The organism is Lactobacillus pasteurii DSM 23907 = CRBIP 24.76 (assembly GCF_000297025.1).
Taxonomy (GTDB): Bacteria; Bacillota; Bacilli; order Lactobacillales; family Lactobacillaceae; genus Lactobacillus; species Lactobacillus pasteurii.
The window spans coordinates 1-170,009 of the sequence record NZ_CAKD01000020.1; the positions used below are offsets into that span (position 1 = coordinate 1).

Consider the following 170,009-nt stretch of genomic DNA (forward strand, 5'->3'; position numbering starts at 1 on the left):
AGTTGAATGACGGCTCAACTAAGGTTATCATTAACTCAAAGGGAGACTTTGCCGGCGAAAGCGATGAACTTAAGGAGCTGGCAAAACTCATGAACGATGAAGAAGTAAGCTTGAATGAGCAGTTTATCTGGGCTCAGAATAGAGTTGACGAACTAAACAAGGACAGGAGGTCGAATATCGTGAGCTACGAAAGAAACAAAAACGAATGGTTAATCGAAGGCGAAGGTCAAGGAATACTTAAAGGTCGAGCTCAAGGTAGAGCTGAAGGGCTCACAAATTTGATCATTATCTTAGGTGAGTCTGACTTTTCAGATGAGCAAATATTTGCCAAGGTTAAATCTAGATACGGTAAATACTTCACTGACGAACAGATCAAGCAGTTCATGGATGAAGCTAAGCTTGGCGTGTAAACGGAAAGGACGGGAATAATCTCGTCTTTTCTTTTTGCCCTTCATTTTCGCAAAGTTGAATGACGGCGCAACTAAGGTTATCATTTACTCAAGATGATGATGCTATCTTAAATAAGGTCAAATCTCAGTACGGCAACTACTTCAGCGATGATGAACTCAAAGAATTTATCGCCCAAGCCAAAGGCAAAACTTTGCAAGAGGTATAATTTATCAAACTAAAAAGATCCAAGATTCCTTAATCGGGAAATTGGATCTTTTCTTCTATAAGCGGATAGCGTGAATCGAACCCGCATCTTCAGCTTGGGAAGCTGACGTTCTACCATTTAACTATACCCGCATTACGCATCTTATTTTACCATGATTGTAATTTGAAAGCGAATTATTTTTCTACTTTGCTAACATCAAGTTCGATCTGACTGCGATCAATTAAAGCTGTGAAATTCTGAAATAGCCAGCGGCGCAATTCGCTAGGCTCTACTACTAGGGGCATACGCTGATGGATCGAAGCCATTGTACTATTAGGCTTAGTCGTTACCATCGAAAAGTGATCCTGCTCATAAATTCCGGCTAGCAAAGTCAGGGGTTGCTCTTTATTAGAAAATCGATACTGCTGACGGTAATAGCGACCGTTGGCTTTTTTGATGCGGTCAGATCCATATTCAAAAAATGACTGGCAAACAATCAAGCAGCGCTGGCGCTTGAAAGAATCATCCCAAATTGAGGGCTTACTTTCATAGAAGCGCTCGATTCTTGCATTAAACAAAAGCTTTTTATCGACAGGACTTGGATAGCCCCACTTTTTGTCGACTAGTTGCAATTTATCTTGGTCATACAGCAAGACCGGTGCTTGTTGTCCAGGAAAAATGTCCTTGCTTGCAAAATCTTCCCTATAATCAGAAAGTGGCAAAGCTAAGTCCTCTTGTAAATATTGTCTGATTTGAGCATAGTTTGGCAGGGTAAATTGATTACACATAGCGATCCTTTCAGAAACGGTTACAATTGTTTGTCCTTTATTCAATAATATGTCATAGTTTGATAAAATGAAAACAATAACATTAGATCAGTAAGATGATTGAAAAAGAAAGAGAGATTATTATGGCAAAGGAAATTTTGCTTACCGGAGATCGACCAACTGGCAAACTTCACATTGGTCACTATATTGGCTCTTTAAAGAACCGTGTTAAATTACAGAATTCAGATAAATACGAACCTTACATTATGATTGCTGATACGCAAGCTTTAACTGACAATGCGCGCAATCCAGAAAAGATTCGCAACTCCTTAGTCCAAGTTGCTCTTGACTACTTGGCTGTTGGTATTGATCCAGCTAAGTCAACGATTTTTGTTCAATCTCAAATTCCAGCCTTGTTTGAATTGACTGCTTACTATATGGACCTTGTTTCTGTAGCTCGTCTTGAAAGAAACCCAACTGTTAAGTCAGAAATTCAGCAAAAAGATTTCAAAGATTCAATTCCAGTTGGCTTTTTGAATTACCCAGTTTCACAAGCTGCTGACATTACTGCTTTTAAGGCAACTATCGTTCCTGTTGGAGATGACCAAGAACCAATGCTTGAACAAACTCGCGAAATCGTTCGTTCATTCAACCGCATCTATGGCAAGGAAGTTTTGGTTGAACCTAAGGGTTATTTCCCAGCTAAGGGACACGGTCGTCTTCCAGGGCTTGATGGTAATGCTAAGATGTCTAAGTCTTTAGGCAATGCAATTTACTTGGCTGACGATGCCGAAACAGTTAAGAAAAAGGTTATGTCAATGTATACTGACCCTAACCATATCCACGTTGAAGATCCAGGCCAAGTTGAAGGCAACACTGTCTTTACTTACTTGGATGTCTTTGATCCAGACAAGGATAAGGTAGCCGAACTTAAAGAAGCCTACCAAAAGGGTGGCCTTGGCGATGTTAAGATCAAGCGCTACTTGAACCAAGTTTTGGAAGCAGAACTTGCACCAATTCGCCAGCGCCGTGAAGAATATGCTCAAGACTTGGATAGCGTTTATGAAATGCTTTTGGAAGGCTCTAAGAAGGCAAACGAAAAGGCCAACCAAACCTTGCAAGAAGTTAGAAGTGCTATCGGCTTGAACTACTTTGATAGATAAGAGGTTAAGTTATGCGTGATCGAATTCCTTGGCGGCAGTATTTTATGATGCAGGCGCTAGTGATTGCTCAGCGCTCTACCTGTGATCGGGCTTTAGTCGGTAGCGTCTTAGTCAAAGACAACCGCATTATCGGCACAGGTTATAACGGAGCAGTTTCAGGACAGCCACACTGTGATGATGTCGGACATCAGATGGTTGATGGCCACTGCGTTAGAACGATCCATTCTGAGATGAATTCTTTGATGCAATGTGCCAAAAATGGCGTTTCAACTAGCGAGACGGAAATCTACGTTACTCATTTTCCGTGCTACAATTGTACAAAGGCTTTAATTCAGGCGGGAATCAAGCGAATAAATTATTATTTCGATTATCGCGACAACCCACTTGCAATACAACTTCTAAAGGATTGTGGGGTAGTATATGAACAAATTCATATTGACCGAAAATACGTTGAACAGTTGTCACATAAATTGGAAAGCGATGAAGAACATCATAAGTAGTTTCTTTTTGATGTTGATCTTTTTGACTCAGAGTGCTTTTGTTCAGCCAAATATCGATGATCAGTCCAAAATACTCAATCGAGAAACTAAAGAATTGATTCAAGCTAAGAACAATCGCTACTTGCAAACGCGCGAAAAGCCGCAGATTGTAGTAATGACGGTTAATCGAGCTGATAATTTGACGCCTAAGAAGTTGAATTCTTACAAGCGGACTTGTTTTATTGTCGTTGGTCAAAAAGGCAAAAAGCACAATGTACAGATTTTTTCTAGCAAGGACTTGCATGGTGCCTTTACCGCGGATTCGCGCATGAATATTCTTAGAGCTGCTAGCGATGATCTTCGCAGCAGCAACAAGCAGACTTTCAACAAGGGCCTGCGCTTTGTTTTCCGCGCTTGTGCCACTAGAATTGATCAGCAATATCAATATACCTTGGACAAGTACGATTTAACTAATGAAGAGCAAAACAAGATTAGCCACCCTAACCGCATTGCTTTGCCAGTAGCCATGGGAATTGTAGTGATTGTTTTGGCCTTGGCTTATTTGTTTAAGACCGTCAGAGCTGAGCAAAGAATTTCTAAAGATTAGCAAAAAAATTTGACGATTGGCTTTTTTGAGTTTAAACTCAATGCAGAAATAAAAAATAAATAGATCGCAAATGAACTGTTAGGTGAGACTCCTACGTGAACACACGCTATCGCCCAGAAACATCTAGAGATGCCAACGGGTTAAATAGGTGTCGTCGACTTAAGGCGAGATCCAGGTAGCTAGCATGTGCTTACGTCACGTAGTGTTAAAACTGAACGATTAGTTTAAACAAGCCTTATTTGGCATGGAGCTACCTTAGTGCATTTCTAAGGTAGCTTTTTTAGTTTGTTTGCCTCGTTGATTAAAAGCAAGGAGGAGTTTGCATGTTAAATGGAAGAACTAAACGAAATGACACTGTAAATTTGCAGTTGGTTCAGAAAATCGCTAAAGAGACCAAGGGTGAAACTTTAGCGAGGCTTCATGCAAGTGCAGATGGCTTGTCCAGCCAAAGAGCGGAGCAGAATCGGGCAGAATATGGCTCAAATGATATCGTCAGCAAGAGAAGAGATTCTCGGCTGAAATTTTTGGCCGAAGCCTTTTTGACGCCATTTACCATTGTATTGCTAATTTTGGCGACGATTTCGCTTTTTACTGATTATGTCTTTGCTTCAGCTGGCGAAAAAGACTTGAGCACAGTCATCATTATGATTGTGATGGTCTTTATCTCAGGTATTACTAGCTACATTCAAAATGTTCGTACCTCAAATGCTGTCGAAGACTTGCTTGGTCTGGTCTCAGTTACCACCAATATTCGCCGCGACGGCAAGAATCAAGAATTGCCAACTAGCGAAGTTGTCGTTGGGGATGTGATCAACTTGTCCGCTGGCGACATGGTGCCAGCTGATATGCGGCTTTTGACTAGCAAGGACTTGTTTTGTTCATCAAGTTCTTTGAACGGTGAATCAAATCCAGTCGAAAAGATTGCCAGCAAATTTCCTAAGATTGGCAGTGACAATGACTATCTTGATTATCCAAATATCCTTTACGAGGGAACAACAATTGTTTCTGGTTCAGGTCAAGGGGTAGTTTTTGCGACTGGAAATCAGACGATTTTTGGCAAACTTGCTCAAGACATTGCCAAAAACAAGATCAAGGAAACCGCCTTTGATACGGGAATCAAGGATATTTCTAAATTGTTGATCATCATGACGGCGGTAATTGCACCACTTGTTTTTGCCATTAATGGCTTGACTAAGGGCAACTGGATCGATGCATTGATTTTTGCGATTGCAACAGCAGTTGGTTTGACCCCAGAAATGTTGCCAGTAATCGTGACTTCTAACTTGGTTAAGGGATCGGTTGAAATGTCCAAGCACGGCACAATCGTCAAGAAGATGAACTCAATCCAAAACTTCGGCTCAGCTGATGTGCTCTGTACTGACAAGACCGGTACTTTAACTCAAGATCGAGTTGTTTTAGAGCGGCACTATGATTTGGATATGACCGAAACCAACCGTGTTTTGGAATTGTCTTACTTGAATTCTTACTACCAAACTGGAATGAAGGATTTGATCGACAAGGCCGTAATTGATGTGGCCGGGGATGAACTCAATGTTGACGATATTCAGCGCGACTACCACAAGATCGATGAAATTCCGTTTGACTTTAGTCGCCGGAGAATGAGCGTAGTTGTGGCTAATTCCGATCGTCATCACGGCCAACACCTCTTGGTAACTAAGGGAGCAGCTGAAGAAATGCTGGATATTTCAACCAGCATCGAAAAGGGCGGACAGATTCTGCCTTTGACCAATCAGCGCAAGGAAGAAATCTTAGATAATATCAACGAGATGAATGAAGATGGCTTGCGGGTGATCTTGATCGGCTACAAAGAAACTGATGCGCCAGTTGGAGAATTCTCTGTAGCTGATGAAAAAGAAATGATTCTAGTGGGCTACTTGGCCTTTCTTGATCCGCCAAAGGAGACCGCTAAGCAAGCTTTAGCCAAGCTAAAAGAAGACGGTATTACCGTTAAGATTTTGACTGGAGATAATGAAGCAGTTACTCGGGCAATTGGTTTGCAAGTGGGACTTAATGTCGACACGGTTTATACGGGTGGCGATTTAATCGATAAGAGCGATGAAGAATTAGCGCAAATGGTGGAAGAATGCAATATTTTTGTTAAGCTTTCGCCAGAACTCAAGACTAAGATTATCGAAGTCTTGAAAGAAAATGGCCACACTGTTGCCTACATGGGTGACGGGATCAATGATGCGCCAGCAATGAAAACGGCTGATGTTTCAATCTCCGTTGATACAGCGGTTGACATTGCCAAGGAATCCGCCGATATTATCTTGCTGCAAAAGGATTTAAACGTGCTTGAACACGGGGTTTTGATTGGTCGCAAGATCTTCGGCAATACGATGAAGTATATCAAGATTACTTTGTCATCTAACTTCGGCAATATCTTGTCGATTCTTGTCGCATCGTCATTTTTGCCATTCTTACCAATGCTTCCTTTGCAATTGCTGATTTTGGACTTGCTTTACGGAACTAGTTGCTTGTCCTTGCCATTTGACAGCATGTCGCAGGAATATCTAGAACAGCCAAGAACTTGGTCAACTAAGAAATTGCCTAAGTTTATGTTTTACTTTGGACCAACTTCCTCAATCTTTGACATCATCACTTTTGCAATTTTGTTCTTTGTCATTTGTCCACACTTAACTGGTGGTGACTACGCTAGTTTATCTCTAGCCCAAAAGGCCAGCTTTATTGCCATCTTCCACACTGGCTGGTTTGTGGAAAGTCTGTGGACGCAAGAAATGGTCATCCATGCCTTGCGCGACAAGGGATTGCCATTTGTTAAGCAGCGTGCTTCTTGGTCAGTGATGATGGCCACCTTTGGCGCTGGAGTGATTGGTACATTGCTTCCATTTTCTGGCTTGCGAGCAAGCTTAGACTTTGGCAAGTTGCCAATTGACTTTATTTGGATCGTCTTTGTTTTGCTGATTTTGTATATTATGCTGACAATGATCGTCAAGAAGTTCTACATGCGCAAAGAGAAGTTTTTAATTTAAATAGAATATTAAAATAGCCAGAATGCATTTTCCCTAGTAGTAGGGATGCATTCTGGCTTTTTGCTAATCTTTGCAAGGTGAGCAAGTCCTTCATATGTGCCACCTCCTTCTTAAATTTTACAAATACGAATATTTGTGTATCTAAATATAGAGCTTTTTATTATAAAAATTAAGATAAATGTTGAAAAAATATTATAAATGATTAAAATTATAAAGTGATAGGTGGTGGTACCATGAATTTCTTTAATTTTATAAAGAGAAATAGATTATTTTTATTTTTAACTTCGATTGCAATAATACTGATATCGATGTTAAGTTCGATTAATAATTATATTGCTATTCCAATGATATCGGCATTACAATACAGAAAATTGAATAAATTTTGGACTTTAATAATTATCAATATTTTTATTGGAATTACATATTATGTAGTTAAAGTATTATTGGACTATTTAATTGAAAGAAAAATTCAAAAGTACCTTCTTAGTCTAAGAATAAATATTTTATCAAATCTATATTTCTTAAGATCAACCGATGACATTTCAGAATTACAGAATGATTTGATTAATAAATTTCAGGAAATTGAAAATGGCTATTTTTTGCCTATTTTTAGTATTATTCAATCTATAGTAACGATCATAGTTATATTTTTAACGATTAGTAGAATAAATATTGGTTTAAGCTTTTTTTTGATTATAACGGCTACGTTAACTTTGATAACATCTAAGATATCTGGAAGAAGATTGGATGCAATAGTTAAAATTGTTGCTGATAAAAAAGAGGTATTAATCAAACAAATAGGAGAATGGTTTCCAACTTTGAATTTAGTTAGAGATTTTCATGTAGAAGCTGTTTTGTATGATGAAATTCTAGCTAAAAGTCAAGAACTAGAAAATGCAAAAATTGATAAAGCTAAAATAGAACAAGACAATGATTTCTTGATTGATAATTCAGCGAATTTGATAAAAGTCATTTTGCTCATGATAGTTGCGTTTTTGGTTTACAGGAATTATTTAACAATTGGAGTGTATTCTGCAATTGGTGGATTTTTATATAGCATCTTAGAATCGATGAGAACAATTACTAGTGGTTTGACTTTAATAAGAGGAACAAAAGATATTAGAAATCAAATCGATAAAAAATTGTCTGATCACAATCAGAGAGAAGAAATCAATAGTAGAGATTTTCAGATGCTCAAGGTTAGTGATTTAAAAGTTTACTTTAAGACTGGTGAAAACATTTCTTTTCCTGATTTTGAAATAAAAAAGGGAGAAAAAGTGTTACTTACAGGTGATTCGGGAGTAGGTAAGAGTACATTGCTGCGAGCTATATTAGGGCTTGAGAAAAATATTACAGGAAAAATTGAGTTTATAGCACCGGATCAGAGAATCGTGAAGTTCAATTCATATGATATAGGATATATACAACAAAATCCTGTTCTATTTCCGGGAACAATTAAAGACAACATATCGATGTTTGATGACGATAAACAGTTAATGTTGCGTATAAATAAAAAAATAGAACTAATGTGCTTTAATTCAGATCTTTTAACGTTTTCTCAAGGACTAAATACAAGAATTGAGTCATCGGATTCTTGGCTATCTGGTGGGCAAAAACAAAAAATTGTGCTAATCAGAAATAGTATTATAGAAAAACCAATTTTTTTAGTAGACGAAGCAACAAGCGCTATTGATGCAAAAGCAAGGGTAAAAATTATTCAAGAGTTTTTAAAAACAGATGCGACTGTAGTATGGATAGAACATAACTTGAATAAGCAGATAGTTAATTTATTTGATAGAGAGATAAATTTGAATAATGGGTAGGTGTGGTTGCTGTGAAAACTTTGCAAAACACAAAAGAATATAATCGTGTAGATATTCTACCAAGTTTTATAACAGATGTAGATTTGCTAAATATAGCAAGAGATGAAGGAGAAACATTTTTACAAATAAACCTCTCAGATTGCAAATTGCCAGATCAGGGTTTTAAAATACATATTTCGACAACTCTAGCTAATTATCAAAGAACATTAGATGCGGTTTTTAATTTTTGTTATTGACATGGCAGAAAGGTTAAAAATATGATTTCAATAAATAATATGTTGAGACAAAACCTAGTTAGATCTGCTACTATTCTTTTATCATGTATACTTTCAGCATTACTAACTGTTTTCGTACGATACAATCTAACTTGGCAGGCTAACCTGTTGCAAAAAAATGATTTTAAAGGATTTTTCTTTCTATCAATAATTAGTCTATTGGCATACATATTAGGAACTTTTTTAAACTATTTCGGTACATATTATTTACTTTCGAAAAATATTCAGCAATATTCTCATTCAATTCGAGCAGAACTATTAAAAAGGTATAGCAGTGATCTTGTTGTTAGCAAAGCTAAGAATGATATGGTTAACAATATTGAAATTATTGAAAATAGGTACTTTATTTTATTGGTAGCATTATTTGATAATTTTTGTTTACTAATATTCTCTATTTTAGCCATTTTGTCTTTACACTGGATAATTGTAATTACAACTTTAGCCTTAGCAATTATATTATTAAAATTACCAGATATATTTAAAAGAGTTTTGGAAGAGACAAGTTTCTCTACCTCAAATCAGACAAAAAATTATATTGAGTCCATTGCAAATTGGGTTAATGGGTTAGATATTTTGCGTAGATTTAATAAATATGATGTATATACTAGAAAATTGAGTATAGCTTCAAAACTATACACTGATGCATGTATAAAAAATATAAGAGTAGGCAAAAGTGCATCATTAGTAGTAATTGTAGGTAACGTTGTTGCTCAATTAATGATTTTAGCTTTAACAGGTATATTGATAATTAATAGCGCAGTGCCTTTTGGTGCGATTTTTAGCATAGGTACGCTCATTGGTTATACTTTTAGTTATGTTGTAATACTTGCTAATGGATTAATCCAGATGAAGAGTGGTGGAGCAGTTGTTAAACAACTTAACTCACAATTAAATCAAGGACCTGTAAAGGTGAATGAAGTTTCGGATTACCAAGTTGAAAAATATATAATTAAAGATGTAAGCATTAAGTTCGATAATGGTACTAAAATTTTATATCCAAATATAGATATTGACTATGGCGAAAAAATACTATTAACCGGGCAGTCGGGCACGGGAAAATCTAGCCTATTCAAGGTGTTGTTAGGTCAGTTGCAAACTGCAACTGGAGAAATTGAAGTTATTGATAAAAATGGAAAAACTTATCCATTAGAAAGCGCTAATATCGGTTATGTACCTCAAGATCCAATTTTATTACCCGCCTCGATTATTGATAATATTACGATGTTTTCTTCAAATTTACGAGCACAGGCTCTGGAGATAATTGAACAAGTAAAGCTGAAAAAAGATATAAATAAGTTTAGAGACGGTGTTGATAGCTTGATAAATGCGGCTGGTAGTAATTTATCAGGAGGACAAAAGCAAAAGATAATTTTAGCAAGGACATTACTTTATAAAAAGCCGTTAATTCTAATAGATGAGGGTACAAGTGCAATTGATGCGCGCAGTTCTGAAGAAATATTAAGAGTTGTAACTAATATTGATGCGACTGTTATTGTGATTGGACATAATTTATCAAGTAGTATGAAGAAACTATTTGATAAGGAGATTACATTACAACCCATTGATCCAGATCTAAAATAGCCAGAATGTATTTTCCCTAGTAGTAGGGATGCATTCTGGCTTTTTGCACTATTAATACTAGCCTAGCAAGTTTTGCATGGTGTATTATAGTAGATAAAGCAATTTTATTAAGGAGATTGGAAAATTTATGGCCGATAAAAAGACTTTTTATATTACAACACCAATTTACTATCCATCAGGCAAACTAACAATCGGAAATGCTTATACTAGTGTGGCAGCCGACTCAATGGCTCGCTACAAGCGTAGCCAAGGCTACGACACTTTCTTCTTGACTGGTGACGACGAACACGGCTTGAAGATTGAACAAAAGGCTCAAGAACAAGGCATCAAGCCACAAGAATATGTCGACAAGATGGCTGCTTCATACAAGGAATTATGGAAGCTGTTAGACATTTCATACGACAAGTTCATTCGTACAACTGATAAAGAACACGTTGAGGCTGTTCAAAAGATCTTCGAACGCCTATTGAAGCAAGGCGACATTTACCTTGGCGAATACACTGGTTGGTACTCAGTTGAAGATGAAGAATACTTCACTGAATCACAATTGGCCGAAGTATATAAGGATGATGAAGGTAACGTAATCGGCGGTAAGGCTCCATCTGGCCATGAAGTTCGCCTAGTTAAGGAACCTTCTTACTTCTTTAGAATGAGCAAGTATGCAGATCGCTTAGTTGAATACTACAAAGAGCACCCAGAATTTATCTTGCCACATTCTCGCGAAAAGGAAATGATCAACAACTTTATCAAGCCAGGTTTGGAAGATCTTTCTGTGACTAGAACAACCATTGACTGGGGTATTCCAGTTCCTAGCGATCCAAAGCACGTTGTTTACGTTTGGATTGATGCTTTATCAAACTATATCTCTGCTTTAGGCTATGCTTCAGATCATGATGAATTATTCAAGAAGTACTGGCCAGCTGATGTTCACTTAGTAGGTAAAGAAATTGTCCGCTTCCACACTATCTATTGGCCAATTATGTTGATGGCACTTGACTTGCCATTACCTAAGCAAATCTTCGGTCACGGCTGGGTTTTGATGAAAGACGGCAAGATGTCTAAGTCTAAGGGTAACGCAGTTTATCCAGAAATGATCGTTGGTCGCTATGGACTTGACGCTTTGCGCTACTACTTGATGAGAGCTATTCCATTTGGTTCAGATGGTATCTTTACGCCAGAAGACTTTGTCGAAAGAGTCAACTTCGACTTAGCTAACGACCTTGGCAACTTGCTCAACAGAACTGTCTCAATGATCAACCAATACCAACAAGGACAAGTTGCCCCAGTAGCTAGCGAGCAAGATGAATTTGGTCTTGATTTGCAAAAGACTGCTGCAGAAACTATTGCCGACTACAAGGCGCAAATGGACAACTTGCACTTCTCTCAAGCTTTAGATTCAATCTGGAAGTTGATCAGCCGTGCCAACAAGTACATCGATGAAACTACTCCTTGGATCTTAAATAAGGAAGAAAAGAAGGCTGAATTGTCACGCGTAATGACCAACTTGGCTGAAAGCTTGCGTTTGGTTGCAATCTTGATTTCACCAATTATGACTCAAAGTCCAGTTAAGATCTTCAAGCAATTGGGTCTTGATTGGGACAATGCGGCTCAAAAGGACTTGAATTTTGGCGGCTTTGGCTGGGATATCAAGGTAACTGAAAAGCCACAACCAATCTTCCCAAGATTGAAGAACGAAGAAGAAGTTAAGTACATCAAGGAAGAAATGAAGAAGGCTAAGCCAAAGAAGCAAAGCCGTCGTCAGCAACAAGCTCAAACTAGCGATAACTTCATCACTATTGATGATTTTGACAAGGTAAAGATTCAAGTAGGTCAAGTCTTGTCAGTAGAACCAGTTAAGGGCTCAAGTAAGCTGCTTTGCTTCCAATTAGACTTTGGCAATGGTCAAAAGCGCCAAATCTTATCTGGAATTAGAAAGTTCTACCCAGACGAAAGTCAATTGCTAGGCAAGAAGGTATTGGCTGTAGTTAACTTGAAGCCTAGAAAGATGCTTGGTATGGAAAGTCAAGGTATGCTTTTATCAAGTGAAAAAGACGGTCAAGTAAAATTGGCTATCGTTGGCGATGAACACGAACTTGGAGCTGATTTAGGCTAATGAAATTAATCGACAACCATACTCATTTAAATGATGAGCCATTCCGCGGAAAAGAATTGGCTTATTTGGAGCGGGCCGTTAGCTTGGGCGTTGATCAAGTAATTTGTGCTGGGCAAGATCCTGAATTCAACCAGCGCGCCATTGACCTAGCTGAACGTTTTGATGATGTATTTGCTACAGTTGGCTACTGCCCTGATGTGGCTAAGGACTACGACGACAAGGCAGAAGAGCTATTAATCAAGCAGCTTAAGCATCCTAAAGTCGTAGCCTTAGGAGAAGTGGGGCTAGACTATTATTGGGATGAGTCGCCAAGAGACGTGCAAAGGGCAGTCTTTGAAAGACAGGTTGAAATCGCTCATCAGATGCATTTGCCAGTTAACATCCATACTAGGGATGGTTTTGAAGATTGCTACGAAATCTTGAAGAAGGCTAACCTAGAATATGGCGCAATTTTGCACAACTTCAATGGAAATAAGGAGTGGCTGGAGAAGTTCTTGCCATTGAATATCAACTTTTCTTATTCTGGCGTTGTTTCCTTTACTAAGGCAACTGACGTGCATGAATCGGCTAAGCTAGTCCCACTTGACCGTATGCTAGTTGAAACCGATGCGCCATACTTAACGCCAAAGCCATATCGTGGCAAGCAAAATGAACCAGGCTATGTGCATTATGTTGCAAAAGCAATTGCAGACTTGCGCGGAATGACTTTGGAAGAAGTTGCCCAAGTAACTTATGACAATACAAAGAGGATATACAATCTTGATAAAGAAGAAGCAATTTAATGCTGTTGTCGTGGTTGAAGGCAAGGATGATACCATCAGATTGCAGCAATTTTTCCCAGGAATAGAGACAATTGAAACCAATGGTTCAGCTGTTTCTGCTCAGGTTCTAGCGCAAATTAAACAGCTCAGTCAAAGTCGCGAGATTATTGTCTTTACAGATCCGGACTTTAATGGCGAAAGAATCCGCCGAATCGTTACTGAAGCTGTGCCGACTGCTAAGCAAGCCTTCATCACTCGTAAAGAGGGCGAGCCAGACAAGGCGGGATCTTTAGGAGTAGAACATGCTTCTAAAGAGGCTTTGGAGCGGGCTTTATCTGATTTGCACGAAGAAAAAGCAAGCTCAAGCGATCTGACTGAAGCAGATTTTCGCGACTTGGGCTTAGCCGGTGGCGCAGAAGCAAGAAAGCTGCGCGAAGCAGTGGGGATTAAACTGGGAGTTGGCTATGGTAACGCCAAGACTTTTTATAAGCGCTTGCAGACCTTTGGAATTTCTAAAGAGCAGTTGCTAGCAGCAATTAAGGTGGTAAAGAATGCAGAATAGAATTGCAATTGATTCGCCAATTAGAACTCAAGCAATCGTTAATCGTTATTTTGTCAAAGCTAAAAAGAACCTTGGCCAAAACTTCTTGGTCGATCATGCAGCTATTATGGGAATTGTCGAAGCAGCTGAGGTCAAGCCAGGCGATCAAGTAATCGAAATCGGCCCTGGAATTGGGTCTTTGACTGAACAATTGCTTTTGGCTGGGGCTAAGGTTTTTGCTTATGAAGTGGACGATTCCTTGCCGGAAATTTTGCACAATGAACTTCCACAAAAAATTGGCGACGATGAACTAGCAGATCGTTTCAAGCTTTTGCTCAAGGATATCTTGCAGGCAGACTTTAGAAATGATATCGGCGATTTCTTTGACTTTGATCAGGAAATTAAGGTCGTAGCCAACTTGCCATACTACATTACAACTCCAATTATTTTTAGCTTGGCTAATTCCGACTTGAACTTTTCATCCTTGACTTTGATGATGCAAAAAGAAGTCGCAGAGCGCCTTGAAGCGGGTCCTAATAGCAAGGATTATGGTCCATTGACCATTGCCGTTCAAACGCAGATGCAGGTAGAGCTTGCCTTGACGGTTGGCCACAATTCCTTTATGCCAGCACCAAAAGTTGACTCTAGCGTAGTAGTGCTGAAGCCATTGGCCGAAAAGGTTGATGTTGGCGATGTGAAACATTTCAATCGAATTGTTAAAATTTGCTTTGCCCAAAGAAGAAAGACCTTGAACAACAACTTGAAGAATTTGGTTCAAGATGCAGATAAACGTGCGGAAATTATTGAAAAATTAGGTCTTAAACCAACAGTTCGTCCAGAGAACCTGACCATTCAGCAGTTTATTGATTTGGCTAAAATGATTCAATCATAATTTTTTCATGAAACATATTGCTATATAGCTTAAAATATGGTAAAATTGACTCCAAAGGAGTTGTTTTAATGCCAACATCTATTACTACAATTAAACATAAGCTGGATTCTCACTTGGGTGACCAAATTACTGTGGTGGCACAAGCGGGTCGTAAGAAGACTACGAAGCGCCGTGGAATTTTGAGAGAAACTTTCCCAGCAGTTTTTGTAGTTGATTTAGACCAAGATCAGAATAACTTTGAACATGTTTCTTACAGTTATACTGACTTGTTAACTAAGAACATCGCTTTAGAATTTGACGACGATGAACTAGAAGAAGCTGAAGCTTAATTAGGAAGATAAAAATAACACTAGCATTTTTAAAAATGTTAGTGCTTTTTTTTGGCTTTTAGAGTATATTGTATAAGACAAATACAAACATTAAGAAAGGAATTAACATGAAACGTTCAGAAAGACTTGTTGATATGACCAAATTTTTGATGGAACGTCCACATAAATTGATTTCATTGCCATTTTTTGCTCAACGCTACGACGCTGCCAAATCTTCGATTTCTGAAGACCTAGCCATCTTAAAGCACACTTTAGCCAGCAACCAAGATGGAATCCTTGAAACTGTTGCTGGTGCAGCCGGAGGAGTTCGCTATATTCCATATTTGGGCAAGAGTCATGCCGAAGAATATTTATCTGATCTAGCATCTAGAGTAGAAGACCCTAGCCGAATTTTGCCAGGAGGATTCGTCTATCTGTCAGATGTCTTATCAAACTCTCAAGACTTGCAACAGATCGGAAAGCTATTTGCGACTAGATATGCTTATTCCAACGTTGATGTCGTAATGACCGTTGAAACTAAGGGAATTTCGCTTGCTCAATCAGTTGCTAGATACTTGAACGTGCCATTTGTGATTGCCAGAAAGCGCTCAAAGGTAACTGAAGGCGCAACAGTTTCTGTAAACTACATCTCTTCATCTTTAGATCGCGTATCCAAGATGGAATTGCCTACTAGAGCCTTGAAGAAGGAATCTAACGTCTTGATTGTCGATGACTTCATGAAAGGCGGCGGCACTTTGACTGGAATGGAACAGCTTGCACACGAATTTGACTGCGACGTTGTGGGAATCTGCGTTCTTTGCGAAGCCGACTTTGACAAGGATAAATTGGTCGACGACTACATGTCTTTAGTCAAGATCAACAAGATCGATACCCAGAAGAAGATAATTTTAGCAGAACCTGGCAACTTCTTGACCGAAACCGACTTCTCCCATTTATAAAAAATGGTATACTTAAAGTTGATTTTGATAATAAGAGGTTACAAAAACAATGAAGAAATTTGTAGTTATCCTTGCTGCTGGTAAGGGGACCAGAATGAAGTCAAAACTTTACAAGGTTTTGCACCAAGTTTGCGGCAAAACAATGGTCGAACACGTAGTTGATGCTGCTAAGGGCACTGATCCTGAAAAGATCATCACAGTTGTAGGAACTGGTGCAGAAAAGGTTAAGGAAGTTTTGCAAGGTCAATCTGAGTTTGCCTTCCAAGAAAAGCAATTAGGTACAGGTCACGCAGTTTTGACCACTAAAGATATCCTAGGTGATTTAGAAGGCGAAACTTTGGTTGCAACTGGCGACACTCCTTTATTTACTAGCGAAACTTTCAACAATTTATTTGCCTACCACCAAGAAAAGGGCAATGCAGCTACTGTTTTGACAGCTGAAGCTCCAGACCCATTTGGCTATGGCCGAATCATTCGCGACGACCAAGGCAATGTGCTTAGAATCGTTGAACAAAAAGACGGCAAGCCAGAAGAATTGAAAGTTAAAGAAATCAACACTGGTATTTTCTGCTTTGACAACAAGAAGCTCTTTGAAGCTTTGTCACATGTTGGCAACAACAACTCTCAAGGTGAATACTACTTGACTGACGTTTTGGAAATCTTGCGCAATGAAGGTCAAAGAGTTGGCGCATACAAGATGCACGACTTTAGCCAAAGCCTTGGCGTCAACGACCGCGTTGCTTTAGCGCAAGCAAGCAAGATCATGCAAAAGCGTATCAACGAAGAACATATGCGTGAAGGCGTAACTTTCATTGACCCTGATACAGCTTATATCGATAGTGATGTAAAAATTGGCAATGACACGATCATCGAAGGCAACGTTGTAATCAAGGGCAGGAGCGAAATCGGCAGCGAATGCTACATCACTAGTGGATCAAGAATCGTTGATTCCAAGGTAGGCAACAAGGTTACTATTACCTCATCGACTTTAGTTGAAGCTGAAATGGATGATGAAAGCGACATCGGCCCTAACTCTCACCTTCGTCCACTTGCTAAGATCGGCAAGGGCGTTCATATCGGCAACTTTGTTGAAGTCAAGAAGGCAGAAATTGGCGAAAACACCAAGGTTGGTCATTTGACTTACATTGGGGATGCAACTTTAGGCAAGGATATCAATGTTGGTTGTGGTACCATCTTCTCTAACTTTGATGGCGTTAAGAAGTTCCACACTAACGTTGGCAACAAGTCCTTTGTTGGTGCAGGTTCAACTTTAATTGCCCCAATCAATGTGGCAGATCATGCCTTTATCGCAGCTGATACAACTGTAACTAAAGATGTTGGCCGCTACGAAATGGCAATTGGTCGTGGCCGTCAAGTCAACAAGGAAGACTACTGGCACAAGTTGCCTTTGTCAGAAGGTAAAGATTGGCAATAATCACGAAAGCTAGCAAAGCTGCTAGCTTTTTTGTTTCGGTTATAATGGTGGTAGATAGGCAGGTGATCGTAGTGAAAAAGTTTCTACTCCTTTTTTGTTTATTTTTGAGTCTAACTGCAAGCCCAGCTTTGGCTGACAGCAAGAAAACTAAGTCCAAGACTAGCAGTCCAGTTGTTAAAGTTAGCAATAAAGATATCAAAGTCGACAGCAAGCGCAGCTATGTAATTTTGCTAAAAGATCAAGCATATCTTACCAGCAAACTGAAGGCCAGCAAAAAGTTAATCAAGAAAAAGGCAATTTTTAGCGTGGCTTATGTGCGCTTTACCGATAAGCAGATTTACTATGCTAATAAGAATCATCAATGGATTCCAGCTGCAAGCACCCATGGTACGGTTTGGTATCAAGAAGATGCCCATACGATGATGGTTTTGTCGACTGACAAAAAGGGTAAATTAAGCTACATCCTTTATAATCCAGCTAAAGTAACGCGTCTTCTTTTGACCCATAATTCCTACGTTTACGATGCTCAAGGACAATTATTTTTATCCAAAAAATCAACCATTACCAACCTGAAAAAAGGACAAGTCCTGGACGGATATTCCTCCCAAACAGTTAGTGGAAAGAAATTTTACCTAACTAATAAGGGCTGGATCAAGGCAAGTAACGCTAAAGTAGTAAAGAAATAGTAAAATCGAAAAAATTGGCTACAATTTTTCCGAAAAAGGTCTACAATATTCAAGTAATCTGAGATACATATAAACGAGGTAAAAACTATGAAGTTAGATCGTAAATTGATGATGGTTTCTGTTGCAGCTTTGATGAGTGTTAGTCCTGTCTTGACTGTTGCAACTAATGCCACCAGCACAGTTCAGGCTGCTAGCGTTTATAAGACTTACGGCAAAAATAGCTCAGTTAAGACTGTTAAAGCTGGCTACTTTGTTGACAAAAATGGCAAGAAGACCAGCAAGAAGATGCCAAAGGGTGGCCAATACACTATTTGGGAAGTTGAACAAATCAAGGGTCAATACTACTTCAGCATTCAATCTGACTTGAAGTATTGGATGCCAGCTTCAGTAACTAAGGGCTCAGTTCAATACAAGTCTGGCAACAAGACCATCACCATTGTTACTGATGGCAAGGGTGGCGTTAAGACTAGCACAGCTCAAGCTAAGAGCAGTAAGAAAACTGTAGTTAAGACTACTAAGACTACCAAGAAGTCAACCAAGACTGCCAAGGCAACAACTAGTAAGCCAGTTACTTTAGTGACTATTAGAAAGGCCCAAGTTTTTGACCAAAACGGCAAGAAGGCTAAGTCTTACATGGGCAGCAAGAAGTGGACTGTCATTGGCAAGGGCGTAACTGTTAAGGGGTTAGGCACTAAGAAGATCAATGGCGAAGATTACTACGCTTTGCAACCAGGCAAGTACTACATCAAGGTTAGCGACGTAAAAGTTAAATAAATTACAAATATTAATATTTAGTCACAAAGACCGTTTCTTACTGAACGGTCTTTATTTTTGCGTTATAATGGTAGATGTTAAACTTAGCTAGATTTAGGTAAAATTTTAGCAATTATTTGATTTACGAGGTAAAAGTATACATGAAATTAAGTCATAAATTAGTGATGGTTTCGGCAGCTGTGTTAATGGGGGTTAGCCCACTTGTTGGGGCTAGCCAAGCAGTAGTAGAAGCTGCTCCCAAAAAGACCACTACTAGCGCTAAGAGCACAGGTACAATTGTTTTAGGACGCAATGCATATGTTTACTTTGCTAATGGTAAGCGCAACAAAAACTACAAATTCGACGGCAAGACTTGGCCAGTAATTGGCAAGGGCGCTAGCCTTAAGACTGCTGGTCTTAAGACAATTAATGGCGTTGATTACTACGATATTGGTGGTGGCAACTACATTAAGGCAGCTAATGTTGCTACTCTTAATGGCAAAAAGGTGACTGCTTCAACTTCAAGCACTACTAAAGTTAAGACTGTTAAGTTGACCAAGAATGCCTATGTTTATAGCAAAACTGGCGTGCGCATCAAGTCAGCAGCAACTTTGAAGAAGGGTACTACTATCAAGTACTACGGCACTAAGAAAATCAAGGGTAAGCAATACTTTAAACTTGCTAACAACCAATTTGTTAAAACTGCTAATGCCAAGGTAGCTACTGAAGAAGTTCAAGACGATATGACTATGATCAATATCGTGAAGAACTCAATCATTTACGATGGCAATGGTAGTGCTTATGAACCAAAACAAAAGATCATCAAGGGTGCACAATACGTAGCCTTGAAGGCTAAGCAAATCGACGGCAAGTGGTACTACATGATCGGCAACAGTGATGCTGGCGAACAATGGATCAAGGCGGTCAACACTACTTTAGCTTCAGGCAAGGCTTTGATTCCTGACACTACTCCAGACAATGTTAGCCAAGATGATGTTGATGCTGACTCAACGATTGCCATTTTGAGCCAAAAGACTAATACTTATGATGGCAACGGCGTAGCTACTTCAAACACTTTCAACGCTGGTCAAAGATTGAGAGTTAGCTCATTACGCTACATCTGGGTAGCTTCTGAAAACAAGGCGGAATTGTTCTACGAATTATCTAGTGCTCCTAAGGGTTACTTCATCAAGCAAAGCGCAGTTTCAAGCATTTCAGGCAAGCCATTGAATGCAACTAACACTGCTGATGAAGCTCGCTTGGGCGGCGTAGTAGCAACTGCTAACGACAAGGCAAACTTGAACACTGCTATCAAGGATAGCGCAACAGTTAAGGTTTCAGACAGCTATAAGCTTTCAGCTAAGACTGCCAGAGATGCATATGACGCAGCTATTACTGCTGGACAAGTTGCTGCTAACAGCGACAAGTCAAGCTTATTGCAAGTTAACAACGCTTTGTCTGCAATCAACAATGCCAAGGCAGCTTTGAATGGTGCTAAGATCAAGGTAGCTTCTTTAGCAAGCTTGACTACTAGCGAAGCAGATCAAATTATCAACTTGGCAGCTACTGTCAACGGCGTAGCTACTAGCCAAGTACAATTTGCTAACAACAACCAAAACTTGATCATTACTCAATCAAATGGTTTGGTTCAAACTCTCAACGTTAGCGACTATGCTGGCTAATTTGATTACAATTTGAATACAAAAGACACAACTGACTACTCGGTTGTGTTTTTTCTTTATAAAATAAATGCTTGGGGTAAGAATTTTGTAAAAAAGTATGTGAGGAAACTATGTTAGGTTTTTCAATATATCTTGACCATGCCATGACGGCTGAGGATTACAATTACTTGATTGCCATGCGAAATGCTGGCTTTAATCAGGTATTTGTCTCATTGCTCAGCCTTAAAGGCGTTGCTGAAGAAATAAAGCCGCGCCTGATGGAGCTTACGAAGTGGTGTGAGAATTTAAACTTAAAGGTCGAACTGTTTGCTTCGCCAGAAATTTTGACAGAAATTGGGGCCAGCTTAGATAATGTCGGCCAGATTCAGGCGCTGCATATTAACTGCTTGCGCTTGTCAGGCGAGGTTGCCATTGATGTTTTAGCAAGATTATCCAAGTCGCTAGAAGTGGCAATTAACGCTAACCAAATCGACCGCGAGATGGTCAATCAATTGCGCGAGTATAATGCAGCCTTTGATCATTTGATTGCTGGCTATGCCTATTATCCACAAGTTGAAACTGGAATTGATGAAGCTTGGTTCAAAAAGCGGAATAAATGGTTAAAGCACCAAGGTTTTAAGGTTGAAGTCTTTATAGCTAGCAGCAATAGCACAAGACAGGATGTAACTTTAGAATGTTTGCGCCAGCAAAATCCGCTATCTAGCATGCTTTATTTGAAAAAGTATTGTGAGCGCATAATCGTTAGCAGCCATTTAGATAGCAGCGAGATTTTGGTCTTCAATAATTATTTGCAAAAATCCGCCATTAGCCTGCACCTAGATAGTGAAGCAGATTGGCTGTATGATCGCCCTTGGATCAATGCAGATTATTTAGCTAGAGATATCGTGATGCTAGGAGAAGTTAGCGACAAACAATTTGATCAAGATAATGGCCTAGCTCGGCCTGCTGGCAGCGTCTGCGTGACCAATAGCAGCTATGAAGGCTTTAGCAATTATCTACAAATCAGCAAAAGAGATCTACCAGCCGATCCAAGAATTACCCTTTTAGGTCAGATCAAAGCTGAAGATTTGTCACTATTAAGGTTAATTGATCCAAAAAAGCCAGTATTTTTTGTTAAATAGACAATTTTTTTGCTAAAATAGAGGTTGTTAGCATATTTTTATGGAGGAAGCTATGTCTTATAAAGACGATTTAAAGATTTTTGCCCTTAATTCAAATGTTCCCTTGGCTAAGAAAATTGCTGATCGCGTTGGGGTTGAACTCAGCAAGTCAAGCGTAGAGCGTTTTAGCGATGGCGAAATTCAAATTAACATTGATGATTCTGTTCGTGGTAAGGATGTTTATCTGGTTCAATCAACTAGTGATCCAGTTAATGACAACTTGATGGAACTCTTGATTATGATCGATGCAGTTCGCCGTGCAAGTGCTAGAACGATTAACTTGGTAATTCCTTACTATGGTTATGCGCGTCAAGACCGCAAGACTCGTGCGCGTGAACCAATCACAGCTAAGTTAGTAGCAGACATGTTGCAAGCAGCTGGTGCTGATCGTGTCTTGTCACTTGACTTGCACGCACCACAAATTCAAGGATTCTTCGACATCCCTGTTGATAACTTGATGGGTGCACCATTACTAGCAGATTACTTCTTGAGCAATCACCTTGAAGAAAATGCCGTAGTTGTTTCACCTGACCACGGCGGTGTTACTAGAGCTAGAAAGTTAGCTGAATTCTTAGGTACCAATATTGCCATTGTTGACAAGCGTCGTCCTAAGGCTAATGTAGCTGAAGTTATGAACATTATCGGTGATGTTAAAGGCAAGCGTGCGATCATTATCGACGATATGATCGATACTGCTGGTACAATTACTTTGGCTGCTCAAGCTTTGATTGATGCTGGTGCAACTGAAGTTTACGCTTCAGCAACCCACGCAGTTTTGTCAGGTCCTGCAGTTGATCGTTTGAACAATTCAGTTATCAAGAACTTGGTCTTGACTGATTCAATCAACCAACCTGAAGAAAAGAAGCTTGATAAGATGTTGCTAGTAACGGTTGGCTCAATCATGGGGGATGCAATCAAGTGCATTCAAGAACACAAGCCACTTAGTCCTTTGTTCAATACTAGATACCAAGCTAATAAATAATAAAAAAGGAATTGATCAAAGTTGATCAATTCCTTTTTGCTTTATTCTGTCTTAAATTGAAGCTGGCCATTATGAACATATTTGGCAAATTCTTGATAGATTGGATCAAAAATTTGTGGGTCAATATTTTTGGCTAGCATGGTCTTAGGGAAGAAGAAGCGCTCATCCCCTTGGAAGGTACCGTTTAAGGCCTTAACTAAGGGACTCATTTCTGACAATTCAATCAAGGAGCCGTCGTCTTGCATAATTTCAATCTGGCTGTTGGCATTTTTGCCAGTTGGCTTGTAGGCATCATAAGGCTCATCAAAGGCGGAATTGACTTCGGTATAGTAAGTTGGGTCAAAGCCGGCTTCTTTGATCAACTGCTTCAATTTTGGCAAAAGTGGCTTAGTGCTATCGGTGATCTTGATGCTAGCTAATTGCTTTCTAAACAGATAGCGATTAGCTAAGTCAGCCAGAATCTCATCGCTAGAATCAGTCCACATTGAGAAGTTGGTCTCCATCACGCCGTCATCAAGCTTGAGATAATCAGCTAAAGTCCAATTTCCTTCAAGAAACTTAGCTAGTTCTGGCGTAACTAGAATTTTGCCTTCTTGATAGACATCTTTAGCTCTTTGCAAAAGGTGATGCAAGATAACTTCCATTGACCGGCCAACGCGGTGGAAGTAAACTTGTTGGTACATTTGGTAGCGAGAAACAATGTAGTCTTCAACGGCATGCATCCCATTGTTGTTAAAGCAAATGCCATCTTTATATGGACGAATTACGCGCAAGACCCGGGAAATATCAAAATGCCCATAGCTAACGCCAGTAAAGTAGGCGTCGCGCTGCAAGTAGTCCATTCGATCGGCATCGGCTTGACTGGAGATCATCTTGACGACTTGTGGGTTAGGGTAGGTCTTGGCAATAACGCTTGCGACAAGCCCAGGAAATTCTGGATCGACTTGTCTGAGGGCCTGATTGACTTCGGTATTTGGATTGGTAATGATTTCTTGGCCGATTTTTTCGTGATTGGTGCCAAATAAATGCTCGAAGGTGTGAGAATATGGGCCGTGACCAATATCATGCAAGATAGCTGCACATTCGACTAATAGCCGGTTATTGTCATCCCATAGGCCATCTGCTGGAGTTTGGCTTGGATATTTTTTAGCAAAAATATTGCAAATTTGTCTAGTCAATTCGTAAACGCCAAGATTATGTTCAAACCTTGTATGCGTTGCTCCAGGAAAGACATAGCTAACCGGACCTAATTGCTTGATGCGGCGCATGCGCTGGAATTCTTTTGATTTTAAAATATCTAGAATAACCTTATCCTCAATATGGATATAGCCGTGAACTGGGTCGCGCAGGACGACTTCGTTGTGCAATTTTTCGCTGGTAAATTTTTTCATAGTAATTCCTCGAATTTTTTCTTTATGTTTTTTTGCAAAAATGTCTTAAAATAGTATACAACTAACAAAATTATAACAAAAAAGGAAACGGTATGACGAAAATTAAGGTAGATTTAACCAGTACAATTATTCAAGACGACAATAGCGAAACTTTCCACCAGCAAGCTCCAGGCGAATTGACCATTCAGCAAGGAATAATTCGCGTGTCATATTTAGAAGATGAACAAATTCCGGTCAAGTTGCTGATTAAGGGAAAGGAAATGATTATTAGAAGAGGAGTTGATCATAGCAACTACTCGCAAATGCGCTTTGTTTTAGGCGAAAAGAGTGCTTGTCGCTACGTGGTTAGTGGCCGGCAGATGGATTTGACTAGCGTGACTAATTTATTTTCTGCAAGATTAGATCAATCAGGCAAAGGAAAAGTTCGGCTTGAATATGATCTCTTCAATGGTCTATACTTAGTAGGTAATTATGCTGTCACGTTGATTTTTGCTTAGATAATTAGTAAAATAAAGAGATTACATAAGAGAGGACGAACTACTGTGGGATTAGAAGACTTTAAAGACAAGAACCGCAATGAATTGTCAATGATCGAAGTTGCTCGTGCAATTTTGGAAGATAGTGGTAAGAGAATGCCTTTTGCAGACATCGTTAATGCAGTGCAAAAGTACCTAGAAAAGAGCGATGAAGAAATTCGCGAACGTTTGCCACAATTTTATACTGATATGAACACTGATGGTGAGTTCATTTCAATGGGTGACAACGTTTGGGCCCTTCGTTCATGGTTCCCATACGAATCAGTTGATGAAGAAGTTAACCACCCAGAAGATGAAGAAGAAGACGAAGATTCACAACGCAAGCACCACAAGAAGGTTAATGCCTTCTTGGCATCTGCTACTGGCAGTGACGACATTATCGACTACGACAACGATGACCCAGAAGACGAAGATCTTGAAGTAGACGACGATGATACTGAAGACTACGATGCAAGCGATGATGACGATTACGATGAAGATGATGATGAAGAGGATTCATTGCCAGACGGCATCGAAGGCCAATTGTCACAATTAAGCGATGATGACGAAGAGGAAGAAGAAGAGTAATTTGCTTGACTTAACTGTCAAAAGCAGTTAGTATGTTTTTTGGGCACCATTAGTGCGTTTCGCTCCCGTAAGGGAGCCTTTTTTATTTATTCAGTGAATGTTTTTTGAAGCGAGGCATGTAAATGACAAAATATATCTTTGTTACCGGTGGAGTTGTTTCATCATTAGGAAAAGGTATTACTGCATCAAGTTTGGGCCGTTTGCTTAAGAACCGCGGTCTTAAGGTTACTATGCAGAAATTCGATCCTTACATTAACATTGACCCAGGTACTATGAGCCCATACCAACACGGTGAAGTTTATGTAACCGATGATGGTACTGAAGCTGACCTTGACCTTGGACACTATGAAAGAATCGTTGACGTTAGAACAAGCAAGTACTCTAATGTAACTACTGGTAAGATTTATAAGGAAGTATTGGAAAAGGAACGTCGCGGCGACTACAATGGTTCGACTGTTCAAGTTATTCCACACATTACTGACATGATCAAGCAAAAGATCATGCGCGCAGCTTTGACGACTGATTCAGATGTAATTATTTCTGAAATCGGTGGTACTGTTGGTGATATCGAATCTACGCCATTCATGGAAGCAATTCGTCAAATGCGTCGTGAAGTTGGTTCAGACAATGTAATGTACATTCACTGTACTTTATTGCCATACTTGCATGCTGCACATGAAATGAAGACTAAGCCAACTCAACACTCAGTTGCTGAACTTCGCAGCATCGGTATTCAACCAAACATGATCGTTTTGCGTGCTGAACAACCAGTTGCACAAGAATTGAAGGACAAGATTTCTACTTTTACTGATGTGCCAGTTGAACGCATCATCGAATCAATCGACGCACCATCACTATTTGACTTGCCTTTGGCCTTCCAAGCTCAAGGCATGGACCAAAAGGTTTGCGACTTCTTGCACCTTGAAAGCCCACTTCCAGAAGCTGATATGGAAGCTTGGAAGAAGCTTGACGAACGTGCAAAGAACTTGAAGCACAAGACTAAGATCACTTTGGTTGGTAAGTATGTAGAACTTGAAGATGCTTATATCTCAGTAACTGATGCCTTGCAACACGCAGGTTACTTGTACAACACTAAGATCGAAGTTGAAAAGATCCAGGCTGAAGATATTACTGAAGACAACATTGCTGACTTGATGAAGGATTCAGCTGGTTTGATCGTTCCTGGTGGTTTTGGTGTTCGTGGTCTTGAAGGCATGATCACTGCAATCAAGTATGCCCGCGAAAACGATATCCCATTCTTGGGTATCTGCCTTGGTATGCAAATGGCCAGTGTTGAATTTGCTAGAAACGTGCTTGGCATGAAGGATGCACATTCAACTGAAGCTGATCCTAACACTACTCACGGCATCATCGACATCATGGCTGACAAGCGCGATGAAGAAAATATCGGTGGTACTTTGCGTTTAGGTCTTTACCCTGCAACTTTGAAGAAGGGTACTAAGACTAGAGCTGCCTACGATGATCAAGAAGTTATTCAAGAACGTCACCGCCACCGTTACGAATTCAACAACAAGTACCGTGAAGAATTTGAAAAGGCTGGCTTGGTCTTCTCAGGCGTTTCACCAGACAACCACTTGGTTGAAATTATTGAATTGCCAGACAAGAAGTTCTTTATCGCTGCTCAATACCATCCAGAATTTTTGAGTCGTCCTCAAAGACCTGAAGGCTTGTTCAAGGCCTTCATCGGTGCAGCTAGTGGTTTGCCAGCTGAAGAATTCTAAGTTTGATCATACAAAATCTTAAAAATACAAGACTTCCCATGGTGGAACTCTTGTATTTTTTTCGTTTTTCCTATAACATTATTATGATTATTGAAAAGTAGAAAAGGATTTGTTTTCGCCAATGAAGCAGATGATAATTCATGGTGGAAAGCCTCTGCAGGGTGATGTTTGGATAGGTGGAGCTAAGAATTCGACTGTTGCGTTGATCCCAGCGTCGATCTTATCGAGAACCAAGGTAACTTTGGAAGGCGTTCCAAGAATCGCTGATGTAGACAACTTGATGGACCTATTGTCCGAGATGGATGTACGATGCGATTTTAAAGAAACCACATTGCATATCAATCCAGAAGATATCAAGATGAGTCCATTGCCAGCAGGTAAGATCAAGAGTTTGCGTGCCTCATATTACTTTATGGGCGCTTTGCTAGGCCGTTTTGGTAGAGCGGTAGTAGGCTTTCCCGGTGGTGACGATATTGGCCCACGTCCCATCGATCAGCATATCAAGGGCTTTGAAGCTTTAGGTGCAACAGTAAAGAATGAAAATGATCAAATCATTATTACTGCACCTAGTGAAGGTTTGCATGGAGCAAAAATTCACTTAAAAATGCCATCAGTTGGCGCAACCATGAATATTATCATGGCTAGCGTAACTGCTCAAGGACAAACAATTATCGAAAATGCAGCTAAAGAGCCAGAAATTATTGATTTGGCTACATTTTTGAATAATATGGGTGCAACTATTCGTGGTGCTGGAACTGATACGATCAGGGTTGAAGGGGTAGCCGAATTGAGAGCCCAGATTCCTCACACGATTATTCCAGATCGAATTGAAGCCGGAACATATGTTTCTTTAGCAGCCTGCATAGGTAATGGTATTCGCATTCACAATATCATTGAAGAACACTTAGATGCATACCTAGCTAAGGTAGAAGAAATGGGCGTGGTCATCGATGCTGATGAGGATTCCCTTTATGTTTACCCAGCAGGGGATTTGAAGATGGTGCAAGTGAGAACCGATGTTTATCCAGGCTTTGCGACTGACTTGCAACAACCAATTACGCCACTTTTGTTAACAGCTAAGACAGGCGAGGGCGTAGTTATCGATAATATCTATCCTAAGCGCGTGGGACATATTGCCCAATTGCAGAAGATGGGTGCAGATATTAAGGTTGAAGACAATATTATTTTGGCTCATCCAACTACTAAGTTGCATGGTGCAGAAGTAACTGCAGGGGAAATTCGAGCAGGTGCTTGTTTGATGATCGCTGGTTTGATGGCTGAGGGTAAGACAGTCATCAACAAGGCTGGCAACATCTTGCGTGGATATGACCGCGTAGAGCAGAAATTGCGCCAACTTGGTGCGGATGTCGAGATTGTTGATGATCCTGACGTACCGGGAATTTTTGATATTTAAATCTAAAACAAAAAAACTGATAGATTGCTTTTTAAAAGCATCCTATCAGTTTTTATTTTGCTCAAATTAATCTAGCAAATCGTATTTCAAAGTCATCAAGCCGTGGCCTTCATTGACCATTGAGCCAAGCAAATCAACGGTGTTTTGATATACTAATTCAGCCATTTGCTTGTTTGCTTCTTCAAGCTTAGCCACTAATTCATCGCCACTAAGGCCTTTTACTGCACGATCAGTTTCGTGTTGAATCTTGTGGCATTGAGCTAGGCTCTTTTGTTCGAAGTCGTTTTCTAATTCGCCATAAACGCGGTAATTAGTGTCACCAAGTTGAGCAGCTAATTTGTTAACCCAAAAAATTTGCTTCAAGTCAAACTTGCTACCAGTCTTAAAGCAAGTTGGGGTGTCGGTGATGTTGGTGTAGAATGGCACCATTGTGTTAAAGGTATTAGGGCCAAAAGCTAACCATTGAACGCCGGCTAGTTCTGCTGGTACATCATTTCTAAGTTGCAAGATGTGAGTTTCGAAGTTACGGTTGATACCTACTGGACGGAAGGTCTTCTTTTGTTCAGGAGTACCTTGGTCGCCGTATGCATCGTATGGAGTATCTTGGTAGTGTGAGCTTTCAGCCCATTTGATATCTTCAATACTGATCCTGCGGTTAGCGTAACAAATAAATGGTTGATCTTGATCGCCAGGTTGGCCGCCAAATTCTGGATTGAAGAAGTTGTGCAAGTACCAAGCACGAGGATTGTTGTAGTGAGCGTCTTTAATGGTTGAAGAACCAAAAATGTGACGCATGTTGTAGCCTTCCTTATCAGGATTCAAGTGATAAGTTTCAATCAATTCCTTAAGGTCGCTGCTTGCCATGAAATCAGGATCGTCAAACTTGAATTCGTCGATGTTCAAGCGGTTAGGTGCAACAACGTAGGCGTCATCTGGAATACGACGAGCGATCCAGTGGTGACCACCGATAGTTTCTAGGTACCAGATATGGTCATTGTCAGAAAAGGCCATGCCGTTCATTTCGTAGGTACCATATTTTTCTAGAAGGTAACCAACGCGCTTAACGCCTTCTTCAGGAGTGTGGATGTAAGGCAAAGTCAAAGTGACGAAATCTTCTTCGCCAAGGCCCCCTTCACTTGGATCAAGCACAGGATCTACACCCTGGATTCTAGCGTTAGTGGTGATAGTTTCAGTTGCAGTCATTGCGATGTTAGCTGAATTGATTCCAGCTGCTGCCCAGATACCTTTTTCGCGGGTAGCGTCTGGTGCACTAGTATAGCGCAAAACTTCGCCAGCCAAGTCTTCATCATCGATCTTTTGCTTGCTGATGACGCTAGTGTAGTGTCTTGGTTGGTCAGCTGGGTTAACAACTTCAAAGCTCTCAGGGATGATTACGCGTCCACCATCTTCGCTTCGAGCAATCATGGTTGAACCGTCAATTGTGGCATTTTTTCCCACAAGGATAGTAGTACATTCAGTTTGTTTCATAAACATTGTCCTTTCTTTATTTATATCTATTGTAGAGAAAATTTGTGCAAAAGAAAACCTGATCAAGTAAGATCAGGCTAGGAAAAAATATTGCAATTACAAGTAGGAAACTTGTTTAGATAGAGATTGTAAGTAACATTGAGTTTTTTTCAGGGAATTAGTGTTTATCACCCCTTCCCCTAAGCAAGAGGTTAAGAATTGTTGATGATAGAGAAGCAATTACGATTCCGTTGCTCAAGAACAATTGAACGGTTTGTGGTAATTTTTGGAAAATTTGTGGGTAGACGGTAACCCCTAAGCCCAAACCGATTGAGATTGCCACAACTAAAATGTTGCGGTTGTCTTCAAAGTCGACTTTAGCAAGCATCTTGATACCTTGAACGGCAATCATCGTAAACATAACTAGCATGGCCCCGCCCAAAACTGGGGTAGGGATGATGGTTACTAGGGCACCAACTTTAGGAAGTAATCCCATTCCCATCAACAAGCCAGCTGCCCAGAAGATTGGACGCTTGGTCTTGATGCCTGACAATTGAAGCAAACCAACGTTTTGTGAGAAGGTAGTGTAAGGGAAGGTGTTGAATAGTCCACCTAAAACTTGCGCCAAACCTTCGGCGCGGTAACCTTTTTTGAGGTCTTCTTCGGTGATGTCTTTTTGCAATAAGTCACCAATGGCAAAGAAGACACCAGTTGATTCAACCATGGAAACTAAGGCGATGATGATCATGGTTAAACAAGATGACCATTCGAATTCAGGCATTCCAAAGTAGAAAAATTGTGGCAAGTGGAACCATGCAGCTTCTTTAACTGGTGCAGTAGAAACCATGCCCATCATGGCAGCAACTAAACTTCCGCCGATCAAACCGAACAAAACAGCAATTGAACGGATGAAGCCTTTAGTAAAGATTTCTACTAAAAGAATAATCGCAATCGTAAGAAAGCCGAGGATCAAGTTTTGGCTACTACCAAACGCCTTGTCGGCCGCATTTCCGCCGCCGATATTTTGAATGGCAACAGGAATCAAGGATAAACCAATGACAGTAATCAAAGTCCCTGTAACTACTGGTGGAAAAAGCTTTTTGATCTTAGAGAACCAGCCGGCAACTAAAAAGACGAAAATTCCGGCGACAATGATTGCACCATACATGGCATTGATTGAGAACTTTTGTCCAATCAAGATCAAAGGCGCAACTGCTTGAATGGCACAACCAAGCACGACTGGCAAGCCAATACCGAAGTACTTGTTTCTGAACAATTGTACCAAGGTGGCTAACCCGCACATGAAAATATCGATTGAAACTAAGTAAGTCATGTGGGTAGCGTTGAATTTCAAGGCAGTCCCGATCAATAATGGCACAGTAACTGCACCAGAGTACATGGCTAATAGGTGTTGTAAACCTAAAACGGCAGCTTTCTTATGATTGACTTCTTGCATTATTCCTCTCCTACAAAGTGGACTTGACCATCTTTAAAACTATCGATTTCTGCTAAAGCTTCAAAACGCAAACCGGCATCCTTGATCCAGTCGCTGCCTCCTTGGAAGATCTTGGCAACTACACCGCCCACGCCGACGATTTCGCAGCCAGCTTGCTTTGCGATGTTGACCATACCCTTGACAGCCTCGCCGTGAGCAATGAAGTCATCAATGATTAAAATTTTATCGTTTTTATCGAGGAACTTTTCTTCTACGCAAATCTTGTTGTTAACTTTCTTGGTGTAGGAGAAAACATCAGCCCAGTAGACCGCATCATTCAAAGTGGATGGCTTTTTCTTTCTAGCAAAAACCATTGGCACCTTCAATTGATAAGCAACCATCACCCCTGGAGCAATTCCAGAAGCTTCACAGGTCAAGACCTTGGTTACCCCACTATCAGCAAATAGACGGGCAAATTCCTTGCCGATTTCCATCATTAATTCAGGATCGACTTGATGGTTCAAGAAAGAGTTGATCTTTAAGACATCTCCATCTAGAACTTCCCCATCTCGTCTAATGCGCTCTTCTAATAACTTCACTTTTTCCTCCTGTTGAAACAAAATAGGCCTCTTCTACCCAAAATAGAGTAAAAGAGGCCCTTAAGCGTATAAAACGCAACTGACTTCCAATTACCTATAGTCCAGAATTAACGGTTCTGGGTAGAGACTGTTGACCATATTACAACGATATATAGATATTTTGACTTGATGTTTGTATTCTAGCAGAAAAAATTACCGAACACAAGGCAATAATTTTTTGAAAACGTTCGCTAAATAAAAAGTTTCTAGTTGACCAAAATTCTTTTTCTTAGTAAAGTAGATGAAAAAGTGTAGAAGAAAAAAGGAGTTGCGAACGTGGCTAATAAAAATCTAGATGATTTTGATAAGATTATTGTCCTTGACTTTGGTAGTCAATACAACCAACTAATCACTCGTCGTTTACGTGATTTTGGTATTTACTCAGAGTTATTGTCTCATGATCTTGATTTAGACAAGATCCGCCAAATGAAGCCAAAGGGTATTATCTTTTCAGGTGGTCCAAACAGTGTTTATGAAGATGGCGCATTGAGAGTTGATCCGGAAATCTTTGAATTAGGTATTCCGATTTTGGGGATTTGTTACGGAATGCAATTGATGGCCCATGATCTTGGCGGCAAGGTTGAAAGTGCTGATAATTCAGAATATGGCCGAGCAGACATTGAAGTTACTGATCCTGAAGCTAAGCTATTTGCTGACTTGCCAAAAGAGCAATATGTTTGGATGAGTCATGGAGATTTGGTTACTAAGGTTCCAGAAGGCTTTTCAGTTATTGCTTCAAGTGCCAACTGCCCAATTTCTGCAATGGCTAACGATGAAAAGAAGTTGTACGGCGTACAATTCCATACTGAAGTTCGCAACAGTGAATACGGCTTAGACATCTTGAAGAACTTCGCCTTTGGCATTTGTCAGGCTGAAGCTAACTGGACTATGGACGACTTTATCGAAATGCAAGTCGCTGAAATTAGAGAAAAAGTTGGCGACAAGAAGGTTATCTTAGGACTTTCTGGTGGGGTTGACTCCAGTGTAACGGCAACACTTCTACATAAGGCAATTGGTGACCAATTGACAGCGATTTTTGTTGATCATGGTATGCTTCGTAAAGACGAAGGCGACCAAGTAATGCAAGCTTTAAACCGCGACTTGGGTGTTAACATCATCCGCGTCAATGCGCAAAAGCGCTTCTTAGATAAGCTTAAAGGTGTTACTGAACCAGAAAAGAAGCGTAAGATTATCGGCCGTGAATTTATCGAAGTCTTCAACGAAGAAGCAATGAAGCTTAAGGATGTTGATTTCTTGGCTCAAGGTACGCTTTATACTGACGTAATCGAAAGTGGTACTAACACCGCTCAAACAATCAAGTCACACCACAATGTTGGGGGCTTGCCAGAAGACATGCACTTTGAATTGATTGAACCACTTAGAAAATTATTCAAAGACGAAGTTCGCGTCTTAGGTGAAAAGTTGGGTATTCCACATGACTTAGTTTGGCGTCAACCATTCCCAGGCCCAGGTCTTGGCATCAGAGTAATCGGCGAAGTAACTGAAGACAAGTTGAAGATCGTGCGCGAATCAGATGCGATTTTGCGTGAAGAAATCAAGAAGGCCGGCTTGCAAGAAGATATTTGGCAATACTTTACTGTTTTGCCAGGCATCAGATCAGTTGGCGTTATGGGCGATGGCCGAACTTACGACTACACAATTGGTATCAGAGCTGTTACTTCAATTGATGGAATGACTGCAGATTTTGCGCATATTCCATGGGATGTGATGAGCAAAATTTCAACTAGAATCATTGATGAATGCGACCACATCAACCGCGTAGTTTACGATGTAACCAGTAAGCCACCTGCAACTATTGAATGGGAATAATAAAATTAACGTTGGAAAAATTTCCAGCGTTTTTTATTTTGCAAAAATGGCGTTTTGTTAATAATTATCGTGGATTGAAGAGCTGATTATTGACAAAAGTAGGGTTTTGTTAATAATTAATTGAAACAGCGGTTATGATTATTAACAAAAGACAGTTTTGTTAACAAAAAAGCAAAAGTTCTTAGTACGTTGAAACTAAGGACTTTTTGCTATGGTGATTATTTTTTATTCAGTCGATAGCGATTAATGAGATAAGAAATAATGGGTGCTACTATCCCTCCTAATGAGCCTAATCTATAATGACCAAAGCCGATTAGGGTAAATGAGACGATTCCGATGACAAGGAAAACTATTAGAACTACAAAAAGTCCTGTTTTATCAACTTTTATTGTTTTTTCACTGCCTTTCTAAATTACCGGCTTTTCTTGTCTTAATTATATAATTTTGAGGCAAAAATAACCTAGTAGAACACCTGACTGATGAAAAGTTTACTCAATCCACGCTACATATCAAGATGGTGCATGAGGGCTTGAGCAAAATATCTCAATAGCAAAAGTGGCTGTTTTGATCTAGAATAGAATGATGACTTTGTTGAAAGGATTATGTCTATTGAAAAATCAACAACATAAAATCAGCTTATTTTCAGCCGTGATGCTAGCCTTGAACTCATTGATTGGGTCAGGCTGGCTCTTTGGATCAGGTTCAGCTGCTAAGATTGCTGGACCTGCTGCGATTATTTCTTGGATACTTGGTGCGGTAATTATTATTGCAATAGCGATCAATTATATTGAACTTGGCGCCATGTTCCCAGAAAGTGGCGGGATGAGCCGCTATGCGCAATATAGCCATGGACCTTTGCTCGGCTTTATCGCAGCTTGGGCAAACTGGATTTCTTTAGTTACCTTGGTTCCCATGGAAGCTGTTGCTGCTGTCCAATATATGTCGACTTGGCCCTGGAGCTGGGCGAATTGGACCAAGCACTTTATGGCTAATGGCGATATTACGACTGCCGGACTAGGGATCGTTTTATTATTTATGATTATCTTCACCTTGATCAATTTTTGGTCAATTAGAGTGATGACTAGGTTCACTAACTTGATTTCTGTTTTTAAAATCCTGCTTCCAACTTTAACCATTATGACTTTGCTGTGTACCGGCTTTCACTCATCGAACTTTGGCAGCAATTTGCATGAGTTCATGCCATATGGGTCAAGAGCGATTTTTGAAGCGACGTCGATTTCAGGAATTATCATGTCCTATGATGCCTTTCAGACTATCATCAATATGGGTGGAGAATTGGAAAATCCGCGCAAGAACATTGTTCGTGGAGTTTTAATTTCGATGCTAATCACGGCAGCGATTTATATTCTCTTGCAGGTAACCTTTATCGGAGCAGTTGATCCACAAATTTTGGCTAAAACTGGTTGGCATGGAATTAACTTTACTTCGCCATTTGCGGATCTAGCAATTTTATTAGGCTTAAATTGGTTAGTAATTTTGCTTTATCTAGATGCTTTTGTATCACCATTTGGAACAGGGGTGGCATTTGTAGCTACTGCTTCTAGAGCCTTGGCAGCGATGACTTATACCAAGCACTTGCCTAAATGGCTAGGCAAATTGAATCGCACTTATCTAACGCCAAGATATGCGATGATCTTTGATTTGGGCTTAGCTATGATTTTAGTTAGCGTCTTTAGAAACTGGAACTTGCTAGCAACAGTCATTGCGACAGCAACTTTGATTGCTTATCTAACTGGACCAGTAACGGTTATTGCACTAAGAAAACTAGCCCCTAATCTTAATCGGCCATTTGCACCTAACTATATGAAATGGCTAGCGCCAATGGCTTTTGTTTTGACTAGTTTAGCCATTTATTGGTCAATGTGGCCAACAACGATTGAGGTGATTTTGGTAATTGCAATCGGTTTGCCCGTTTATTTATACTACGAATTTAGACTTAAAGATGGGCAGATGAAGAAGCATGTTTATCAAGCTTTATGGCTGTTAGTCTATTTAGTATTCTTGTCAGTAATTTCTTATGTCGGAAGTACCGGTTTTGGCGGACAAGATTGGATCAAGTATCCATGGGACTTTGTTTTGATAATTGTAATTAGCTTAGCCTTTTATTCTTGGGGTGTTAGAAGTGCATCACTAGATCATCTTAAGAAGGATAAAAATAGCAGATAGTTTTCTATCTGCTTTTTTTGTTGTATGAATTTTTATTCGATATAACTGATAAAATATAAAAAATATAATTTTTGTTCAGTATATCTGATAAAATTAGAATGAGGTGGTAACAATGATTCAACGAGAAACATACATTAATCAAATTCGACCATACTTTAACACTGACCTAGTTAAGGTGTTGACGGGGATTAGAAGATCGGGTAAGTCGGTTATGCTTAAATTGATTCAGGATGAATTAGAGAAAGAAGGAATCGATCGCTCACGATTTATTAGCTTTAATTTTGAATCTTTGAGATATGCCAAATTAAGAGATGGAATGGCCCTGTATGAGGCAATTTCTTCTAAGATTGAACATATGACTGATAAAGCCTATATTTTTATTGATGAAATTCAAGAGGTTACGGATTGGGAAAAGGTAATTAACTCGCTTAGAGTTGACTATGATTGCGATATTTACATTACAGGATCTAATGCAAAGTTGTTGTCTGGAGAATTAGCAACATATTTGGCAGGACGCTATGTGAGTTTTGAAGTTTATCCATTTTCATTTAAAGAATTTTTGAATGTTTTAGATAAAAGCCCAGCAGATCCTGCTTTGCAACAGGACTTCAATCAATACATTCAATTTGGTGGGATGCCTGAAATTGCAAATATTAAAGACTATCAAACTAATGCAGATAAGTATCTGCAAGATGTATATTCGACAATCATGTTGAAGGATATTATTCAGCGTAATAACATTCGTAATGTTGATTTACTAGAAAGAATTATTCAATACGTCTTAGCAAATGTGGGACACACGTTTAGCTCGAATAGTCTGGCTAAATACTTTAAGTCAGAGTATCGTTCAGGATCAACAGAGACGATTCTAAATTATTTAAAGGCATGTTGCGATGCATTTCTATTTTATAAAGTTAAACGAGAAGATGTGGCAAGCAAGCGACTTTTATCAGTCAATGAGAAATATTACATAGCTGATCATGGTATTAGACACGCTATCTTAGGTAATAATCAGGCAAATATTGACCAAATTTTAGAAAATATCGTTTTTTTAGAATTAAAAAGACGAGGCTATCAAGTGAGAGTCGGCAAAGTTGGAAATCTAGAAATTGATTTTGTTGCAGTAAAAGCAGATAAAAAGATTTATGTTCAAGTTTCGTATTTACTAGCTAGCGAAAAAACAATTCAAAGGGAATTTGAGCCACTTTTAGAAGTTAGAGATAATTATCCTAAATATGTGATTACAATGGATCAGTTGAATTTTAGCCGAGATGGAGTTATTCATCAGAATATCGTTGATTTTTTGCTGTCCGATCAGTATTAATAAAAAAGCAGATAGTTTTCTATCTGCTTTTTTGTTGCATGAATTTTCATTCGATATAACTGATAAAATATAAAAAACATATTTTTTGTTCAGTATATCTGATAGATTTTGTGGAAATAATTCAACCGAATTTTCGCTTAAACCAATTACTTATCCTTTGGCTAAGCTGATGCTTGTCCCACCAGTAGAAGATTATAAATTCGATGATTATTACTAACAATAGTATTAACGACCAAGTTAGATCTCTATATTTGAAGTAAAAGAAAATGTCTAAAGCTAGAGCGGTAACAAGTCCAATGATGTTTTTGCGCCAGAATGACTTCATTTTGTGCCTCCATCAGTTCATACTATTGCAAAGTGTAAAGCCAAATGCTAAGGGCAACAGCAAGGATAATAACGCAAATTATTAGAAAAATTTTCAAAGGGCCTTTTGGCAAATGTTCTGATAGTAGATAACCGATAAAACCACCGATGTAGATGGGGAAACCTTTGAACCAAAAAGATAATGATTTGCTAGTTATCTGCGTGAGAATGAGTGTTCCAATTAGTAAGAGCAAAAAGTAAATCAGATCTTTAAATATGAGGTTGCTTTTTTTCATATTTGGTCACTTTCTAAAAGTTTATTCTACCGTTATTTGGATATGCGTCGTGTTCATCCCAATATTTTGCAATTTGATAGCCTGGGCTAGCATAATTTAGCGCATACTCTATTGCAGTTGCAGGGACACTACTTCCTAAAACTTTTATTACAGCCTTTTTTACTATACTTTTTGCTGCTGATTTAGACATTGAACCTAATGCAGCTTTAATACCAGCGGCAGCAATTCCACCTAAAGCAATTGAAATTGCTGTATCGATTGCTGCTCCCATTTGTGACACGGTAATTCCTTTCCATCCTCCTTGAACAGCGAAGCTTACAAATGGAGAGGTACTCGTAGCGTTCTCTAGTGGTGGAATTTTATAATCGCCATTCAATTGGGCCACAACCATTTTCTTTAGATAGGAGCGTCCTAAATCTGAATAATTCTTTTGAAGCTGATCAACTAGTGACTCAATTTTATCTTCTGACCATCCTTGATTCGTTTTAGTTATTCGGGTAACTTCAGATGAATGTATTTCATCAGCCATAACTTTACCAGGCATAATAGATGCAGAGCAACTCAAAAGAGTCATAAAAGTAACGGAATATGCTATAGATTTACTGATTTTCATGATTTTTCCTCCTATCATGAATTCTAACAATGACAAAGCAAATCAAGCAAAGTCTCCTACCGAACGAATCTTACTATGACTAGGCTTTAAACTATCATCACTTAATAAAGCTACTTGCTTTATCTGCTTACATTTTACAACCGCTTACAATCGTAGAAATAATTATGCCAATATATTGGCATAATTTTAAAATGAGGCGAAATTCAACTATGCTAATTATGCAATCCAAGATGATTATCTATTCGTCCTAATGCAAATCTTAATCCCTCTTCTAGATCGGATAAATTGAAGAGATTAAGGCTTTCAAGCATTTCTTTGATTATTTGTCTATTTTGTTTACTTGGATTTTTAGAGTAGATGATGAACTCTTTGATGAATGCAAGGCGAATTTTTTCATTAGCGTATAGATCGCTGAACTTATTTTTATTGCTGTCCAGTAATTTATAAAGGGATTCCGCCTTTTTAAGATCTTTGACAATCAATATGAAATTTGCATTCAGAAGCGAACTTATAATAGCTACTTTCCACTCTTTAGATTGATACTTATGTTCAAGTCCATCAAAAACTAGAGAGTAGGAAAGACTGTAAATTTCACTTGAAGACATCATGTGTTGGGTGTTGCCGAAGACATAGACATCTTTCATAGTCCAATTGCGCTCACCGGAATCAATATTACTGAAAAATGATCGAAGTCGAACTTTATCTTGCTTAGATGAAATATCTTTTTGAGTTAATTCATAATAGAAGTTACAGGCGATTATTCCTTTAAGAAAGCGATCTTTATCAGTTAAATGACCCTGTGCTTGGGTCAAAGTATCAGATGCATAATTCTTTAAATAAGCCGTGTCGTTATTGATATATGCGGATTTTATCTCAGATGTTAAATCATAGAATTTAAGTGACGAATCGATAAATTCAGTTGGATTGATTTCGAAATATTTGAGTAGTTGAATAACTTCTTCAAAGCCTAGATTACCTCTGCCATTTTCCCAATTTCCTAGTCTTTGTCTAGAGGTGTTGATTACTTGAGCTGCTGTTTTAAGGCTGATATTTCGCTGCTTGCGTAATTGCTTGAATTTTTGCCCGTAATCGTAGTATTTCATAAAAAGGGGGGCCTCCTAACATGAAGCATAAGATAATAAAAATTTTGACAGGAATATTAATTAGTGGTGGCATTATTGTAGTAGATGCAGTGGCAAAATACTTACTATAATTCACAATTTATTATACCACCTTACCGGGTTTATCAAAGCAAGACTGGCTGCAAGCTAGCCTTGCTTGTTTTTGTTATCGATAACAATTTGTTTAGCCTTGTAAAGCGTTTCCATAAGACTGATAATAAATAATGTTATTTGATATTTTATGGAGGTTTTTTGCTTATGACTCCTTGGTGGAAGAGCGCAGTTGTTTATCAAGTTTATCCTAAATCATTCCAAGATAGTAACGGTGATGGAATTGGTGATTTAAAGGGTATTACTTCAAGATTGGACTATTTAGAAAAATTAGGCATCGATGCTATCTGGTTATCGCCAGTATACCAATCTCCAGGCGTTGACAATGGCTATGATATTTCAGACTATCAAGCAATTGATCCACAATATGGCACGATGGAAGATATGGAAGAATTGATTGCCAAGGCAAAAGAGCACCATATTAGAATTGTGATGGATTTGGTAGTTAACCACACTTCGGATCAACACAAGTGGTTTATCGAAGCTAAGAAGAGCAAGGACAATCCTTACCGCGATTACTATGTTTGGCGCGATCCGGTTGATGGACATGAACCTAATGATCTTGAATCTACTTTCTCAGGTTCTGCTTGGAAGTACGATGAAACAACTGGTCAATACTACTTGCACTTGTTTGCGGATGCTCAGCCCGACCTTAACTGGGAAAATGCTGACTTGCGTCAAAAGATCTACGATATGATGAACTTCTGGATCGATAAGGGTATCGGCGGCTTTAGAATGGACGTAATCGATTTGATCGGCAAAAAGCCCGACCAAAAGATCACCAACAACGGTCCAATGCTTCACCCATACTTGCAAGAAATGAACCGTGCAACTTTTGGTGGCAAGGATTTGATGACTGTTGGCGAAACTTGGGGTGCGACTATTCCAATTGCTAAGGAATATTCCGATCCAGACCGAGATGAATTATCAATGGTCTTCCAATTTGAAAATCAAGGTTTGGATCAACAAGCAGGCAAGTCTAAGTGGGACTTGCGTAAGCTTGATTTGGGCGAACTAAAGCAAGTCTTAGTCAAATGGCAAACAGAACTTGACTTCAATCATGCTTGGAACAGTTTGTTCTGGGAAAACCATGACATCCCTCGCGTAATTTCTCGCTGGGGCAACGATCAAGAATACCGCGTTCAATCAGCTAAGCTCTTTGCGATTGTCTTGCACTTGATGCACGGTACCCCATATGTTTATAACGGCGAAGAAATCGGCATGACTAACTACCCAGTTAGCGATATTAGCGAAGTGTCCGATATCGAAAGTCTCAACATGTATCATGAACGCATCGCCCAAGGCTATGATCCAAAAGAATTGATCAAGGCAATCAACACCAAGGGCCGCGACAATGCTAGAACGCCAATGCAATGGACTGCTGGTAAGGAAGCTGACTTTACCACTGGCACGCCATGGCTTCACGTCAACCCTAACCATGACAAGATTAACGTAGAAGCAGCTTTGGCAGATCCAGATTCAATTTTCTACACTTATCAAAAATTGATTAAGCTTCGTCATGAACATGACATTGTCGTTAATGGCGCCTTTGAACTTATTCCTAGCCAAGACGAAGTTTTGGCATATTACCGCATCCTTGGCGATGAAAAGTGGCTAGTAGTTGCCAACTTCTCTGATCAAGAGCAATCCTTGTCACTAGCTGATGAAATTGATTCTGCATTGGTTTACAATTATCAAGCACCAAGAGATTTATCCGCTTTAACTCTTAAGCCATACGAAGCTTTTGCAGTCATTGTCAAATAAGTTCAAGTTTATATTGAATTTTTTGCTTGAAGATGGTATCATAGCTAACGTTAATCGATTAATCTATGGTCTGAAAGATGACTATGGCAAAAGGAGAAATGAATTATGCAACAAGGTATTCACCCAGACTATCAAAAAGTAGTTTTCATGGACTCAGCAACTGGTGCTAAGTTTTTAGCAGGTTCAACTTTGAGCTCAAAGGAAACTGTAGATTTCGAAGGTAATACTTACCCATTAATTCGTGTTGAAATTTCTTCAGATTCTCACCCATTCTACACTGGTAAGCAAAAGTTTGCTGCTGCAGATGGTCGAATCGAAAAGTTCAACAAGAAGTATGGTTTGAAGAAGTAAAACCGGCGATCTGGTGGAAGGCAGTCCCATTAGGGGCTGCCTTTTTTTGCAAGTTTATTTGGCAGATAGATTGAAAGAACGTATAATAATTTCTGTAAAATTTTGTTAATGGGAGTTAAGACTAATGAAAATGCAACTGGCAGAAATTGCCAAAGCTTTAGATATTACGTGTGAAGGCAATAAGGAGCTAGAAGTTACTTCAGTTGCCTTCGACTCTAGAAAAATTTCAGCCGGCGGCCTCTTTGTTCCGCTTGAAGGTGAGCGTGATGGACATGATTTCGTTGCTAGTGCCATCGGTAATGGCGCAGTAGCCACTTTCTGGAAACAGGGACACCCTAACAAGCCTAAGAATATTGCAGTATTGGAAGTTAAGGATCCGCTTAATGCGATGCAAGAACTTGCTCGCTACTATTTGCAAAAAGTTAACCCTACTGTAGTAGGAATTACTGGCTCTAACGGCAAGACTACCACCAAGGATATGGTGGCGGCTGTTTTGGCTAAGAGATTCAATGTTCATAAGACTCAAGCTAACTTCAACAATGATATCGGTGTACCTCTAACGATCTTAGAGATGAAGCCGAATACTGAAATTTTGGTTTTGGAAATGGGAATGGATCGTTCAGGCCAGTTGCACCACTTAAGCGAATTAACTCATCCAGATGTCACAGTGATCACTATGATTGGGGAAGCTCACATCGAATTCTTTGGCAGCCGCGATAAGATTGCAGATGCCAAGATGGAAATTACTGATTTCTTACGCGAAGATGGCGAGTTTATCTATAATGGGGATGAACCATTATTAGCAGAAAGAGCCCAAAAATTAACCCAATCAAAGGCAACTTTTGGCTTTAACAATAACGACACTGTGTATGCAACTGATTTTAGAAGCTACAAGCACCATGCAACTTTTAAAGTAAATAACTCTGACCAGAAGTTCTCAATTCCAATGATCGGCAAGCACAACATTTCCAATGCCATGGCAGCTTTGAGCGTTGGTCGTCATTTTGGCGAAAGCGACGAAGAAATTGCTGCTTCACTGGCTAACTTCACGCCAACTGCTAACCGAATGGAATGGGAAAAAGGCGATGTCGGCGAAGATATCATGAGCGATGTCTACAACTCAAACCCAACTGCCGTAAGAGCTGTACTTACTAGTTTTGGTCAAATTGAAATGCCTAACGGCGGCCAAAGAATTGCCGTTTTGGGCGATATGCTTGAATTAGGCGAGCAAAGTGCAAGCTTGCATGCAGGCTTAGCTGATAGCTTGGACCCACAAGTAATCAATGACGTTTACTTGTTTGGCGACGAGATGAAGAATTTGTACGAAGTTTTACAAGCTAAATATGATCAGGCACATTTGCACTACTACGATCCTGACCATATGGAATTAATGATTAATGATTTGAAAAATGAAATTAAGCCGGATGACATCGTGGTTTTGAAGGGCTCCCACGGCATGCACTTAGAAAAAGTAGTTGACCGACTTAGATAGGGGATAATTGAGTGAAATTTTCTGAATTAGGATTAAATGATGCGTTGTTAAAGGCAATTAAGCGATCAGGGTTTGAAGAAGCAACTCCGATCCAAGCCGAAACTATCCCGCTAGCTCTAGCTGGCAAGGATGTAATTGGCCAAGCCCAGACTGGTACGGGTAAGACAGCAGCTTTTGGTTTGCCAATTTTGCAACAACTTGAAAAGCACAATAAGTCAATTCAAGCAATTGTTGTTGAACCAACTAGAGAATTGGCAATTCAGACTCAAGAAGAGCTATTTCGTCTAGGACGTGACCAACATGCTCACGTTCAAGTAGTTTACGGTGGGGCTGATATTGGTCGTCAAATCAAGGCCTTAAAGCATGCACCAGCAATTTTGGTTGGTACTCCAGGTCGTTTGCTTGACCACTTGAAGCGCAAGACCATCGATTTAAGCGGAGTTAAGACTGTTGTCTTGGACGAAGCTGACGAAATGTTAGACATGGGCTTTATTCAAGATATCGAAAGTATCTTTGAATATGCAGAAAACCGCAAGCACACGCTTTTGTTCAGTGCAACCATGCCTAAGCCAATTTTGAAGATTGGCGAAAAGTTTATGCACGATCCTGAGATTGTTCGCATCAAGGCTAAGGAATTAACTGCCGACTTGATCGATCAATACTTTGTTCGTGCTAAAGAAGCAGAAAAATTCGACATTATGTGCCGTTTGATTGACGTACAAGGTCCAGAACTTGCGGTGGTCTTTGGACGAACTAAGCGTAGAGTTGATGAATTGACTCACGGCTTGCAAGCTCGCGGCTACAATGCTGCCGGTATTCACGGCGACTTGTCGCAAGCTAGAAGAATGAGCGTATTGAAACGCTTCAAGTCAAGCAAGCTTGATATTTTGGTTGCAACTGATGTGGCTGCGCGTGGACTAGATATTTCTGGCGTAACGCACGTTTATAACTACGACATTCCACAAGATCCAGATTCATACGTTCACCGGATTGGTCGTACCGGTCGTGCCGGACAAAATGGTATTTCCGTAACTTTTGTTACGCCAAATGAAATTGGCTACATGCGGACAATTGAACAATTAACTAAGAAAAAGATGTCACCACTTCGTCCACCAACAGATGATCAAGCCTTGCATGGCCAATTGAAGATTGCCAAGGCTGAAATTGAAAAGTTGCTTGGTGGCGATTTGAGCAAGTATGAAGAAGATGCCAATGAATTGCTAGACAATTATTCAGCAGTAGATTTAGTAGCAGCCTTCTTGAAGAACTTGTCCAAGGACTCAACTGAAGTCAAGGTTAAGATTACGCCAGAAAAGCCTTTGCCTTACAAGGGAACTGGACGAAATCACCGCGGCGGCCGAGGAGGACGCGACAACAATCGTCGTCATGGTCGCTTTAACCGCAATTTTGATCGCAACGAACGTCCAAGAACTAGACGCGGTCACGGCAATGGACACGACTTTGTGATCAAGAACAAGAAATAGTTGAATAAAATTTGATTTAAGATGAGGGATTGTAAGTTTTACAATCCCTTTTTTGTACTATAATGCTTAACAGTGAGGTGAAAGGGATTGATTAAAGGTGTTGGAATTGATGCAGTTGAAGTTGACCGCATCAAGAAGATAGTTGATCGGGGCGATAGTTTTGCTAAGAAGGTCTTAACTGAAGCCGAATTTGAGCAATATCAAAAGTTGACTGGCAAACGCAAAGTCGAATATCTAGGTGGCCGTTTTTCTTTGAAAGAATCATTTTCTAAGGCAATGGGCACAGGCTTAGGCAAGTATATCGGCTTTCAAGATGTTGAGACGCTCTGGGATGACTTGGGACACCCGGTTATGACCTCGACTAAGTTTGATGGGAAGATTTTTCCAAGTATTACTCACGATAATCACGAAATAATTACATTCGTTGTGTTGGAGGAAAATTAATGATAGCAGGAATTCATCGACCAGCTGAAGTTCACGTAAACTTGGCAGCTATTGAAGCCAATATTACTAACGAAATGAAGCATTTGGAGCCAGATCAAAAGCTCTTCGCCGTAGTTAAGGCTAATGCCTATGGGCACGGAGCAGTTGAAGTGGCTAAAGTGGCTTTGAAGGCTGGGGCAAGTGGCTTTTGCGTGGCAATTTTGGATGAAGCTTTAGAGTTAAGACAAGCAGGAATTGTTAAGCCAATCTTGGTTTTAGGGGTAGTATCGCCAGAATATGCTGATTTAGCCAGCGTTAACGATATTTCTTTGACTGTGCCAAATCTCGACTGGCTAAAAGAAGCAGAAAAAGTCTTGCAAAAAGAAGATTTGCAATTGAAGATTCATCTTGGCATTGATTCAGGCATGGGCAGAATTGGCTTTAATGAGGATGAAGAATTTATTGCAGCCAATAAGTTTTTGGAAAGCAATCCTAACTTCTTTGTGGAAGGGATGTTTGCGCACTTTGCTTCTGCAGATAGCAACGATGATACTTACTTTAAAAAGCAAGTAGCCAAGTTTGAACATATGAAGAGTTTGTTGACGCTTAAGCCAAAATGGATTCATGTCGATAACACTGCAGCCAGCATTTTCAACAAAAAAATCCACAGCGATTTGGTTCGCTATGGAATTGGTATTTATGGCTTGAATCCATCTTCAAATCCAGCTAGTCCAGACCTTGAGCCAGCTTTTGAATTAAAGCCAGCTTTATCATTTGTCAGTGAATTGACTCACGTCAAGACAATCCATGCTGGCGATGGGGTAGGCTATGGTTCAACTTTTGTGGCTGATCAAGATACGATTATTGGAACAGTTCCAGTGGGCTATGCCGATGGTTGGATTAGAAAGTTCCAAGGCTTCAAGGTCAAGGTTGGCGATGAATATTGTCCGATTGTTGGCCGAGTTTGCATGGATCAATTTATGGTCAAATTGCCTTACAAGATGCCAGTTGGCAGCAAAGTGGTCCTTATTTCAGATGATCCAGCTGCACCTAACAGCATTAAAAAGGCAGCTGATTATGTCGACACGATTCATTATGAAGTTGCGTGCCTCTTAGATGATCGCTTGCCAAGAAAATATTTCTACAAGTAGAAAAAACGACTAGATTGCACATTGCTGTGATCTAGTCGCTTTTTATATCTTTAATTATTCAGCTTCTTCTTCAGGCTTTTTGATAAAGACGCCAGGATTTTCATCGCTCATGATGTTCATTCCAGCTTGCAAGTCTTCAATTTCAGAAACAACAAAGCCCTTCTTTTGCAAACGGTCAACGACTGTGTGTAAAGTTTCTTCAGAAACGCCAGCTGGCAAAGTGAACAGTGTGCGACGAACGAAGTCGCCGTTAAGTTCGCCAGCTGCAGCATCCAAAGTCATAACGCTTGCCATGTTGGTGTATTTAGAAATAGTCTTAGACATTTTTACCAAGTTACCACGAGTGTTGTCTGACAAAACAGTCAAAACGTATGAACCGTTTCTGATGTTCCAAGCATCTGACAACATGTCCAACAAGCGTGAGTGAGTTAAGATACCGTAGAACTTGTTTTCTTCGTCAAGCACTGAAATGTAAGGCAAGTCCTTGATGTTGAAGAAAACTTTGAAGAATGGAGAATTAACCTTGATAGTCTTGGTTGCGTTCTTCAATAGGTAAGTTACAGGTAAAGTCATATCCCCACCTTGTGACTTGTGACGATAAATGTGCATCTTGTAGATGTTGCCGCGGAAAATTGTTCCAGTGTCGTCGAGGATTGGCACACAACGGTAGCCAGAATCTTCAAGCACTTGCAAAGCTTCTTCAAGAGTAGCTTTTTCATTGACAGTTGTTAGATAATCCTTCTTACGAACTAATGATTTGATTAGCATGAGCTTGCCTCCATAAATGAATTTTTATCAAGTAATTATAGCATAAAAACGGCGTAAATTAAATATAAATTAAATTGATTGACACAACTATATTCTAGCAGGAAGTCGACTAAGTTAAAAGTCCAAGCAATTAACAGCCTCAGAATCTATAAAAGAGTCAACTTGTGTTAGAATTAATGAGATTAACTAGAAAGAGAGTAATTAATTCAATGAAAATTATTGCAGGTCTTGGAAATCCAGGTGCAAAGTATGATCGCACCAAGCATAATACGGGTTTTATGGCTTTAGAAACCTACTTAAAGAAGAATAGTTTAACTTTAGATAAAAATAAATTTGAGGGTCTTTGGACCAAATTCCGAGTAAATGGCGAAGATGTCGTTTTGCTTGAACCACAAACTTTTATGAATGAATCTGGTCGCTCAATTTCGCAAGTGGCTAATTTTTTTAAAGTGGACCCAGAAGATATTTTGGTCATTCACGATGATATGGACATGCCAATTGGCAAGATTCGCATCAGAGCTAATGGTAAGTCTGGTGGTCATAACGGCATCAAGAGCATCATTCGCGATTTAGGAACAGAGAAGTTCAATCGTTTGAAGATCGGTATCCGTCACCCAGAAAAAGTTAGCGTAGTATCTTGGGTATTGACTCCATTTAACAAGGAGCAACAAGAGTTGATGGATCAAGCTTTTGAAGCTAGCGTAAACATTATTGATGATTTTATTGCTGGCCGCGATAGTCAGTATTTGATGAACAAGTATAACTAAAATGCAATTACAAGATTTTCTGGAAAAAGATCAAGAACTGATCAATTTCATTAGTCAAAGCAAACAATACAAAAACTCAATGATCACTGGCGCCAACGCCGGTGCTTTTAGTCTGCTCTTAAAAAGCTTGGTTGAAAATAATCAAGCGGTGATTCTGCTAGAAGAAAACGAACATAAGGCCCAAAACCGCTATGCAGAGTTGAGCAATCTGCTAGCAGATGATCAGGTGGAGATTTTTTCAATTGATAGCACCTTGGCAACGCAGAGTGCCGTGGCTTCAGCTGATGAATTAAGCAATCGAATCAAGAGTTTGAATCTATTGCTTACTCGCAAGGCGGGAATTGTGATTACTACCCCGCAAGGCTTGCAGTATCCCTTATCGAATCCAGAGAATTTTAGCCAGGCCAAGCGCAAATTTAGCGTGGGGATGGAGTATGAGCTAAGTGAATTGACTCAGTGGCTAGTTCGAGTGGGCTATCATAAGGAAGCTCTGGTTGCTAAAGCAGGCGAGTTTGCTTTAAGAGGTGATATCCTTGATATTTACCCACTAGACTCAGAAAATCCAGTTAGAATTGAATTTTTTGGCGATGAGATTGATACAGTCAAAGAATTCGACCTAGCTACTCAACTGTCCAAGCGAGAAATTGATGATATTTGGGTTGGTCCTGCCTTGGACCGGGTCTTTTCAAAGGAAAGCATCTCTCAAGCTGCTAAGCAAATTGCTAAAGAAGTAGCCGAAGCTGAAAACGTGGACGCAGCCAAGAAGCATTTTACCCAGACAATTGACTTGCTTAATACTGGTGCTTTGCCAGATGATTATGCCTTTTTGGTTGACTATCTGCTCAAAGATCCAAGCAACTTGCTAGCATATTTGGCTGGACCGGGTTTGATTTTTATTGATGATTTGCCTTTGATTAGACAGGCAGTTGAAGCAGTCGACAAGCAAAATGGCGCCTTTATTGCCGAAGAGCAAAAGCTCGGCGCTATGCTTGCTAGTCAAAAGTTGCGCCTAGATTTTAATCAGGTGATAAATGCGGACAACCACCACCGAATCTATTATTCAGTCTTTCAGCGCAGCTTAGGCCGGGTTAGACTAGGCCAGCTATTTAATTGGAATACCCGCGAGCCGGAACAATTTTTTAGTCAGATGCCACTAATTAAGGCTGAGATTGATTCTTATTTGCAAGCTGGACAAACCGTGATCGTGCAAGCCGATAATGAAAAAAGGGCCAGCCAAATGAAAGAAACGCTGGCAGATTTTGACTTAGTTGCTCCAATCGTTTCTTCAGATCAGCTTTTAGCTGGGCAATGCCAGATCCTAGTAGGAAACTTTAGCCAAGGTTTTAATTTGCCAGCTAGCAAGTTGATCTACTTGACTGAGCGAGAACTATTCAATAAGCGCGTTCAGCGCAAGAAGGCAATCCGCACCTTAGAAAATGCCCAGCGCTTGCGCAATTATACTGAATTGAAGCCTGGCGACTATGTAGTTCACGTCAACCACGGAATTGGTCGTTTTGAAGGAATTCAGACTTTAGAAAATAACGGAGTAAAGCGCGACTACATTACCATTACTTATCAAAAAGGCGACCAGCTCTTTGTTCCAGCTGATCATTTGCGCTTGGTGCAAAAGTATGTCGGCTCTGAAAGCAAAACGCCCAAAATTAACAAACTTGGTGGTAGCGAATGGGCTAAAACTAAGCGCAAGGTTCAATCCAAGGTAGAAGATATTGCCGATGAATTGATTCAGCTTTATGCCAAAAGAGAAGCTGAAAAAGGTTTTGCTTTTTCGCCAGATGACGACCTTCAAAGACAATTCGAAGACGCCTTTCCATATGTCGAAACTAATGACCAACTGCGCTCAGTCAGAGAAATCAAGGCCGATATGGAAAAGCCAAGGCCAATGGACCGACTAGTGGTTGGAGATGTTGGCTTTGGCAAGACTGAAGTGGCGCTTAGAGCAGCCTTTAAGGCGGTGCAAGACAACAAGCAAGTTGCCTTTTTGGTGCCAACGACTATCTTGGCCCAGCAACACTATGAAACGATTTTGGACCGCTTCAAGGACTTCCCAGTCAATGCGGCCTTGCTGTCAAGATTCCAATCAGCTAGCGAGTCCAAGAAGATTATTGAAGGCTTGAAAACTGGCAAAATCGATGTCGTAGTTGGTACGCACCGAATTTTATCAAAAGACGTTAAGTTCAAAAACTTGGGCTTATTGATTGTTGATGAAGAGCAGCGCTTTGGCGTTAAGCATAAAGAACGACTCAAGCAGCTTAGAGCCAATATTGACGTTTTGACCTTGACGGCTACGCCAATTCCGCGGACTTTGAACATGTCGATGGTTGGAGTTAGAGATTTGTCAGTGATGGAAACTCCGCCTAAGAACCGCTATCCAATCCAAACTTACGTAATGGAAGAAACTGAAAGCGTGGTTAGGGATGCCTGCTTAAGAGAAATGCAGCGCGATGGCCAGATCTTCTTTTTGCATAACCGGATTGGAGATTTGGATGATGTGGTTTTGCGCTTGCAAAAATTGCTCCCAACGGCCCGGATTGCTTCAGCTCACGGCCGAATGAGTCAGCATCAGCTAGAAGATGTCTTGTATCGCTTTTTGAATCGGGAGTTTGATATTTTGGTAACGACTACCATTATTGAAACGGGTATCGATATGCCAAATACTAACACCATGATCATTGAAGATGCAGATCATTACGGCTTAAGTCAGCTCTATCAGCTTAGAGGACGAATTGGCCGTAGTGCCAGATTAGCTTATGCATATTTTCTTTATCAGCCAAACAAGGTGCTGACAGAAGTCAGCGAAAAAAGGCTGGAAGCTATCCGCGACTTTACTGAACTTGGGTCAGGCTTTAAGATTGCGATGCGAGATTTGTCCATTCGCGGTGCCGGCAATATGCTCGGAGCCCAGCAGCATGGCTTTATTGATAGCGTTGGGTATGATCTTTACTCTCAAATGCTTGAAGACGCGATCAAGGAGCGCAAAGGCAAAAAGAAATTGCGCCAAACTGACACCCAGCTTGATCTTGGCTTAGAAGCCTATATTCCAGAGTCTTATATTGCCGATCAAGAAGAAAAAATCGAGTTTTACAAAAGAATTAAGAGTATTGATAATCAGTCCGAACTTGATAAAATTGAGGATGAGTTAATCGATCGTTTTGGAGATTATCCAAAGGCAGTAGAGATGCTACTTCAGCTAGCCAAGATTAAATTAGAGGCAAATTACGCTCAAGTGAAGTTGATCTCTAAGCTAGCAAAAGATCGAATTAAGGTCGAATTTGATGGACCAGCTTCGCGCGAATTAGAAGGGCCGAATATTTTTAAGGCATTGGAACACGTTAACTTAAAGGCTAGAATCAATCTTGCGCCAAACAAGGACTTGATTGTCTTGCTCGATGTTCCAGATAAGGTTAACAGTCGCATGCTCTTTAAAGAGCTTAATACCTTTTTAGAAGCAGCAAGCGACATTATACAAAGGTAGGTAAGAGATGAGAGTTGATAAGTTTTTAAAGATTTCCCGATTAGTCAAAAGAAGAACCGTTGCTAAGGAAATGGCTGATCAAGGTAGAATTAAAGTTAATGGTCGAGTAGTTAAATCAAGCTATGATGTCAAGATTGATGATATCATTGAAGTAGGTTATGGAACTCGTCAAGTTAAGGCTAAGGTCTTGGATTTGCGCGAGACCACGAAAAAGGCTGAAGCAAGCGATTTATACGAGCTCGTTGATTAATTTTTAAGTAATTGTGAGTAGGGGGGATGCAAATGAGCAAATTGAGAGTTGTCAGACAAAATGAATACGGTGCCCCTAGAAGGTTTGATGACGAAGAGCGGATGCGTTTGCGTCAAAAGCAAATCGAAAAACGCAAGCATAAGGCGCGTCGTGCCAAGATAATTGGCTTTTTCTCCATCCTCTTCGTTATCTTGGGGATTCAAATCGCCATCAAAACGGCTCAAACAAACCGGATCAGACAAGAAGTTCAAGCTTCTAAAGTCACTTTAGCTAAGCTAAACAAAGAAAAAGAAAAGTTAAATGACAAGTATGTGGACTTGAAGGATCCAGATTATGTGGCGAAGTTGATCAGATACCGCTTCTATTACTCTAAGCCAAACGAAACAATTTATAACGTACCCGAGGGCAAGTAAATGGCGAAATATCAAGTTGGAGAAAGGGTTACGGGAGTAATCAACAATATAACTGATTTAGGAATCTTTGTGACTTTGGATGCTAGAAAGTCAGGCTTGATTCATCATAGCGACTGGGACGGTAGTTGGCCTAGCCAAAGGGGACGCTACCGGATTGGGGATGAGATTAGAAGCGTGATCGTTCATGTCAATAAAGGCAAGCTAGGTTTATCGCTTGCTAGAATCAATGATCCGGATTTGATCGATCCGACTAATCAATACACCCAAGTAAAAGCAGCCGATTTTGCCAAAGTCTTGAATCAAACTTCTGCTAAGGCAAAAAAGGCTATTTCAGACTTAGAGCAAGTTTTAGAAGAATATAGATAGGCAAAAGGCAGACTAGTCAAAAGATTAGCTGCCTTTGTTTTTAGGAAAGAAATGGATTTAAAGAAGTTTTTTCAAATGCATAATTTGCCATTAGCGCATAAGAAGCTAGTGGTTGCTAGTAGCGGTGGGCCAGATTCGATGGCTTTGACGCATTTATTAATTGAATTAAAAAAAGACGTGCAGTTTGATCTTTTCGTGGCGCATTTTGACCATCAATTGCGCCAAGATTCTATGAAAGAATCAGATTTATTGCAGGCATATTGCCAAAGTCAGAACTTGCCCTTGATTGAGGGCAGATGGCAGCACGGTCAAATAACTAGCGGCCTTGAATCAAGGGCAAGAGCTGCTAGATACGACTTTTTAAAGCGGGTCATAGATCAAGTTCAAGGCGATTATTTATTAACGGCCCATCATAATGATGATCTGTTGGAAAATATATTGATCAAGCTAATTAGATCAGGCAATCCAGCCGAGATGAACTCCTTGCAGGCTGTCAGCAACTGGCAGGGGGTTAAATTGCTTAGGCCATTGCTGGCTTTTGTCAAAGATGATTTGCTAATGTATGACCAGCAGCATCATTTGCCTTATATCGAAGACGAAACTAACAAAGAAGACGATATCTTGCGCAATCGCTTAAGACATCATGTTTTGCCACTGCTAAAAAAAGAAAATCCGCTTTTAGCTGACAACGTTTTGCGCTTTAGCCAGCAGATGAATCTGTTGACTGATTTAGCCAAAAAGCAAATTGATCATTTACCACTAAGTCAGCCATTTTTAGGTAGCTTTCGCATTAAAGAGGATGCCTTAGCCAATCTTTTGCCGAATGAAAAAAGCTACTACTGGCAAAGGCAAGTCTGGTATTATCGAAAAAGGCATATCGGCTTTGATCTGCGCGGCTGGCAGCTTTATTCTTACCAAGGATATGAATATTTGCTTGCTGGAGGGCAAAATCTGCCCCAAGAAAAGGCAATGATTAAGTTGAATGAAAAATTTGAATTTTGCAATGAGCAGTTTGTCTTAACTAGTGAGATAATGGAAGGAGAGCTGGTTGATAGCTTCTATGCAGAAGGCGAATGTTTTTGGGTTGGATCTTTGCCATCTGGCAGCAAATTGCCATTGAAAAATGGCCAGCATGCCAAGGCTAAGAAGATGTTTGCTCGAGCAGCTATCCCGCTTCAATTAAGAAATCGCTGCTTGAGCGTATTTGATGAAGATGATCAGGTGCTTTTTGTTCAGTATGCTTATCGCAACCAGAGAATTACTGCTGCAAGCCGAAAAATCTACCTTTATCGAATTTTTTCTTAGATCTTGTTAAAATATTAGAGCTAAACGCGTATTTGTGTTAAACTTTTAGGCGTATATCTTATATAAACTTTGCGGAGGTTTTATATGAAAAATAACCGGAATCGGCTATTGTCAAATGGCCTTTTCTATATAGTTGTGTTCCTTTTACTCCTATGGGGAATCAACTGGGCACTAGGCGGAAGTGGCAACTCATCAGGTAGTCAAAGTATTTCCTACTCTGAATTTGTCAGTGACTTGCGCCAAGGCAAAGTTAAAAACTTTAGTGTTCAGCCTGCAAATGGCGTTTATGTTGTTTCAGGTAGTTACAAGAAAGCACAAACAACAAAGAGTCAAAAGAACAGCAATTTCGACTTCTTTAATGGTAGCACTAGCCAAAGCGTGACACGTTTTACTACAACGATGTTACAAAATGATTCTAGCGTATCAACTGTGCAAGACTTGGCACAAAAAAATGATGCTCGGATGACTACCCAAGGAGAGTCGCAATCAGGCAATTGGATTTCGACCATTGTCATGCTCGTTCCAACTATCCTGTTTATTGTGATGCTTTGGATGATGATGAACCAAGGCGGAGGTGCTCGCGGCAATGGCGGCATCATGAACTTTGGTCGTTCACACGTCAAGCCTGAGGATCCAGCTAAGAACAAGGTACGTTTCTCAGATGTTGCCGGTGAAGAAGAAGAAAAACAAGAATTAGTCGAAGTAGTTGAATTTTTGAAGAATCCATCCAAATACACTAAATTGGGTGCAAAGATTCCATCAGGTGTCTTATTGGAAGGCCCTCCCGGAACAGGTAAGACTTTGCTTGCTCGTGCCGTAGCTGGTGAAGCTAACGTTCCATTCTATTCAATTTCTGGTTCAGATTTCGTGGAAATGTTCGTCGGTGTTGGTGCTAGTCGTGTACGTGACTTGTTTACTAATGCTAAGAAGAACGCTCCAAGTATTATCTTTATCGATGAAATTGATGCCATCGGTCGCCGTCGTGGCAACGGTATGGGCGGAGGAAACGACGAACGCGAACAAACTTTGAACCAATTGCTAGTTGAAATGGATGGTTTCCAAGGCGATGAAGGCGTAATCGTTATTGCCGCTACTAACCGTTCAGACGTTTTGGACCCTGCTTTGCTTCGTCCAGGTCGTTTTGACCGTAAGGTTTTGGTTGGTCGTCCAGATGTTCGCGGCCGTGAAGCTATCTTGAAGGTTCACGCTCGCAACAAGCCTTTGGCTAGCGATGTTGACTTGAAGGAAGTTGCTCGTCAAACGCCAGGTTTCGTTGGTGCCGATTTGGCCAACGTTTTGAACGAAGCTGCTTTGGTAGCTGCTCGCAGAAACGGTAGCGAAATCACTGCTTCAGATATCGATGAAGCTCAAGACCGCGTCATTGCTGGTCCTGCTAAGACAGATCGAATTATTTCTGAACAAGAAAGAAAGAGAGTCGCTTTCCACGAAGCAGGTCACTCAATCTGTGGTTTGGTTCTAAGCGATTCAAGAACTGTCCGCAAGGTTACCATCGTTCCTCGTGGCCGTGCTGGTGGATACAACATCATGCTTCCTAAGGATGATCAATTCATTTTGACTAAGAACCAATTGTTTGAACAAATTGTTGGTTTGATGGGTGGTCGTGCCGGTGAAGAAGCAACTATTGGCGACAAGTCAACTGGTGCTTCAAACGACTTCGAACAAGCAACAGCTATTGCTCATAGCATGGTAGTCAACTACGGTATGACTGATGCTTTGGGTATGGTTGAACTTGAAAAAGAAGGCGAAAACCAATACGGTATGAAGCCATACAGTGAAGCAACTGCAGCCAAGATCGACGAAGAAGTTCGCAAGATCTTGGATGAAGCTCACGAAAAGGCGCTTGAAATTGTTCGCGACAACAAGGAAAAGCACAAGTTAATTGCGGATGCTTTGCTCAAGTACGAAACTTTGAACGAAAAGCAAATTTTAGCTTTGTACCAAACTGGCAAGATGCCTGAAAAAGACGATGAAGAATATCCTAGCGAATCAAAGGCTTCAACTTACGAAGAAGCTAAAGCTGCTGCTGAGAAGAAGGAAATTCAAAAGGCTGAAAAGAAAGAAGAACCAGTTGAACCAGAAATTACTAGTTCTTCATCAGAAGACTTGGATGAACCTGATACTCAAGTAAAGCCAAATGAAGATGACACTAAGGACGAATAAGAAAATAGAGCCTAGTTGGGCTCTATTTTTATAGGTGAGAATATATATGACAGATTATTTAATTAAAGCAATTGATAAAACAAAGAATTTACGACTTTTGACAGTTTATGCTAAGGACATGGTAGCTGAAGCTCAACGTCGGCACGACACTTGGTCAGCTTCATCTGCTGTATTAGGCAGAACAATGATTGGTGGTGTTTTGCTAGCAGCAGCTGGCCTAACTGAAGGCCAAGAATTGACGGTTCGCTTGCTTGGTGATGGTCCAGTTGGTCCAACTGTTGTAACAGCTAAGGCGGATTTGACAGTTAAGGGTTACTTGAGAAACCCACATATTGCCTTGCCACCTAAGCCAAATGGCCACATCGATGTCAAAAAAGCCGTCGGTCAAGGCTGGCTTGAAGTAACTAAGGATATTGGCTTAAAGCAGCCTTACACTGGCGAAGTGCCAATCACTTCAGGCGAAATCGGCGAAGACTTCACTTATTATTTAGCTAAGTCTGAACAAATTCCTTCTGCAGTTGGGGTATCGGTTTTTGTTAACCCTAACAATACGATCGCAACGGCTGGTGGTTTTATGCTTCAAGCCTTGCCAGGAGCTAGCGATAGCTTAATTGAAGAAGTGACTAAGAGAATCAATGACTTGCCTGCTTTGTCAACCGCCTTTATGGATGGTATGACGCCAGAAGATTTGGCCAAAAAGATTTTGGGCGATGATTGCAAGATCCTTGAAAAAGATGACGTGGCCTTTAAGTGCGATTGTTCAAAAGAAAAGTACAAGAACATTATGGCAACTTTGGATCGCGCCCAGCTTAAGGAAATGATCGAGGAAGATCATGGAGCAGAACTTACTTGCAACTTCTGCGGCCAAAAGTATAATTTCAGCCAAGCAGAATTGGAAGAAATTTTGAAGAATCGTTAAAAGAGGATAATCAAATAAGCAATTATTTTGTGATAAGCAGCTTTTTTGTTACAATGTTTAGGTATTTGAAAGGATGATTTGGTGGATAACAGTTGGAAGATTCGCGAAATCACCATTCCTAATCGAGTTGTTGTCGCTCCAATGGCTGGGGTTTCGAATTCAGCCTTTAGAGTTGTCTGCAAAGAATTTGGTGCTGGTTTGGTAGTTTGCGAAATGATCTCTGATCATGGAATTATTTATCAGAATAAAAAAACCTTGGAAATGTTGAAAGTTGATCCTAGTGAACACCCAATGAGCATTCAAATTTTTGGTGGGACAGAGGAAACTTTGCTTCAAGCTGCTCAGTATATCGATCAACATACCCAAGCAGATATTATTGATATCAACATGGGATGCCCAGTTCCTAAAGTAACCAAGACTGATTCTGGTTCAAAATGGCTACTTGATGCCAACAAGATTTATCAAATGGTGCACACAGTTGTGCAAAACGTATCTAAGCCAGTTTCAGTTAAGATGCGTTTAGGCTGGGATACCAAGCATATTTTTGCTGTGGAAAATGCCTTGGCTGCTCAAGAAGCAGGAGCATCAATGCTAGCAATGCACGGCCGAACAAGAAAGCAAATGTACCAAGGCCAAGCTGACTGGGAAACTTTGCATGATGTAGCTAATGCCTTGGATATTCCTTTTGTAGCTAATGGCGATATTACAACGCCAGAATTAGCCAAAAAGGCCCTAGACGAGATTGGCGCAACTGCGGTAATGGTTGGCCGCGCTGCTTTAGGTAATCCTTGGATGCTTAAGGACATGGTGCATTATCTTGAAACAGGCGAAAAGTTGCCAGAACAAACAATTCGTGAAAAAATTGAAACAGCTAAGCATCAGCTTGATGGCCTAGTTGAACTTAAGGGCGAAAGAATTGCTGTACCTGAATTTAGACAACAAGCTGCTTATTATTTAAAGGGAGTTCCCCGTTCTGCGCGTACTCGTGCTAAAATAAATGAGGTTTGGACGCGACAAGAAGTTTTCGATTTGTTGGATAATTTTGCTGACGAATATGAAAAGCATCAAAAAGAGCGTGAGGCTATGAAGGCAGCCTTAAACAAGTAATGGAGGAAGAAAACATTGGCAAAGAACGAATTAAATGACCAATTGATTGCTCGCCGTCAAAAGATGGAAGAGCTTCGTGAAGATGGTATTGAACCATTTGGTGTTAGAAAGTACGACCGTACTGATTTAGCAAGCACTTTAGACGAAAAGTACTTAGCTGAAGACAAGGATGAATTGAACGAAGATATGCCTAAGACCAAGGTAGCAGGTAGAATGCTTGCTAAGCGTGGTAAGGGTAAGGTTGGTTTTGCAGATATTTACGACCGTACTGGCAAGATTCAAATCTACGTACGTAAGGATATCGTTGGCGAAGATAACTACAAGATCTTCAAGAAATCAGATATTGGTGACTTCTTGGGTATCGAAGGCGAAGTGATGAAGACCGACACTGGCGAATTGACTATTCGTGCACAACACGTTACTTTCTTGTCAAAGGCTCTTCGTCCATTGCCAGATAAGTACCACGGCTTGAAGAATGTTGAACAAATTTACCGTCAACGTTACCTTGACTTAATCACTAACCGTGAAAGCTACATGCGTTTTGTTCACCGTACGCAAATTATTCAAGCTATCCGCGACTACTTGAACAAGCGCGACTTCTTAGAAGTTGAAACTCCAGTTTTGCACAACATCCCTGGTGGTGCTGAAGCTCGTCCATTTATTACTCACCACAACGCTTTGGATATTAGCTTGTACATGCGTATTGCTTTGGAATTGCCTTTGAAGCGTTTGATCGTTGGTGACATGGAACGTGTTTATGAAATTGGTCGTGTCTTCAGAAACGAAGGTTTGGACACTCGTCACAACCCAGAATTTACTGAACTTGAAACTTATGCAGCTTACTGGGACTTCCATGATGTAATGGATGAAGCAGAAGGCATTATTAAGGCAGCTGCTAAGGTTGTTTCTGACGATGCTAAGGTTGTTTACCAAGGTACTGAAATTGATTTAGGCAAGCCATACCGCCGCGTACACATGGTTGACTTGATCAAGGAAAAGACCGGTGTAGACTTCTGGAAGGAAATGACTGACGAAGAAGCTAAGAAGATTGCTGAAGAACACGGCATTCACTGCGAATCATTCTGGAAGGTTGGACATGTAATCAACGCCTTCTTTGAAGAATTCTGTGAACACACTATTGTTGACCCAACTTTCGTTTACGGTCACCCAGTAGAAGTTTCACCACTTGCTAAGAAGAATGCGGATGACCCACGCTTTACTGACCGTTTTGAAATCTTCATCATGGGTTCAGAATACGGCAATGCCTTCTCAGAATTGAATGATCCAGATGATCAACGTGAACGTTTCGAAGCACAAATGGCTGAACGTGAAGCTGGTAACGATGAAGCAGATATGATCGATGAAGATTACCTTCGCGCAATGGAATTCGGTATGCCTCCTACAGGTGGTTTGGGTATCGGAATTGACCGTTTGGTAATGCTTTTGACTGATGCTCCAGCTATTAGAGATGTTTTGTTGTTCCCAACAATGCGTCCTGAGAACTTTGATAACGAATAATTTTGAAAATCCCTTGCTTTGGCAGGGGATTTTTTGTAGGTAAGAAAAATGGAATTAGTGACTCTGACTGTTATTGGACTTAACTTCATAATTAGCGTGATTTTTGACTATAGCTGCTTTTATACGATTTCAAGAGTGCATTTTAAGAGTAAGGATCTATGGCTGCTGGTATATTTTATTTTTGGTTTAGAAACTGAGCAGATAAACAAGTGATTTTAGGGGCTGTTTTGCTAATTGCTAGCATTGAATGAACTGATCAATTTGTTAATTAGTATCTTGCAAATAGGGCAGGCATATTCGACAAGCGGGATATTAATCTCTGAAATAAGCAATATGGTTTTGCTAGCAATAGTCATGACAGTGATTTATTGGAAAAAAGATACTATCTTTAGACTATTGTCAGATAAGGTAGATAAGAGTGCATTTTTTATTGTTGCTTATTTTTATCTTTCGATTGAACTTTTTTCGTTAAGAAATGGTAATGATAAATGTAAAATGATTGAAATGTTTTTGTAATAAGAACTATAATACTTGCAGTAAGTTGAAAAAGCGGGGGGAGTGAGCTGTATAAGTTTTAGGCTCGAAAAAATATCTATAAAGATGAATTTATTATATTCATCAAGAGATTTTCAATGGATTATAGACTTATAATTTCAATTGAGTGAAGATGATTATCTTTCTTGATAAAATATTTGATCGAGATTATCAATGTTGGTATAAAATAATGAAAGATAAAAAGAAAAAGGTGTGGATTATGATAAGCGGTAAAATGTTGAATAAAATTGTAGTGGCATCTGTAAGCACTGCCTTATTTATGGATATGAGTATTCTTCCGGTGCAAGCAGCGGTTAGCCAAGAAGCTATTGATCAAACAAAAATCTCAAGTACTTTGGCTAATAGATTGGATAGCTATGTAAAAATCGAAGAAGGTAAGTTTGTATTAGATATCCCATCGAATAGCGGTTTAGATCAGACTCAAATAGATCAAGCAAAAGATATCATTGAAAAAGCTAATTCTAAACTACAGGAAGAAAATGTTGAAGTTGAATCTGAATCCTTAGACGATTCAAATCAGGATTTAGATAATCAAGATCAAGCTCATTCTGTTTTTGGAAATATATTTATGGCAAGATCCAAGAAAAAACATCATAAATCAAGTTCGAGTTCGATGCCAAAATATATTATTCCGGAAGCTAATGGATATGGTTATAGAAGTAAAAATGGCAAGTGGCATTATGTTGTAACCAAGAGTCCATTTGAAGCAGCTTTTGGTGTTGCGCTTCATGGCTGGGAATCAGCCTTGGGCGGAGGATGGATCTCGGGACAAGAAAATGCACCAGCGTATAAAAACTTTATTAATGGAAAATATAGGTAATATTCAAATAAGTTTTAATACCTAATTATGGAGGTTAACGAAATGTTTTTTGAACATAAAAAAGAAAATCAAGATGACGATGGTAGAACTCTTTTACTTTCGCAACTAATCGATGCAATTTATGAAGATATGCCAGATGATGAAAGACAAGTTGTGCTAGATGCAAAGAGAGACCTTGAATCAGGTGCATATCTTGGAAAGGTTATGCGTGATATTCGAATAGGACTTGAACCATATGCAATTAAAGGTCAATTATCACCTACAACTAAGTTGATTTTTAACAATATTACTAAGGCAGCCAACCAATCCTCAACCACTGGTTCAGGTATTGGAATGGTCTTTGGCACAATGCTTGGCGGGGGTCATTAATTAAATTGAAAAAAATCACAAAAAATGTTTGCAATCTCAAAAATGTTTGCTATAATATTTTTTGTATTGCGGAAGTAGTTCAGTGGTAGAACACAACCTTGCCATGGTTGGGGTCGCGGGTTCGAATCCCGTCTTCCGCTTAGGATTTGTTTTCAATCCTAAGCTTTAAAAAAGGGCTTGCAATCTATAAGTTGTTTGCTATAATAATATCTGTATCGCGGAAGTAGTTCAGTGGTAGAACACAACCTTGCCATGGTTGGGGTCGCGGGTTCGAATCCCGTCTTCCGCTTAAGAAAGAAAAAACTCGCCTGATGGTGAGTTTTTTTGTTATCGGGAAATGGCTCAGCTTGGTAGAGCGCTGCGTTCGGGACGCAGAGGCCACGGGTTCAAATCCCGTTTTCCCGACTGCTAGTCTGCGATGGCAAATGCTGTCGTGGACTTTTTCTTTGGTTGTAATTAATAGCCAAGTAGCCGATGGTTTGTTATAATTGATCAAACTTGAAGAAAGGATCAGGCAAATGACAGCAATGAACGAAGAAGATTATAAGTTGTTGGTTAAGCAGGTTGAGAGTTTATTAGATGGAGAAAGCGATTGGATTGCTAATACCGCTAATGTTTCAGCCTTGCTTTTTGATCAATTGAGCAATGTCAATTTTGCTGGCTTTTACCGTTTTGAAAATGGTGAATTGATTTTAGGACCCTTCCAAGGCAAGCCAGCCTGTGTGCACATTGCTTTAGGAAAAGGTGTCTGTGGAACGGCAGCTCAAAATGAAGCAACAGTCATTGTACCTAACGTACATGAATTTGCTGGTCATATTGCCTGCGATAGTGCTTCTAATTCAGAGATTGTTGTCCCAGTTTTTAAAGATGATAAATTATGGGGAGTTTTAGATATTGATTCTCCTAAGCTTGAAAATTTTGCTCAAGTAGACAAAAAATATTTAGAACAAATTAGTAAGTTATTGTTTGCATAAATTAGATATATTAGTTAAAGGTCATAAGGTGGGATTTGTTTGGATATTTCATACAGTAATAGTGCAAATCAAGTATTAGAGATTGCTCGTCAGCAAGCACAATATTTTCAACATCGAATGATTGGAACAGAGCACGTGCTCTTGGCGATGATCATTGAGTCAGATGGGGATGCTGGCAAGGCGCTTCGTTCATGGGGACTTACTCCTTCTGCGGTAAGCGACGAGATTGAGCGTTATACTGGCTACGGTTCAGCTGCTAAGGCCAATTACATCGAAATGTCTCCTAGATTAGCGATGGTGCTAGATTTTGCTAGAAGAAGTGCCAATGAATCTTCCAGCGATGAGATTACGACCAGTCATATCTTGCTGGGCTTGATTGCTAATGAGCAGATTTTGTCAGCTAAGATTTTGCTTAACTTTAATGTTGACCTAGATCAATTGAGATCAGACTTAGAGGAAAACATCAACTTTTTCCAAGCTGGCCAAGAAGATAATGCTCCGCAAAGATCTAGATATGGTCAAGCTGGTGGTCCTACTAGAAACACGGGCAAGCGTTCTACAACGCCAACTTTGGACCGGGTAGCGATTGACTTGAATCAACGGGTAAAAAATGGCGAAGTTGATCCAGTGATTGGTCGCGATAAGGAAATTAAGCGTGTAATTCAAATTTTGTCTCGCCGCACAAAGAATAATCCAATGCTTATTGGTGAGCCAGGTGTTGGTAAGACTGCGGTAGCAGAAGCAATTGCAACTGAAATCGTCAACAAGAGAGTACCGGCAGATTTGCGTAATAAACGAGTAATGACCCTGAACATCGCTAACATGGTAGCTGGAACCAAGTTCAGAGGCGAGTTTGAAGATCGCATGCGCAAGATGCTGCAAGAAATTGCTCGCGATGGCAAGGTGATTTTGTTTATCGATGAAATGCACACCTTGATCGGTGCCGGCGGGGCAGAAGGGGCAATTGATGCCTCCAATATTTTAAAGCCCGCTCTAGCTCGAGGCGATTTACAAATGATTGGGGCTACGACTTTTGACGAATATCAAAAATATGTCGAAAAAGATCAAGCCTTGGCTAGACGCTTCCAGCAAGTGCGCTTGAATGAACCAAGCACTAAGGATACTTTGAACATTTTAACCGGTTTGCGTCCAAAATACGAAGAATATCACCACGTAACAATTAGCGACGAAAGTTTGCAAGCAGCGGTCAATTTATCAACGCGCTACATTGCAAGTCGCTATTTGCCAGATAAGGCAATCGACTTGATCGATGAAGCTAGTGCAGCCGTTAAAATTAAAAACAATGCCGGCAGAAGCGACCGTCTAGATCAATTCAATGATCAATTAAAGAAAATCATCGAGAAGAAGAATGCTGCAGCAGCTAGTCAAAACTTTGTCGAAGCAGCTAAGTTGCAAGAAATGCAGAACAATTTGAATTTGCAACGCAATGATTTAGCTGAAAAATTGCACCAAAAAGATGCCGGCAAGGCAGTTGTGACTCCTGAAGATATTGCTGTGGTCGTTTCATCTTGGACTGGCGTGCCAGTAACGCAAATGAAAACTAGTGAAACCAAGCGTTTAGCTCAACTGGAAGAGATTTTGCATCAAAGAGTCATTGGCCAATCAAAAGCTGTGTCAGCTGTGGCTAAAGCAATTAGACGTAGTAGAAGTGGCATTAAAGATGAACGCCGGCCAATTGGTTCATTCTTATTCTTAGGACCAACTGGTGTTGGTAAGACTGAATTAGCTAAGGCAGTTGCTCATGCAGTCTTTGGCTCAGATGCCAACATGATCAGAATCGACATGTCAGAATACATGGATTCTATTGCCAGCAGCAAGTTAATCGGTTCAGCTCCTGGATATGTTGGCTATGAAGAAGGCGGTCAATTATCCGAACAAGTTCGTCGTCATCCTTACTCAGTTATTTTGCTTGATGAGGTTGAAAAGGCGCACCCAGATGTCTTCAATTTGCTATTGCAGGTTTTAGATGAAGGATTTTTGACAGATTCCAAGGGTCGAAAGGTAGACTTTAGAAATACAATCATTATCATGACTTCTAACTTGGGCTCAAGAAGCTTATTTGAGACTAAGGCAGTCGGCTTTACCGCTGACAGCAATGCTCAAGCAAACTTGCGCGAAGACAAGGTTAAGCAAGCTTTGAAGCAATTCTTCAGGCCGGAATTTTTGAACAGAATTGATGGTACGATTGTCTTTGATCAATTATCAGAAAAAGAGTTGCGCGAAATTGTAACCTTGTTGACCAAACGTTTGGTTGATCGCTTGGAGGCTAAGGGCATTACTTTGAAGATTTCAAGAGCAGCCTTAGATAAGATTGCTAAAGATGGCTATGATCCAGAAAATGGTGCTAGACCGCTTAGAAGAACAATTCAAAACGAAATCGAAGACGAAATCGCCAGTATGCTGATCGATGGTGCCGTAAGTAAGGGCGACATCATTAAGATTGGTGCTAGTCGCGACAAGTTGAAGTTCGATCTTGTCAAAAAACAAAGCAAAATCAAGGAAGCTGTAGAAGTTTAACCTTGACGTCAAAGCTTATAAATAGTATAATATTGCCTGATTTAAAAGGCTGAATTTCAGAATTCTGCTGATCTATTGTCCAGCAGAATAATAAAGACAAAAATGACCAGGTCATTTTTGTCTTTTTTGTACTCAAAAATCCAGCTTTTGAAATTTGTAACACAAATGTAATATTTGCTTTCTCTAACAGAAAGGATGTTTTCCTTGTTAAACGGACATGTAGTTAATTATGGTAAGCATCGTACAAGACGTAGTTTTTCAAAGATTAAAGAAGTTTTGAAACTACCTAACTTGACCGATGTTCAAACACAATCATATCAATGGTTCCTTGATAAAGGTATCAAAGAAGTTTTCGATGACATTATGCCTATCGGCGACTTCTCAGGTAAGCTTTCATTAGAATATGTTGGCTACAAATTACAAAAGCCAAAATATACTGTAGATGAATCACGTGACCACGATGCAACTTATGCTGCACCTATGCACGTGACTTTGAAGTTGACCAACCAAGAAACTGGCGAAATCAAGACTCAAGATGTTTTCTTCGGTGATTTGCCTTTGATGACTGAATCAGGTTCATTCATTATCAACGGTGCCGAAAGAGTTATCGTTTCACAGTTAGTTAGATCACCTGGTGTTTACTATTCAGGCGAATTTGACAAAAATGGTCGTCAAACTTTTGGTGCCACTGTTATTCCTAACCGTGGTGCTTGGCTTGAATATGAAACTGATGCTAAGAATGTTTCCTACGTTCGCGTTGACCGTACTCGTAAGTTACCTTTGACTGTTTTGGTTAGAGCTATGGGTTTGGGTTCAGATGGCGAAATCTTGGATATGTTTGGCAAGAGCGACACTTTGCAATTCACTCTTGAAAAGGATGTTCACAAAAACCCAGCTGACTCACGCGTAGCTGAAGCTCTTAAGGACATTTACGAACGTTTGCGTCCAGGTGAACCAAAGACTACTGATACTTCTAGATCATTGCTTTACGCACGTTTCTTTGATCCACGTCGTTACGACTTAGCACCAGTTGGCCGTTACAAGATTAACAAGAAACTTTCACTTAAGAATCGTTTATACGGTCAAACCTTGGCAGAAACCTTGGCAGATCCAGATACTGGTGAAATTATTGTCAAGAAGGGTACTGTAGTTACTCATGAAATTATGGATACTTTGGAAAAGTATCTTGATCGTGATGACTTCAAGATGGTAACTTACGAACCATCAAGCGAAGCTGTTGTACCTGACCCAATTACAGTTCAAGAAATCAAGGTATTCTCAAAGGTTGATCCAGAAAGAGAAATCAAGTTGATTTCTAATGGTCACATCGGCGAAGACGTTAAGCACTTAACTCCAGCTGATGTTTTGGCTTCAATCAACTACTTCTTTGCTCTTCAAGATCAATTAGGCAACACTGATGACATCGACCACTTGGGTAACCGTCGTATTCGTCGTGTTGGTGAATTGCTTCAAAACCAATTCAGAATTGGTTTGGCTAGAATGGAACGTGTTGTACGCGAAAGAATGTCAATTCAAGACCCTACAACTGTAACTCCTCAACAATTGATCAACATTCGTCCAATTGTTGCCAGCTTGAAGGAATTCTTCGGTTCATCACAACTTTCACAGTTCATGGACCAACACAACCCACTCGGTGAATTGACTCACAAGCGTCGTATGTCAGCCCTTGGACCTGGTGGTTTGACTCGTGACCGTGCCGGTTATGAAGTTCGTGACGTTCACTATACTCACTATGGTCGTCTTTGTCCTATCGAAACTCCAGAAGGACCTAACATCGGTTTGATCAACTCACTTGCTTCATACGCAGTGATCAACAAGTATGGTTTTATTGAGACTCCATACCGCCGTGTTTCTTGGAAGACTCACAAGGTTACTGACAAGATCGACTACTTGACTGCCGATGTTGAAGATAACTACATCATCGCCGGTGCCAACACTCGTTTGAATCCAGATGGATCATTCAAGGACGACATTATCTTGGCTAGATTTAAGGAAGATAACGTCGAAGTTACTCCTGACAAGATCGACTACATGGACGTTATTCCAAAGCAAGTCGTTTCTGTTGCTTCAGCATGTATCCCATTCCTTGAAAACGACGACTCTAACCGTGCTTTGATGGGTGCCAACCAGCAACGTCAGGCTGCCCCACTTATCAACCCACACAGTTCATTAGTTGGTACTGGTATGGAATACCGTGCAGCCCACGACTCCGGTGATGCTTTGCTTGCTAAAGAAGCTGGTGTAGTTGAATACGTTGATGGTAACGAAATTAGAATTAGACGCGAAGATGGTACTTTAGATAAGTACGTACTTGAAAAGTACCGTCGTTCAAACAACTCTAAGTCATACAACCAAACTCCTAACGTTAAGCAAGGCGACAAGGTTGACGCAAGCGATGTAATTGCTAACGGTCCAACTATGAGCCATGGTGAATTGGCCTTAGGTCAAAACCCATTGATCGCCTTCATGACTTGGAACATGTACAACTTCGAAGACTCAATCATGTTGTCAGAACGTTTGGTAAAGGATGACGTTTACACTTCAATCAGTATTGAAGACTTCGAATCAGAAGCTCGTGACACTAAGCTTGGGCCTGAAGAAATCACTCGTGAACTTCCTAACGTTGGTGAAGATGCCCTTAAGGATCTTGACGCTGATGGTATTATCCGTATTGGTGCCGAAGTTCATGACGGTGATATCTTAGTTGGTAAGGTTACTCCAAAGGGTGTGACTGAATTATCAGCTGAAGAAAGATTATTGCACGCAATCTTTGGTGAAAAGGCTCGCGAAGTTCGTGATACTTCACTTCACGTACCACATGGTGGTGGCGGTATTGTTCAAGACGTTAAGGTTTACACTCGCGAAGGCGGAGATGAACTTGCTCCAGGTGTAAATACTATGGTTCGTGTTTACATCGCTCAAAAGAGAAAGATCCAAGTCGGTGACAAGATGTCTGGTCGTCACGGAAACAAGGGTACTGTAGCCGTTGTTATGCCTGAAGAAGATATGCCATTCTTGCCAGACGGTACTCCAGTTGATATCTGCTTGAACCCAATGGGTGTGCCTTCACGTATGAACATTGGACAGATTTTGGAATTGCACCTAGGTGCTGCTGCTCGTCAATTAGGTATCCACGTTGCTACTCCAGTATTCGATGGTGCCGATGAAAAGGATGTTTGGGACACTGTACACCAAGCTGGTATTGACCGCGATGGTAAGACTGTAATTTACGATGGACGTACCGGTGAACCATTCCACAACCGTGTTTCTGTTGGTGTCATGCACTACTTGAAGTTGACTCACATGGTTGATGACAAGATCCATGCACGTTCAATTGGGCCTTACTCATTGGTTACTCAACAACCTTTGGGTGGTAAGGCACAATTCGGTGGACAGCGTTTCGGTGAAATGGAAGTTTGGGCCCTTGAAGCATATGGTGCTGCTTACACCTTGCAAGAAATTTTGACTTACAAGTCAGATGACGTTGTTGGACGTGTAAGAGCTTATGAAGCTATTGTTAAGGGCGAAAGAATTCCTAAGCCAGGTGTTCCTGAATCATTCCGCGTTCTTGTTAAGGAATTGCAATCATTAGGATTGGATATCCGCGTGCTTGACATGAACAAGCAAGAAATTGAACTTCGCGATATGGACGATGACTCAAATGAACATTTGAACATCGATACTTTGTCACGAATGGCAGAAGAACAACAAAAGAAGAAGTTAGCCAAGGAAACTAGCGAAACAGTTGACGCCACTGAAACTGAAGAAGTTCCAGTAGATGACGCTGATGATAAGGTTTCAAAGTAAGTAGGGGGTTAAACTCTTGATCGACGTAAATAAGTTCGAAAGTATGCAGATTGGTCTTGCTTCACCTAACAAGATTAGAAGCTGGTCTTATGGTGAAGTTAAAAAACCAGAAACGATCAATTATCGTACTTTAAAACCAGAAAAAGATGGCTTATTTGATGAAAGAATTTTCGGACCAACTAAAGATTGGTCTTGTACTTGTGGTAAGTACAAGGGTGTAAGATACCGCGGTATCGTTTGTGACCGTTGTGGTGTTGAAGTTACTTCAGCCAAGGTAAGAAGAGAAAGAATGGGCCACATTGAATTGGCTGCCCCTGTAACTCATATTTGGTACTTCAAGGGAATTCCTTCAAGAATGGGTCTAGTATTAGATATTTCTCCAAGATTGCTTGAAGAAGTTATCTATTTTGCTGCTTATATTGTTATTGATGCTGGTGATACTGATCTTGAACCAAAGCAACTTTTAACTGAAGCAGAATACCGTGAACAAAAGCAAAAGTACGGCAATAGATTTGTTGCTAAGATGGGTGCTGAAGCTATCCGCGACTTATTGAGACAAGTAGATCTTGATAAGGAAGTTAAGGATTTGAAGCAAGAACTTCAATCAGCAACTGGTCAAAAGCGTACTCGTGCAATTAGAAGATTGGATATTTTGGATGCCTTCAGAAACTCAGGCAACAAGCCTGAATGGATGGTTATGGATGCTGTTCCAGTTATTCCACCAGACTTGCGTCCAATGGTTCAACTTGAAGGTGGCCGTTTTGCTACTTCAGACTTGAACGATTTGTACCGTAGAGTAATCAACCGTAACAATCGTTTGAAGAGATTGCTTGACTTAAATGCACCAAACATCATCGTTCAAAACGAAAAGAGAATGTTGCAAGAAGCTGTTGATGCCTTGATCGACAACGGTCGTCGTGGTCGTCCAGTTGTAGGACCAGGTAATCGTCCACTTAAGTCACTTTCACACATGCTTAAGGGTAAGCAGGGTCGTTTCCGTCAAAACCTTTTGGGTAAGCGTGTTGACTACTCAGGTCGTTCAGTTATCGACGTTTCACCTAAGTTGAAGCTTTACCAATGTGGTGTCCCACGTCCAATGGCTCTTGAATTGTTCAAGCCATTCGTAATGCACGAATTAGTTAAGCGCGGTATTGCATCTAACATCAAGAATGCTAAGCGTAAGATTGATCGTGAAGATGACGACATCTGGGATGTACTTGAAGATGTAATTAAGGAACGCCCAGTTCTTTTGAACAGAGCACCTACTCTTCACCGTTTGAGTATCCAAGCCTTTGAACCTGTTTTGGTTCCTGGTAAATCAATCAGATTGCATCCATTGACATGTGAAGCCTACAACGCCGACTTCGACGGTGACCAGATGGCCATTCACGTACCTTTGTCAGATGAAGCTGTTGCTGAATCAAGATTATTGATGCTTGCAGCTCACCACATTTTGGCACCTAAGGATGGTAAGCCAATCGTAACTCCTTCACAGGACGTCGTTTTGGGTAACTACTGGTTGACTCAAGCTGAACGCGGTCGTGAAGGCGAAGGCATGATCTTTACTTCACCTGCAGAAGCAACTGTAGCATATGAAAATGGCGACATTCACTACCACACCATTATTGGTATGGCTGCTGATTCAATGCCAGAAAAGTCATGGCCTAAGGGTTGCGAACACAAGATTTTCGTAACTACTTATGGTAAGATCGTCTTCAACCAAGTGTTCCCAGACGACTACTTCTACATTAACGAACCAACTGAAGCTAACTTGAACAATCCTTTGGATGAAAAGTACTTCTTGAAGGATGGAGAAGACATTCAATCTAAGATTGATGAAGTTGCTGATGACTTGATCGCAACTCCATTCAAGAGTGGTTTCTTGTCAGACTCAATCGCAACTATTTACAAGTACTACAAGGTACAAAGAACTTCAGAATACCTTGACGACTTGAAGCAATTGGGTTACGAAAGCTCTACTACTTCAGGTATCACTATCGGTATGATCGACGTTCCTGAAATTGCCGATAAGGATGAAAAGGTAGAAAAGGCCCACAAGCAAGTTGATGTTGTTTCTAAGCAATTTAGACGTGGTTTGATCACTGAACAAGAACGTCACGACCGAGTAATTAGCATTTGGAACGCATGTAAGGATGAAGTTCAAAATGAAATTGCTCAAATCTATGACCCAAGAAACCCAATCACTATCATGGCCGACTCCGGTGCCCGTGGTAACATCTCAAACTTTACTCAGTTAGCTGGTATGCGTGGTTTGATGGCCACTCCTAACGGTGGTTTGTTCGAAATTCCAGTTACCTCAAACTTTAAGGAAGGTTTGTCAGTATTGGAACTATTCATGTCAACTCACGGTGCTCGTAAGGGTATGACTGATACTGCCTTGAAGACTGCTCAGTCAGGTTACTTAACTCGTCGTTTGGTTGACGTTGCCCAAGACGTTATTATTCGTGAAGATGACTGTGGTACTGACCGTGGAATTACTGTTCACTCAATTATGGAAGGCGACGAATTGATCGAACCATTATTCGATCGTTTGCTTGGTCGTTTCACTGGCGAAACAGTTAAGGATCCAGCTACAGGCGAAGTTATCGTTGGTAGAAATGTAATGATGGACGAAAATCTTGCCCACAAGATCGTTGATGCTGGCGTAACTCACGTTAAGATTAGATCAATCCTTACTTGTGACACTCCACACGGTGTTTGCCGCAAGTGTTATGGTATGAACTTGGCAACTGGTGAAGAAGTTGAAGTTGGTGAAGCAGTTGGTACTGTTGCTGCTCAATCAATCGGTGAACCTGGTACTCAGCTTACTTTGAGAACTTTCCACAACGGTGGTGTTGCCGGTGCCGAAGATATTACTCAGGGTCTTCCTCGTGTTCAAGAATTGTTCGAAGCACGTAACCCTAAGGGTCGTGCTACTATCTCAGAAGTTGATGGTATCGTAGATTCAATCCAAGAAAACCCAGCAGACCACACTAGAGAAATTACCATTAAGGGTAAGATCGATGAAAGAACTTATAGCGTTGCTTACACTGCATCTGTTGCAGTTAGCGAAGGCGATGAAGTTCGTCGTGGTGACAAGTTGACTTTGGGTTCTGTTGACCCTAAGGAATTGATCCAAGTTACTGATACTTTGACTACTGAAAAGTACATCCTTGCCGAAGTTCAAAAGGCTTATAGAATGCAGGGTGTAGACATTTCCGATAAGCACGTTGAAGTATTGACTCGTCAAATGTTGCAAAAGGTCCGCGTACTTGATCCAGGTGAAACTGACATCTTGCCAGGTGAAATCATGGATATCGGTCAATTTAGAGACCGCAACAAACAAGTAATTATTTCTGGAGGAATCCCAGCAACTGCTCAAAGCATTATCTTGGGTATTACTAAGGCTGCCCTTGAAACTAACAGTTTCTTGTCAGCTGCTTCATTCCAGGAAACTACTCGTGTTCTTACTGATGCATCTATTAGAGGTAAGAACGATCCATTACTCGGTCTTAAGGAAAACGTCATTATCGGTAAGATTATTCCTGCTGGTACTGGTATGCCTGTTTACAGAAACATGGAGCCAAAGGCAGACGTTGATCCTAAGAAGGTTGAACAAAATAACAAGTCAGTTTACTCAATCGCCGACATTGAAAAGCAAATGAAGGACGAAGAACCTGCAAAGTAAATTTGACAATTTAATCTGTTAGAGAAAGAAAAACTCGGAAAAATTTCCGAGTTTTTTCTTTAGTTGATAATTTGAAATAGTTGATAATTATTAAACAAAATTGTCGCAGCATAAATATATGGGACAAAAGGAAGAGCTTGATGGCTCTTCTTTTTTGTTATCGGAAAAACTACCAAACATAAAATGCAGGCAAGCAGCATGATGAGATTGGCGCTTTGCGCTGAAAAAAATCCGACCAGCAGCAAATAGATTAATAAATCGCCTTCTCCAAGCTTTTCTTTTTTGATCATTAGCCCAAAAGCTATTATCATTGGCAGAAAATTCAATAAGCTCAAACTATCGAGCTTTAAGGGGAAAAGCAGGCGCTTGCCGATTAATGCAAGCAGCGGACAAAATAATAGGTAAATTGGAAATTCTTGCTCAAAATAATCGAATAGGCTGATTATCAAAAGAAAAAATAATAAAATTGCCAAAAAGTAGCTATTGATTTTACTAAAATCTAGCAAAACAAAAGAAAATCCTCCGATTAATTCAATCAGTAGATGCTCCGCAGAAATTTTTGTCTGGCAATAATGGCATTTTCCTCTCAAATAGAGATAGGAAATAATTGGCAAAGTATCCCAGAATCTCAGCTGCTTTTTGCAAGCAAAACAATAGGATCGCGATAAGATTAGCTGATAATTGTCGATCTGCAGGCGATTGAATACCAAATTGGCGTGTGAAGCTACACAAGCTCCAATAAAAAAGTTGCTTAAGTAATAAATCATAAAAAGTCCTCCTATATATTAGATACGCAAAAAAAGCGCATTTTTATTTTTTAAGACAAAAAAATATTGGATTTTTTGGAAAAAGGGTGTAAACTAACTCTTGTATGTTTTGAACAAGATGTTCGTGAGAAAAAAGAAACTCCCGGATGTGTGAACAAAATAATTATTTTTAGGAGGAAAATTTAATGCCAACCATTAACCAATTGGTAAGAAAAGGCCGTCATTCAAAGACTACTAAATCAAAGTCACCAGCTTTGAACTACGGTTACAACAGTATGAAGAAGGAATTAGTGCTTAACCCAGCACCACAAATGCGTGGAGTTGCTACTCGTGTAGGTACTATGACCCCTAAGAAGCCTAACTCAGCTTTGCGTAAGTATGCTCGTGTTCGTCTTTCAAACTTGATCGAAGTTACTGCATACATTCCAGGTGAAGGCCACAACCTTCAAGAACACTCAGTTGTTTTGATCCGTGGTGGTCGTGTAAAGGACCTTCCTGGTGTACGTTACCACATTATCCGTGGTGCGCTTGATACTGCTGGTGTTGATGGCAGAAAGCAAGCACGTTCTAAGTACGGTACTAAGAAAGGTTAAAGGAGGATTTAAATAATGCCTAGAAAAGGTCACGTAGCTAAGAGAGACGTTTTAGCAGATCCAGTTTACAACTCAAAGCTTGTTACTAAGTTGATTAACCACTTGATGCTTGACGGTAAGAAGGCAAAGGCTTCAACTATTCTTTACGACGCTTTTGACATCGTTAAGGAAAAGACTGGTAAGGAACCTCTTGACGTATTTGAAGAAGCAATGAACAACATTATGCCAGTATTGGAAGTTAGAGCTCGTCGTATCGGTGGTTCTAACTACCAAATCCCAGTTGAAGTTCGTCCTGAAAGAAGAACTACTTTGGGCTTAAGATGGCTTGTATCATACGCTCGTTTACGTAATGAACACACCATGGATGAACGTTTAGCTAATGAAATCATCGACGCTTCAAACAACACTGGTTCAGCAGTTAAGAAGCGTGAAGATGTACACCGTATGGCAGAAGCTAACCGTGCATTTGCACACTACCGCTTCTAATAGTCAGTTGCTGGTTTTATTTTAAGGAGAGAATAATCTATGGCTAACAAACGTGAATTTCCATTAGAAAAGACACGTAACATCGGTATCATGGCCCACATCGATGCGGGTAAGACTACCACTACTGAACGTATCCTTTACTACACTGGTAAGATCCACAAGATTGGTGAAACTCACGAAGGTGATTCACAAATGGACTGGATGGAAGAAGAAAAGGAACGTGGTATCACTATTACTTCTGCAGCCACTACTGCCCAATGGAATGACTACAGAATTAACATCATCGATACCCCAGGACACGTTGACTTCACTATCGAAGTAGAACGTTCACTTCGTGTTCTTGATGGTGCCGTAACTGTTTTGGACGCACAATCCGGTGTTGAACCACAAACTGAAAACGTATGGCGTCAAGCTGAAACTTACGGTGTTCCAAGAATTGTTTTCGTTAACAAGATGGACAAGATCGGTGCAAACTTCGACTTCTCAGTTAAGACTTTGCACGAAAGATTAAACGCTAACGCTCACGCAGTTCAAATGCCTATCGGTGCTGAAGATCAATTTGAAGGTGTTATCGACTTGATCGACATGGTTGCCGACGTTTACGACGAAGACAAGTTGGGTGCTAAGTGGGAAACTATTCCAGTTCCTGAAGAATACAAGGCTGACGCTGAAGCTCGTCGTGCAGAATTGATCGAAGCTGTTGCTGACGTTGATGACGACATCATGGAAAAATACCTTGGTGGTGAAGAAATCAGCAATGAAGAATTGAAGAAGGCTATCCGTAAGGCTACCTTGCAACTTAAGTTCTTCCCAGTATTCGCTGGTTCTGCCTTCAAGAACAAGGGTGTTCAAATGATGCTTGACGGTGTTGTTGACTACTTGCCATCACCATTAGACGTTAAGCCATACGTTGCTCACGAACCAAAGACTGGTGAAGAAGTTGAATTGCTTGCAGATGACAAGAAGCCATTTGCTGCTTTGGCATTCAAGATTGCTACTGACCCATTCGTAGGTCGTTTGACTTTCATTCGTGTCTACACTGGTTCATTACAATCTGGTTCATACGTGTTGAACGCTTCAAAGAACAGTCGTGAACGTGTTGGTCGTTTGCTTCAAATGCACGCCAACTCAAGAACTGAAATCCCAGAAGTCTTCTCAGGTGATATCGCTGGTGCCATCGGTTTGAAGAATACTACTACTGGTGACTCATTGACTGATCCAGACCACCCACTTATTTTGGAAAGTTTGCAAGTTCCAGATCCAGTTATCCAAGTTTCTGTTGAACCTAAGTCAAAGGCTGACCGTGATAAGATGGACGTTGCTTTGCAAAAGCTTACTGAAGAAGACCCAACTTTCAAGGCTGAAACTAACCCTGAAACTGGTCAAACTTTGATCGCCGGAATGGGTGAACTTCACCTTGACATCATGGTTGAAAGAATGAAGCGTGAATTTAACGTTGAAGCTGAAATCGGTCAACCACAAGTTGCTTACCGTGAAACCTTCACCAAGGCTACTCAAGCTCAAGGTAAGTTCGTTCGTCAATCTGGTGGTAAGGGTCAATACGGTGACGTATGGATTGAATTTACTCCTAACGAAGAAGGTAAGGGTTACGAATTTGAAGATGCCATCGTTGGTGGTGTTGTTCCTCGTGAATACATTCCTTCAGTAGATCAAGGTTTACAAGAAGCTATGCAAAATGGTGTTCTTGCAGGTTACCCATTGATCGACGTTAAGGCTAAGCTTTACGATGGTAGTTACCACGAAGTCGACTCATCAGAAGCTGCCTTCAAGGTTGCTGCTTCACTTGCCTTAAGAAACGCTGCTCCTAAGGCTGGCGCTGTAATTCTTGAACCAATCATGAAAGTTCAAGTTATTACTCCAGAAGAATACTTGGGTGATGTAATGGGTTCAGTTACTGCACGTCGTGGTAACATGGAAGGTATGGAAGACCGTTCAGGTGCTAAGGTATTGAATGCTATGGTTCCACTTGCTGAAATGTTTGGTTACGCAACTACTTTGCGTTCATCAACTCAAGGTCGTGGTACTTTCACTATGGTATTTGACCACTACGCACCAACTCCTAAGTCAATCCAAGAAGAAATTATTAAGAAGCGCGGCGGAAACAACGCTGAATAATTAATAATTTAAATAAATAAAGAAGCGACTCGATGATTAATCGGGTCGCTTTTTTTGTAGCAAATTACGAAAACATTTTCAAAAATTTTTTTTGAGAAACAGTAGTGAAACGCTTGATATTTCTAGCAAGAGCAAGTATACTAGTCTTTGTGCATTTGGGCAGGATATTGCTCTAGCACTTGTTTTTTGTTGTAAGCTTTGATGCAAAAGGTTGCGGCACACCAGGCTGCATTGCCACAGTGGCGAGCCGGGAATTTTTGCTGAGCTAGTCATCTTTTAAAGAAGACGCCAAGGAGGTAATTTAATGGCAAGTCAATCAATTCGTATTAGACTTAAGTCATACGAACACGGTATTCTCGATGAATCCGCTGCTAAGATCGTAGCTAGCGCTAAGAGAACTGGTGCAGAAATCTCAGGTCCAGTTCCTCTTCCAACTGAAAGAACTTTGTTTACTGTTCTTCGTTCACCACACAAGAACAAGGACTCACGTGAACAATTCGAAATGCGTACTCACAAGCGCTTAATCGACATTTTGAATCCAACTCCAAAGACTGTTGATTCATTAATGAAGCTTGATCTACCAAGCGGTGTAGACATCGAAATCAAATTATAATTTATAGATAGAAAGAGGTGTAAACATGACCAAAGGAATCTTAGGAAGAAAAGTTGGTATGACTCAAATCTTCACTAAAGATGGTATCCTTGTTCCAGTAACTGTTATTGAAGCAACTCCTAACGTTGTTATGCAAGTTAAGACTGTTGAATCAGACGGTTACGAAGCAGTTCAATTGGGTTACCAAGACAAGCGTGAAGTATTGAGCAACAAACCAGAAAAAGGTCATGCTGATAAGGCTAAGACTTCACCTAAGCGCTTCATTCGGGAAATCCGCGGTGTTGAGCTTAGTGAATACGAAGTAGGCTCAGAAGTTACTGTGGATACATTTAAGGAAGGTGACGTCGTAGACGTTACTGGTACTACAAGAGGTCATGGATACCAAGGTAACATTAAGCGTTGGGGCCAATCAAGAGGACCAGAAACTCACGGTTCAAGATACCACAGAATTCCTGGTTCAATGGGCTCAATCATTAACCGTGTACCAAAGGGCAAGAAGTTGCCAGGACACATGGGTGTAAAGCAAGTTACCATTGAAAACCTAGTAATTGAAAAAGTTGTAGCTGATAAGAACGTATTGATGGTTAAGGGTAACGTACCAGGTGCTAAGAACTCATTGATCGTTGTTAAATCTGCAGCTAAGGCTGTAGAAGCTGATAAGTAGGAAGGAGGACTAGAATGGCTAATTTAAAGGTTATCGATCAAAACGGTAAGGACTCTGGTGAAATTACCTTAAACGATAAGGTTTTCGGTATTGAACCTAACGAAAACGTTGTTTTCGATGCAATCATCAGACAAAGAGCTGGCAAGCGTCAAGGTACTTCAAAGGTTAAGAATAGATCTGCTGTTCGCGGTGGTGGTAAAAAGCCTTGGAGACAAAAAGGTACTGGTCGTGCTCGTCAAGGTTCTATCAGAGCTCCACAATGGCGTGGCGGTGGTATCGTATTTGGACCAACTCCACGTTCATACGCTTACTCAATGCCAAGAAAGCAACGTCGTTTGGCTATTAAGTCAGTTCTTTCCCAAAAGTTAATTGACGAAGACTTAATCGTTTTAGACAAGTTGACTATGTCAGCTCCTAAGACTAAGGAATTTGTTTCATTATTGGCTAGTTTAAATGTTGAAGGTAAGGTTTTGGTTGTTTCAGATGACAAGAACGTACAACTTTCAGCAAGAAACTTACCAAAGGTTAAGGTTGTTCCAGTTAATGGATTAAATGTTGAAGATGCCGTTAACTACCAGAAGTTAATCTTAACTCAAGATGCTGTTAAGAAGATTGAGGAGGTTTTGGCTTAATGGATGCACGCGATATCATTTTAAGACCTGTCATTACTGAAAAGTCTACGAACTTAATGGATGATAAGAAGTACACTTTCGACGTGCTTTTAACTGCAACCAAGACTCAAGTTCGCAACGCAGTTGAAGAAATCTTCGATGTCAAGGTTAAGAGCGTTAACATTATGAACGTTCGTGGCAAGGACAAGCGAGTAGGTCGCTACTTCGGTAAGACTGCTCGTCGTAGAAAGGCAATTGTTACTTTAACTAACGATTCAAACGACATCAAGATTTTCGATACTCAAGATAACACTGAAGAAAAGTAATAGGAGGTCAGTCAATTGGCTATTAAGATTTACAAGCCAACCACAAATGGTCGCCGTAATATGACTTCTTCCGACTTTGCTGAGATTACTAAGAGCAAACCAGAACGTACTTTGCTTGAATCACAATCACACACTGCAGGTCGTAACTCATACGGTCATATTACTATTAGACACCGTGGTGGTGGTCACAAGCAAAAATACCGTATCATCGACTTTAAGCGTAACAAGGATGATGTAAAGGCAGTTGTTAAGGCAATCGAATACGATCCAAACAGAACTGCTAACATCGCTTTACTTCACTACACTGACGGTATTAAAGCTTACATTTTAGCACCTAAGGGTCTTGAAGTAGGTACTGTAATTGAATCTGGTGAAAACGTAGATATCAAGCCAGGTAACGCTTTACCATTGAAGAACATTCCTACTGGTACTGAAATTCACAACATCGAATTAAGACCAGGCAAGGGTGGCCAACTTGTAAGAAGTGCTGGTGCATCTGCTCAAGTTTTAGGTTTTGATGGTGATTACGCATTAGTAAGATTGCAAAGTGGTGAAGTTCGTAAGATCTTAGCTGCTTGCCGTGCAACTATCGGTACTGTTGGTAACGAACAACACTCATTGATCCAATTGGGTAAGGCCGGTAGAAAGCGTTGGTTGGGCAAGCGTCCACAATCACGTGGTTCTGTAATGAACCCTAACGATCACCCACACGGTGGTGGTGAAGGTAAGGCTCCTGTTGGTCGTCCACAACCTATGACTCCTTGGGGTAAGAAGGCTCGTGGTATCAAGACTAGAAATGTCAAGAAGGCTAGCGAGAAGTTAATTATTCGTCACCGTAAGGGTAGCAAGTAATAGAAGGAGGGTTAATTAATGAGCCGTAGTATTAAAAAAGGTCCTTTTGCTGATGCTTCACTATTGAAGAAGGTTGATGCACAACAAGAAGCTGAAAAGAAGCAAGTCATTAAGACTTGGTCACGTCGTTCAACTATTTTCCCTTCCTTTGTTGGTTTGACTATAGCTGTTTACGATGGTAGAAAGCATGTCCCAGTTTATGTTACTGAAGACATGGTTGGTCACAAGCTTGGTGAGTTTGTTCCAACTAGAACTTTCCGTGGTCACAAGGCTGACGACAAGGCAACTGGTAAATAGAGGAAGGAGAAACATCTAAATGGCAGAACAAATTAGTTCAGCTATGGCTGAAGCAAGAACTGTTCGTATCGCTCCAAGAAAAGCACGTTTGGTTATTGACTTAATCCGTGGCAAGAGCGTTGCAGAAGCATTAGCAATCTTACAATTTACGCCTAAAGCTGCTTCCCCAATCGTTGAAAAGGTTTTACGTTCAGCTATTGCTAACGCAGAACACAACTACGATCTTGAAAGTGCAAACCTTTACGTTTCAGAAGCATACGTAAACGAAGGTGCTACTTTGAAGAGATTCCGTCCACGCGCTAAGGGTATGGCTTCTCCAATTAACAAGAGAACAAGTCACGTAGTTGTTGTAGTTTCAGAAAAGAACGATTAGGAGGTATATTAATGGGTCAAAAGATCAACCCAAATGGTTTCCGTCTTGGCGTTATCCGCGGATGGGAATCAAAATGGTATGCTGACAGAGGATACAAGGAAACTTTGAATGAAGACCTTCGCGTAAGAAAGTTCATTTCAGAAAAGTTGAAGGATGCTTCAGTATCAACTGTTGAAATCGAACGTGCTGCTAACAGAATCAACGTTTCAATCCATACTTCAAAGCCAGGTATGGTTATTGGTAAGGGTGGTTCTGAAGTTGAAGCTTTAAGAAAGCAATTGAGCAACTTAACCAACAAGCAAGTTCACATTAACATTGTAGAAATTAAGAAGCCAGATCTTGATGCAGAATTAGTTGCTGATAGTATCGCTCGTCAATTGGAAGCTCGTGTAGCCTTCAGACGTGCTATGCGTCAAGCTACTCAAAGATCAATGCGTGCTGGAGCTAAGGGTATCAAGGTACAAGTTTCAGGTCGTTTGAACGGTGCCGACATGGCAAGAAGAGAATGGCACACTGAAGGACGTGTTCCATTACAAACATTAAGAGCTGACATTGATTACACTTGGTTGAACGCATTCACTACTTATGGTGAAATTGGTGTTCAAGTATGGGTAAACCGTGGTGAAATCTTACCTAGCCGTAAGAGTAAGCCTTCTAAACCAGCGAGAGGAGGAAACAAATAATGCCTTTAGTACCAAAACGAGTAAAACACCGTCGTGAATTCCGTGGTAAGATGCGTGGTGCTGCTAAAGGTGGTAAGACCGTAGCCTTTGGTGAATACGGCTTACAAGCCCTCGAATCACACTGGATTTCAAACCGTCAAATTGAAGCTGCCCGTGTTGCAATGACTCGTTACATGAAGCGTGGCGGTAAGGTTTGGATTAGAATTTTCCCACAAAAGTCATACACTGCTAAAGGTGTTGGTGTACGTATGGGTTCCGGTAAGGGTGCACCAGCAGGTTGGGTAGCAGTAGTTAAGAGAGAAAAGGTTATGTTCGAAATTGGTGGCGTATCTGAAGAAGTAGCTCGCGAAGCTTTAAGACTTGCTTCAACTAAGTTACCAATCAAGACTAAATTTGTAACTAGAAGTTCGGAAGTAGGTGGCAATTCTAATGAAGGCTAAAGATATCAGAGCATTAACCACTGATCAAATGTTAGAAAAGGAAAAGCAATACAAGGAAGAACTCTTCAACTTGCGTTTCCAACAAGCAACGGGTCAATTAGAAAATACCGCTCGCTTAAGAAAAGTCCGTAAGAACATCGCTAGAATTAAGACAATCCTTAGCGAAAAGGCTTTAGAAGAGAATTAATGGAAGGGAGCTATTAACTTGAGCGAATCAAACGAAAGAAATCGTCGTCACGTATATCAAGGTCGTGTAGTTTCTGACAAGATGGACAAGACAATCACTGTCGTTGTTGATACTTACAAGAACCACCCTGTTTATAACAAGCGTTTTAAATACTCAAAGAAGTTTTACGCACAAGACGAAAATAACGAAGCTAAAGTTGGCGATACTGTTCGTATCATGGAAACCCGTCCATTATCTCGTACAAAGCGTTTCCGTTTAGTTAAGATTGTTAAGAGATCTGTTTAGTTTTAACGGATTTCTCGAGGGGAGGATTATACAGTGATTCAAAACGAATCTCGTTTAAAAGTTGCTGATAACTCTGGTGCAAGAGAACTTTTGGTTATTAGAGTTTTAGGCGGTTCAAAGCGTAAAACTGGTAACATTGGTGACATTGTAGTAGCTACTGTTAAGCAAGCAACACCAGGTGGCGTTGTCAAAAAGGGTGACGTCGTAAAAGCAGTTATTGTTAGAACAAAATCAGGTGCACGTCGTGAAGATGGTTCATACATCAAATTTGACGAAAATGCCGGCGTAATTATCAACGCTGACAAGAGCCCACGTGGTACTCGTATCTTTGGGCCAGTTGCACGTGAGTTGCGTGAGAACGACTTTATGAAGATCGTTTCTCTTGCTCCAGAAGTCTTATAATTGTTAGTGAGGTGCACTGATGTTTGTTAAAACTGGTGACAAAGTAAAAGTTATTGCCGGAAAAGAAAAGGGCAAAGAAGGTACTGTTTTATCTGTAGATGTTAAGAAGAACCGTGTTGTGGTTAAGGGTCTTAACAAGATTAAGAAACACCAAAAGCCTTCACAAGCCAACGCAAATGGTGGTGTAGTTGAACTTGAAGGTTCAATCCACGCATCAAACGTTAAGGTTATTTCTAAGGCTGAAAAGAACTAGGAAGGAGGACGCAAATGGCAAGTATTTTAGAACAAGAATACAAGGAAAAGGTTATGCCTGCACTTCAAGAAAAGTTTGACTACAAGTCAGTAATGCAGGTTCCAAAGATTGAAAAGATCGTCTTGAACATGGGTGTTGGTGACGCTGTTTCCAACGCTAAGAACTTAGACGAAGCTGTTGAAGAATTAAGCTTGATCTCAGGTCAAAAGCCATTGATTACTAAAGCTAAGAAGTCAATCGCTAACTTCCGTTTACGTGAAGGTATGTCAATCGGTGCTAAGGTTACTCTTAGAGGAGACAAGATGTACGACTTCTTGTACAAGTTAATCAACGTTTCTCTTCCTCGTGTTCGTGACTTCCGTGGTGTTTCAAGTCGTTCATTTGATGGACGTGGTAATTACACTTTGGGTGTCAAGGAACAATTGATTTTCCCTGAAATCGATTTTGATAAGGTGAACCGTACTAGAGGTTTGGACATCGTTATTGTTACTACTGCTAACACTGACGAAGAAGCTCGTGAACTTCTAGGTCAATTCGGTATGCCATTTACTAAATAATGGAGGACATTAATGGCTAAAACATCATTAAAAATTAAGAATCGTCGTCCTGCTAAGTTCTCTTCACGTGAATATACACGTTGTGAGAGATGTGGTCGTCCACATTCCGTATACCGTAAATTCGGCCTTTGCCGTATTTGCTTAAAGGATTTAGCTCACAAGGGTCAAATTCCTGGTCTTAAAAAGGCTAGTTGGTAGGATACGGTTAGGAGGATAGCATAAATGGTTATGACAGATCCAATCGCAGATTACTTAACTAGAATCAGAAATGCTAACATTGCAAAGCATGATTCAGTTGAAATTCCTGCGTCAAATATTAAGAAGTCAATTTCTGAAATTTTAAAGCGTGAAGGCTTTATTCGTGATTACGAAGTTGCTGATGACAACAAGCAAGGCGTTATTAAGATTTTCTTGAAATTCGGTCCTAACGGCGAACGCGTAATTTCAGGCCTTAAGCGTATTTCAAAGCCAGGTCTTAGAAACTACGTAAGCGCTGAAGAATTACCAAAGGTTCTTAACGGACTTGGTATTGCCATCGTTTCAACTTCTGCAGGTGTTATTACCGATAAAGAAGCAAGACAAAAGGGTATCGGTGGCGAAGTTATTGCTTACATTTGGTAATACTGACAGAAAGGAGAAAATTCAATGAGCCGTATCGGTTTTAAGACTATTGAAGTACCTGACAGTGTTACTGTTACCAAGGAAGGCGACAACATCACTGTTAAGGGCCCTAAGGGTGAATTAACTAGACATTTTGATCCAAAGATCAAGTTTGAACAAAAGGATGGAGAAATTACTGTTTCTCGTTCAAGTGAAAGCGACAAAGCTCTTCACGGAACTTCAAGAGCAAACTTGGCAAATATGATCGAAGGTGTAGTTAACGGCTACAAGAAGACTTTGAAGTTAATCGGTGTTGGTTACCGTGCTCAAGCTCAAGGTAGCAAGCTTACTTTGAACGTTGGTTACTCACACCCTGTTGTTTTAACTGCTCCAGAAGGCGTAACTGTTAAAACTCCTTCAGCAACTGATGTTGAAGTTGAAGGTATTTCAAAGCAAGATGTTGGTCAATTCGCTGCTGAAATCCGTGCTGTACGTTCACCTGAACCATACAAGGGTAAGGGTATTCGTTACACTGACGAAAACGTACGTCGCAAGGAAGGTAAGACAGGTAAGTAATAAATAATTTTTTGAGGTGAAATTGTGATTTCTAAACCAGATAAAAACAAATTACGCTTAAAGCGTCATAAACGTATTCGTGGTAAAATTTCTGGTACCGCTGAGCGCCCACGCTTAAGTATTTTCCGCTCTAACAAAAACATCTACGCTCAATTAATTGATGACGTAGCGGGTGTAACGCTTGCAAGTGCCTCAACTTTGGACAGTTCTGTTTCATCAGAAGGAACCAAAGTAGAACAAGCTCAAGCTGTTGGTAAGGCTATTGCTGAAGCAGCTAAGGCTAAGAACATTACAAACGTTGTATTCGATAGAAGTGGTTACTTATACCACGGCCGTATTTCAGCTTTGGCAGATGCCGCACGTGAAAACGGATTAGTATTCTAGGAAAGGAGAATTAACAGATGGCAAACCACAACGATTCTCGCAACAATCGCAAGAACAAGGACGATATCGAAGATCAATTAGTCGCTGTCAACCGTATTACTAAGGTTGTAAAAGGTGGACGTCGGATGAGATTTGCTGCCCTTGTTGTCGTTGGTGACAAGAAAGGCCGTGTAGGTTTCGGTACTGGTAAGGCTCAAGAAGTCCCAGAAGCAATCCGTAAGGCTGTTGAAGACGGTAAGAAGAACATGATCAGTGTAGCAACTGTAGGAACTACTATTCCTCACGAAGTAATTGGTCATTACGGTTCAGGTAACATTTTATTGAAGCCTGCCGAAGCTGGTTCAGGTGTTGCTGCTGGTGGTGCCGTTCGTATCGTTATGGATATGGCAGGTATCGCAGACGTTACTTCAAAGTCACTTGGTTCAAACACTCCAATCAACGTAGTTCGTGCAACTATTGATGGTTTGAAGAAACTTAAGACTAGTGAAGAAGTAAGTAAACTTCGTCAAATCGAGAGCTTAGATTAGGGAGATATTTAAAATGACTGATTTAAAAGTTACTTTAATTAGAAGTGCTGCACACCGTCTACCTAACCAAAAGAAGATCGTTAAGGCTCTTGGTTTAGGCAGAGTTAACAGTAGTGCAGTTCTTCCAGACAACGCTGCTACTCGTGGCGCATTATTGAAGATTGCTCACTTGATCTCTGTTGAAGAGATTAATAAATAATTTTTGAGGAGGTGCTGAAGTAAATGAAGCTTCATGAATTACATGCTGCTGAAGGATCACGTCGTTCAAGAAAACGTGTAGGTCGTGGTACCTCAAGTGGTTACGGTAAAACTTCTGGCCGTGGTCAAAAGGGTCAATTAGCTCGTCAAGGTGGCCACACTCGTTTGGGCTTTGAAGGTGGTCAAATGCCATTGTTCAGAACTATGCCAAAGCGTGGTTTTAAGAACATTAACCGTAAGGAATACTCCGTTGTAAACTTGAGCGATTTGAACAAGTTTGCTGATGGAAGCGAAGTAACAATCGAAAGCCTAAAGGAAAACGGCTTAATCAAGAAAGAATTATCAGGCGTAAAATTGCTTGCTAAAGGTGAATTGAAGGTTAAGTTAACTGTTAAGGTTAACAAGGTTTCCGCAGCTGCTAAGGAAGCAGTTGAAGCTGCTGGCGGAACTGTTGAGGTGATCTAATGTTTTCAACCTTGAAGAACGCCTTTAAGGATAAAGAAATCAGAAATAAAATCTGGTTTACACTCTTTATCCTTTTGCTTTATCGGATCGGTTCTAATATTACTGTTCCTGGTGTAAATGCAAAGGCGATCACTCAAGTTGCGCAAACTGGACTAGTCCCAATGCTGGATACAGTAACCGGTGGTGGACTTGATAATTATTCTATTTTCTCATTAGGTGTTTCTCCTTACATTACCGCACAAATCGTTATTCAACTGCTACAGATGGATATCGTTCCAACTTTGGTTGAGTGGGGTAAGCAAGGTGAGGTTGGTCGGCGAAAGACTAATCAAGTTACTCGTTGGCTAACATTGGTGATTGCTTTTGTTCAAAGTATCGGAATTACATTAGGTTTCAACGCTTTGACACAAATGGGATTGGTTAAGAACCAAACGCCACAAACTTATATTGAAATTGCCATTATCATGACTGGTGGAACAATGTTATTAAACTGGCTTGGTGATGAGATTACCGACAAAGGTTTAGGTAACGGAGTTTCGGTTATTATCTTTGCCGGAATAATCGCTCGTTTCCCAGCAGGAATGTGGCAAATTTATAATGAAGAAATTATCAATACCAGCGCAAGCGATCGTTGGCAAGGTATTTTGTTCTTCATTGCAGTGATAGTTGCGATTTTAATTGTTGTGCAACTTGTCACTTGGGTTGAGCAAGCTGATCGTCGCATACCTATTCAATACACTAGAAGAGCGACAATTAGTGGTTCTGAAAGTTTTCTACCATTGAAAGTTAACGTATCAGGAGTTATCCCTGTTATCTTTGCCAGTTCATTCATTATTACACCGGCAACTATTTTAATGGCCTTTCAGAGAACACAAGGTGACCAGCAATGGTATAAAGTGATGACTAACATCTTTAGTATGCAAACAACTCCTGGTGTTATCATTTACACTCTTTTAATTATTTTATTTACATTCTTCTACGCTTTCGTTCAGGTTAACCCAGAGAAGCTAGCAGAAAACTTACAAAAACAGGGTGCATACATTCCTAGCGTATGGCCAGGGAAAGATACTCAGGATTATGTTTCAAAACTATTAATTAGACTATCGACCGTAGGGTCTGTTTTCTTAGGTTTGGTTGCACTTTTACCACAGTTAGCAACTAACATCTGGGATCTTCCTAGTTCAATTGGATTAGGTGGAACTAGTTTGTTGATTGTTATTGGAGTTGTCTTGGAACTTTCTCGCCAAATCAACGGTTTGTTGATGAAGAGAGAATATGTAGGATTCATCAGATAGGAACGAATATGATTAACTTAATTCTTTTAGGTTTGCCGGGTGCGGGCAAAGGAACAGCATCAGAAAAAATTGTTGATAAATATCACCTAACTCATATTTCAACTGGGGATATGTTTAGGGAAGCTATGGCTAACCAAACTAAGGTTGGTCTTGAAGCTAAGAGTTATATCGATAAGGGTAACTTGGTACCAGACGAAGTTACTGCTAAGTTAGTTGAGGAACGTTTATCTCAACCTGATATTAAAGAAGGTTTTATTTTAGACGGATTTCCTAGAACTACTAACCAAGCAGAATTGTTGGATGGTATTACTGAACGCTTGAATAAACCTTTGACTAGCGTAATTTCTCTTGAAGTTGCAGAAGAAACATTAGTTGAACGTTTATCAGCCCGCTTCATGTGTAAAGATTGTGGCGCTACTTACAACAAGTTAACCAAGAAGCCTAAGGTTGAAGGTACTTGTGATCGTTGTGGTGGACATGATTTCTATCAACGTGAAGATGACAAGCCAGAAGTAGTTAAGAATCGTCTTGAAGTTAATGAAAAGATGAATGCACCTTTGAAAGACTTTTACGAAAAGAAAGGTTTGTTAACTGTAATTAATGGTGAACAAACTCCGGAAAAAGTTTTTGAGGATGTTGATGCGGTTTTAAGTAAGAACAAGTAGATCATTCTTGTATATTTATTTTTCCGTGTTATAATTTCAAAGTATGACTGTTTAATTGCGGAGGAACAACTTTGGCAAAAGATGATGTCATTGAAGTAGAAGGTAAGGTAGTTGATACCTTACCTAATGCTATGTTTAAAGTTGAATTGGAGAATGGAGCAACTATTTTAGCTCATGTATCTGGTAAGATTAGAATGCACTACATTCGTATCCTTCCAGGTGATCGTGTAACAGTGGAACTTTCTCCATATGATTTAACTAAAGGTAGAATTACGTATCGTTTTATTAAGTAATAACGGAGGGAAACATGAAGGTTAGACCATCTGTTAAACCAATGTGTGAACATTGTAAAGTTATCAAGAGACATGGCCGTGTTATGGTTATTTGCCCTGCAAATCCTAAGCACAAGCAACGTCAAGGTTAATAAAGAAATAGGAGGTGCAATAAATGGCACGTATTGCTGGTGTTGACTTACCAAGAGATAAGCGAGTTGTTGTCGCTTTAACATATATTTATGGTATCGGTGAACCAACTGCTAAGAAAATTTGTGAAGCTGCAGGTGTTTCCGAAGATATTCGTTCAAGAGATTTAACTCCTGAAGATCAAGAAAAGCTTCGTGCAGAAGTTGATAAGTACCGTGTTGAAGGTGATTTGCGTCGTCAAATCAGCATGAACATTAAGCGTTTAGTTGATATTGGTTCATACCGTGGTATTCGTCACCGTCGTGGACTTCCAGTTCGCGGTCAAAATACTAAGAATAACGCTCGTACCCGTAAGGGTTCTAAGAGAAGTCGTTAATTGATTTTTAAGGAGGTTTATTGATGCCTAAAACAGCACGCAAGCGTCGTGTGAAGAAGCATGTCGAAAGTGGCGTTGCTCACATTCACTCTACGTTTAATAACACTTTAGTCATGATTACTGACGTTCAAGGTAACGCAGTTGCTTGGTCTTCAGCTGGTGCATTGGGCTTTAAGGGTAGCCGTAAGTCTACTCCATTTGCAGCTCAAATGGCTGCAGAAGCTGCAGCTAAGAGTGCTATGGACCAAGGTATGAAGCATGTAGAAGTTTCTGTTAAGGGTCCTGGTGCTGGTCGTGAATCTGCAATTAGATCACTTCAAGCAACTGGTCTTGAAATTACTGCAATTCGTGACGTTACTCCAGTTCCCCACAATGGTTCTAGACCACCAAAACGTCGTCGTGTTTAATTTTGTCCTTAATGTGGGACGTAACGTTTTGAAAGGGGCCTAGTAATGATTGAATTTGAAAAACCAAATATTACCGTTGTTGAACAAGAAGATTCTTACGGTAAATTTGTTGTAGAGCCACTAGAACGAGGCTTTGGTACAACTTTAGGTAACTCTCTACGTAGAGTATTACTTACATCTATTCCTGGTACTGGACTTGTTTACGTTCAAATCGATGGCGTTTTACACGAGTTCTCAACAGTTCCTGGTGTTCGTGAAGATGTAACCAAGATTATTCTTAACTTAAAGAAACTTGAATTGAAGTCTCTTTCAGATGAACAAAAGGTTATTGAATTGGACGTCGAAGGACCAGCTACAGTAACTGCTGATGATCTTAAGGTCGATTCAGATGTTCAAGTCTTAAATCCAGATCAATATATTTGTACCATTGCTGAAGGTGGACACTTGCACATGCAAATCGCCGTGAAGAATGGTCGCGGTTATGTTGCTGCAAGTGACAATAAGAGTGATGACATGCCAATTGGTGTTATTCCAGTTGATTCTCTATTCTCACCAATCAAGAAGGTTAACTACCAAGTTGAATCTACTCGTGTTGGTAAGAGAGATGATTTTGACAAGCTCACTTTTGAGATTTGGACAGACGGTTCAATCAAGCCTAATGACGCCCTTAGCTTCGCTGCTAAAATCTTGGTAGAACACTTCAAGGTCTTTGAATCTGCTGATGCAAATGCTAAGTTCAGCGAAGTAATGGTGGAAAAGGAAGACGACAAGAAAGAAAAGAGACTCGAGATGACTATCGAAGAGTTAGATCTTTCAGTTCGTTCATACAACTGCCTTAAGCGTGCAGGAATTAATACTCTTCAAGAATTGACTGATAAGTCAGAAGCAGATATGATGCGTGTACGCAATTTAGGGCGTAAATCATTGGAAGAAGTTAAAAATAAATTGTCAGATTTGGGTCTTTCACTTCGTCAAGAAGACTAATCCAAAGAGACAAATAAAGGAGGCAAACTCATGGCATACCGTAAATTAGGTCGCGATAGTGCACATAGAAAAGCAATGCTTAGAGAAATGACTACCCAATTAATCATTAACGAACGCATTGTTACTACAGAAACTCGTGCAAAGGAAATCCGCAAAACTACTGAAAAGATGATCACTTTAGGTAAGCGCGGTGACTTGGCTGCTAGAAGACAAGCTGCTCGTTTTGTACGTAACGAAATTGCTGATGTTCGCGAAGAAGGCGAATCAGTTGTTGTTAAGTCAGCATTGCAAAAGCTTTTCAGTGACATTGCTCCTCGTTACAAGGACCGTAATGGTGGCTACACTAGAATTATGAAGTTAGCTACTGCACGTAAGGGTGACGGTGCTCCTATGGTAATTATTGAATTAGTATAATTCAAGCCATAACTTAATAGCTATTAAGAATTATCCATGAAAGTGAGAATAAGCGTGATGATGATGGCGAAAGCTTAGTCTAGCTTAGATGTGTTTTATCTCATCCCTCTTCATGGATGATTTTTTTTATGCAATTTTTTTGATAGAATAGGGAATAAAGTTTATGAGGTGGTGAAAGCATGGAAAAAAAGAAAATTATTTCCTTTAAAAACGTATCTCTTACATATCCAGAAACCAAAAAGCCAGCGGTTGACAATGTTAGCTTCGATATTGCTGAAGGTTCATGGACAGCAATTATTGGACACAATGGTAGTGGAAAATCGACTATTACCAGACTAATTAATGGCTTATTGGTGCCAGATAATAACCCTGATACAAGCATAATTGTTGACGGAATTACATTGACCGATGATACAATTTGGGATGTTCGCGATCGAGTAGGAATAGTTTTTCAAAATCCTGATAACCAATTTGTTGGTGCGACTGTTGCAGATGATGTTGCTTTCGGCTTAGAAAATCGTGGCATTCCAAGATCAGAGATGCTAGATATTGTTGAAGAATCAGTTAGAAAAGTTGGTATGGCAAGTTATATGAATGCCGAGCCTGCTAATTTATCCGGTGGTCAAAAACAACGTGTGGCGATTGCAGGAATTTTAGCCGTTAAGCCAAAAATAATTATTTTGGATGAAGCCACCTCAATGCTGGATCCCAATGGTCGTGATTCAATCTTAAGCCTAGTGCGCGAAATGAAAGCCGAAAATAATTTAACGGTTATTTCAATTACTCACGATATTGATGAGGCTGATGAGGCTGATGATGTAATTGTTTTGGATGATGGTGTGATTATCGACCAAGGTAGTCCGGAGAAGATTTTCAATCAACCAGAAATGATTGAAAGAATAGGATTGGAAGAACCATTTATTTTTAAATTAAAGCAAAAGTTAATTGAGGCAGGAATAGAAATTCCAGACTCAGTTAATAAGCAGGAAGAGTTACTGGAAGTCTTATGGCAATTGAATTCAAACATGTAAATTATATTTATTCACCAGGTTCACCGCTTGAGAAAAAGGGTCTGGATGATATTTCATTTAAACTAGAAGAGAATAAATTTATTACCCTAGTTGGACATACGGGTAGTGGCAAGTCTACTTTAATGCAGCATTTCAATGCTCTGTTGAAGCCAACTAGTGGGGAAATTGACATCGCTGGCATGACAATTGATTCCCATAGCAATAACCGTCAGTTAAAGGAATTGCGCCGCCATGTAAGTATTGTTTTTCAATTTCCTGAATCACAATTATTTGAAAATACTGTTTTGGATGATATAGCATTTGGACCAAAAAACTTTGGCTATTCAGAAAAAGAAGCCTTGGATTTGGCCGAGGAATGGTTGATCAAAGTTGGTCTAGATCCAGAGGTGGGCAAAAAGTCGCCATTTGATTTATCAGGTGGTCAAATGAGACGAGTAGCTATTGCTGGTGTATTAGCTTATCAACCGGATATACTCTGTTTGGATGAACCAGCAGCTGGCTTAGATCCCAATGCCAAAAAACAAATGATGCAGCTATTTTCTGATTATCAAAAAGCAGGCCATACTGTAATATTAGTCACTCACAACATGAATGATGTGGCAGATTATGCAGATGATGTTTTGGTATTGGAACAAGGCAAGTTAGTCAAGCAGGCCACACCAAGAGAGCTATTTTCTGATCCTCAGTGGCTTAAGGATCATTATTTGGATATGCCAACAGCTGGTCAATTTGCAATGCAGCTTAAAAATTACAAGTTCGGAGAAAATCCATTGAGCTTAGATGAATTGGTTGCTGGTATCAGAAAAAATCTAAAGAGGTGAGTTTGTGAGTAAAATAATTATTGGTCGATATATACCTGGGGACTCGATTATTTACAAGATGGATCCGCGGGGTAAATTGCTGGCGACAATCTTATTTATCTTTTTTATTTTTCTGGCTAATAACTGGCTGACCTATACAATTACTGTCGCCTTCTCACTTGTGGCTATTTTAGCAACAAAATTAAAAGCCAAAGTTCTATGGGATGGCGTTAAGCCGTTGATTTGGCTGATCTTTTTCACATCTTTGTTGCAGTTGTTTTTTACAACAGGTGGAAAAACATACTGGAGCTGGACAATTTTTACAATTTCTAGCTATGGACTAACCAATGCGACTTACGTATTTATCAGATTTACCTTGATTATTTTAATTTCGACAGTAATGACGGTAACTACAATGCCACTAGAAATTGCCGATGCGATGGAGTGGCTATTAACGCCTCTGAAGCTATTTAAAGTTCCAGTAGATAAGATTGCCTTGGTTATGTCAATTGCCCTGAGATTTGTTCCTACGCTCTTTGATGAGGTTTTAAAAATTATGAACGCGCAAAGATCTCGTGGTGCAGACTTTAATAGCGGTGGCTTGATCAAGCGGGCAAAGGCGATTGCTCCGCTTTTGGTGCCATTATTCATCAGTTCATTGCAGACAGCGATAGACCTTTCAACTGCGATGGAATCACGCGGCTATCGTGGCAGTGAAGGCAGAAGCAGATATCGTGTTTTAAAATGGTCAAAATATGATTTGGCCAATTTGTTTTTCTTTGTAATATTAGTAGCATTATTATTGATATTTAGGACTCATTAATGACAATTAGATACAAAATGAAGTTGGCTTATGATGGCCACTTATTTCATGGCTTTCAGATTCAGCCAGACCAAAGAACTATCCAAGGTACTATTGAAAATGCCTTGAAAAAAATGACTAAAGGTCAACGAATCATTGTAGAAGGATCAGGTAGAACTGATGCTGGAGTGCATGCCTTAGAGCAGGTTATCCACTTTGACTATCCTGGAAAAGAAATCCCAGCTGATCATATGATCATGGCGATGAATTCGATGATGCCAACAGATATCATTTTTAAAGACTGCGAAATTGTTACCGAAGATTTTCATGCTCGCTATAGCATCAAGGGCAAATGGTACAGATACCGAGTTAGCTTGGATCATTTTGTGAATCCATTCAAGCGCTATTATACTGGCCACTTTGCTTATCCGGTTGATGTGGAAAAAATGCAAACAGCAGCTAAGGATCTTTTGGGAACACATGATTTTACTAGCTTTGCTGCTAGTGGCGGACAAATAATAGATAAAGTAAGAACGATGTATTATGTCAACGTTGAAAAAAATGAAGCGGAAAACGAAATAATTTTCGACTTTATTTGTTCGGGTTTTTTGTACAACATGGTTCGAATTATGGTAGCTACACTATTAGAAATCGGTAATGGCCGCAGACCTGTTCATGACTTAACTCGAGTAATTGAGGCTAAGGATAGACAAGAAGTTAGAATGACTGCAGAAGGCAGCGGACTATATTTATATCATGTCTTCTACGATGAAATTCCGGAAAAATATCGTCTCGATAAACATTTATAATTGACTTTTTGTCAAAAAGGACGTACTCTAGTAGAGTATGTTTGTCCACGATAGGCCCCGGAAACTTATTGTTTTCAAACTGCAAAATAACGGAGGAATTTTAAATTGCGTACTACACCATTAGCTAAATCTAGTGAAATTGAACGTAAGTGGTATGTTATCGATGCAACTGACGTATCTTTAGGTCGTCTTTCTGCAGCCGTAGCCACTATTTTAAGAGGTAAGAACAAGCCTCAATACACACCAAATGTTGACACTGGCGACAATGTTATTATTATTAATGCATCAAAGCTTAAGTTAACTGGTAAGAAGGCTACTGACAAGATTTACTACCATCACTCTGATTACCGTGGTGGCTTGAAGGCCATCTCAGCTGGTGAATTACTTGCTAATAACCCAGTTAGATTAGTTGAATTGTCAGTTAAGGGTATGCTTCCAAAGAACACTCTTGGTCACCAAGAATTCTTAAAGATGCATGTTTACGCTGGTGCTGAACACAAGCACGAAGCTCAAAAGCCTGTAGAATTAGACATTAACAAATTAATCTAGGAGGTTACATAGATGGCACAACAAGCTGCATACATTGGTACTGGTCGCCGTAAGAATTCAGTTGCGCGTGTTCGCTTAGTACCTGGTAACGGTAAGATCACTGTTAACGGAAAAGATGTTGATGAATACATCCCATTCCCTAACTTAGTTAAGGACTTGAAGCAACCATTGACTTTGACTGAAACTGACGGTCAATACGATGTGAACGTAAACGTAAATGGTGGTGGTTTCTCAGGTCAAGCTGGAGCTATCCGTCATGGTATCGCTCGTGCACTTCTTGATGTTGACCCAGATTTCCGTGGCCCATTGAAGAAGGCTGGTTTCTTGACTCGTGATCCAAGAATGAAGGAAAGAAAGAAGCCAGGTTTGAAGAAGGCCCGCAAGGCTTCACAATTCTCAAAGCGTTAATATTTACAACAACTGTTGTTTATCAACGTTTTGCTTATATCAAAAAAGCATCCGCATTGCGGATGCTTTTTCTTTAGCTAAAATTTGTTACTTAGCAATCTTTTCAGCTAAATAATCATAGAGCATAGCTTTTTTCAATTCGCTTGTATCAACACCGACTGCTTCAGCAATTTCATAGGCAAAAGCCCAAGCAGTAGCAGGTCCACGACTAGTGATGATTTTTCTTTGTGGATCAACTACAGTTATCTCGTCATGGTAAATTCCTGTCGGAGCTTCAGCTTTGGTAGTTTGGTCAATTCCAGGATAGCTTGTATAATTACTATCAGCTAAAAGTCCAAATCTTGCAAGTGCAATTGGAGCTGCACACATAGCAGCATTCCACTTGCTTTCTTCATTTCTTTGAACCATCAGCTTTTTGAGTTGCTCGCTATCACGAAGGTTTTCAGCTCCGACGCTACCACCTGGCAAAGCGACTAAATCATAGTCTGCTAAGGAGTCATCTAAAACCTTGTCACAAGTGAGTTTAATTTGGTGAGCTCCCATAATCGTCAACTTATCAAGTCCGACCATGTCGGTTTTGATATTTAATCTTCTTAATACATCGACAATGCTCAAGCCTTCGACTTCTTCACAACCATCAGCAAAAACAACAGCAACTGTTGGCATAATAAAATCTGCTATATAAAATGTGAACAAATGTAATTTTATGCTTTATTTGATTACATTCGAGAAAGAAATATATTTTCCTTTCTATATTTTACTTACTACCGTCTTCACTAGTATTCCCATATCCCAACTAGGGGGTAATGACATTGACCGGCTCTGATAGCTTTAGGGTATAGCCCACCCCTTCTTTTTATTTTCTTGTTTACTTTATTAGTGCCAAAAGATTGGCTACGGCATTCTCGTCTCTGTCTGCTTGGTAGCCGCATTCATAACAAATATACTCGCTATGCTTGGTTCCATGCTTGGCATTGCCCATCGAGCGCCTTTTTCATGGTTTGATTGGGATATAGCCACACTTTCTGCACTCTGATCATGGACATAATATTCACCTCACATTTTACCTTTCTGTGAATATTATATCGTAATCGACTATGTTAGTTTATATTTTTGATAACAGTTATATCACTCCTTTTTTGTAATTTTTTCTTTTATTATACAGTAGTTTGATTCATGATAGAGAAGATAAGAATTACAAATTGAAAAGTGATAGATATAGGTGAGAAAATGACTATTTCAGTTTTTGTTTTTTTGATTATAGCAGGAATTTTAGCGGGAATTGTCTCGGCAGTTGCAAGTATGGCATCCTTGGTATCTTATCCGGCATTGCTTTTGGTAGGAACGGCGCCAGTTGTTGCCAATGTAACTAATACATCCGCTTTGATATTTACTGGTGTTGGATCGACTTTGTCGTCATTGAAAGAGATGAGCGGACATTGGAAAGAATTGCTAAAGTACGCGATTTTTATGGTAATAGGTGCTATTATTGGTGGCAGCCTATTAATTCGATTTCCGGGCAAAATTTTTGAGAAAATAGTTCCGTTTTTGGTACTTATTTCAGCTGGATTATTATTGCTTAGTGGTAGTAAAAAATTTGGATCAATTCGCCAAAGCCAAGATAAAAAGCACAAGATTGTGGCCTATTTAGGAATGGTAATTTGCGGGATCTATACTGGCTATTTTGGTGCCGCAGCTGGAGTAATCAATTTAATTGTCTTATCGTATTTGAGTGATGCAAAATTTATTGCGATCAATGCGATGAAAAATATCTTGGGTTCCTTAGGCAATCTTGTTGCTTTGTGCATTTTTATTTTTGATGGGAAAGTCAACTGGGCAATGACTGTTCCGCTTGCCATCGGCTTATTTATCGGTGGATTTTTAGGACAGAAATCTATCAAGTATTTGTCTCCTAAGGCAGTTCGCTGGATTACTGCGATTTTCTCCGTATTTTTGGCAGGCTATCTTTACTATTCGGCACAGCACTGATAATCTGATAAAATTACTATAACTAATTTTTATAAATCAAAGGGGTGTTAGTTTGACAACAGAAGTTTATCTAGTTCGTCATGGTGAAACCATGTTTAATCAATTAAATAAGGTACAAGGATGGTGTGATGCGCCATTAACAGTTAAGGGAATCGATGACTTGAAGCGGACAGCTGATGCTTTGGCTCAGGTGCACTTTGACAATATGTATTCATCCGACCTTAAGCGAGCAATCGATACCGTTCACTTAATAAAAAATGCCAACGTAGTTTCCAATATTGGCAAGATTCGAAAATTGCCAGAATTTAGAGAAGTCTTTTTTGGTAGTTTTGAGGGCGATGATATTGACCAAACTTGGGACCTAATTGCTCAAACTGCTGGAATGGGGCATGAAACCAATGTCCAAAAGATTATTAATCATCTTGGCTTAAGAGAATTTAGAGCTGCAACCAAAAAAGCAGACCCTCGTCACTTAGCCGAAGATATGCCAGAACTTGATGAACGGATGGCCAATGCGATTAAAGTTTTAGCCAAAATAACCAAAAACGAAAGACGCGTTTTGGTAGTTTCTCATGGTGATTTTATCAAGACTTTGGCGATTAAGTATTGGAACCAAAGCGATGGCCAACATGATATCATTTTTCCAAATAATGGTAGCGTAACCCGGGGACTTTTGCACGACGATGGCAAGTTTGAAATTGTCGACTATAATTTGGATCCAGAAGATCTTTAAAAAATAGTCAAGTCATGAACCCTAACTCAATTCATAAGAAGCAAGAGGTGGTAATTTGGAAAAAGATAGTTTGACCAAAAGATATATGTGGGTCACAACTTTAAATGTTATAGTTACGTTTGCGGAATTTGTTGGTGGCCTTCTTTCAGGCTCGCTAGCTTTACTTTCAGATGCAGTTCACAACTTGAGCGATGTGGGAGCAATCGTCATCTCATTTATTGCCCATTTAATTAGCAAGCGAAGCCGAAATCGCAAAAAAACTTTTGGCTACGAAAGAATCGAAATTTTGGCCGCCTTTACTAACGGGATAATTTTAATCGTTATTAGCTTATATTTATTCTTTGAAGCAATTGGTCGCTTTTGGCATCCAGAGCCTGTACATGGGACTTTGATGCTGAGTGTGGCAATAATTGGTTTAATCGCCAATGTTGTTTCAATGCTAACTTTGCACAAAAGATCAGAACATAACTTAAATGCCAAATCTACGATGCTTCATATGATGAGCGATGCCTTATCAAGTTTAGTCGTGGTAGTTGGCGGAGTTGTGATCATGCTATTTAAGATTAATTGGCTTGATCCAGTTTTAACGATTTTGGTTTCAATCTTCGTCTTGCATGAAGCACTTGAGATCACGGAAAAAGCTGCCAACATTTTGATGGAATCTAATCCTAACATCGACTTAGACCAAGTTAATGAAATTGTATTGGGTTTTCCGGAAATAAAGCATATTCACCATGTTCATGTTTGGCGCTACAGCGATGATATTATTATGCTCGATGCACACTTAAATGTTGATCCCAACTTAACAGCGGGCGAATTTGAACAACTGTGTCATCAAATTTCGAAAAAATTGAAGGTTTTAGGAATAAACCATATCAATTTGCAAGCTGAATGTGAGCGTGGCAGGGATGAAAAAATGATTATTGAACAGAAGTATGGAAAATAGAGGTAATTGAATGTCTGGTAAGGTAAATATTTTTACAGCAATTATTGTGATTATCGTTGGATTATATGATATTTCAATTGCAATCAATCGTCGTCATCAGCCGAATAATCGCAAGGGTATTAAGGCCTACGCAATTTTGGGCGGAATTTTTACAGTTTTTGGAATCGGCTTATTAATTAGCTTATTGATTCAAAAATAGGAAAGTTCAATGGTCAAATTAGTACTTGTTAGACATGGAGAAAGTACAGCTAACGCTAGCAATGTTTTTACTGGATGGAATGATGTTCCTCTAACAGATCAAGGCATTTTTCAGGCCAAAGAAGCTGGAAACTTGATCGCGCAACTAACGGATTTTTATCCAACGCATATTCATACTTCGCTTTTATCTAGGGCAATCGTGACGGCTAATATAGTGGCTGAATGTTGCAATCTGCTATATCTGCCGATTACTAAGACTTGGCGTTTAAACGAGCGCCATTACGGGGCTTTAAGAGGTTTAAATAAAGTTCATGCCCGCGATATGTATGGAATCGATCAAATTTTGCGCTGGAGAAGGGGATTTGATGAAGTCCCACCAAAATTAGCCAAGCCAATGCAAGATCGGCGCTATCAAAACTTGGATCCAAAGTTGATCCCGCGGGCAGAAAGCCTGCATCAAACTCAGGCTAGATTGATGCCATATTATTATGCAGAAATTGCTTCGCGCCTATTGAATGGCGAAGATCAATTAGTCGTGGCGCATGGATCAAGTTTGCGGGCATTGATCAAGAAGCTAGAAAAAATTGACAATCAAGAGATTATTCACTTAGAGGTTCCAAATGCTGAACCAATAGTCTATACAATGGATCAGCATTTGAATATTCTTGATAAGAAAATCTTAAAATAGCTGATTGTTTCCGTTTTTTTCAAAAGTCTAAATAAGATTTCCGTTACTTATGGTAAAATTTATTACGATATTAAGTATTTAATTTTGAATTTGGAGTTTTAGGCATGCGTAAAATATTTTTGCTACGGGGTGCACCTGGCTCCGGAAAATCTTCTTTTATTGCACGTCATCATTTACAGCCTTATGCTATTAGTCGAGATCAAATTAGGCTTTTATTGGCGGACTTAACAGTTTATTACTCAGAAGAAGAAGATTACTTACATCAGGTGATTCCGCGTCATGTTACTGTACAGACGCAAAAAATGGTGGATAATCTTGTCGAACACAAGATGTCCTATGGGGAAACAGTGATCGTCGATGGGACACACGTTTTGCCAAGTGCAATCGAGCACTTTAAGCCAATGGTTGATAAGTATCATTATGAGTTATTTGTAGTAGATTTGATGCAGCACAATACTTTGGAGAATTTATTGAAGCGAAATCAAACTAGAATGCACTACGACTGGGTTAAACCAGAAGTAGTAAAGCAGATGTACTACGAATATGAAGCTCATCCAGAAGTTCCAGAGTGGGCACATAAGATTTTGCCTAATCAAATGGACAAGGCCTTGTCACAAAGAGAAAGCAACTTAGACAAGTATTCACATGTTATTGCCGTACCAGATAAGGTGGATGAAAAAGATTTTCCACATGTGCATATTTCTAACTTCTACTTCTCGTTTAACAACAAGTTTAGCGAGAAGTACGGTACTTACCGTAATGTTGTAACGATCGCCAAAAACAAAGAAGAGGCAGTTGAAGAATTCAAGTTGCCATATTTTGCTTTTAAGTTCCATCACAAGCACTTCATCATTTCGGCATACCCAATTAGAAATGAAATGTTGGATCCTATTCGTAAAGTCAAAGGCGTATGGACTTACTCGACTGGTTTGTTTAACGTTGCAGATTATGTGCGAGAATTTCCAGAAAACCAGCAGCAACATGTTCATCAGTTCAATTTGAGCAAGCTAGATCCGACGCGTTTATTACATATTTGGTAAAAGAAAAAAACTTAGAGTTTTTCGACTCTAAGTTTTTTTGTGTCTTGATAAATATTAAGATTAATAGTTAAAAGCAAGAGCTCCCATTGGGTCCCATGGTTGCAATTCAATAGGGTTATCCTTGCCATCTTCATATGCCTTCTTCAAGTCTTCTGGCAAGATAGCGGTGTTGATAACTGCTTGGTAAACAAAAGTTTCAAACCACTTGTCGCTCATTACGAAGTAGCCCTTAAATCCAGCTTTTTCACCCCATGAGTTTTCGATCTTCCACTTAGTTGGCTTGCCATCGACTAAGTCAACGCCAGTAATAACCATAGCGTGGTCCATCATGCTTTCACCAGATACTAATCTTTCAGCCTTAGTCATTGAGAAGTCAACGTCAAATAATTCATCGCGCTTGTATAATTCAGTATCTAATAAACCAGCTTTGCGTTCAGAATCTTTAACAACGTTTGAACCAAACCAAACAACTTCGCCAGATTGCAATTGCTTGATGATCAAGTCCTTCATTTCGTCCACAGTTAAGTTAAGGTGACGAACTTGACGACCGCCTTGAACATTACCAAGGTATTCAACTGAGAATACCTTGTGGAAAGGCTTGTCTTCAGTAGGTGCGTTGATAGTTGAAATATGGTTGTCTAAGTCCATGTTGACATATTTCTTGAAGAATTCTTGTGGAGTGATGTCCTTGTCAATGTGGTAAACATTGTCATCATCACGGTATTCAAAGTTGAATTTCTTTGGTGGTACGCCTAAAGAAATAGCCAAGATTCTGAAGACATCGTTAAGCATTTCAAGCTTGCGAGCTTCAACTTCTTCAGCTGATTTTCCTTCGTTAACTAACTTGCGCAATTCAAGACCATCCTTGCGAAGCAAAGTGTTAAGAGTGTCGTTTAAAGCAGCAGAGCTAGTTGCGTTGAAAGTTTCTGGGTAAACGCTCTTAGGAACGATACCATACTTTTCGATAAGTCCGCAAAGCATGTCCCATTGTCCACCATCTTGTTGAGGAGTAGTGAATAAGAAAGCAACCTTACGGTCATCTAAAGGCTTGTCAGCACTTGCAATAACATTTTCAAAGAACCAGTTTGACTTTTCGAACTTGTCCCAGAAGTTAGTGTAGTTTTGAGATAATTCAAAGTCTTTGATCTTGTAGTTCTTTTGCAAAGGATGTCTCATGGTGTTAAGAGCTGAGAACATCCAGCAACGACCTGATTGCTTTTGGTCAGAAGGCTTGCCAGTTTCGATTTCAACTGAAAAAGTTGGAGTCAAATCGATTGTGGCTTGCAAGTTTTGACTAGCTTTAAAAATACCGTTTTCTTGAGCAGCACGGCTAGCTACGTTAAAAGCAGAGTGATTTGATAAATCTGCTTTAAAGTTATCGATAGTTTCAGATGTAATTTCTTTTACCATGTTAAAAACCTTACCTTTTTAATATTATTATAAATATTTTATAGCATAATAGAGCTTTAGTCTATCGAATTTCCGACTATTATTATTCTGAAGCTGGTGATTGATACCAAATTTCCTTGGAATTTGGTCGAGTTTTAAAATCTGAAATCACTCTAGGGTCTAAAGGCCAAACTTTTGTTTGAGTGCTTTTTGCTAGCTCTAACACCTTGTCAAAGGCTATATCTAACGCAGTTTGTGCTTGAAAGTCTGGGTTGATAAAAAGATGATTCATCACCCAGACCGCTTGTGTGCGATGATTAATTAAATCCATACTCCAGCGATAGAGTAGTTGATGATTTTGATCATATTTTTCGAAAATTTGTTTGTTTTCATTAAGGTTTTTCATAAAGCCAACTTTCTAGAAAAAATTATTTCGGTGTATTTTGTGCAAATTAATTGTAGAATAGAGATCTGATAAAAACAAAATCAAATGGAGATTTTTTATGAAAACACGCGGGTTTGAAATTGTTTCAAAATATAAAGATAAGGGCATTAACTTGCCTAGACGCCAAACAATTGCTAGTGCAGGCTATGATATTGAAGCTGCCGAAGATATTGTTATTCCAAGCATTTGGCGCTTAAATTTTGTCCGGATTTTTAGATTGATTAGAAACGGACATCAACTTTATGAGCGCGATTATGAGATGAGTGACGATATCTTAAAGCCAATCTTGGTACCAACTGGGATCAAAGTTTATATGCCAGAAGATGAAGTCTTGATCTTGGCTAATAGATCCTCCAATACTTTCAAAAAGAATTTGGCTTTGCCTAATGGAATTGGAGTAATCGATGCTGATTATTACAATAACGAAAAAAATGAAGGCGAATTATTCGTTCAAGTTTTGAATTATGGAGTTCGTCCATTGAAGATTCGTAAAGGAGATCGGATTGCTCAAGGAATTTTTATTAAGTATTTAAAGACCGATGACGATCTTCCGATTGCTAGAGAAAGAGTAAGTGGCTTCGGCTCAACTAATGGGAAGGAAAGTTAAGAGTGGCTGTTAGAACACAATATAAGTGCCGATCATGTGGATATATTTCTGCGAGTTATTTAGGCCGGTGTCCAAATTGTGGAGCTTGGAACCAATTTGAAAAGGAAACGCAAGAAGTTCAAAGAAGATCTAGCAAACAATCTGCTAGTCAATTGATCCAAAAAGTTGGTGGCAATGAACCAGTAAAATTAGCAGAAGTAAAAGCCCAAAAAGAAGAAAGAATTACCAGCAAAATCGGCGAACTAGATCGAGTTTTGGGCGGAGGAATTGTTCCAGGATCTTTAGTTTTGATTGGTGGCGATCCAGGAATTGGAAAATCCACCCTGATGTTGCAAGTAATGGGTACCTTGGCTAAAGAGCACACTGTTTTGTATGTGTCAGGAGAAGAATCAGCTAGCCAGATTAAATTGCGCGCTGATCGACTAGGAATAGCTGCTGACAAGATGCTGCTTTATCCTGAAACTGATATGCAACATATTCGAGAACAAATCGATGAAATTAAGCCAGACTTTTTGGTAATTGACTCAATTCAAACAATGCATGAACCAAGCTTGGATTCAATGACCGGCTCAGCTTCACAGGTTCGCGAAGTAACCAATGAGTTGATGAAGATTGCCAAGATGGATTTGATCACTGTCTTTGTAATTGGACATGTAACTAAGGAAGGTGCAATTGCTGGACCTAAGATATTAGAACACATGGTTGATACAGTGCTTTATTTTGAAGGGGATGAGCACCATTCTTACCGAATTTTGCACTCAGTGAAAAACCGTTTTGGTGCGGCTAATGAAATTGGCATGTTCGAAATGGTGAACGATGGCTTAAAAGAAGTATCTAATCCATCAGCGATCTTCTTAGATGAGCGCTTACCTCAATCAACAGGATCGGCAATTGCAGTTTCGCTTGAAGGAACTAGACCCCTTCTTGCCGAAATTCAAGCTTTAGTTACTCCAACTGCTTTTGGCTATGCTAAGCGAACTACTTCAGGACTGGACTATAATCGAGCTTCCTTGCTCTTAGCAGTTCTAGAAAAAAGGGGCAACTTAATGCTCCAAAATCAGGATGTCTATTTGACGACTACTGGTGGAATTAAGCTTAATGAACCAGCCATTGATTTGGCGATTATGATGTCAGTGGCTTCTAGCTACCGCAACAAAGAAATTTTGCCGACTGATTGCTTTGTTGGAGAAGTTGGATTGACGGGGGAAATTCGCCGGGTCAATAAAATTGATTCCAGGGTCAATGAAGCTGCTAAGATTGGTTTTAAACGGATTTTTATTCCTAAGCATAACTATTACCCAGACTTAGCTAGCTCCGGCATTGAGGTAATTCCGGTGGCCAGCATCGCACAAGCTTTAAAATTAGTTTTCGGCTAAGAATTGAACTTTTTATGTATTACGGTTAAACTAAGAATGTTTATATTTAGTATTTTTGAAAGAGGCATGAATATTGGCTAAAGAAAAGATTCGTGTAAGATATGCTCCAAGTCCAACTGGACACTTACACATTGGGAACGCACGTACTGCACTTTTTAACTATTTATTTGCACGCCACAACAAGGGCGTAATGGTTTTGAGAATTGAAGATACTGACCAAAAGCGTAACGTTGAAGGTGGTTCAGAATCACAAATGCGTAATCTTCACTGGTTAGGTATCGATTGGGATGAAGGTCCAGACAAAGGCGGAAATTACGGCCCATACCGCCAATCAGAAAGAAAAGATATTTACAACAAGTACATTCAACAATTGCTTGATGAAGGCAAGGCTTACTATTCATACAAGACTGAAGAAGAACTTGAAGCTCAACGTGAAGAACAACGCGCTATGGGTATTGCTCCTCACTACACTTATGAATACGAAGGCATGACTGCTGATGAAATTAAGCAAAAGCAAGAAGAAGCAAAGGCCAAGGGCTTAAAGCCAGTTGTAAGAATTCACATTCCAGAAATGAGAACTTACGAATGGGATGACATGGTTAAGGGTCATTTGAGCTTTGAATCAGATACTATTGGTGGCGACTTCGTTATCCAAAAACGTGATGGTATGCCAACTTACAACTTTGCCGTTGTAATCGACGACCACTTGATGGAAATCACTCACGTTCTTCGTGGTGACGACCACGTATCAAACACGCCAAAGCAATTGGTAGTTTACGAAGCATTTGGCTGGGAGCCACCTAAGTTTGCTCACATGACTTTGATTATCAACGCAGCTACTGGTAAGAAGTTATCTAAGCGTGATGAATCAGTCTTGCAATTTATCGAACAATATCGTGATCTTGGTTACTTGCCAGATGCAATGTTCAACTTCATTACTTTGCTTGGTTGGTCACCTGTTGGTGAAAACGAAATTTACTCACAACGCGAATTTATCAAGCAATTTGATCCAAAGCGTTTGTCTAAGTCACCAGCTGCCTTTGACCAAAAGAAGTTGGAGTGGGTAAATAACCAATACATTAAAGAAGCTGACCGCGATCAATTGCTTGACCTTGCTTTGAACAACTTACAAGAAGCTGGTTTGATTGAAAAAGATCCTACTCCAGCTAAGATGGAATGGGTTCGTCAATTGGTTAACATTTACTCAGTTCAAATGTCATACACTCAACAAATCGTTGAATTGACTAAGATTTTCTTTGAAGCTCCTAAGAAGCTTACTGAAGAAGAATTGAACGAATTGACTACTGACAACGCTCGTCCAGTAATTGAAGAATTCAAGAAGCAATTAGATCTATTGCCTAGATTTACTGCAATTCAAGTTATGAATGCAATTCAAGCCACTCGTAAAGAAACTGGCGTAAAGGGTAGAAAGTTATTTATGCCAATCAGAATTGCAACTACCAGATCAATGGTTGGACCTGGTATCGGCGAAGCTGTAGAATTATTGGGTAAAGACCGAGTTGTAGAACACATTGATTTAACCCTAAAGGAAATGGCAGAAAATAATTTATAATATTGCTGTTGACAGAGAACTAGAAAGCAGACTGCAATCTGTTTTCTAGTTTTTTGTATTTACGGTGTTTTTCTTGTTAAAATTAGAATGAATTTTTAGAAAGGAAGAGTTCAAATCGTGCAAGTCTATAATACATTGACCCGAAAAAAAGAAGAATTTAAACCGTTAGTACCTGGCAAGATTAGTATGTATGTTTGTGGCCCTACGGTATATAACTATATCCATATTGGAAATGCGCGTAGTGCGATTGCTTTTGACACGATTAGACGCTATTTTGAATATCGCGGATACGAGGTTAAATACGTCTCTAACTTCACTGATGTTGACGACAAAATGATCAATCAAGCTCGTCAAGAGAAGATCACGGTTGCTCAATTAGCTAAAAGATATATTGAGGCTTATACAGAAGATACTCGCGCATTGAATGTTGAACCTGCTAGTTTGCATCCGCGCGCTACTGAAGAAATCGACTCGATTATTGATTTTATTCAAGATTTAATTGCCAAAGGCTTTGCTTATGAAGTCGATGGAGATGTCTATTATCGAACTAAGAAGTTTGCGGACTATGGCAAGTTAAGCGATCAAAATATTGCTCAGCTTGAAGAAGGCGCTTCTGAACACGTTAAAGACGAAGAACAACAAAGAAAAGAAGATCCAATTGATTTTGCTTTATGGAAGGCTCAAAAACAAGCTGATGAAATTGCTTGGGATTCTCCATGGGGCAAGGGTCGACCAGGTTGGCATATCGAATGTTCAGTCATGTCAACCAAGTATTTGGGCAATACTATCGATATTCACGCCGGTGGACAAGACTTGGAATTTCCACACCATGAAAATGAAATTGCTCAAAGTGAAGCAAAAACTGGTCAAAAGTTTGTCAATTACTGGCTCCACAATGGCTTTGTCACCGTGGGCAAGGATCAAGAAAAGATGTCTAAGTCACTCCACAACTTTGTTACGGTTCATGACATTATTCAAAAGATTGATCCACAAATTTTGCGCTTCTTCATGGCTAGCGTGCAATATCGCCGTCAAATCAATTATTCAGAAGAAAACTTGAGTCAAGCAGCCAACATTATTGATAAATTCAAAAATACTTTGCTTAATGTGGCTTTTCGTTTGGAAGATCAAACTGAATCACAAGCTGACAGCGAACTTGCAGCAGCAATTGAAATGACTGAAAAGAAGTTTGTGGAAGCAATGGATGACGATTTCAATGTTCAAAACGCTTTAGCAGCTATTTACGATTTGTTGCCATTAGTCAATGCCAATGCCAACGCAGAAAAAAGCGATAAGTCAGCTTTGAAGCAATTCGATCATGCTTTCAAAGCTTGGATAGAAGTCTTTGGTTTGGATGCTAGCCAATTAGTAAAGCAAGAAGCAAGCGATGATGATGCTCAAATTGATGAATTGGTAAAAGAAAGAGACTTGGCTCGAAAGAATAAAGATTGGGCTAGAAGTGACGAAATTCGTGATCAATTGAAAGAAATGGGGATTATTATTCAAGATACCCCTCAAGGAACTAGGTGGACACGTGAATAAAGCAAAAGTATTAGTTGAACAAACCGTTAATCCCAATACTCTGAGTGGACAGACTTTAGCTTATATTGGGGATGCAGTTTATGAGATTTACATTCGTCGTCACCTTTTGCGCGGTGGAATTGTAAAGCCCCAAGTATTGCAAAGAGAAGCTACGTATTACGTTTCAGCCAAGGCTCAAGCTGCCTTGATTACTAAATTGCAAGATGAGCAACTTTTGACAGAAGAAGAAACAGCTGCTTTTAAGCGCGGACGCAATGCTAAAACTCATACTAAGGCCAAGAATACTAGTTTGAAGACTTACCAGCTTTCAACTGGTTTTGAGGCGATGATTGGCTATTTAGACTTAGCTGATGAAAAAGATCGAGTAGAAGAGCTTTGCCTTTGGTGTATTGAAAATGTAGAAAATGGTGGAATAGATAAATATGACTTCAGTTAATAGTGACTTTGTATTTGGTCGACATGCTGGAATTGATTTTTTAAAAACGCAAGATGTTGGTCGAATCAACAAGATATTTTTGCAACAAGGTGTGCAGGCAGACTTTGCCAGCCAAGTTGTTTATTTAGCTAAGAAAAAGGGACTAATTATTCAAAACGTTCCTAAGAATAAACTTGACCGCTTGGTTCAAGGCGGCAACCACCAAGGATTGGTTTTAGCAGTATCAAGCTTTGAATATGCTGATCTTGATCAACTGTTAAATAAATTTGAAGCCGAAAATCATGATGCCTTTTTGCTGATGCTTGACTCAATCGAGGATCCACATAATTTAGGCTCAATTTTGCGTTCAGCTGATGCAACAGGAGTAGATGCAATTATTATTCCTAAGCGTCATGCAACAGGCTTGACCTCGGTTGTAGCTAAAACTTCTACTGGTGCCATTGATTACGTGCCGGTTGCTCGCGTCAATAATTTGGTTCAGACAACTAAAGAATTGAAAAAGCGTGGCTACTGGATCTTTGGAACAGACATGGAAGGTACAGATTACCGCAAGTGGGATGCCAAAGGCAAGACTGTCTTAGTAATCGGTAATGAAGGAAAGGGGATTTCTCCATTGCTTAAAAAGCAAATGGATCAAACTTTAACTTTGCCGATGGTAGGCCACGTTCAATCCCTTAATGCCTCAGTTGCCACAGGCGTATTGCTTTATCAAATGTTAACCAGCCGTCAAGGCTAATTGAACGATTTAGTCAAAATTGCCAAAATCTTTAGGATATTTAGGCTTGAATTGTATTCCAAGCAGACTGTGCATATTTTGTTTTAAAAACTGTCTCTGTATGATTAATACGTATATCAAGTGCGGAGGTAGTTAGAATATGCATAAACAAGAACAGGAAGCAGAGAAACTAGTCGAGGCCTTTTTATCTGGAGATGAAGATGCTTTATGCAAATTGGTTAATCTATATAAGCCGATGATTTGTGCTATAAAAAGTAGAATATATTTAAAGAACTTAGACGATGAAGATTGGTATCAAGAGGCGATGATTTCTTGTCATGAAGCCATTATGGCCCATGATAAAAACAAAGGAACTTTCGGTACGATCTATAAAAATTATTTCTATAATCGGATAATGACCCTTTTGAGATTCGAAATGGCAGTTCGGCGTAGAATAGATCGGAATATGGTTCCTTGGACTGAAGATATCGATGATTTAGTGCAAGAGCCTGATAATTTATACTGCACGATTAATGAAGTGGGATCTAAAGTATGTCAAAAATTAACTAATGTGGAAATGAATGCTATCTTGGTAATGCTGGGCAAAGCGTCAGTTGATGATGTGCTGCGCGATTGCAACATAACTTTGCGCCAATTAAATAGTGCCCGAGCGAGAGCTCGTAGAAAACTATATGAAATTTTATTTAGTACGTGATATATTTTTGATATATGGTTGTATAATAATTATGTAGAGTTTTTTAGGAGGTATTTTAAGATGGCAGATGTTATGAAGACTGCAGTATTAGACCGTCACATGAATGAAGTTTTTGATTGGAGCGACTCTGATCTTCCTGTTAGAGATGCCCTTTGGGACTATTTCATGGAAAAGAATGGTAGAGATACCGACAAGACGGAGGAAGATATGCTTCCGTTCTTAAAGGACTCTGACGAAAAGGTTGAAGAATTCGTCAGCGCAAATCTTAAGAAGTAATTCCTTAAAAATATTCTACGCACAATGGTCACGCTTTTTTGACCATCAAGACAGCTATTGCAAAGATAGCTGTCTTTTCTTATAATTGCGTTTATTTTTAAATCCTGGTAAAATTAACAGAAGTTTGGAAGTGAAATTATGGCAGTAAAAAAAGCAGCATTAGCTTGTACAGTTTGTGGATCACGCAATTATTCAATCACCGCAAACAATAACCGTACTCAAAGACTTGAACTTAACAAGTTCTGCAAACATTGTGGTAAGAAGACTTTACATAAGGAAACGAGGTAAGAATTAAATGATTAAGTTCTTTAAGAGCGTAGGAAAGGAAATGAAATTGGTCACTTGGCCAACTTTCAAGAAGAATCGTCGCGATACTGCAATCGTGATTGGCAGCTCAATTTTGTTTGCTGCATATTTGGGTTTGCTTGATTGGGCATTTAGTTCTTTAACTCAATTAATGATGTAATTAAATCTATTAATGATAGGCAAAGATGGATTGTTCGTGGTATAATCTGTCGTAACGAAGGAAAAACCTCAGCATCGAGGTTTTTTTGTTTGCCAAAAAGGAGAAAACAATGGTAGAAACAGCCGAAAAGAAATGGTACGTATTGCATACTTATTCAGGATATGAAGACAAGGTTAAGTCCGACCTTCTTTCACGTGCGCAAAGCATGGGGATGCAAGACTTTATCTTCAGAGTAATGGTTCCTGAAGAAAAGAAGACTGAAACTGTTCGTGGAAAAGAGCAAGCTATTGAAGAAAAGATTTTCCCAGGATATGTTTTAGTAGAAATGGTCATGACTGACGAGAGTTGGTTTGTGGTACGTAACACACCAAACGTTACTGGATTCGTAGGTTCTCACGGTGGTGGTTCTAAGCCATCTCCATTACTTGAAGAAGAAGTTGAAAGATTGCTCAACTTAGAAAATGAAGACCTTTCTAAGCCAACTATCGACTTTGAAATTGGTGATACAGTAACTATTACCGAAGGACCATTTAGTGGAATGGCTGGTAAGATTACCGATATTCAAGAAGACAAGGCTAAGGTTTATGTATCGATCGATATGTTTGGTCGTGCAACTACAGCTGAACTTGATTACGACCAAGTAAAAGATTATGAATAAATAGAATAATTTTGTCTTGTAATTGTTGTTGTTTGATGCTAAGATAGTTGACGTATCTTTATTATTGTGGGAGGGGAATTAGGTAAATTCTCCATTTTAACCGCATCACGGAATCAAGGAGGTTTTGACCGTGGCAAAGAAAGTTATTAACGTTGTTAAATTACAAATCCCAGCTGGTGCTGCAACACCTGCACCACCTGTTGGTCCTGCATTGGGTCAAGCTGGTATTAACATTGTAGGTTTTACTAAGGACTTCAATGCTAGAACTGCTGACCAAAAGGGCATGATTATCCCTGTAGTTATTACTGTATATGAAGATCGTTCATTCGAATTCATTACTAAGACTCCACCAGCACCAGTATTGCTTAAGCAAGCTGCTAAGATCGATAAGGCTTCAGGTGAACCTAACACCAAGAAGGTTGGTAAGGTAACCAAGGCTCAAGTCAAGGAAATTGCCGAGACTAAGATGAAAGACCTTAACGCTGCTGATATCGAAGCTGCTATGCGCATGGTTGAAGGTACCGCTAGAAGTATGGGTATCGAAGTCGAAGACTAATCCTGTTATTTAGTTAACATATTAGGTGGGAGAGCTTAGAGAGAGCTCGTTTGACCACATTACAAGGAGGAAATCACATGCCAAAGCATGGTAAGAAATATTTAGAAGCTGCAAAGAAAGTAGATTCAACTAAGTTATACACTATTGACGAAGCTATGAAGCTTGTTAAGGAAACTTCATACGCAAACTTTGATGCTTCAGTTGAAGTATCATACAATTTGAGCGTTGACCCAAAGCAAGCTGATCAACAAATCCGTGGATCACTTGTTTTACCTAACGGTACTGGTAAGACCTCAAAGGTTATCGTTTTTGCTGAAGGTCCTCAAGCTGAACAAGCTAAGGCAGCAGGTGCTGACGAAGTTGGTTCAGATGAATTGGTAGAAAAGGTTCAAAACGGTTACTTAGACTTTGACGTTGTTGTTGCTACACCAATGATGATGGCTAAGGTTGGTCGTTTGGGTCGTGTACTTGGTCCTAAAGGTTTGATGCCAAACCCTAAGACTGGTACTGTAACCATGGACGTTGAAAAGGCTGTTAAGAACGTTAAGGCTGGTCAAGTAGAATACCGTGTTGACCGTCAAGCTGCTATCCACGCTGCTATCGGTAAGGTTTCATTTACTGAAGAACAATTAGCAGAAAACTTCAAGGCATTGCGCGATGTTATCGTTCGTGCACGTCCTGCAGCTGCTAAGGGTCAATACATCAAGAGTGTTGCTGTTGCTGCAACTTTCGGCCCTGGTATTAAGCTTAACCCATTAGACTTAAACTAATAAAAGCAGACAAAATCAAAAGAGATCAGGAAATTTCCTGATCTCTTTTTTTGTTTAATTTACTTCTTGTCCATGCAAGGTTAAGATATAGCCCCAACCTCTAACTGTTTTAAGAATTTGCGGATGCCTTGGGTCTTTTTCGATTTTATCGCGCAAATGGCTGATATGAATATCAACGATTCTGGTTGAATTTAACGATTCATCATATTGCCAGACGCCTTTTAACAGTTGATCTCGAGATAAAACTTGTCCTTCGTGTTCAAACAAGTATTCCAATAATTTAAACTCTTTGGTTGTAAGGGCAAGTTTTTTGCCATTTAATTTTGCTGGGTAACTAGATAAGTCTAAGTTGTATTTTTTCTCAGTTATAAAATAGTCATGAATGCCCTTGTGCCGCAAGGGTCTAGTTGAAATATCATGCTGGGCAGTTAGCCAGGCTAAACTATCTAATTGAGCCAAGATAAGAGAAGGATTGTAAGCTACTAGAACAGAATTTACATTTAGTTTTAGTAGTTTTTTTGCTAAATGACTGTCAAAGGTTTTAGTCAAACAAATAAGTGGACCGTGAAATTTTTGACGAATTTCACTAATTGCAGCAATAACCTCGTTTATATCCAAGTGATGAAGATCAAGCACGATTCCCTTAACATCAGGATCTTCGGCGTGAGTGACCACCTTTTTCAGAGTTATGGCGTTATACAAATTCATGTTTGCTTTATTTGTTTCGTTATTTAGTCCGCTAAATAGCAGTAAATTTTGGCTCAATAAGATTATAGTTTGCATGATGAATCCTTTCATTCTCTAATTAATAGTATAAGTAAAAAGTGCCTACTTTTGCACGTAGCAAGCAAGAATTTACATAAAATTTACATAAGCAATGATCAGGCTTTACACTCGCTTTTTATACTGAAATCGAGAGGTAAAGAAGATGAAAAAGACAAAAATAGCTTTATTGTTAATTTTATTACTCGTTCCATTCTTAGGAGCATGTTCACATAATAAAAATCAACTGACAATTGTGGGTTCTACAGCTTTGCAGCCACTAGCTGAAGAAGCAGGATATCAATATGGAATTAAACACAATGTCACTATTAACGTACAAGGTGGCGGAACTGGTACAGGTTTAAGTCAAGTCTCGGAAAAAGCCGTAAATATCGGCAATTCTGATCTTTTTGCACAGCAAAAACAAGGCATTGATTCTAAAAAATTGCTCGACTATAAAGTAGCAGTAGTTGGCATTGCGGTTATCACCAACTCTACTAGTGGTGTAAAAAATGTAACTATGGATCAATTGCGGAATATTTTTGCCGGCAAGATTACTAACTGGAAGCAAGTGGGAGGCAAAGATTTGCCAATCGTTTTGATTCACCGCAGCAAGGGTTCAGGTACGAGATTTACCTTTGAACAAGATGTAATGCATGGTCAGCCAGTTGCTGGCGGACAGGAACAGGATTCAAATGGTTCCGTTCAAAAAATCGTGGCAGCAACTCCAGGTGCAATTTCCTATTTAGCCTTTGCTTATGCCAATAAGAAAAATCTAGTTAAGCTGGAAATTGACGGAGTTAAGCCGACTAAGGCTAACGTTACAAACAACAATTGGAAAATTTGGTCATACGAACACATGTATTTGAATAAAAAGGCCAACAATCAATTAGCGAAAAAGTTTATCAATTATATCGAATCGCCTAAAATTCAAACCAGCATTATTGAAGAACTTGGATATATCAGCATTCATCAAATGAAGGTTTCAAAAGATATCAATGGGAAAGTTCATCAACTAAAAGGGGAGTAAAGCATGAAAGCTAAAGCAAAAAATCAATTGTTAAAAGCTAGTAAGGCGACTAAGGAAAATGTAATCGGACAAGTAATTACCTTCCTATGCGCAACTATCATTGTTACTTTGACGCTAGCGATTATTTTCTTTGTTGCTAGTCGCGGAATCAGAGCTTTTGTAGTTGACCACATCAGTTTGGGGCAATTTTTAACAGGCAGTGAGTGGAATCCTGGGACAAAAAATGCCCAAGGCCAACCGATAGCAGGATCCTTGCCTATGATTATTGGATCATTTGGAGTAACTCTGTTGGCTGCTTTAATTGCGACACCATTTAGCTTGGCAATCGGAATTTATATGACAGAATATGCCAGCAAGAGAATGCGTCGCTTGATTCAGCCAATGATTGAACTATTTACTGGAGTGCCATCAGTAGTTTACGGATTTACTGGATTGATGGTAATTGTGCCAATAACTAGAAAGCTTTTTGGTGGGACGGGTTTTGGTATTTTGCCAGGAGCTTTAGTCTTGTTCGTTATGATTTTGCCAACTATTACTTCGATGGTAGTTGATACTTTGCAAAGAATTCCAGTAAGTTTTCGTCAGGCTGCTTTAGCGCTAGGAGCAACTAAATGGCAATCGATTTATCTGATCGTTTTGCGAGCAAGCATTCCAGGAATTTTGACAGCGATAATTTTCGGAATGGCAAGAGCCTTTGGCGAGGCGCTAGCAGTACAAATGGTAATCGGAAACTCTCCTTTGCTTCCGACTAATTTGGTATCACCAACAGCAACCTTGACTAGTCAATTGACTTCTCAAATTGGAAACACAATTATGAATTCGGTCGAAAATGATGCCTTGTGGGCATTAGCATTAGTCTTACTATTAATGTCATTGGTCTTTAACCTAGTAGCTAAGTGGATTGGAAAAAGAGGAGAATTGAAATAATGAATGCAAAACGAATTGATAAAATTGCGCGCTATGCAATTCAAACAATGGTAGCCATTGTAGCTCTTATTCTACTTGCTCTATTGTCATATATTCTGATCAATGGTTTGCCCAATGCTTCAATAGACTTTATCTTTAAGCCATCTGAAGCAATTAAGGCTGGGGGCGGTATCAGAGATCAGTTGTTTAATTCGATTTATTTATTGGTTTTAAGCATGGTGATTTCTCTGCCACTAGCTTTAGGAGCCGGGATTTACTTAGCCGAATTTGCACCTAATAATTGGCTAACGCGCTTAGTTAAGACTTTAATTGAAATTTTGAGCTCATTGCCATCGATCGTCGTTGGTCTATTTATCTATTTGCTAGTTGTAATTAAATGGCAAGTTGGATTTTCGATTTTGTCAGGAGCCATTGCCTTAACGGTTTTCAATTTGCCTTTATTGACCAGCAGTATTCAAAATGCCTTTGAAGCAGTTGATCATAAGCAATTAGAGGCAGGGCTAGCTTTAGGGATGTCACCTTGGAAAACGATCAAGGGTGTAATTTTGCCAATTACAGTTCCTTCAGTTGTAATGGCAATCATCTTGGCATCGGGAAGAATTTTTGGTGAAGCTGCAGCTTTGATCTACACTTCAGGTCAAAGCGCCCCTAGACTTGACTATGGTAATTTAAACCCATTTTCGCCAACTAGCCCCTTAAACGTAATGAGACCAGCTGAAACTTTGGCAGTTCATATCTGGAAATTAAATACTGAAGGCTTAACCGCTGATAGCGATGCAGTCTCAGCTGCTGCTTCTGCAGTCTTAATTATCGTTGTATTGTTGTTCAACTTGATGGCCCATTATTTAGGCAATAAGTTAGAAAGAAAATTAACGGGAAAGAAGTAAAATGAAAGAAACAAATATCGTAATTCCTAGCCAAGAAATTGCTCTAAAAACTATTGATATGACAGTTAACTATGGCAAAGTTGAGGCCTTACATAAAACCAACTTATCTTTTCCAAAAAATCAAATTTCCGCTCTGATTGGTGCATCTGGCTCAGGCAAATCGACTTTCTTGAGATCACTCAATCGAATGAATGATAAAGTTGCGACGGTGAACGGACAAATTATTTTTGATGGAATTAATATCAACAATCCCAAGATTAATGTCTATGAACTTAGAAAACATATCGGCATGGTTTTTCAAATGCCTAATCCATTTGCTAAGTCAATTTATGACAATATCACTTACGCCTTGCGCTATCATGGCGTAAAAGATAAGCAAAAACTCGATGAAATTGTCGAAACTAGTTTGAAAAAGGCAGCCTTGTGGGATCAAGTTAAAGATGACCTTGCTAAAAGCGCCCTAGATCTGTCAGGTGGGCAGCAGCAACGCCTTTGTATTGCTCGTGCAATTGCCCTAAAGCCAGAAATTTTGTTACTGGACGAGCCAACAAGTGCCTTAGATCCAATTTCAACTGCTAAGTTTGAAGAAACGATTATGGAATTGAAGGAAAATTACACGATCATCATGGTAACGCACAATATGCAGCAGGCGGCCAGATCTAGCGATTACACGGCATTCTTTCATTTAGGCAAGGTCTATGAATTCGATCAAAGCAGCAACATCTTCCAAAATCCACAAGTTGAGTTGACGCAAAATTACGTAGAAGGAAGATTTGGTTAGGTGATAGCGATGAAATCAATCATTAAAACAGAAAATTTACGTTTGTACTATGGCAAAAAAGAAGCACTTCATGGGATTTCTTTAGAGATTCCAGAAAAACAAATCACGGCCTTGATTGGCCCATCTGGTTGCGGTAAGTCGACTTTCTTAAGATCGCTCAATCGAATGAATGACTTGATTGACAACGTTACGATTACAGGTACAGTCAAGATCAATGATCATGATATTTATGCTCCTAAAACTGACATTGTCAAGCTTCGCCAAGATGTTGGCATGGTTTTTCAACAGCCTAATCCTTTTAGCTTTTCGATCTATGAGAATGTTAGCTTTGGCTTGAAGCTAGCTGGAATTACTGATAAAGAGGAAATTGATGCTCGAGTAGAAGAATCTTTAAAACAAGCAGCTATTTGGGAAGTAGTTAAAGATCGACTAAATGACAATGCTCAAGGATTGTCAGGTGGTCAACAACAGAGAATTTGCATTGCAAGAGTTTTGGCAACTAGACCAGAAGTTATCTTGATGGATGAGCCAACAAGTGCCTTAGATCCAATTTCAGCCTCACAAATCGAAGAAACTATGATTAAATTAAGTCAGGATTATACAATCGTAACTGTAACCCATAATATGCAGCAGGCTTCTAGAATAAGCGATATGACAGCACTCTTTGTAGCTGGGAAAGTTGTTGAATACGATGAAACTAGTACGATTTTTATGAATCCTAAGGAACAAGTTACCAGCGACTACATTAATGGAATATTTGGATAGGTGACAAAAATGCGCGGAATTTTTCTTGATGAGATGAAAAAGTTGAACCTTCGTTACATTACGATGGGAATCAATGTTAATGAACAGATATATCTAGCAACCAAGTCTTATATCGAACATGACAAGCAACTAGCTAAAGAAGTTATTGCTGGAGATGAAAAGATCAACGATGAAGAAGTTCAATTGGAAAAAGATTCTTTGCAATTGATGGCTTTAAAACAACCAATGGCTTCTGACTTTCGGATGATTATTTCAGCCTTAAAGTCTTCAAGCGACTTAGAGCGAATCGGTGATCATGCAGCTTCAATTGCCGTAGAAACAATCAGAGTTAAGGGCAACGAACGGGTTCCTAAAATCGAAAAGTTGATTGCTGAAATGACTGACTTGGTTCGCAATATGATGGAAAAAGTTTTAGACGCTTATGCTAAAGACGATATTGAAATTGCTAAGTCAGCTGCCAAGATAGATTTAGAAATTGATATCAAGTTTGTTGAAGCAAGAAAAGAAATAATTGCTGAAATGGCTAAAGAAACAGAAGTAGCTGTAGCTAATGCCTCATACCTGACAGTAATCAGATTGCTTGAGCGAATTGGCGATCACATTGTTAACTTAGCTGAATGGGTAGTTTACCGCAATACTAATAAGTTAGTTGAATTAAACCCTGGCAAGCTAGATCGCGATGTAGCTGAAAAGGTGGTTGATGGCGAAAAACTTGACCAAGATGAAATGAAATTGGTCAAGGAGGCAGAAGCTTGCGCGCAACCAGACGAAAATTTATAATTTCTGCTTGCATCTATTTGTTAGAGTTGCTATACTAGTTAGAGTAAATTCTACCTAAGACTCGGGTGGCATGACGCCTTAATATCCCGCCGAGGCCAGAAGATAATGAAGAATTCAAACGCTCCATGTCTTTTTGGCATGGAGTTTCTATTTAAACAGGCCTACATAGAATTTATTAATGTAATTGTGGAGGTGAAATCGAGTGAGTAAAGCTGCTATTGCTGAAAAGGAAAAGTTTGTTAATGCTTTTGCTGAAGAACTTAAGGCTGCCAAGGCTATCTTAGTTATTGACTACTTAGGTTTGACTGTTGATGAAGTTACTAACATGCGTAAGGACCTTCGTGAAAAAGATGTTAAGATGAAGGTTGTTAAGAACACTTACTTGAGACGTGCTGCTGCTAAGGCTGGTATTGAAGGTCTTGACGATGCTTTTGTTGGACCAACTGCTGTTATCTACACTGATAACGCTGATGACATTACCGAACCTGCACGTATCGTATCTAAGTACGAAGATGATTTTGATGTTATCGAAATCAAGGGTGGTGTACTTGAAGGCAAGTTGACTTCTAAGGAAGAAATCAAAGAACTTGCTGCTATCCCAGGTCGTGAAGGCTTGCTTTCAATGCTTGTTTCTGTATTGCAAGCTCCTGTACGCGACTTCGCTTATGCTGTTAAGGCTGTTGCTGAAAAGGGCGAAGCCTCAGCTGAATAGTTTTATTGTTATTGATATCTAAATTCTAATTTTTCGGAGGATACTTAAATGGCTTTAGATACTGCTAAGATTATTGAAGACTTAAAGGGCGCTACAATCCTTGAATTGAACGACCTTGTAAAGGCTATTGAAGAAGAATTTGACGTTACTGCTGCTGCTCCTGTAGCTGCTGCTGGTGCTGCTGGTGCTGCTGAAGCTAAGACTTCATTTGATGTAGAATTGACTGAAGCAGGTCAAGAAAAGGTTAAGGTTATTAAGGCTGTTCGTGAAATCACTGGTCTTGGCCTTAAGGACTCAAAGGACCTTGTTGATGGTGCTCCTAAGAACATCAAGGAAGGCGTTTCAGAAGACGAAGCTAACGAAATCAAGGCTAAGCTTGAAGAAGTTGGCGCTACTGTAACTGTTAAATAGTTATTGCCAATAGGCAAATATAGAGAACAGGCTGGAAAAATCCAACCTGTTTTTTTATTTTAATTTTGAGAGCAAAAATGACAGAAGAAAAAAATCAAATGTACTATGCTGCTAACCCTAATGCAGCTCATGATGAACATCATATTTCATATAATTTTGCAAATTTTACTCTACAATTGACGACTGATGCCGGCGTTTTTTCAAAAATGCGCGTTGATTATGGCTCAAGCGTATTAATTAAGGCAATGGCTGAAGTGGACTTTCCACAGGTAGGAATTTTGGATGTTGGGACCGGTTATGGCCCAATTGGTTTAACTGCTGCAAAGTTATGGCCTAATCAGACAGTCGACATGATTGGTGTCAATGAACGAGGCCTAGCTTTAGCCCAAAGAAATGCAGCTGCCAACAAGATTTCTAATGTGAATATCTATGCTTCTGATATCTATCAGAATGTGGATAAGAAATACGGCTTAATCTTGACCAATCCACCAATTAGGGCTGGCAAGAAGGTAGTCTCAGAAATTTTAGCTAAAGCATTTGAACATTTAGTGCCAGGTGGTACTCTATTAGTAGTTATTCAGAAAAAGCAGGGTGAACCAAGCGCTCGCAAATTGATGCAAGAGGTCTATGGCAACTGTGAAATTGTAACTCGCGATAAAGGTTATTACATCCTGAAGTCAGTAAAAAGCGAGGATGAGTAAGTGTTATCGAGTGAGGACAAGAAGAAATATATGTTGCTAGCTTTTGAGCAAGCTAAAAAGGCTCAAGAGCAAGATGAAGTTCCTATCGGTGCAATAGTAGTTTCCCCTGATGGAGAAGTGATTGGCGAGGGCTATAATCGCCGAGAGCTTGATCAAGATGCAACTCAACATGCAGAAATGATTGCGATAAAACAAGCTTGTCAAAAAATTGGCAGTTGGCGTCTAATTGACTGCAGTCTTTTTGTCACTTTAGAGCCATGCCCAATGTGTGCAGGGGCAATTATCAATGCCAGATTGAAAGAAGTCTATTTCGGTGCAATGGATCCAAAAGCTGGAGCTGCTGGAAGCGTTGTTGATCTGTTTGCAGTAGAAAAATTCAATCACCATCCATTAGTGATTCGTGGACTTTTTAGGCAAGAAGCTGGACAAATGCTAACTAACTTTTTTAGAGCGATTCGCCAAAAGCAAAAAAAGCAAAAATTGATGGCGCAAGATAGTGGAAATAATTCAGAAAATACGCTATTATAGTTGTTGGGCAATGTTTAACCTCTGAATTGTGTCAGGATCGGAAGATAGCAGCACTAAGGTTGTTTAGGCATGTGCCCTTTCTAAGACAATTACAAACTCTTAACTCTTTTAAAGAGTTGAGAGTTTTTTTACATTATTAGGAATGAGAATTGATGGCTTATCAAGCACTATATAGAAAATGGCGACCACGCACTTTTGACAGTATAGTTGGTCAGGAAGCCATAACGGAAACTTTAAAGAATTCAATCAAACGCAATAAAATTTCGCATGCGTTTTTATTTGCTGGGCCTAGAGGTACTGGTAAGACTTCTTGTGCCAAGATTTTTGCTAAGGCATTAAATTGTACTAACTTGCAAGATGGCGAGCCCTGCAACGAATGCGCAAATTGTATAGCTGCCGACAAAGGCGCTTTGGCTGATATTATTGAAATCGATGCCGCTTCTAACAATGGTGTTGATGAAATTAGAGAGATTCGCGATAAGGTAAAGTATGCGCCAACTGAGGGTAAATATAAGGTCTACATTATCGATGAGGTCCATATGCTTTCAATCGGAGCTTTCAATGCCTTGCTTAAGACCCTAGAAGAGCCACCTGCTCATGTGGTCTTTATCTTAGCAACAACTGAATTGCAAAAAGTTCCAGCTACGATTATTTCTCGAACTCAGCGCTATAACTTCAAACGAATTTCCAAGCAAGACTTGATGGACAGAATGGTTTTCATCTTGGATCAAGAAAAGATTGCTTATGAAGATCAAGCTATTTCAGTGATTGCTCAAGTTGCTGACGGGGGAATGAGAGATGCTTTAAGTATCTTGGATCAACTGCTGAGCTATGAACAAGATAGTGTTACTTATCAAGATGCTTTGCAGATTACCGGTTTTGCAGCTAAAGAAAAAATCGAACAAGTTTTAATTGACCTCTTGCTGGATCAAACCAGTCAGGCCTTAGCAAAAGCGGAGCAGCTTTTGAAAGATGGTGCAACTGCCAAAAATATTTTGGATGAGCTGATCGATTTAGCCAGCAAAGTCTTGATCAATCAAAAGATGGGCTCTAGCGATCAAACAGAATTTGTCACCGAAAACTTCGGCCAAACAGTTGCATCAATTGATCCGCAAAAGATTTTCAAGTTGATCGATTTAGCTAATGGCGCGCTAAATGATTTGCGCTATACTAATCAGCAACAAATACCACTAGAAGTATTTTTGGTTCAAAGCTCAACTTCAGCTGCAATTACAACTGAAGCTGCATCTCCAGTAGTCGCTGTTGATGATGGCTTAGCTAGTCAAATAAAAATGCTGCAAGAAGAAGTCAAAAAGTTGACTAAAAAGGTCCAAGACTTGCAGGCAAATCCTCCTCAGCCAGCTTCAGAAAAAACTACTAACAAGCCAGCTCCAACAACTAGAATTGCATCAACATCTACCAATAATCGCAAGCAGGTTTACGAAGTACTTAAGCATGCAACTAAGGAAGATTTGGCAACTATTAAGGATATTTGGCCAGACTTGCAATCGGTCTTGGAAGTATCAGAGCGGGCCTTATTAGATGTTTTAGAACCAGTAGCTGCAAGTCCAGACAAGGTGGTAATGAAATGCAAGTACACCTTATGGTTTGAAAAAGCTAGCTCAGATGGCGATTTGTTAGGAAAATTGACAGGATATATTGAACAATTTTCTAAACATTCGTATGATATAGTTTTAGTACCAGATGATGATTGGCTAGATGTAAGACAAGAATTCGTCAAGACGCATAAGCAAGAATTGATTGCCAAAAAGCGCCAGCGACTGGAGAATTTCGAAGAAAATGAACCAGAAGAAGCGCAGGGGGATTTAGAAGTTGTCACCAAGGCCAAGGATCTATTTGGCGAATTAGTAAATATAAAGGATTAAGAGAGGCAAAAAATTATGAGTAGAAGACCTAATTTCGGCGGTATGGGCATGGGCGGAATGAACATGCAACAAATGATGAAGCAAGCTAAGAAGCTTCAACAACAAATGCAAGAAGAACAAGAAAACTTAACCAAGCAAGAATTTGTTGGCAAGTCAGCCGATGATTTAGTAGTTGTTACTTTTACTGGTGATCGCAAGCTCAAGGAAATCAAGATTAACCCAGAAGCAATCGATCCAGAAGATCCAGATATGTTACAAGACCTGATTATTGATGCCGTAAACAAGGGTATGACTGAAATTGACAAGAGTACCCAGGCAAGTCTTGGCAAGTATACGAAAGGTTTGATTTAGTTGGAATATCCATTACCAATTGCTCAACTAATTGATTCTTATATGAAATTACCCGGTATTGGCGAAAAGACAGCTACTCGGTTAGCTTTTTATACTTTGGATATGCCAATGCAGGACGTGAGTGATTTTGCTCAGGCCTTGACCAATGTCAAAAGCAAGCTCCATCAATGTTCAATCTGTGGAAATATTACTGAACAAGATCCATGTTCAATTTGTTCTAATCCTTCAAGAGACCAGACTATGATTATGGTTGTCGAACAACCTAAGGATGTGATGGCTTTTGAAGATATGGGTGAGTATGATGGCCTGTATCATGTCTTACATGGAGTTTTATCGCCAATGGATGGCATGGGACCAGAAGAGATCAACATTAAATCATTGATCACTCGTTTGCAAAAGCAAGATCAAGTCAAAGAAATAATCATTGCACTAAATTCAACTCCAGAAGGTGAATCGACTGCAATGTATATCAGTAAGTTAATCAAGCCTGCTGGCATTAAAGTTACTAGATTAGCAGCTGGACTTGCAGTAGGCAGCGATATTGAATATGCTAACTCCATTACCTTGAAGCGAGCAGTACAAGGGAGAACATCATTATAATGGCAAAAAGAAAAAGAGATAAGATCAAAGAGGATGGGGATCAGAAATTAATCGCCTTAGTCGAAAAATTGCAAAATCAGATTTCTTTTCAACAAAATCTCGATCAAACAACTCTAGACATGTCTGATGATAATGTAGTTGCCAGCAAAATTTTGCGGGCAAAGTATAGTTTTTTGTATAATGAAGCTCGTTATCGACACACAAGATTTAGTGGCATAACCAATGCTATCACTCAATAAAAAAAGCCCGGATGGGCTTTTTTATTTTTCATAAAACTATCTAGGCTGAAACACTGTTAATCTAAGTGGAAGTTCTGTAGAATAGACACATGGAGGGTTTTATGAAGGGTACATTTATTAGCTTTGAAGGGCCTGATGGGGCAGGAAAAAGTACAGTCTTAAAGGAAATTTTGGAGAAAGTCGGCCAAGAGATCAAACCACAATATATAGTAACTAGAGAACCTGGTGGATCGAAGATTGCGGAGAAGATTCGAAAAATTATCTTAGATCCGGAAAATAAGCAAATGGCCGATCGAACAGAAGCCTTGCTATATGCAGCTTCAAGAAGTCAATTGGTTGAAGAAGTGATCAAGCCAGCCTTGGAAGCCGGAAAATTAGTCTTATCAGATCGATTTATCGACAGTTCTTTAGCTTATCAAGGCGTAGGTAGATCTTTAGGAATTGACAATGTTTATGAAATAAACAAATTTGCGACAGACGGAATTATGCCTGATTTAACGTTGTTTTTTGATTTAGACCCAGAAATTGGACTGCAAAGAATCAAATTGGAAAGACCAGATCATGAGGATCGTTTGGAACAAGAGAAAATAAATTTCCATTATAAGGTTTATAATGGCTATCAGGAGATCAATCAAAAATATGCAAACAGAATAGCAGTAATTAATGCCAATCAAGAGCTTGATCAAGTGGTTGAGGATGCAATTGCTGTTATTAAGACTCGTTTGCCTGAATTATTTGATGAGAGGTAATTTTTATGAAATTAATTGTTGCGATTGTTCAAAAAGAAGATTCCAATAAACTCCAAAGAGCATTTGTCGAAAATAATGTTAGAGCGACTAAATTAGCTACAACAGGTGGTTTTTTGAGTCAAGGCAACACCACTTTTTTGATTGGTATTGATGATGAACAAGTGGACAAGGTGCTAGAGATTATCAAAGACAAGTCACAAGCACGTGAAGAATATGTTCAACCAAACTTAATTTCATCTGGCTTAGAAATGAGCCAATTTGTAAAAGTTACCGTTGGTGGAGCAACTTGCTTTGTTCTTCCAGTAGATCAATTTGAGCAATTCTAATGATAGATATAAAGAAAATAGATCAAGCCCAAGCAGAGATTTTAAAGCGGGCTTACAGTAATAAACAATTGGCGCATAGTTTTCTTTTTGTAGCTAATGATCAAACAATTGCGATTAATACGGCTTTTTGGCTGGCTTGTTTGTATAATTGCCAAGGAGAAAACAAACCTGATGGCACATGCCAAAATTGCCAACAAATTTTATCTGGCAATCATCCAGATGTTTTGACGGTTCAATTAGATGATCGGCAAAGTTTAAGTATTGATCAAATTCGTCCTTTGAAAGAAGAATTGGCCAAAAGTCCGGTTGAAAGCCAGATTCGCTTTTTTATTATCGAGCAAGCTCAAACTTTGACCTTATCTGCAGCTAATGCTTTATTGAATCTATTAGAAGAGCCAATAGCCCCAGTGGTTACGATTTTGATTACCAATAATTTGGATCAAATCTTGCCAACTATTCGCTCAAGAACGCAAATTTTCAAGTTTGCCAGCGAAGCTAGTTTATCTGGATCTAAAGATAGTCTCTTAGACAGTGGCTTTTCAGCCGATGAAATTGATAATTTAGGCGATTTGACCAAATTGAATCAAAGCATTAAGTACTTTTATGAGGAAATATGCGAACAAAATGACCTGGCGATAGTTAGTGCTTATAAATTAGCATCGCAAAGTCAAAGTCCAGAATTGCGAAAGTATATCCTATTTCGTTTAAAATATTTAGCAGAACAAGATTTGCATCATGACGATAAGAGAATAACTGGGATGCATATGCTAAAATATTTGATGGATGTTGACAAAATGAATTTGAGTAATGTAAGTTTCAAAAATTTATTGATGTATCTTGCTTTACAGGGGAAAAGGTAGGTGCCAAGAGTGGATCCATATTCAAAGTTGCAACAACTTCACAACTCAATGGAAAAGATGACTAAGACGATCGAAAGCTTAGACAATGATATTTTAGAAATCTTAAAAGAAAATACTGAACTTAAGGTTGAGAACCAGTTATTGCGCGAAAAGCTAGATAAAATTACAGCTAGAAAAGGGCCAGAAGTAGTTAAGACCCAAAGCGGCCTGGAGTCGCTAAAGCAGATTTACAATTCAGGCTATCATATCTGCAATATGTATTATGGATCTCATCGAGACTTGAACTCTGACTGTATGTTTTGTATTGATATTTTGGATAATTTTGGAAATAAGAAAAATAAAAGGAATTAGAGATGCAGCAACAAAGTAGTTATGCGAATGAACAAGGAAAATTATATCTAGTGCCCACGCCAATTGGAAATCTAGAAGATATTACTATTCGTGCCAAGAATATCTTGAGCCAGGCTGATTATATTGCTGCTGAAGATACGAGAACCAGTGGGATTTTGCTAGAAAAACTGGGAATCCACAATCAAATGATTTCTTTCCACAAGTACAATTCCAAGCAAAGAGCACCAGAATTGATCGAATTAATGCAAAAAGGGGCAACGATTGCTGAAATAAGCGATGCAGGGATGCCTGTTATTTCCGATCCTGGTTTTGTATTAGTGCAAGAATGTATCAAAAATGATATTCCGGTTGTTCCTTTGCCAGGACCATCTGCTTTTGCGACGGCCTTGATTGCATCTGGCTTTGATGCTCAGCCTTTTACTTATTATGGCTTTATTCCTAGAAAGAATTCCGAGCAAAAAGAATTTTTGCAAGAAATAAAACTTTCACATGCAACTTCGATTTTTTATGAAGCTCCACATCGCTTAGTCAAAACCCTAAAAGTGATGCAGGAGTGTTTAGGTGGTAATCGTCAAATTGTTGCAGCTAGAGAATTAACAAAAATTCATGAAGAATTTGTTCGAGGCAGCGTTGATGAACTTGTGGATCATTTTACCCAGACGGCTCCAAGGGGAGAATTCGTAATTTTGGTTTCGCCAAATGAAGATGAACCAGAACAATTGTCCTGGGAAGAATTAGTCAAGTTGGTTGATCAAGAGGTTGTCCGCGGAATTAGCAAAAAAGATGCGATTAAACAAGTGGCCAAGGTAAATCGCGTTTCCAAAAATGAGTTATACGACCACTATCATCAGGATTAGTTTATGAAGTATACAGAAGAACATACAATTGAATATGGCGAATGTGACGAAAACCAACATTTGAAGTTGACGTCAATGATGGATTTATTGATGCAAGTTTCTGAGCATCAATTGGATGAACATAATATCGGTACTAATGATTTATTAGACCAAGGTTTAGGCTGGGTTGTGACGCAATATCATATGCAAATAACTAGATTGCCTAAGCCAGCTGAAAAAGTCATCTTAACGACCACGGCTAGTGGCTATAATCGCTTTTTGTCATATCGAGATTTTTCAATTGAGGATAAGGCTGGCAATGCATTAGTCAGTGTTCATAGTCAGTGGGTACTATTCAACCTCAAGGAGCGTAAATTAGTTCCAAGTGACGAGAAGATCATGGAAAAAATTGATGCACCCAAACTTAAAAAGATGCCACGTTTTCCACGGATCAGACCGCTTGAAAGTTATGAGCAAAAAAAGCAATATAGCGTAGCTTATTACGATCTTGATACCAATCATCACCTAACCAATAGTCATTACTTCAATTGGTTGATTGATGTTTTGGGGCGTGAATTCATGAGCAAGCACCGAATTTGTGAGATTGATTTGAAATTCGATCAAGAATTCCAATATGGCGAAGAGCCCTATTCATGTGTAAGCTATGATCGAGTCGATCAGACTACGCTGACTCACCATGCCTTAATGGATGAAACGGGCAGCAAGCGAGCTGTTTGTGAAATGAAATGGCAGAATAAATAATCGATAAGCATGACACTAGTGGTCGTGCTTTTGAATTTAACAGCAAGAAGGATAATTTAGAATGAAAATTTTAAGTATAACTACCGCTACTAATCATTTGAGCGTGGCTTTGAATGATGATGATCAAGTGATTAGCGAAAAAAATGAACAGGATCAAAGAAATCACAGCGAGCATTTGGATCCGATGATTCAGGATATTCTAACTGAAAACAGGTTATCGCTTCAAGACATTGATCGTTTTGCAGTGGCTATTGGACCAGGCTCATATACTGGTTTAAGAATTGGCATTACTACGGTTAAGATGTTTGCCAGCATTTTGGAAAAAGAAGTTGTTGGAATTTCAACTCTTAAGTCTTTAGCCAAAGGAATTGATCAAAAAGACAGTTTGATTATTGCTATGCTTGATGCTAGAAACGACAACTACTTTGCTGGTGGATATTTTGGACAAGCTTTAACTAACGTAATTCCTGATGGCCATTACCATATTGATCAATTGCTTGAAGAAATTAAGAAGTTCAGCCAAGAAAATAACATTGACCAAGTTGTTTTTGTAGGTAGCGGCATTGATAAACATGATGAACTTGTTCAAAAGTTAGGCCTAAACTACACTTATGGATCAGAAAGTCAAAATGAATTGCACGCAGGCTTAATTGGAAAATTAGCAGTAAACGAAGAAGCTATTGATCCTGACAAGCTGTTGCCACGCTACTTGAGAAGAACTCAAGCCGAAGTAGACTGGCATAAGCGGACAGGAAAGCCATTTGCTCCTGATAGTGATTATGTTGAAGAAGTTTAAACGCTTTAGTGATTTTTTTCACCCTCAAAAAAATAAAATATCAATGAATTTTGAACCAGTTGCGATGGTAATCAATGAAAAAGTCTATCAATTGATGCCTGCAACCCAGGCCGATGTTCCAAGCTTGCTTAATTTAGAAAAGGCAGTCTATCATGGCAAGACGCCATGGAGCGGGCAAACCTTCTACTCTGAATTAAAAAAGCACAATCGAATCTATTTGGTGGTTTATCATGAATCGACTTTGGTAGGGATGATTGGTGCTAGATTCCATCCGCGAGAAACACATATTACTAATTTGGCGGTGAATCCGGCTTATCAGGGGCAAAAAATTGGAACTTGGCTATTAAAAGTAGTAATTGAACTAGCCAAACAAAATGCTAGCGAACTCGTTAGCTTAGAGGTTAATATTAATAATACGGTTGCTAAAAAGCTCTACCAATCATTAGGCTTTGAATCAACCTTTATCCGAAAAAATTATTATCGTGATACGCATACAGATGCAATAAATATGATTCTCTGGTTGGAGAAGGGAAAGAAAGAAGTTTAATTGTGACTGAAAAAAAAGATATTCGAATTCTAGCTTATGAAAGTTCTTGTGATGAGACTTCAACTGCTGTAATTAAAAATGGACGAGAAATCGAAAGCTTGATCGTGGCTACGCAAATCAAGAGTCATCAACGCTTTGGCGGGGTTGTTCCAGAAGTTGCCAGCAGACACCATATCGAAGTTATTAGTCAAATAACCAAAGAAGCTTTAGCTGAAGCTAAGGTTGATTGGAAAGATATTGATGCAATTGCAGTAACATCAGGACCAGGATTAGTTGGAGCATTGCTTATTGGAGTTAGTGCAGCTAAGGCTGCTTCAATGGCAACAGGCTTGCCTTTGATTGGAGTTGACCATATCATGGGCCACATTATGGCAGCTCAACTTAAAGATGAAATTGAATATCCAGCTTTGGCCTTGCAGGTATCTGGTGGCCATACTGAGATCGTTTTGATGAAAGATCCAGTTCATTTTGAAATTATTGGCGATACGCGAGATGATGCAGCTGGAGAAGCTTATGACAAGATCGGCCGAGTTTTAGGAGTAAATTATCCAGCAGGAAAGACCATCGATCAATGGGCTCATCAAGGAAAAGATACCTTCAACTTCCCTAGAGCAATGATGGAAGATGATGATTATGATTTTTCATTCTCAGGTTTAAAGTCAGCCTTTATCAACACTTGCCACCATGCTGATCAAATTCACCAAGAATTAAATAAGTATGATTTGGCAGCCAGTTTTCAAGCTGCAGTTGTCGATGTGTTAGCTCACAAGACAATTCGCGCAATTAAGGCTTACCAACCTAAAACTTTTATTTTGGGTGGAGGAGTAGCTGCTAACCAAGGCTTGAGAGAGCGAATGAGTTTGGAAATTGATCGCCTTAAGAACAAGCCTAAGGTAATTTTGCCAGAATTAAAGTTGTGTGGCGACAATGCAGCCATGATTGGTGCAGCAGCCTACAATCTTTACCAAGCTGGCAAGTTTAGCGACTTAAGCTTGAATGCAGATCCATCAATGGAATTGCCATATGCACAAGAAATGTTGCAATAACTAAAAAAGATGATTATCACTTGCATATTTGATGCAGATTGATAATCATCTTTTTTATTATTCGAAATCATCTAAAGCAAGCATTGCTTCTTCCCAATCATTGTTTGTTTGATCTAGTTTTGACTGAATTTCAGATAGCTCTTCTTGTAGCGGCCCTAATTTGTCAAAATTAGTAGCAATTTCAGGTTTAGCCATTTCAGTTTGAATTCTTTCGATTTCTTGTTCATATTCGCTGATTTGTTTTTCAGCAGTTTCAACAGCTCGCTCCAACTTGCGCTTTTGTGAATCGCGTTGCTTTTGTTGCTGGTAGGATAATTTTTGTTGCGAAACGTTCTCTTTGACAGGGGCTTCTTCAGGAGCATCTTGGCTAGGAGTTAGGCCAGCAGCTTCTTTAGCCTTTTCGTCAAAGTAGTATGAATAGTTGCCTTCATATATCTTGGCATGCTTGTTTCTAACAGACACGATCTTGTTAGCCAGTTTATTGATAAAGTAACGGTCGTGTGAGACGAACAAAATCGTTCCATCATAATCTTGCAAGGCAGCTTCCAAAACTTCCTTTGCTTCAATATCCAAGTGGTTGGTTGGTTCGTCCATGAGCAAGAAATTATTGTGCTCAAGCGATAGAACAGTCAAAGTAAGACGGGCTTTTTGTCCACCAGATAATTGTCCAACTGTCTTATCAATATCTTTAGCCGTAAATAAGAAACTTGCTAAAATAGACCGAACTTCGCGCTCAGGCATGGTCTTGTGCCGATTCCAAATAGTATCAAGTACTGTTTGACTAGGATCTAAACGTTGGAGTTCTTGATCGTAATAACCAATATCTAATGAAGCACCATATTTTATGTTTCCATCTTTAGGAGTCAATTGCTTCATGATCGTTTTAAGTAAAGTCGACTTACCGATACCATTTGGTCCGATAATAGCTACGCGGTCGCCTTTATTGACTTGGAAGGAAATATTTTCGATCATATTCTTGTCAGGGTAACCGACAGTTAGATCCTTTAAAATCAAGACTTCTTTGCCAGAAGGATGATCGCTTGAAAAATGAATCTTTACCTTGCTTGAGTGCTTAGGCGGATCAATTCGTTCAAGTTTTTCGAGTTTCTTTCTGCGACTCTGTGCACGATTGGTTGTAGAAGCTCGCATGAGATTCTTTTGAATAAATTCTTCTTCTCGTTTGATTTCTTCTTGTTGCTTTTCATAAGCTGCTTCTTGTTGACGATCGCGCAATTCCCGTTCTGCTTGATAAGCGGAATAATTTCCCTTGAAGGCGGTCAACTTGCCAAATTGCAATTCATAAATTTGCGTTGCCAAATGATCCAAGAAGTATTGGTCGTGGGAAACTACCAAAATAGCACCTGGGTAGGTCTTCAAGAAACTTTCTAGCCAATCTAATGTATCCATATCCAAATAGTTGGTTGGTTCGTCCAAAAGAAGTAGCGGTGGTTTTTGCAAAAGCAACTTAACAAAGGCCAATCTGGTTTTTTCTCCTCCAGAAAGACTGGAAATTTGCTTAGTCCAAGTAGCTTCAGGAAACTTGAATCCGTTTAAAATACTCTTGATTTCAGCTTGATAAGTGTAACCACCAGCTTGTTCAAAATCAAATTGAAGTTGATCATACTGTTTGAGCAATTCTTCATTTTCAGGATGATCAGCAATTTGCTCTTGTAAATGGATTAACTTGTTGCTTTTAGCAATTAGGGGAGCGAACACATTGTTCATTTCATCCCAAATACTCTTATCATCGCTTAAAGCATTTTCCTGGGCAATGTAGCCTACTTTAATTCCGCGGTTGACAATAAATTCACCCTTAGTGGCTTCTTCAAGCCCCATCATGATTTTTAGTAGGGTGGTTTTGCCGACACCGTTAGGTCCAACTAAACCAATTCTGGCGTTGGAATCAATTGAAAAGTTTACGTCTTTAAATAATGTAGTGGTACCAAATTGTTTTTCTAAACTGTGTCCTTGTGCAATAATCATAATTCTTCACCTAGCCTTTATTTTACCAAGTTTGAAGCTTAGGCGAAACCAAGACTTTAAGTAAATCTAAAGATCTTGTGATTGTGAAAAAAGTACTTGCAAAAACCAACTAATTATAGGTACGATATATGTGTATGATTGTACAATCACAAGAAGAAAATATTTGGGGGCAAAAAATGGATAAAATAAAAATACCAAAGGCAACTGCTAAGCGTTTGCCACTTTATTATCGCTACCTCATGATTCTTAATGAAGAAGGAAAGGAAAAGGTTTCTTCGACTGAACTATCTGAAGCTGTTCAAGTAGATAGTGCATCGATTAGACGCGACTTCTCTTACTTTGGTGCTTTAGGCAAGAGAGGCTACGGTTATGATGTCAAGAATTTGCTGTCTTTCTTTAAAAAGATTCTAAATCAAGATACATTGACCAATGTAGCATTGGTTGGGGTGGGTAACTTGGGACGCGCATTATTGAATTATAACTTCAAACGCAGCAACAATATTAGAATTTCTTGCGCATTTGATATCAATGAAGAGATTACTGGACGTATCTTAAGTGGCGTACCAGTATATGACATGAGCGAATTAAAGAAGCAACTTAGCGATCAACAAATCACAATTGCGATTTTAACAGTTCCATCTTCTCAAGCACAAGACACGACCAATGAAATGATTGAGGCTGGAATTAAGGGAATTATGAATTTTACACCAATTCGTTTGTCCGCTCCTTCTAGTGTAAGAGTTCAAAATGTCGATTTAGCAACAGAATTGCAAACTTTGATTTACTTCTTGGACTCAGAAAAATTGAGCGATGAAGACTTATAATTAAGTTCTTTGACAAGATAAGGGTTTAACCAACTTAGGCTAGGCCCTTATTTTTTCCTCTTAGTTAGCAAAAAATACCGCTTAGTAAAAAGTACTATAAATTTGTATGATTTTTTGATTAAATTAAGTTAATCAAAAAAAAGAGGTGACTAAGTTGAAAATCAAATTGGAAATCGATCCAGCTTGTAGTGAACCGGAAATCGTGCTAAAGGCTGCGCAAATGTCTGATGAAGTCGAAAACATCTATAAGAAGCTTCTGGCTCAACAAACTACCATCTTGCAACTAAAAGCCGAAAAGGACAACACTACTTATTATTTGAAACTTAGCGAGATCCTCTTTTTTGAAACTGATAGCAAAATGGTGATGGCTCATACGAAAAGTGAAGCTTTTAAGGTTGATTACAAGTTGTATGAGCTTGAAGAGCTTCTGGGATCGAATTTTCTGAGAATTGCAAAATCGACCATTATTAATTTGAATCAGATCTATTCTTTGACCAGATCGATTTCAAACTGTCAGGTTACTTTTCAAAATTCATATAAAAAAGTCTATGTTTCTAGACGGTATTATCGAACATTAAGAAACAAGTTGGACGAAAGAAGGCAAATATTATGAAAAAGATATTCTCAAGAGTTTTGTGGGCAATCTTCTTCTTTGCTTGTGCTGGAGTGTTAGTTGCTAGCCAAATGGGGTTAATTCCAATTCAAATTGGTTTTTGGACAATTGCAGGAAGTATAATTTTGGCAATTTGCTTGGTTTATAATTTAGCCAACTTAAATATAACGGGAATAGTTTTCTCGATTGCCTTTTTATTGATTCTGTATGCTAGACCCTTAGGTATTCAAAGGCTAAGTCCCTGGACTATCTTGCTGGCTGCTGTTTTGGTAGGAATTGGGCTTAATTTATTGTTGGGCTATAAAAGGCACTCTTACATTTCGGTAGTCCGAAATTTTGGCGATAGCACCAAAAGCAAAGTAATTGATGGAACTTTCTCTCGCAATGCCGGCGATACTGATTCACATATCGAGATTAATCAAAGCATGTCAGATGTCTCACGCTACATTCATTCAAAGAATCTTGAAACCATTGATTTAACTTCTAAATTAAGCGACATTTCGCTTTATTTAGATGATGCTCAGGCAGCTGGAGATATAGTTCATTTAAATGTAAATGTGATGCTGGCAGATGTGACGATTTACTTGCCACTGTCATGGCAAGTGGAAAATAACTTGTCCCCATTCTTAAGCGAATTGGATATCAAGGGAACTTCCAATGGGGGAGGACCTACGCTAGTGGTTGGCGGACAGGCTTCTATTTCTGAAATAGAAATCAAATATGTTTAAGATAAATCAAAAATTAGCACTTTTTTTCTTTGAGTGCTAATTTTTTCTTGCAATTTTTCTGGAAAGAGGTTATTATCATACATGTAAGTTAGCACTTGGTACTAATGAGTGCTAATAATGATTATTGAAATTAAAGATTTAAAAATTACAGGAGGGACAAACGTGTTACAACCAATTGGTGATCGCGTGATCGTAAAAGTTAAAGATGAAGAAGAAAAGACTGTTGGTGGCATCGTCCTTGCTTCAAACGCTAAGGAAAAGCCTACTGAAGGTGAAGTAGTAGCAGTTGGCGAAGGTGCTTTTGCTACAAACGGCGAAAAGTTGCCAATGACTGTTAAAGTCGGCGACACAGTCTTGTACGATAAGTACTCTGGCACTAATGTTAAATACGAAGATCAAAAGTACTTAGTCCTTCATGAAAAAGACATTTTAGCAATCGTTAAGTAATTAGTTCGAATAAGGAGCATAGATAATCTATGGCTAAAGATATTAAGTTTTCAGAAAATGCAAGACGCTCATTGATTAAGGGTGTCGACAAGTTAGCAGATACTGTTAAGACTACTATTGGTCCTAAGGGTAGAAATGTTGTTTTGGAACAAACTTACGGCAATCCAGATATTACCAACGACGGTGTTACTATCGCCAAGGCAATTGAATTAAAAGACCACTTTGAAAACATGGGTGCTAAGTTAGTTGCTGAAGCTGCACAAAAGACTAATGACATTGCTGGTGACGGCACTACTACTGCTACTGTTTTGACTCAAGCAATCGTTAAGGAAGGTATGAAGAACGTTACTGCTGGTGCTAACCCTGTTGGCATTCGTCGCGGTATTGAAAAGGCTACTAAGGCTGCTGTTGAAGGCTTGCACAAGATTAGCCACAACGTTTCATCAAAGGCACAAATTGCTCAAGTAGCTGCTGTTTCATCTGCATCAACTGAAGTTGGTGAATTGATCGCTGACGCAATGGAAAAGGTTGGCAATGACGGTGTTATTACTATTGAAGATTCACGTGGTATCAACACTGAGTTGTCAGTAGTTGAAGGTATGCAATTTGATCGTGGTTACTTGTCACAATACATGGTAACTGACAACGACAAGATGGAAGCAGATCTTGACAACCCATACATTTTGATCACTGACAAGAAGATTTCTAACATTCAAGACATCTTGCCTTTATTGCAAGAAATCGTTCAACAAGGCAAGGCATTGTTGATCATTGCTGACGATGTTACCGGTGAAGCTCTTCCAACTCTTGTTTTGAACAAGATTCGTGGTACTTTCAACGTTGTAGCTGTTAAGGCACCTGGCTTTGGTGATCGTCGTAAGGCTCAACTAGAAGATATCGCTGCTTTGACTGGTGGTACAGTTATTACTGATGACTTAGGTCTTGAATTGAAGGACACTAAGCTTGAACAATTAGGTCAAGCACGTCGCGTAACTGTAACTAAGGACTCAACTACTATCGTTGATGGTGCTGGTTCAAAGGATGCAATCAAGGATCGCGAAGATTCAATCAGAAAGCAAATCGAAGAAACTACTTCAGACTTTGACAAGAAGAAGTTGCAAGAACGTCTTGCTAAGTTGACAGGTGGTGTAGCTGTAATTCACGTTGGTGCTGCTACTGAAACTGAATTGAAGGAACGTCGCTACAGAATCGAAGACGCATTGAACGCTACTCGCGCTGCTGTTGATGAAGGTTACGTTGCTGGTGGTGGTACTGCTTTAGTAAACGTTGAAAGCGCAGTTCGTGAACTTAAGGGTGAAACTCCAGATGAACAAACTGGTATCAATATCGTTCTTAAGGCTTTGAGCGCACCAGTTCGTCAAATTGCTGAAAACGCTGGTAAAGATGGCTCAGTTATCTTAGACAAGCTTGAACATCAAGATACAGAAGTTGGTTACAACGCTGCTACTGACAAGTGGGAAAACATGGTTGAAGCCGGAATTATCGACCCAACCAAGGTAACTAGAACTGCTTTGCAAAACGCTGCTTCAATTGCTGCTTTGCTTCTTACAACTGAAGCTGTAGTTGCAGATATTCCAGAAGATAAGCCTGAAAACCCAGCTGCAGGTGCTGGCGCTCCAGGTATGATGTAATTATAAATTAGCAAATAAAACTATAAGATATACAGAAAATGGCGATGTCTAATGGACGTCGTCGTTTTTTTTACCGCCTTGTTTGTCGTATAATAAATTAAAAAAGTAAGAAAGTGGTAACGTTTTGGCAAAAGCTAGCACGACTCCAATGATGGAGCAATATTATGAAATAAAACAACAATATCCAGACGCATTTTTATTTTATCGAGTTGGAGATTTTTATGAATTATTTGAAGATGATGCAGTAAAAGGAGCACAGATTCTTGAACTCACTTTGACTCATCGCTCAAATAAGAGTGAAAATCCAATTCCAATGGCTGGTGTTCCACATCATGCTGTGGATAGCTATGTGAATACTTTAGTTGAAAAAGGCTACAAGGTGGCAATTTGTGAACAACTTGAAGATCCACGAAAAGCTCAAGGAATGGTTAAAAGAGGAATCGTTCAATTGGTTACCCCAGGAACAATGATGAATGGGGATCCAAGCGAAAGCCGGGACTTCAACTATTTAACTTCAGTTGTGATCCGGGATAAAGGCTTTGGCTTATCATACAGCGACTTATCCACTGGGGAAGTTTATGCGACTCATTTGAAGAAATTCACAGATGTGACTAACGAATTATTGTCATTAAGAACTAAAGAAGTCGTTTTAGACGGATTGCTTGGCGAGCAAGAGAAGGAATTTTTTCAAAAGGCCAATATCGTAATTTCAGAGCCGATTCCATTAGAGGGACAGCATGCCGAAATTTCTTATGTTGGACAAAACTTGACCAACAACTTGGAAATCGCTGCTACTAAGCAACTAGTTATTTACTTATTATCAACTCAAAAAAGAAGCCTAGCCCACCTGCAAATTGCTAAAAGTTATGAGGTAAGCCAGTACTTGCAAATGTCGCACACTGTGCAAAACAATTTGGAACTGATTGCTTCAGCTAAAACTGGCAAGAAGATGGGATCTTTATTTTGGGTAATCGATCATACTCATACTGCTATGGGGGGACGCTTGCTTAAGCAGTGGATTGCTAGACCATTGATCAATCATGATGAGATTCATTACCGCCAAGAAATGGTTCAGGCCTTGCTAGACAACTATTTTACCCGTGAAAATATCATTGATGCACTAAAAGGCGTCTATGACCTAGAAAGATTGACTGGGCGAATTTCTTTTGGCAATGTTAACGGACGAGAACTGTTGCAGCTAGCTCGTTCGCTTAATTCGGTACCGGATATTTTGCAGGCGATGATGGATTCGGATAAAGAAGAATTGATTGATTTTGCCAAAAAGATCGATCCATTGACAGGCGTTGCTGAGCTAATTTCTTCAACGATTGTTTCAGATCCTCCGATCACAACCACCGAAGGTGGATTGATTCAAGCTGGAGTTGATCCACAACTCGATCGCTACCGGGATGCAATGAACAATGGTAAAAAGTGGCTAGCTGACATGGAAAGTAGCGAGCGGGAAAAGACAGGAATCGATAACTTGAAGGTAGGCTACAATAAGGTCTTTGGCTACTATATTCAAGTTACTAACGGCAATAAAGATAAAGTTCCGCTTGATCGTTATACTCGCAAGCAAACTCTAACTAATGCCGAACGTTATATTACGCCAGAATTGAAAGAGCACGAAAATCTAATTCTAGAAGCCCAAACCAAGTCAACAGACCTAGAACATGATATTTTTGTCAAATTAAGAGATGAAATTAAGCAATATATCCCTGCTTTGCAAAATTTGGGCAACCAGCTTGCGGCTTTGGATGTTTATGCAGGCTTTGCCAGCGTAGCAGAAGAAAATAACTACTGCCGTCCAAGCTTTCAAAATGAAGATCGCCAGATCAAGATTGTTGCTGGCCGACACCCTGTTGTGGAAAAGGTTTTGCCAGCTGGATCATATATTCCAAACAATCTAGTAATGGATGATGAAACCGACGTTTATCTAATTACTGGTCCGAACATGTCTGGTAAAAGTACTTACATGCGGCAGTTTGCGCTGATTGTGATTATGGCTCAGATTGGCTGCTTTGTTCCAGCAGATCAGGCTAGCCTTCCAATCTTTGATCAAGTCTTTACTAGAATTGGGGCAGCTGATGATCTTATTTCTGGCCAAAGTACCTTCATGGTGGAAATGAGCGAAGCAAACGATGCCTTGCAACATGCAACTGACCATAGTTTGATCTTATTTGATGAAATCGGGCGTGGGACAGCGACTTACGATGGTATGGCGCTAGCTGGAGCAATTGTCAAATATCTTCATGATAAAGTTGGAGCTAAGACCTTGTTTGCGACTCACTACCATGAATTAACAGGACTAGAGCATAGTTTGGCTCATTTGAAAAATATTCACGTTGGGGCAAGCGAAGAAAATGGCAAGTTGATTTTCTTGCATAAAATTTTGCCAGGAGCAGCTGACCAAAGTTACGGTATTCACGTTGCCAAATTAGCCGGCCTTCCTTCAGCCGTTTTGCGAGAGGCTAACAAGTTGTTGAAGCGCCTTGAAGCACAAGGAGCCAGCGAATTAGATGAAGCTAGTCAGCAATTGAATCTATTTATGCCAGTAGAAGATTCAGCTATTGAAGAAAAGCCCGCTTCAGCAGTTTCTGAAGTAAAGCAGAATATTTTAGACGAACTTAAAAAAATCTACTTGGCAGACAAGACTCCACTTGAAGTGATGCAACTAGTTGCAAATTGGCAACAAGACTTAAAGGATGACGAAAAGACAAATGGCTAAAATTCATGAATTATCGGAGACTCTGTCCAATCAAATAGCAGCTGGGGAAGTAATTGAGCGACCAGCCAGCGTGGTTAAAGAATTAATCGAAAATGCAATTGATGCAGGCTCTGATAGAATTAGGGTCGACTTTATTGATGCCGGACTGAGGCAAATTACGGTGCAGGACAATGGTACGGGCATTGAAGCTGATCAACTTGATCTAGCTTTTACTCGTCATGCAACTAGCAAGATCAGCAATGAGCGCGATTTGTTTAAGGTGGCAACCTTGGGCTTTAGAGGAGAGGCTTTGGCTTCAATTGCGGCAGTTAGTCATGTCGAAATTCTGACTAGTACTGATGATATCTCTGGAACAAGGGCCCTTTTTTCAGCTGGTGGCAAAAAAAGCCAAGAAGAAGCTGCTGCTAGAAAAGGAACGCAGATAACCGTCAGCGATCTGTTCTTCAATACGCCTGCGCGATTAAAATACTTGAAAAGCCCTAGAACCGAAGCAATGAAAATTGTGGATATCGTCAATCGAATTGCTTTAGGTCATCCGGATATTTCTTTTACTTTATCTAATCAGAGCAAGATCTTGCTAAAGACTGCCGGTAATAATAATTTAAAGCAAACAGTTGCCAGTATTTATGGCAGACCAATTGCGGAAAAGATGGTTGAAATTCAAAAATCCGATAGCGATTTTGAAGTGACTGGCCTAGTTTCTAAGCCCGAATTGACCAGATCCAATCGGAATTTTATTTCTATTTTGCTCAATGGTCGCTACATCAAGAATTTTCAGCTTAATACGGCAATTATGGATGGCTATGGCAATAAGCTAGCTGCTAAGCATTATCCAGTTGCCGTAATTGACATAAAGGTTGATCCATTGCTAGTTGATGTCAATGTTCACCCAACTAAGCAGGAAGTTCGCCTGTCAAAGGAAAAAGAGCTTGGTCGCCTAATCGTTCAAGCAATTTCAGAAATAATGCTTGAGCAAAATGAAGAAGGCGGCTTTGACAATCTTGCAACTAACCAAAAGCCTAGCATTGTTGACCAATTGCAATTTAATTTAAACAAAAATGTAGTCGATACTAGTCGAAAAGCTGCCCCTGAAGTCCGCGAAATCAAGCCCAAACTTTCAGTGCCCTTATCTTACGTTGATTTGAGCAAGCCAAGGCAGGATAAGAAGTACTTCATTACGGAATCTTGGCGAGGTAATGTTGCTAAACAAGTAAAGCTTTCGCCTTTTCCAAGTCAAAAAGTCGGCAATATTGTTTCTAGCGCTGATGAAAAGCTGCAGAAAAATTTGCCAGACTTAAATTACCTGGGTCAGAGTCAGAGATATCTGCTAGCAGAGGATAAAGAAGATTTATATTTAATTGATCAATTAATGGCTCAAAGGCAAATAAGCTACTTAAAGATCTATCAGCAATTGCAACAAAAAATCGTCAAGCAAACTTTATTAACGCCAGTAGTTTTAGAATTTGGCAAGTTGGACTTTTTGCAATTGCAAAGTCAAAGTAAGCGCCTAGCAAAATTAGGCATCAGTTTAGAAGAGTTTGGTCAAAATAGTTTTATCATTCATAGTTATCCAACTTGGATTAAGGGCGATGTTGAACAGAGCTTGCGAAAGGCTTTTGATCAATTGTTGAATTCAGAAAAAAATTCTGATCAAGATATCTTCAAGCAGTTAGCAATAAATGAGGCTAAAATGCAGGTGAGCGGGCGCAAGAAATTGACAGAGCTAGAAGCAGTTGATTTAATAAATGAATTAAGTAAGCAACTAGATCCCTACTACGATGCTAGTGGCAATAAGATTATCGTTAAGCTTAGTCAAAGCGACCTAAGAAAGATGTTTAAGAGGAATTAAAGTATGTACGAATATTTATCTGGCACGATTGCAGAAGTTAAGCCAGGGTATATTGTTGTTGATATCAATGGCGTAGGCTACAAGGTGCTAAGCCCAACTCCTTATGCTTATCAAGCAGGACAAGAAGCCAAGGTTTATGTTGAACAAATTTTTAGCGAAAATAACGGCTTCACCCTTTATGGCTTTGAAAGCAGAATGGCTAAGGGACTATTCTTGAAGCTTTTGAGCGTTAGCGGAATTGGACCAAAGTCCGCCTTGGCCATTATGGCAGCTGAAGATAGCGATTCATTAGCTGAAGCAATTGAACAAGGCGAAGTTAAATATTTGACTCGCTTTCCTGGAGTTGGCAAGAAGACTGCTTCACAAATTGTTTTGGACTTGAGAGGAAAATTGGGTGACTACGTTCAAAGACTAGATCAAACCGAAACAGGCGAAAGTATAAATCCGTCCTTGCACGACGCCTTGCTAGCCTTGTTAGCTCTAGGCTACACCAAAAAGGAAGTTGATCGAATTACTCCAAGTTTGGCTAAATTGGAACTGGATTCAGCCGACTTATATATCAAGAAGGGCTTGTCCTTATTGTTGAAAAAATAATTTTTAGAAAGGGATTAATTGATGGTAGATCAAGAAGAAATTACTTCTAGCCAAGCTGAAGACGCAACTGAAGAAGCGATGGAATTATCCTTGCGTCCGCAAAGATTGGCTGAATATCTAGGTCAAAGCAAGGTTAAGTCTGAACTTGCTGTTTACATCAAAGCTGCTAAAAAGCGTGATGAAGCACTAGACCACGTCTTGCTTTACGGGCCACCTGGTTTAGGTAAAACTACTTTAGCTTTTGTAATTGCTAATGAGCTCGGCGTAAATCTTAAGAGTACAAGTGGACCAGCAATTGAAAAAGCGGGCGACTTGGTGGCTTTGCTATCTGATTTGGATCCGGGGGATGTTTTATTTATTGATGAAATTCACCGTTTAGCTAAGCCAATCGAAGAAGTCTTGTATTCAGCTATGGAAGACTACTATGTCGACATTATTATTGGCGAAGGCGAGACCACTCATGCAGTTCATGTGCCGCTTCCACCATTTACTTTAATTGGGGCAACTACTTTAGCTGGACAATTGTCAGCGCCTTTGCGGGATCGCTTTGGGATTGTTGAACATATGCAGTATTATACTGTCGATGAATTAGAAGAGATTGTTCAGCGATCAAGCGAGGTTTTTCATACCTCAATTTCAACTGAAGCTGCTCATGAATTAGCTCGCCGCTCCCGGGGAACTCCAAGAGTCGCTAACCGCTTGCTGAAGCGGGTGAGAGACTTTGCGGAAGTCAAAGGTGAAGAGACTATCTCGCTGACAACTACGCAAAATGCCTTGAAGCAGTTGCAAGTTGATGGCGAAGGATTAAATCAAACCGACCGAAAACTACTTAGAACAATGATTGAAGGCTACGGCGGAGGTCCGGTAGGAATTAGGACTCTAGCTGCCAATGTCGGCGAAGATATGGAAACAATCGGCTCACTCTATGAACCATATTTATTGCAAAACGGTTTTATCTTGTTAACCCCAAGAGGCAGAATGGTAACTGACAAAGCTTACTTGCAATTAGGTTATCCACTTCCAAAGCGAGATTAATCTTGTGTACATGCTTTAGTTTTGAGTATAATTAGATTACTAGTTATTTTTATGAGGTGAAAGATTTGAACATTTTATTTTTAGCAACTCAAGCTGCTGCAGGCAGTGCAAACAATATCATGATGATTGCATTATTGATTTTTGCTGGTGCCTTCATGTACTTCGGTGCAATTAGACCGCAAAAGAAGCAACAACAAAAGAGAATGGAAATGATGGGCAAATTGCAAAAGGGCGACAAGGTTGTCTTAGTTGATGGTTTGCATGCCAAGATCGATTCTATCAATGAACAAGACAAGACTGTTGTTGTTGACGCAGATGGTATTTACTTGACTTTCAGTCGTATGGCTGTGCGTGAAGTATTAGAACCTGCTAGTTCAGCTTCTGAGCAAGCAAGCGCTTCAGAAGAAAAGACTGAAGAAGCAGAATCAGTTCCTGAATCAACTGAAACTAAAGAAAATAAATAATTTTAAAAAGCGTCGCAAGGCGTTTTTTCTTTTGCAGAAAATCTTTTGAATGTATTAGAATGTTACTAGTAGTCTATTTAGGAGAAAAATTATGGCAAAAAATATTCCAGCAATTATGATCATTTTTGGTGGTAGTGGCGATTTGGCCCATCGAAAATTGTATCCTTCACTTTTTAATTTATATCGTCAGAACTTGATCCATGATAATTTCGCAGTTATTGGTACAGCCAGAAGGCCATGGTCGCACGAATATTTCCGCGAACAAGTTAGCGATGCAATCCACGAGTTTTTCGATGAAGTCGATGAAAATGACGTAAAGAACTTCTGCACGCACTTTTATTACCAATCTCATGACGTTACTAGCGTTGAACACTATGTAACTTTAAAAGAACTAGCTCAAGAATTAGATGATCGCTACAGCGCTCAAGGCAACCGTCTATTTTACATGGCAATGGCACCAAAATTCTTTGGCACTATTGCAACTCATATCAATGATCAAAAATTAGTCGGCAGCGGCTTCAACCGTATTGTTGTTGAAAAGCCATTTGGCCGTGATTTAGCTACAGCTGAAGAACTCAATCGTCAAATTACTGCTAGTTTTGATGAAGAAGACATCTTTAGAATTGACCACTATCTTGGCAAAGAAATGGTCCAAAACATTATGCCTTTGCGCTTTAGTAATCCATTGATTAAGAGCATTTGGAACAGCGACCACATTAAAAACATTCAAATTACTTTAGCAGAACGCTTGGGTGTCGAAGCACGTGGTGGCTACTACGAAACTTCGGGTGCTTTAAGAGATATGGTTCAAAATCACATTTTCCAAATCATCACCTTGCTAGCAATGGATGAACCAAAAGACATTTCATCATCAAGCGTTCACCAAGCTAAAAAGGAATTGCTCGATAGCTTGGTCATTCCTTCTGAAGAAGATTTGAAAAAGCATTTTGTGCGTGCCCAATATGCAGGAAGCGACACGACTTTTGCTTATCGCAATGAACCAAATGTTGCAGAAGATTCTAAGACAGAAACTTTCGTAGCTGGTGAAGTTAAGTTCCAAAAGGGTCCTTTAAAGGACGTGCCAATTTACTTTAGAACTGGTAAGGAATTTAGAGAAAAGATGAGCCGCATCGATATTGTGCTTAAGCACAGCTCCAATCCTTATGGCTTTGCTCATTCAAACAACATTACAATCGAAATTGATCCAAAGAGTAGAATTTATATCACTTTGAATGGCAAGAAGATTTCTGAACCAGGTATCAGACGCGAAGACTTAGTTTACGGTCTAACTGATCAAGAATTGGCCCAATTGCCTGATGGATATGAAAAGTTATTGCGGGACGTTATCTTGAATGATTCAACTAACTTTACTCATTGGAGCGAATTGAAGCGATTCTGGGAATATATTGATACAATCGAAGACTATTGGACTAAAGAAAATGCTGAGATAGAGGAATTGCCTCAATATGCTCCTTATCGAATGGGACCTAAGGAAGCAAACCACATTTTTGAAAGCCCAACTGAACGTTGGATTTATGAATAGAGAAGAAAATCTCTTACCTAAACAGGATACTAGCCGGCGCATTATTCACTTAGATATGGATGCTTTTTATGCATCAGTTGAAATGCATGATCATCCTGAATATCGTGATAAGGCACTAGTAGTTGCTAGTGACCCGCGCAAACATCATGGTCACGGCGTAATTACAACTGCCAACTACCTTGCTCGGCAATACGGGGTAGGTAGTGCTATGCCAGCCATCCGCGCAGTCAAGCAAATTCCTGAAGACAAACTAGTTTTTGCCGAGCCAAATTTCGCTAGGTATCGCCAGGTTTCTGATCAAATTCACCAATTTATGTATGAGTTGACTGACCAAGTAGAGTCTATTTCTTTAGACGAAGCCTATTTAGATGTAACCAAAAATAAAATGGGCAACTATTCGGCAATTTATTTGGCAAATTGGCTGCAAGAGACAATTTATCGCGAAACTGGTTTAACATCTTCTTTTGGAATCAGTTATAATAAATTTCTGGCCAAAATTGGTTCCGATTATGCCAAGCCTTTTGGCAAAACCTTGATCTTGCCAGAAGAAGCGATAGATTTCTTGGCTAAGCAGGATATCAGCAAGTTTCCAGGTATTGGTAAAAAGACGCAAGAGTCTTTTAGAAAAATGGGAATCAATACTGGTGCAGATTTGCAAAAGCAAAGCGTCAGTTTTCTAGTCGATAACTTCAAAAAGTTCGGCTATGCAATTGCCATGCATGCTCATGGCATTGACCTTAGCAGGGTAAACGGTCATCGCCAGCGCAAGTCGATCGGCAAGGAGCGGACCTTTGAGCCGCCAATTTATGACCAGCAGCAGGCTTTATCTTTGCTGAGAAAATATAGCCTGGATTTGGCTAGAGAATTGAAAAAGCGTAATTTAAAGACAAAATGCGTAGTTTTAAAAATTAGGGATAGAGACTTTTCCACTTTGACTAGAAGGCGAATGTTGAAATTGCCAACTCAAGATGGACTAGAAATTTATCAAGAAGTTAGTCAGATTTTTGAAACAGTAGATAAATTTTTAATGCGAGGAATCCGCTTGTTAGGAGTTTCACTGACTAATTTGCAGGACCAGGTTTATCAAGAAACTAGTTTGTTTGAAACCGAAAACTTTGACTAAATCCCTAATTGAAATAGCTTAAAGGAGAAAATATGAAAAACACTTTTGATGAAATTTACCAAAAGATTCAAGAATATGACACGATTATTCTTCACCGTCACACCAGTCCAGACCCAGATGCAATTGGATCTCAAGCTGGTTTGGCTAGATCTTTGAGATTGCAATTCCCAGACAAGAAGATTTTATGTGCTGGCGAAAACGATGAAGGCGATCTTGATTGGATCAACACAATGGATGAAGTTAATGTGGATGACTACAAGGGCGCCCTGGTAATTACGACTGATACAGCCAATACGCCAAGAATTTCTAATAAAAATTATGACAAGGGCGATTTCCTAATTAAGATTGACCACCACCCAGACGTTGACCCATACGCAGACATGAGCTATGTTGATCCAGATGCTCCAGCAGCTTCAGCTTTGATCGTTGACTTCATCAACGCTGAACATTTGCCAATGACTAAAGAAGTAGCTTACGCTTTATACGCTGGTATTGTTGGCGATACTGGACGCTTTATGTACCCTGAAACTTCAGCTCATACTTTTGAAATTGCAGCTCAATTAGCTTCTACTGGCATCAACATCAATGAAATTGCCCGTAACATTAGTGACGTAACCTTTGCTCAAGCTAAGTTGCAAGCATCCGTTTTGGATTACATGACTGTTGACCCATGCGGGGCAGCATATGCTGTTTTGATGCAAGCAGATTTGAAGAATTTAGGCATTAGCGACGATCAAGCTTCTGTAACTGTTTCAACTCCTGGCCGAATTAAAGATATTAAGGCTTGGAATGTATTTGTTGAAAAGCCAGACGGCACATTCAGAGTACATTACCGCTCAAAGGGACCAATCATCAACCAATTAGCTGAAAAGCACGATGGTGGTGGACATGCTTTGGCTTCAGGTGCTAATGCCAAGGATATGGATGAGGTAAAAGAAATTTTTGCCGAAGTAGTTGAAGTAACTAAAGAATACAACAAGAATAATGATTAATACTTTTAAAGATTCACGAATTAGACCAGAATTGCAGGCAGGTTTGGAAAAGATTGGCTTTGTTAAGCCAACAGAAGTTCAAACCAAAGTAATTCCAGCCATGCTTTCAAAGATCAACGTAGTAGTTCAAGCAGCTACTGGTTCAGGTAAAACTCATGCCTTTTTGGTACCAGTGTTGAATGAAATTGATCCGGATGCCAGCTACGTTCAAGCAATTGTTACTGCGCCAAGTAGAGAATTAGCTGATCAATTGTTTAAAGTAGCTAAGACTCTTTGCAAGGCCAGCCATTTAGACATTAATATTGCTCATTTAGCTGGTGGAATCGATCGAGATCGCCAATTAGCCAAGATTCAGAGCAATAAGCCACAACTAATTATCGCTACGCCAGGACGGTTACTTGACTTTGCTGAAAAGAAGATCTTTGTAATCGATCAAGTTAAGACATTTGTCATTGACGAAGCTGATATGACCCTTGATATGGGCTTTTTGGCTGATATTGATAAAGTTGCGGCTCGGTTGCCTAAGGATGTTTTATTTGCGGCCTTTTCTGCAACTATTCCAGTAAAATTATCAAACTTTTTGAGAAAGTACATGGCTCACCCTGATGAAATTATTGTTGATAATCCAGCAATTATTAGTCCGACAGTCAAAAACGACTTGCTTGATGTGGGTTCAAAGAGCAAAAAGCAAATTGTTTACCGCTTGCTAACAATGGGACAACCATATTTGGCTTTGATTTTTGCTAATACTAAGCAAATGGTTGATGAGTTGACTGAATACTTGCAAAACCAAAATCTAAAGGTTGCCAAGATTCACGGCAGTATTACTGAACGCGAGCGTAAGCGAACAATCCGCCAAATTAGTCAAGGACAATACCAATATGTCGTAGCTAGTGACTTGGCAGCGCGCGGATTAGATATTGAAGGCGTAAGTTTGGTAATCAATTACGAAATTCCGCGTGATTTGGAATTCGTAGTTCACCGAATTGGCCGAACAGGTAGAAATGGCTTGCCAGGTCATGCAATTACTTTGATTCGCGAAGAAGAAATGGACCGAATTGAAGCACTTGAAAATTTAGGCATTCATTTTGACTTTGTCGAAATCAAAAACGACCAATTAGTTGAAAGAAAGCACTACAGAAGCCGTGATAACCGCAAGGCTAGTCAGCGCAAGCTAGACGGAAGAATGGTCGGCTACGTAAGAAAAGAAAAGAAAAAGAAAAAGCCAGGCTACAAGAAGAAGATCAAGCGTGCCATTCAAGAAGACAATCGCAAGAAGCGTATTATTGAACAAAGACACGAAGTTCGCAAGGCAAAACGACTCCGTAAGAGGAAACGCGAGCAAGGTCGTTGACAAACTGCCAACAAGTAGTAAAATTATTTTCAGCTTAAGATATGTTTTTTAACGCAGATATTCTTAGAGAGGGTCCGTTGCTGGAAGAGACCTAATATCGGTTAGAGAATGCTCCTTGAGCTTATTAAGTAAAGATAATAAAGAGGTAACAAGCACTGTTGCAATCAAGGTGGTACCGCGTGTATAGCGTCCTTGAATTTTGCAATGGTGTTTTTGTTTTTTTAAGGAGATATTTTGAATGAAGAAACTATCAAGTTCAGAGTTTCGTCAAATGTTCCTCGACTTCTTTGAGGAACATGGTCACATGGTTATGCCATCAGCTTCATTAGTACCACAAGATGACCCTACGCTTTTGTGGATCAACTCTGGTGTTGCAACAATGAAGAAGTATTTCGATGGTTCAGTAGTTCCTAAGAACCGTCGAATCACTAGTTCACAAAAGTCAATCAGAACCAACGATATTGAAAACGTTGGTAAGACTGCTCGTCACCAAACTTTCTTTGAAATGCTTGGTAATTTCTCAGTTGGTGACTACTTCAGAGAAGATGCTATTCCTTGGGCTTGGGAATTCTTGACTAGTCCAAAGTGGCTTGGTCTTGAAAAGGAAAAGCTTTACTGTACTGTATATCCAAAAGACACTGATTCATACAGAATTTGGCAAGAAGCAGGTATGCCTGCTGACCACATCGTTAAGCTAGAAGACAACTTCTGGGATATCGGTGAAGGTCCTTGTGGCCCTGATACTGAAATTTTCTACGACCGTGGTCAAGAAAACAACGACGTTGCTGAAGACGATCCAGAAAACTACCCTGGTGGTGAAAACGCTCGTTACCTTGAAATTTGGAATATCGTATTTTCACAATACAACCACTTGCCAGATGGTACTTATGTTGATCAACCACACAAGAACATCGATACTGGTATGGGATTAGAGCGTGTTGTTTCAATCTTACAAGATGCTCCAACTAACTTCGAAACTGACTTGTTCATGCCAATCATCAAGGCTACTGCTGAAATGACTGATGGCAAGAAGTATGCTGACAACACTGCTGATGACACTTCATTCAAGATCATCGCTGATCACGTACGTGCGGTAAGTTTCGCAATTAGTGATGGTGCATTGCCATCAAACTCAGGTCGTGGCTATGTTTTGAGAAGATTGATCCGTCGTGCAGACTTGAACGGTCAACGTTTAGGCATCAAGGGAGCATTCTTATACAAGCTTGTTAAGGTTGTTGGCGAAATTATGAAGAGCCACTACCCAGAAGTTTTGAACCAAGAAAAATTCATTGCTAAGGTAATCAAGAACGAAGAAGATCGCTTCCAAGCAACTCTTGATAGTGGTTTGACATTGCTTGATGAATTGATCGACCGTGCTAAGAATTCAGACGAAAAGACCATCGCTGGTAAGGATGCCTTCAAGTTGTTTGACACTTACGGCTTCCCACTAGAATTGACTGTTGAATCTGCCGAAGATGCTGGTTTGAGCGTTGATAAGACTGGATTTGATGCTGAAATGCAAGCTCAAAAGGAAAGAGCTAGAAATGCGCGTGGCGACTTGCAATCAATGGGTTCACAAGACGAAACTTTGATGAACTTGAAGGATGCATCAGAATTTGAATACGGCGTTTATGAAGAAGATCATGCTAAATTGATCGACATCATTGTCAACGACCAACTAGTTGATAAGGCTGAAGGCGAAGAAGCAATCTTGGTCTTTGACAAGACTCCATTTTACGCTGAACGTGGTGGACAAGTTGCTGACCACGGTAACATCTACAACCAAGATGGCGAATTAGTTGCTACTGTATACGACGTACAACACGCACCAAACGATCAAAACCTTCACTATGTTGAAGTAATCTTGCCACTTGAAAAGGGTCAAGAATACGTCTTGAAGATTGACCGCGAACGTCGTGAAGGCTTGCGTCACTCTCACTCAGCCACTCACTTGTTGCACTCAGCATTGAGAGAAATTTTGGGCGAACACACTCACCAAGCCGGTTCATTAGTAGATCCAGACTTCTTGAGATTCGACTTTACTGCAATTGACCCAATGACTCCAGCTGAACTTAAGAGCGTTGAAAGATTGGTAAACCAAAAGATCTGGGATGCAATTGATGTTGAAACTACAATCACTGACCCAGAAACTGGTTTGAAGATGGGTGCTTTGGCCTTGTTCAACGGCAAGTACGGCGATCAAGTCCGTGTTGTTCAAATGGGCGACTTTTCAACTGAATTCTGTGGTGGTACTCACTGTGCTAACACTAACCAAATTGGTATCTTCAAGATCATCTCAGAATCCGCAATTGGGGCTGGTATGAGAAGAATTGAAGCCGTAACTTCTAAGAAGGCTTATGAATTCTTGGCAAACCGTTCAGCATTAGTTGATGAAATCCAAAGCAAGGTTAAGGCAACTAAGGCAGAAGAAATCCTTACTAAGATTGATTCAATTGAAACTGACCTTCACGCTAGTCAAAAGCACGTTGAAGAATTGAACAACCAAATTAACCAAGCTAAGTCTAAGGAACTCTTCAATGATGTTAAGACTATTGGCAATTTGTCAGTTATCGCTACTGTTGCTAACGTTGAAGGTATGAAGGACTTGCGTGAATTAGCCGACAACTGGAAGAGCCAAGCTAAGTCAGACGTATTGGTTTTAGCAGCTAAGAGCGAAGATAAGGCTAACATGATCATCAGCCTTAACGATACTGCGATGAATGAAGGCCTTAAAGCTGGTGATTTGATTAAAATTGCTGCCCCAATCTTTGGTGGTGGCGGTGGTGGCCGTCCAAACATGGCCCAAGCCGGTGGTAAGAACCCAGCAGGAATTGAAGATGCGATCAAGGCTGTCCTTGAAAAAATTTCTAATAAATAATTAATTGAGTTTAGCTCTTTTTTCAAGTAAAATTGTGTCAGGAGGAATAATTATGAGTTCGTTAGATAAGACGATGCATTTTGACTTTAATGATAATAAAGGCAAGAATGTGTATGATACTCTGCAAGATGTATACAATGCTCTCGAAGAAAAGGGCTATAACCCAACAAACCAGATTGTAGGTTACTTGCTTTCTGGAGACCCTGCTTATATTCCACGGCATAATGATGCTCGCAATTTGATTCTTAAGCATGAGCGCGACGAGATCATTGAAGAACTTGTCAAGAGCTATCTTGGTAAAGATAAGTAATGAGACTTATTGGTTTAGATGTAGGCAGTAAAACTGTCGGTGTTGCAATTAGCGATGAGCTCGGAATTATAGCACAAAGGTTAATGACGATTGAGATTGATGAATCACGCCATAATTTTGGCATGCGAACATTGAAGAAGCTTGTCCGCGAGTATGAACCAGAAGCATTTGTGCTGGGTTTACCAAAAAATATGGATGGCAGTTCAGGCGAATCAGTTCAAAGAAGCCAAAACTTTGGTGAAAAATTGACTGCAAAGTTTGGTTTGCCAGTTCATTATTGCGATGAACGGTTGACTACAATTGAGTCTCAAAGAATCTTAGTTGAAGAAGCCGGAATGCACGATCGCAAAAAACGCAAAGAAGTCGTTGACCAGATGGCTGCGGTTCTAATTTTGCAAAGCTACTTAGATTCCAACCGAAAGGATTAAATATGTCAGAGCAAATTTATGGTGATGATGATATGGATCGTCAAATCACTTTAGTCGACGAAAACGGTAACGAAGAATTATACGAAATCTTGTTTACCTTCCATTCAGATGATTATGATAAATCTTACGTTTTGCTTTACCCAGCTGCTGTAGGTGAAGATGAAGAAATCGAAGTACAAGCCTTCAGCTACGACGCAGATGAAGACGGTGAAGTAATCAGTAGCGACTTACATGAAATTACTTCAGATGAAGAATGGGACATGGTTGATGGCGTGTTGAACACATTCTTTGAAGATGACCGTTTGAGTGGCAATTAAGTTAACTAGAATAAACTTCTAAAAGCAGAGATAGGACAAAAGTATTGCTCTAGATTGAACATTAGTTTTGTACCTAGTTCTGCTTTTTCTATCTTAAAAATAGCTGATCGATAGAAGGTGAAGAAATGAACGGAAAAATTTTAAAAATACTAGAATTTGAGCGAATACAAGAGCAATTAGCTGCCTTGGCAATTACTAAGCCTGCTCATGATCTTGCGCAGAATTTAAAGCCCAATAGTGACTATGACCAAGTTCAAAAAAGTTTGAAGCAAACTTTAGCTTTGACCAATATGCTCAGACTTAAAGGACAATTGCCTTTGACTGACTTCAATTCCGTTGAAGAAAGTACCAAAAGGCTTAAAGTTAAGGCAAACTTGAATGCGGAAGAATTGGGCAATATTTTGCTTGTATTGACCTTGGCCAATGAAGTGAATCATTATGTGCAAGACTTAGAGGAAAAGATGGATTTAGGTCCGGTCGAAGCGATCTTGAACCAGCTAGACGTTCCTTTGACTTTGTTTAATGAATTGAAAAAGGCCTTCGACTTTGATGGAACAGTACTAGATTCTGCTTCAAGCGAGTTAGCAAGATTGCGTCATGACATGAGAAGTAATGAGCTAGAAATCAAGGCCAAAATGGAATCTTACGTTAGAACTAGCGCTAAGTACTTGTCTGAAGCGATTGTAACCATTAGAGATGATCGATACGTTATTCCGGTAAAGCAGGAATATCGTGGTAAATTTGGTGGTATTGTTCACGATCAAAGTGCTTCTGGTCAGACTTTGTTTGTCGAACCTGAAGCTGTGCTAAATTTGAACAACCGTCAGCAAAACTTGCTAGCCCAAGAGCGACAAGAAATTAGACGAATTTTGAAAAATTTGTCTGCCTTAGCTAGAGAAGAGATTGAGCCATTGAATCAAATTTCAGATTCTTTGACCAAATTGGACTTCATTCAAGCCAAGGCTAAATTAGCCAAGCAAATGAAGGCAACAGAGCCTAAATTAAGCGATAATCAATCAATTTCTCTACTTAAAGCTCGCCATCCATTAATTGATCCAGAAAAAGTTGTGGCTAACGATATATATTTAGGCAATGACTTTGATACGATGCTAATTACTGGTCCTAACACTGGTGGTAAGACTATTACTTTGAAGACAGCGGGACTACTTCAATTAATGGCTCAGTCTGGATTGTTCATTCCAGCCCAAGAAGGCAGCAAGGTTGGAGTCTTTAATGAGATCTTTGCGGATATTGGGGATGAACAGTCAATCGAACAATCTTTGAGTACATTTTCATCGCATATCAATGATATCGTGGAAATTATGAAAAGAGCCCAAGGCGACACTTTAGTCTTGATCGATGAAATTGGTGCCGGAACGGACCCAGAAGAAGGTGCTAGTCTGGCCATTAGTATCTTAGACTACTTGCAAAGCCGCAATTCAAAGATTATGGTTACTACGCACTATCCTGAATTGAAGCTTTATGGCTACAACCGCCCAAGAACGACCAACGCATCAATGGAATTTGATTTAAAGAGTCTATCTCCAACTTATCGCTTGCAAATTGGTATTCCAGGCCACAGTAATGCCTTTGCTATTGCTCGCAGACTAGGGATGCGCGAAGATGTAGTCAAAAGCGCTGAGCAATTGATGGATGATACAGATTCTGATATCAATAAGATGATCGAGCAATTGAATTTCCAAACTAAAAAGGCCACAGAAGCCAAGACCAAGCTAGAAAGCAGTCTTGCTCGTAGCCGTCAATTGGAAAAGAAATTGCAAGATGCTTTAGACTGGTACAACCAACGCGTTCAAAAGCAATTAGAATTTGCACAAGAGCGTGCCAATGAAGTAGTTGCCAAAAAGCGCAAAAAGGCTGATCAGATTATCAAACAGCTTGAAGAACAACAGAAAAATGGTGCTTTGATCAAACAGAATAAGATTATCGATGCCAAGGGCGAGCTTAATTCGCTTGAAAAAGAAGCCAATAATTTGGCTAATAATAAGGTCTTGCAGCGAGAAAAGCGTCGTCATCATGTCAATGTAGGCGACCAAGTCAAAGTTTTGTCATACGGCCAAACAGGCGTGGTTACTAAGAAATTGACTGAACACAATTACGAAGTTCAAATGGGGATTGTTAAAGTCAAAGTAACAGATCGCGACATTGAAAGAATCGATAGCTCCAATCAAGGCCAAAAAGCTGCTAAAAAGGTTCGTGCTACTAGTGCGGTTAGAAGAAGCAATGCCCACAGCGAGCTTGATCTGCGCGGAGAACGCTATGATGATGCTATGACAGATTTGGATCGCTACATTGACTCAGTTTTGCTTGCAGGCCTTGATACGGTTACGATTATTCACGGAATTGGAACCGGAGCAATCCGCAAGGGCGTTTGGGATTACTTAAGAAGCAGTCGTCATGTCAAAGCCTTCAACTACGCTCCGGCCAACGAAGGTGGAAACGGAGCAACAATCGTTCGATTGAAGTAAGCATTTAACTTGTAAAAAGTAAGTATATCTGCTATATTTATCTTCATAAAATGATTTTTGAATCAAAGGAGAACAAACATGGTTGATGCAATTACAGATCAAAACTTTGAAGAAGAAACTAGTACTGGTGTCGTTTTAACTGACTTTTGGGCAACTTGGTGTGGTCCATGTAAGATGCAATCTCCAGTAATCGATCAATTGGCTGAAGAACGCCAAGATGTTAGATTTACTAAGATGGACGTTGACCAAAACCAAGAAACTGCTAAGAATTTAGGCATCATGGCTATTCCTACTTTGATCATCAAGAAGGATGGTCAAATCGTTGACCGCTTGACTGGCTACACTCCAAAGGCTAAGTTAAGCCAAATCTTAGACCAATACACTGATTAATCAGTAACAAAAAACCGTTGGAATTAATTTTTCCAACGGTTTTTGTTTGCCATAATTAGCGATTATTTTTCTTGCGCTTTCAAGATATCGCGAATTTCTTTTAAGTAGTCTTCTGCACTAGGGCCCTTAGGTGCAGGAGCTTCTTCCTTGGTCTTGATAACCTTGTTGACTGCCTTAATCAATAAGAAGACGATAAACGCAATGATGAAGAAATTGATTACGGCATTGATAAATTCACCATATTTGAAGTTCGCGCCAGCAACCTTCAATACTAAATTAGAAAGGTCAATCTTACCAATAAACAAACCAAGCAAAGGGTTGATCAAGTTGGTTACTAAAGAGTTAACAATAGCAGTAAAAGCACCACCAATGATCACACCGACAGCTAGATCCATAACGTTTCCGCGAGCAATAAATTCCTTAAACTCTTTGATCATTATTTTTCCCACTTTCTTTAACTTAAACGTGCGATAAATTGTACTTTCTTTTCTTTATCGATAATGGAAAACTCGCACTCAGTAGTTCGACCGAATTCTTTTTCTACTGCTTCGGCGATCATTCCACTCTCTAGACTGAAAGTATTATCGCTATTTATTCTATCGGTTACTGTTTGTCCGTTCAAGGAAAAAGTAATTGAAGTGCGTTTTTCTTTCTTTTTTTCTAGATTGCCGAATTCTGCAACTTCAAAAAATTCCTTCAAATCGTCAAACGAGCTGATATTGTAATGACGCGAGATTCGCTTGCCAGCCCAGTAAAGAATCGTAGCGGTGTCTTCTCCGAGAATTTCAGGCAATAAAAAGTCGCGGTATAGCTGATTTAAAAAGTAAACATGTTCATTGACTTGTTCAAGATTTTCTTGCATATAACCCTCATCCCTTTTATTCTTATTTATTTTACCGTAAACTAGTAAAAGTAGAAAATAAAAATTTTCAGGAAGTGGAATTTAATGAATAATCATGCAATCGGCCTTTTAGATTCTGGGGTTGGTGGTTTCAGTGTCGTAAAAAAGGTCATTCAAAAATTGCCGAACGAATCGACGATTTTTATTGGTGATAGCGCAAATATGCCTTATGGCGATAAAACAACGCAAGAGGTTATTGAATTAACTAGAAGAAGCGTCAATTTTCTTTTGAGCAAGAATGTTAAGTTGATAATTTTTGCCTGCAATACTGCAACAGCTGCAGCGATGGATATTCTGCAAAAAGAAGTTGACCCACAAATAATCGGTGTCATTCAATCAGGCGCCTTAGCAGCAGCTCGCATTACCAATAATAAAAAAGTAGCCGTAGTGGCAACTAAGGTGACGATTGATTCGCATGCTTATCGCGATCAATTGCAATTTAGAGATCCAGATATTCAAGTAACAGAACTAGCTACTCCGCGTTTAGCGCCATTAATCGAAAAGCGCGAAGATAATTTAGCAGAAGTTAAAGCTAGCCTAGCACCATTAGCAGGCAAAGACTTTGACACTTTAGTTTTGGGTTGCACGCACTATCCATTAGCTCAAGCTGAATTTGAAGCAGCCGTTGGTAAAAACGTTCAAGTTGTTGACCCAGCTGATCAAGTAGCTCAATATACATACAATGTAATGAAGCGCGACCACTTATTTTCTGATCCAGCGCATGAAGCCACTCACGAATATTATACGACTGGCGATCCAGTGAAATTTGCCAATTTAGGCAAATCATTTTTGGAAGTTGATGAATTGCCAGTAAAGCAGGTTAATACGGAGAATTTGTGATGAAAGAAATACTATTTGCAACTAACAATCAAGGCAAGGTTAGAGAACTTAAAGAAGCCTTCAAAACTGCCGGCGTTGATTTAATCGTTAAAACTAATGCGGATTTGGATCAAGTTCCTTATGTTGCCGAAACTGGCTTTACTTTTGAAGCTAATGCCAAATTAAAGGCTCATGCCCTTGCCGAATATGCTGGTATGCCGACAATTGCGGATGACTCTGGTTTAATGGTTGATGCCTTAAATGGTGAGCCAGGAGTAAGAAGTGCCCGCTATGCAGGAGAAGAACATAATGATGCTCACAACAATGCTAAGTTATTAGCAGAACTTGGAGGAACTCCTGAAGAAAAGAGAACAGCTAAATTTAATACAACGATCGTAGTTTCAATGCCAGGACATTTTGATCGGGATTTGGTTGTTTCTGGTCAGTGCGAAGGACGAATTCTATCAGTTCCACGCGGTCAAGACGGCTTTGGCTATGATCCATTATTCTATGTTCCAGATAAGCAAAAGACTTTTGCCCAAATGACTACCGACGAAAAGAATGAAATTTCTCACCGCGGTAGAGCTATTGTAGCCTTGCTTGAGCAGTTGCCAAGCTGGCTAGCTCAATTTGAATAAGACTTAAACTTCTTGTTAGATGCAAGAAGTTTTTTTATCTTGCTATTATACGCAAATTGCATAATGATATAAAAAATAAGAATTTTAAAATGTTTATTTTGCATAGTAGAATAATAAACGCCAACTAATCACTAACTAAAAATAAGTAAAATTCATATTGAATTGATACGGCTGCAGCTTATTACAATGAAACAGCAGTTGGAGCAGCGATTAAAAAGAGCGGAATTGCTCGGGATGAAATTTTTATCACATCTAAATTATGGGTCGACCATGCCAGCTATGAAAAGGCCAAGCTAGGAATTGATGAATCTTTAAATAATCTTGGAGTAGATTATCTGGATTTATATTTGATTCACCAACCCTATGGCGATATTGCTGGAGCATGGAGGGCATTTATTGAGGCGCAAAAGGCTGGAAAAGTTCGCTCGATTGGAGTTTCGAACTTTTCGCCTGATCGCTTGCTGGACTTGGAGTTAATGAGCGGAGTTAAGCCAGCAGTCAACCAAATTGAGGTCTCGCCATGGTTTCAGCAAAATAAAGCAGTTGAGTTTAATCAGCAAGATCATGTCCAAGTAGAGGCCTGGGCACCTTTTGCAGAAGGAAAACGCGATATCTTTAATAACCCAGTTATCATGAAAATCGCTGATAAATATGGTAAATCCACTAGCCAGATTATCTTGCACTGGATAATTGAGCGGGAGCTAATTGTCATTCCTAAGACAGTTCACCGAAAGAGAATGATTGAAAATATTGTTGGTGCAAGTTTGCGTGCCTTGCAAAAATAATAAACCAAAAATAAAAACATCCTAAGTCTAACTGGCATAGGATGCTTTTTTGTGAATTATTTTGGTTTGATCGGCATAGTTTTGGCTAGGACAATATCGTTTTCCTTTAAAGTCTTAAGATAATGGGAAAGATAGAGGTTGCGGATGCTGCTTTCTTTTCCTGGTTTTACCTTGAAGAAAATGCTAAAGGTGACATTTTCGCCATTTTGCCCAGTTATCCCAACAATGGTTGGACCAGAAACGATGGTCTTTTTCTCTGGGACAATTTCGCCATTTACTTTCTTGATGATTGAAGTAACTTTAGTGAAGTCATTTCCTGCATCAAGCTCAAGTGGAATCGTCAAGCTCATTGCATTGTGGGCGAGATTTTGCACGATAGTGATATTGCGGTTAGGGATGAAAATGAGCGACCCATCAGAGGCCTTAAGTCTAGTAGTTCTAAGGCCAAGCTGGACTACAGTTCCGATTTGATTATTGATCAAGACAGTATCGCCGACATCGAATTGGTCTTCGCTAAGAATGAAAAATCCATTGACTAAGTCACTGACAAATCCTTGAGCTCCCATACCTAAAGCTAGTGAGAAGATTCCGGCACTGGCTAGCAGAGTTCCAACGGGGATGCCCAAGATTGACAAGACGCCGAATAAGTAAAAGAAAATTACAGTATATTGGAAGGTACTATTGATCAGTGCAGTAATAGTTCTAGTTCGTTTGTTTTTGACGTTAACCTTTTTGGATAAGAGGTAGCGTTTGATAATTTTCTTTCCAAAATGCGAGATCAAATAAAAGATCAGAGTACTTAGTAATAGTTGCCAAGCCGTTTCAAGCAAATGGCTGGTGATTTTGTCCCAATTAAGCGCAAGTGTTTTATTGCTAAAATGTAGCAGTGTTTCCATAAGATTCCCCTTAGATATTTTTGCTTATATTTTACAGAAAAAGCGGGCCATTTCCAATTTATTTAAGCGCCTACTTATTGAGAATATACATATTTCATGCTAGACTTGCATTAGGTGTTATTAATGGAGGTTCAAGATGGAAATTTCATATGCTGCTTTAGCAGGATTAATTGCGGCAGTTGCGTTCTTACTATTGGTATTATTTTTAATTCCAACAATTGTTAAGACGTCAAAGACCTTAAACCAAGTTAATGAGACAATTAAAGTTACTAATAAATCAATTCAGGAACTTTCTACAGATCTTGATGGATTGATGAAGCAAAGCAGCGACTTGCTTGACAAGACTAATACTTTGCTAGCAGATGTCAATGGCAAGATGCAAACTATCGATCCAGTTGTCAAGGCTGCTGCTGATTTGGGCGAAAGCGTATCAGAAATCAATGCCTCTTCCAAGAAGATGGTTAAGAGATTCAACAGCGCCAAATTAAGTCGCACAAATGTTGTCTCATCAGTGGTCACTGCTTTATTAGCAAGACATTTACGCCGCAAAGGCAAGGATTAAACAAAGGAGAATGACTTATGAGTAAGTTTTCACATTTCTTATTGGGCGCTGTAGTTGGTGCTGCAGTTGGTTTTGTAGCAGGTTCAGTATTAGTTGATGATGATCAACTTGATGACGTAAAAAAGAAGATCAAGGACAACGATCACCTTCAAGACTTGAAGAAGAAATACGACAACGGTACTGAAATCGTTAAGAACCAATTGGCTTCATTCCCAAAGAGTGTAGATGATGACACTGAATTGAAGGATTTCGATGACATCGTCATTGACGATTCAAAGGAGAGCCAAGATACAACTAGCGAAGTAGAAAATTCTTCTGCAGATGATTTAAGTCATGCTGAAAAGGATGACGAAACAGAAAATCATGATCAAACAGAAGAACAAAACTAACGACAAGTCATAACAAAAAAGCGTTGAGAATTAAAGTTCTCAGCGCTTTTTGATTTGGAAATTAGTCGCTTAATGGAATAATCTTCAATGCCTTATCAGTATGAGTAAAGGTTTCAAAACCGTTCTTAGTTACGACACCGCAGTCTTCGATTCTTACTCCGGCAAAACCAGGGATGTAAATACCAGGTTCGATTGAGAAGCACATGCCTTCTTCAAGCACTAAATCATTTCCGCCAACGATTGATGGATATTCGTGAACGTTCTTACCAATACCGTGGCCTAAACGGTGGATGAAGTATTCGCCATATCCTGCCTTAGTGATGATGTCGCGGGCAACAGCATCCAATTCGCTAGCAGTGATACCAGGTTTAGCGGCATCGATAGCAGCTTGTTGAGCTTCGCGGTTAACTTCGTAAATTTCTCTTTGCTTGTCAGTTGGTTCACCATAAGCAACAGTTCTACTTGAGTCTGAAGCGTAGCCTTCGTGCATTGTACCTAAGTCAAACAAGATAAGTTGATTTGGTTGAACTGTGTTCATAGTTGGGCCAAGGTGAGGGTTAGCTGCGTTTGCACCTGCTTGAACAATAGTTTCAAAACTTTGGTGCATAACGCCTTTTTGCAACTTCAATTGGTAATCGATTTGACCAGCAATGCTTCTTTCAGTAACGCCAGTCTTGATTGCGTTGAAACCAATTTGGAAGGCAAAGTCTGCTTCAGCACCAGCACCCTTTAGCTTTTCAATTTCAGCTGGAGTCTTGTATAAACGGATATGTTCGATGAAGCCAGATACGTCTTTAGAAAAGTCAGCATCAGCAAATTGTTCATGCATGAATTGGTAGTGAGCAACAGACAAGTCAGACTTTTCGATTGCCCATTTTGAGTACTCATTAGTTCTTTGGCGGATGTGATCAGCGATCAAGGCCCATGGATTTTCTGAGTCTAAGTAGCCATATACGTCGCCATCCCATTCGCTAGCCTTTGCTTCTTCTACGTTTAAAGCAGGAGTGAAGACGAAAGGTTCAGCATCTTTAAATGCCAATAAAGCAAAAATTCTTTCATGTGGTTCCATTGTATAGCCAGTAAAGTAGGCAATAGTAATTGGATTAGAAATGTAAGCAACGTCTAAATCGTTGTCTTGTAACCAAGTTTGTAATTTATCTAAGTTCATTCTGTCGTAATCCTTTCTGAAATATACTCTATTGATCAAGTATACCATGTAATTTTTGCTTAAAAACCATGAAAAAATGAAAGAAAAGCTGTAAACGTTTGCAGTTTTGGTGTATTATATGATAGAGTAATATAGAGTATTTTTAAAAGAATTGGTGAAATAAGATGCATAAACAAGAAGTAACAATTTACGATGTAGCTCGTGAAGCCAAGGTCTCTATGGCTACCGTTTCCCGAGTGGTAAATGGCAACAGCAATGTTCGCAAGGAAACTCGTGAACGTGTTGAAGAAGTTATCAAGAGATTGCACTACCAACCAAATGCAGTCGCACAAGGTTTAGCTTCAAAGAAGACCACCACTGTTGGTTTGATCGTTCCTGAGCTAACTAATTTGTATTTTGCTGAATTGTCAAAGGGTATTGATGATATCGCCTTGCTTTACAAGTACAACATTATCATCACAAGTATCGAAAACCGTTTGATGAAAGAAGAACAAGTAATTCAAGGTTTGCTTAACAAGCAAGTTGACGGTGTTATCTACATGTCAAACCGCTTGACCGACGAAGCAGTTGAAGCATTTAAGCGGACTTCAACTCCAGTTGTTTTGGCCGGAACTAAGGATAGCCGGACAGATATTCCATCAGTTACTATCGACTACAAGAAGGCTGGGACAGAAGCTCTTAACTTGCTCTTAAACGATGGCAAGAAGAATTTGGCCTTGGTAGTTGGGGATGCTGAAGCTGTAGTTAACAAGGAACACAGAATCCCAGCTTACAAGGAATTCGTAGCTGACCACAACTTGCCAGAAAGAATCTACACTGGCATTAGCGACTACTCAGATGGTTACAATTTGTATTCTAAGTTAATTAAAGATGGCGTTGACGGCGTTTTGGTAACTGGCGATAGCAGTTCAGTTGGTATCTTGAATTCCGCAATCGATGCTGGTGCTAAAGTGCCAGAAGACTTCGAAATTATTACTGCTAGTGCAACACAAATCTCTTCTGTTGTTCGTCCTGCTTTGACAACTGTTAAGCAACCACTTTACGATATTGGTGCGGTTGCCATGAGAATGTTGACCAAGTTGATGAACAATGAAGAAGTTGAAGAAGTTAACATTGAATTGCCATACGAATTGGTTAAGAAGCAAAGTACATTGAATAATTAAGCAAAAAAGATTCACCCAGGCGGTGAATCTTTTTTAGTTTCTATTAGTAAATAATCCGGTAAGTTTTTTGCATCTTTTGACTGTAGCTAAATTCAGGTTGAACGGGCAATTTGAATTTTAATAAAGCAATGTTGTTGTAGCGGTTGAGTCGCCTAAGCTGGCTGTAGGCTTTGATTGACTCTGAATCAAAGAAGCCATAAAACAAGATATCCTTTGCTTTGACCCAGCCGGCATTAGTATAGATCCATAAGCTACGGGGACTGCCGTTAAAGTTTAAAATTTTGAACTGCTTGCCAGCTGGCAGGATGCGAGTACTCTTAGCCAAATTATTAGGGTGGTTATAGATATAAACTTTCTTGTCAGGCTTATCGATTACTTTTTTCTGGCGGTAAACGCGGACATCTTCAGGCGTCAAATCCAAGCTGACAAATTCAGCTGAAATAAATGTCTTCTGAGCAATTTGATAATAGAGCCGATCATCAATTCTGACGCCATACATGACATTTAACTTTTCGCCTGGATAAACGTATCTTTTTTCTTTGATTCGAACATAAGGATTCATCATGATGGCAGTTTTTTTGATGCCAAAGTAAATCCCTGGGCGATTGATCTCATATTTGGAAGTGCCGGATTTGGCTAGTTTATACTTGTAACCTAGTTCAGGGAAGTTAGTTACCACGCCGTCGACATTTTTATTGATGAGCCATTGCCATAAATCAGGCGATTCATCCATCTCAGTCCAAACAAATACCTTCTTGTGCAGGCGGTGCAGCCAGTGAATAACCCAAGGGTGATCGCGAATTAAGTCCGAAGCAATATTGACGCCAGATACTTGCGGAATAATGCTGAAGTTGATTCGCTTTAAGCTGCCAACAATGAAGATCAATTTTAGTTCTGGAAAAATCTTATGCAAATAAAACAAACTAGCTGCCGAAAAAGAGTGAACGATTATTCTATCTTCCATGTGGTAGTGCTTGATCAAGTAGGCTAATTTGTCTTCTAGTTCGTAAGACTTATCTAGTGAATGATCAATCTTGGTTTCTAGGATAAACTTAGTATTTGGCTTTTTTTGATAATAGTTTAAAAGCTCTGACAAGGACAAAACATGCTCGCCATTGTCGTATTGGAGCTGACTTAATGACCGAAAGTCATTTTGTGATACAATTCTATGTATATGAGTAACTCTGAAAAGATCATCATCATGGGATATTACGGGAACGCCATCTTTAGATAAGTGCAGATCAAGTTCAACATAATCGGCACCAGAATGAAAGGCGGAATTAATGCTTTGGATGGTTTCTTCCGGATATTTTGTTGGATCTCCTCGGTGTCCAACTACTGTAAAGCCCGATGAGATCATAAAGATCAAACTAAAGAAAATGACTAAAAATGGTCGCTTTAAGTTTTTCAATTCGTATGCACCTCTGTTGTTTATAACGATAGCATGCTTACGAAGTTTTTTCTATTTTTTTATAATTTTTGAATAGATGGGTGTAGTGATAATGGAGCAGCAATATCAAGCTTTAGATTTAATCGAAGAAATTACCAGAAATGATGGCAGCAAATATTATGAAATCTCTAATATCGATCAAAATGGCATCGCAGAACTAGCTGCTGATCGCGGAGTGATTAAGCAAGTTAAAATTTTGCAGGTGAATATTGCCAGAACCAAGCCTTTAATCGTTTATGAGCAATATATCAATGAGAATTATCATTTGCAGACGCTTTTGAATGAACATGACTGGAAGAATCCTAAATGGGTGGAATGGGATAAGCCAGAAGGAAAAGTGCTTGATGCCTTTAGAGCAGTTTTGAAGGCAAATCATATCGGATAATAGGTGAAACAATGGAAAAAATTCGCATTTTACATACTAATGATTTACATTCACATTTTGAACAATTCCCTAAAATAGGACGCTATTTCAAACAAGCTCAAGCTGATCCTAGCGTCGATGAAGTCTTTACTTTTGATGCTGGAGACTTTATGGATCGCTCTCATCCTTTAAGCGATGCTACTGAAGGACAGGCTAACATTGAAATGATGAATTCATTCCATTATACAGCCGGAACGATTGGCAATAATGAAGGAATATCTAATCCGCATCGAGTTTTGGAACACTTGTTTGACCATGCTCAGTATCCGATTGTTTTGGGAAATTTGCGCGAAGAGGATGAATCAATGCCTCATTGGGCCAAGAATTGGCATATTTTAACCACTAAAAAAGGCACCAGAATTGCTTTGATCGGCCTAACTGCTGCTTATCCAATGACTTATGGGCCAAATCACTGGCATGTTAAGATGCTAGCCAATACCATGGATGCGATTTTGCCTCAAATTGAAGGCCAATATGACGTGCTCATTTTATTAACGCATGTTGGCCTGAATATGGACCGATGGCTGGCTCGCAATTATCCACAGGTCGACTTGATTGTTGGTGGACATAGTCATGATTTGTTGCCTGAAGGTGAATTAGTTGATGGAACTTGGATTACTCAAACTGGCAAGTGGGGCAAGTTTATTGGCGACATTCAAATGGATTTAGAAGACCATCATATCGTCCAAATTTCCCCAACGACTATTCCGACTTCTGCCTTGCAAGAAGAGCCAGGCGATGAAGAGCTTATTTCTAGCTATTATAAAAAGGGCAAAGAATTACTTGAACAAATTGAAGTTGCAGATTTGCCAGCAGAATTTGAAGATGACAAGGATCGAGCAATCGAAATTTCAATGGATGCGATTGCGGATTTTGCTAACGTCGATTTGGCAATTTTGAGTTCAGGTTTATTTTTGACGCCTTTTAAAGCTGGCAAGATAACTATGTTTGACCTCCAGCAGGCCTTGCCACACCCCATGCACGTGGTTAGATCCATTTTGAAGGGTAGCGACTTGTGGCGTTTAGTCATGGAAATTGAAAAAAACCGCCATTACCTCGATAAATTCCCATTGCAGGGGATGAGTTTTAGAGGGAAGATTTTTGGCCAAATGCACTACAAGGGCATTAGCGTCGACATGCACAAGCGGATGGTCTACATCAATGGAGAAGAAATTGATCCAATGAAGGAATATGAGATTGCCTGTCTGGATCACTATATTTTGGTGCCATTTTTCCCAACTTTAGCAATTGTTGGAGATAATGAACTCTTGTTCCCAGAATTTCTGCGTGAAGTTGTGGCAGAATACCTTTCCCAAAAATACCCAATTAGGAAGTGAGAGTAGTTAATGCAAGAAGAGCTTGTAAATAAATTTGAGCAAGAACAACCATTGCGCCACCCCTTAGCAGTTGTTGTTAGGGATGATAACAATAATACGATCAAAATCAACAAACAGCTTTATCGAATCGTAATTGATAAAAACGGCGCAATCGATGAAGCAACTTTGCGAAAAAAGTACGACCCATATTTGGATCAATACGATTTTATTGTTGGCGATATTTCTAGCCAGCACCTAAGACTTAAAGGCTTTTATCGTGATAATGTCAAAACCGCAATCGACCGCAAGCAAAGCACCATTGCAGATTATTTGATTGAATACTGCAACCCGGGTGGTGCTTATTTTGTGCTGGAGTTGATTTCTCCGGTTCACCGCTTTACTCATCCAAAGACAGAAAGGCCAAGACCAAAGCGCAAGCATTATCAAAGCAGTTTGCAGGGTGGTTTTAAAAAGAGAAGAGTCCATAAGACGAAGTTTCCAAAGAAGAAAACCATTACCAGCAAGAAAAAGAAAAGCTATGGACGTTCATTTGTGATTAAGAAGAAAGGATAGATCGGTCGTTGAAAGATTATCAAGCTTATCTAATAGATTTAGACGGAACAATATACCGCGGAGAAGATACAATCGAATCGGGCGTTCGTTTTGTCAAACGATTGATCCAAAAAGGCAAGGACTACCTATTTTTGACCAATAATACTACCAGAACTCCGCAAATGGTAGTCGACAAGTTGAAAGGACATGGCATTGTCACTGACAAAGATCACGTCTATACTCCAAGTATGGCCACAGCAGAATATTTGCTATCTCATAATCCTAAGCGTCCAGTTGGCGTTTACATCATTGGACAGATTGGCCTTTGGACTGAAATTTTGCAGCGACCAGAATTTGAATACCGCGAGGACCAGCCAGATTACGTAATTGTCGGGATGGATACAGATTTAACCTATAACAAAGTTCGCGTTGCAACTAGAGCAATTCGCAATGGAGCAAAATTTATCGGCACCAATGCTGATTTGAATTTGCCTTTGGGGGATGAATTGATCCCAGGAAATGGCTCCCAGTGTGCCATGATTGCAGTAGCTTCGGGGCAAGAGCCCTTCTACATCGGCAAGCCTGAAGCAATTATTGTCGATATGGCTCTCAAGAAGATCAATCGGCAAAAGTCTGAATCTCTAATAGTAGGCGACAACTACCAAACAGATATCTCCGCCGGCTTCAATAGTCAAGTTGATCAGCTCTTGACTTTAACTGGCGTAACTCAAAGAGCTGACTTACAAGATAAGCGTCAGCCAACTATTGTCGTGAATGATTTGGATGAGTACGAACTATGAAACAAAAAATAGCAAGTCCATTTTTAGTAATCTATGAATTTTTATTTGCCCTCTCTAGCAGTGTCGTAGCATCGATTGCCCTTAGCTGGCCGCTACTTTGGGTCTTTGTTTTAGTCCAAAAAAGCAACGAGCTAGTTAATTTATCCGTGATGAGATTGATGCATAATTACAATCAATTGCTGTGGTATTTGATTTGGCCTTTTCAAAATAAGCTAAAGATGGATGATTTACCGACTTCGGCTAATGCTGCCCAGCACTTTGCTGATTGTAAGAGACTGTTTTTATTAGCGATTTTAGTTTTTATCATTTGTTTGGCAATTTATCTGTTCAATCGAAAAAGCCATTCCTTTCACTTAGGAAAAGAATGGAGTTTGACTTTGGCAATTTTGCCACTGTTAGTTTTGCCAGTTGCACTGACTAATTTTGATCGCTTCTTTATCATGTTTCATCACTTATTGTTTACCAATAGCAATTGGCTGTTTAATCCAGCGACTGATCCAATTATCAATGTCTTGACTGAAGGCTTTTTTGCCGCTTGCTTTGTCGCAGCTGGCCTAGTTTATGAGGCGTTTTTTGCCAGTCAATTATTAAAACAAAAAAGAATTCCTTAGTGGAATTCTTTTTTTAGTGTGATTTTCTTTTTTAGGAAAACAATCAAGATTGGCAAAACGGACACAAGGATAATTCCAAGGACAATCAGGGAGAAGTGGTCTTTAACGACGGGGATGTTGCCAAAGAAGTAGCCAACTAAAGTGAATAGCCCAGTCCATAGCAAACCACCGATAATGTTATATCTGACGAAAGTCCCATAATGCATCTTGCTTGCGCCAGAAACAAATGGTACAAAAGTTCGAATGAACGGAATAAAACGTCCAATCACAATTGTAATCGAACCATGCCTCTCAAAGAACTTTTCTGCTGCTTCTTGATGATTTTTATTGATCAATTTGTTGAACCAGGAATATTTTTCCCCAGTTCTAGCAGACCAAGCCCCGATTTCGTAGTTGATGCTGTCGCCAAGAATAGCAGCTAAAGCCACAATCAGATAAATGACAAAGACATTCAAATGATAGCGGGGATTGGCGGCCATGGCACTAGCAGCAAAGATTAATGAATCGCCCGGAAGAAAAGGGAAGATGACCAAGCCAGTTTCAATAAAAATTATTGCAAAAAGAATAAAATAGCTTCCGATGCCAAACATGTTAACAATGTTAACCAAGTGGCTATCGATATGTAGAATAAAATCAATTAAGTTCATTTTTTTACCTAAAGACTAGTTGAATGAATGGTTAAACTCTTTTCTGGGAAAAGATTCCGCATGATGGAATTGATAGCAACTTGCGCTTCGCCAAAACCAACGCCAATAATTGGTACTCGGCCAGGGTAGGAAACTACATCGCCAATTGCATAAATGCCATCTATGTTGGTTTTCATTTCTGCTTGAGTAGCAATATTAGCCCCATCAAGCTCTACGCCCCATTTTTTGACAAAGCGGTTGTTAGCTTTAAAGCCATAAGCTACCACAATTTGATCGAACTTGACCCGCTTTTCTGTTTGCGAGCCAACTTCTTTGAGTAGAATTTCAAGCTGATCATCAACTAAAGCAGCTTCTTTTGGCAAAAATGGCGTTAAAACTGTAACCTTATCCGTCTGTTGCAATTTGGCCAGGTTGCTTTCAAGACCGCGAAATTCATTGCGACGGTGAATAAGGGTAACTTCTTTAGCCGTTTTTGCTAATTCTAGTGCCCAGTCAAGTGCTGAATCTCCACCGCCAAATACACCAACTTTTTGATTAGCAAAGATAGTAGGATCTTTGACAAAGTAGTGAACATGCTTTTCTGCTTGTTTGTCTAAATTTACTGGGAACTTGCGCGGATTGAAGGCGCCGTTTCCAGTGGCAATGATGATGCTCCTAACTTGATAGTCGTCATCAATTGTAAAACCTGCTTCAGTTTTTTCTACTGATTTAACTTCATGATTCAAGACCAAGTTGATTGAAGCATCAAGTTGCAAGTTAGAAATTAACTCCTCACCAGAGATAGAAGCAATCGCTGGAATATCGAGGATAGTTTTGAAAGGATAAAGCATCCGTGGCTGTCCACCGATTTCGCTTAAAGAATCAAAAACAACAGTTTTTAATCCATGTAGCTGACTATAATTAGTAGCATATAAACCGACAGGGCCAGCTCCAATTATTGCTAGATCATATTTTTTGATAATAAACACCTCTTCTAAAAGCTTATAGAATAACTCTAACATGTTTTGAAGAATAAATAATATAAGAAAATTTAAATTAGTACTTGATATTTAAAGACAAGTAATGTAATCTAATTAGGTCAGCTTTTGACAGAGCTGTTTCTCAAATGTCTTTCAAAAATCTTTTGAAAAAAGTTGAAAAAAAGACTTGCAAAAGGGAAGACAAGCGAGTAATATATTTAACTGTCGTCGGGCGCAAGACAAAGAGCTCGATCGGCGGGATGAAAAAACTTCTTGACAGGCAAGAAGACATCTGCTAGAATAAAAAAGCGGTCTGCTACAAAGCAGACGAGCTAGTACTTTGAAAACTGAACAAAGTTTCGCTAAAAGTGTGCGGGTGTAACAACCCAAACAAAAAATAAGCGAAGTCAATTCGCAAGCAATAAATTTTGAGACAAAGATCTTAAAGAACTATTATTTTATAAAAAATGAGAGTTTGATCCTGGCTCAGGACGAACGCTGGCGGCGTGCCTAATACATGCAAGTCGAGCGAGCTTGCCTATAGAAGTTCTTCGGAACGGACATAGATACAAGCTAGCGGCGGATGGGTGAGTAACACGTGGGTAACCTGCCCTTAAGTCTGGGATACCATTTGGAAACAGGTGCTAATACCGGATAACAACTCTAGCTGCATGGCTAGAGCTTGAAAGGCGGCGCAAGCTGTCGCTAAAGGATGGACCCGCGGTGCATTAGCTAGTTGGTAGGGTAAAGGCCTACCAAGGCATTGATGCATAGCCGAGTTGAGAGACTGATCGGCCACATTGGGACTGAGACACGGCCCAAACTCCTACGGGAGGCAGCAGTAGGGAATCTTCCACAATGGACGAAAGTCTGATGGAGCAACGCCGCGTGAGTGAAGAAGGTTTTCGGATCGTAAAGCTCTGTTGTTGGTGAAGAAAGATAGAGAGAGTAACTGATCTTTATTTGACGGTAATCAACCAGAAAGTCACGGCTAACTACGTGCCAGCAGCCGCGGTAATACGTAGGTGGCAAGCGTTGTCCGGATTTATTGGGCGTAAAGCGAGCGCAGGCGGAAAGATAAGTCTGATGTGAAAGCCCTCGGCTCAACCGAGGAACTGCATCGGAAACTGTCTTTCTTGAGTGCAGAAGAGGAGAGTGGAACTCCATGTGTAGCGGTGGAATGCGTAGATATATGGAAGAACACCAGTGGCGAAAGCGGCTCTCTGGTCTGCAACTGACGCTGAGGCTCGAAAGCATGGGTAGCGAACAGGATTAGATACCCTGGTAGTCCATGCCGTAAACGATGAGTGCTAAGTGTTGGGAGGTTTCCGCCTCTCAGTGCTGCAGCTAACGCATTAAGCACTCCGCCTGGGGAGTACGACCGCAAGGTTGAAACTCAAAGGAATTGACGGGGGCCCGCACAAGCGGTGGAGCATGTGGTTTAATTCGAAGCAACGCGAAGAACCTTACCAGGTCTTGACATCTAGCGCAATCCCAAGAGATTGGGAGTTCCCTTCGGGGACGCTAAGACAGGTGGTGCATGGCTGTCGTCAGCTCGTGTCGTGAGATGTTGGGTTAAGTCCCGCAACGAGCGCAACCCTTGTCATTAGTTGCCAGCATTGAGTTGGGCACTCTAATGAGACTGCCGGTGACAAACCGGAGGAAGGTGGGGACGACGTCAAGTCATCATGCCCCTTATGACCTGGGCTACACACGTGCTACAATGGGCAGTACAACGAGCAGCGAGCCTGCGAAGGCAAGCAAATCTCTGAAAGCTGTTCTCAGTTCGGACTGCAGTCTGCAACTCGACTGCACGAAGCTGGAATCGCTAGTAATCGCGGATCAGCACGCCGCGGTGAATACGTTCCCGGGCCTTGTACACACCGCCCGTCACACCATGGGAGTCTGCAACGCCCAAAGCCGGTGGCCTAACCGTAAGGAGGGAGCCGTCTAAGGCAGGGCAGATGACTGGGGTGAAGTCGTAACAAGGTAGCCGTAGGAGAACCTGCGGCTGGATCACCTCCTTTCTAAGGAAGCCAAAGCGGAGGAGAGTAGAGATACTAAGAGAATCCGCAAGGTACGGAAGCACACTGAGAAACTTTGTTTAGTTTTGAGGGCATTAGCTCTC

The 170,009-nt window shown here is 39.7% G+C and carries 180 protein-coding genes, 4 tRNA genes, 1 rRNA gene, 1 other RNA gene, 3 pseudogenes, 2 riboswitches and 1 other annotated feature; of the genes and pseudogenes, 166 read left to right on the plus strand and 23 right to left on the minus strand.

Annotation, left to right across the window (positions count from 1 at the left end):
* Together BN53_RS09715 and BN53_RS09755 are read left to right on the plus strand one after the other, a co-directional pair.
* Nucleotides 1–410 (plus strand): annotated as a pseudogene (locus BN53_RS09715) (Rpn family recombination-promoting nuclease/putative transposase); the annotation flags it as partial.
* A gap of 59 nt (nucleotides 411–469) precedes the next feature.
* Nucleotides 470–616, plus strand: a complete 147-nt coding sequence (locus BN53_RS09755) for a hypothetical protein (RefSeq protein ID WP_009559646.1) — start codon at nucleotides 470–472, stop codon at nucleotides 614–616.
* Between the two features lie 60 nt (nucleotides 617–676).
* Here BN53_RS09755 and BN53_RS04050 read toward each other — a convergent pair.
* Together BN53_RS04050 and BN53_RS04055 are read right to left on the minus strand one after the other, a co-directional pair.
* Nucleotides 677–747, minus strand: a tRNA-Gly gene (locus tag BN53_RS04050).
* 42 nt (nucleotides 748–789) lie between these two features.
* A complete protein-coding gene (locus BN53_RS04055) occupies nucleotides 790–1,383 on the minus strand; it encodes an SOS response-associated peptidase (protein WP_009559647.1) in 594 nt (197 codons plus the stop codon).
* Nucleotides 1,384–1,505: 122 nt separating this feature from the next.
* Between BN53_RS04055 and trpS the strand changes: the two genes are divergently transcribed.
* From trpS to BN53_RS04150, 19 genes are all read left to right on the plus strand, one after another.
* Nucleotides 1,506–2,525: a tryptophan--tRNA ligase gene (gene trpS / locus BN53_RS04060; RefSeq protein ID WP_009559648.1), complete on the plus strand. Its 1,020-nt coding sequence runs from the start codon at nucleotides 1,506–1,508 to the stop codon at nucleotides 2,523–2,525.
* Between the two features lie 11 nt (nucleotides 2,526–2,536).
* Complete coding sequence (locus tag BN53_RS04065; RefSeq protein WP_009559649.1) at nucleotides 2,537–3,025, plus strand: deoxycytidylate deaminase; 489 nt, start codon at nucleotides 2,537–2,539, stop codon at nucleotides 3,023–3,025.
* Nucleotides 3,006–3,611: a hypothetical protein gene (locus tag BN53_RS04070; protein ID WP_040537315.1), complete on the plus strand. Its 606-nt coding sequence runs from the start codon at nucleotides 3,006–3,008 to the stop codon at nucleotides 3,609–3,611. Before BN53_RS04065 ends, BN53_RS04070 begins: the two co-directional genes overlap by 20 nt.
* A gap of 67 nt (nucleotides 3,612–3,678) precedes the next feature.
* Nucleotides 3,679–3,842, plus strand: a riboswitch (M-box (ykoK) riboswitch).
* Between the two features lie 92 nt (nucleotides 3,843–3,934).
* Entirely contained in the window at nucleotides 3,935–6,625 is a 2,691-nt protein-coding gene (gene mgtA, locus BN53_RS04075; protein WP_009559651.1) for a magnesium-translocating P-type ATPase, read from the plus strand.
* Nucleotides 6,626–6,858: 233 nt separating this feature from the next.
* Nucleotides 6,859–8,448 (plus strand): ATP-binding cassette domain-containing protein, encoded by a 1,590-nt coding sequence (locus BN53_RS04080; RefSeq protein WP_009559652.1) that lies wholly within the window; start codon nucleotides 6,859–6,861, stop codon nucleotides 8,446–8,448.
* 11 nt (nucleotides 8,449–8,459) lie between these two features.
* Nucleotides 8,460–8,684, plus strand: a complete 225-nt coding sequence (locus BN53_RS04085) for a class III lanthionine synthetase LanKC N-terminal domain-containing protein (RefSeq protein ID WP_133286433.1) — start codon at nucleotides 8,460–8,462, stop codon at nucleotides 8,682–8,684.
* A 147-nt stretch (nucleotides 8,685–8,831) separates the two neighbouring features.
* The gene (locus BN53_RS04090; RefSeq protein WP_162129755.1) at nucleotides 8,832–10,304 is read left to right on the plus strand and encodes an ATP-binding cassette domain-containing protein; all 1,473 of its coding nucleotides are present in this window, start codon (nucleotides 8,832–8,834) and stop codon (nucleotides 10,302–10,304) included.
* Between the two features lie 127 nt (nucleotides 10,305–10,431).
* On the plus strand, nucleotides 10,432–12,417 hold the full coding sequence (gene metG, locus BN53_RS04095) for a methionine--tRNA ligase (RefSeq protein ID WP_009559655.1): 1,986 nt from the start codon (nucleotides 10,432–10,434) through the stop codon (nucleotides 12,415–12,417).
* Complete coding sequence (locus BN53_RS04100) at nucleotides 12,417–13,199, plus strand: TatD family hydrolase (protein ID WP_009559656.1); 783 nt, start codon at nucleotides 12,417–12,419, stop codon at nucleotides 13,197–13,199. Before metG ends, BN53_RS04100 begins: the two co-directional genes overlap by 1 nt.
* A complete protein-coding gene (gene rnmV / locus BN53_RS04105) occupies nucleotides 13,150–13,740 on the plus strand; it encodes a ribonuclease M5 (protein WP_420181677.1) in 591 nt (196 codons plus the stop codon). The genes BN53_RS04100 and rnmV overlap by 50 nt, the downstream gene beginning before the upstream one ends.
* On the plus strand, nucleotides 13,730–14,611 hold the full coding sequence (gene rsmA, locus BN53_RS04110) for a 16S rRNA (adenine(1518)-N(6)/adenine(1519)-N(6))-dimethyltransferase RsmA (protein ID WP_009559658.1): 882 nt from the start codon (nucleotides 13,730–13,732) through the stop codon (nucleotides 14,609–14,611). Before rnmV ends, rsmA begins: the two co-directional genes overlap by 11 nt.
* Before the next feature lie 68 nt (nucleotides 14,612–14,679).
* Nucleotides 14,680–14,940: a Veg family protein gene (locus BN53_RS04115; protein ID WP_009559659.1), complete on the plus strand. Its 261-nt coding sequence runs from the start codon at nucleotides 14,680–14,682 to the stop codon at nucleotides 14,938–14,940.
* Between the two features lie 107 nt (nucleotides 14,941–15,047).
* A complete protein-coding gene (purR, locus tag BN53_RS04120; RefSeq protein ID WP_009559660.1) occupies nucleotides 15,048–15,878 on the plus strand; it encodes a pur operon repressor in 831 nt (276 codons plus the stop codon).
* 49 nt (nucleotides 15,879–15,927) lie between these two features.
* Nucleotides 15,928–17,313 (plus strand): bifunctional UDP-N-acetylglucosamine diphosphorylase/glucosamine-1-phosphate N-acetyltransferase GlmU, encoded by a 1,386-nt coding sequence (glmU, locus tag BN53_RS04125; RefSeq protein WP_009559661.1) that lies wholly within the window; start codon nucleotides 15,928–15,930, stop codon nucleotides 17,311–17,313.
* A gap of 71 nt (nucleotides 17,314–17,384) precedes the next feature.
* Entirely contained in the window at nucleotides 17,385–17,999 is a 615-nt protein-coding gene (locus tag BN53_RS04130; RefSeq protein WP_009559662.1) for an SLAP domain-containing protein, read from the plus strand.
* An 87-nt stretch (nucleotides 18,000–18,086) separates the two neighbouring features.
* Nucleotides 18,087–18,773: a hypothetical protein gene (locus BN53_RS04135; protein WP_009559663.1), complete on the plus strand. Its 687-nt coding sequence runs from the start codon at nucleotides 18,087–18,089 to the stop codon at nucleotides 18,771–18,773.
* A gap of 140 nt (nucleotides 18,774–18,913) precedes the next feature.
* Nucleotides 18,914–20,434, plus strand: a complete 1,521-nt coding sequence (locus tag BN53_RS04140) for an SLAP domain-containing protein (protein ID WP_009559664.1) — start codon at nucleotides 18,914–18,916, stop codon at nucleotides 20,432–20,434.
* A 110-nt stretch (nucleotides 20,435–20,544) separates the two neighbouring features.
* The gene (locus BN53_RS04145) at nucleotides 20,545–21,555 is read left to right on the plus strand and encodes a MupG family TIM beta-alpha barrel fold protein (RefSeq protein WP_009559665.1); all 1,011 of its coding nucleotides are present in this window, start codon (nucleotides 20,545–20,547) and stop codon (nucleotides 21,553–21,555) included.
* Between the two features lie 52 nt (nucleotides 21,556–21,607).
* A complete protein-coding gene (locus tag BN53_RS04150; protein WP_040537317.1) occupies nucleotides 21,608–22,576 on the plus strand; it encodes a ribose-phosphate diphosphokinase in 969 nt (322 codons plus the stop codon).
* A gap of 41 nt (nucleotides 22,577–22,617) precedes the next feature.
* Here the strand turns inward: BN53_RS04150 and BN53_RS04155 are convergent, their stop codons facing one another.
* On the minus strand, nucleotides 22,618–23,967 hold the full coding sequence (locus BN53_RS04155) for an HD domain-containing protein (RefSeq protein ID WP_009559667.1): 1,350 nt from the start codon (nucleotides 23,965–23,967) through the stop codon (nucleotides 22,618–22,620).
* A gap of 92 nt (nucleotides 23,968–24,059) precedes the next feature.
* On the opposite strand from BN53_RS04155, the gene BN53_RS04160 reads away from it, so the two are divergent.
* The 4 genes from BN53_RS04160 to BN53_RS04175 all read left to right on the plus strand — a co-directional run bounded on the left by BN53_RS04160 (nucleotide 24,060) and on the right by BN53_RS04175 (nucleotide 28,226).
* Entirely contained in the window at nucleotides 24,060–24,464 is a 405-nt protein-coding gene (locus BN53_RS04160; protein WP_009559668.1) for a YwiB family protein, read from the plus strand.
* A 45-nt stretch (nucleotides 24,465–24,509) separates the two neighbouring features.
* Nucleotides 24,510–25,070 (plus strand): DNA-directed RNA polymerase subunit delta, encoded by a 561-nt coding sequence (gene rpoE / locus BN53_RS04165; protein WP_009559669.1) that lies wholly within the window; start codon nucleotides 24,510–24,512, stop codon nucleotides 25,068–25,070.
* A gap of 122 nt (nucleotides 25,071–25,192) precedes the next feature.
* The gene (locus BN53_RS04170; protein WP_009559670.1) at nucleotides 25,193–26,812 is read left to right on the plus strand and encodes a CTP synthase; all 1,620 of its coding nucleotides are present in this window, start codon (nucleotides 25,193–25,195) and stop codon (nucleotides 26,810–26,812) included.
* Nucleotides 26,813–26,933: 121 nt separating this feature from the next.
* The gene (locus BN53_RS04175) at nucleotides 26,934–28,226 is read left to right on the plus strand and encodes a UDP-N-acetylglucosamine 1-carboxyvinyltransferase (protein ID WP_040537318.1); all 1,293 of its coding nucleotides are present in this window, start codon (nucleotides 26,934–26,936) and stop codon (nucleotides 28,224–28,226) included.
* A gap of 66 nt (nucleotides 28,227–28,292) precedes the next feature.
* Here the strand turns inward: BN53_RS04175 and BN53_RS04180 are convergent, their stop codons facing one another.
* From BN53_RS04180 to BN53_RS04190, 3 genes are all read right to left on the minus strand, one after another.
* Entirely contained in the window at nucleotides 28,293–29,714 is a 1,422-nt protein-coding gene (locus BN53_RS04180) for a C69 family dipeptidase (RefSeq protein ID WP_009559672.1), read from the minus strand.
* A 157-nt stretch (nucleotides 29,715–29,871) separates the two neighbouring features.
* Nucleotides 29,872–31,149 (minus strand): nucleobase:cation symporter-2 family protein, encoded by a 1,278-nt coding sequence (locus BN53_RS04185; RefSeq protein WP_009559673.1) that lies wholly within the window; start codon nucleotides 31,147–31,149, stop codon nucleotides 29,872–29,874.
* Entirely contained in the window at nucleotides 31,149–31,727 is a 579-nt protein-coding gene (locus BN53_RS04190; protein ID WP_040537319.1) for a xanthine phosphoribosyltransferase, read from the minus strand. The genes BN53_RS04185 and BN53_RS04190 overlap by 1 nt, the downstream gene beginning before the upstream one ends.
* A gap of 77 nt (nucleotides 31,728–31,804) precedes the next feature.
* Nucleotides 31,805–31,902, minus strand: a riboswitch (purine riboswitch).
* A gap of 140 nt (nucleotides 31,903–32,042) precedes the next feature.
* On the opposite strand from BN53_RS04190, the gene guaA reads away from it, so the two are divergent.
* From guaA to BN53_RS04205, 3 genes are all read left to right on the plus strand, one after another.
* Complete coding sequence (gene guaA, locus BN53_RS04195) at nucleotides 32,043–33,596, plus strand: glutamine-hydrolyzing GMP synthase (RefSeq protein ID WP_009559675.1); 1,554 nt, start codon at nucleotides 32,043–32,045, stop codon at nucleotides 33,594–33,596.
* Between the two features lie 582 nt (nucleotides 33,597–34,178).
* Entirely contained in the window at nucleotides 34,179–35,783 is a 1,605-nt protein-coding gene (locus BN53_RS04200; protein ID WP_040537329.1) for an APC family permease, read from the plus strand.
* A 112-nt stretch (nucleotides 35,784–35,895) separates the two neighbouring features.
* On the plus strand, nucleotides 35,896–37,107 hold the full coding sequence (locus tag BN53_RS04205; protein ID WP_009559677.1) for an ATP-binding protein: 1,212 nt from the start codon (nucleotides 35,896–35,898) through the stop codon (nucleotides 37,105–37,107).
* A 612-nt stretch (nucleotides 37,108–37,719) separates the two neighbouring features.
* On the opposite strand, the gene BN53_RS04220 is transcribed toward BN53_RS04205, so the two are convergent.
* Nucleotides 37,720–38,319, minus strand: coding sequence for a hypothetical protein (locus tag BN53_RS04220; protein WP_009559678.1), 600 nt, complete (start codon nucleotides 38,317–38,319; stop codon nucleotides 37,720–37,722).
* 212 nt (nucleotides 38,320–38,531) lie between these two features.
* The gene (locus BN53_RS04225) at nucleotides 38,532–39,422 is read right to left on the minus strand and encodes an Rgg/GadR/MutR family transcriptional regulator (protein ID WP_009559679.1); all 891 of its coding nucleotides are present in this window, start codon (nucleotides 39,420–39,422) and stop codon (nucleotides 38,532–38,534) included.
* Nucleotides 39,423–39,698: 276 nt separating this feature from the next.
* On the opposite strand from BN53_RS04225, the gene BN53_RS04230 reads away from it, so the two are divergent.
* The 6 genes from BN53_RS04230 (at nucleotide 39,699) to alr (ending at nucleotide 46,216) form a co-directional block, all read left to right on the plus strand.
* Nucleotides 39,699–41,315, plus strand: a complete 1,617-nt coding sequence (locus BN53_RS04230) for a glycoside hydrolase family 13 protein (RefSeq protein ID WP_009559680.1) — start codon at nucleotides 39,699–39,701, stop codon at nucleotides 41,313–41,315.
* A 105-nt stretch (nucleotides 41,316–41,420) separates the two neighbouring features.
* A complete protein-coding gene (locus BN53_RS04235) occupies nucleotides 41,421–41,666 on the plus strand; it encodes a type B 50S ribosomal protein L31 (RefSeq protein WP_009559681.1) in 246 nt (81 codons plus the stop codon).
* Nucleotides 41,667–41,790: 124 nt separating this feature from the next.
* The gene (locus BN53_RS04240; protein ID WP_009559682.1) at nucleotides 41,791–43,158 is read left to right on the plus strand and encodes a UDP-N-acetylmuramoyl-tripeptide--D-alanyl-D-alanine ligase; all 1,368 of its coding nucleotides are present in this window, start codon (nucleotides 41,791–41,793) and stop codon (nucleotides 43,156–43,158) included.
* A gap of 11 nt (nucleotides 43,159–43,169) precedes the next feature.
* Nucleotides 43,170–44,642: a degradosome RNA helicase CshA gene (gene cshA / locus BN53_RS04245; RefSeq protein ID WP_009559683.1), complete on the plus strand. Its 1,473-nt coding sequence runs from the start codon at nucleotides 43,170–43,172 to the stop codon at nucleotides 44,640–44,642.
* An 87-nt stretch (nucleotides 44,643–44,729) separates the two neighbouring features.
* Nucleotides 44,730–45,086: a holo-ACP synthase gene (gene acpS, locus BN53_RS04250; protein ID WP_009559684.1), complete on the plus strand. Its 357-nt coding sequence runs from the start codon at nucleotides 44,730–44,732 to the stop codon at nucleotides 45,084–45,086.
* Nucleotides 45,086–46,216 carry an alanine racemase gene (gene alr / locus BN53_RS04255; RefSeq protein ID WP_009559685.1) on the plus strand — a complete coding sequence of 377 codons (1,131 nt, stop codon included), beginning with the start codon at nucleotides 45,086–45,088 and terminating at the stop codon, nucleotides 46,214–46,216. Before acpS ends, alr begins: the two co-directional genes overlap by 1 nt.
* A 54-nt stretch (nucleotides 46,217–46,270) precedes the next feature.
* Here the strand turns inward: alr and cbpA are convergent, their stop codons facing one another.
* Entirely contained in the window at nucleotides 46,271–46,984 is a 714-nt protein-coding gene (gene cbpA / locus BN53_RS04260) for a cyclic di-AMP binding protein CbpA (RefSeq protein ID WP_009559686.1), read from the minus strand.
* 209 nt (nucleotides 46,985–47,193) lie between these two features.
* Here cbpA and pth point away from each other — a divergent pair, with 209 nt between their 5' ends.
* The 19 genes from pth (at nucleotide 47,194) to rpoC (ending at nucleotide 72,075) form a co-directional block, all read left to right on the plus strand.
* The gene (gene pth / locus BN53_RS04265; protein ID WP_040537330.1) at nucleotides 47,194–47,751 is read left to right on the plus strand and encodes an aminoacyl-tRNA hydrolase; all 558 of its coding nucleotides are present in this window, start codon (nucleotides 47,194–47,196) and stop codon (nucleotides 47,749–47,751) included.
* A gap of 1 nt (nucleotide 47,752) precedes the next feature.
* Nucleotides 47,753–51,244 carry a transcription-repair coupling factor gene (mfd, locus tag BN53_RS04270; RefSeq protein ID WP_009559688.1) on the plus strand — a complete coding sequence of 1,164 codons (3,492 nt, stop codon included), beginning with the start codon at nucleotides 47,753–47,755 and terminating at the stop codon, nucleotides 51,242–51,244.
* Between the two features lie 7 nt (nucleotides 51,245–51,251).
* Entirely contained in the window at nucleotides 51,252–51,494 is a 243-nt protein-coding gene (locus BN53_RS04275) for an RNA-binding S4 domain-containing protein (protein WP_009559689.1), read from the plus strand.
* Between the two features lie 32 nt (nucleotides 51,495–51,526).
* Nucleotides 51,527–51,907, plus strand: a complete 381-nt coding sequence (locus tag BN53_RS04280) for an FtsB family cell division protein (protein WP_009559690.1) — start codon at nucleotides 51,527–51,529, stop codon at nucleotides 51,905–51,907.
* Nucleotides 51,908–52,273 carry a S1 RNA-binding domain-containing protein gene (locus BN53_RS04285; protein ID WP_009559691.1) on the plus strand — a complete coding sequence of 122 codons (366 nt, stop codon included), beginning with the start codon at nucleotides 51,908–51,910 and terminating at the stop codon, nucleotides 52,271–52,273. It begins immediately after the preceding gene.
* Nucleotides 52,274–52,324: 51 nt separating this feature from the next.
* A complete protein-coding gene (gene tilS / locus BN53_RS04290) occupies nucleotides 52,325–53,578 on the plus strand; it encodes a tRNA lysidine(34) synthetase TilS (RefSeq protein ID WP_040537322.1) in 1,254 nt (417 codons plus the stop codon).
* An 84-nt stretch (nucleotides 53,579–53,662) separates the two neighbouring features.
* Complete coding sequence (gene ftsH / locus BN53_RS04295; RefSeq protein WP_009559693.1) at nucleotides 53,663–55,759, plus strand: ATP-dependent zinc metalloprotease FtsH; 2,097 nt, start codon at nucleotides 53,663–53,665, stop codon at nucleotides 55,757–55,759.
* A 46-nt stretch (nucleotides 55,760–55,805) separates the two neighbouring features.
* The gene (gene hslO / locus BN53_RS04300; protein ID WP_009559694.1) at nucleotides 55,806–56,678 is read left to right on the plus strand and encodes an Hsp33 family molecular chaperone HslO; all 873 of its coding nucleotides are present in this window, start codon (nucleotides 55,806–55,808) and stop codon (nucleotides 56,676–56,678) included.
* 81 nt (nucleotides 56,679–56,759) lie between these two features.
* The gene (gene dusB, locus BN53_RS04305) at nucleotides 56,760–57,785 is read left to right on the plus strand and encodes a tRNA dihydrouridine synthase DusB (RefSeq protein ID WP_009559695.1); all 1,026 of its coding nucleotides are present in this window, start codon (nucleotides 56,760–56,762) and stop codon (nucleotides 57,783–57,785) included.
* Between the two features lie 15 nt (nucleotides 57,786–57,800).
* Nucleotides 57,801–59,303, plus strand: a complete 1,503-nt coding sequence (lysS, locus tag BN53_RS04310; protein WP_009559696.1) for a lysine--tRNA ligase — start codon at nucleotides 57,801–57,803, stop codon at nucleotides 59,301–59,303.
* A gap of 724 nt (nucleotides 59,304–60,027) precedes the next feature.
* Nucleotides 60,028–60,678, plus strand: coding sequence for a garvicin Q family class II bacteriocin (locus BN53_RS09265; protein ID WP_133286435.1), 651 nt, complete (start codon nucleotides 60,028–60,030; stop codon nucleotides 60,676–60,678).
* 42 nt (nucleotides 60,679–60,720) lie between these two features.
* Nucleotides 60,721–61,047, plus strand: a complete 327-nt coding sequence (locus BN53_RS04325) for a bacteriocin immunity family protein (protein ID WP_009559699.1) — start codon at nucleotides 60,721–60,723, stop codon at nucleotides 61,045–61,047.
* Nucleotides 61,048–61,115: 68 nt separating this feature from the next.
* A tRNA-Gly gene (locus tag BN53_RS04330) sits at nucleotides 61,116–61,187 on the plus strand.
* Nucleotides 61,188–61,264: 77 nt separating this feature from the next.
* Nucleotides 61,265–61,336: transfer RNA gene (locus BN53_RS04335), tRNA-Gly, on the plus strand.
* A gap of 42 nt (nucleotides 61,337–61,378) precedes the next feature.
* Nucleotides 61,379–61,452 (plus strand) — tRNA-Pro (locus BN53_RS04340).
* 113 nt (nucleotides 61,453–61,565) lie between these two features.
* Nucleotides 61,566–62,021, plus strand: coding sequence for a GAF domain-containing protein (locus tag BN53_RS04345; protein ID WP_009559700.1), 456 nt, complete (start codon nucleotides 61,566–61,568; stop codon nucleotides 62,019–62,021).
* A gap of 39 nt (nucleotides 62,022–62,060) precedes the next feature.
* Nucleotides 62,061–64,559, plus strand: a complete 2,499-nt coding sequence (locus BN53_RS04350; RefSeq protein ID WP_009559701.1) for an ATP-dependent Clp protease ATP-binding subunit — start codon at nucleotides 62,061–62,063, stop codon at nucleotides 64,557–64,559.
* A 195-nt stretch (nucleotides 64,560–64,754) separates the two neighbouring features.
* A complete protein-coding gene (gene rpoB, locus BN53_RS04355) occupies nucleotides 64,755–68,387 on the plus strand; it encodes a DNA-directed RNA polymerase subunit beta (RefSeq protein ID WP_194073736.1) in 3,633 nt (1,210 codons plus the stop codon).
* Between the two features lie 16 nt (nucleotides 68,388–68,403).
* Nucleotides 68,404–72,075, plus strand: a complete 3,672-nt coding sequence (gene rpoC / locus BN53_RS04360; protein ID WP_040537323.1) for a DNA-directed RNA polymerase subunit beta' — start codon at nucleotides 68,404–68,406, stop codon at nucleotides 72,073–72,075.
* Between the two features lie 59 nt (nucleotides 72,076–72,134).
* Here the strand turns inward: rpoC and BN53_RS04365 are convergent, their stop codons facing one another.
* Nucleotides 72,135–72,842, minus strand: a complete 708-nt coding sequence (locus BN53_RS04365) for a prepilin peptidase (RefSeq protein ID WP_009559705.1) — start codon at nucleotides 72,840–72,842, stop codon at nucleotides 72,135–72,137.
* A 185-nt stretch (nucleotides 72,843–73,027) separates the two neighbouring features.
* Here BN53_RS04365 and rpsL point away from each other — a divergent pair, with 185 nt between their 5' ends.
* The 38 genes from rpsL (at nucleotide 73,028) to rpsI (ending at nucleotide 94,312) form a co-directional block, all read left to right on the plus strand.
* Nucleotides 73,028–73,435 carry a 30S ribosomal protein S12 gene (rpsL, locus tag BN53_RS04370; protein ID WP_009559706.1) on the plus strand — a complete coding sequence of 136 codons (408 nt, stop codon included), beginning with the start codon at nucleotides 73,028–73,030 and terminating at the stop codon, nucleotides 73,433–73,435.
* Nucleotides 73,436–73,450: 15 nt separating this feature from the next.
* Complete coding sequence (rpsG, locus tag BN53_RS04375) at nucleotides 73,451–73,921, plus strand: 30S ribosomal protein S7 (protein ID WP_009559707.1); 471 nt, start codon at nucleotides 73,451–73,453, stop codon at nucleotides 73,919–73,921.
* 39 nt (nucleotides 73,922–73,960) lie between these two features.
* The gene (gene fusA / locus BN53_RS04380; protein ID WP_009559708.1) at nucleotides 73,961–76,057 is read left to right on the plus strand and encodes an elongation factor G; all 2,097 of its coding nucleotides are present in this window, start codon (nucleotides 73,961–73,963) and stop codon (nucleotides 76,055–76,057) included.
* Between the two features lie 304 nt (nucleotides 76,058–76,361).
* Nucleotides 76,362–76,670, plus strand: a complete 309-nt coding sequence (gene rpsJ / locus BN53_RS04385) for a 30S ribosomal protein S10 (RefSeq protein WP_009559709.1) — start codon at nucleotides 76,362–76,364, stop codon at nucleotides 76,668–76,670.
* Between the two features lie 25 nt (nucleotides 76,671–76,695).
* Complete coding sequence (rplC, locus tag BN53_RS04390) at nucleotides 76,696–77,334, plus strand: 50S ribosomal protein L3 (RefSeq protein ID WP_009559710.1); 639 nt, start codon at nucleotides 76,696–76,698, stop codon at nucleotides 77,332–77,334.
* Nucleotides 77,335–77,348: 14 nt separating this feature from the next.
* On the plus strand, nucleotides 77,349–77,966 hold the full coding sequence (gene rplD / locus BN53_RS04395) for a 50S ribosomal protein L4 (RefSeq protein ID WP_009559711.1): 618 nt from the start codon (nucleotides 77,349–77,351) through the stop codon (nucleotides 77,964–77,966).
* Nucleotides 77,966–78,271, plus strand: a complete 306-nt coding sequence (gene rplW, locus BN53_RS04400; protein ID WP_009559712.1) for a 50S ribosomal protein L23 — start codon at nucleotides 77,966–77,968, stop codon at nucleotides 78,269–78,271. The genes rplD and rplW overlap by 1 nt, the downstream gene beginning before the upstream one ends.
* A gap of 15 nt (nucleotides 78,272–78,286) precedes the next feature.
* Nucleotides 78,287–79,123: a 50S ribosomal protein L2 gene (gene rplB, locus BN53_RS04405; protein WP_009559713.1), complete on the plus strand. Its 837-nt coding sequence runs from the start codon at nucleotides 78,287–78,289 to the stop codon at nucleotides 79,121–79,123.
* 18 nt (nucleotides 79,124–79,141) lie between these two features.
* On the plus strand, nucleotides 79,142–79,420 hold the full coding sequence (rpsS, locus tag BN53_RS04410) for a 30S ribosomal protein S19 (RefSeq protein WP_009559714.1): 279 nt from the start codon (nucleotides 79,142–79,144) through the stop codon (nucleotides 79,418–79,420).
* Nucleotides 79,421–79,439: 19 nt separating this feature from the next.
* Nucleotides 79,440–79,793, plus strand: a complete 354-nt coding sequence (gene rplV / locus BN53_RS04415; protein ID WP_009559715.1) for a 50S ribosomal protein L22 — start codon at nucleotides 79,440–79,442, stop codon at nucleotides 79,791–79,793.
* Nucleotides 79,794–79,804: 11 nt separating this feature from the next.
* Nucleotides 79,805–80,476 (plus strand): 30S ribosomal protein S3, encoded by a 672-nt coding sequence (gene rpsC / locus BN53_RS04420; RefSeq protein ID WP_009559716.1) that lies wholly within the window; start codon nucleotides 79,805–79,807, stop codon nucleotides 80,474–80,476.
* Nucleotides 80,476–80,916 carry a 50S ribosomal protein L16 gene (rplP, locus tag BN53_RS04425; protein WP_009559717.1) on the plus strand — a complete coding sequence of 147 codons (441 nt, stop codon included), beginning with the start codon at nucleotides 80,476–80,478 and terminating at the stop codon, nucleotides 80,914–80,916. Before rpsC ends, rplP begins: the two co-directional genes overlap by 1 nt.
* Complete coding sequence (gene rpmC, locus BN53_RS04430; protein ID WP_009559718.1) at nucleotides 80,906–81,103, plus strand: 50S ribosomal protein L29; 198 nt, start codon at nucleotides 80,906–80,908, stop codon at nucleotides 81,101–81,103. Before rplP ends, rpmC begins: the two co-directional genes overlap by 11 nt.
* Nucleotides 81,104–81,121: 18 nt before the next feature.
* Nucleotides 81,122–81,388: a 30S ribosomal protein S17 gene (gene rpsQ / locus BN53_RS04435; RefSeq protein ID WP_009559720.1), complete on the plus strand. Its 267-nt coding sequence runs from the start codon at nucleotides 81,122–81,124 to the stop codon at nucleotides 81,386–81,388.
* Between the two features lie 33 nt (nucleotides 81,389–81,421).
* Nucleotides 81,422–81,790, plus strand: coding sequence for a 50S ribosomal protein L14 (gene rplN, locus BN53_RS04440; protein WP_009559721.1), 369 nt, complete (start codon nucleotides 81,422–81,424; stop codon nucleotides 81,788–81,790).
* 19 nt (nucleotides 81,791–81,809) lie between these two features.
* Nucleotides 81,810–82,043: a 50S ribosomal protein L24 gene (rplX, locus tag BN53_RS04445; RefSeq protein ID WP_009559722.1), complete on the plus strand. Its 234-nt coding sequence runs from the start codon at nucleotides 81,810–81,812 to the stop codon at nucleotides 82,041–82,043.
* 14 nt (nucleotides 82,044–82,057) lie between these two features.
* Complete coding sequence (gene rplE, locus BN53_RS04450; protein WP_009559723.1) at nucleotides 82,058–82,600, plus strand: 50S ribosomal protein L5; 543 nt, start codon at nucleotides 82,058–82,060, stop codon at nucleotides 82,598–82,600.
* 12 nt (nucleotides 82,601–82,612) lie between these two features.
* On the plus strand, nucleotides 82,613–82,798 hold the full coding sequence (locus BN53_RS04455) for a type Z 30S ribosomal protein S14 (protein ID WP_008472657.1): 186 nt from the start codon (nucleotides 82,613–82,615) through the stop codon (nucleotides 82,796–82,798).
* Nucleotides 82,799–82,822: 24 nt separating this feature from the next.
* Complete coding sequence (rpsH, locus tag BN53_RS04460) at nucleotides 82,823–83,221, plus strand: 30S ribosomal protein S8 (RefSeq protein WP_009559724.1); 399 nt, start codon at nucleotides 82,823–82,825, stop codon at nucleotides 83,219–83,221.
* 24 nt (nucleotides 83,222–83,245) lie between these two features.
* Nucleotides 83,246–83,776 (plus strand): 50S ribosomal protein L6, encoded by a 531-nt coding sequence (rplF, locus tag BN53_RS04465; protein ID WP_009559725.1) that lies wholly within the window; start codon nucleotides 83,246–83,248, stop codon nucleotides 83,774–83,776.
* A 24-nt stretch (nucleotides 83,777–83,800) separates the two neighbouring features.
* A complete protein-coding gene (gene rplR / locus BN53_RS04470; protein WP_009559726.1) occupies nucleotides 83,801–84,160 on the plus strand; it encodes a 50S ribosomal protein L18 in 360 nt (119 codons plus the stop codon).
* A 17-nt stretch (nucleotides 84,161–84,177) separates the two neighbouring features.
* Complete coding sequence (gene rpsE / locus BN53_RS04475; RefSeq protein WP_009559727.1) at nucleotides 84,178–84,687, plus strand: 30S ribosomal protein S5; 510 nt, start codon at nucleotides 84,178–84,180, stop codon at nucleotides 84,685–84,687.
* A 13-nt stretch (nucleotides 84,688–84,700) separates the two neighbouring features.
* Nucleotides 84,701–84,886 carry a 50S ribosomal protein L30 gene (gene rpmD, locus BN53_RS04480; protein ID WP_009559728.1) on the plus strand — a complete coding sequence of 62 codons (186 nt, stop codon included), beginning with the start codon at nucleotides 84,701–84,703 and terminating at the stop codon, nucleotides 84,884–84,886.
* A gap of 23 nt (nucleotides 84,887–84,909) precedes the next feature.
* Entirely contained in the window at nucleotides 84,910–85,350 is a 441-nt protein-coding gene (rplO, locus tag BN53_RS04485) for a 50S ribosomal protein L15 (protein ID WP_009559729.1), read from the plus strand.
* A complete protein-coding gene (gene secY, locus BN53_RS04490) occupies nucleotides 85,350–86,645 on the plus strand; it encodes a preprotein translocase subunit SecY (RefSeq protein ID WP_009559730.1) in 1,296 nt (431 codons plus the stop codon). The genes rplO and secY overlap by 1 nt, the downstream gene beginning before the upstream one ends.
* Before the next feature lie 8 nt (nucleotides 86,646–86,653).
* Nucleotides 86,654–87,310 (plus strand): adenylate kinase, encoded by a 657-nt coding sequence (locus BN53_RS04495; protein ID WP_009559731.1) that lies wholly within the window; start codon nucleotides 86,654–86,656, stop codon nucleotides 87,308–87,310.
* A 71-nt stretch (nucleotides 87,311–87,381) separates the two neighbouring features.
* Nucleotides 87,382–87,603, plus strand: coding sequence for a translation initiation factor IF-1 (infA, locus tag BN53_RS04500; protein ID WP_002878178.1), 222 nt, complete (start codon nucleotides 87,382–87,384; stop codon nucleotides 87,601–87,603).
* A 14-nt stretch (nucleotides 87,604–87,617) separates the two neighbouring features.
* Nucleotides 87,618–87,734 carry a 50S ribosomal protein L36 gene (gene rpmJ, locus BN53_RS04505; RefSeq protein ID WP_002878160.1) on the plus strand — a complete coding sequence of 39 codons (117 nt, stop codon included), beginning with the start codon at nucleotides 87,618–87,620 and terminating at the stop codon, nucleotides 87,732–87,734.
* A gap of 23 nt (nucleotides 87,735–87,757) precedes the next feature.
* Entirely contained in the window at nucleotides 87,758–88,108 is a 351-nt protein-coding gene (gene rpsM / locus BN53_RS04510) for a 30S ribosomal protein S13 (RefSeq protein ID WP_009559732.1), read from the plus strand.
* 23 nt (nucleotides 88,109–88,131) lie between these two features.
* Complete coding sequence (rpsK, locus tag BN53_RS04515) at nucleotides 88,132–88,515, plus strand: 30S ribosomal protein S11 (RefSeq protein WP_004045557.1); 384 nt, start codon at nucleotides 88,132–88,134, stop codon at nucleotides 88,513–88,515.
* A gap of 45 nt (nucleotides 88,516–88,560) precedes the next feature.
* The gene (locus tag BN53_RS04520) at nucleotides 88,561–89,499 is read left to right on the plus strand and encodes a DNA-directed RNA polymerase subunit alpha (RefSeq protein WP_009559733.1); all 939 of its coding nucleotides are present in this window, start codon (nucleotides 88,561–88,563) and stop codon (nucleotides 89,497–89,499) included.
* Nucleotides 89,500–89,529: 30 nt separating this feature from the next.
* The gene (gene rplQ, locus BN53_RS04525) at nucleotides 89,530–89,913 is read left to right on the plus strand and encodes a 50S ribosomal protein L17 (protein WP_009559734.1); all 384 of its coding nucleotides are present in this window, start codon (nucleotides 89,530–89,532) and stop codon (nucleotides 89,911–89,913) included.
* Nucleotides 89,914–90,092: 179 nt separating this feature from the next.
* Nucleotides 90,093–90,944: an energy-coupling factor ABC transporter ATP-binding protein gene (locus tag BN53_RS04530; protein ID WP_009559735.1), complete on the plus strand. Its 852-nt coding sequence runs from the start codon at nucleotides 90,093–90,095 to the stop codon at nucleotides 90,942–90,944.
* The gene (locus BN53_RS04535) at nucleotides 90,920–91,765 is read left to right on the plus strand and encodes an energy-coupling factor transporter ATPase (RefSeq protein WP_009559736.1); all 846 of its coding nucleotides are present in this window, start codon (nucleotides 90,920–90,922) and stop codon (nucleotides 91,763–91,765) included. The genes BN53_RS04530 and BN53_RS04535 overlap by 25 nt, the downstream gene beginning before the upstream one ends.
* Before the next feature lie 4 nt (nucleotides 91,766–91,769).
* Nucleotides 91,770–92,567 (plus strand): energy-coupling factor transporter transmembrane component T family protein, encoded by a 798-nt coding sequence (locus BN53_RS04540; protein WP_009559737.1) that lies wholly within the window; start codon nucleotides 91,770–91,772, stop codon nucleotides 92,565–92,567.
* Nucleotides 92,567–93,355: a tRNA pseudouridine(38-40) synthase TruA gene (truA, locus tag BN53_RS04545; RefSeq protein ID WP_009559738.1), complete on the plus strand. Its 789-nt coding sequence runs from the start codon at nucleotides 92,567–92,569 to the stop codon at nucleotides 93,353–93,355. The genes BN53_RS04540 and truA overlap by 1 nt, the downstream gene beginning before the upstream one ends.
* A gap of 105 nt (nucleotides 93,356–93,460) precedes the next feature.
* Nucleotides 93,461–93,904 carry a 50S ribosomal protein L13 gene (gene rplM, locus BN53_RS04550; protein ID WP_009559739.1) on the plus strand — a complete coding sequence of 148 codons (444 nt, stop codon included), beginning with the start codon at nucleotides 93,461–93,463 and terminating at the stop codon, nucleotides 93,902–93,904.
* Between the two features lie 12 nt (nucleotides 93,905–93,916).
* Nucleotides 93,917–94,312, plus strand: coding sequence for a 30S ribosomal protein S9 (rpsI, locus tag BN53_RS04555; RefSeq protein WP_009559740.1), 396 nt, complete (start codon nucleotides 93,917–93,919; stop codon nucleotides 94,310–94,312).
* A gap of 87 nt (nucleotides 94,313–94,399) precedes the next feature.
* Here the strand turns inward: rpsI and BN53_RS04560 are convergent, their stop codons facing one another.
* Nucleotides 94,400–94,978, minus strand: coding sequence for a DJ-1 family glyoxalase III (locus BN53_RS04560; protein WP_009559741.1), 579 nt, complete (start codon nucleotides 94,976–94,978; stop codon nucleotides 94,400–94,402).
* A gap of 202 nt (nucleotides 94,979–95,180) precedes the next feature.
* Nucleotides 95,181–95,342 (minus strand): annotated as a pseudogene (locus tag BN53_RS09610) (zinc ribbon domain-containing protein); the annotation flags it as partial.
* Between the two features lie 200 nt (nucleotides 95,343–95,542).
* Between BN53_RS09610 and BN53_RS04565 the strand changes: the two are divergent.
* The 6 genes from BN53_RS04565 (at nucleotide 95,543) to BN53_RS04590 (ending at nucleotide 99,906) form a co-directional block, all read left to right on the plus strand.
* Nucleotides 95,543–96,301 (plus strand): sulfite exporter TauE/SafE family protein, encoded by a 759-nt coding sequence (locus BN53_RS04565; RefSeq protein ID WP_009559743.1) that lies wholly within the window; start codon nucleotides 95,543–95,545, stop codon nucleotides 96,299–96,301.
* 52 nt (nucleotides 96,302–96,353) lie between these two features.
* Nucleotides 96,354–97,034, plus strand: coding sequence for a histidine phosphatase family protein (locus BN53_RS04570; RefSeq protein ID WP_009559744.1), 681 nt, complete (start codon nucleotides 96,354–96,356; stop codon nucleotides 97,032–97,034).
* A gap of 55 nt (nucleotides 97,035–97,089) precedes the next feature.
* Nucleotides 97,090–97,980, plus strand: coding sequence for a cation diffusion facilitator family transporter (locus tag BN53_RS04575; RefSeq protein ID WP_009559745.1), 891 nt, complete (start codon nucleotides 97,090–97,092; stop codon nucleotides 97,978–97,980).
* A 10-nt stretch (nucleotides 97,981–97,990) separates the two neighbouring features.
* On the plus strand, nucleotides 97,991–98,179 hold the full coding sequence (locus BN53_RS04580) for a hypothetical protein (protein ID WP_009559746.1): 189 nt from the start codon (nucleotides 97,991–97,993) through the stop codon (nucleotides 98,177–98,179).
* A gap of 9 nt (nucleotides 98,180–98,188) precedes the next feature.
* Entirely contained in the window at nucleotides 98,189–98,866 is a 678-nt protein-coding gene (locus BN53_RS04585) for a 2,3-bisphosphoglycerate-dependent phosphoglycerate mutase (protein WP_009559747.1), read from the plus strand.
* Between the two features lie 104 nt (nucleotides 98,867–98,970).
* Entirely contained in the window at nucleotides 98,971–99,906 is a 936-nt protein-coding gene (locus tag BN53_RS04590) for an AAA family ATPase (protein ID WP_009559748.1), read from the plus strand.
* 60 nt (nucleotides 99,907–99,966) lie between these two features.
* Here BN53_RS04590 and pepC read toward each other — a convergent pair whose 3' ends face one another.
* Nucleotides 99,967–101,316 carry an aminopeptidase C gene (gene pepC / locus BN53_RS04595; protein ID WP_009559749.1) on the minus strand — a complete coding sequence of 450 codons (1,350 nt, stop codon included), beginning with the start codon at nucleotides 101,314–101,316 and terminating at the stop codon, nucleotides 99,967–99,969.
* A gap of 82 nt (nucleotides 101,317–101,398) precedes the next feature.
* Nucleotides 101,399–101,701, minus strand: a complete 303-nt coding sequence (locus tag BN53_RS04600; RefSeq protein WP_009559750.1) for a hypothetical protein — start codon at nucleotides 101,699–101,701, stop codon at nucleotides 101,399–101,401.
* 97 nt (nucleotides 101,702–101,798) lie between these two features.
* On the opposite strand from BN53_RS04600, the gene BN53_RS04605 reads away from it, so the two are divergent.
* From BN53_RS04605 to rplA, 13 genes are all read left to right on the plus strand, one after another.
* Complete coding sequence (locus BN53_RS04605) at nucleotides 101,799–102,347, plus strand: dCTP deaminase/dUTPase family protein (protein ID WP_009559751.1); 549 nt, start codon at nucleotides 101,799–101,801, stop codon at nucleotides 102,345–102,347.
* Between the two features lie 2 nt (nucleotides 102,348–102,349).
* Nucleotides 102,350–103,723, plus strand: coding sequence for a DNA repair protein RadA (radA, locus tag BN53_RS04610; RefSeq protein WP_009559752.1), 1,374 nt, complete (start codon nucleotides 102,350–102,352; stop codon nucleotides 103,721–103,723).
* 73 nt (nucleotides 103,724–103,796) lie between these two features.
* Complete coding sequence (gene gltX / locus BN53_RS04615; RefSeq protein ID WP_009559753.1) at nucleotides 103,797–105,296, plus strand: glutamate--tRNA ligase; 1,500 nt, start codon at nucleotides 103,797–103,799, stop codon at nucleotides 105,294–105,296.
* Nucleotides 105,297–105,413: 117 nt separating this feature from the next.
* Nucleotides 105,414–106,838, plus strand: a complete 1,425-nt coding sequence (cysS, locus tag BN53_RS04620) for a cysteine--tRNA ligase (RefSeq protein ID WP_009559754.1) — start codon at nucleotides 105,414–105,416, stop codon at nucleotides 106,836–106,838.
* On the plus strand, nucleotides 106,831–107,274 hold the full coding sequence (locus BN53_RS04625; RefSeq protein WP_009559755.1) for a Mini-ribonuclease 3: 444 nt from the start codon (nucleotides 106,831–106,833) through the stop codon (nucleotides 107,272–107,274). The genes cysS and BN53_RS04625 overlap by 8 nt, the downstream gene beginning before the upstream one ends.
* On the plus strand, nucleotides 107,261–108,010 hold the full coding sequence (rlmB, locus tag BN53_RS04630) for a 23S rRNA (guanosine(2251)-2'-O)-methyltransferase RlmB (protein ID WP_009559756.1): 750 nt from the start codon (nucleotides 107,261–107,263) through the stop codon (nucleotides 108,008–108,010). The genes BN53_RS04625 and rlmB overlap by 14 nt, the downstream gene beginning before the upstream one ends.
* 139 nt (nucleotides 108,011–108,149) lie before the next feature.
* Nucleotides 108,150–108,704, plus strand: coding sequence for a DNA-directed RNA polymerase sigma factor (locus tag BN53_RS04635; RefSeq protein WP_009559757.1), 555 nt, complete (start codon nucleotides 108,150–108,152; stop codon nucleotides 108,702–108,704).
* A 60-nt stretch (nucleotides 108,705–108,764) separates the two neighbouring features.
* Nucleotides 108,765–108,980 (plus strand): P8 family protein, encoded by a 216-nt coding sequence (locus BN53_RS04640; RefSeq protein ID WP_009559758.1) that lies wholly within the window; start codon nucleotides 108,765–108,767, stop codon nucleotides 108,978–108,980.
* A gap of 138 nt (nucleotides 108,981–109,118) precedes the next feature.
* Complete coding sequence (gene rpmG, locus BN53_RS09415) at nucleotides 109,119–109,268, plus strand: 50S ribosomal protein L33 (RefSeq protein WP_009559759.1); 150 nt, start codon at nucleotides 109,119–109,121, stop codon at nucleotides 109,266–109,268.
* Between the two features lie 7 nt (nucleotides 109,269–109,275).
* Nucleotides 109,276–109,446 (plus strand): preprotein translocase subunit SecE, encoded by a 171-nt coding sequence (secE, locus tag BN53_RS04645; RefSeq protein ID WP_009559760.1) that lies wholly within the window; start codon nucleotides 109,276–109,278, stop codon nucleotides 109,444–109,446.
* A 109-nt stretch (nucleotides 109,447–109,555) separates the two neighbouring features.
* Nucleotides 109,556–110,104 (plus strand): transcription termination/antitermination protein NusG, encoded by a 549-nt coding sequence (nusG, locus tag BN53_RS04650; protein WP_009559761.1) that lies wholly within the window; start codon nucleotides 109,556–109,558, stop codon nucleotides 110,102–110,104.
* 130 nt (nucleotides 110,105–110,234) lie between these two features.
* Nucleotides 110,235–110,660 carry a 50S ribosomal protein L11 gene (rplK, locus tag BN53_RS04655; protein ID WP_009559762.1) on the plus strand — a complete coding sequence of 142 codons (426 nt, stop codon included), beginning with the start codon at nucleotides 110,235–110,237 and terminating at the stop codon, nucleotides 110,658–110,660.
* 77 nt (nucleotides 110,661–110,737) lie between these two features.
* A complete protein-coding gene (gene rplA / locus BN53_RS04660; RefSeq protein WP_009559763.1) occupies nucleotides 110,738–111,430 on the plus strand; it encodes a 50S ribosomal protein L1 in 693 nt (230 codons plus the stop codon).
* Nucleotides 111,431–111,484: 54 nt separating this feature from the next.
* Here the strand turns inward: rplA and BN53_RS04665 are convergent, their stop codons facing one another.
* On the minus strand, nucleotides 111,485–112,213 hold the full coding sequence (locus BN53_RS04665; protein WP_009559764.1) for a response regulator transcription factor: 729 nt from the start codon (nucleotides 112,211–112,213) through the stop codon (nucleotides 111,485–111,487).
* A gap of 145 nt (nucleotides 112,214–112,358) precedes the next feature.
* Between BN53_RS04665 and BN53_RS04670 the strand changes: the two genes are divergently transcribed.
* The 24 genes from BN53_RS04670 (at nucleotide 112,359) to tsaD (ending at nucleotide 129,063) form a co-directional block, all read left to right on the plus strand.
* Nucleotides 112,359–113,222 (plus strand): phosphate ABC transporter substrate-binding protein, encoded by an 864-nt coding sequence (locus tag BN53_RS04670; protein ID WP_009559765.1) that lies wholly within the window; start codon nucleotides 112,359–112,361, stop codon nucleotides 113,220–113,222.
* A gap of 3 nt (nucleotides 113,223–113,225) precedes the next feature.
* The gene (gene pstC, locus BN53_RS04675) at nucleotides 113,226–114,149 is read left to right on the plus strand and encodes a phosphate ABC transporter permease subunit PstC (RefSeq protein WP_009559766.1); all 924 of its coding nucleotides are present in this window, start codon (nucleotides 113,226–113,228) and stop codon (nucleotides 114,147–114,149) included.
* Complete coding sequence (gene pstA, locus BN53_RS04680; RefSeq protein WP_009559767.1) at nucleotides 114,149–115,036, plus strand: phosphate ABC transporter permease PstA; 888 nt, start codon at nucleotides 114,149–114,151, stop codon at nucleotides 115,034–115,036. The genes pstC and pstA overlap by 1 nt, the downstream gene beginning before the upstream one ends.
* 1 nt (nucleotide 115,037) lies before the next feature.
* On the plus strand, nucleotides 115,038–115,817 hold the full coding sequence (pstB, locus tag BN53_RS04685; protein ID WP_009559768.1) for a phosphate ABC transporter ATP-binding protein PstB: 780 nt from the start codon (nucleotides 115,038–115,040) through the stop codon (nucleotides 115,815–115,817).
* A gap of 9 nt (nucleotides 115,818–115,826) precedes the next feature.
* Complete coding sequence (gene pstB, locus BN53_RS04690; protein WP_009559769.1) at nucleotides 115,827–116,582, plus strand: phosphate ABC transporter ATP-binding protein PstB; 756 nt, start codon at nucleotides 115,827–115,829, stop codon at nucleotides 116,580–116,582.
* Between the two features lie 9 nt (nucleotides 116,583–116,591).
* Entirely contained in the window at nucleotides 116,592–117,362 is a 771-nt protein-coding gene (gene phoU, locus BN53_RS04695) for a phosphate signaling complex protein PhoU (protein WP_009559770.1), read from the plus strand.
* A 35-nt stretch (nucleotides 117,363–117,397) separates the two neighbouring features.
* Nucleotides 117,398–117,522 (plus strand) — a sequence feature (ribosomal protein L10 leader region).
* Between the two features lie 42 nt (nucleotides 117,523–117,564).
* A complete protein-coding gene (gene rplJ, locus BN53_RS04700; RefSeq protein ID WP_009559771.1) occupies nucleotides 117,565–118,074 on the plus strand; it encodes a 50S ribosomal protein L10 in 510 nt (169 codons plus the stop codon).
* Between the two features lie 48 nt (nucleotides 118,075–118,122).
* Nucleotides 118,123–118,485, plus strand: a complete 363-nt coding sequence (gene rplL / locus BN53_RS04705) for a 50S ribosomal protein L7/L12 (RefSeq protein WP_009559772.1) — start codon at nucleotides 118,123–118,125, stop codon at nucleotides 118,483–118,485.
* Nucleotides 118,486–118,562: 77 nt separating this feature from the next.
* Nucleotides 118,563–119,186, plus strand: coding sequence for a class I SAM-dependent methyltransferase (locus BN53_RS04710; RefSeq protein WP_009559773.1), 624 nt, complete (start codon nucleotides 118,563–118,565; stop codon nucleotides 119,184–119,186).
* The gene (gene tadA, locus BN53_RS04715; protein ID WP_040537324.1) at nucleotides 119,187–119,714 is read left to right on the plus strand and encodes a tRNA adenosine(34) deaminase TadA; all 528 of its coding nucleotides are present in this window, start codon (nucleotides 119,187–119,189) and stop codon (nucleotides 119,712–119,714) included.
* Nucleotides 119,709–119,808, plus strand: an RNA gene (gene ffs / locus BN53_RS09420) — signal recognition particle sRNA small type. Before tadA ends, ffs begins: the two co-directional genes overlap by 6 nt.
* A 58-nt stretch (nucleotides 119,809–119,866) precedes the next feature.
* A complete protein-coding gene (dnaX, locus tag BN53_RS04720; protein WP_009559775.1) occupies nucleotides 119,867–121,600 on the plus strand; it encodes a DNA polymerase III subunit gamma/tau in 1,734 nt (577 codons plus the stop codon).
* 15 nt (nucleotides 121,601–121,615) lie between these two features.
* Complete coding sequence (locus BN53_RS04725) at nucleotides 121,616–121,951, plus strand: YbaB/EbfC family nucleoid-associated protein (protein ID WP_009559776.1); 336 nt, start codon at nucleotides 121,616–121,618, stop codon at nucleotides 121,949–121,951.
* Entirely contained in the window at nucleotides 121,952–122,551 is a 600-nt protein-coding gene (gene recR, locus BN53_RS04730) for a recombination mediator RecR (RefSeq protein ID WP_009559777.1), read from the plus strand.
* Nucleotides 122,551–122,790 (plus strand): YaaL family protein, encoded by a 240-nt coding sequence (locus tag BN53_RS04735; RefSeq protein WP_009559778.1) that lies wholly within the window; start codon nucleotides 122,551–122,553, stop codon nucleotides 122,788–122,790. Before recR ends, BN53_RS04735 begins: the two co-directional genes overlap by 1 nt.
* A 101-nt stretch (nucleotides 122,791–122,891) precedes the next feature.
* Nucleotides 122,892–123,539, plus strand: a complete 648-nt coding sequence (tmk, locus tag BN53_RS04740; RefSeq protein WP_009559779.1) for a dTMP kinase — start codon at nucleotides 122,892–122,894, stop codon at nucleotides 123,537–123,539.
* Between the two features lie 5 nt (nucleotides 123,540–123,544).
* Complete coding sequence (locus BN53_RS04745; protein WP_009559780.1) at nucleotides 123,545–123,865, plus strand: cyclic-di-AMP receptor; 321 nt, start codon at nucleotides 123,545–123,547, stop codon at nucleotides 123,863–123,865.
* Complete coding sequence (locus tag BN53_RS04750; RefSeq protein WP_009559781.1) at nucleotides 123,865–124,725, plus strand: DNA polymerase III subunit; 861 nt, start codon at nucleotides 123,865–123,867, stop codon at nucleotides 124,723–124,725. The genes BN53_RS04745 and BN53_RS04750 overlap by 1 nt, the downstream gene beginning before the upstream one ends.
* 9 nt (nucleotides 124,726–124,734) lie before the next feature.
* The gene (gene yabA / locus BN53_RS04755; protein WP_040537325.1) at nucleotides 124,735–125,076 is read left to right on the plus strand and encodes a DNA replication initiation control protein YabA; all 342 of its coding nucleotides are present in this window, start codon (nucleotides 124,735–124,737) and stop codon (nucleotides 125,074–125,076) included.
* A gap of 2 nt (nucleotides 125,077–125,078) precedes the next feature.
* Nucleotides 125,079–125,933, plus strand: coding sequence for a 16S rRNA (cytidine(1402)-2'-O)-methyltransferase (gene rsmI, locus BN53_RS04760; protein ID WP_009559783.1), 855 nt, complete (start codon nucleotides 125,079–125,081; stop codon nucleotides 125,931–125,933).
* A 3-nt stretch (nucleotides 125,934–125,936) separates the two neighbouring features.
* Entirely contained in the window at nucleotides 125,937–126,674 is a 738-nt protein-coding gene (locus tag BN53_RS04765) for an acyl-[acyl-carrier-protein] thioesterase (RefSeq protein ID WP_009559784.1), read from the plus strand.
* A 61-nt stretch (nucleotides 126,675–126,735) separates the two neighbouring features.
* Nucleotides 126,736–127,470 carry a tRNA (adenosine(37)-N6)-threonylcarbamoyltransferase complex dimerization subunit type 1 TsaB gene (gene tsaB, locus BN53_RS04770; RefSeq protein WP_009559785.1) on the plus strand — a complete coding sequence of 245 codons (735 nt, stop codon included), beginning with the start codon at nucleotides 126,736–126,738 and terminating at the stop codon, nucleotides 127,468–127,470.
* 43 nt (nucleotides 127,471–127,513) lie between these two features.
* Nucleotides 127,514–128,017, plus strand: a complete 504-nt coding sequence (gene rimI / locus BN53_RS04775) for a ribosomal protein S18-alanine N-acetyltransferase (protein WP_009559786.1) — start codon at nucleotides 127,514–127,516, stop codon at nucleotides 128,015–128,017.
* A 2-nt stretch (nucleotides 128,018–128,019) separates the two neighbouring features.
* On the plus strand, nucleotides 128,020–129,063 hold the full coding sequence (gene tsaD / locus BN53_RS04780) for a tRNA (adenosine(37)-N6)-threonylcarbamoyltransferase complex transferase subunit TsaD (RefSeq protein WP_009559787.1): 1,044 nt from the start codon (nucleotides 128,020–128,022) through the stop codon (nucleotides 129,061–129,063).
* A 57-nt stretch (nucleotides 129,064–129,120) separates the two neighbouring features.
* On the opposite strand, the gene BN53_RS04785 is transcribed toward tsaD, so the two are convergent.
* Nucleotides 129,121–131,046 carry an ABC-F family ATP-binding cassette domain-containing protein gene (locus BN53_RS04785; protein ID WP_009559788.1) on the minus strand — a complete coding sequence of 642 codons (1,926 nt, stop codon included), beginning with the start codon at nucleotides 131,044–131,046 and terminating at the stop codon, nucleotides 129,121–129,123.
* Between the two features lie 176 nt (nucleotides 131,047–131,222).
* Between BN53_RS04785 and BN53_RS04790 the strand changes: the two genes are divergently transcribed.
* The 20 genes from BN53_RS04790 to trxA all read left to right on the plus strand — a co-directional run bounded on the left by BN53_RS04790 (nucleotide 131,223) and on the right by trxA (nucleotide 153,801).
* Nucleotides 131,223–131,870 carry a redox-sensing transcriptional repressor Rex gene (locus BN53_RS04790; RefSeq protein WP_040537333.1) on the plus strand — a complete coding sequence of 216 codons (648 nt, stop codon included), beginning with the start codon at nucleotides 131,223–131,225 and terminating at the stop codon, nucleotides 131,868–131,870.
* A 154-nt stretch (nucleotides 131,871–132,024) separates the two neighbouring features.
* Nucleotides 132,025–132,483 carry a LytTR family DNA-binding domain-containing protein gene (locus tag BN53_RS04795; RefSeq protein WP_009559790.1) on the plus strand — a complete coding sequence of 153 codons (459 nt, stop codon included), beginning with the start codon at nucleotides 132,025–132,027 and terminating at the stop codon, nucleotides 132,481–132,483.
* Nucleotides 132,480–133,211 carry a LiaF transmembrane domain-containing protein gene (locus tag BN53_RS04800; RefSeq protein WP_009559791.1) on the plus strand — a complete coding sequence of 244 codons (732 nt, stop codon included), beginning with the start codon at nucleotides 132,480–132,482 and terminating at the stop codon, nucleotides 133,209–133,211. Before BN53_RS04795 ends, BN53_RS04800 begins: the two co-directional genes overlap by 4 nt.
* Nucleotides 133,212–133,373: 162 nt before the next feature.
* Entirely contained in the window at nucleotides 133,374–133,658 is a 285-nt protein-coding gene (gene groES / locus BN53_RS04805; RefSeq protein ID WP_009559792.1) for a co-chaperone GroES, read from the plus strand.
* A gap of 29 nt (nucleotides 133,659–133,687) precedes the next feature.
* Nucleotides 133,688–135,310 carry a chaperonin GroEL gene (gene groL, locus BN53_RS04810; protein WP_009559793.1) on the plus strand — a complete coding sequence of 541 codons (1,623 nt, stop codon included), beginning with the start codon at nucleotides 133,688–133,690 and terminating at the stop codon, nucleotides 135,308–135,310.
* Between the two features lie 148 nt (nucleotides 135,311–135,458).
* A complete protein-coding gene (gene mutS, locus BN53_RS04815; protein ID WP_133286437.1) occupies nucleotides 135,459–138,038 on the plus strand; it encodes a DNA mismatch repair protein MutS in 2,580 nt (859 codons plus the stop codon).
* On the plus strand, nucleotides 138,031–139,887 hold the full coding sequence (gene mutL / locus BN53_RS04820) for a DNA mismatch repair endonuclease MutL (RefSeq protein WP_009559795.1): 1,857 nt from the start codon (nucleotides 138,031–138,033) through the stop codon (nucleotides 139,885–139,887). Before mutS ends, mutL begins: the two co-directional genes overlap by 8 nt.
* Nucleotides 139,888–139,890: 3 nt before the next feature.
* Complete coding sequence (ruvA, locus tag BN53_RS04825) at nucleotides 139,891–140,481, plus strand: Holliday junction branch migration protein RuvA (protein ID WP_009559796.1); 591 nt, start codon at nucleotides 139,891–139,893, stop codon at nucleotides 140,479–140,481.
* A gap of 21 nt (nucleotides 140,482–140,502) precedes the next feature.
* Nucleotides 140,503–141,516, plus strand: a complete 1,014-nt coding sequence (ruvB, locus tag BN53_RS04830) for a Holliday junction branch migration DNA helicase RuvB (RefSeq protein ID WP_009559797.1) — start codon at nucleotides 140,503–140,505, stop codon at nucleotides 141,514–141,516.
* Nucleotides 141,517–141,581: 65 nt separating this feature from the next.
* Nucleotides 141,582–141,980 (plus strand): preprotein translocase subunit YajC, encoded by a 399-nt coding sequence (gene yajC, locus BN53_RS04835; RefSeq protein ID WP_009559798.1) that lies wholly within the window; start codon nucleotides 141,582–141,584, stop codon nucleotides 141,978–141,980.
* Between the two features lie 91 nt (nucleotides 141,981–142,071).
* Nucleotides 142,072–143,523, plus strand: coding sequence for a glucose-6-phosphate dehydrogenase (gene zwf / locus BN53_RS04840; protein ID WP_009559799.1), 1,452 nt, complete (start codon nucleotides 142,072–142,074; stop codon nucleotides 143,521–143,523).
* Nucleotides 143,516–144,646 (plus strand): DNA polymerase IV, encoded by a 1,131-nt coding sequence (gene dinB / locus BN53_RS04845; protein WP_009559800.1) that lies wholly within the window; start codon nucleotides 143,516–143,518, stop codon nucleotides 144,644–144,646. The genes zwf and dinB overlap by 8 nt, the downstream gene beginning before the upstream one ends.
* A 32-nt stretch (nucleotides 144,647–144,678) precedes the next feature.
* On the plus strand, nucleotides 144,679–145,638 hold the full coding sequence (locus BN53_RS04850; protein ID WP_009559801.1) for a DHH family phosphoesterase: 960 nt from the start codon (nucleotides 144,679–144,681) through the stop codon (nucleotides 145,636–145,638).
* The gene (locus BN53_RS04855; protein WP_009559802.1) at nucleotides 145,631–146,992 is read left to right on the plus strand and encodes a DEAD/DEAH box helicase; all 1,362 of its coding nucleotides are present in this window, start codon (nucleotides 145,631–145,633) and stop codon (nucleotides 146,990–146,992) included. Before BN53_RS04850 ends, BN53_RS04855 begins: the two co-directional genes overlap by 8 nt.
* A 238-nt stretch (nucleotides 146,993–147,230) precedes the next feature.
* Nucleotides 147,231–149,870 carry an alanine--tRNA ligase gene (gene alaS / locus BN53_RS04860; protein ID WP_009559804.1) on the plus strand — a complete coding sequence of 880 codons (2,640 nt, stop codon included), beginning with the start codon at nucleotides 147,231–147,233 and terminating at the stop codon, nucleotides 149,868–149,870.
* A 52-nt stretch (nucleotides 149,871–149,922) separates the two neighbouring features.
* Entirely contained in the window at nucleotides 149,923–150,180 is a 258-nt protein-coding gene (locus tag BN53_RS04865; RefSeq protein ID WP_009559805.1) for an IreB family regulatory phosphoprotein, read from the plus strand.
* On the plus strand, nucleotides 150,180–150,608 hold the full coding sequence (gene ruvX, locus BN53_RS04870; protein WP_009559806.1) for a Holliday junction resolvase RuvX: 429 nt from the start codon (nucleotides 150,180–150,182) through the stop codon (nucleotides 150,606–150,608). The genes BN53_RS04865 and ruvX overlap by 1 nt, the downstream gene beginning before the upstream one ends.
* A gap of 2 nt (nucleotides 150,609–150,610) precedes the next feature.
* Nucleotides 150,611–150,925: a DUF1292 domain-containing protein gene (locus BN53_RS04875; protein WP_009559807.1), complete on the plus strand. Its 315-nt coding sequence runs from the start codon at nucleotides 150,611–150,613 to the stop codon at nucleotides 150,923–150,925.
* Between the two features lie 125 nt (nucleotides 150,926–151,050).
* On the plus strand, nucleotides 151,051–153,411 hold the full coding sequence (locus BN53_RS04880) for an endonuclease MutS2 (RefSeq protein ID WP_009559808.1): 2,361 nt from the start codon (nucleotides 151,051–151,053) through the stop codon (nucleotides 153,409–153,411).
* Between the two features lie 78 nt (nucleotides 153,412–153,489).
* Nucleotides 153,490–153,801, plus strand: a complete 312-nt coding sequence (gene trxA, locus BN53_RS04885; protein ID WP_009559809.1) for a thioredoxin — start codon at nucleotides 153,490–153,492, stop codon at nucleotides 153,799–153,801.
* Between the two features lie 62 nt (nucleotides 153,802–153,863).
* Here trxA and mscL read toward each other — a convergent pair whose 3' ends face one another.
* Complete coding sequence (gene mscL, locus BN53_RS04890) at nucleotides 153,864–154,238, minus strand: large-conductance mechanosensitive channel protein MscL (protein ID WP_009559810.1); 375 nt, start codon at nucleotides 154,236–154,238, stop codon at nucleotides 153,864–153,866.
* A 17-nt stretch (nucleotides 154,239–154,255) separates the two neighbouring features.
* On the minus strand, nucleotides 154,256–154,663 hold the full coding sequence (locus BN53_RS04895) for a YslB family protein (protein ID WP_009559811.1): 408 nt from the start codon (nucleotides 154,661–154,663) through the stop codon (nucleotides 154,256–154,258).
* 84 nt (nucleotides 154,664–154,747) lie between these two features.
* Here BN53_RS04895 and murI point away from each other — a divergent pair, with 84 nt between their 5' ends.
* From murI to BN53_RS04910, 3 genes and pseudogenes are all read left to right on the plus strand, one after another.
* Complete coding sequence (gene murI / locus BN53_RS04900; RefSeq protein WP_009559812.1) at nucleotides 154,748–155,542, plus strand: glutamate racemase; 795 nt, start codon at nucleotides 154,748–154,750, stop codon at nucleotides 155,540–155,542.
* A complete protein-coding gene (locus BN53_RS04905) occupies nucleotides 155,539–156,159 on the plus strand; it encodes an XTP/dITP diphosphatase (RefSeq protein ID WP_040537327.1) in 621 nt (206 codons plus the stop codon). Before murI ends, BN53_RS04905 begins: the two co-directional genes overlap by 4 nt.
* 161 nt (nucleotides 156,160–156,320) lie before the next feature.
* Nucleotides 156,321–156,911: pseudogene (locus tag BN53_RS04910) on the plus strand (aldo/keto reductase); the annotation flags it as partial.
* An 89-nt stretch (nucleotides 156,912–157,000) separates the two neighbouring features.
* On the opposite strand, the gene BN53_RS04915 reads toward BN53_RS04910, so the two are convergent.
* Nucleotides 157,001–157,840 carry a mechanosensitive ion channel family protein gene (locus BN53_RS04915; protein WP_009559815.1) on the minus strand — a complete coding sequence of 280 codons (840 nt, stop codon included), beginning with the start codon at nucleotides 157,838–157,840 and terminating at the stop codon, nucleotides 157,001–157,003.
* 136 nt (nucleotides 157,841–157,976) lie between these two features.
* Here BN53_RS04915 and BN53_RS04920 point away from each other — a divergent pair, with 136 nt between their 5' ends.
* Together BN53_RS04920 and BN53_RS04925 are read left to right on the plus strand one after the other, a co-directional pair.
* Complete coding sequence (locus BN53_RS04920; RefSeq protein ID WP_009559816.1) at nucleotides 157,977–158,402, plus strand: DUF948 domain-containing protein; 426 nt, start codon at nucleotides 157,977–157,979, stop codon at nucleotides 158,400–158,402.
* 17 nt (nucleotides 158,403–158,419) lie between these two features.
* Entirely contained in the window at nucleotides 158,420–158,791 is a 372-nt protein-coding gene (locus tag BN53_RS04925; RefSeq protein WP_009559817.1) for a hypothetical protein, read from the plus strand.
* Nucleotides 158,792–158,852: 61 nt separating this feature from the next.
* Here the strand turns inward: BN53_RS04925 and BN53_RS04930 are convergent, their stop codons facing one another.
* Nucleotides 158,853–159,959 (minus strand): M24 family metallopeptidase, encoded by a 1,107-nt coding sequence (locus BN53_RS04930; RefSeq protein ID WP_009559818.1) that lies wholly within the window; start codon nucleotides 159,957–159,959, stop codon nucleotides 158,853–158,855.
* A 164-nt stretch (nucleotides 159,960–160,123) separates the two neighbouring features.
* Between BN53_RS04930 and BN53_RS04935 the strand changes: the two genes are divergently transcribed.
* Nucleotides 160,124–161,122 (plus strand): substrate-binding domain-containing protein, encoded by a 999-nt coding sequence (locus BN53_RS04935; protein ID WP_009559819.1) that lies wholly within the window; start codon nucleotides 160,124–160,126, stop codon nucleotides 161,120–161,122.
* A gap of 43 nt (nucleotides 161,123–161,165) precedes the next feature.
* Here BN53_RS04935 and BN53_RS04940 read toward each other — a convergent pair whose 3' ends face one another.
* Nucleotides 161,166–162,533, minus strand: coding sequence for a glycerophosphodiester phosphodiesterase (locus tag BN53_RS04940; RefSeq protein WP_009559820.1), 1,368 nt, complete (start codon nucleotides 162,531–162,533; stop codon nucleotides 161,166–161,168).
* Nucleotides 162,534–162,624: 91 nt separating this feature from the next.
* Between BN53_RS04940 and BN53_RS04945 the strand changes: the two genes are divergently transcribed.
* The 5 genes from BN53_RS04945 to BN53_RS04965 are packed head-to-tail and all read left to right on the plus strand — an operon-like array spanning nucleotide 162,625 to nucleotide 166,275.
* Nucleotides 162,625–162,957, plus strand: coding sequence for a hypothetical protein (locus tag BN53_RS04945; RefSeq protein WP_009559821.1), 333 nt, complete (start codon nucleotides 162,625–162,627; stop codon nucleotides 162,955–162,957).
* A gap of 11 nt (nucleotides 162,958–162,968) precedes the next feature.
* Entirely contained in the window at nucleotides 162,969–164,333 is a 1,365-nt protein-coding gene (locus BN53_RS04950) for a bifunctional metallophosphatase/5'-nucleotidase (RefSeq protein ID WP_009559822.1), read from the plus strand.
* A 9-nt stretch (nucleotides 164,334–164,342) separates the two neighbouring features.
* Nucleotides 164,343–164,885 carry a YutD family protein gene (locus tag BN53_RS04955; protein ID WP_009559823.1) on the plus strand — a complete coding sequence of 181 codons (543 nt, stop codon included), beginning with the start codon at nucleotides 164,343–164,345 and terminating at the stop codon, nucleotides 164,883–164,885.
* Nucleotides 164,886–164,893: 8 nt separating this feature from the next.
* Nucleotides 164,894–165,664 (plus strand): TIGR01457 family HAD-type hydrolase, encoded by a 771-nt coding sequence (locus BN53_RS04960; RefSeq protein ID WP_009559824.1) that lies wholly within the window; start codon nucleotides 164,894–164,896, stop codon nucleotides 165,662–165,664.
* A complete protein-coding gene (locus BN53_RS04965) occupies nucleotides 165,661–166,275 on the plus strand; it encodes a TIGR01906 family membrane protein (RefSeq protein WP_009559825.1) in 615 nt (204 codons plus the stop codon). The genes BN53_RS04960 and BN53_RS04965 overlap by 4 nt, the downstream gene beginning before the upstream one ends.
* Here BN53_RS04965 and BN53_RS04970 read toward each other — a convergent pair.
* Together BN53_RS04970 and BN53_RS04975 are read right to left on the minus strand one after the other, a co-directional pair.
* Nucleotides 166,272–166,922: a VTT domain-containing protein gene (locus tag BN53_RS04970; protein WP_009559826.1), complete on the minus strand. Its 651-nt coding sequence runs from the start codon at nucleotides 166,920–166,922 to the stop codon at nucleotides 166,272–166,274. The two genes, BN53_RS04965 and BN53_RS04970, sit on opposite strands and share 4 nt — an antisense overlap.
* A gap of 8 nt (nucleotides 166,923–166,930) precedes the next feature.
* Nucleotides 166,931–167,860 carry an NAD(P)/FAD-dependent oxidoreductase gene (locus tag BN53_RS04975; RefSeq protein ID WP_194073742.1) on the minus strand — a complete coding sequence of 310 codons (930 nt, stop codon included), beginning with the start codon at nucleotides 167,858–167,860 and terminating at the stop codon, nucleotides 166,931–166,933.
* A gap of 484 nt (nucleotides 167,861–168,344) precedes the next feature.
* Between BN53_RS04975 and BN53_RS04980 the strand changes: the two genes are divergently transcribed.
* A 16S ribosomal RNA gene (locus BN53_RS04980) occupies nucleotides 168,345–169,908 on the plus strand.
* Nucleotides 169,909–170,009 lie beyond the last annotated feature (101 nt).

What these genes read in the sequence shown, in the direction of transcription:
- rplO (WP_009559729.1), top strand. Translation starts at nt 84,910, where the DNA reads ATGAAGCTTCATGAATTACATGCTGCTGAAGGATCACGTCGTTCAAGA.
- BN53_RS04965 (WP_009559825.1), top strand. Translation starts at nt 165,661, where the DNA reads ATGAAACAAAAAATAGCAAGTCCATTTTTAGTAATCTATGAATTTTTA.
- ruvX (WP_009559806.1), top strand. Translation starts at nt 150,180, where the DNA reads ATGAGACTTATTGGTTTAGATGTAGGCAGTAAAACTGTCGGTGTTGCA.
- BN53_RS04930 (WP_009559818.1), bottom strand. Translation starts at nt 159,959, where the DNA reads ATGAACTTAGATAAATTACAAACTTGGTTACAAGACAACGATTTAGAC.
- cbpA (WP_009559686.1), bottom strand. Translation starts at nt 46,984, where the DNA reads ATGCTAATCAAATCATTAGTTCGTAAGAAGGATTATCTAACAACTGTC.
- rpsL (WP_009559706.1), top strand. Translation starts at nt 73,028, where the DNA reads ATGCCAACCATTAACCAATTGGTAAGAAAAGGCCGTCATTCAAAGACT.
- rplE (WP_009559723.1), top strand. Translation starts at nt 82,058, where the DNA reads ATGGCAAGTATTTTAGAACAAGAATACAAGGAAAAGGTTATGCCTGCA.
- zwf (WP_009559799.1), top strand. Translation starts at nt 142,072, where the DNA reads ATGGCAAAAAATATTCCAGCAATTATGATCATTTTTGGTGGTAGTGGC.
- rpmC (WP_009559718.1), top strand. Translation starts at nt 80,906, where the DNA reads ATGAAGGCTAAAGATATCAGAGCATTAACCACTGATCAAATGTTAGAA.
- rpmD (WP_009559728.1), top strand. Translation starts at nt 84,701, where the DNA reads ATGACTGATTTAAAAGTTACTTTAATTAGAAGTGCTGCACACCGTCTA.
- BN53_RS04785 (WP_009559788.1), bottom strand. Translation starts at nt 131,046, where the DNA reads ATGATTATTGCACAAGGACACAGTTTAGAAAAACAATTTGGTACCACT.
- BN53_RS04800 (WP_009559791.1), top strand. Translation starts at nt 132,480, where the DNA reads ATGAAAAAGATATTCTCAAGAGTTTTGTGGGCAATCTTCTTCTTTGCT.
- BN53_RS04235 (WP_009559681.1), top strand. Translation starts at nt 41,421, where the DNA reads ATGCAACAAGGTATTCACCCAGACTATCAAAAAGTAGTTTTCATGGAC.
- murI (WP_009559812.1), top strand. Translation starts at nt 154,748, where the DNA reads ATGAATAATCATGCAATCGGCCTTTTAGATTCTGGGGTTGGTGGTTTC.
- rpmJ (WP_002878160.1), top strand. Translation starts at nt 87,618, where the DNA reads ATGAAGGTTAGACCATCTGTTAAACCAATGTGTGAACATTGTAAAGTT.
- mutL (WP_009559795.1), top strand. Translation starts at nt 138,031, where the DNA reads ATGGCTAAAATTCATGAATTATCGGAGACTCTGTCCAATCAAATAGCA.
- rpoB (WP_194073736.1), top strand. Translation starts at nt 64,755, where the DNA reads ATGTTTTCCTTGTTAAACGGACATGTAGTTAATTATGGTAAGCATCGT.
- BN53_RS04455 (WP_008472657.1), top strand. Translation starts at nt 82,613, where the DNA reads ATGGCTAAAACATCATTAAAAATTAAGAATCGTCGTCCTGCTAAGTTC.
- rpsS (WP_009559714.1), top strand. Translation starts at nt 79,142, where the DNA reads ATGAGCCGTAGTATTAAAAAAGGTCCTTTTGCTGATGCTTCACTATTG.
- BN53_RS04325 (WP_009559699.1), top strand. Translation starts at nt 60,721, where the DNA reads ATGTTTTTTGAACATAAAAAAGAAAATCAAGATGACGATGGTAGAACT.
- purR (WP_009559660.1), top strand. Translation starts at nt 15,048, where the DNA reads ATGAAACGTTCAGAAAGACTTGTTGATATGACCAAATTTTTGATGGAA.
- pth (WP_040537330.1), top strand. Translation starts at nt 47,194, where the DNA reads ATGAAAATTATTGCAGGTCTTGGAAATCCAGGTGCAAAGTATGATCGC.
- BN53_RS04600 (WP_009559750.1), bottom strand. Translation starts at nt 101,701, where the DNA reads ATGAAAAACCTTAATGAAAACAAACAAATTTTCGAAAAATATGATCAA.
- tsaB (WP_009559785.1), top strand. Translation starts at nt 126,736, where the DNA reads ATGAAAATTTTAAGTATAACTACCGCTACTAATCATTTGAGCGTGGCT.
- BN53_RS04115 (WP_009559659.1), top strand. Translation starts at nt 14,680, where the DNA reads ATGCCAACATCTATTACTACAATTAAACATAAGCTGGATTCTCACTTG.
- BN53_RS04565 (WP_009559743.1), top strand. Translation starts at nt 95,543, where the DNA reads ATGACTATTTCAGTTTTTGTTTTTTTGATTATAGCAGGAATTTTAGCG.
- BN53_RS04170 (WP_009559670.1), top strand. Translation starts at nt 25,193, where the DNA reads ATGACAAAATATATCTTTGTTACCGGTGGAGTTGTTTCATCATTAGGA.
- rplD (WP_009559711.1), top strand. Translation starts at nt 77,349, where the DNA reads ATGGCTAATTTAAAGGTTATCGATCAAAACGGTAAGGACTCTGGTGAA.
- BN53_RS04865 (WP_009559805.1), top strand. Translation starts at nt 149,923, where the DNA reads ATGAGTTCGTTAGATAAGACGATGCATTTTGACTTTAATGATAATAAA.
- BN53_RS04895 (WP_009559811.1), bottom strand. Translation starts at nt 154,663, where the DNA reads ATGCAAGAAAATCTTGAACAAGTCAATGAACATGTTTACTTTTTAAAT.
- BN53_RS04055 (WP_009559647.1), bottom strand. Translation starts at nt 1,383, where the DNA reads ATGTGTAATCAATTTACCCTGCCAAACTATGCTCAAATCAGACAATAT.
- alaS (WP_009559804.1), top strand. Translation starts at nt 147,231, where the DNA reads ATGAAGAAACTATCAAGTTCAGAGTTTCGTCAAATGTTCCTCGACTTC.
- BN53_RS04950 (WP_009559822.1), top strand. Translation starts at nt 162,969, where the DNA reads ATGGAAAAAATTCGCATTTTACATACTAATGATTTACATTCACATTTT.
- BN53_RS04790 (WP_040537333.1), top strand. Translation starts at nt 131,223, where the DNA reads ATGGATAAAATAAAAATACCAAAGGCAACTGCTAAGCGTTTGCCACTT.
- BN53_RS04735 (WP_009559778.1), top strand. Translation starts at nt 122,551, where the DNA reads ATGGCAAAAAGAAAAAGAGATAAGATCAAAGAGGATGGGGATCAGAAA.
- BN53_RS04225 (WP_009559679.1), bottom strand. Translation starts at nt 39,422, where the DNA reads ATGAAATACTACGATTACGGGCAAAAATTCAAGCAATTACGCAAGCAG.
- BN53_RS04920 (WP_009559816.1), top strand. Translation starts at nt 157,977, where the DNA reads ATGGAAATTTCATATGCTGCTTTAGCAGGATTAATTGCGGCAGTTGCG.
- BN53_RS04945 (WP_009559821.1), top strand. Translation starts at nt 162,625, where the DNA reads ATGGAGCAGCAATATCAAGCTTTAGATTTAATCGAAGAAATTACCAGA.
- BN53_RS04970 (WP_009559826.1), bottom strand. Translation starts at nt 166,922, where the DNA reads ATGAACTTAATTGATTTTATTCTACATATCGATAGCCACTTGGTTAAC.
- BN53_RS04520 (WP_009559733.1), top strand. Translation starts at nt 88,561, where the DNA reads ATGATTGAATTTGAAAAACCAAATATTACCGTTGTTGAACAAGAAGAT.
- ruvB (WP_009559797.1), top strand. Translation starts at nt 140,503, where the DNA reads ATGGTAGATCAAGAAGAAATTACTTCTAGCCAAGCTGAAGACGCAACT.
- rlmB (WP_009559756.1), top strand. Translation starts at nt 107,261, where the DNA reads ATGACTTCAGTTAATAGTGACTTTGTATTTGGTCGACATGCTGGAATT.
- BN53_RS04155 (WP_009559667.1), bottom strand. Translation starts at nt 23,967, where the DNA reads ATGAAAAAATTTACCAGCGAAAAATTGCACAACGAAGTCGTCCTGCGC.
- BN53_RS09755 (WP_009559646.1), top strand. Translation starts at nt 470, where the DNA reads ATGACGGCGCAACTAAGGTTATCATTTACTCAAGATGATGATGCTATC.
- pepC (WP_009559749.1), bottom strand. Translation starts at nt 101,316, where the DNA reads ATGGTAAAAGAAATTACATCTGAAACTATCGATAACTTTAAAGCAGAT.
- mgtA (WP_009559651.1), top strand. Translation starts at nt 3,935, where the DNA reads ATGTTAAATGGAAGAACTAAACGAAATGACACTGTAAATTTGCAGTTG.
- nusG (WP_009559761.1), top strand. Translation starts at nt 109,556, where the DNA reads ATGGTAGAAACAGCCGAAAAGAAATGGTACGTATTGCATACTTATTCA.
- BN53_RS04135 (WP_009559663.1), top strand. Translation starts at nt 18,087, where the DNA reads ATGAAGTTAGATCGTAAATTGATGATGGTTTCTGTTGCAGCTTTGATG.
- BN53_RS04935 (WP_009559819.1), top strand. Translation starts at nt 160,124, where the DNA reads ATGCATAAACAAGAAGTAACAATTTACGATGTAGCTCGTGAAGCCAAG.
- BN53_RS04915 (WP_009559815.1), bottom strand. Translation starts at nt 157,840, where the DNA reads ATGGAAACACTGCTACATTTTAGCAATAAAACACTTGCGCTTAATTGG.
- BN53_RS04280 (WP_009559690.1), top strand. Translation starts at nt 51,527, where the DNA reads ATGAGCAAATTGAGAGTTGTCAGACAAAATGAATACGGTGCCCCTAGA.
- rplA (WP_009559763.1), top strand. Translation starts at nt 110,738, where the DNA reads ATGCCAAAGCATGGTAAGAAATATTTAGAAGCTGCAAAGAAAGTAGAT.
- BN53_RS04275 (WP_009559689.1), top strand. Translation starts at nt 51,252, where the DNA reads ATGAGAGTTGATAAGTTTTTAAAGATTTCCCGATTAGTCAAAAGAAGA.
- BN53_RS04855 (WP_009559802.1), top strand. Translation starts at nt 145,631, where the DNA reads ATGATTAATACTTTTAAAGATTCACGAATTAGACCAGAATTGCAGGCA.
- BN53_RS04185 (WP_009559673.1), bottom strand. Translation starts at nt 31,149, where the DNA reads ATGCAAGAAGTCAATCATAAGAAAGCTGCCGTTTTAGGTTTACAACAC.
- rpsC (WP_009559716.1), top strand. Translation starts at nt 79,805, where the DNA reads ATGGGTCAAAAGATCAACCCAAATGGTTTCCGTCTTGGCGTTATCCGC.
- BN53_RS04670 (WP_009559765.1), top strand. Translation starts at nt 112,359, where the DNA reads ATGAAAAAGACAAAAATAGCTTTATTGTTAATTTTATTACTCGTTCCA.
- rpsH (WP_009559724.1), top strand. Translation starts at nt 82,823, where the DNA reads ATGGTTATGACAGATCCAATCGCAGATTACTTAACTAGAATCAGAAAT.
- BN53_RS04205 (WP_009559677.1), top strand. Translation starts at nt 35,896, where the DNA reads ATGATTCAACGAGAAACATACATTAATCAAATTCGACCATACTTTAAC.
- BN53_RS04495 (WP_009559731.1), top strand. Translation starts at nt 86,654, where the DNA reads ATGATTAACTTAATTCTTTTAGGTTTGCCGGGTGCGGGCAAAGGAACA.
- BN53_RS04580 (WP_009559746.1), top strand. Translation starts at nt 97,991, where the DNA reads ATGTCTGGTAAGGTAAATATTTTTACAGCAATTATTGTGATTATCGTT.
- BN53_RS04150 (WP_040537317.1), top strand. Translation starts at nt 21,608, where the DNA reads ATGTCTTATAAAGACGATTTAAAGATTTTTGCCCTTAATTCAAATGTT.
- rsmI (WP_009559783.1), top strand. Translation starts at nt 125,079, where the DNA reads ATGCAGCAACAAAGTAGTTATGCGAATGAACAAGGAAAATTATATCTA.
- rplP (WP_009559717.1), top strand. Translation starts at nt 80,476, where the DNA reads ATGCCTTTAGTACCAAAACGAGTAAAACACCGTCGTGAATTCCGTGGT.
- BN53_RS04745 (WP_009559780.1), top strand. Translation starts at nt 123,545, where the DNA reads ATGAAATTAATTGTTGCGATTGTTCAAAAAGAAGATTCCAATAAACTC.
- rnmV (WP_420181677.1), top strand. Translation starts at nt 13,150, where the DNA reads ATGACAATACAAAGAGGATATACAATCTTGATAAAGAAGAAGCAATTT.
- pstB (WP_009559768.1), top strand. Translation starts at nt 115,038, where the DNA reads ATGAAAGAAACAAATATCGTAATTCCTAGCCAAGAAATTGCTCTAAAA.
- BN53_RS04590 (WP_009559748.1), top strand. Translation starts at nt 98,971, where the DNA reads ATGCGTAAAATATTTTTGCTACGGGGTGCACCTGGCTCCGGAAAATCT.
- rimI (WP_009559786.1), top strand. Translation starts at nt 127,514, where the DNA reads ATGAATTTTGAACCAGTTGCGATGGTAATCAATGAAAAAGTCTATCAA.
- BN53_RS04140 (WP_009559664.1), top strand. Translation starts at nt 18,914, where the DNA reads ATGAAATTAAGTCATAAATTAGTGATGGTTTCGGCAGCTGTGTTAATG.
- BN53_RS04180 (WP_009559672.1), bottom strand. Translation starts at nt 29,714, where the DNA reads ATGAAACAAACTGAATGTACTACTATCCTTGTGGGAAAAAATGCCACA.
- BN53_RS04070 (WP_040537315.1), top strand. Translation starts at nt 3,006, where the DNA reads ATGAAGAACATCATAAGTAGTTTCTTTTTGATGTTGATCTTTTTGACT.
- metG (WP_009559655.1), top strand. Translation starts at nt 10,432, where the DNA reads ATGGCCGATAAAAAGACTTTTTATATTACAACACCAATTTACTATCCA.
- trpS (WP_009559648.1), top strand. Translation starts at nt 1,506, where the DNA reads ATGGCAAAGGAAATTTTGCTTACCGGAGATCGACCAACTGGCAAACTT.
- BN53_RS04880 (WP_009559808.1), top strand. Translation starts at nt 151,051, where the DNA reads ATGAACGGAAAAATTTTAAAAATACTAGAATTTGAGCGAATACAAGAG.
- rplF (WP_009559725.1), top strand. Translation starts at nt 83,246, where the DNA reads ATGAGCCGTATCGGTTTTAAGACTATTGAAGTACCTGACAGTGTTACT.
- rpsE (WP_009559727.1), top strand. Translation starts at nt 84,178, where the DNA reads ATGGCAAACCACAACGATTCTCGCAACAATCGCAAGAACAAGGACGAT.
- alr (WP_009559685.1), top strand. Translation starts at nt 45,086, where the DNA reads ATGATAGCAGGAATTCATCGACCAGCTGAAGTTCACGTAAACTTGGCA.
- dnaX (WP_009559775.1), top strand. Translation starts at nt 119,867, where the DNA reads ATGGCTTATCAAGCACTATATAGAAAATGGCGACCACGCACTTTTGAC.
- BN53_RS04345 (WP_009559700.1), top strand. Translation starts at nt 61,566, where the DNA reads ATGACAGCAATGAACGAAGAAGATTATAAGTTGTTGGTTAAGCAGGTT.
- BN53_RS04530 (WP_009559735.1), top strand. Translation starts at nt 90,093, where the DNA reads ATGGAAAAAAAGAAAATTATTTCCTTTAAAAACGTATCTCTTACATAT.
- rplX (WP_009559722.1), top strand. Translation starts at nt 81,810, where the DNA reads ATGTTTGTTAAAACTGGTGACAAAGTAAAAGTTATTGCCGGAAAAGAA.
- BN53_RS04955 (WP_009559823.1), top strand. Translation starts at nt 164,343, where the DNA reads ATGCAAGAAGAGCTTGTAAATAAATTTGAGCAAGAACAACCATTGCGC.
- BN53_RS04285 (WP_009559691.1), top strand. Translation starts at nt 51,908, where the DNA reads ATGGCGAAATATCAAGTTGGAGAAAGGGTTACGGGAGTAATCAACAAT.
- BN53_RS04765 (WP_009559784.1), top strand. Translation starts at nt 125,937, where the DNA reads ATGAAGTATACAGAAGAACATACAATTGAATATGGCGAATGTGACGAA.
- BN53_RS04175 (WP_040537318.1), top strand. Translation starts at nt 26,934, where the DNA reads ATGAAGCAGATGATAATTCATGGTGGAAAGCCTCTGCAGGGTGATGTT.
- rpsK (WP_004045557.1), top strand. Translation starts at nt 88,132, where the DNA reads ATGCCTAAAACAGCACGCAAGCGTCGTGTGAAGAAGCATGTCGAAAGT.
- ruvA (WP_009559796.1), top strand. Translation starts at nt 139,891, where the DNA reads ATGTACGAATATTTATCTGGCACGATTGCAGAAGTTAAGCCAGGGTAT.
- tmk (WP_009559779.1), top strand. Translation starts at nt 122,892, where the DNA reads ATGAAGGGTACATTTATTAGCTTTGAAGGGCCTGATGGGGCAGGAAAA.
- mfd (WP_009559688.1), top strand. Translation starts at nt 47,753, where the DNA reads ATGCAATTACAAGATTTTCTGGAAAAAGATCAAGAACTGATCAATTTC.
- phoU (WP_009559770.1), top strand. Translation starts at nt 116,592, where the DNA reads ATGCGCGGAATTTTTCTTGATGAGATGAAAAAGTTGAACCTTCGTTAC.
- truA (WP_009559738.1), top strand. Translation starts at nt 92,567, where the DNA reads ATGACAATTAGATACAAAATGAAGTTGGCTTATGATGGCCACTTATTT.
- BN53_RS04535 (WP_009559736.1), top strand. Translation starts at nt 90,920, where the DNA reads ATGGCAATTGAATTCAAACATGTAAATTATATTTATTCACCAGGTTCA.
- rplW (WP_009559712.1), top strand. Translation starts at nt 77,966, where the DNA reads ATGGATGCACGCGATATCATTTTAAGACCTGTCATTACTGAAAAGTCT.
- BN53_RS09265 (WP_133286435.1), top strand. Translation starts at nt 60,028, where the DNA reads ATGAAAGATAAAAAGAAAAAGGTGTGGATTATGATAAGCGGTAAAATG.
- BN53_RS04100 (WP_009559656.1), top strand. Translation starts at nt 12,417, where the DNA reads ATGAAATTAATCGACAACCATACTCATTTAAATGATGAGCCATTCCGC.
- BN53_RS04365 (WP_009559705.1), bottom strand. Translation starts at nt 72,842, where the DNA reads ATGATTTATTACTTAAGCAACTTTTTTATTGGAGCTTGTGTAGCTTCA.
- pstA (WP_009559767.1), top strand. Translation starts at nt 114,149, where the DNA reads ATGAATGCAAAACGAATTGATAAAATTGCGCGCTATGCAATTCAAACA.
- BN53_RS04560 (WP_009559741.1), bottom strand. Translation starts at nt 94,978, where the DNA reads ATGCCAACAGTTGCTGTTGTTTTTGCTGATGGTTGTGAAGAAGTCGAA.
- BN53_RS04230 (WP_009559680.1), top strand. Translation starts at nt 39,699, where the DNA reads ATGACTCCTTGGTGGAAGAGCGCAGTTGTTTATCAAGTTTATCCTAAA.
- rplL (WP_009559772.1), top strand. Translation starts at nt 118,123, where the DNA reads ATGGCTTTAGATACTGCTAAGATTATTGAAGACTTAAAGGGCGCTACA.
- rpsM (WP_009559732.1), top strand. Translation starts at nt 87,758, where the DNA reads ATGGCACGTATTGCTGGTGTTGACTTACCAAGAGATAAGCGAGTTGTT.
- hslO (WP_009559694.1), top strand. Translation starts at nt 55,806, where the DNA reads ATGACAGATTATTTAATTAAAGCAATTGATAAAACAAAGAATTTACGA.
- BN53_RS04710 (WP_009559773.1), top strand. Translation starts at nt 118,563, where the DNA reads ATGACAGAAGAAAAAAATCAAATGTACTATGCTGCTAACCCTAATGCA.
- BN53_RS04640 (WP_009559758.1), top strand. Translation starts at nt 108,765, where the DNA reads ATGGCAGATGTTATGAAGACTGCAGTATTAGACCGTCACATGAATGAA.
- pstB (WP_009559769.1), top strand. Translation starts at nt 115,827, where the DNA reads ATGAAATCAATCATTAAAACAGAAAATTTACGTTTGTACTATGGCAAA.
- BN53_RS04240 (WP_009559682.1), top strand. Translation starts at nt 41,791, where the DNA reads ATGAAAATGCAACTGGCAGAAATTGCCAAAGCTTTAGATATTACGTGT.
- mscL (WP_009559810.1), bottom strand. Translation starts at nt 154,238, where the DNA reads ATGATCAAAGAGTTTAAGGAATTTATTGCTCGCGGAAACGTTATGGAT.
- groL (WP_009559793.1), top strand. Translation starts at nt 133,688, where the DNA reads ATGGCTAAAGATATTAAGTTTTCAGAAAATGCAAGACGCTCATTGATT.
- secE (WP_009559760.1), top strand. Translation starts at nt 109,276, where the DNA reads ATGATTAAGTTCTTTAAGAGCGTAGGAAAGGAAATGAAATTGGTCACT.
- BN53_RS04750 (WP_009559781.1), top strand. Translation starts at nt 123,865, where the DNA reads ATGATAGATATAAAGAAAATAGATCAAGCCCAAGCAGAGATTTTAAAG.
- BN53_RS04665 (WP_009559764.1), bottom strand. Translation starts at nt 112,213, where the DNA reads ATGCAAACTATAATCTTATTGAGCCAAAATTTACTGCTATTTAGCGGA.
- BN53_RS04725 (WP_009559776.1), top strand. Translation starts at nt 121,616, where the DNA reads ATGAGTAGAAGACCTAATTTCGGCGGTATGGGCATGGGCGGAATGAAC.
- BN53_RS04160 (WP_009559668.1), top strand. Translation starts at nt 24,060, where the DNA reads ATGACGAAAATTAAGGTAGATTTAACCAGTACAATTATTCAAGACGAC.
- BN53_RS04080 (WP_009559652.1), top strand. Translation starts at nt 6,859, where the DNA reads ATGAATTTCTTTAATTTTATAAAGAGAAATAGATTATTTTTATTTTTA.
- BN53_RS04200 (WP_040537329.1), top strand. Translation starts at nt 34,179, where the DNA reads ATGACTTTGTTGAAAGGATTATGTCTATTGAAAAATCAACAACATAAA.
- BN53_RS04145 (WP_009559665.1), top strand. Translation starts at nt 20,545, where the DNA reads ATGTTAGGTTTTTCAATATATCTTGACCATGCCATGACGGCTGAGGAT.
- BN53_RS04850 (WP_009559801.1), top strand. Translation starts at nt 144,679, where the DNA reads ATGAAAAACACTTTTGATGAAATTTACCAAAAGATTCAAGAATATGAC.
- ftsH (WP_009559693.1), top strand. Translation starts at nt 53,663, where the DNA reads ATGAAAAATAACCGGAATCGGCTATTGTCAAATGGCCTTTTCTATATA.
- BN53_RS04875 (WP_009559807.1), top strand. Translation starts at nt 150,611, where the DNA reads ATGTCAGAGCAAATTTATGGTGATGATGATATGGATCGTCAAATCACT.
- rpsI (WP_009559740.1), top strand. Translation starts at nt 93,917, where the DNA reads ATGGCACAACAAGCTGCATACATTGGTACTGGTCGCCGTAAGAATTCA.
- BN53_RS04605 (WP_009559751.1), top strand. Translation starts at nt 101,799, where the DNA reads ATGAAAACACGCGGGTTTGAAATTGTTTCAAAATATAAAGATAAGGGC.
- secY (WP_009559730.1), top strand. Translation starts at nt 85,350, where the DNA reads ATGTTTTCAACCTTGAAGAACGCCTTTAAGGATAAAGAAATCAGAAAT.
- trxA (WP_009559809.1), top strand. Translation starts at nt 153,490, where the DNA reads ATGGTTGATGCAATTACAGATCAAAACTTTGAAGAAGAAACTAGTACT.
- rpsG (WP_009559707.1), top strand. Translation starts at nt 73,451, where the DNA reads ATGCCTAGAAAAGGTCACGTAGCTAAGAGAGACGTTTTAGCAGATCCA.
- pstC (WP_009559766.1), top strand. Translation starts at nt 113,226, where the DNA reads ATGAAAGCTAAAGCAAAAAATCAATTGTTAAAAGCTAGTAAGGCGACT.
- rsmA (WP_009559658.1), top strand. Translation starts at nt 13,730, where the DNA reads ATGCAGAATAGAATTGCAATTGATTCGCCAATTAGAACTCAAGCAATC.
- rplC (WP_009559710.1), top strand. Translation starts at nt 76,696, where the DNA reads ATGACCAAAGGAATCTTAGGAAGAAAAGTTGGTATGACTCAAATCTTC.
- rpmG (WP_009559759.1), top strand. Translation starts at nt 109,119, where the DNA reads ATGGCAGTAAAAAAAGCAGCATTAGCTTGTACAGTTTGTGGATCACGC.
- BN53_RS04065 (WP_009559649.1), top strand. Translation starts at nt 2,537, where the DNA reads ATGCGTGATCGAATTCCTTGGCGGCAGTATTTTATGATGCAGGCGCTA.
- BN53_RS04635 (WP_009559757.1), top strand. Translation starts at nt 108,150, where the DNA reads ATGCATAAACAAGAACAGGAAGCAGAGAAACTAGTCGAGGCCTTTTTA.
- tilS (WP_040537322.1), top strand. Translation starts at nt 52,325, where the DNA reads ATGGATTTAAAGAAGTTTTTTCAAATGCATAATTTGCCATTAGCGCAT.
- fusA (WP_009559708.1), top strand. Translation starts at nt 73,961, where the DNA reads ATGGCTAACAAACGTGAATTTCCATTAGAAAAGACACGTAACATCGGT.
- BN53_RS04220 (WP_009559678.1), bottom strand. Translation starts at nt 38,319, where the DNA reads ATGAAAATCAGTAAATCTATAGCATATTCCGTTACTTTTATGACTCTT.
- BN53_RS04585 (WP_009559747.1), top strand. Translation starts at nt 98,189, where the DNA reads ATGGTCAAATTAGTACTTGTTAGACATGGAGAAAGTACAGCTAACGCT.
- rplV (WP_009559715.1), top strand. Translation starts at nt 79,440, where the DNA reads ATGGCAGAACAAATTAGTTCAGCTATGGCTGAAGCAAGAACTGTTCGT.
- rpsJ (WP_009559709.1), top strand. Translation starts at nt 76,362, where the DNA reads ATGGCAAGTCAATCAATTCGTATTAGACTTAAGTCATACGAACACGGT.
- mutS (WP_133286437.1), top strand. Translation starts at nt 135,459, where the DNA reads ATGATGGAGCAATATTATGAAATAAAACAACAATATCCAGACGCATTT.
- rplQ (WP_009559734.1), top strand. Translation starts at nt 89,530, where the DNA reads ATGGCATACCGTAAATTAGGTCGCGATAGTGCACATAGAAAAGCAATG.
- BN53_RS04925 (WP_009559817.1), top strand. Translation starts at nt 158,420, where the DNA reads ATGAGTAAGTTTTCACATTTCTTATTGGGCGCTGTAGTTGGTGCTGCA.
- dinB (WP_009559800.1), top strand. Translation starts at nt 143,516, where the DNA reads ATGAATAGAGAAGAAAATCTCTTACCTAAACAGGATACTAGCCGGCGC.
- glmU (WP_009559661.1), top strand. Translation starts at nt 15,928, where the DNA reads ATGAAGAAATTTGTAGTTATCCTTGCTGCTGGTAAGGGGACCAGAATG.